The sequence below is a fragment of the Psychroserpens ponticola genome (assembly GCF_023556315.2).
GTDB classification, from domain to species: Bacteria; Bacteroidota; Bacteroidia; order Flavobacteriales; family Flavobacteriaceae; genus Psychroserpens; species Psychroserpens ponticola.
Genome location: NZ_CP116221.1, coordinates 3,278,357 through 3,509,042, shown reverse-complemented (window position 1 = coordinate 3,509,042; position 230,686 = coordinate 3,278,357). Strand labels below are relative to the sequence as shown.

General features: G+C 32.6%; 210 protein-coding genes, 2 tRNA genes and 3 pseudogenes (2 of these 215 cut by a window edge). 116 read left to right on the top strand and 99 right to left on the bottom strand.

All coding sequences use genetic code 11. The features are described 5' to 3' along the window. The 3 genes in view from MUN68_RS15515 to MUN68_RS15505 are tightly spaced (each overlapping or abutting the next) and all read right to left on the bottom strand, a layout consistent with a single transcriptional unit that may run on beyond the window. Nucleotides 1–721, bottom strand: partial view of a succinylglutamate desuccinylase/aspartoacylase family protein gene (locus tag MUN68_RS15515; protein WP_249993232.1) — the 5' portion only. It extends 251 nt beyond the left edge of the window; the window shows 721 of its 972 coding nt (coding positions 1–721); it begins with the start codon at nt 719–721; its stop codon lies beyond the left edge, outside the window. Then, nucleotides 722–1,597, bottom strand: coding sequence for a 30S ribosomal protein S6--L-glutamate ligase (gene rimK / locus MUN68_RS15510; RefSeq protein ID WP_249993234.1), 876 nt, complete (start codon nt 1,595–1,597; stop codon nt 722–724). Continuing rightward, complete coding sequence (locus tag MUN68_RS15505) at nt 1,594–2,019, bottom strand: ATP-dependent zinc protease family protein (protein WP_249993237.1); 426 nt, start codon at nt 2,017–2,019, stop codon at nt 1,594–1,596. The genes rimK and MUN68_RS15505 overlap by 4 nt, the downstream gene beginning before the upstream one ends. 119 nt (nt 2,020–2,138) lie before the next feature. On the opposite strand from MUN68_RS15505, the gene uvrC reads away from it, so the two are divergent. The 8 genes from uvrC (at nt 2,139) to pgi (ending at nt 13,692) form a co-directional block, all read left to right on the top strand. After that, complete coding sequence (uvrC, locus tag MUN68_RS15500) at nt 2,139–3,932, top strand: excinuclease ABC subunit UvrC (protein ID WP_249993239.1); 1,794 nt, start codon at nt 2,139–2,141, stop codon at nt 3,930–3,932. Then, on the top strand, nt 3,929–6,169 hold the full coding sequence (locus MUN68_RS15495; protein WP_249993241.1) for a patatin-like phospholipase family protein: 2,241 nt from the start codon (nt 3,929–3,931) through the stop codon (nt 6,167–6,169). The genes uvrC and MUN68_RS15495 overlap by 4 nt, the downstream gene beginning before the upstream one ends. A 178-nt stretch (nt 6,170–6,347) precedes the next feature. Beyond that, on the top strand, nt 6,348–7,505 hold the full coding sequence (locus MUN68_RS15490; protein WP_249993243.1) for a homogentisate 1,2-dioxygenase: 1,158 nt from the start codon (nt 6,348–6,350) through the stop codon (nt 7,503–7,505). Nucleotides 7,506–7,701: 196 nt separating this feature from the next. Next, nucleotides 7,702–8,862 (top strand): 4-hydroxyphenylpyruvate dioxygenase, encoded by a 1,161-nt coding sequence (hppD, locus tag MUN68_RS15485; RefSeq protein ID WP_249993245.1) that lies wholly within the window; start codon nt 7,702–7,704, stop codon nt 8,860–8,862. A gap of 146 nt (nt 8,863–9,008) precedes the next feature. Then, entirely contained in the window at nt 9,009–9,788 is a 780-nt protein-coding gene (locus MUN68_RS15480) for a DUF3108 domain-containing protein (RefSeq protein WP_249993247.1), read from the top strand. Nucleotides 9,789–9,793: 5 nt separating this feature from the next. Continuing rightward, entirely contained in the window at nt 9,794–10,726 is a 933-nt protein-coding gene (locus MUN68_RS15475) for a tryptophan 2,3-dioxygenase family protein (protein ID WP_249993249.1), read from the top strand. 9 nt (nt 10,727–10,735) lie between these two features. Next, nucleotides 10,736–12,037 carry a peptidoglycan DD-metalloendopeptidase family protein gene (locus MUN68_RS15470; protein WP_249993251.1) on the top strand — a complete coding sequence of 434 codons (1,302 nt, stop codon included), beginning with the start codon at nt 10,736–10,738 and terminating at the stop codon, nt 12,035–12,037. Continuing rightward, nucleotides 12,037–13,692: a glucose-6-phosphate isomerase gene (gene pgi / locus MUN68_RS15465; RefSeq protein ID WP_249993253.1), complete on the top strand. Its 1,656-nt coding sequence runs from the start codon at nt 12,037–12,039 to the stop codon at nt 13,690–13,692. Before MUN68_RS15470 ends, pgi begins: the two co-directional genes overlap by 1 nt. On the opposite strand, the gene gldD is transcribed toward pgi, so the two are convergent. From gldD to mutY, 4 genes are all read right to left on the bottom strand, one after another. Further along, a complete protein-coding gene (gldD, locus tag MUN68_RS15460) occupies nt 13,689–14,264 on the bottom strand; it encodes a gliding motility lipoprotein GldD (RefSeq protein ID WP_249993255.1) in 576 nt (191 codons plus the stop codon). The genes pgi and gldD overlap by 4 nt on opposite strands. 91 nt (nt 14,265–14,355) lie before the next feature. Further along, nucleotides 14,356–15,666: a gliding motility-associated protein GldE gene (gldE, locus tag MUN68_RS15455; RefSeq protein WP_249993256.1), complete on the bottom strand. Its 1,311-nt coding sequence runs from the start codon at nt 15,664–15,666 to the stop codon at nt 14,356–14,358. Nucleotides 15,667–15,681: 15 nt separating this feature from the next. Beyond that, nucleotides 15,682–16,125: a single-stranded DNA-binding protein gene (locus tag MUN68_RS15450; protein ID WP_249993258.1), complete on the bottom strand. Its 444-nt coding sequence runs from the start codon at nt 16,123–16,125 to the stop codon at nt 15,682–15,684. Between the two features lie 78 nt (nt 16,126–16,203). Continuing rightward, the gene (gene mutY, locus MUN68_RS15445; RefSeq protein WP_249993260.1) at nt 16,204–17,250 is read right to left on the bottom strand and encodes an A/G-specific adenine glycosylase; all 1,047 of its coding nucleotides are present in this window, start codon (nt 17,248–17,250) and stop codon (nt 16,204–16,206) included. 134 nt (nt 17,251–17,384) lie between these two features. On the opposite strand from mutY, the gene MUN68_RS15440 reads away from it, so the two are divergent. Together MUN68_RS15440 and MUN68_RS15435 are read left to right on the top strand one after the other, a co-directional pair. After that, nucleotides 17,385–17,675, top strand: a complete 291-nt coding sequence (locus MUN68_RS15440; RefSeq protein ID WP_028870804.1) for an HU family DNA-binding protein — start codon at nt 17,385–17,387, stop codon at nt 17,673–17,675. Nucleotides 17,676–17,985: 310 nt separating this feature from the next. Next, nucleotides 17,986–19,530 (top strand): Rne/Rng family ribonuclease, encoded by a 1,545-nt coding sequence (locus MUN68_RS15435; RefSeq protein ID WP_249993262.1) that lies wholly within the window; start codon nt 17,986–17,988, stop codon nt 19,528–19,530. Between the two features lie 61 nt (nt 19,531–19,591). On the opposite strand, the gene MUN68_RS15430 is transcribed toward MUN68_RS15435, so the two are convergent. The 3 genes from MUN68_RS15430 to MUN68_RS15420 form a co-directional block, all read right to left on the bottom strand. Then, on the bottom strand, nt 19,592–20,629 hold the full coding sequence (locus MUN68_RS15430; RefSeq protein WP_249993264.1) for an aldo/keto reductase: 1,038 nt from the start codon (nt 20,627–20,629) through the stop codon (nt 19,592–19,594). A gap of 98 nt (nt 20,630–20,727) precedes the next feature. Further along, on the bottom strand, nt 20,728–21,687 hold the full coding sequence (locus MUN68_RS15425; protein ID WP_249993266.1) for an OmpA family protein: 960 nt from the start codon (nt 21,685–21,687) through the stop codon (nt 20,728–20,730). Nucleotides 21,688–21,722: 35 nt separating this feature from the next. Beyond that, nucleotides 21,723–22,484 (bottom strand): exodeoxyribonuclease III, encoded by a 762-nt coding sequence (locus MUN68_RS15420; RefSeq protein WP_249993268.1) that lies wholly within the window; start codon nt 22,482–22,484, stop codon nt 21,723–21,725. A 111-nt stretch (nt 22,485–22,595) separates the two neighbouring features. On the opposite strand from MUN68_RS15420, the gene MUN68_RS15415 reads away from it, so the two are divergent. Next, nucleotides 22,596–26,006: a hypothetical protein gene (locus MUN68_RS15415; RefSeq protein ID WP_249993270.1), complete on the top strand. Its 3,411-nt coding sequence runs from the start codon at nt 22,596–22,598 to the stop codon at nt 26,004–26,006. A 64-nt stretch (nt 26,007–26,070) separates the two neighbouring features. After that, a complete protein-coding gene (locus tag MUN68_RS15410; RefSeq protein ID WP_249993272.1) occupies nt 26,071–27,264 on the top strand; it encodes a T9SS type A sorting domain-containing protein in 1,194 nt (397 codons plus the stop codon). A gap of 119 nt (nt 27,265–27,383) precedes the next feature. Here the strand turns inward: MUN68_RS15410 and MUN68_RS15405 are convergent, their stop codons facing one another. Further along, on the bottom strand, nt 27,384–28,925 hold the full coding sequence (locus MUN68_RS15405; RefSeq protein ID WP_249993274.1) for a glycine--tRNA ligase: 1,542 nt from the start codon (nt 28,923–28,925) through the stop codon (nt 27,384–27,386). Nucleotides 28,926–28,988: 63 nt separating this feature from the next. Further along, a complete protein-coding gene (locus MUN68_RS15400) occupies nt 28,989–29,873 on the bottom strand; it encodes a hypothetical protein (protein ID WP_249993276.1) in 885 nt (294 codons plus the stop codon). 129 nt (nt 29,874–30,002) lie between these two features. On the opposite strand from MUN68_RS15400, the gene MUN68_RS15395 reads away from it, so the two are divergent. Next, nucleotides 30,003–30,623: a ComF family protein gene (locus MUN68_RS15395; protein WP_317134780.1), complete on the top strand. Its 621-nt coding sequence runs from the start codon at nt 30,003–30,005 to the stop codon at nt 30,621–30,623. A gap of 90 nt (nt 30,624–30,713) precedes the next feature. Beyond that, nucleotides 30,714–32,321, top strand: coding sequence for an Ig-like domain-containing protein (locus tag MUN68_RS15390; protein WP_249993280.1), 1,608 nt, complete (start codon nt 30,714–30,716; stop codon nt 32,319–32,321). Here MUN68_RS15390 and MUN68_RS15385 read toward each other — a convergent pair. The 3 genes from MUN68_RS15385 to MUN68_RS15375 all read right to left on the bottom strand — a co-directional run bounded on the left by MUN68_RS15385 (nt 32,308) and on the right by MUN68_RS15375 (nt 34,976). Beyond that, the gene (locus MUN68_RS15385) at nt 32,308–33,087 is read right to left on the bottom strand and encodes an amidohydrolase (RefSeq protein ID WP_249993281.1); all 780 of its coding nucleotides are present in this window, start codon (nt 33,085–33,087) and stop codon (nt 32,308–32,310) included. The genes MUN68_RS15390 and MUN68_RS15385 overlap by 14 nt on opposite strands. A 309-nt stretch (nt 33,088–33,396) precedes the next feature. Then, on the bottom strand, nt 33,397–33,768 hold the full coding sequence (locus tag MUN68_RS15380; RefSeq protein ID WP_249993283.1) for a hypothetical protein: 372 nt from the start codon (nt 33,766–33,768) through the stop codon (nt 33,397–33,399). Between the two features lie 65 nt (nt 33,769–33,833). Continuing rightward, nucleotides 33,834–34,976: a methionine aminotransferase gene (locus tag MUN68_RS15375; protein WP_249993285.1), complete on the bottom strand. Its 1,143-nt coding sequence runs from the start codon at nt 34,974–34,976 to the stop codon at nt 33,834–33,836. 129 nt (nt 34,977–35,105) lie between these two features. Between MUN68_RS15375 and MUN68_RS15370 the strand changes: the two genes are divergently transcribed. Next, entirely contained in the window at nt 35,106–35,846 is a 741-nt protein-coding gene (locus tag MUN68_RS15370; protein ID WP_249993287.1) for a hypothetical protein, read from the top strand. Nucleotides 35,847–35,903: 57 nt separating this feature from the next. On the opposite strand, the gene MUN68_RS15365 is transcribed toward MUN68_RS15370, so the two are convergent. The 3 genes from MUN68_RS15365 to ahcY all read right to left on the bottom strand — a co-directional run bounded on the left by MUN68_RS15365 (nt 35,904) and on the right by ahcY (nt 39,304). Further along, complete coding sequence (locus tag MUN68_RS15365; RefSeq protein WP_249993289.1) at nt 35,904–37,211, bottom strand: fibronectin type III domain-containing protein; 1,308 nt, start codon at nt 37,209–37,211, stop codon at nt 35,904–35,906. A 116-nt stretch (nt 37,212–37,327) separates the two neighbouring features. Continuing rightward, the gene (locus MUN68_RS15360; protein ID WP_249993291.1) at nt 37,328–37,792 is read right to left on the bottom strand and encodes a DUF1569 domain-containing protein; all 465 of its coding nucleotides are present in this window, start codon (nt 37,790–37,792) and stop codon (nt 37,328–37,330) included. A 195-nt stretch (nt 37,793–37,987) separates the two neighbouring features. After that, nucleotides 37,988–39,304, bottom strand: coding sequence for an adenosylhomocysteinase (gene ahcY / locus MUN68_RS15355; RefSeq protein ID WP_249993293.1), 1,317 nt, complete (start codon nt 39,302–39,304; stop codon nt 37,988–37,990). 131 nt (nt 39,305–39,435) lie between these two features. On the opposite strand from ahcY, the gene MUN68_RS15350 reads away from it, so the two are divergent. The 8 genes from MUN68_RS15350 (at nt 39,436) to MUN68_RS15315 (ending at nt 46,718) form a co-directional block, all read left to right on the top strand. Continuing rightward, nucleotides 39,436–40,062 carry a 4'-phosphopantetheinyl transferase family protein gene (locus MUN68_RS15350; RefSeq protein WP_249993295.1) on the top strand — a complete coding sequence of 209 codons (627 nt, stop codon included), beginning with the start codon at nt 39,436–39,438 and terminating at the stop codon, nt 40,060–40,062. Further along, nucleotides 40,063–40,788, top strand: coding sequence for a geranylgeranylglyceryl/heptaprenylglyceryl phosphate synthase (locus MUN68_RS15345; protein WP_249993297.1), 726 nt, complete (start codon nt 40,063–40,065; stop codon nt 40,786–40,788). It begins immediately after the preceding gene. Nucleotides 40,789–40,790: 2 nt separating this feature from the next. Further along, nucleotides 40,791–41,051: a thiamine-binding protein gene (locus tag MUN68_RS15340; RefSeq protein ID WP_249993299.1), complete on the top strand. Its 261-nt coding sequence runs from the start codon at nt 40,791–40,793 to the stop codon at nt 41,049–41,051. Beyond that, complete coding sequence (gene pnuC / locus MUN68_RS15335; protein ID WP_249993301.1) at nt 41,035–41,676, top strand: nicotinamide riboside transporter PnuC; 642 nt, start codon at nt 41,035–41,037, stop codon at nt 41,674–41,676. The genes MUN68_RS15340 and pnuC overlap by 17 nt, the downstream gene beginning before the upstream one ends. Continuing rightward, nucleotides 41,628–42,203, top strand: coding sequence for an AAA family ATPase (locus tag MUN68_RS15330; protein ID WP_249993303.1), 576 nt, complete (start codon nt 41,628–41,630; stop codon nt 42,201–42,203). Before pnuC ends, MUN68_RS15330 begins: the two co-directional genes overlap by 49 nt. Further along, the gene (locus tag MUN68_RS15325) at nt 42,200–43,759 is read left to right on the top strand and encodes a DUF4301 family protein (protein ID WP_249993305.1); all 1,560 of its coding nucleotides are present in this window, start codon (nt 42,200–42,202) and stop codon (nt 43,757–43,759) included. Before MUN68_RS15330 ends, MUN68_RS15325 begins: the two co-directional genes overlap by 4 nt. Nucleotide 43,760: 1 nt before the next feature. Continuing rightward, a complete protein-coding gene (gene arfB, locus MUN68_RS15320; RefSeq protein ID WP_249993307.1) occupies nt 43,761–44,168 on the top strand; it encodes an alternative ribosome rescue aminoacyl-tRNA hydrolase ArfB in 408 nt (135 codons plus the stop codon). 312 nt (nt 44,169–44,480) lie between these two features. Continuing rightward, nucleotides 44,481–46,718: a TonB-dependent receptor gene (locus MUN68_RS15315; protein ID WP_249993309.1), complete on the top strand. Its 2,238-nt coding sequence runs from the start codon at nt 44,481–44,483 to the stop codon at nt 46,716–46,718. A 148-nt stretch (nt 46,719–46,866) separates the two neighbouring features. Here MUN68_RS15315 and MUN68_RS15310 read toward each other — a convergent pair whose 3' ends face one another. Continuing rightward, a complete protein-coding gene (locus MUN68_RS15310) occupies nt 46,867–47,292 on the bottom strand; it encodes a Rieske (2Fe-2S) protein (protein WP_249993311.1) in 426 nt (141 codons plus the stop codon). Between the two features lie 146 nt (nt 47,293–47,438). Here MUN68_RS15310 and greA point away from each other — a divergent pair, with 146 nt between their 5' ends. Both greA and MUN68_RS15300 read left to right on the top strand, forming a co-directional pair. Beyond that, nucleotides 47,439–47,912 (top strand): transcription elongation factor GreA, encoded by a 474-nt coding sequence (gene greA / locus MUN68_RS15305; protein WP_249993313.1) that lies wholly within the window; start codon nt 47,439–47,441, stop codon nt 47,910–47,912. A 113-nt stretch (nt 47,913–48,025) separates the two neighbouring features. Next, entirely contained in the window at nt 48,026–48,415 is a 390-nt protein-coding gene (locus MUN68_RS15300; RefSeq protein WP_249993951.1) for an HIT family protein, read from the top strand. Here the strand turns inward: MUN68_RS15300 and MUN68_RS15295 are convergent, their stop codons facing one another. The 3 genes from MUN68_RS15295 to MUN68_RS15285 all read right to left on the bottom strand — a co-directional run bounded on the left by MUN68_RS15295 (nt 48,416) and on the right by MUN68_RS15285 (nt 50,475). Then, nucleotides 48,416–48,772, bottom strand: a complete 357-nt coding sequence (locus MUN68_RS15295) for a hypothetical protein (RefSeq protein WP_249993315.1) — start codon at nt 48,770–48,772, stop codon at nt 48,416–48,418. A 33-nt stretch (nt 48,773–48,805) separates the two neighbouring features. Continuing rightward, nucleotides 48,806–49,192: a hypothetical protein gene (locus MUN68_RS15290; protein ID WP_249993318.1), complete on the bottom strand. Its 387-nt coding sequence runs from the start codon at nt 49,190–49,192 to the stop codon at nt 48,806–48,808. Between the two features lie 128 nt (nt 49,193–49,320). Further along, on the bottom strand, nt 49,321–50,475 hold the full coding sequence (locus tag MUN68_RS15285; RefSeq protein WP_249993320.1) for a sensor histidine kinase: 1,155 nt from the start codon (nt 50,473–50,475) through the stop codon (nt 49,321–49,323). 133 nt (nt 50,476–50,608) lie between these two features. Between MUN68_RS15285 and MUN68_RS15280 the strand changes: the two genes are divergently transcribed. The 3 genes from MUN68_RS15280 (at nt 50,609) to aat (ending at nt 52,646) form a co-directional block, all read left to right on the top strand. After that, nucleotides 50,609–51,478 (top strand): flavin reductase family protein, encoded by an 870-nt coding sequence (locus MUN68_RS15280; RefSeq protein WP_249993322.1) that lies wholly within the window; start codon nt 50,609–50,611, stop codon nt 51,476–51,478. Between the two features lie 66 nt (nt 51,479–51,544). Then, nucleotides 51,545–51,916, top strand: coding sequence for a DUF3127 domain-containing protein (locus MUN68_RS15275; protein ID WP_249993324.1), 372 nt, complete (start codon nt 51,545–51,547; stop codon nt 51,914–51,916). 103 nt (nt 51,917–52,019) lie between these two features. After that, complete coding sequence (aat, locus tag MUN68_RS15270; RefSeq protein WP_249993327.1) at nt 52,020–52,646, top strand: leucyl/phenylalanyl-tRNA--protein transferase; 627 nt, start codon at nt 52,020–52,022, stop codon at nt 52,644–52,646. Here aat and MUN68_RS15265 read toward each other — a convergent pair. Beyond that, nucleotides 52,643–53,206, bottom strand: coding sequence for a DNA-3-methyladenine glycosylase I (locus tag MUN68_RS15265; protein WP_249993329.1), 564 nt, complete (start codon nt 53,204–53,206; stop codon nt 52,643–52,645). The genes aat and MUN68_RS15265 overlap by 4 nt on opposite strands. A 143-nt stretch (nt 53,207–53,349) precedes the next feature. Here MUN68_RS15265 and MUN68_RS15260 point away from each other — a divergent pair, with 143 nt between their 5' ends. Beyond that, nucleotides 53,350–53,970: a thioredoxin family protein gene (locus MUN68_RS15260; protein WP_249993331.1), complete on the top strand. Its 621-nt coding sequence runs from the start codon at nt 53,350–53,352 to the stop codon at nt 53,968–53,970. Here the strand turns inward: MUN68_RS15260 and MUN68_RS15255 are convergent. From MUN68_RS15255 to MUN68_RS15235, 5 genes are all read right to left on the bottom strand, one after another. Continuing rightward, a complete protein-coding gene (locus MUN68_RS15255) occupies nt 53,967–54,722 on the bottom strand; it encodes a hypothetical protein (RefSeq protein ID WP_249993332.1) in 756 nt (251 codons plus the stop codon). The genes MUN68_RS15260 and MUN68_RS15255 overlap by 4 nt on opposite strands. Before the next feature lie 98 nt (nt 54,723–54,820). Further along, the gene (gene truB / locus MUN68_RS15250) at nt 54,821–55,510 is read right to left on the bottom strand and encodes a tRNA pseudouridine(55) synthase TruB (protein ID WP_249993333.1); all 690 of its coding nucleotides are present in this window, start codon (nt 55,508–55,510) and stop codon (nt 54,821–54,823) included. Between the two features lie 4 nt (nt 55,511–55,514). After that, a complete protein-coding gene (locus tag MUN68_RS15245; protein ID WP_249993334.1) occupies nt 55,515–56,306 on the bottom strand; it encodes an undecaprenyl-diphosphate phosphatase in 792 nt (263 codons plus the stop codon). 56 nt (nt 56,307–56,362) lie between these two features. Continuing rightward, a complete protein-coding gene (locus MUN68_RS15240) occupies nt 56,363–56,626 on the bottom strand; it encodes a DUF3098 domain-containing protein (RefSeq protein ID WP_249993335.1) in 264 nt (87 codons plus the stop codon). 56 nt (nt 56,627–56,682) lie between these two features. Beyond that, on the bottom strand, nt 56,683–57,561 hold the full coding sequence (locus MUN68_RS15235; RefSeq protein WP_249993336.1) for a cell division protein FtsX: 879 nt from the start codon (nt 57,559–57,561) through the stop codon (nt 56,683–56,685). A gap of 123 nt (nt 57,562–57,684) precedes the next feature. Between MUN68_RS15235 and MUN68_RS15230 the strand changes: the two genes are divergently transcribed. The 9 genes from MUN68_RS15230 (at nt 57,685) to MUN68_RS15190 (ending at nt 72,199) form a co-directional block, all read left to right on the top strand. Beyond that, on the top strand, nt 57,685–60,816 hold the full coding sequence (locus MUN68_RS15230) for a leucine--tRNA ligase (protein WP_249993337.1): 3,132 nt from the start codon (nt 57,685–57,687) through the stop codon (nt 60,814–60,816). Further along, nucleotides 60,816–61,181 (top strand): hypothetical protein, encoded by a 366-nt coding sequence (locus tag MUN68_RS15225; protein WP_249993339.1) that lies wholly within the window; start codon nt 60,816–60,818, stop codon nt 61,179–61,181. The genes MUN68_RS15230 and MUN68_RS15225 overlap by 1 nt, the downstream gene beginning before the upstream one ends. 271 nt (nt 61,182–61,452) lie before the next feature. Further along, nucleotides 61,453–62,553 carry an alanine dehydrogenase gene (gene ald / locus MUN68_RS15220; RefSeq protein WP_249993341.1) on the top strand — a complete coding sequence of 367 codons (1,101 nt, stop codon included), beginning with the start codon at nt 61,453–61,455 and terminating at the stop codon, nt 62,551–62,553. A gap of 107 nt (nt 62,554–62,660) precedes the next feature. Next, entirely contained in the window at nt 62,661–63,356 is a 696-nt protein-coding gene (locus MUN68_RS15215) for a zinc metallopeptidase (protein WP_249993953.1), read from the top strand. A 209-nt stretch (nt 63,357–63,565) separates the two neighbouring features. Further along, nucleotides 63,566–64,270: a Bax inhibitor-1/YccA family protein gene (locus MUN68_RS15210; RefSeq protein WP_249993343.1), complete on the top strand. Its 705-nt coding sequence runs from the start codon at nt 63,566–63,568 to the stop codon at nt 64,268–64,270. Between the two features lie 203 nt (nt 64,271–64,473). Continuing rightward, nucleotides 64,474–66,435 carry a tetratricopeptide repeat-containing sensor histidine kinase gene (locus MUN68_RS15205; RefSeq protein ID WP_249993345.1) on the top strand — a complete coding sequence of 654 codons (1,962 nt, stop codon included), beginning with the start codon at nt 64,474–64,476 and terminating at the stop codon, nt 66,433–66,435. Between the two features lies 1 nt (nt 66,436). Beyond that, nucleotides 66,437–67,150, top strand: coding sequence for a LytR/AlgR family response regulator transcription factor (locus tag MUN68_RS15200; RefSeq protein ID WP_249993346.1), 714 nt, complete (start codon nt 66,437–66,439; stop codon nt 67,148–67,150). 144 nt (nt 67,151–67,294) lie between these two features. After that, on the top strand, nt 67,295–70,201 hold the full coding sequence (locus MUN68_RS15195; protein ID WP_249993348.1) for a T9SS type A sorting domain-containing protein: 2,907 nt from the start codon (nt 67,295–67,297) through the stop codon (nt 70,199–70,201). A 219-nt stretch (nt 70,202–70,420) separates the two neighbouring features. After that, nucleotides 70,421–72,199, top strand: a complete 1,779-nt coding sequence (locus MUN68_RS15190) for a T9SS type A sorting domain-containing protein (RefSeq protein ID WP_249993350.1) — start codon at nt 70,421–70,423, stop codon at nt 72,197–72,199. A gap of 2 nt (nt 72,200–72,201) precedes the next feature. Here MUN68_RS15190 and MUN68_RS15185 read toward each other — a convergent pair whose 3' ends face one another. Together MUN68_RS15185 and MUN68_RS15180 are read right to left on the bottom strand one after the other, a co-directional pair. Beyond that, the gene (locus MUN68_RS15185) at nt 72,202–72,672 is read right to left on the bottom strand and encodes an Lrp/AsnC ligand binding domain-containing protein (protein WP_249993352.1); all 471 of its coding nucleotides are present in this window, start codon (nt 72,670–72,672) and stop codon (nt 72,202–72,204) included. A 29-nt stretch (nt 72,673–72,701) separates the two neighbouring features. Continuing rightward, nucleotides 72,702–74,066 carry a saccharopine dehydrogenase family protein gene (locus MUN68_RS15180; protein ID WP_249993354.1) on the bottom strand — a complete coding sequence of 455 codons (1,365 nt, stop codon included), beginning with the start codon at nt 74,064–74,066 and terminating at the stop codon, nt 72,702–72,704. 77 nt (nt 74,067–74,143) lie between these two features. On the opposite strand from MUN68_RS15180, the gene MUN68_RS15175 reads away from it, so the two are divergent. Further along, nucleotides 74,144–74,539, top strand: a complete 396-nt coding sequence (locus tag MUN68_RS15175; RefSeq protein WP_249993356.1) for a DUF423 domain-containing protein — start codon at nt 74,144–74,146, stop codon at nt 74,537–74,539. Nucleotides 74,540–74,599: 60 nt separating this feature from the next. Continuing rightward, nucleotides 74,600–76,216: a phosphoenolpyruvate carboxykinase (ATP) gene (gene pckA, locus MUN68_RS15170; protein ID WP_249993358.1), complete on the top strand. Its 1,617-nt coding sequence runs from the start codon at nt 74,600–74,602 to the stop codon at nt 76,214–76,216. Nucleotides 76,217–76,289: 73 nt separating this feature from the next. On the opposite strand, the gene MUN68_RS15165 is transcribed toward pckA, so the two are convergent. Together MUN68_RS15165 and MUN68_RS15160 are read right to left on the bottom strand one after the other, a co-directional pair. Beyond that, a complete protein-coding gene (locus MUN68_RS15165; protein WP_249993360.1) occupies nt 76,290–77,042 on the bottom strand; it encodes a uroporphyrinogen-III synthase in 753 nt (250 codons plus the stop codon). 15 nt (nt 77,043–77,057) lie between these two features. Continuing rightward, nucleotides 77,058–77,711, bottom strand: coding sequence for a DUF4271 domain-containing protein (locus MUN68_RS15160; protein ID WP_249993362.1), 654 nt, complete (start codon nt 77,709–77,711; stop codon nt 77,058–77,060). A gap of 164 nt (nt 77,712–77,875) precedes the next feature. Here MUN68_RS15160 and MUN68_RS15155 point away from each other — a divergent pair, with 164 nt between their 5' ends. From MUN68_RS15155 to MUN68_RS15145, 3 genes are read left to right on the top strand one after another with little or no spacing between them, the layout of a single operon-like run. After that, nucleotides 77,876–78,601 (top strand): polyprenol monophosphomannose synthase, encoded by a 726-nt coding sequence (locus tag MUN68_RS15155; RefSeq protein WP_249993364.1) that lies wholly within the window; start codon nt 77,876–77,878, stop codon nt 78,599–78,601. Nucleotides 78,602–78,635: 34 nt separating this feature from the next. Continuing rightward, a complete protein-coding gene (locus tag MUN68_RS15150) occupies nt 78,636–79,982 on the top strand; it encodes a dihydroorotase (protein WP_249993366.1) in 1,347 nt (448 codons plus the stop codon). Next, the gene (locus MUN68_RS15145) at nt 79,979–80,428 is read left to right on the top strand and encodes a DUF4296 domain-containing protein (protein WP_249993368.1); all 450 of its coding nucleotides are present in this window, start codon (nt 79,979–79,981) and stop codon (nt 80,426–80,428) included. Before MUN68_RS15150 ends, MUN68_RS15145 begins: the two co-directional genes overlap by 4 nt. Here the strand turns inward: MUN68_RS15145 and MUN68_RS15140 are convergent. Further along, complete coding sequence (locus tag MUN68_RS15140; RefSeq protein ID WP_317134779.1) at nt 80,425–81,459, bottom strand: NAD-dependent epimerase/dehydratase family protein; 1,035 nt, start codon at nt 81,457–81,459, stop codon at nt 80,425–80,427. The genes MUN68_RS15145 and MUN68_RS15140 overlap by 4 nt on opposite strands. 214 nt (nt 81,460–81,673) lie before the next feature. Here MUN68_RS15140 and tyrS point away from each other — a divergent pair, with 214 nt between their 5' ends. Further along, nucleotides 81,674–82,969 (top strand): tyrosine--tRNA ligase, encoded by a 1,296-nt coding sequence (tyrS, locus tag MUN68_RS15135; protein ID WP_249993370.1) that lies wholly within the window; start codon nt 81,674–81,676, stop codon nt 82,967–82,969. Beyond that, a complete protein-coding gene (locus MUN68_RS15130) occupies nt 82,970–83,131 on the top strand; it encodes a hypothetical protein (RefSeq protein ID WP_249993372.1) in 162 nt (53 codons plus the stop codon). Nucleotides 83,132–83,204: 73 nt separating this feature from the next. Here MUN68_RS15130 and MUN68_RS15125 read toward each other — a convergent pair whose 3' ends face one another. The 3 genes from MUN68_RS15125 to MUN68_RS15115 form a co-directional block, all read right to left on the bottom strand. Continuing rightward, entirely contained in the window at nt 83,205–84,185 is a 981-nt protein-coding gene (locus MUN68_RS15125; RefSeq protein ID WP_249993373.1) for a LuxE/PaaK family acyltransferase, read from the bottom strand. Between the two features lie 75 nt (nt 84,186–84,260). Beyond that, a complete protein-coding gene (locus MUN68_RS15120; RefSeq protein ID WP_249993374.1) occupies nt 84,261–86,363 on the bottom strand; it encodes a T9SS type A sorting domain-containing protein in 2,103 nt (700 codons plus the stop codon). A 123-nt stretch (nt 86,364–86,486) separates the two neighbouring features. Beyond that, nucleotides 86,487–86,819: a T9SS type A sorting domain-containing protein gene (locus MUN68_RS15115; protein WP_249993375.1), complete on the bottom strand. Its 333-nt coding sequence runs from the start codon at nt 86,817–86,819 to the stop codon at nt 86,487–86,489. A gap of 215 nt (nt 86,820–87,034) precedes the next feature. Between MUN68_RS15115 and MUN68_RS15110 the strand changes: the two genes are divergently transcribed. Both MUN68_RS15110 and MUN68_RS15105 read left to right on the top strand, forming a co-directional pair. Then, nucleotides 87,035–87,718, top strand: a complete 684-nt coding sequence (locus MUN68_RS15110) for a response regulator transcription factor (protein ID WP_249993376.1) — start codon at nt 87,035–87,037, stop codon at nt 87,716–87,718. Then, nucleotides 87,718–88,761, top strand: coding sequence for a sensor histidine kinase (locus MUN68_RS15105; RefSeq protein ID WP_249993377.1), 1,044 nt, complete (start codon nt 87,718–87,720; stop codon nt 88,759–88,761). Before MUN68_RS15110 ends, MUN68_RS15105 begins: the two co-directional genes overlap by 1 nt. Here the strand turns inward: MUN68_RS15105 and MUN68_RS15100 are convergent. After that, the gene (locus MUN68_RS15100) at nt 88,735–89,802 is read right to left on the bottom strand and encodes a glycosyltransferase (protein WP_249993378.1); all 1,068 of its coding nucleotides are present in this window, start codon (nt 89,800–89,802) and stop codon (nt 88,735–88,737) included. The genes MUN68_RS15105 and MUN68_RS15100 overlap by 27 nt on opposite strands. A gap of 109 nt (nt 89,803–89,911) precedes the next feature. On the opposite strand from MUN68_RS15100, the gene trmB reads away from it, so the two are divergent. The 3 genes from trmB to MUN68_RS15085 are packed head-to-tail and all read left to right on the top strand — an operon-like array spanning nt 89,912 to nt 91,550. Beyond that, a complete protein-coding gene (trmB, locus tag MUN68_RS15095; protein WP_249993379.1) occupies nt 89,912–90,586 on the top strand; it encodes a tRNA (guanosine(46)-N7)-methyltransferase TrmB in 675 nt (224 codons plus the stop codon). A 3-nt stretch (nt 90,587–90,589) separates the two neighbouring features. Further along, nucleotides 90,590–91,219: a LysE family transporter gene (locus MUN68_RS15090; protein ID WP_249993380.1), complete on the top strand. Its 630-nt coding sequence runs from the start codon at nt 90,590–90,592 to the stop codon at nt 91,217–91,219. 1 nt (nt 91,220) lies between these two features. Further along, nucleotides 91,221–91,550 (top strand): MGMT family protein, encoded by a 330-nt coding sequence (locus MUN68_RS15085; protein ID WP_249993382.1) that lies wholly within the window; start codon nt 91,221–91,223, stop codon nt 91,548–91,550. Here the strand turns inward: MUN68_RS15085 and MUN68_RS15080 are convergent, their stop codons facing one another. Continuing rightward, nucleotides 91,551–93,959 (bottom strand): T9SS type A sorting domain-containing protein, encoded by a 2,409-nt coding sequence (locus MUN68_RS15080; protein WP_249993384.1) that lies wholly within the window; start codon nt 93,957–93,959, stop codon nt 91,551–91,553. It lies immediately after the preceding gene. Between the two features lie 3 nt (nt 93,960–93,962). Further along, nucleotides 93,963–96,818 carry a T9SS type A sorting domain-containing protein gene (locus MUN68_RS15075; RefSeq protein WP_249993387.1) on the bottom strand — a complete coding sequence of 952 codons (2,856 nt, stop codon included), beginning with the start codon at nt 96,816–96,818 and terminating at the stop codon, nt 93,963–93,965. Nucleotides 96,819–96,988: 170 nt separating this feature from the next. On the opposite strand from MUN68_RS15075, the gene MUN68_RS15070 reads away from it, so the two are divergent. The 7 genes from MUN68_RS15070 (at nt 96,989) to MUN68_RS15040 (ending at nt 103,842) form a co-directional block, all read left to right on the top strand. Beyond that, the gene (locus tag MUN68_RS15070; protein WP_249993389.1) at nt 96,989–98,125 is read left to right on the top strand and encodes an Mrp/NBP35 family ATP-binding protein; all 1,137 of its coding nucleotides are present in this window, start codon (nt 96,989–96,991) and stop codon (nt 98,123–98,125) included. 3 nt (nt 98,126–98,128) lie between these two features. Then, nucleotides 98,129–98,371, top strand: a complete 243-nt coding sequence (locus tag MUN68_RS15065) for a NifU family protein (RefSeq protein ID WP_249993391.1) — start codon at nt 98,129–98,131, stop codon at nt 98,369–98,371. Nucleotides 98,372–98,436: 65 nt separating this feature from the next. Beyond that, complete coding sequence (locus MUN68_RS15060) at nt 98,437–99,492, top strand: NAD(P)/FAD-dependent oxidoreductase (protein ID WP_249993393.1); 1,056 nt, start codon at nt 98,437–98,439, stop codon at nt 99,490–99,492. Further along, nucleotides 99,492–99,824, top strand: coding sequence for a 2Fe-2S iron-sulfur cluster-binding family protein (locus tag MUN68_RS15055; RefSeq protein ID WP_249993395.1), 333 nt, complete (start codon nt 99,492–99,494; stop codon nt 99,822–99,824). Before MUN68_RS15060 ends, MUN68_RS15055 begins: the two co-directional genes overlap by 1 nt. A 107-nt stretch (nt 99,825–99,931) precedes the next feature. Further along, complete coding sequence (locus MUN68_RS15050) at nt 99,932–101,275, top strand: autotransporter outer membrane beta-barrel domain-containing protein (RefSeq protein WP_249993397.1); 1,344 nt, start codon at nt 99,932–99,934, stop codon at nt 101,273–101,275. A gap of 24 nt (nt 101,276–101,299) precedes the next feature. Further along, the gene (locus MUN68_RS15045; RefSeq protein ID WP_249993399.1) at nt 101,300–102,373 is read left to right on the top strand and encodes an imelysin family protein; all 1,074 of its coding nucleotides are present in this window, start codon (nt 101,300–101,302) and stop codon (nt 102,371–102,373) included. Between the two features lie 77 nt (nt 102,374–102,450). Next, on the top strand, nt 102,451–103,842 hold the full coding sequence (locus MUN68_RS15040) for a di-heme oxidoreductase family protein (protein ID WP_249993400.1): 1,392 nt from the start codon (nt 102,451–102,453) through the stop codon (nt 103,840–103,842). Between the two features lie 5 nt (nt 103,843–103,847). Here the strand turns inward: MUN68_RS15040 and MUN68_RS15035 are convergent, their stop codons facing one another. From MUN68_RS15035 to MUN68_RS15015, 5 genes are all read right to left on the bottom strand, one after another. Then, nucleotides 103,848–104,741 (bottom strand): metallophosphoesterase family protein, encoded by an 894-nt coding sequence (locus MUN68_RS15035; RefSeq protein WP_249993956.1) that lies wholly within the window; start codon nt 104,739–104,741, stop codon nt 103,848–103,850. Nucleotides 104,742–104,853: 112 nt separating this feature from the next. Next, the gene (locus tag MUN68_RS15030; RefSeq protein ID WP_249993402.1) at nt 104,854–106,032 is read right to left on the bottom strand and encodes an acyl-CoA dehydrogenase family protein; all 1,179 of its coding nucleotides are present in this window, start codon (nt 106,030–106,032) and stop codon (nt 104,854–104,856) included. A gap of 156 nt (nt 106,033–106,188) precedes the next feature. Further along, nucleotides 106,189–106,902, bottom strand: coding sequence for a tRNA1(Val) (adenine(37)-N6)-methyltransferase (locus MUN68_RS15025; protein ID WP_249993404.1), 714 nt, complete (start codon nt 106,900–106,902; stop codon nt 106,189–106,191). An 80-nt stretch (nt 106,903–106,982) separates the two neighbouring features. After that, nucleotides 106,983–107,516 (bottom strand): ribosome maturation factor RimM, encoded by a 534-nt coding sequence (rimM, locus tag MUN68_RS15020; RefSeq protein ID WP_249993406.1) that lies wholly within the window; start codon nt 107,514–107,516, stop codon nt 106,983–106,985. A gap of 73 nt (nt 107,517–107,589) precedes the next feature. Further along, nucleotides 107,590–108,111 (bottom strand): 30S ribosomal protein S16, encoded by a 522-nt coding sequence (locus MUN68_RS15015; protein WP_249993409.1) that lies wholly within the window; start codon nt 108,109–108,111, stop codon nt 107,590–107,592. A gap of 194 nt (nt 108,112–108,305) precedes the next feature. Here MUN68_RS15015 and MUN68_RS15010 point away from each other — a divergent pair, with 194 nt between their 5' ends. Both MUN68_RS15010 and dnaE read left to right on the top strand, forming a co-directional pair. Then, entirely contained in the window at nt 108,306–109,724 is a 1,419-nt protein-coding gene (locus MUN68_RS15010) for a DUF6252 family protein (RefSeq protein ID WP_249993411.1), read from the top strand. A gap of 167 nt (nt 109,725–109,891) precedes the next feature. After that, complete coding sequence (gene dnaE, locus MUN68_RS15005) at nt 109,892–114,280, top strand: DNA polymerase III subunit alpha (RefSeq protein WP_249993413.1); 4,389 nt, start codon at nt 109,892–109,894, stop codon at nt 114,278–114,280. A gap of 100 nt (nt 114,281–114,380) precedes the next feature. Here dnaE and MUN68_RS15000 read toward each other — a convergent pair whose 3' ends face one another. Together MUN68_RS15000 and MUN68_RS14995 are read right to left on the bottom strand one after the other, a co-directional pair. Continuing rightward, nucleotides 114,381–114,707: an ArsR/SmtB family transcription factor gene (locus MUN68_RS15000; protein WP_249993415.1), complete on the bottom strand. Its 327-nt coding sequence runs from the start codon at nt 114,705–114,707 to the stop codon at nt 114,381–114,383. A 7-nt stretch (nt 114,708–114,714) separates the two neighbouring features. Then, the gene (locus MUN68_RS14995; protein ID WP_249993416.1) at nt 114,715–115,128 is read right to left on the bottom strand and encodes an SRPBCC family protein; all 414 of its coding nucleotides are present in this window, start codon (nt 115,126–115,128) and stop codon (nt 114,715–114,717) included. A gap of 358 nt (nt 115,129–115,486) precedes the next feature. Between MUN68_RS14995 and trxA the strand changes: the two genes are divergently transcribed. The 8 genes from trxA to MUN68_RS14955 all read left to right on the top strand — a co-directional run bounded on the left by trxA (nt 115,487) and on the right by MUN68_RS14955 (nt 121,721). Then, complete coding sequence (gene trxA, locus MUN68_RS14990) at nt 115,487–115,804, top strand: thioredoxin (protein ID WP_249993418.1); 318 nt, start codon at nt 115,487–115,489, stop codon at nt 115,802–115,804. Between the two features lie 90 nt (nt 115,805–115,894). Then, nucleotides 115,895–116,440, top strand: coding sequence for a ClpP family protease (locus MUN68_RS14985; RefSeq protein WP_249993420.1), 546 nt, complete (start codon nt 115,895–115,897; stop codon nt 116,438–116,440). 4 nt (nt 116,441–116,444) lie between these two features. Next, nucleotides 116,445–117,374 (top strand): DUF58 domain-containing protein, encoded by a 930-nt coding sequence (locus MUN68_RS14980; RefSeq protein WP_249993422.1) that lies wholly within the window; start codon nt 116,445–116,447, stop codon nt 117,372–117,374. A gap of 77 nt (nt 117,375–117,451) precedes the next feature. Beyond that, nucleotides 117,452–117,525: transfer RNA gene (locus MUN68_RS14975), tRNA-Asp, on the top strand. A gap of 316 nt (nt 117,526–117,841) precedes the next feature. Next, nucleotides 117,842–118,354, top strand: a complete 513-nt coding sequence (locus tag MUN68_RS14970) for a hypothetical protein (protein WP_249993424.1) — start codon at nt 117,842–117,844, stop codon at nt 118,352–118,354. A 337-nt stretch (nt 118,355–118,691) separates the two neighbouring features. Next, nucleotides 118,692–118,865 carry a hypothetical protein gene (locus MUN68_RS14965; RefSeq protein ID WP_249993426.1) on the top strand — a complete coding sequence of 58 codons (174 nt, stop codon included), beginning with the start codon at nt 118,692–118,694 and terminating at the stop codon, nt 118,863–118,865. 124 nt (nt 118,866–118,989) lie between these two features. Beyond that, nucleotides 118,990–121,053, top strand: a complete 2,064-nt coding sequence (locus MUN68_RS14960; RefSeq protein ID WP_249993428.1) for an ATP-binding protein — start codon at nt 118,990–118,992, stop codon at nt 121,051–121,053. Continuing rightward, entirely contained in the window at nt 121,053–121,721 is a 669-nt protein-coding gene (locus tag MUN68_RS14955) for a response regulator (RefSeq protein WP_249993429.1), read from the top strand. Before MUN68_RS14960 ends, MUN68_RS14955 begins: the two co-directional genes overlap by 1 nt. A 250-nt stretch (nt 121,722–121,971) precedes the next feature. On the opposite strand, the gene MUN68_RS14950 is transcribed toward MUN68_RS14955, so the two are convergent. Then, nucleotides 121,972–122,469, bottom strand: coding sequence for a DUF456 domain-containing protein (locus MUN68_RS14950; RefSeq protein ID WP_249993432.1), 498 nt, complete (start codon nt 122,467–122,469; stop codon nt 121,972–121,974). A gap of 118 nt (nt 122,470–122,587) precedes the next feature. Here MUN68_RS14950 and MUN68_RS14945 point away from each other — a divergent pair, with 118 nt between their 5' ends. The 4 genes from MUN68_RS14945 to MUN68_RS14930 are packed head-to-tail and all read left to right on the top strand — an operon-like array spanning nt 122,588 to nt 126,895. Continuing rightward, complete coding sequence (locus tag MUN68_RS14945) at nt 122,588–122,950, top strand: BlaI/MecI/CopY family transcriptional regulator (protein ID WP_249993434.1); 363 nt, start codon at nt 122,588–122,590, stop codon at nt 122,948–122,950. A 1-nt stretch (nt 122,951) separates the two neighbouring features. Continuing rightward, on the top strand, nt 122,952–125,219 hold the full coding sequence (locus tag MUN68_RS14940; RefSeq protein WP_249993436.1) for a M56 family metallopeptidase: 2,268 nt from the start codon (nt 122,952–122,954) through the stop codon (nt 125,217–125,219). A gap of 11 nt (nt 125,220–125,230) precedes the next feature. Beyond that, on the top strand, nt 125,231–126,367 hold the full coding sequence (locus MUN68_RS14935; RefSeq protein WP_249993438.1) for a tetratricopeptide repeat protein: 1,137 nt from the start codon (nt 125,231–125,233) through the stop codon (nt 126,365–126,367). A gap of 51 nt (nt 126,368–126,418) precedes the next feature. Beyond that, nucleotides 126,419–126,895: a hypothetical protein gene (locus MUN68_RS14930; protein WP_249993440.1), complete on the top strand. Its 477-nt coding sequence runs from the start codon at nt 126,419–126,421 to the stop codon at nt 126,893–126,895. Here the strand turns inward: MUN68_RS14930 and MUN68_RS14925 are convergent. The 4 genes from MUN68_RS14925 to MUN68_RS14910 are packed head-to-tail and all read right to left on the bottom strand — an operon-like array spanning nt 126,882 to nt 130,643. Next, nucleotides 126,882–127,619 carry a Bax inhibitor-1/YccA family protein gene (locus tag MUN68_RS14925; protein ID WP_249993442.1) on the bottom strand — a complete coding sequence of 246 codons (738 nt, stop codon included), beginning with the start codon at nt 127,617–127,619 and terminating at the stop codon, nt 126,882–126,884. The two genes, MUN68_RS14930 and MUN68_RS14925, sit on opposite strands and share 14 nt — an antisense overlap. Further along, entirely contained in the window at nt 127,619–128,491 is an 873-nt protein-coding gene (locus MUN68_RS14920) for a hypothetical protein (protein ID WP_249993444.1), read from the bottom strand. Before MUN68_RS14920 ends, MUN68_RS14925 begins: the two co-directional genes overlap by 1 nt. Before the next feature lie 53 nt (nt 128,492–128,544). Further along, nucleotides 128,545–129,669 carry a glycosyltransferase gene (locus MUN68_RS14915; protein WP_249993446.1) on the bottom strand — a complete coding sequence of 375 codons (1,125 nt, stop codon included), beginning with the start codon at nt 129,667–129,669 and terminating at the stop codon, nt 128,545–128,547. Continuing rightward, entirely contained in the window at nt 129,669–130,643 is a 975-nt protein-coding gene (locus MUN68_RS14910; RefSeq protein WP_249993448.1) for a lysylphosphatidylglycerol synthase domain-containing protein, read from the bottom strand. Before MUN68_RS14910 ends, MUN68_RS14915 begins: the two co-directional genes overlap by 1 nt. Before the next feature lie 47 nt (nt 130,644–130,690). Between MUN68_RS14910 and MUN68_RS14905 the strand changes: the two genes are divergently transcribed. The 11 genes from MUN68_RS14905 (at nt 130,691) to MUN68_RS14855 (ending at nt 138,498) form a co-directional block, all read left to right on the top strand. Next, nucleotides 130,691–131,317, top strand: a complete 627-nt coding sequence (locus MUN68_RS14905; protein WP_249993450.1) for an outer membrane beta-barrel protein — start codon at nt 130,691–130,693, stop codon at nt 131,315–131,317. 3 nt (nt 131,318–131,320) lie between these two features. Next, entirely contained in the window at nt 131,321–131,875 is a 555-nt protein-coding gene (ruvC, locus tag MUN68_RS14900) for a crossover junction endodeoxyribonuclease RuvC (RefSeq protein ID WP_249993452.1), read from the top strand. Between the two features lie 112 nt (nt 131,876–131,987). Beyond that, nucleotides 131,988–133,163 (top strand): radical SAM family heme chaperone HemW, encoded by a 1,176-nt coding sequence (hemW, locus tag MUN68_RS14895; protein WP_249993454.1) that lies wholly within the window; start codon nt 131,988–131,990, stop codon nt 133,161–133,163. Further along, nucleotides 133,160–133,909, top strand: a complete 750-nt coding sequence (locus MUN68_RS14890) for a cyclase family protein (protein ID WP_249993456.1) — start codon at nt 133,160–133,162, stop codon at nt 133,907–133,909. The genes hemW and MUN68_RS14890 overlap by 4 nt, the downstream gene beginning before the upstream one ends. A 61-nt stretch (nt 133,910–133,970) precedes the next feature. Then, complete coding sequence (locus MUN68_RS14885) at nt 133,971–134,582, top strand: DUF4230 domain-containing protein (RefSeq protein WP_249993457.1); 612 nt, start codon at nt 133,971–133,973, stop codon at nt 134,580–134,582. Further along, a complete protein-coding gene (locus tag MUN68_RS14880) occupies nt 134,579–134,980 on the top strand; it encodes a GNAT family N-acetyltransferase (RefSeq protein WP_249993459.1) in 402 nt (133 codons plus the stop codon). The genes MUN68_RS14885 and MUN68_RS14880 overlap by 4 nt, the downstream gene beginning before the upstream one ends. Nucleotides 134,981–135,027: 47 nt before the next feature. After that, entirely contained in the window at nt 135,028–135,390 is a 363-nt protein-coding gene (locus tag MUN68_RS14875) for an MmcQ/YjbR family DNA-binding protein (protein ID WP_249993958.1), read from the top strand. A 31-nt stretch (nt 135,391–135,421) separates the two neighbouring features. Then, a complete protein-coding gene (locus MUN68_RS14870; protein ID WP_249993461.1) occupies nt 135,422–136,000 on the top strand; it encodes a PhnA domain-containing protein in 579 nt (192 codons plus the stop codon). A 4-nt stretch (nt 136,001–136,004) separates the two neighbouring features. Beyond that, nucleotides 136,005–136,271, top strand: a complete 267-nt coding sequence (locus tag MUN68_RS14865) for a DUF1272 domain-containing protein (protein ID WP_249993463.1) — start codon at nt 136,005–136,007, stop codon at nt 136,269–136,271. Nucleotides 136,272–136,275: 4 nt separating this feature from the next. After that, nucleotides 136,276–138,009, top strand: coding sequence for a DUF885 domain-containing protein (locus tag MUN68_RS14860; RefSeq protein ID WP_249993464.1), 1,734 nt, complete (start codon nt 136,276–136,278; stop codon nt 138,007–138,009). A gap of 186 nt (nt 138,010–138,195) precedes the next feature. Then, on the top strand, nt 138,196–138,498 hold the full coding sequence (locus MUN68_RS14855) for an STAS domain-containing protein (protein ID WP_249993466.1): 303 nt from the start codon (nt 138,196–138,198) through the stop codon (nt 138,496–138,498). Nucleotides 138,499–138,501: 3 nt separating this feature from the next. On the opposite strand, the gene MUN68_RS14850 is transcribed toward MUN68_RS14855, so the two are convergent. The 4 genes from MUN68_RS14850 to MUN68_RS14835 all read right to left on the bottom strand — a co-directional run bounded on the left by MUN68_RS14850 (nt 138,502) and on the right by MUN68_RS14835 (nt 142,486). Then, nucleotides 138,502–139,602 carry a DUF4407 domain-containing protein gene (locus MUN68_RS14850; protein ID WP_249993468.1) on the bottom strand — a complete coding sequence of 367 codons (1,101 nt, stop codon included), beginning with the start codon at nt 139,600–139,602 and terminating at the stop codon, nt 138,502–138,504. Nucleotides 139,603–139,698: 96 nt separating this feature from the next. Then, entirely contained in the window at nt 139,699–139,959 is a 261-nt protein-coding gene (locus MUN68_RS14845) for a hypothetical protein (RefSeq protein WP_249993469.1), read from the bottom strand. A 110-nt stretch (nt 139,960–140,069) separates the two neighbouring features. Continuing rightward, on the bottom strand, nt 140,070–141,998 hold the full coding sequence (locus MUN68_RS14840) for a M56 family metallopeptidase (protein WP_272792383.1): 1,929 nt from the start codon (nt 141,996–141,998) through the stop codon (nt 140,070–140,072). A 122-nt stretch (nt 141,999–142,120) separates the two neighbouring features. Next, on the bottom strand, nt 142,121–142,486 hold the full coding sequence (locus MUN68_RS14835; protein ID WP_249993473.1) for a BlaI/MecI/CopY family transcriptional regulator: 366 nt from the start codon (nt 142,484–142,486) through the stop codon (nt 142,121–142,123). Nucleotides 142,487–142,611: 125 nt separating this feature from the next. Between MUN68_RS14835 and MUN68_RS14830 the strand changes: the two genes are divergently transcribed. Next, a complete protein-coding gene (locus MUN68_RS14830; RefSeq protein WP_249993475.1) occupies nt 142,612–143,988 on the top strand; it encodes a M28 family peptidase in 1,377 nt (458 codons plus the stop codon). Nucleotides 143,989–143,991: 3 nt separating this feature from the next. Here the strand turns inward: MUN68_RS14830 and MUN68_RS14825 are convergent, their stop codons facing one another. Then, complete coding sequence (locus MUN68_RS14825) at nt 143,992–145,380, bottom strand: dipeptidase (RefSeq protein WP_249993477.1); 1,389 nt, start codon at nt 145,378–145,380, stop codon at nt 143,992–143,994. Nucleotides 145,381–145,500: 120 nt separating this feature from the next. On the opposite strand from MUN68_RS14825, the gene MUN68_RS14820 reads away from it, so the two are divergent. Beyond that, a tRNA-Leu gene (locus tag MUN68_RS14820) sits at nt 145,501–145,582 on the top strand. 778 nt (nt 145,583–146,360) lie between these two features. On the opposite strand, the pseudogene MUN68_RS17770 reads toward MUN68_RS14820, so the two are convergent. Together MUN68_RS17770 and MUN68_RS14815 are read right to left on the bottom strand one after the other, a co-directional pair. Then, nucleotides 146,361–147,089, bottom strand: a pseudogene (locus MUN68_RS17770) (recombinase family protein); the annotation flags it as partial. A 243-nt stretch (nt 147,090–147,332) separates the two neighbouring features. Continuing rightward, a complete protein-coding gene (locus MUN68_RS14815; RefSeq protein WP_249993479.1) occupies nt 147,333–148,268 on the bottom strand; it encodes a hypothetical protein in 936 nt (311 codons plus the stop codon). Nucleotides 148,269–148,491: 223 nt separating this feature from the next. Here MUN68_RS14815 and MUN68_RS14810 point away from each other — a divergent pair, with 223 nt between their 5' ends. Beyond that, nucleotides 148,492–149,004, top strand: a complete 513-nt coding sequence (locus tag MUN68_RS14810) for a hypothetical protein (RefSeq protein ID WP_249993481.1) — start codon at nt 148,492–148,494, stop codon at nt 149,002–149,004. Nucleotides 149,005–149,057: 53 nt separating this feature from the next. Here MUN68_RS14810 and MUN68_RS14805 read toward each other — a convergent pair whose 3' ends face one another. The 4 genes from MUN68_RS14805 to MUN68_RS14790 form a co-directional block, all read right to left on the bottom strand. Continuing rightward, entirely contained in the window at nt 149,058–149,657 is a 600-nt protein-coding gene (locus MUN68_RS14805; RefSeq protein ID WP_249993484.1) for a calcium-binding EGF-like domain-containing protein, read from the bottom strand. Nucleotides 149,658–150,332: 675 nt separating this feature from the next. After that, entirely contained in the window at nt 150,333–151,562 is a 1,230-nt protein-coding gene (locus MUN68_RS14800; RefSeq protein ID WP_249993486.1) for a reverse transcriptase domain-containing protein, read from the bottom strand. A gap of 2 nt (nt 151,563–151,564) precedes the next feature. Beyond that, nucleotides 151,565–152,152 (bottom strand): ImmA/IrrE family metallo-endopeptidase, encoded by a 588-nt coding sequence (locus MUN68_RS14795; RefSeq protein WP_249993488.1) that lies wholly within the window; start codon nt 152,150–152,152, stop codon nt 151,565–151,567. Continuing rightward, nucleotides 152,153–152,488, bottom strand: a complete 336-nt coding sequence (locus MUN68_RS14790; protein WP_249993490.1) for a helix-turn-helix domain-containing protein — start codon at nt 152,486–152,488, stop codon at nt 152,153–152,155. Between the two features lie 132 nt (nt 152,489–152,620). On the opposite strand from MUN68_RS14790, the gene MUN68_RS14785 reads away from it, so the two are divergent. From MUN68_RS14785 to MUN68_RS14775, 3 genes are read left to right on the top strand one after another with little or no spacing between them, the layout of a single operon-like run. Beyond that, complete coding sequence (locus MUN68_RS14785; protein WP_249993492.1) at nt 152,621–153,280, top strand: multiubiquitin domain-containing protein; 660 nt, start codon at nt 152,621–152,623, stop codon at nt 153,278–153,280. A gap of 3 nt (nt 153,281–153,283) precedes the next feature. Beyond that, nucleotides 153,284–154,456: a ThiF family adenylyltransferase gene (locus tag MUN68_RS14780; RefSeq protein ID WP_249993495.1), complete on the top strand. Its 1,173-nt coding sequence runs from the start codon at nt 153,284–153,286 to the stop codon at nt 154,454–154,456. Continuing rightward, the gene (locus MUN68_RS14775) at nt 154,443–154,844 is read left to right on the top strand and encodes a DUF6527 family protein (protein ID WP_249993497.1); all 402 of its coding nucleotides are present in this window, start codon (nt 154,443–154,445) and stop codon (nt 154,842–154,844) included. Before MUN68_RS14780 ends, MUN68_RS14775 begins: the two co-directional genes overlap by 14 nt. Before the next feature lie 467 nt (nt 154,845–155,311). Here MUN68_RS14775 and MUN68_RS14770 read toward each other — a convergent pair whose 3' ends face one another. The 32 genes and pseudogenes from MUN68_RS14770 to MUN68_RS17775 all read right to left on the bottom strand — a co-directional run bounded on the left by MUN68_RS14770 (nt 155,312) and on the right by MUN68_RS17775 (nt 183,462). Further along, nucleotides 155,312–156,505, bottom strand: a complete 1,194-nt coding sequence (locus tag MUN68_RS14770) for a phospholipase D-like domain-containing protein (protein ID WP_249993498.1) — start codon at nt 156,503–156,505, stop codon at nt 155,312–155,314. Nucleotides 156,506–156,567: 62 nt separating this feature from the next. Beyond that, the gene (locus tag MUN68_RS14765; RefSeq protein ID WP_249993501.1) at nt 156,568–157,791 is read right to left on the bottom strand and encodes an MFS transporter; all 1,224 of its coding nucleotides are present in this window, start codon (nt 157,789–157,791) and stop codon (nt 156,568–156,570) included. Next, nucleotides 157,791–159,935: a copper-translocating P-type ATPase gene (locus MUN68_RS14760; RefSeq protein ID WP_249993502.1), complete on the bottom strand. Its 2,145-nt coding sequence runs from the start codon at nt 159,933–159,935 to the stop codon at nt 157,791–157,793. Before MUN68_RS14760 ends, MUN68_RS14765 begins: the two co-directional genes overlap by 1 nt. A 20-nt stretch (nt 159,936–159,955) precedes the next feature. Next, entirely contained in the window at nt 159,956–160,249 is a 294-nt protein-coding gene (locus MUN68_RS14755) for a phosphoribosylpyrophosphate synthetase (protein WP_249993504.1), read from the bottom strand. 6 nt (nt 160,250–160,255) lie between these two features. Then, the gene (locus tag MUN68_RS14750; protein ID WP_249993506.1) at nt 160,256–160,897 is read right to left on the bottom strand and encodes a hypothetical protein; all 642 of its coding nucleotides are present in this window, start codon (nt 160,895–160,897) and stop codon (nt 160,256–160,258) included. A 123-nt stretch (nt 160,898–161,020) separates the two neighbouring features. Beyond that, nucleotides 161,021–161,470: pseudogene (locus tag MUN68_RS14745) on the bottom strand (AAA family ATPase); the annotation flags it as partial. A 111-nt stretch (nt 161,471–161,581) separates the two neighbouring features. Then, nucleotides 161,582–162,952 (bottom strand): annotated as a pseudogene (locus MUN68_RS14740) (MBL fold metallo-hydrolase RNA specificity domain-containing protein); the annotation flags it as partial. A 14-nt stretch (nt 162,953–162,966) separates the two neighbouring features. Beyond that, complete coding sequence (locus tag MUN68_RS14735) at nt 162,967–163,221, bottom strand: hypothetical protein (RefSeq protein ID WP_249993508.1); 255 nt, start codon at nt 163,219–163,221, stop codon at nt 162,967–162,969. 42 nt (nt 163,222–163,263) lie between these two features. After that, entirely contained in the window at nt 163,264–164,103 is an 840-nt protein-coding gene (locus tag MUN68_RS14730; protein ID WP_249993509.1) for an ATP cone domain-containing protein, read from the bottom strand. After that, nucleotides 164,096–164,650 carry an ion channel gene (locus MUN68_RS14725; protein WP_249993512.1) on the bottom strand — a complete coding sequence of 185 codons (555 nt, stop codon included), beginning with the start codon at nt 164,648–164,650 and terminating at the stop codon, nt 164,096–164,098. Before MUN68_RS14725 ends, MUN68_RS14730 begins: the two co-directional genes overlap by 8 nt. Nucleotides 164,651–164,665: 15 nt before the next feature. Beyond that, entirely contained in the window at nt 164,666–165,496 is an 831-nt protein-coding gene (locus MUN68_RS14720; protein WP_249993514.1) for a universal stress protein, read from the bottom strand. Between the two features lie 27 nt (nt 165,497–165,523). Beyond that, complete coding sequence (locus tag MUN68_RS14715) at nt 165,524–166,519, bottom strand: 2-hydroxyacid dehydrogenase (RefSeq protein ID WP_249993516.1); 996 nt, start codon at nt 166,517–166,519, stop codon at nt 165,524–165,526. A 12-nt stretch (nt 166,520–166,531) separates the two neighbouring features. Then, nucleotides 166,532–167,800 carry an MgtC/SapB family protein gene (locus MUN68_RS14710; protein ID WP_249993518.1) on the bottom strand — a complete coding sequence of 423 codons (1,269 nt, stop codon included), beginning with the start codon at nt 167,798–167,800 and terminating at the stop codon, nt 166,532–166,534. Between the two features lie 3 nt (nt 167,801–167,803). Then, nucleotides 167,804–168,778 carry an ATP-dependent 6-phosphofructokinase gene (locus MUN68_RS14705; RefSeq protein WP_249993520.1) on the bottom strand — a complete coding sequence of 325 codons (975 nt, stop codon included), beginning with the start codon at nt 168,776–168,778 and terminating at the stop codon, nt 167,804–167,806. Next, the gene (locus MUN68_RS14700; protein ID WP_249993522.1) at nt 168,765–169,685 is read right to left on the bottom strand and encodes an alpha/beta fold hydrolase; all 921 of its coding nucleotides are present in this window, start codon (nt 169,683–169,685) and stop codon (nt 168,765–168,767) included. Before MUN68_RS14700 ends, MUN68_RS14705 begins: the two co-directional genes overlap by 14 nt. After that, nucleotides 169,682–171,040 (bottom strand): dicarboxylate/amino acid:cation symporter, encoded by a 1,359-nt coding sequence (locus tag MUN68_RS14695; protein WP_249993524.1) that lies wholly within the window; start codon nt 171,038–171,040, stop codon nt 169,682–169,684. Before MUN68_RS14695 ends, MUN68_RS14700 begins: the two co-directional genes overlap by 4 nt. A gap of 11 nt (nt 171,041–171,051) precedes the next feature. Continuing rightward, the gene (locus MUN68_RS14690; protein ID WP_249993526.1) at nt 171,052–172,113 is read right to left on the bottom strand and encodes a class I fructose-bisphosphate aldolase; all 1,062 of its coding nucleotides are present in this window, start codon (nt 172,111–172,113) and stop codon (nt 171,052–171,054) included. 22 nt (nt 172,114–172,135) lie between these two features. Next, nucleotides 172,136–172,759, bottom strand: a complete 624-nt coding sequence (locus MUN68_RS14685; protein ID WP_249993528.1) for a class I SAM-dependent methyltransferase — start codon at nt 172,757–172,759, stop codon at nt 172,136–172,138. A 1-nt stretch (nt 172,760) separates the two neighbouring features. Beyond that, on the bottom strand, nt 172,761–173,774 hold the full coding sequence (locus MUN68_RS14680; protein ID WP_249993530.1) for a type II glyceraldehyde-3-phosphate dehydrogenase: 1,014 nt from the start codon (nt 173,772–173,774) through the stop codon (nt 172,761–172,763). Between the two features lie 21 nt (nt 173,775–173,795). Beyond that, entirely contained in the window at nt 173,796–175,151 is a 1,356-nt protein-coding gene (locus tag MUN68_RS14675) for an APC family permease (RefSeq protein WP_249993532.1), read from the bottom strand. Nucleotides 175,152–175,153: 2 nt separating this feature from the next. Beyond that, nucleotides 175,154–176,479, bottom strand: coding sequence for a Na+/H+ antiporter NhaA (gene nhaA, locus MUN68_RS14670; protein ID WP_249993543.1), 1,326 nt, complete (start codon nt 176,477–176,479; stop codon nt 175,154–175,156). Beyond that, a complete protein-coding gene (locus MUN68_RS14665; protein ID WP_249993545.1) occupies nt 176,479–177,873 on the bottom strand; it encodes an NAD(P)/FAD-dependent oxidoreductase in 1,395 nt (464 codons plus the stop codon). Before MUN68_RS14665 ends, nhaA begins: the two co-directional genes overlap by 1 nt. After that, a complete protein-coding gene (locus MUN68_RS14660; protein WP_249993547.1) occupies nt 177,870–178,574 on the bottom strand; it encodes a lycopene cyclase domain-containing protein in 705 nt (234 codons plus the stop codon). The genes MUN68_RS14665 and MUN68_RS14660 overlap by 4 nt, the downstream gene beginning before the upstream one ends. A gap of 15 nt (nt 178,575–178,589) precedes the next feature. Beyond that, nucleotides 178,590–178,868, bottom strand: a complete 279-nt coding sequence (locus tag MUN68_RS14655; RefSeq protein WP_249993549.1) for a DUF5676 family membrane protein — start codon at nt 178,866–178,868, stop codon at nt 178,590–178,592. Nucleotides 178,869–178,884: 16 nt separating this feature from the next. Further along, a complete protein-coding gene (locus tag MUN68_RS14650) occupies nt 178,885–179,103 on the bottom strand; it encodes an SHOCT domain-containing protein (protein ID WP_249993559.1) in 219 nt (72 codons plus the stop codon). A gap of 19 nt (nt 179,104–179,122) precedes the next feature. Beyond that, complete coding sequence (locus tag MUN68_RS14645) at nt 179,123–179,341, bottom strand: heavy-metal-associated domain-containing protein (RefSeq protein WP_249993560.1); 219 nt, start codon at nt 179,339–179,341, stop codon at nt 179,123–179,125. 306 nt (nt 179,342–179,647) lie between these two features. Next, on the bottom strand, nt 179,648–180,157 hold the full coding sequence (locus MUN68_RS14640; RefSeq protein ID WP_249993562.1) for a hypothetical protein: 510 nt from the start codon (nt 180,155–180,157) through the stop codon (nt 179,648–179,650). Between the two features lie 95 nt (nt 180,158–180,252). Then, nucleotides 180,253–180,519, bottom strand: coding sequence for a hypothetical protein (locus MUN68_RS14635; protein ID WP_249993564.1), 267 nt, complete (start codon nt 180,517–180,519; stop codon nt 180,253–180,255). Between the two features lie 58 nt (nt 180,520–180,577). Further along, nucleotides 180,578–181,765 (bottom strand): porin, encoded by a 1,188-nt coding sequence (locus MUN68_RS14630; RefSeq protein WP_249993566.1) that lies wholly within the window; start codon nt 181,763–181,765, stop codon nt 180,578–180,580. Next, nucleotides 181,765–182,154, bottom strand: a complete 390-nt coding sequence (locus MUN68_RS14625) for a c-type cytochrome (RefSeq protein WP_249993568.1) — start codon at nt 182,152–182,154, stop codon at nt 181,765–181,767. Before MUN68_RS14625 ends, MUN68_RS14630 begins: the two co-directional genes overlap by 1 nt. A 125-nt stretch (nt 182,155–182,279) precedes the next feature. Beyond that, on the bottom strand, nt 182,280–182,861 hold the full coding sequence (locus tag MUN68_RS14620; RefSeq protein ID WP_249993570.1) for a helix-turn-helix domain-containing protein: 582 nt from the start codon (nt 182,859–182,861) through the stop codon (nt 182,280–182,282). 178 nt (nt 182,862–183,039) lie between these two features. Beyond that, nucleotides 183,040–183,462 carry an HYC_CC_PP family protein gene (locus MUN68_RS17775; RefSeq protein WP_449421297.1) on the bottom strand — a complete coding sequence of 141 codons (423 nt, stop codon included), beginning with the start codon at nt 183,460–183,462 and terminating at the stop codon, nt 183,040–183,042. Nucleotides 183,463–183,963: 501 nt separating this feature from the next. Here MUN68_RS17775 and MUN68_RS14615 point away from each other — a divergent pair. From MUN68_RS14615 to MUN68_RS14515, 21 genes are all read left to right on the top strand, one after another. Next, nucleotides 183,964–184,380: an HYC_CC_PP family protein gene (locus tag MUN68_RS14615; RefSeq protein WP_249993572.1), complete on the top strand. Its 417-nt coding sequence runs from the start codon at nt 183,964–183,966 to the stop codon at nt 184,378–184,380. A 103-nt stretch (nt 184,381–184,483) separates the two neighbouring features. Further along, nucleotides 184,484–188,221 carry an efflux RND transporter permease subunit gene (locus MUN68_RS14610; protein ID WP_249993573.1) on the top strand — a complete coding sequence of 1,246 codons (3,738 nt, stop codon included), beginning with the start codon at nt 184,484–184,486 and terminating at the stop codon, nt 188,219–188,221. Beyond that, nucleotides 188,218–189,438 carry a TolC family protein gene (locus tag MUN68_RS14605; RefSeq protein WP_249993575.1) on the top strand — a complete coding sequence of 407 codons (1,221 nt, stop codon included), beginning with the start codon at nt 188,218–188,220 and terminating at the stop codon, nt 189,436–189,438. The genes MUN68_RS14610 and MUN68_RS14605 overlap by 4 nt, the downstream gene beginning before the upstream one ends. Nucleotide 189,439: 1 nt before the next feature. Further along, the gene (locus MUN68_RS14600) at nt 189,440–191,812 is read left to right on the top strand and encodes a multicopper oxidase domain-containing protein (protein WP_249993577.1); all 2,373 of its coding nucleotides are present in this window, start codon (nt 189,440–189,442) and stop codon (nt 191,810–191,812) included. A gap of 19 nt (nt 191,813–191,831) precedes the next feature. Next, on the top strand, nt 191,832–192,218 hold the full coding sequence (locus tag MUN68_RS14595) for a DUF302 domain-containing protein (protein ID WP_249993579.1): 387 nt from the start codon (nt 191,832–191,834) through the stop codon (nt 192,216–192,218). Between the two features lie 58 nt (nt 192,219–192,276). Next, the gene (locus tag MUN68_RS14590) at nt 192,277–192,882 is read left to right on the top strand and encodes a DUF3347 domain-containing protein (RefSeq protein ID WP_249993581.1); all 606 of its coding nucleotides are present in this window, start codon (nt 192,277–192,279) and stop codon (nt 192,880–192,882) included. Next, complete coding sequence (locus tag MUN68_RS14585) at nt 192,883–193,335, top strand: heme-binding domain-containing protein (protein ID WP_249993583.1); 453 nt, start codon at nt 192,883–192,885, stop codon at nt 193,333–193,335. Between the two features lie 21 nt (nt 193,336–193,356). Continuing rightward, nucleotides 193,357–193,905 (top strand): DUF3347 domain-containing protein, encoded by a 549-nt coding sequence (locus tag MUN68_RS14580; RefSeq protein WP_249993585.1) that lies wholly within the window; start codon nt 193,357–193,359, stop codon nt 193,903–193,905. A gap of 615 nt (nt 193,906–194,520) precedes the next feature. Beyond that, nucleotides 194,521–195,000 (top strand): YybH family protein, encoded by a 480-nt coding sequence (locus tag MUN68_RS14575; RefSeq protein WP_249993587.1) that lies wholly within the window; start codon nt 194,521–194,523, stop codon nt 194,998–195,000. Between the two features lie 95 nt (nt 195,001–195,095). Further along, nucleotides 195,096–195,680 (top strand): DUF2911 domain-containing protein, encoded by a 585-nt coding sequence (locus MUN68_RS14570; RefSeq protein ID WP_249993589.1) that lies wholly within the window; start codon nt 195,096–195,098, stop codon nt 195,678–195,680. Nucleotide 195,681: 1 nt separating this feature from the next. After that, complete coding sequence (locus tag MUN68_RS14565; RefSeq protein WP_249993591.1) at nt 195,682–196,398, top strand: PepSY domain-containing protein; 717 nt, start codon at nt 195,682–195,684, stop codon at nt 196,396–196,398. A gap of 5 nt (nt 196,399–196,403) precedes the next feature. Beyond that, a complete protein-coding gene (locus tag MUN68_RS14560) occupies nt 196,404–198,206 on the top strand; it encodes an efflux RND transporter periplasmic adaptor subunit (protein ID WP_249993593.1) in 1,803 nt (600 codons plus the stop codon). 53 nt (nt 198,207–198,259) lie between these two features. Beyond that, nucleotides 198,260–198,955: a GNAT family N-acetyltransferase gene (locus MUN68_RS14555; protein ID WP_249993595.1), complete on the top strand. Its 696-nt coding sequence runs from the start codon at nt 198,260–198,262 to the stop codon at nt 198,953–198,955. Between the two features lie 204 nt (nt 198,956–199,159). Continuing rightward, on the top strand, nt 199,160–199,726 hold the full coding sequence (locus MUN68_RS14550; protein WP_249993597.1) for a helix-turn-helix domain-containing protein: 567 nt from the start codon (nt 199,160–199,162) through the stop codon (nt 199,724–199,726). 118 nt (nt 199,727–199,844) lie between these two features. Then, a complete protein-coding gene (locus tag MUN68_RS14545; RefSeq protein ID WP_249993600.1) occupies nt 199,845–200,255 on the top strand; it encodes a Fur family transcriptional regulator in 411 nt (136 codons plus the stop codon). A gap of 66 nt (nt 200,256–200,321) precedes the next feature. Beyond that, nucleotides 200,322–202,505 carry a TonB-dependent receptor gene (locus tag MUN68_RS14540; RefSeq protein WP_249993602.1) on the top strand — a complete coding sequence of 728 codons (2,184 nt, stop codon included), beginning with the start codon at nt 200,322–200,324 and terminating at the stop codon, nt 202,503–202,505. Nucleotides 202,506–202,507: 2 nt separating this feature from the next. Next, nucleotides 202,508–203,302: a cation transporter gene (locus tag MUN68_RS14535; RefSeq protein ID WP_249993603.1), complete on the top strand. Its 795-nt coding sequence runs from the start codon at nt 202,508–202,510 to the stop codon at nt 203,300–203,302. Nucleotides 203,303–203,505: 203 nt separating this feature from the next. Next, nucleotides 203,506–204,357 (top strand): hypothetical protein, encoded by an 852-nt coding sequence (locus MUN68_RS14530; RefSeq protein ID WP_249993604.1) that lies wholly within the window; start codon nt 203,506–203,508, stop codon nt 204,355–204,357. Between the two features lie 175 nt (nt 204,358–204,532). Further along, a complete protein-coding gene (locus MUN68_RS14525; protein WP_249993605.1) occupies nt 204,533–206,791 on the top strand; it encodes a heavy metal translocating P-type ATPase in 2,259 nt (752 codons plus the stop codon). 23 nt (nt 206,792–206,814) lie between these two features. Then, nucleotides 206,815–207,027 (top strand): heavy-metal-associated domain-containing protein, encoded by a 213-nt coding sequence (locus MUN68_RS14520; RefSeq protein WP_249993606.1) that lies wholly within the window; start codon nt 206,815–206,817, stop codon nt 207,025–207,027. Nucleotides 207,028–207,042: 15 nt separating this feature from the next. Next, a complete protein-coding gene (locus tag MUN68_RS14515; RefSeq protein WP_249993607.1) occupies nt 207,043–207,816 on the top strand; it encodes a M90 family metallopeptidase in 774 nt (257 codons plus the stop codon). A gap of 694 nt (nt 207,817–208,510) precedes the next feature. On the opposite strand, the gene MUN68_RS14510 is transcribed toward MUN68_RS14515, so the two are convergent. The 5 genes from MUN68_RS14510 to MUN68_RS14490 are packed head-to-tail and all read right to left on the bottom strand — an operon-like array spanning nt 208,511 to nt 219,005. Further along, the gene (locus MUN68_RS14510; RefSeq protein WP_249993608.1) at nt 208,511–211,384 is read right to left on the bottom strand and encodes an alpha-amylase family glycosyl hydrolase; all 2,874 of its coding nucleotides are present in this window, start codon (nt 211,382–211,384) and stop codon (nt 208,511–208,513) included. A gap of 59 nt (nt 211,385–211,443) precedes the next feature. After that, nucleotides 211,444–213,267 carry a SusE domain-containing protein gene (locus MUN68_RS14505; RefSeq protein ID WP_249993609.1) on the bottom strand — a complete coding sequence of 608 codons (1,824 nt, stop codon included), beginning with the start codon at nt 213,265–213,267 and terminating at the stop codon, nt 211,444–211,446. A 6-nt stretch (nt 213,268–213,273) separates the two neighbouring features. Then, on the bottom strand, nt 213,274–214,338 hold the full coding sequence (locus MUN68_RS14500; protein ID WP_249993611.1) for a SusE domain-containing protein: 1,065 nt from the start codon (nt 214,336–214,338) through the stop codon (nt 213,274–213,276). Nucleotides 214,339–214,348: 10 nt separating this feature from the next. Further along, entirely contained in the window at nt 214,349–215,911 is a 1,563-nt protein-coding gene (locus tag MUN68_RS14495; RefSeq protein WP_249993613.1) for a RagB/SusD family nutrient uptake outer membrane protein, read from the bottom strand. Nucleotides 215,912–215,921: 10 nt separating this feature from the next. Beyond that, nucleotides 215,922–219,005 carry a SusC/RagA family TonB-linked outer membrane protein gene (locus MUN68_RS14490; RefSeq protein ID WP_249993615.1) on the bottom strand — a complete coding sequence of 1,028 codons (3,084 nt, stop codon included), beginning with the start codon at nt 219,003–219,005 and terminating at the stop codon, nt 215,922–215,924. A gap of 272 nt (nt 219,006–219,277) precedes the next feature. Here MUN68_RS14490 and MUN68_RS14485 point away from each other — a divergent pair, with 272 nt between their 5' ends. From MUN68_RS14485 to MUN68_RS14455, 7 genes are all read left to right on the top strand, one after another. Continuing rightward, on the top strand, nt 219,278–220,342 hold the full coding sequence (locus MUN68_RS14485) for a LacI family DNA-binding transcriptional regulator (protein ID WP_249993617.1): 1,065 nt from the start codon (nt 219,278–219,280) through the stop codon (nt 220,340–220,342). 127 nt (nt 220,343–220,469) lie between these two features. Then, complete coding sequence (locus tag MUN68_RS14480) at nt 220,470–221,837, top strand: MFS transporter (RefSeq protein ID WP_249993619.1); 1,368 nt, start codon at nt 220,470–220,472, stop codon at nt 221,835–221,837. 9 nt (nt 221,838–221,846) lie between these two features. Continuing rightward, entirely contained in the window at nt 221,847–222,515 is a 669-nt protein-coding gene (gene pgmB, locus MUN68_RS14475) for a beta-phosphoglucomutase (RefSeq protein WP_249993621.1), read from the top strand. Between the two features lie 42 nt (nt 222,516–222,557). Then, nucleotides 222,558–224,864 (top strand): glycoside hydrolase family 65 protein, encoded by a 2,307-nt coding sequence (locus MUN68_RS14470; RefSeq protein WP_249993623.1) that lies wholly within the window; start codon nt 222,558–222,560, stop codon nt 224,862–224,864. A gap of 80 nt (nt 224,865–224,944) precedes the next feature. Continuing rightward, nucleotides 224,945–226,915 (top strand): glycoside hydrolase family 13 protein, encoded by a 1,971-nt coding sequence (locus MUN68_RS14465; RefSeq protein ID WP_249993625.1) that lies wholly within the window; start codon nt 224,945–224,947, stop codon nt 226,913–226,915. 36 nt (nt 226,916–226,951) lie between these two features. Next, on the top strand, nt 226,952–230,428 hold the full coding sequence (locus MUN68_RS14460) for a TIM-barrel domain-containing protein (protein ID WP_249993627.1): 3,477 nt from the start codon (nt 226,952–226,954) through the stop codon (nt 230,426–230,428). 5 nt (nt 230,429–230,433) lie between these two features. After that, a protein-coding gene (locus MUN68_RS14455) for an alpha-amylase family glycosyl hydrolase (RefSeq protein ID WP_249993629.1) crosses the window boundary here: on the top strand, nt 230,434–230,686 show its 5' end (the start). Its footprint extends 1,628 nt past the window's final position; the window shows 253 of its 1,881 coding nt (coding positions 1–253); the start codon lies at nt 230,434–230,436; its stop codon lies beyond the right edge, outside the window.

Here is a 230,686-nt window from a genome sequence, read left to right as displayed (position 1 = left end):
TTTTTGGTTGTGAGACTTTAAATTTACTACTCAACATACCTAAGTGATGCAAAACTCGTTTAGCGCCATTTACAGCGGTATTTGTTATTGTATCGTGAATATTAAAAGATTTACCGCCTTCAAACAAAAGCATTGGTACTCCAAGTTTACTACAAGCATTTCTAAATGATTTATTTAAGTTTTGTGAATAATAGATAAAAGGCGCTCCAAAAATATGCGCTAATTCTGCAAGTCTTGGGTTGCCTTTTGTGATTCGTATTTGGGCTGCATTAAATCGATCTGCTCCACCAGTGTGAAAGTCCATCACAAAATCTACATGAGGTATGATTTCTTTCATTACAAAATGAGCAACTCTACTCGCTAACGAACCATTTGAGCTTCCAGGAAAAACACGATTAAGATCACGACCATCTGGAAATAAGCGATCCATGTTCAAGAATCCAAAAACATTAATTACTGGCACGCAAATAATGGTGCCCTTTTTGGGTTTATTAATTCCTTTGGCAATAATCTGCCTAACGATTTCTACACCATTAATTTCATCGCCATGTATGCCAGCAGTAATTAAAACTGTTGGCCCAGGTTTTTTTGAACGCTCAATAATAATTGGTACATCTAGTGTATTACGCGTATGCAGTTTCGCGACTTCAAAAGTAACAGTTGCGCTTTGACCTAAAGCAACTTTTTCTCCTAATATTTCTAAAATATCTTTATCACTCATTTATTTCCTGTTACTTTCTATAAAGGTGATGATAGCTCTGGCTATATTTCTACCAGTTGCTGTTTCAATACCTTCTAAACCTGGCGTTGAGTTTACTTCTAAAAGTAAAGGACCTCGAGCAGATTGTAGCATATCAACACCACAAACAGGCAGTTTTAATGCTCTAGAAGCATTCATAGCTAATTTTAATTCATCGGTATCAAGTTTGATAATATTTGCACTTCCACCACGATGTAAGTTAGATCTAAATTCACCTTCCTTGCCTTGTCGTTTCATAGCTCCAACCACCTGACCATTAACAACTAATGCTCTAATATCTGCGCCTTTTGCTTCTTTAATAAATTCTTGAACAATTACTCTAGCTTGGAGTCCGTTGAAGGCCTCCAACACAGATTCTGCTGCATTTTTAGATTCAGCTAAAACAACACCTAAACCTTGTGTGCCTTCTAAGAGTTTGATAATAACAGGAGTTCCTCCAACATGCTCAATAACTTCTTCTACATCTCGTGAATAATTTGTGAACACCGTTTTTGGCATCCCAATTCCAGCTTTACTTAGGCGTTGTAAACTTCTTAATTTGTCTCTTGAACGTTGAATAGCATCTGAAGTCACGATTGTAAACACACCCATTTCTTCAAACTGACGTACAACAGCGCATCCATAAAAGGTTACAGAAGCTCCAATTCTTGGTATAATCGCATCTACATAATCTAAATAGCGATCTTTATAATAAATGGTAGGTTTCTCCTTTTCTATGATAATATCACATTTTAAAGGATCAATAACTTCAATGTCGTGACCTCTAGCTTCACCTTCTTTGATGAGGCGTTGTGTTGAATATAAATGCGGATTTCTTGATAAAATGACTATGTTCATTTGTTTGGGTTGTTAAAAGAAACGTTTTCTAGATTGACATCTACTAAGAATTTTTTACTTAGAAATTGTCTCCCAATCAATACAGGGAATTTCATATCGTCTCTAGTGCTTAAAGTTAAGTTAATCTTGTATGTTTTACCAAAGAATATCACTTCAGATTTGATTTTATAGCGGTTTTCTTTAAATCCATTGCTGCTTTTTACATCAGTAAATGTGTAATTATCAAAGATAATATGTTCACTTTTAAAGTTAGGATGTCCTTTGCTTTCAAAAGTGCAAATCAATGTGTTGTCTTGCTCAATAATTTTTGAACAGTGAATGGCTGAGGTATAAGCTCCTGTGTCGATTTTAACATCTACTTGTTGCAAATTTAATTTTGGAAAATCAACTTTATCAACACGACCTATGGTTTTTTTTGTCATTTGGTTTTCTAGAAAAGTGGCGCAATGTAATCAAATTGATACATAGAAGATTCTTTTTTTCAATAATTTTTTCGATGAAAAAAAGAAGGGATTAAATAGTAAATGCTAACTTTGAAATAATGGAAAATCTTACACTAGATTTACAATTAAAAACCTTGCCTCAAGAACCTGGTGTGTATCAATATTACGATGTTGATGGTCAACTTATTTATATTGGTAAAGCCAAAAACATAAAGAAAAGAGTCAGCTCCTATTTTACTAAAACCCATGAGAATGGCAAAACTCGAGTTTTAGTTAAAAAGATTGTAACCATAAAACACATTGTTGTAGAAACCGAAAAGGATGCACTTTTATTAGAGAATAATCTTATAAAAAAATATCAGCCTAGATACAATGTGTTGTTAAAAGATGATAAATCATATCCATGGATTTGTATTAAAAAAGAACGTTTTCCTAGAGTGTTTTCAACACGAAGAGTTTTTAAAGATGGTTCCGAATATTTTGGTCCTTATACAAGTATGAAAACGGTTCATACATTGCTAGATCTAATCAAAGGGTTATACCAACTCAGAACGTGCAACTATAACCTTTCCGAAGAAAAAATCGAATCAGGTAAATATAAAGTTTGTTTAGAATATCATTTAGGAAATTGTAAAGGCCCTTGTGAAAGTTTGCAAAAGGAAGAAGCATACAATCAATATATTTCAGCCATTCGAGAAATTTTAAAAGGGAATTTTAAAGATTCGTTGTCCCAATTTAAAACGCAAATGAAGCTTTTGGCTGAAGACATGCATTTTGAAGATGCACAACGCATTAAAGAAAAAATTGAAGTTCTTGAGAATTATCAAGCAAAATCTACAATTGTCAACCCTAAGATAAGTAATGTTGATGTGTTTTCAATTATGAGTGATGAAGGCTATGCTTACGTTAATTTTTTACAATTATCTTACGGAAGTATTATTAGATCACACACATTAGAAATTAAAAAGAAACTCGACGAAACCGATAAACAGTTATTAGAATTGGCTATTACTGAAATTAGACAACGATTCAATTCAAATTCAACTGAAATTTATGTGCCATTTAAAGTAGAATTAGGTAAAGATTTAAAAGTGTCAATTCCAAAACTTGGTGACAAAAAACGAATTTTAGACCTATCGCTTCGCAACGCCAAGTATTATAGAATTGAGCGCTTTAAGCAAGCAAAAATTGTAGATCCAGATCGTCATGCAAATCGAATTATGGCGCAAATGAAATTAGATTTAAGACTTTCTGAAGAGCCTCGTCAAATAGAATGTTTTGATAACTCGAATATTCAAGGAACACATCCTGTAGCAGCTTGTGTTGTTTTTAAAAACGGAAAGCCTAGTAAAAGAGATTACAGGCATTTTAATATTAAAACAGTTGTAGGTCCAGATGATTTTGCTTCAATGGAAGAGGTTGTGTATCGCAGATATAAAAGGTTATTAGATGAAGAACAATCATTGCCTCAATTAATTATTATTGATGGAGGAAAAGGTCAGTTGTCTTCAGCTTTAAAAAGCTTAGATGCCTTAAATCTTAGGCATAAAATTGCAATCATCGGAATTGCGAAGCGTTTGGAAGAATTATTTTATCCAGATGACCCAATTCCATTATATTTAGACAAGAAAAGTGAAACGCTTAAAATAATTCAACAATTGCGAAATGAAGCACATCGTTTCGGAATTGAACACCATAGAAATAGAAGAAGTAAAAGCGCTTTAACTACAGAATTAGAAACCATACCAGGAATTGGAGAACAAACCGTAGTGGCCTTAATGAAACAATTTAAATCTGTAAAACGAATTGCCGAAGCTGATCAAAAAGATTTAGAACGTGTGGTTGGCAATTCTAGAGCAAAAAAAATAAAAGCCTATTATAAAACAAAATGAAAAAGCTCCTTATCGCTATATTGATTATGTGTTTGCCTTTTTCTTTAAAAGCTCAAGATGCAACAACGACTTCTACTCCAAAAGTAGGTTTGGTGTTAAGTGGTGGTGGTGCAAAAGGGTTTGCTCATATAGGAACCTTAAAGGTCATTGATAGTCTTGGTATTAAAATAGATTATATCGCTGGAACAAGTATGGGAGCTATTGTTGGCTCTTTATATGCTTCTGGGTATTCGGGAAAACAATTAGATTCTATTTTTAAAAGCTTAGATTATGATAAGGTGATTAGTGATAATTTACCAAGGTCTGCAAGAACATTTTACGAACGTGATAATTCTGAAAAATATGCTGCCAATCTTCCTTTTGATAAGTTTAAAATAAAGTTGCCTTCTGCGCTTTCGAGAGGTCAAAACGTATTTAATTTATTATCTAAACTCACTTTGCATGTTAGTGAAATAAATAATTTTAATCAATTGCCTATTCCATTTTTTTGTGTTGCAACCAATGTTGAAAACGGAGAAGCTGTAATGTTAGAATCTGGGAACTTAGCACAAGCAGTTACAGCAAGTGGAGCATTCCCTTCTTTGTTTCAGCCAGTAATGATTGATGATCAGATGTTAATCGATGGAGGTGTAGTTAATAATTATCCAATAAATGAGCTCAAAGCAAAAGGTATGGATATTATTATAGGTGTCGATGTTCAAGATGAGTTAAAGGATAGAAATGAATTAAAATCAGCACCAGATGTCTTACTTCAAATAAATAATTTTAGGACAGTCAACGATATGAAGTTGAAATCTAAATTAACAGACATTTATATCCATCCTGATATTAAAGATTTTTCTGTTGTATCTTTTAGTGAAAGCCAAAAAATCATTGATAATGGTAAGCAGGCTACATTGGTAGAAATTGAAAAGTTAAAAACGTTGCCTAAATACGTATCGACTAATTCAATACGACCAAGTGTAAATATGGTTTTAAAAGATAGTATTAAAATAAATTTGTTGACTTTAAAAGGAAATAAAAGATATACAAGGTCTTATATTGTTGGTAAACTAAAATTTAAAGGCGATACAAAAGTTAGTTATGAGGATTTTGATAGTGGAGTCAACAATCTTATAGCCACCAATAACTTTGATACATTTAAATATCAATTCAAAAAATCAAAAGACAAAGAAGGTTATGATCTCCATGCAACAATCATGGAGAATGAAATCACTACATTTTTAAAGTTGGGTCTTCATTATGATGATCTTTATAAAAGTGCAGCTTTAGTTAATTTTACGAAGAAAAGACTGTTATTTGATAATGATGTAGCATCCTTAGATGTGATTTTAGGTGATAATGTAAGGTATAATTTTGAGTATTTTATTGATAAAGGATTTTATTGGAGCATTGGTATTACGTCTAGATATAATCAATTTCATAAGAGTGTTAATCCCGAATTATTAATTACAAATTTTGGTAACATTGGTTCAGGTTTAAATAAAATTGACGTTGAGATTCAAGACCAAACCAATCGGTTTTATTTGCAAACAGCATTTAGAAAAGATTTTGCATTAAGCATTGGTGTTGAACATAAAAGATTAAAAATTAAATCAGAAACAATTACCTTAAATTCTCAAACCGATGAGTTTCTATTTGAAAACACAGATTATGGAAGTGTTTTTGCTACACTAAAGTTAGATACATATGATAATAAATACTTTCCTAAACGTGGCGTTTATTTTAATGGAGATTTGCATTCTTATCTAGTGGCTTCTGGTTTTAATTCTGGTTTTGAACCCTTTTCTATAGTTAAAGGAGATTTAGGTTATGCATTTTGCATGACAGATAAGTTTTCATTTAATTTAAAAACTGAAGGCGGCTTTAAAATAGGTGAGAACGCTACAAATACACTAGATTTTGCACTAGGAGGTTACGGAAATAATTTTATCAATAACTTTATTCCTTTTTATGGATATGATTTCATTTCTTTAACTGGTAACAGTTATGTAAAAGCATCTGCTTCCGCAGATTATGAAATATTTAAAAAGCATCATATTACTGTAGAAGGCAATTGGGCAAATGTTGATAATAATATTTTTGAAACAGGAGAATGGTTTTCACTTCCTGATTATAGAGGCTATGCACTAGGATATGGTATTGATACTTTTTTAGGACCTGTACAAGCAAAATTCTCTTACTCACCAGAACAACGTAAAAGCATCTGGTTTTTTAATATCGGTTTTTGGTTTTAAAATATATAGAAATTCACGATATTTGAAACATGTCAAATCTCATCTTCAAAGATTTATTAAGTCATCTTCACTTTCTTATAAAAAGAAACCCAGAATAAACTAGCATTTTTTGTATCTTTAAAACACTTTAATTTATACAAAGCAACGTATAAACAAATCAACTTTTAAACTAAAAAAAATGCCTTTTTATCATAAGCTTGGAAATATTCCACATAAGCGACACATTCAATTTAGAAAAGCAGATGGTAGCTTATATTACGAACAATTGTTTGGTACTATTGGATTTGACGGAATGTCTACAAATTCCTATCACGAACAACGTCCAACACAAGTAAAAGAAATCAAAAAGCAATATAGTGTAGCTCCTAAAATTGCTAAAAAAAATAGCATTCAATCTTACAGATTAAGAGGGTTTCAAGTTAAACCAGAACATGATTATCTCGATAGTAGAAAAGCTGTGCTCACCAATAATGATTGTACCATTATTTTAGCCGCTCCTAAAAAATCAACAACAGAGTATTTCTATAAAAACACAGATGCTGATGAAGTGATTTTTATTCATAAAGGAACAGGTAAATTAAGAACACATCTTGGTAATCTCGATTTTAAATATGGAGATTATTTAGTGATTCCAAGAGGAATTATCTATAAAATTGATTTTGATACTGAAGATAATAGATTGTTTATTGTCGAATCAAGACGACCAATTTACACACCTAAACGCTATAGAAATTGGTTCGGACAATTATTAGAACACTCACCATTTTGTGAACGTGATATACGTCAACCTCAAGAAATAGAAACGCATAATGAGTCTGGAGATTTTTTAATGAAAGTAAAAAAGCAAGACGATATTTTTGAAATGGTTTACGCTTCACACCCTTTTGATGTTGTAGGTTATGATGGATATAATTACCCTTATGCGCTTTCAATTCATGATTTTGAACCAATAACTGGACGTATTCATCAGCCACCTCCTGTGCATCAGACTTTTGAAACAGACGCATTTGTAATTTGTAGTTTTGTACCACGTTTGTACGATTATCATCCAGAAAGTATTCCTGCACCTTATAACCACAGCAATATAGATAGTGATGAGGTGTTGTATTATGTCGATGGCGATTTTATGAGTCGTAACGATATTGAAGCTGGACATATTTCATTGCATCCAGCAGGTATTCCTCATGGTCCACATCCTGGAGCTACAGAACGTAGTATTGGTAAAGTGAAAACCGAAGAATTAGCAGTTATGGTCGATACATTTAAGCCTTTGATGGTTACTGAAGAAGCTATGAAAATTGCCGACGAAACGTATTATAAATCATGGTTAGAATAATTTTTTTTAATTCTAATTAGGAGCAATTTCCTGCTTTCCGCAGTCGCTTTTTTTGAGCTGTTATTCCTGCGAAAGCAGGAATCCACAAAAAAGAGCTTCAACAAATGCTACAATCAGGGCTAAAAATAAGAACAAAGTATAATGAGTTCGTTTTCAAATAAACAGATAAACGAATCAACAAATAAACAATAATATCATGGCAAAAGAAGTAAAAAGTGTTAATTACGGATTGGAGAAAATCTTTAAAGATGCTCAAGATTTTTTACCACTTTTAGGAACAGATTATGTAGAATTCTATGTAGGAAACGCAAAACAATCTGCTCATTTTTATAAAACAGCATTCGGATTTCAATCGTATGCTTATAGAGGTTTGGAAACGGGATCTAAAGACTCTGTGAGTTATGTTTTAAAACAAGATAAAATTAAATTGGTGCTAACAACACCTTTAAATAGTAAGTCGCCAATCAATGATCATATTGTAAAACATGGTGATGGCGTTAAAGTGGTTGCGCTTTGGGTTGATGATGCTAGAAAATCTTACGAAGAAACTACTAAAAGAGGAGCAAAATCTTACATGGAACCAACGGTTGAAAAAGATGAATTTGGTGAAGTTGTTCGTGCAGGAATTTATACCTATGGTGAAACGGTTCACATGTTTGTAGAGCGTAAAAACTATACAGGAACGTTTATGCCTGGTTTTACAAAATGGGAATCAGACTATAATCCTGAACCCGTTGGTCTAAAATATATCGATCACATGGTTGGTAATGTTGGTTGGGGACAAATGAATACTTGGGTGAAATGGTACGAAGACGTCATGGGATTTGTAAATTTTCTATCCTTTGATGATAAACAAATTCATACTGAATATTCAGCGCTTATGAGTAAAGTGATGAGTAATGGAAATGGCCGAATCAAATTCCCAATAAACGAACCTGCTAAAGCAGCAAAGAAATCTCAAATTGAAGAATACTTAGATTTTTATGAAGATTCTGGAGTGCAACATATTGCAGTTGCTACAGATGATATTATCAAAACAGTTGCTCAATTAAAAGCAAGAGGTATCGAGTTCTTACCACCACCACCTCAAGCGTATTATGATGATATTCCTAAGCGTTTAGGAGAACATATGGACATGATGAAAGAAGATATTGGTGAACTTCAAAGATTATCTATAATGATAGATGCAGATGAAGAAGGTTACTTGCTACAAATTTTCACAAAGCCTGTTGAAGATAGACCAACGCTGTTTTTTGAAATTATTCAGAGAATGGGAGCTCAAGGTTTTGGTGCTGGAAACTTTAAAGCACTATTTGAGTCAATTGAACGTGAACAGGCTAAAAGAGGTACGTTATAAATTTGTTTTTATCAATCTCTTACAGAACTATAACACCTTTATTTATCATGGTTTCAATAAAATTTATATTTTTGGAATAGTAATTGTAATTCTCCCTAATAAATAATAACCTGTAACTTAAATGTTACTCTACAATTATGACTAAAATGAAAAATATACTACTTATAATAGGCTTTCTGTTTGGGATGCAATTATCTTTTGCTCAAGAGCAATCTGCATTTCAAGAAGGAGAATGGTTCAAATTTGAAATGAGCTATAGTAATTTCTTGAAAGCTGGTAACGCGACTCTTGAGGTTAAAGAATCAAATATTAATGGTAAACCTGTATATCATGTTGTTGGTAAAGGTTGGACTACTGGTGCAATCAAATGGTTTTTTAAGGTAAAAGATAAATACGAAAGTTATATTGATAAAGAAACAGGAATACCTTATAAATTCATTAGAAAAATAGATGAAGGTGGACATACAAAAGACATTGAAATTGCTTTTGATCATGAAAAACAAGAAGCCTTAATTAATAATAAAAAGTATAAGACAAAAAAAACAGTCGCAACTGAAAAAGATGTTCAAGACATGGTTTCGGCTTTTTATTACTTGCGTAATAATTACGATACTGAAAGTATTAGGGAAGGTGAAATTGTGACCCTCAATATGTTTTTTGATGAAGAAAACTACAATTTTAAACTAAAGTTTTTAGGAAGAGAAACCATAAAAACTGAATTCGGTAAAGTGAAAACTTTGAAATTTAGACCTTACGTAATGGCTGGTCGTGTTTTTAAAGAGCAAGAAAGCTTAACCCTTTGGGTAAGTGCTGACGATAATAAAATTCCTTTAAAAATTAAAGCAGATTTAGCAGTGGGATCGCTTCAAGCTAATCTAGAAGCTTTTAAAGGATTAAAACATTCTTTTCAAATTCAATTTGACTAACTAAGATGGAAGATTTACACAAGTTTGATAAGATTATCAAGCAAATACAAGAGAAATACACAAAAATAGATCAAGATACAGAAGATCATTTATATGGCTTGCTTTACAGTAAACCTATTACGTATTGGGACTATATTCAAACCGATGCTTTATTGAATCTCCAAACACAGCGAACAACGCTTCCTGATGAGATGGTATTTATTGCTTATCATCAAATTAATGAGTTGATTTTTAAAATGATTCTTTGGGAAATTCAGCAAGTCGCAGAAAAAGAAGATTTAAATGCGAAGTATTTTGAAGATAAATTGATGCGTATTAGTCGTTATTTTGACATGCTTACAACCTCTTTTAATATCATGCAGCATGGAATGGAAATTGAACAATACATGAAATTTCGCTATACCTTAACGCCTGCAAGTGGATTTCAAAGTGCGCAGTATAGAATGATTGAGTTTGCTTCAACAGAACTTATTAATCTTATTGATTTTAGATTCAGAAAAACCATAGATAGAGACACGCCATTTGAACATGCTTTTGAGCATCTCTATTGGCAAGCCGCAGGAAAAGACTATAAAACTGGAAAAAAATCAACGCTCTTAGTAAATTTTGAAAAACGCTATAAAGGCGATTTTATACGTTTTATGCAAACCTACAATACCAAGAATTTATGGTCTCGCTTTAAAGAATTACCAGAAGCAGATCAAAAAGATGCCGATTTGATTAAAGCCATGCGACACTATGATTACACTGTAAATATCACTTGGGTAATCGCACATTACAACGCTGCAAAACACTATATAGAAAGTGGTACTGGAGATGGTGAAGCAACAGGAGGTAGCGATTGGAAAAAATACATGCATCCTAAATATCAAAAACGAATATTTTTTCCAGAACTTTGGAGCGAAGACGAACTAAAAAATTGGGGAGAAAACATATAGAACTAATTAATGCAACCAAAACAATTATTAATAGCACTTTTCATCTGTATTGGTTTGTGGTCTTGTAAAGACGACGATAAAAAAGTACAGATAGAAGAAATACAAACTCCAATAGTACTAGAACCAAAAAAAGAATTTGGTTTTGTGCTTGAAGACTACATTGTTAAGAGAGATACCATAAGAAAAGGGGATAGCTTTGGTGAAATTTTAGAACGGAATCATATAGGATATCCTAGAATTTTCAATATTGCTGAAAAAGCTAAAGATAGTTTCGATATAAGAAAATTACATGTTGGTAAACCTTATACGCTATTTTGCGCTAATGATTCTTTGCAAACACCACAATGTTTTGTTTATCAGCCTAATAGTGTTGATTATGTGGTGATTAATTTTGCGGATTCAATTCATGCTTATACTAATAAAAAGCCCATTAAATATATTGAGAAAACTGCTACAGGAATTATTCCTGAAGGTATGGGGATTTCACAGTTAATGATAGAACAAGGATTAAGTCCAAGATTAGCCTATAAAATGGCTGACGAAATTTATGCTTGGACCATCGATTTTAGAAGACTTCAAAAAGGGGATCAGTTTAAAGTAATTTACACAGATAAATATATTGACGATTCAATTTATGTTGGTGTACACGATATTAAAGCTGTGTATTTTGAACATAAAAAACAACCTTTTTATGCATTTCAGTTTGAAACAGATTCTATAAAAGGAATTATAGATTATTTTAATGAAGATGCTAAAAACTTAAGAAGAGCATTTTTAAAAGCACCAGTTCAGTTTAGTAGAATTTCTTCACGCTATAATTTGAATCGTCGTATTGCTTATTATGGTTATAAATTAAGACCACATAAAGGAACCGATTTTGCTGCACCAATTGGAACACCAATATTAGCAACCGCAAGCGGAACAGTAAGTGAATCAACAAGAAGAGGTGGTAACGGAAAATATGTTAAGATTAGACATAATGCAACGTATAGTACACAGTACTTGCACATGAAAGCGCAAAATGTTAAAAAAGGAGATTTTGTTAAGCAAGGTGATGTGATTGGTTGGATTGGTATGACAGGAAATTCTGGTGGACCGCATGTGTGTTATCGCTTCTGGAAAAACGGAAGACAAGTCGATCCTTTAAGAGAAAAACTACCTGAGGCTAAACCTATTTCAGATAGTTTAAAAGTGAGGTATTTAGATTTCGTAGCGCCTGTAAAAATAAGATTAGATGCTATACAATTTCAAGATGGTTCTAATGAACCTCAAATTAATATAGAAAAAGATTCAATTTCACAAATTCAATAATGGCATTAAAAACAATCAACCCAACTACAACAAAAGCTTGGTCTAAATTACAAGCACATTTTAAAACCATTGAAGATTCACACCTAGTAGATTTATTTGCTAAGCATAACAGTAGAGCAAATGAAATGACGATACAATGGGAAGATTTTTATGTAGATTATTCTAAACATCGCGTGTCTAAAGAGACCTTAGATTTACTCATTGAATTAGCAAATGAAGTGGATTTAAAAGATGCCATGAATAAATACTTTGGTGGTGATGTGATTAACGAAACCGAAGGTCGCGAAGTATTACACACGGCTTTACGTAATCCTAAAACTACTGAAGTTAATGTCAATGGAGAAAATGTAATGTCTGAAATTTATGATGTTAAAACTAAAATTAAAGACTTCTCTACAAAGGTGATTAATGGTGAACTAAAAAGTCATACAGGTAAGGCGTTTACTGATGTTGTAAACATCGGAATCGGAGGTTCAGATTTAGGACCAGCAATGGTTGTTGATGCTTTAACGTATTATAAAAATCAATTAACGACACATTTTGTTAGTAATGTCGATGGAGATCATGTTAATGAAGTGATTAAAAATTTACATCCTGAAACAACACTTTTCGTAATCGTTTCTAAAACATTTACGACTCAAGAGACCTTGTCAAATGCCAATACATTAAGAGAATGGTTTTTGAAAAATGCTCCGAAAGAAGCGGTTTCAAAACATTTTGTTGCGGTATCAACTAATATTGAAAAAGTAAAAGAGTTTGGTATTGATGAAGCTAATGTTTTTCCAATGTGGAATTGGGTTGGAGGACGATTCTCTCTTTGGAGTGCCGTTGGTTTGTCTATCAGTTTAGCTGTTGGTTTTGAGAACTTTGACAACTTACTTTTAGGTGCTCATAAAATGGATGAGCATTTCAAAACTGAAGATTTTGATAAAAACATCCCTGTTATTACTGGGCTTTTAAGTGTCTGGTATAATAACTTTTTTAATGCTGAAAGTGAAGCGGTTATTCCGTATTCTCAATACTTAAACCAATTTGCAACATACCTTCAGCAAGGTATAATGGAAAGTAATGGTAAGAGTGTTGATCGAAATGGAGATAAAATAAATTATCAAACAGGAACTATAATTTGGGGAGAACCTGGAACCAATTCTCAACATGCTTTTTTTCAGTTAATTCATCAAGGAACTAAATTGATTCCTGCAGAATTCATCGGATTTGCAAAATCGTTACACGGAAACCAAGATCATCAAGATAAACTAATGTCTAACTTTTTTGCTCAGACAGAAGCCTTAATGAATGGTAAATCTGAAGCAGTAGTCGTTCAAGAATTAAAAGCGCAAGGACTTTCAGAAGAAAAAATAAAAGAACTAACACCTTTTAAAATATTTGAAGGCAACAAGCCTACAACTACTTTTTTGATTGATCAATTAACGCCTGAAAGTTTAGGAAAATTAATTGCTATGTATGAGCATAAGATTTTTGTACAAGGAATTATTTGGAATATCTTTAGTTACGACCAATTTGGTGTTGAACTTGGTAAACAATTAGCGAATACAATTTTAAAAGAATTAGTGGATACTAATGTGTCCAATTCGCATGATAATTCGACTCAGAATCTGATTGAGTATTATCAAAATAAAAAACAGTCAATTTAGTTCTTCCACTCAATAGTTTCCATAATATGCTTGATGTCATTTTTTAAATATACAGCAGCTGGATAAATAGAGTCATAATTTGGTTTGGCGTAAAAGTAAAGAGAACCAACCAAGAAATGATTGATGCTATCAGTTACATAAAATTGAGATTGCGAAGCTGCATTACCACCAACTTCATAAAACATTCCAAAAACATTATTTTTAGGGTTTTCATATGTGTCACCTTCAATTTCATCAGCTTTCATAGTGTGCTTTTGAGTTAGGTTTTGAGCATCTCTTAATAAATCGATAAGGTTGTTGTCCTTAACTTTTTTATAGGTGAGGTAAACAGTTCCTTTCAGTTTTGGGTAGTTGATATCTACACCATAAATATTATTAACACCATCTAGTTTGATTTTTGAAATTGGATCTGCTAATTCGTTTTTTTCAAAAGTAAAAGGCAATGGAAGCCCTACTTTTTTATAGGTTGGCTGAGGATATTCCAAGCGTAACATCGCTTTTGGTTTTGGAATTGGATCGCTTCCACAAGCAATACACGATATTGCAATACATAATAAAAGTAACTTTCTCATAATGTAATTCGATTAAAGAGATGTCTGGTTGAGCGCAGTCGAAACCTATTGTTTTTAAGAACCTCTCGACTGCACTCAAGGTTGACGTTCCTTATTTATTCAAAATGGTAAATTTAATGTCTTTGATGCGTTTCTTTTCAATTGCTTCGATAGTGAAAACGTAATCTTTAAAATTTATTTTACTTTTTAGTCTTGGGAATATTCCCGAAATTTCTAAAACAAAACCAGCAATAGTCTCAGCTTCACCTTTGTAGTCTTCAAATACAGATTCGTCTTCTATATTAATAATCTTATAAAAGTCTTTTAATGTTGTTTTGCCTTCAAACGTAAAATTATTATTATCTATTTTGGTATAAATGACATCATCGTCATCAAATTCATCGCTAATATCTCCAACAATTTCTTCAATAACATCTTCGAGAGATACCAATCCTGAGGTTCCACCATATTCATCAACCACAAGAGCTAAATGAACTTTCTTCTCTTGAAACTCAACCATTAAATCATCTAACTTTTTATTTTCAGGAACAAAGAACGGTTCCCGAAGTAAACCAGTCCAGTCAAATTCTTTTCGTTCTATATGTGGTAATAAATCTTTCACATACAAAATACCTGTAACGGTATCGATACTGTCTTTATAGACAGGTATTCTTGAATACCCATTTTTTGTTATTTCATGGATAACCTCACTGAATTTTTGATCTTCATTTAGTGCAAAAATATCCATTCTTGGTCGCATCACTTGTTTAGTATCTGTATTGCCAAAAGATACAATACCTTGTAAGATTTTATGTTCTTCAATAGTTGTGTCACTGTTTGTTGTAAGCTCTAATGCTTGAGATAATTGATCGACGCTAATATTAGATTTTTGTTTGCCTAAACGATTATGAATGGCTAAGGTTACAAATCGCATAGGTAAACTTACAGGAGAGAAAATAAAATCTAATCCCTTTAACGGTATAGCCATAAACGTTGAAAATTTAACGCGATTTCTACTTGCATAAATTTTTGGGATAATCTCGCCAAATAATAAAATTAAAAAGGTGATGACTACAACTTCTAAAAGAAATCGCATCCAAGTAACTTCAATATTATAAAATAAAGATTCACCTAAATAGGCAAACAGAATTACAATACCAATATTGATGAAATTATTTGCCACCAATATCGTTGCTAGTAATTTCTTAGGCCGTTCTAAAAGCCTTGAAATAATTGAAAATGCTTTAGGTTGTTCAACTAAGCCAGTATCAATATCCGATTTTGTTAACGAAAATAAAGCAACTTCAACACCAGATACTAATGCAGATGAAAATAGTAAAATTATAAGCAGTAATAGACCGGAAATTAATGCTGAATTTCCAGAAACTAGTAACAATATTAAACACGAGGGTTCAGGATCCAAAATAAAAATATTTAATTAAAATGGTAAGTCATCATTAGCGTTAGTAATTGGTTGCGACGTGGTGTTTGCTGTTGTCTGATTAGATTCAGGTTGTTGTCCAACATGACCAGTTTGAGCTTCATTTTTGTTAGTTAAAAACGTGAAATCTGTACATTGAATTTCTGTTGAATACCGATCATTCCCTTTGTCGTCCTGCCATTTTCTAGTTTTTAAACGGCCTTCGATATATACTTTATCACCTTTAGAAAGATACTTTTCACAAATTTCAGCTGCTTTATTTCTCACAACAACATTATGCCACTCTGTATTTGTAACACGTTCGTTTGTCTGTTTGTTAGTGTAGGTTTCATTTGTCGCTAACGGAAAGCGTCCAACACAATTTCCGCCATCAAAATAATGCATTTTCACTTCATCACCTAAATGCCCAATAAGCATCACTTTATTTAATGTTCCTGACATAATTATTTGTAGTTTAAGATTACAAAATTAAACAATTTGTAATGGTAGTTTTAAAAGTATGAAAAAATTGTGAGTTCTTTATATAGGGAAACTAAATTCCTCAATGAAATTACCAATTACAATAGGAGTTGGGTAGGTTTTTAATTTTGAAATGAGAATGCTATTCTTTGGGAGTTTATCAACTTCAATAATCCAGAATTTAGTATATAAATGTTGATGTGATAGTTTGTGTATAAGTTCTTTTGTATTGTATAAGCTATATTCGTATTCAATATCATTAAAATAGGATGTGATTTTTGGATGTGTTTTAAAGCCATCTGAAGGAAGTGCGTCTTCAGTTTCAATTAATGGAAACTGATACAGCTTTTGCCAAATTCCTTTTGTTGTTCTTTGTTCAAATAGTGTTCTTTTATCTGAAGACATAAAGACTAAAAAATTAATGTGTTTTTTTGTGACTTTGGTTTTCTTTAGTTTTATAGGAAGGCTGTCAACGTTTCCTTTTTGAAGCGCGACACAACTATTCATTAATGGACAAACATTACAATTAGGATTTTTAGGCTTACATTGTATGGCTCCAAACTCCATTAACGCTTGATTGTAATCACCAGGATTTGAAGCGTCAATAAGTGTCGTTGCTAGATGTTTAAATTCTTTAATACCTTTTGAAGAATTGATAGGAGTGTCTATTCCAAAATAACGAGATAATACACGATATACATTCCCATCAACAACAGCAGTAGGCTCATCAAAACAGATAGAGGCAATTGCACTTGCAGTATAGTCTCCAATACCTTTAAGTTTTAAAATATCTGAATAGGCATTTGGAAACACACCTTTTAAATCTTTTGCAACGTATTTTGCCGAAGTGTGTAAATTTCTTGCTCTAGAGTAATAACCTAGACCTTGCCAAAGTTTTAAAACATCCTGCTCTTCGGCATTTGCAAGGTCGAAAACAGTTGGGTAATTGGTAATAAAAGCTTCATAATAAGGTAATCCTTGTTTAATTTGTGTTTGTTGCATGATTATTTCTGACAACCATATAAAATAAGGATTTTTGGTGTTTCTCCAAGGGAGGTCTCGCTTATTTACTGAATACCAATTAGTTAAAACTTTCTTAAAATCCATATTTTTTTTACAATTAAAGCAAAAATAAATCTTTATAAGGTTAAATTTTAATTAATTACGCTTGAAATATTGAAATTAAATTACCTATATTTGCATCCCTTATAATTAATAGATAACCCTAAAAATTAATAACAATGACAAAGGCTGATATAGTAGCTAAAATTTCTGATAAATTAGGAATTGAGAAAGGAGATGTTCAAGCAACAGTTGAAACATTCATGGAAGAAGTTAAATCTTCATTAGAAGGAGGAGATAACGTATACCTAAGAGGTTTTGGAAGTTTTATCGTAAAGACAAGAGCTGAAAAAACTGGACGTAACATTTCAAAAAATACAACAATAAAAATACCTGCTCATAATATTCCTGCATTTAAACCTGCAAAAGTATTTGTTGAAGGTGTTAAGACCAATGTTGAGGTCAACTAAGACATTAAAAAGAAATATTAATTTAAAAAGACTTATTTATGCCAAGTGGTAAAAAAAGAAAAAGACACAAGGTAGCGACGCACAAGCGTAAGAAACGTAGACGTGCTAATCGTCACAAGAAGAAATAAATTAAGAAAAGTAGTTTTTTAACTACTTTTCTTAATTTTAAAAACAACGTTCTTTGATATAAAATTCATGAGTTTTCATTACGTATACCTTCGTAGTGCATGAGTTTACTGGATTTAACATCCTGTGTCAAAATAAAATCCATCTGTTTTGAAATGAATCAAAATAGATTAAAATTAACAACATGGAAAAAGAATTGATTATACGATCGAGTTCTGATATTGTTGATTTTGCCTTATTAAAAGATGGAAAACTTATCGAGTTACACAAAGATGAAGATGATAACAACTTTGCCGTTGGTGATATATTTATTGCCAAAATACGTAAAGCTGTTCCTGGTCTAAATGCTGCATTTGTAAATGTAGGTTATGAAAAAGATGCCTTTTTGCATTATCATGATTTAGGACCAAAATTACCTTCTCTTTTAAAATTCGTTAAACGTGTAAGCGCAGGTAGACATACCGATTTTTTACTGAAAAATTTTCAGTTTGAGAAAGATATTGATAAAAACGGAAGCATTGCTAACGCTTTAAAATCAAATCAATCTCTATTAGTACAAATTGTAAAAGAACCAATTTCAACCAAAGGTCCTCGTATTAGTAGCGAGTTATCTATTGCTGGTCGTTATATTGTTTTAGTGCCATTTTCTGATCGAATTTCAATCTCTCAAAAGATTGAGTCTAAAGAAGAAAAAGAACGTTTAAAACGTTTGGTAAGAAGCATAACACCTAAAGGTTTTGGAGTTATAATTCGTACTGTCGCAGAAGGCAAAAAAGTGGCCGAACTCGACAAAGATTTACAGAATTTGCTGAATAGATGGACAGCAATGTGTAGAAAATTAAATAAAGCACATCATCCTAGTAAGGTGTTGAGTGAAATGAACAAAGCCTCTTCAATTTTGAGAGACATCTTTGACGATTCATTCTCAAGCATTACAGTAGATGACGAAGTGCTTTATGGACAGATTAAAGATTACGTGCAAGAGATTGCACCTGCTAAAGAATCAATTGTAAAGCTGTATAAAAATGGCGTGCCACTCTATGAAAAGTATGGCATTGAACGTCAAATAAAAACATCTTTCGGTCGCACAGTCTCTATGGCAAAAGGAGCCTATTTGGTTATTGAACATACCGAAGCGATGCATGTAGTTGATGTCAATAGTGGTAATCGATCTAACAAAGAGAAAAACCAAGAAGACACTGCTTTAGAAGTCAATTTAATTTCTGCTTCAGAAATTGCTCGTCAATTACGTTTACGTGATATGGGAGGAATTATAGTTGTAGATTTTATAGACATGGGAAGAGCAGAGAATCGAAAAAAATTGTACAATCATCTTCGTGACGAAATGAATGATGATAAGGCAAAACATAAGATTTTGCCACCTAGTAAGTTTGGTTTGATACAAATTACCAGACAACGTGTTCGCCCAGAACGCAACATTAAAACTAAAGAAGAAAATCCTAATGGTATTGCAGGTAGTGAAATTGAAGCGCCAATTAAAGTGATTCAAAACATTACGCAAGACTTAGAAAGGCTTTTCAAAAAAGACTATAAAAAGATGACCTTAAATGCGCATCCATTTATAGCAGCCTTTTTAACCAAAGGGTTTCCATCAGTACGTTCTAAATGGTTTTTAGAACACAAAAAATGGGTAAAAGTTTTACCTAGAGATGCTTACACATATCTTGAATACCACTTTTTTGATAAAGATGGTAAGGAAATCAAATAATATCTAAAACCCCTTTTCGTTTAAACGGAAAGGGGTTTTTGTTTTTAAGCCTCTTGAGTTATTAAGGCGCAGGATTAGGAATCTCTGCATGAACTTCATTAATCGCTTTTAGAATATTGTCACTTAGTTTAATGTCAATACTATCAATATTTTCTTCTAGCTGCTCAAGTGAAGTTGCTCCAATTATATTACTCGTCATAAAAGGTTTGTCAGTTACAAAGGCTAACGACATTTGGGCTAAGGTCATATTGTTGTCTTCCGCAATTTTTAAATAACGTTTTGTAGCTTCAGTAGATTTATCACTACTATATCTCGCAAACCTTGGGAAAAGGTTTAATCTTGCATTATCACCTTCAGTTCCTTTAATATATTTACCAGATAAGACACCAAATGCCATTGGTGAATAGGCTAATAAGCCAATCTCTTCACGAATAGCAACTTCTGCCATATCACCTTCAAAAACGCGATTTAATAAATTATATGCGTTTTGTATGGTTGTCATTCTTGGCAATTCATTTTTGTTAGATTCTTCTAAATAACGCATCGTTCCCCAAGCTTTTTCATTTGAAATGCCAACCTGACGTACTTTTCCAGATTTCACAATCTCATCTAGGTTGTGAAGAATTTCATTAAAATTATCGGTCCACTGATCGCTAGGATTATGGACGTAATCTCTAACACCAAAAGTGTTAGTTTCACGTTCTGGCCAATGTAATTGGTACAAATCAATATAATCTGTTTTTAATCGCTTTAAGCTATTTTCAACAGCTTCGTTTAGTGCGTCTTTACTAAATCCTGAAGTTCTTATGTGAGCAGTGTAATCACCAGTTCCAGCAATTTTTGTTCCCAAAACTACTTTGTCTCTATTGCCTGTTTTTTCAAACCAACGACCAATTATGCGTTCTGTTTCGGCATAGGTTTCTGCAGTTGCTGGAACAGGATATAATTCGGCAACATCAAAAAAATTAACACCTTTATTTAATGCAAAATCCATTTGATCAAAACCTTCTTCTTGAGTATTTTGATTGCCAAAAGTCATTGTGCCAAGGCATATTTTACTAACTTTTATATCTGTTTTTGGAAGTGTTGTATATCTCATGTCAAATTCTTGAATTTGTCATCCTGAACTTGATTCAGGATCTCATTATTTATTTGTGTTATTTTATTGAGATTCCGCATCAAGTGCGGAATGATAAACTAAATTTCATTTAAAAGCTTAGAAATCTCATCGAGTTTAGGCGTTAATACAACTTCTATACGTCGATTTTGAGCTTTGCCTTCAGCTGTATCATTACTAGCAATTGGTGCGAATTCACCTCGTCCAGCTGCTGTTAGATTCTCTGGGTTGATGCTGTCATTTTCTCGTAAGATATTTACAATTGCCGTTGCACGTTTTGCTGATAAATCCCAATTACCACTCAGTTGAGTATTTCCTTTATAAGGTACATTATCTGTATGTCCTTCAATTAAAATAGCGATTTCAGGATTTTCGGCAAGGACTTCACCTAATTTCTTCACAGCTTGTTTTCCCTTTGATCCAACTGCCCAACTTCCAGATTCGAATAATAATTTATTCTCCATCGATACATAAACCTTTCCGTTACGCTGTTCAACAGTTAAGCCATTGCCTTCAAAATTAGTTAAGGCTTTTGAAATGGCATTTTTTAAGTTGGTCATTGCGGCATCTTTTGATGCGATTACATTTTCTAATTCGGCAACACGTTGTGAACGAGCTTCTAATTCTTGCTTAATTTTTTCAAGTCTAACATTTTCAGCAGCTAAGGCTTGTTCTTTAGCTTCCAATTGTGCTAATAATTCACGATTTTTCTTTGAATTTGCTGCAATTGAAGCTGAACTATTTTTTTCTAAAGCATCATATGACGCATTTAAATTATCAAGATTTGTTTTAGTAGCATCGTAATCGGCTTGTAATTTGTTGCGTTGTGCTAAAGTGTCTTCATAATCTTTCTGAAGGTTAGCAATATCGTTTTTAGCTTGATTTAATGCGGTTTCTAAATCCTGATTACTATCTGATAACTTTCGATTTTCTTTTTTTAATTCAGCATATTTATCTTCTAAGTCTGTATAGATTTTTTTAGATACACATGAGGTTGTTAGAATTAAAGTCAGTGCTATTAATGACAATTTTTTAAACATAGGTTGTAATATTAAGTTGTTGATTTGTTTGTTCTTTAGTTTTGAATTTCAATTAAAATTGGACAATGGTCGCTATGTACTGCTTCCGAAAGGATAACGCTTCGTTTGATGTTTTCTTGTAAGGGTTTACTAACCATCGCATAATCTAAACGCCAACCTTTATTATTTGCTCTAGAATTAGCTCTATAACTCCACCAAGAGTATTCTTGTTTTTCAGGATGTAAAAATCGAAAGGAATCTATAAATCCACTATCAATAAAGTTTCCAAGCCATTCACGTTCTTCAGGTAAAAAGCCAGAAACACCTTTCATTTTAGGATTGTGAATGTCAATAGCTTCATGACAAATATTATAATCACCAAGAACAACTAGATTTGGATGTTCTGTACGTAAATCATTCAAATATTGGTGAATCATATCCATATATTCAAACTTATGTTCTAATCGTGCACTATTAGTTCCAGAGGGCAAATACATACTCATTACAGAGAGATCATCAAAATCTGCTCTAATATTTCGGCCTTCAAAATCCATAGATTCAATGCCAGTTCCATATTCTACATGTTTTGGTTCCGTTTTACTTAAAATAGCAACACCACTGTAACCCTTTTTTTGAGCGCTAAACCAATAGTTGTATTTATAACCAGCATTTTCAATGGCTTCGATATCAACTTGCTCTTTCATGGCTTTGATTTCTTGTAAGCAAATCACATCTGGATTTGCACTTGTAAGCCAACCGATAAAGTCTTTTTTCATAGCTGCACGAATACCGTTGACATTGTATGAGATGATTTTCATATGGAATAGTTTAGATTTCAGCTAAATTAAATAATACTGTACTTTTACACTATTATTTTAACCCGATTTTAAGGATAAAATAATTTCTGTCTTTAGAAGTTTATATACTGAATGAAAATTGCTATTTCACTTATCTGTTTTATTATGGGTTGCTCTGCATTTGCGCAAGAGCCAACTTCAAATTATAGAACAAAAAAAGTAGCCGTTAGAGATTCAGTAAAAGTAGATACAGTTAGTATTAATACCAGTAGTTTTATTTTAAGACGAAAGAATAATACCATAATCGATTCGTCATATTATCGAGTTGATTTTTCAAATGCGCTATTGACGTTTAAAAAACCTGTAGATACAGATTCAATTATTATTGATTATTTAAGGTATCCAGATTTTATTACAAAAAAATATTTTCAGTTAGATGAACGGATTATTGTTGAAAACACAGACAATCTTCAGCGTTTGTACAAATTAAATCAATCTAATGTGGAACGTTCGTTTTTGCCTTTTGATGGTTTAAATACTTCTGGAAGTATATCTCGAGGTGTCACCATTGGGAACAATCAAAATTCAGTATTGAATAGTGAATTGGATTTACAAATTTCCGGAAAATTAAGTGATAAAGTATCGTTGAGAGCCTCAATTCAAGATGCGAATATTCCGTTACAAGAAAGTGGCTATTCTCAGAGATTAGATGAATTTGATCAGGTGTTTATTGAACTTTTTAGCGATTCTTGGAATATTAGAGCAGGAGATATCGATTTAATAAATGATACCAGTTATTTTGCATCATTTACAAAGCGTGTACAAGGTTTATTAGTTAATGTAGATTTTGATAAAGAGGAATCTGAAACCAACATATTTGCTGCAGGAGCTTTGGTGAGAGGTCAGTTTACAAGTAGTCAGTTTGCAGCTCAAGAAGGGAATCAAGGCCCTTATAAGTTGCGTGGTCCAAATAGTGAATTATTTGTGCTAATTGTCTCTGGAAGTGAAACCGTTTACGTAAATGGAATTGCAATTGAGCGTGGTGAAAATAAAGACTATATCATCGATTATAATGCTGGTGAGATTATTTTCAATTCCACATTTCCTATCACTTCCGAAATGCGTATTACTGTCGATTATCAATTTAGTGAACGCAATTTTTCCCGATTTACTGTTTTTGGAGGTGGAAATTATGAAACTGAAAAATTAAAATTAGGTGTATCTGTATATTCTGAAGTAGATTCAAAAAATCAACCCTTACAACAAAATTTGTCTTCTGAGCAAGTTGGTATTTTAGCTCAAGCAGGTGACGACCAAACGTTGATGGTTGCACCTTCTGATGTGTCTGAGTCCTTTGATGAGAACCGTATTTTATATCGAAAAGACCTCGTTGGAGGAGAAGAAATCTTTGTGTTTTCTAACAACCCAGAAGATGAATTGTTTAGCGTTCGATTTACTCAAGTAGGAATTAATCAGGGAAACTACATCATCGTGAATAGCAATGCCATTAGCAATATTTTTGAATATGTACCACCAATAGGAGGTATGCCTCAAGGAAGTTATGAGCCAATAGTACAATTGATTGCTCCAGTGAAATTGCAAGTTGCTGTGGTTAACGGAACCTATAAACCAACTGAAAAAACAGATGTTTTATTTGAAATAGCAGGAAGTAGAAATGATTTGAACTTATTTTCAGATGTTGATGATGGTAATAATGATGGATTTGCCGGAAAGTTAACTGTAAGACAACAAGTTATAAAAACAGATAGCTTGTGGAATTTGAGTGCTTATGCTGACGTAGATATCATTCAGAAAGATTTTAGAACCATTGAACGTTTGTACAGACCTGAATTTAATCGGGATTGGAATTTGAAAGACCCTCTAGGGAATCAGAGTTTATTGTCTTCAGGTTTAGAGCTTATTCATCCAGAAAAAGGAATTGCTAATTACAAATTTGAGCATTTGAATTTCTCTAAAAACTTTAATGGTAATCGTCATAATCTTTTGGCAAATCTTAGATTAAAACAATTTAATATTTATACAACATCTAGTTTTTTAAAAAATAGTAGTACTGCGTCTCAATCTACATTTTTACGCTCTTTTAACCGCGTCGTTTATAATTTTAACAAACAATGGGTTGGTGTAAAGTTGGCAATGGAAGATAATGAACAACGTCTAAAATCTAACGATTCACTAACAAATTTAAGTCAGCGTTTTACATCTTATGAAGTCTTTACAGGAATTGGAGATAGCACAAAAGTGTTTGTTGAAGTGGGTTATAAAAGGAGAATTAATGATAGTTTGCGATTGAATCGTATTGAAAAAGTCAACAGTTCTAATACTTACTATTTAAAATCTCGAATTATAAAAAATAAAAATACCGATTTAGCTGTTTTCGCAAATTACAGACGATTGAAACAAGAAGATCCTGATTTAGAAGATGACCAATCATTAAATTCAAGATTAAATTTTAATCAGAAGTTGTTCAATAATTTAATGATCTGGAATACTGTTTTTGAAACCAATTCTGGAACACTACCACGACAAGACTTTACATATGTGGAAGTTGAACCAGGTCAAGGTGCTTATACTTGGATCGATTATAACGAAAATGGCATACAAGAACTTGATGAATTTGAATTGGCTCAGTTCGCGGATGAAGGCAGTTTTATTCGTGTATTACTTCCAAATCAAGTCTTTGTGAGAACACATCAAAACAGATTAAGCCAGACCTTAATTTTTAATCCACAACAATGGTCAATGTCAGAACATAAAACTAAAAAATTCTGGTCTCATTTTTATAATCAAACCTCGTATTTAATAGACAGAAAAGACGAAAGACAAGAAAACACATTCGATTTAAATCCGTTTTCTTCAGACGATGAGAATCAATTGGCACTTAATAAAAGTGTTAGAAATGTGCTATTTTTTAATCGAGGCAAACAGAGATATACAACATCATATACGTTTTTAAATAACACCAGTCGTTCCGTATTATCAACCGGATTTCAGGAAAATAAATTACAGAGTCATCAACTTCAGTTTAATCATAAATTTGCAACAAGTTGGCTGATTAATTTTGAATCTAGTCTTGAATTTAATGAAAGTACGAATGAGAATTTTGTATCTCGTAATTACGAGTTAAACCAAAAACGTTTTGAACCAAAATTGTCGTATATTTTTAATGAAAATGCTAGTTTCGATGTGTTCTATCAATATACAACTAAAGACAATATTATTGGTGACAAAGAAGGTTTGTTGCAGAATAATTTCGGACTATCATTTACATATAATAATGCTGAAAAAATAGCCTTAACAGGAGAAGTCAATTATTTCAAGAATGCATATAATGGCAATCCAAATACACCAGTTGCTTATCAAATTTTAGAAGGTTTACAACCAGGAAATAACTTTACATGGAGTTTATTAGCTCAAAAAAAACTGACTAAGTTTTTGGATTTGAACTTGAATTATTTCGGAAGAAAAACTGAGACTAGTAAAACGATTCATACTGGAACGGTTCAGCTGAAGGCCTATTTTTAATTCGTTTATTTAAAGAATTTAATAATTTTAATAGAAGTATATTTGAAAATATAATTATTCTAATATGTCTAGAGCTTCTATTTTATTTTTCTTCTTGATTCTTCTTAATATTCAAATTTCAATTGGTCAAATTGTGAGCATTCCAGATCCAAATTTTAAAACAGCATTATTAAACCATAATCCAGTAATAGATTCCAATAGCGATGGTGAAATTCAGGTTTCTGAAGCATTAACGACTACAGCTATAAGCGCTTTTAATCAAAACATTAGTAGTATAGTTGGAATTGAAGCATTTATTAATTTGGAACGATTAGTTTGTTTTAATAATCCAATTGCAAGCGTAGATTTATCCAGTAATACACAATTGGAGCAAATTAATCTTCAATTTACTGATTTGAGCGAAATTGATATTTCTGCTAATTTAGAATTGAGTTTTATTAGCTTAGGTTATACTTCTATTAGTGATATTGATGTTACGCAGCATAGTAATTTAGAGTTTCTGGATATTAGCGGTACAAATATTAACACAATCGATGTTACTAATAATCTAAATTTATTGGCTTTATCAATAATAAACCTTACTAGTATTAATAATAATTTGGACCTTTCTAATAATATCTTGTTAGAATCAATAGAAATGAGAAATATAGGGATAGATAACTTTGATTTTTCATTATTCCTAAATTTAAAAATAGTTGATATTGGCTTTAATAATTTTTCAGATGTAGATTTTTCTAACAATAATCAATTATGTTCCTTAAAATCGAGAAATTGTCCTGTATTAAATACTATTAATATTCAAAATGGAAACAATCAGGCTTTAGCACCAAACCAAAACTGTTCAGTAGATTTTACAATTGGAGGTTTGTCTAGTGTCTCAGGTATCGATGCATTTTTTGGTAGCCTAAATTTAGATTTAATTTGTGTTGATGATATCGAGTTTGCAAACGATAATTTTACTTTGATTCCTGCTCAAACTCAGTTTGTAGAAGATTGTTCAGTATTATCTATCGACTCATTTTTAATCGAAAACATTGTCTTGAAATTTAATCCAGTTAAAGAGAATTTAATCTTAGAAAGTAAGCACAATATTAAAAACATTGATGTTTTTGCGGTTACAGGTGAAAAAGTGATACAAAAAGAAATCAATAATAGAGAAGTGAATGTCAATGTCGAAAATTTGACACCAGGAGTTTATTTCATTTCATTAACGACTGTTGATTCGAGAACTAAAACTTTGAAGTTTCTTAAATTATAGACACAGGAATAGTTCAGCTGAAGGCCTATTTTTAATAAAAAACTCCTAAGGTTTGAAGCTTAAGAGTTTTTGTTTTAATAAGACCTTTCGACTGCGCTCAAGGTGACATTCTCTATTTGTTAGACCATTTTCTGAAGCCAATGCTTTACATCTACCTCTTTTTTTATGATGTCTCTTAAATCTTCAATCTTAACACGTTGTTGTTCCATCGTATCTCTATGACGAATGGTAACTGTGTTGTCTTCTAAAGTATCGTGATCTACAGTAATGCAAAATGGAGTTCCGTTAGCATCTTGACGTCTGTAACGTTTTCCAACAGCATCTTTTTCGTCGTAAAACACATTAAAATCCCATTTTAAATCTTCTACAATTTGTTTCGCAACTTCAGGTAAACCATCTTTTTTTACTAATGGAAAAATAGCAGCTTTAGTTGGAGCTAAAACAGCAGGTAGCTTTAAAACAGTTCTTACACTTCCATCTTCTAGAGTTTCATCTTCTAAAGAATTTGAGAATACAGCTAAAAACATGCGATCAAGTCCAATTGATGTTTCTAAAACATAAGGTGTGTAACTCGCATTATCTTCATGGTCGAAATATTGTAATTTTTTACCTGAGAATTCTTCATGCTGTTTTAAATCGAAGTCAGTACGTGAGTGAATCCCTTCTAATTCTTTAAAACCAAATGGAAATTTGAATTCAATATCTGTGGCAGCATCAGCATAATGAGCTAGTTTTTCGTGGTCATGAAAACGATAGTTGTCGCTTCCCATTCCTAGAGATAAGTGCCATTTCATTCTGTATGCTTTCCAATGATCAAACCATTCTTTTTGAGTACCAGGTTTGATAAAGAATTGCATTTCCATTTGTTCAAACTCACGCATTCTAAAAATAAATTGCCTTGCAACGATTTCATTTCTGAAGGCTTTACCAGTTTGGGCAATTCCAAACGGAATTTTCATGCGTCCAGTTTTTTGAACATTCAAAAAGTTAACAAAAATACCTTGAGCAGTTTCAGGACGTAGGTATAAGTCCATCGCAGTTTCAGCACTGGCACCTAATTTTGTGCCAAACATTAAATTAAACTGCTTTACATCTGTCCAGTTTCTAGAACCAGATAAAGGATCTGCAATTTCTAATTCTTCAATTAAAGCTTTTACATCTGCTAAATCTTCTTTTTCAAGCGATTGCCCAAGTCGTTTAAGGATGGTATCTATTTTTTCTTGATAACCGAGAACTCTTCCGTTCGTGCTTACAAATTCTTCTTTATTAAAAGAGTCTCCAAAACGTTTTTCAGCTTTTTTAACTTCTTTTTCAATTTTGGTTTCAATCTTAGCACAATAGTCTTCTACTAAAACATCTGCACGATATCGTTTTTTAGAATCCTTATTATCAATAAGTGGATCACTAAACGCATCTACGTGTCCTGAAGCTTTCCAGGTTGTTGGATGCATAAAAATTGCAGCATCAATACCTACAATATTATCATTCATTTGAACCATGGCTTTCCACCAGTAATCACGAATGTTTTTTTTGAGTTCTGCTCCATTTTGAGCATAATCATAAACTGCACTTAATCCATCGTAGATTTCACTACTTTGAAATACGTAACCATACTCTTTTGCATGAGAGATTACTTTTTTAAATTGATCGTCGTTTGCCATGATGCAAAAATAAAAAACCGCTCCAATTTACAGAGCGGTTTTTAATAAATTATGTTATGATGTTTAATTTAATTTTACTTGCGTATTTCCTAATTTACGATCTTTATTAAAAATAGTAATAAAATACGTGCCAGCAGTGAGTGGTTTTTCATCTACATCTGCTTCAATGTCTAAACAAATATCTAGAACTTCATTATTGTAATCTATAGTTGTTTTTGAACTGTAAATTAATGATGTGTTACCAAAATTTATGGCACCTTTATCTGCTACAACATTATTTTGCGGATTGACAATTTGAATGTATATATCTTTTTCTCCTTGTTTGGTTAAAGAATTTTCGGCAAGCGTGAAACATACTTCAATATTATCTACTTTTTTTGCTTTATTAGATGCTTGTTTTTTGCCAAGGATTTTCGTGTAAGATTTAGCTTTAAATGAATTTGCTGTTAGTAATGCGCCTTTTTCTAAACTTCTATTTAGGTGGTTATTAGCTTCTAATAAGGAATTGTTAGCTCTACGCTGTTTTACCAATTCATTATGTGCAACAATATTTTCTTCTTTAAGGTTTTGGTTAGCCAAATCTAGAGAATCGATAGCACTGAATAACGTTTTATTCTTTAGCTTTATACCATGAAGTTGTTGTTTAAATCGTGAAATAACAGAAAGATCACTTCGTAGCATGCTAAGAGAATCTAAAACGAGTTCAGTATCCTTTTTAGCAACTTCAAGTTGTGAAGCGATTAAATCATTTGAAATTGAAACGTCATCGTATCTTGTTATCATTTGTGATAACTCATTTTCAACGAGTTTCTTTTCTTGTTCTAAAAATTGTTGATGCGCACTAATGGATTGATAATTAGTATAACTAAAAACGCCTAAAATTGTAACTGCAACTATTAATGAACCAATAATTAATCTATAGTTAAATAATTGAGGGTTAACTATCATTATTAATTTTGTTATTTTACTTTGCGAAACTAGAGAATATGATCGCGATAATTTATTTTAATCGATGAAATGGTAATAAATTTGTTAAACTTGTTTTTTCCGAAGGTTTGTTTGGCTTGTCAAAATCATTTGACAGACAATGAACTTCATATTTGTACAGCTTGTAGACACCAATTGCCTTTAACAAATTTTCATGTTGATATGTCTAATGCTGTTCACAAAATGATGTATGGTCGCATTAAACTTGAACAAGCAACAGCACTTTTACATTTTTCCAAAAAAGGAATTGTACAACAACTCATGCACAATTTAAAATATCGTGGTCATGAAGTTATAGGTGAGTTTTTAGGCGAATGGTTAGGGGAAGTGCTTAAAAATCATGAGGCTTATAAAGCTATAGATGCTGTTGTACCTGTTCCGTTGCACAAAACAAAACAAAAGCAAAGAGGATATAATCAGGTTGATAAATTTGGTAGAGCTTTGGCTAAAGCTTTAGAGGCAGATTATAATTCTGAGACATTAATAAAAGCATCAGCAACAAAAACACAGGTATTTAAAGATCGACTCAAACGGAGTTCTAATATTGATGAAAATTTCACTATTTCTGATTACGAGACTTTGAAACACAAGCACATATTATTAGTTGATGATATAATCACAACTGGAGCAACAATAGAAGCGTGTGCTAATGCACTTTTTGAAATTGAAGGGTTAAAACTAAGTATAGCTACAATGGCGATAACCGATTAGCTATTAACTTTAGTTGAGTGTCAAAAGCACGTTAATTGTTTTGACTATGGTTGAAATAGTTGTTAATTTGTTCAAAATTTAGAATTTACAATGCGAATAAAATGGTTTAAGATTTTAGTTTTAGTGTTAAGCATAAATTTGCTTTACACGTGTGCTAATAGAGGTAGACCTTCTGGTGGTGAAAAAGATATTGATGCACCATTAATTACTAAAGAGGTTCCAGAAAATTTCTCTACTAATTTTAAAGGAAATGAAATACGCATTTATTTTAATGAGTACATAAAGGTGAAAAATTTGCAAAAGCAACTTATAATTTCTCCTCCAATGGATACCGAACCAACAGTAACACCTCTAGGTAGTGCAAGTAAGTATATTAAGATTATTATTAATGATACTCTTGAAGATAATACGACTTACGCTTTCAATTTTGGACAGAGTATCGTTGATAATAATGAAGAAAATCCTTATGAATATTATAGGTATGTGTTTTCTACTGGAGATGTGATTGATTCATTATCTGTAAAAGGGACTATTATGGATGCCGAAAAATTAAAACCTGACACCTTTGTTTCAGTTATGTTATACGAATTAGATTCAACTTATACAGATTCTACTGTGTATAAACAGAAACCAAAATACATTACAAATACACTTGATAGTTTAACGTCTTTTAGTATTGATAATATTAAAGAAGGACAATATAAACTCATCGCGATTAAAGATGAAAATGGAAACTTTACGTTTCAGCAAAAAAGTGATAAAATAGGGTTTTATGAAGATGTAATTTCTGTGCCAACAGATTCGACTTATACTATAAAATTATTTAAAGAAGTTCTTGAGTTTGATGCTAAGCGACCAAAACAAATAGCTGGTCAGAAAATAGGTTTTGGGTATGATGGCGACAACCAAGATATGACAATTGAATTGTTAGGTGATGTTCCTGAAGGTTTTGAAAAACGAATCACAAAAGATAAAACTAAAGACACTTTATATTATTGGTATAAACCAAAGATTGAAATAGATTCTGCTCAATTCGTTATTAGAAATAATACGTTTGTTGATACATTAACACATAAATTTAGAGACATAGAAAGAGATTCTTTAATTATTAGAGCTGTTCAATCTGGAATTATAAATTTTACAGATGATTTTATCCTTGAAGGAACTGTGCCTTTTGTGAATATTGATGAAAAGCAAGTGACTATTTTAGATAAAGATTCTATTAATGTTCCTTTTACGACAAGTTTTGATGAACTTATGAATAGATGTCATTTTAAGTTTGAAAAGAAAGAGTCTGACAATTACAATATTCAAATATTACCCAACACTTTTGAAGATTTTTTTGGTCATGTAAATGACACGTTAAACTATGCCTTGCGAACAAAAACCTTAGCTGATTATACCAATATAAGAGTTCGATTAGAAAATGCAGAGTATCCAGTTATTGTTCAGCTTACTACTGAAAAAGGAGAGGTGAAATACGAGCAATTTGGAACAGAACCTCGTTTGTTCGATTTTAAAAATTTGGATCCAAATGATTATTATATTCGTGTTATTTATGATACTAATGGTAATCAAAAATGGGATTCCGGAAATTTCTTATTGCAACAACAGCCTGAACGTGTGAGTTATGCTTCTGGAATTGTAGAAGGCAGAGCAGGTTGGGATTATCCTGAAGAAATTTTCAAACTAGATTAAAATCATCTTTATCATTTAAAAACCCAAGTTTGTTTCTGTAGGTTTCGATATGTTTTTTATCTAAAGTTACTATTTCAATAGTTTCTTTATCAGATGGTATAGTATCCAATCGTTTGCCAAGCACATCAAAAGCTGCTGAATGTCCAGAATATTCATAATTATTTGCATCTAAACCAACACGATTTACACCAATGCAATAACTCATGTTTTCAATGGCACGAGCTTGCAATAAAGTATCCCAAGCATTAATTCTTACTTTAGGCCAATTTGCAACATAAAATATAAGGTCATAATTTTCAACATTTCTAGACCAAACAGGGAAACGTAAATCATAACAAACAAGCGGTTTAATTTTCCAGCCTTTATAATCAATGAGACTATTATGCTGTCCAGCTTTATAAACTTTATCTTCACCAGCTAAAGTAAATGTATGTCGCTTGTTATACGTGTCTATTTCACCATTAGGACACACAAACACTAAACGATTATAATAAGAGCCCTCTTCTTTTATTATAAGGCTTCCAGTAATTGCAGCATTTTTTTCTTTGGAAAGGTTTTTCATCCACGAGATGGTTTTTCCATTCATGGTTTCTGCGACAGAATCTGCATTCATTGTAAAACCTGAAGTAAACATTTCTGGTAAAATGATAATATCTACTGGGTGTGTAATAGATGCTATTTTTGCACTAAAATTATGCCGATTCTGTTCTGGGTTTTCCCAAACTAAATTAGATTGTATTAAGGCAATTTTTAATTCATTTTGCATGTACTAAAATTACAAATTTTAGGCATTATAATTACTTTTTATTAATTGAACCCCTTGTTTATTTTGATGAAATTCGTCAATTCGAGTGAATTTTACGATTGAAAATGAGTAAAATTTGTATCGAGAATATGAATTTCTATTTTAAATTAGTTCTCGATACAATTTTTCGGATCTCAAAATCACTCGAACTGACGTTTCATGATATTTTTAAATCAAAAGACAAAACAGACTAATTGAGATTCTTCGTTTTGCTCTAAATGACAAAGTCATAATTTTAGATAATCTTTAAACGATACTAATAGACGTTACTTATATTTTCTTTTTTGCTTTTTCGATATCCTCTCTATAACCTTCAATTCTTTTTAACCATTTAACTTCGTCTTGAGGTGATAATTTTCCTTTACGTTTCAACTTGTCATATTTTTTCTGAGCGCTTTCTAATTTTTTTGAGGCTTTATCAAGTCGTTTTTGTGCTTTTAATTGATTTTTTAGAGCTTTTTCTGCCTTTTTTTGCTTCTTTTCTGCCTTTTTTTGTGCTTTTTCAGCTTTTTTCTTCTCTTTTTCTAATTTTTCAGTAGTAATTTCTTTTTTAACCTGATTTAGATTGTCATTCTTTTTAATGTCTTGTGCGTTTAAAGACAAACTAAATATAGTGATGAAGATTAGGATAATATATTTCATTGAATTAAATTTTATTGTTTGCTAAATTAGACACGAAGGTAGCGTGGAAGTCACTTAAGTTTTTGTTAAATTTTATTCAAAATTTCGGCGGCTTGTTTTAACGTGTCATTCGTTTTAGCGAAACAAAAACGCAACACTTTATGATCTAATTTATTATCATAAAAAACAGATAGAGGAATAGAAGCAATGCCATTTTCAATGGTTAATTGTTTGGCGAATTCTACATCGTTTTTAGATGTGATTTCAGAATAGTCTAATACCTGAAAATACGTGCCTTTTGAAGGTGAAAATTTAAACTTAGAATCCGTAATGAGATTTAAGAATGTATCGCGTTTTTCTTGGAAGAAGTTTGGTAATTCTGTATAGTGATTTGAATTTTTAAGATAATCTGCTAACGCTTTTTGAGTAGGATGGTGTACAGAAAACACATTAAATTGATGGATATTTCTAAACGCTTCCATCAATAGTTTTGGAGCACAGCAATAACCTATTTTCCAACCTGTATTATGAAACGTTTTTCCGAAGGACGCTGTGATAAAACTGCGTTGTTTTAAGTCTTTAAATCTGCAAACACTTTGGTGTTGTTCGCCATCAAAAATAATGTGTTCGTAAACTTCATCACTAAGGACAATAATATCTGTTCCTTTAGTTACTTCTTGAAGCTTCAGCATGTCGTTTTTACTCATTACAGTTCCAGTAGGATTGTGAGGCGTATTAACGAGTATCATTTTTGTTTTAGTATTGATTGCTTCCTTAACTATATTCCAATTAATCTTATAATCTGGAGCTTCTAATGCTATAGAAATGGCTTTTCCTCCATTGAGTTCAATAGCTGGTTGATAACAATCATAAGCTGGCTTGAAAATGATGACTTCATCATTAGGTTTTATAAACGCAGAAATAATCGTGAAAATCGCTTGAGTTGCACCAGCAGTAACAGTGATTTCAGTTTCTGGATGGTAGCTGGAATTGTATAAGATGTTGAATTTTTTGGAAATTGCTTGACGTAATTCTAAATTTCCAGCCATTGGTGCATATTGATTATAACCAGAATTCATGGCTTTTGTAACACCATCAATTAATTTTTGATCGCTCTTAAAATTAGGAAACCCTTGTGATAAATTAATGGCATTGTGCTCGTTTGCTAAAGCACTCATTACTGAAAAAATAGAGGTTTCTACGTTTGTTAATTTTGGTGTGAGTTGCATAAAGTAAATATACAAATACCATTAATGTGATAATAATTAAAAGAAAAAAGAGTTTTATTAACGTAATTAATAATACTTGTCATCAAAAATTTCATAATTATATTCTTTGTTTTATTATGTGCTTGCAATTTGAGTACTGAAAAGAAAACAATTGTAAGACAAACTAGAATTGATATTGACGAAATCTCAGACACTATAATTGAAACTATTGAACCAACTTTTGATTCTTTAAAACTCAATATTAATTTCAAACCAAAAGGGAATTATTCGTCTATCACAAATAAAATTCTAACAGATAGAGTTTATTTCAAAGACTTGTATGATAGCAATCCAACGAAAGCTATTGATAGCGCAGCTCAATATTTATACTCAAAATTACTGAATGATATTGTTCCGCATTGGTATGGAACCGATTGGGATTTTAATGGACATACAGATATTCCTAATGAAGGTGAAATTGCTTGTGGTTATTTTGTGTCGACCACTTTAAAGCATTTCGGATTTAATTTAAATCGCTATAAAATGGCACAGCAAGCTGGACTTATTGAAGCTCGAATGTTGCAAACTAATTCTGAACTTAAGATTTACAGAAACCTAACTTTTGAATCTTTAAAAGAGAAAGTCAACTCGGTTTATCATGATGGGATTTATTTTGTTGGACTCGATAATCATGTTGGATATGTGCTAGTTAAAAATAAAGAATTATATTTTTTACATTCGAGCTATTGCGATGATAAAGTGGTTGTAGAATTAGCGAAAAAAGCATATTGTTTTTCTTCAAATATTTATGTGTTCGCCGAAATTTCAACTAATAAAAACCTAATAAAACGTTGGATTTTAAATGAACGTTTGAATGTGCCAGCTAATTGATTTTAAAATAAAAAACCCTCACATTTCTGTAAGGGTTTCATACTTAAATAAATATTTTTATTGTTTAGTAAAACGATATGAAAATTGTTCTGGAGGTCCACAACTATTATTAAGGTCTGCAGTAAAGGTTAGTTCAAAAGTGGTGTCATTAGAAGCTGTAAAAAAGCCACTATTTGATCCAGGTCCAATTTCATATGTTCCTCCACATGTACACAGAGAGTCGAAGTTATTAACTGAAGTTGTTTCATTACAATTCAAGTTGAATGTAATGGAAGAAAGGGCGTCTGGGCATAACAGTGGAAATATTTGACTGAAAAATGATCTTTCGTTTTCTGAAGGAGCTGTAATTGTAAGCGAGGCTCCATTAGATAAATATGGACCATTAGCTCCTATAGGAGTAAGTTGTTCCAGTAAATAACTTCCTGTAAAACCTAAAGTGTTAGTAGTTATAACCAATGCATCAGAATAATCACTAAATCCTTCAGAACCACAATTAGCTCTTACGTAAAACTCATAAGTAGTAGCAGGATTCAAATCTGTAATGGTATTAATATTTGATGATGTACCCATTGTCATACCTGTACCTAAAGCAAATCCAGATTCTCCATATTCAATTTCATAAGCAGTCTCTCCATTAGGATTAAAATCGAAAGCAACACTACAATGCGTTACTTGATTTAAAAATAAATTCGTTGGAATTGCACAATTAGCTAATGTTGTGAAAGGAATAGGGCCAAGGTATTGACTTTCATTTGTTGAACTACAAATTGATTTTACATAAAATTCATATTGAGTTTGAGGTGTTAAGCTATTTAAAGTATAAAATGGAATGGTTGATGTAATAGTCGTTCCTGTTCCAAGTGAGAAACCAGCTAACCCGTATTCAACTTCCCATAAATTGATGTCATTTCCAATAATTGACCAAGAAAGTTCGGCAGAAGCTTCAGTGACTTGAATCTCTATAATAGGAGGTCCAGGCATTTGACAATCAGTCACAACTACACCTTCTGTAGTTGAAAAATTGGCGGCATTGGACCAATTACTTAAATTATTAGAGCTACAAATTACTCTAACATAAAATTGATAATTAGTTGCTTCTGTTAAATTACTCAATGTAAGTGAAGTCGTATTTGATGTAGCGATTTGACCATTGCCTAAATTAAATCCTGAAATACCATATTGAATTTCGAAACTAGCATTAGATTCGTTTGATGTCCAGTTTAATTCAGCTGAAGTATTGCCTATATTAGAAGTTGACAATGCAGTTGCTATATTACAGTTTTCTGGATCTGGAGAGTTATCTGAACTATCGCTAGAACATGTGAGCAATAAAACTGAAAATAAAAGGGTGAAAATTTTTCTCATTATACAGGAATTAATTAGATACAAAAATATAAATATTAACTTAATCTCTACAAGTATAATTTATACAATCTATAAAGTTATGAAGAAATCCATGCATTTCGAAAAAGATTCTATTTTTATTTCGCCATAATATCATTTATAATTTTTAAATGGTGATTGGTATGAAGTAGTAAAAACCGATAAACTCTTGTGGTATTAACATTGCCAAATATTGGATGCTTGAAATATGCATTTTTATCTAAACTAGCAATTGTTTTCACATTGGCTTTAGCTAATTCGGTTTGCGATATAAGGTCTTTTTTTAAAACAACTTCAGGAGGTTTGACATATTTTGGAGCTTTTGCTTTTCCTCTAGGAAAGAAACCAAGTGTAAAGAACAGCTTTCCTAAAAAGCTGAAATTATTTTTATAGGTATTTGGTAGTGATGCTTGTAAAGATGCAGTTACCTTATTAATAACCTTAAGACTATGATCTATATGCCAAGCAACATCACTATTAGATACTTTTGGATTAGCAACCGTGTGATGTTCTATATGTGTTTCTAAGGTTTCAAGAGCAAGGTTTAACTTTTTTGAACTCATAACATTTGTGTTTGTGTGAAGTTAAGTACTTTTTAATTAGATTTTATGACTCTCCAATCTTAATATTTTGTTTCTAAGTTAATGCTCAATTCTTAAAATTTCAAAATAAAAAATCCCAAACATAAATGTTCAGGATTTAATCTTATATCTAAAAAGCGAAGCGATCAAAAATCTATGAGCGCAAGCTGCTTTTTTTTAGTATCTGTAATGTTCAGGCTTATAAGGGCCTTCAACCGTTACACCAATATAACTCGCTTGGTCTTCACGAAGTTCAGTAAGCTCAACACCAATTTTTGCTAAGTGTAACTTTGCGACTTTTTCATCTAAAGCTTTTGGTAACATATACACATCGTTTCCGTAAGCTTCTTTGTTATTCCAAAGTTCAATTTGCGCTAAAGTTTGGTTGGTGAATGAATTACTCATTACAAAACTTGGATGACCTGTTGCACAGCCTAAATTTACTAAACGACCTTCAGCTAAAATGATAACATCGTTTCCGTTTACATTATATTTATCAACCTGTGGCTTAATTGTGTTTTTAGTATGACCATGATTTTTGTTTAACCAAGCCATATCAATTTCATTATCAAAGTGTCCAATATTACACACAATCGCTTTGTCTTTTAATGCTTCAAAATGACGTGCTTGTACAATATCTTTATTTCCAGTCGTTGTAATAACAATATCTGTGTTACCAATAACTGTTTCTAATTTCTTTACTTCAAAACCATCCATTGCTGCTTGTAATGCACAAATCGGATCAATTTCAGTTACAGTTACAATACTTCCAGCACCTTTAAAAGATGCAGCAGTACCTTTACCAACATCGCCATAACCACAAACAGTTACACGTTTTCCAGCTAACATAATATCTGTGGCTCTACGAATTGCATCTACCGCAGATTCTTTACAACCATATTTATTGTCAAACTTAGATTTTGTTACAGAATCATTGACATTGATAGCTGGCATTGGTAAAGTTCCGTTTTTTACACGTTCGTAAAGTCTGTGAACTCCAGTTGTAGTTTCTTCAGATAAACCATTAATTCCAGAAGCTAATTCTGGATATTTATCTAAAACCATATTTGTTAAATCTCCACCATCATCTAAAATCATGTTTAATGGTTTGCGATCTTCACCAAAGAATAAAGTTTGCTCAATACACCAATCAAATTCTTCTTCAGTCATGTCTTTCCATGCGTAAACAGCAGTTCCAGCATCAGCAATTGCTGCAGCAGCTTGATCTTGTGTAGAGAAAATATTACAAGAACTCCAAGTCACTTCTGCACCAAGAGCTTGTAATGTTTCAATTAAAACAGCAGTTTGAATTGTCATATGCAAACACCCAGCAATACGAGCGTCTTTAAGTGGTTGTGAGTTTTTATATTCTTCACGTAAACTCATTAATCCTGGCATTTCTGCTTCTGCTAATTCAATTTCTTTTCTTCCCCAAGCCGCAAGCGACATATCTTTTACCTTATTTGGTACGTAAGCAACAGTTTTTGTACTCATATCTTTTTATCTTGTTTTAAAATTGTACTAGCCTTTGGGTTTATGGCTTAAATAACTAAATTCGCTATATTAAATATTGCCAAATTCGCCTTAGGCGATGCAAAGATAATCAATAACTTTCAGAAAATTAAATGCCGCTTTATAAAACACTCACTTCCAACTCACAAACTACTGTTAAAATATGGAAGATTACTGAATCTTATGAAGATTTATTAGAACCCTTAGATTTAAAACCGAATAGTTTAGAGCGTGTTTTAGGAATGAAAAGCGAAATGCATCAACGTGGTTTTTTAAGTGTACGTCATTTGCTGAGAGAATTTGGATATACAGATCAAGATTTGTTTTATGACGATAACGGGAAGCCGCATTTAAAAGATGGTAAGCATATTTCTATTACACATTCCTTTATATTTTCTGGTGTTATAATAAGCGATGTAGAAGTTGGGATAGATATTGAAAAACAACGTGATAAGATCGCTATCATAGCTAAGAAATTTGTAGATTATGAATTCAACTATATATCTAAAAATGATGAAGATTATATTAAAAAACTGACCGTTATTTGGGGAATTAAAGAATCGTTATACAAATTATTTGCAACACCTGGAATGTTATTTAAAGCCCATTTTATTGTCATTCCGTTTATGTTGAATGATGGAAAAACTGTTGCATGGATTGATTACGAAAACAAAAAATACAGATACAATACACATTTTTTAGAATTTGAAGGATTCACTTGTGCGTTTGCAACCCCTTAAATGAAAATAATTTATAACAACATATTAAGTTCGATTTCTAATGGAGAAAAACTGTTAGCAGTTTTAATAGATCCTGATAAAACGAAACCTGAAGGCTTATCTGGGTTTATGCAAAAACTAAATCAATCTATTGCTACTCATATCTTTGTAGGAGGCAGTGCTGTTGATGATGAGTCTACTGAGATTTTAGTCGTCGAAATTAAAAAGCACACGACTTTACCTGTTGTTTTATTTCCTGGTGACATTACACAAATTACAAACAAAGCTGATGCTTTATTATTCTTATCCTTGATCTCTGGAACTAATCCAAGCTATTTAATTAGCAAGCATATTAAAGCTGTGTCTAAGTTGAGATATTCAAAATTAGAAGTCATTCCAACGGGTTATATTTTGATAGAAAATGGTAGACAAACTTCTGTAGAAAAGGTGACTAACACCAAGCCTTTACCTATAGAAAATGTCCAACAAATTATCGATACTGCAAAGGCTGGAGAACTTTTAGGAAAACAACTCATATATCTTGAAGCAGGAAGTGGAGCTTTACATTATGTGCCTTTAGAAATCATTAGTCTTGTAAAGCAAGAGTTAAATATTCCGTTAATTGTTGGAGGAGGAATTAGAACTAAAAAGCAATTGGAAGACGTTTATAATTCTGGAGCAGATTTAATAGTAATTGGAACAGCTTTTGAGGAAGATGATTCGTTTTTTGATGAAATAAAAAAATAAATATGAACATATCAGTAGAACTAACATTAACACCTTTGCATGACAATTATGAACCTGCAATTATTCATTTTATAAAACAACTTCGTGCTTCAAAATTAAAAGTGTTAGAAAACCCTTTGAGTACTCAGATTTATGGTGATTATGATGAAGTAATGAAGGTTTTAACTGTTGAAATTAAAGACGCATTTCAGTTAATTGATAGAGGTTTGCTTCACATGAAAATCGTAAAATCTGATCGCTACGACTATGAACCACATTTTTGAGTTTTTTTTTGGTCAGTATGAAACATATTCTACAATAGACATTGTATTAGAAATCATCGCTGTTCTTTTTGGTTTTTTATCGGTATGGTTTTCAAAACAGAACAAGATTTGGGTATTTCCAACGGGAATAGTAAATACAGTCATATTTGTGTATTTATTAATAAAATGGGGATTATTAGGAGATATGATGATTAATGCTTATTATTTTATAATGAGTATATATGGTTGGTATATTTGGACTAGAAAAGTTGACGAAATACACGTAACACCAATTTCAAAAACCACAGTTAAAGAGAAAAAAACAAGTGTTTATATTTTTATAGCAACATTGTTATTTGTGTTTGTAGTTTATAAAAGTTTTGATAAATGGACGGGTTGGGTAGCTTACATTGATACTATTACAACAGCTCTCTTTTTTGTAGGTATGTGGTTAATGGCAAGACGTAAATTAGAAAACTGGATATTTTTGATTATTGGTGATGTTATTTCTATACCGCTTTATTTCTATAAAGGGTTTACTTTTACAAGTCTACAGTTTTTAGGATTTACAATTATTGCCATTTTTGGCTATTTAGCATGGAAGAAAAGTTTAAACAAATCACAGCTACAAACCCAAACTGTATAAAAGTTGTTTTATATGGTCCAGAATCTACAGGAAAGTCCTCTTTAGCTAAAGAATTGGCTTCATATTATAATGCTGTTTTTACAAAAGAGTTTTCTCGTGATTATGCGAAAATGAAGGCTATAAATAATTTAATGTTGACCAAAAATGATGTTTTGCCAATTGCTATCGGACAAATGCTTTCAGAAAATGAACAACTCAAAAAGGCAAATAAACTTTTAATTTGTGATACAGATTTATTGGAAACTAAAGTTTATTCTGAGTTTTATTACAACGGATTTTGCCCAGATCTAGTAAAAAAATATGCTATTGAAAACACGTATGATTTATATTTTTTGACTTATATTGACACGCCTTGGGAGGCTGATGGAATTCGAGATCAGCCCAATACAAGATTGCAAATGTTTAAAGCCTTCGAACAAGCTCTAATAGATTCAGAAAAAAAATACATTATTGTTAGAGGAAGTTTTGAGGAACGATTAAATATTTGCAAAACCCAAATTAATGAACTTTTAAAACTTGCAAATTGATTTTTTCAGAAAAAGACATACAACAAATTGAACTTAAAGGATTAGATGTTACAAAAGTAAAACGGCAAATTGAGCTTTTTGAAAACGGAATTCCTTTTGCTAATCTAGTTGCTGAAGCGACAATAAATGAAGGTATATTAAGATTAACAGATATTGATATTGAACAATTAGTGTCTTATTTTGAATCTAAAAAAGACCTGGTTTCCATTTTGAAATTCGTGCCTGCTTCTGGTGCAGCTACTAGAATGTTTAAATTCTTATATAGTTTTTTAGAAGAATATGATTTAGAAAAAGGAAGCATAAATTCTTATATTAATAAAAGTAAAAACAATGACTTATCTCTTTTCTTTATTGGGTTAGATAAGTTTCCATTTTACCATATTGTTCAAAATAAACTTCAAGAAACCGATCCGAACTATGACTCTCTATCAATAAATGAACAGCGATTAAAGTTTGTTAAAATGATGCTTGATAATGAAATGCTTGATTATGGCAATTCGCCAAAAGGCTTAATGCCATTTCATAAGTATAAAAATGAAGTTGTTTCTACTGCTTTTGAAGAACATTTGTATGAATCAGCATTGTATTCGTCAAGTAATGAATCAACAAAACTTCACTTTACCATTTCCGAAAAACACAATCATAAGTTTGATGTAGAGTTTTCAAGAATTGAGAAATATGTTGAAGAAAAAACAGGTTCCAAGTTTGATATTTCATTTTCATATCAAAAAGAATCAACAGATACAATAGCTGTAACTCCAAAAAACAAACCTTTTAGAGATGATGATGGATCTTTACTTTTTAGACCTTCAGGTCATGGAGCACTTATTGAAAATTTAAATGATCTAAATGCCGACATTATTTTTATTAAAAATATAGATAATGTGGTTACCTATAAGTATAAAGATGAGGTTGCTAAGTACAAGAAAGTGTTAGCTGGTATTTTATTAAGAATACAAGAACAAGTCTATAAGTATCTTCAATTGTTAGATGATGACACTATCGCTTCGGAAGAGCGACTCATTGAAATTGGTGAGTTTCTTGTCAATAAAATGAATGTTAATATTAGCCCCGAATTTGAAAAATATTCACTTAAATATCAAATTGAATATTTAGCCGAAAAACTAAATCGTCCTATTCGGGTTTGTGGTATGGTTAAAAATGAAGGTGAACCAGGTGGTGGACCATTTTGGGTTAAAGATGAAAGTGGAAACATATCGCTTCAAATCGTAGAATCAGCTCAAATTAACAAGAAAAGTAAACAACAAAAACAAATTTTAAAAAATGCAACTCACTTTAACCCTGTCGATTTAGTTTGTGGTACTAAAAACTATAAAGGAGAAAAATTTGACCTAAAAAAGTTTGTCGATACTAAAGCTGCTTTTATTAGTATGAAAACAAAAACAGGTAAGGACTTAAAAGCACTTGAGCTTCCTGGTCTTTGGAATGGTAGTATGGCCAATTGGAATACTATTTTTGTTGAGGTTCCTTTAATTACTTTCAATCCAGTGAAAACTGTAAACGATTTATTGAAAGCTCCACATCAGATTAAATAAAATGTTTGATGAACAAGCCATATTAAATGAATTAACTTTTAAAGCCATTCGCAGTTCTGGTGCAGGTGGTCAGCATGTTAATAAAACAGCATCCAAAGTAGAACTCACTTTTGATTTAGAAGCTTCTGTAATCTTAACAGAAGAACAAAAAGCATTACTCAAAATCAATTTGGAACCAAGATTAACCAAAGCTTTTGTTTTGATTATGCAATGTGGGGAAAGTAGAAGTCAACATAAAAATAAATCGATTATTATTAGTAGGTTTCTAGAGTTAATTAGAACAAATTTAATTCCAGACAAAGAACGAATTCCTACAAAAACACCCAAAGCAGTGATAAGAAAGCGTTTAACCAATAAACGAAAAAACGCTGAGAAGAAAACAAACCGTAAACCACCACAAATTGATTAATTAAATTTTTACAGATTTTTGATGCGCAATCAATAAATCTATTTTACCTTTGCTGCGTTCTCAAAAAAGGGGTGCCTATTATCGGCTGAGATCATACCCATTGAACCTAGAACAGGTAATGCTGTTTAGGAAGTGAACGTTAAGAAAATATCTAGTAGATGTTTTTAGCGAGTGCGATAAAGTCATTAATGTTTGTTTTTACTTTTGAATCTAAATTTGTTTTCAACTAAACACCTAATGGTTCTGAATGAAGAATAACGTTTCAATATCGTATTAGTTTAACGTTCTAAAACTAATTATTAACAAAGAATAATGACCTCTTTTTATTCGATTATAAACTATAATCGCTTGAAAAATTTATTCGTATTTTTAAGTCTTTTCGCACTTACATATTGTGCGTTTTCACAAGAAAAAGTACAAGATTCAACTAAAGTTGAGAAACTTGATGAAGTGTTAGTAAAAGCTGTTCGTGTTGATGCCAACGCTCCAATTACACATTCTAATGTGACAAAAAAACAGTTAGCAAAACGTAATTTGGGACAAGACATTCCGATGTTATTAAACTATTTGCCTTCTGTGGTCACTACGTCTGATGCTGGAGCAGGAATTGGCTATACAGGAATTCGTGTTCGTGGTGTTAGTTCACAATCAACTAACGTTACTATTAACGGTATTCCTTATAATGATGCTGAATCTTTAGGTACATTTTGGGTGAATTTGGGTGATTTTGCATCTTCAGTGGAAAGCTTGCAATTACAAAGAGGAGTTGGTACGTCGACCAATGGTTCTGGTGCTTTTGGTGCTAGTATTAATGTACTTACAGATGCTGTTTCAACAGAGTCAAATGGAGAAATTTCTAATGCTTTCGGAAGTTATAATACAAGAAAGCATACCTTGAAATTTAGTACAGGATTACTTAATGAACACTTCGAAATTGCAGGTCGTTTGTCTAATGTTTCTTCAGATGGTTATATTGATAGAGCTGCAACAGATTTAAAATCATTTTTTTTACAAGGCTCCTATGTAGATGATAATACATTAATAAAAGCCATTACATTTAGTGGAAAAGAAATTACTTACCAATCTTGGAATGGTTTAGAAGATGTTGATAAATTAGAAAATGACAGAACTTATAATAGCGCAGGAGAGTATAAAGATGATGCTGGAAACAAACGGTTTTATGATAATGAAGTTGATAACTATAGCCAAGATCATTACCAATTACACTGGAATCAGCGTTACAACAATCAATGGTCTACTACTTTAGGTTTAAATTACACATATGGTCGCGGCTATTTTGAACAGTATAAAGAAGATCAGAAATTTAACGACTATGGTTTTGAAACTTTAGATTTCAATGGAGAAGTTATTGATCAAACAGATCTTATTAGAAGACGTTGGCTAGATAACGATTTTTATGTGTTTAATGCTAATGTAAACTATAAAGACAATCAATTAGATTTAATCTTTGGTGGTTCGTTTAGTCATTATGATGGAGACCATTTTGGCGAAGTGATTTGGGCAGAATTTGCAAGCCAATCTGAAATTAGAGATCGTTATTACGATGGAAATAGCTTAAAAAATGATTTATCTGTTTTTTCAAAAGCGTATTATAAATTGAATGACAAATTAAATTTGTTTGGAGATCTACAGGTTAGAACGGTAAACTATAAAACTTATGGAACAACTTCAGATTTAATCACTTTTGAAATTGATAAAAATTTCACATTTTTTAATCCAAAAGTTGGTGTGAGTTTTAAATTAAATACTCAAAATAATTTATACGCTTCTTATGCTAGAGCAAACAGAGAGCCAAATAGAACCGATTTTGAAAGCAACGAGCATATAGAGCCTGAACAATTAAATGACTTTGAATTGGGTTGGAGACATAAAAATGGAAACTTTACATTTAATGCCAATATTTACTATATGTCATATAATGAACAATTGGTGCTTTCGGGAACGTTAGATGATGTAGGAAACCCAATTAGAACTAATAGTGGTAAAAGTTACCGTTTAGGTTTAGAGTTGGAAGCTGTAATACCAGTTACATCTAAATTAACGTTGCAGCCTAATATGACGATAAGTACAAATAAAAATAAAGAAACAATAATTCTATTTGATGACAAATTACAGAATTTAGGCAAAACAGATATTTCGTTTTCACCTGAAGTAGTTGCCGCAAATGCTATTGTTTTTCAACCTATTGAAAATTTACAAATAGCATTGTTAAGTAAATTTGTTAGCGAGCAGTATATGAGTAATACTGAAGCTAATGTATCTAAATTAGATGGTTATTTTACAAACGATTTTAATGTTAATTATGAATTGTTTTTCAGTGGTGATGAAGCTTCATCACCTGTTTTTGAGTCGGTTGTTTTTACAGGATTAGTTAATAACATTTTTAATGTAGAATATGAGTCTAATGGGTACTATTATACATATGATGACGATTGGTCTAATCCAGGAACGATAGATACGATTGAAGGAGCTGGATTTTATCCACAAGCTACAACTAACTTTTTACTAGGAGCCACACTAAAATTTTAATAATAAAAAAGAGACGTTCAATATAATGTCATTCAGAGTAAAGTGAAGAATCTTACATAACATCAAAGATTATTCAATCGAGATTCTTCGCTTCGCACTGAATAATAGATGCCGAAATATTTTTATTTCCGGTTTGTAGATTACTAAATTAATTAGTAATAGTTAATTCAGAACCATTAACTGTTACACGATACTCTTGTAAAGCACATTGTAATTGTGCACCAACAGCAGTTCCAGTTAATAAATTATATTGATTTTCATCTTGACAGCCACAAGTCACTATAGTGCCATTAATATTTAAAAAAGAACAAGTATTAGGAGCATGATTAGGATCTGCTGCATCGTAAGCTCTATAGTTTCCACCAACATTTGTAACATAAATACCAGCATTTCCTTCATTAGCTATATAAACTGAATTTGTTGAAAACTGAAGTTGACTATATTGAGGTAAATTGAGACTAATGGTTCTATTAACACCAAAATCGGTTAAGAAATTGCAATTATTTATTGAATCATCACTTTTTTTGCAATTAGTTAAAAGTAAGAGTGATAATGCGAATATGAGTTTCTTCATTAACGTGTTAATTTTTTTGGCAATTTACAATAATTTAAATGTTGAAATAAATATTTTGTATCTTTGTATGACTAATCTCGTGTGAGCGAGATTTTTTTTATTCCGAACTTTTTTCGGAATCTTTTTTATTAATAAACGAATGAATTATGAGTAAAGTATCTTATTATACTCCTGAAGGATTAAAAAAGTTAAGAGAAGAACTGAAACACTTAAAAGATATTGAGAGACCAAGAGCATCTCAAGCTATTGGAGAAGCAAGAGATAAAGGTGATTTAAGTGAAAATGCTGAGTACGATGCTGCTAAAGAAGCACAAGGTATGTTAGAAATGAAAATTTCTAAATTAGAGGATACTTTAGCTGGTGCACGCGTTATTGATGAATCTCAAATGGATGTGTCAAAGGCTTTGGTATTATCAAAAGTGAGAATAAAAAATCAAACTAATGGCATGGAATTAATCTATACTTTAGTTGCTGATGGTGAAGCTGATTTGGCTTCAGGAAAAATTTCAGTAAATTCTCCTATCGGAAAAGGGTTATTAGGAAAATCTGTTGGTGAAGTTGCAGAAGTTCAAGTGCCAAATGGAGTGATGAAATTTGATATATTAGAGATTACAAGATAAATTGATTGTCGCTATATTTTTTTAGTGCCCAAAATACAGATGAAAATATTAGAAAAGATTCCTATTCACTAGGAATCTTTTTATATTTACATACACTCATAACAAATCAATTCATGGCATCTGTTTTCTCAAAAATCATTACTGGCGAAATTCCATGTTATAAAGTTGCAGAAACTGAAGATTATTTAGCGTTTTTAGACATCAATCCAAATGCTAAAGGTCATACGCTTTGCATTCCCAAAAAAGAAGTAGATAAACTATTTGATTTAGATGAATCGTCATTTCATGGGCTATTAGAGTTTTCAAGAAAAGTAGCTATTGCTCTTGAAAAAGCTGTGCCTTGCAAACGTGTTGGATTGACTGTGATTGGTTTGGAAGTTCCGCATGCTCATGTGCATTTAATTCCATTAAATACAATGGAAGACGCTCGTTTTGTTAATAAATCAAAATTGGAAAAAGGCGAGTTTCAAACGATAGCAAATGCAATTGCTTCACATTTATAATTAAAAGGATATAACTCCAGTTGCAAAAAGTAGTATTGCTACAAGTATTAGGATATCAACACTTATAAAAACCCAACCTGCTTTTTTAAGTTTTAGAGATTTAGGCTTTGGAGTAACAGCTCGTTTTTGATATTCAACAACTTGTTCAATGCCATTTGTCCATCGCACAGGAAAAATATCAGTATTACACGTATTACATCTCATCTCATATTTAGTCTCCTGAGATATGGCTTTGTAAAACAGGTTTTCAATGAGTTTTTGTTTAAAAGTTAGTACTAAGCCATCATTTGAATAGCATTCAGGACAATTATTATTGAGTTGTACTTCTTTTAAAGTGAAAAATTGTTGCGCTTTCATATCATGTTATTGTATGATGTGGTAATCCGTTTTTTATGGAGCGTAAAGTAAACTTACAAAAAAGAACACGATCACAAAAAGGATAAATCCAATACTTAGTAAAACGTTTTTTCTTTTTTCAAATGTTGTCCAATTTTCAAACTCATTAAAATAAATGAGATAGATGTTGTTTTTAGAAACGGAGTAATGGCATATTACCATAGAAATTATTAAGAAACCCAAACAAAACCAGATGTAATTATTAAAAATAAACTTTAGCTTAAATAATTTACCCAAGAATATTGCAGCACTTATAAATAATAAAAAAATGATGCCTCCTAACCATCCTGATATATCTATAAAAGAGTCTCCATCCTTTTTATTCAACCAAAAGTTATCTAACCATTTTATTGAATTATCAGTACCATGATTTTTTTTCATTAACCTTTTAATGTATGGAATTTTATATAACAGTAAAAATGGATTAATTTTATTGAAGAGAAAATGCATCTTAGTTTCAATTAAATAAAGACAATAGTGCAAGATATTAAGACTTCTTTTCATTAAAATCAGGACACTATTTTTAATGAGATTTGCATGGTTGTTCCTTTATCAATTTCTGAGTTTAATACTTTTATTTTCCCATCATGGTAATCTTCAATAATGCGTTTTGCTAATGATAGTCCTAAACCCCATCCACGTTTTTTACTCGTGTATCCTGGTTGAAAAATGGTATTAAATTTTTGTTTAGAAAGCCCTTTTCCAGTGTCAGATACTTTTATTTTTACAAATTTACCATCTTTAGTTATGGCTAGTTTTAATTGCCCTTTTCCTTTCATAGCATCAATGGCATTCTTAACTAAGTTTTCAATCGTCCAACTGTATAATTGTTGATTAAGGTCGACCATCATAACTTCATTAGGTGTAGAGATTTCAAAATCAATCAATTTTGATGAACGCGCTTTTAAATACTCATAAGAGTCTATGGTTTCTTTAACGATATCTGATTTTTCAAGTTTTGGCACTGAACCAATTTTACTAAAACGATCTGTAATGATTTGTAACCGTGTGATGTCTTTTTCTATTTCTACTAAATAATCAGGATTCACATTTTCAGAACGTAAAATCTCAGTCCACCCAACAAGTGAAGATAAAGGAGTTCCAATTTGATGAGCTGTTTCCTTAGCCATTCCTGTCCATAATTTGTTTTGATCGGCAGTTCTTGTGCTTTTATAAAAGAAATAAGCAACAGCAGCAAACAGAAAAATTATCAACAATAAAGCTAATGGATAGTACTTAAGTTTATTGAGTAAGGGTGAATTTCCGTAATAAATTGTATTATAAAGTTGATTGTTAGCTATTACTGGAATTGGAGTGTTTTCGTTTTCAAAAGTGATTATTAGTTTTTCTAAGTATTGTTTTGTAGAGGAAATATTAAGCGTATCAATATTCCTCATACTATCAATATTATTGTTAGGACCAAGTAAAATCATTGGAGTCGTAGTGTTACTTTCAATAATTTTAGAAGTTACTTCAATTTCTGCATCATCACCAGATTCCATTAAAGTCTTGAGTGCAAACGACCAGTTTTCCATCTTCATACGTTCTTCAGCTTTAAAATGCTGAAAAAACACATACGTATTCCAAAGAATTAGCGAAATAATAATAAAGGAAGCTACAATGACAATCCATCGAGTTATGTTGCGGTTTATGGTTTTAGCCATCAAGTATATTTTTGAATTTTAAATATAATGGATTTATGTTAATAATATTGTGCTAAGGGTAAGCAAATCACTTTCATAACTTTGACTTTATAGTTACATTTGCGTTCGTAATAAACAAAACTAAAAATATTAGATGATATCTTTTGATCCTAAAAGTATTTCAACAGCAAAATTACATGGTTATTTGTTAAGTGCAGTAGCGCCTAGACCAATAGCTTTTGCGAGTACTGTTGATTCTGATGGGAATCCAAATTTGTCACCTTTTAGTTTTTTTAATGTGTTTAGCGCTAATCCACCAATTTTAATATTTTCTCCTGCACGACGTGTAAGAAATAATACAACTAAGCACACTTTAGAAAATGCTAAAGACACAAAAGAAGTAGTGATCAATGTTGTTAATTATGACATTGTTCAGCAAATGTCTTTGAGTAGCACTGAGTACGCCAAAGGAGTTAATGAGTTTGATAAATCAGGACTAACAATGTTAGAATCAGATGTCGTTAAACCATTTAGAGTAGCTGAATCACCTGTGCAATTTGAGTGCAAAGTGAATGAAATTATTGAATTAGGAACCGAAGGAGGAGCTGGTAATTTGATAATTTGTGAAGTAGTGAAATTTCATATTGACGATTCAGTAATGGATGATAATCAAATGATCGTTCAAGAAAAATTAGATTTAGTTGCAAGAGCTGGAGGAAGTTATTACAACCGAGCAAAAAAAGGCTTTTTTGAAATTCCAAAACCATTATCAACTCTAGGTATTGGAGTAGATTCTATGCCAAATGAGGTTAAAAATAGTATGATTTTAACTGGAAATGATTTAGGAATGTTAGGCAATATTGAGGAGTTACCACACAAAGAAGACGTAGAAGAGTTTTTAAATAACGTTAGTGAACGTTATCCAAATATTAGAGAAATGTCTCACAGACAAAAACATAAAATAGCAAGAAATTATTTGAGCTATGGTGATGTTAATAGCGCATGGAAACTGTTGTTATCATAAAAATTGAACTGTCACTTCGAGCGCAGTCGAGAAGTAAGTATATATAAAATAAAAATTTAGTAAAAAATGGAAGTACAAGGAAAAGTCAAAATGATTAGCGAAACACAAACCTTTGGTAGCAATGGGTTTAGAAAAAGAGAATTAGTAGTAACTACAGAGGAACAGTATCCACAACATATCTTAATTGAATTTGTTCAAGACAAAACAGATTTATTAAATAACTATCAAGTAGGTCAAGGCGTAAAAGTAAATATCAACCTAAGAGGTAGAGAGTGGGTTAATCCACAAGGAGAAACTAAATATTTTAACTCTGTTCAAGGTTGGAGAATTGAAAACCTTCAAGCAAATGCAGAAAATATGCCACCTGTAGCTCCTGCTGAAGCATTTGAACCTGCAACAAACATAAACGAAGAAGATCACGACGATCTTCCTTTTTAATTACATTGTCATTCCTGAAAATTTAGGAATCTTATAAAAACAACCTCAATGTTTAAGATCACATTGAGGTTGTTTATTTTTATACTTTAATCTACAAATTTTCATGTATTATCTTAATAAAGATATATGGTTTCCAGAAGTGTCTTTAGCTTCTAAAGAAGGGATTTTAGCAATTGGAGGTGATCTAACTCCAGAACGTTTAATCTTAGCCTACAAGAGTGGTATCTTTCCTTGGTTTGAAGATGAAGAGCCCATTTTATGGTGGTCTCCAAATCCTCGATTTGTGTTATTTCCTGAGCAATTAAAAGTATCTAAGAGTATGACGCAAGTCTTAAGGAATACTGATTTTAAAATTACTGTAAACAAAGATTTTGAAGCAGTCATCAATAATTGTTCAAAAATAAAACGCGATGGACAAAAAGGGACTTGGATAACAAATGATTTGAAAGACGCTTACATAAAATTACACGAACTTGGAATAGCAAAATCTGTTGAAGTATGGCTAAATGAAAACCTCGTTGGAGGTTTGTATGGTGTAGACTTAGATAATGGTGTGTTTTGTGGTGAAAGCATGTTTAGTAAAGTCAGTAATGCTAGCAAAGTTGGATTTATTTCGTTTATACAAAACACAAACTATAAGCTAATCGATTGCCAAGTTTATACAAATCATCTTGCAAGTTTAGGAGCTGAAGACATCTCAAGAGATGAGTTTCTGAAATATTTAAGCTAAACTTCATCATATCTAAAACAATTAACTTCATGATCATTGACCATTCCTGTAGCTTGCATATGCGCATAGATTACTGTTGAACCTACAAATTTAAAGCCTCGCTTTTTTAAATCTTTACTAATCGTGTCGCTTAAAGGTGTGTTCGCTGGCGCTTTTTTATAATCTTTAAACCTGTTTTTTATTGGTTTACCATCAACAAACTCCCAAATGTATTTTGAAAACGAACCATAATTTTCTTGAATTTTTATAAACGCTTGAGCGTTGGTAATCGTTGCATTTACTTTTAGTTTATTTCTAATGATGCCTTCATTTTCTAGTAAACTATCAATCTTTTTCTGATTGTAGCTTGCAATTTTTTTATAGTCGAATTGATCAAAAGCGGTTCTGAAATTTTCACGTTTTTTTAAAACAGTAATCCAACTTAATCCTGCTTGAAATGTTTCTAGAATTAAAAATTCAAATAAGGTATCATCATCATATACAGGAACTCCCCATTCTTCATCATGATAGGCTTCATATAAATCGTTTCCGAGGCACCAACCGCATTTGTGTTTTTTCATAAAATTGTTTTGAACTTTAAAAATAGTAAGTTTTTGCTTAATAATTCGTCTTAAGCTATGACTCTGCAATGAATGATTTTATTTTTATGATTTAAGTCATTTTTCATTGTTTGAGTTTAAACTAAATTGCAAAATAAAACATCATGAAAACTTTGGAACATATATCAGTAAAAGACATCATAAACGAAAGCTTACAAAAAGGAATTTCATATCAAGACTATCGTGCATTGGTGCATGATTTAGTTGAGAAAGAATCAAATTCTGGTGATGAAAAAACGGAAGCGCTAGCAAATTATACGATGCTTAATGATCGTCGAATGAAACGTTGGGACAAGACAATTAAAGTATCCGAAGAGATTAAAAACAAAGTTTTAAATTTTAAAGGCCATGTCACTTGGCTTGTGATTACCGAAAGTTGGTGTGGTGACGCAGCTCATGTAATTCCAATATTGAATAAAATGGCTGAGTTATCAGATAATATCGATTTAAAATTAGTTTTTAGAGATGAAAATGAAGGGTTGATGGATCAGTTTTTAACCAATGGTGGACGAGCAATCGCGAAGTTAATTATGATTGATAATACATCAAATGCCGTTGTAAATACTTATGGGCCAAGACCAACAGAGGCAACAAATATGGTTAATGCTTACAAAGCAGAACATGGATCATTAACGCCTGAGTTTAAAGAAGATTTACAAGGTTGGTACAATAAAAATAAAGGGCAAAGCATTATTGAAGATGTTATGGCATTATTAAACCTTTAACCTTTCCCTTTAAAATAATAGGTAATTGAACCAATCTGACTTTTGGTAGTTGCATCAGATGAAAAAATTGCATTTTCAGCGTATTCAATGGCGTGATCAATCAAACATTGATTGTCAGAAGATGATGATGAATTAATATAAGTATCTGTCACAAGTCCGTTGCTATCAACAGTTATATTGACAACTATTTTTCCAGTCACCTCGCACAAATAAACAGGAGGAGGTAATTTTACTTTGCTTCTATTTCTTAGTGAGAATGACACACTACTACTTCTATTAGCTTTTGTGTCGTCATCACTTTTTTTGTTTGAATGCATAGCTAAAATATCGTTAGCTTTATTAAACGACTGACGTTCTTTTTCTTGTACAGCAAAGGCTTTTGAGCTATTATAATCAGAATTAGAAGTTATCACATCATCTGTAGTTTTCGAGGTTTCATCAAAAGATTTCTCATCTATTTCAGTAGTTTTTTCAAAGTCGTTAGAAGATACCGATTTGAAATTTTGCATCATTTCTTTGAACTCTTGGTCTTCATTAAAAGCTTCATTTGTATTCGTTTTTGAAGCTTCTTTAGCAAGAAGTTTGTCTTCAAGAGCTTTTAACTCTTCTATTGTTTGAGGTTCTATTTCATAATAACTTTCCGTGATAAACTCTCCTGCTTTTTTTATCTGGAGACTAAACATAGCAAGTACAACAGTCCCAGAAATTAAGAGTGTAATAAGCAATGCTTTATGTTTATCTAAGAGATTCAAATAGATTAATGTTTAGTTTTGGTTTGTATATGATATACGTTAAGATAACTAATTTAGATTAAAAGCGATTGAAATGGTGTTCTATTGAACTTTGAAAGTTAAGCTAGTTTAGCAATAAAATCTTCTGGAGACATGGCATTATCAACATGAAAATCACCAATTTTAGTCCGTCTTAATACTGAAAGGTGACCTCCAGACTGTAGTGATTTACCAAAATCGTGAGCCAATGATCTAATGTAAGTACCTTTGCTACAAACGACTCTAAAGTTTATGTTATTACCTTCAATCTTAGTGATTTCAAATACTGAAATACTAACGGTTCTTGATTTGATGTCTACTTTTTCTCCAGCTCTTGCAAATTCATATAACCGCTTTCCATCTTTTTTTATAGCCGAAAAGATTGGAGGAAACTGTTCAATGCTTCCAATGAATTGTTTGGTAGTGTCGTGAATTAATGCTTCTGTGATGTGTTCTGTTGGAAAAGTATGATCTATTTCTGTTTCTAAATCATAAGAAGGTGTTGTGCTTCCAATGACAAAAGTACCAGTATATTCTTTATCCTGACCTTGAAACGTATTGATTTGCTTAGTCATTTTCCCTGTGCAAATAATCAATAATCCAGTAGCTAAAGGGTCTAGAGTTCCTGCATGACCAACCTTAATTTTTTTAATATTGAAGGCTTGTCTAATTTCCCATCGTAATTTGTTTACGGCTTGAAAGGACGTCCATGTTAATGGTTTATCGATAAGTAAAACTTGTCCAGCTTGGTAGTCTTCTTTAGTAAACATAGATTTAAGTTGAAGCAATATAAATTGCGATTAAACCAACGACTACACAGTACATAGAGAAGTAGATAAGTTTACTTTTCTTTACTAAGCTTATCATCCATGTGCAAGCAAACAATCCTGAAATAAATGCAGCAATAAACCCAACGCTTAATGAGGTAAAATTTCCACTATCATAAGTGAGTTCACCACCAATAATGTCTTTAGCTATTTTTCCAAAGATTAAGGGAACAACCATTAAAAATGAAAATCGAGCAGCTTTAGTTTTATCATTTCCAAGTAGAACAGACGTAGAAATCGTGGCTCCAGATCGCGAAATACCTGGAAGCATTGCAATGGCTTGAGCAAAACCAATGACTATGGCATTCCTAAAGGATATGTTTTTAGTCGTGTTTTTGGCTTTATCTGCTAGATATAAGAGTAGTGCAGTTAGAATAAGCATAAAACCTACTAGCTTAATATTACCACCAAATAATTCAGATAATTCACTTTCATAGGTATACCCAACTATTGCAGCAGGTAGCATAGATACTGCTATTTTGGATGCAAATTGAACATCGTCATTCCATTGAAATTTTAAAACTCCTTTTAAAATAGACCAAATATCTTTTCTAAAGACTACGATAGTACTTAAAGCTGTTGCAAAATGTAAAACAACTGTAAATAATAAGCTTTCTTTTGGGATGGATTCATCACCAAGAATAGCTTTGCCTAATTCTAAGTGACCACTAGATGATACAGGTAAAAACTCAGTAAGGCCTTGAATAATTCCTAATACAATTGAATCAATAATATCCATGTGGCAAAAGTATCAAAATAGATGTATGAAAAGCGAAAAAGAAAAGAAATTTATGGTTAAGATTTTGAATCCTTATTTGGATTTAATAAAATGGCATACACCTGAATTCCGAAGCCAATTAATACTAAAGCTGGTGCCAATCGAATACGTCTCCAACTAAATATAGAAGGATCAAATACATTGGGATCATCGCTTCCGCCTCCAGACATTAAAATAAAACCAAGCGCAATAAAGCCTAAACCAATAAGCATAAACTTGTAGTTTTTCTTTCCGAATATAAATTCGTTGTTACTTGATTCTTTGCGTTTTTGTTCTCCCATGATTAAAATATGCTGTAAATATATAAGAAATTTTAGTGCAAATTCTTAATTAAATATTAATAGTACAATTGATCTGTTTTCAAATTCAAGAAACGTTGTGTCGCAATAAACGTGCTTATCCAAGTAATTAATACACCCAATAAAAAGATACCAACAAATAAACTTCCGACTAATATAGGATTCTGTATGAGTTCCAATTCAGGAAACATAAGATCTAAATAATACAAAACAATTCCCATTCCTATTAAAGCAACAATGGCTCCAATCACACCCAATTGTACACTTTTAAAAACAAATGGTCGTCTAATAAAGGTTTTAGTAGCACCAACCATTTGCATGGTTTTAATAATAAATCGTTTAGAATACACTGCTAATCGAATCGAACTATTAATCAATAAAACCGCAATTAAGGTAAATATAGCACTTAGTAATAACACCCAAAACGTAATTTTCTTAACGTTGTTATTCATGAGTTCTACAAGGTCATTATCGTAAGTGATGTCTTCAATAAACTTTTTATTCGCTAATTCTTCAGTAATGCCATCAAGTGTTTCATTGGTAACATAATCTGCTTTCAGATACACATCAATTGAGTTTTGCAACGGATTATAACCTACAAAGTCCATAAAGTCTTCGCCAGTTTCTGCCTTCATAAGTTCGGCAGCTTGCTCTTTTGAGACATATTCTGTCGATTTTGAATATTCAGCCATTGCTAAAGTATTCTCTAATTGGTCAACTTCAACTTGCTTAGCAGAATCATTCAAATAAATTGTTACCACAACTTGTTCTCTAAAATGATCAGCTACTTTTTTTGCATTCAATACCAATAAGCCTAAACATCCTAATAAAAATAGGACAAGTGCTATACTAACGACTACTGAAAAGTAAGACGTAATTAATTTTCGTTTTTGATATCTGTCAAAAGATGAACTCATATAATTATGGCATTGATGATGTAAAAATATAAAAGAAATCGCTTTGTATAATGTTTACAACGCTTAAACTTTCAATTGTGTTGTAATACCTTTAAATTTGCGGTCTAAATTTGAGGAAAAATAATGAGTTATCATTTTAACGAGATAGAAGCCAAATGGCAAAAGTATTGGGAAGATAATCAAACGTTTAAAGCTGAAAATAAAAGCGATAAACCTAAATATTATGTGTTAGATATGTTTCCTTATCCGAGTGGAGCAGGTTTACATGTTGGTCATCCATTAGGTTATATAGCAAGTGATATTTATTCGAGATACAAACGTCATAAAGGTTTTAACGTCTTGCATCCTCAAGGTTATGATAGTTTTGGTTTGCCTGCTGAACAATATGCAATTCAAACGGGTCAGCATCCTGCAGATACTACAAGAGTTAATATAGAAGGCGGCGTTGATAAAGCTGGAAATGTGATCGAAGGCTATAGAAAACAGTTAGATCGTATCGGATTTTCATTCGATTGGTCTCGTGAGGTTAGGACTTCTAATCCTGAATACTACAAATGGACGCAATGGATTTTCATTCAATTATTTGAATCTTGGTATAACAACGATCGTAATCATGCTGAACACATTGATACGTTAATTTCAAAGTTTTCTGCGGAAGGAAATACAACGGTTAATGTCGTTTGCGATGATGATATAAATGAATTTACTGCGGAAGAATGGAATGCTTTTTCTTCTGAAGAACAACAAGAGATTTTATTAAAATATAGATTAACGTATTTAGCTGAAACTGAAGTGAACTGGTGTCCAGCTTTAGGAACGGTTTTAGCAAATGACGAAATTGTTAATGGTGTGTCAGAACGTGGAGGACATCCAGTAATGCGAAAGAAAATGACCCAATGGAGTATGCGGATTTCAGCATATGCTGAACGTTTGCTTCAAGGTTTAGATACGATTGATTGGACAGACTCATTGAAGGAAAGTCAGCGTAACTGGATTGGTAAATCGGTTGGAGCTAGTGTAACATTCAATGTTATTCCATCTGTCACGTCGAGCGCAGACGAGACGTCTCATCAAATCGAAGTCTTTACCACAAGACCAGATACCATTTACGGAGTCTCATTCATGACCTTAGCTCCAGAACACGAACTCGTGTCACAAATTGTGACAGATGAACAAAAATCTGAGGTTGAAGCCTATATTGAAGCCACTGCAAAACGTAGTGAACGCGATCGTATGGCTGATGTAAAAACTATTTCAGGTGCTTTTACTGGAGCTTATGCTGAGCATCCTTTTACAAAAGAACCCATTCCAATTTGGATTGGTGATTACGTGTTAGCTGGCTACGGAACAGGAGCAGTCATGTCTGTGCCTTGTGGTGATCAACGCGATTACGATTTTGCGAAACATTTTAATATTGATATTCCTAATATTTTTGAAGGTGTAGATATTTCTGAAGAAGCCTTTGCTGCGAAAGACAATGTGAAAATTGCGAATAGTGATTTCTTAAACGGAATGAACTACAAAAAAGCGACCAAACGTGCCATTTACGAATTAGAACAATTGGGTCAAGGCGAAGGTAAAACCAACTACAGATTGCGTGATGCAGTATTTTCTAGACAACGGTATTGGGGCGAACCGTTTCCAGTGTATTATGTCAATGGAAAACCACAAATGATTGATAAACAGCATTTGCCTATCGTCTTACCAGAAGTTGAAAAATACTTACCAACCGAAACAGGCGAACCACCTTTAGGTCGTGCAGATGTTTGGGCTTGGGATACGAATACAAATACAATAGTCAGTAATGATCTTTGTCACACTGTCTCGTCGAGCGCAGTCGAGACGTCTCAAGACAACGGAATTTACCCACTAGAACTCAACACCATGCCAGGTTGGGCAGGAAGTTCTTGGTATTTCTTCAGATATATGGAAGACGCAGCCAATAGAGGCGAAGCTTTTGCAAGTGAAGAGGCTCTTAACTATTGGGAAAATGTTGATTTATACATTGGTGGAAGCGAACATGCCACAGGTCATTTATTATACTCACGTTTTTGGGTGAAGTTTATGAAAGACAGAGGGTTTGTGAATGTTGAAGAACCTTTTAAAAAGTTGATTAACCAAGGGATGATTTTGGGGACTAGTGCTTTTGTTTATAGAGTAAAGTATAACGTAAGTGCTTTAGGACATTATGAAAAGGGAGAAAACGAAAAACAAGAAAATTATATTGATGAAATTAAGAGTATTTTACCATCAATATATGTTTCGGATAATATTTTTAAAGGAAAATCACTTATTGAGTTAGATGAATTTTTTAAAGAAAACTATTCTAATAAGTATATAACTAAAGAGGTTTTAGATAAAATTGAATTATTTAAAAAAAATGATAGTTCACTTTCAAGCATTAGTATTCATGTTTCTAATATAGATAAATTACACGTAAAGGTTCAATACGTTAATGCTTCAGATGAGTTAGATATTGAAGGATTAAAAAATGATGGAGAATTTGGAGAAGATTTTAAAGATGCCGAATTCATTTTAGAAGATGGCGTTTACAAAGTAGGTCGTGAAGTCGAAAAAATGTCCAAGTCCAAATACAACGTTGTCAATCCAGATAACATTTGCAAACAATATGGAGCCGACAGCTTACGTCTTTACGAAATGTTTTTGGGTCCATTAGAGCAAGCAAAACCTTGGAATACTGCTGGTATTACAGGAGTGCATGGCTTCCTTAAAAAACTTTGGAAACTCTATGTTGGTGACAACGGTTTAAATGTCAACGATACAGAACCTACAAAAGACAACTTAAAGACACTTCATAAAACCATTAAAAAAGTAGAAGACGATATTGAGAATTTTTCATTCAATACTTCTGTGTCAACATTTATGATTGCAGTCAATGAGTTAACTGCTCAAAAGTGTAACAGTAAAGAAGTTTTAGAACCTTTATTAGTAGTATTATCTCCTTACGCGCCACATATAGCAGAAGAGTTATGGAGTAAACTTGGTAACAACGAATCGATTTCAACAGCAGCTTTTCCAGTATTTGATGCAAGTCATTTGGTAGAGAGTAGCAAAAATTACCCAATATCATTTAATGGCAAAATGCGTTTCACATTAGAATTACCATTAGACATGAGTAAAGACGATATTGAAAAAACGGTTATGGCTCACGAAAAAACCATAGCACAATTAGATGGTCGTACTCCTAAAAAAGTAATTGTTGTTCCAGGTAAAATTGTCAATATTGTAGGATAATGGTACAACTAAAAAAGCTAAAGAGAAATGATAAGATAGGCTTGTTCTTCTTTGTAGCTTTTGTATTAAGCACGTCCTTAATCTATTTATTTGAAGAACGTTTTGATAAAAATGTTTGGAGTACTCAGCCTTCAAAACGTCATCAAATGGTAGATCATATAATTGAATCACAGATGTTACTAGATAAAACTAAAGATGAGGTCCTTTTTCTTTTAGGAGAACCAAATTCAAGCTTTTCAGAAGAGAAATATATTTTCCTTTATAGACTAGGACAAGCACCAAGTTTTTTTGAGTCAAATCGAGAGCAACTGCTTGTCGCATTTAAAAACAATAGGGTGTATAAGGTTTCTTTGGCAACAGAATGATAATTTAAATTATAGTAGCTTCTCGATACAAATTGTTCATGCTTCACAATTCACTCGAATAGACGTGAGTTGATTATTAGATTAACGTCAGTTCGAGTGATTCGACGCAGGAGAATCGTATCGAGAACAGTTCTTCAAAAATTAAAAACTTCGCATTTTAAAGTCCTTAATTTGAGGATTTCATAAAAATTATCAAGAACTGAAAATTCAACAAGTTCACTTTAAATTTTCATCGTATTTTTCTTTCGGTAACCATTAAACAAATCAACCTATGATCATCGGAGTTCCTAAAGAAATTAAAAATAATGAAAACAGAGTTGGAATGACTCCTGCTGGAGTTTTCGAATTAACTAAAAATAATCACAAAGTATTTGTGCAAAAAAATGCAGGCTTTGGAAGTGGTTTTTTAGATCAAGATTATAAAGATGTTGGTGCAATAATTCTAGAGACCATTCAGGAGGTATATGCATCTAGCGACATGATCGTCAAAGTAAAAGAACCTATTGAAGAAGAATATCCTTTAATTACTTCAAAACATGTCGTTTTCACCTACTTTCATTTTGCATCAAGTGAAATTTTGACAAAGGAAATGCTTAAAAACAAATCGGTTTGTATTGCTTATGAAACTGTAGAAGATAAAGATGGTTCATTACCTTTATTAACACCAATGTCTGAAGTTGCTGGACGTATGGCAATTCAACAAGGTGCTAAATATTTAGAAAAACCAATCAAAGGACGAGGCGTTTTGCTTGGAGGTGTTCCTGGTGTTCCGCCTGGAAGAGTTTTGGTTTTAGGTGCTGGAATTGTTGGAATTCAAGCCGCTAAAATGGCAGCAGGTTTAGGAGCACATGTGACCATAATGGATATCAATATGAAACAATTGAGATATGTCAATGATGTGATGCCAAACCACGTTGTTACTGAGTTTTCTAGTGAGTATAATATTAGAAAACGTATTAAAGATCATGATTTAATTATTGGAGGTGTATTGATAAAAGGAGCAAAAGCGCCAAAGCTTATTACACGTGATATGTTAAAAGAGATGCGACCTGGAACTGTGGTTGTTGATGTTGCTGTAGATCAAGGTGGTTGTATAGAAACGACCAAGGCGACGACTCACGAAGATCCAACTTATATTATTGATGATGTCGTTCATTATTGTGTGGCGAATATGCCTGGAGCAGTTCCATATACTTCAACTTTAGCGCTTACAAATGTAACTTTGCCTTATGTATTGCGACTTGCAAACTTGGGATGGCAAAAAGCATGTGAACAAGATGAAACTCTAGCAAAAGGCTTAAATATTGTTAAAGGTAAAATTGTATATGAAGAAATTGCAGAAGCATTCAATTGGAATATTGATGCGATGTAATCAAAAAAGCATGTCATAAAATGTACTGACATAATTTCCTACACTAAAATTGGCTCACTTTTTGTTATCTTTAAATTATAAATTTTAATACTAATATTATGAGTGGAATGATGGGATACTATATACTAATTGGAGCTATAGCTTTAGTTAGTTGGTTAGTGAGCAATCAATTAAAACGAAAGTTTACCAAATATTCTAAAGTGCAATTAAGAAATGGCATGAGTGGAAGAGAAATTGCTGAAAAAATGCTGGCAGATAATGGTATAGGTGATGTTGAAGTGATTTCAGTGTCAGGTCAATTAACAGATCATTACAATCCGAAAAACAAAACAGTAAACTTAAGTGAAGCTGTATATAATCAAAAAAATGCAGCTGCAGCAGCTGTAGCAGCTCACGAGGTTGGTCATGCCGTTCAACATGCAACTGCTTACAGTGCATTAGGAATGCGTTCAGCTTTAGTACCAATTGTTAGTGTCACTTCTGGAATGTCTCAATGGTTAGTTATTGGTGGTTTAGTTCTTGGAGCTGCTGCTGGTGTTGGAATGGGTTATTGGGTCGCTGTTGCTGGTTTAGTATTTATGGGATTTGCAACCTTATTCAGTTTTATAACCTTGCCAGTCGAATATGATGCAAGCAATAGAGCACTTGCTTGGTTGAAAGCAAAAAACATGGTTACACCAGAAGAATATAAAGGTTCTGAAGATGCCTTGAAATGGGCAGCAAGAACCTATTTAGTTGCCGCAATTGGAGCACTTGCTTCATTATTGTATTGGGCACTTCAAGTGTTTGGAGGTCGAGATTAATATTATATAAAAACCAAATAATGTAAAAAACATTATTTGGTTTTTTGTTTTTCAATGTCATCGTAATATTGCAATATTACGATGACATTTTTTTAAAATGAGTATTTCCGAAAGTAACTCACACAGTATATTTAACCAATTATTAAGGTCGAATACATTAATTCTCCGACTTTTTTCTTACATTCATTTTCTAATGAAACAATATAGTTATGGAACATCAAATTCAAGAACGTGTCTTACTCAATGAACTATCTGAAGTAGATCGTGTCGCATTTTATAAAAAAACGTATAGCCATGTCGCTGGAGGTGTACTCGTTTTTATCCTCTTTGAATATTTGTTATTGCAAAGTGAAACCATAGTTGATTTTGCATTATCAATGACTGAAGGGTATCGTTGGTTAATCATGCTTGGTGGATTTATGTTTGCTACCAATTACGCTGAACGAATGGCATTAAATTCACCAAATAAAGGCACTCAGTATTTAGCTTACGGACTTTACATTTTAGCCGAAGCTTTTATTTTTGTACCACTTATTTATATTGCTGCATTCTATATGGAATCTGGTCCTGAGATTTTAAATCAGGCTGCTATTGTGACTTTAGCGTTATTTACAGGATTGTCGGCAGTTGTGTTTCTAACGAAGAAAGATTTTTCGTTTTTGAAAACAGGATTAACAATAGGTTTTTTTATTGCTATAGGTTTAATTATTGCAGGAACGCTTTTCGGATTTAATCTCGGCTTATGGTTTTCTGTTGCCATGTGTTTATTAGCTGGTGGATCTATCTTATATCAAACCTCTAATTTGATAAATAAATATACTACCGAAGATTATATACCTGCTGCCTTAGGCTTATTTGCATCATTAATGTTGCTATTTTGGTACATACTAAGTATTTTTATGTCTAGAGATTAAACAGAATCAATTATATATGAAAGCATCCAATTTGGGTGCTTTTTTATTTATATATAACTCCACTTTAAAAAACCATTACTTTACTTAGAAATAAGAGGTGCTTCCTTTTTTTGATAATGTCCATCGTTGTTATTTGTGTAATTTTATATGACGCAGTAATTTAAAATCATTAATTTTAATAACCACTAACCATTTAAGTCATTTTGAAGTATAAGATATCGCTAATTTTTACGCTTAGTTTTTCTTTGTTTTTGTTTTCACAACAAGAAACAAATAAACTAAATAAAGCGGCAGATTCCATAATTCAGAATTTAGATAAACTACAAACGAATCAAGAACGAATTAGTAATTTAACTGGATTTGCTGGAAAATATAGATATGTTACTGACACCAAAAAGTTACTTGATAAAGCTTTAGAAATTTCAACCGATTTAAATCAAAAAGAATTTTTAGCGCAATCGTATTATTCACTTGGAAACTATTATTACTTCAATTCTGAATTAGATTCCGCATTAATATATAATGAAAAGGCTAATGATTATTTAAAAGATGGAGATTTCCATTTTTTGCAAGCCAAAATTCTAAATTCAAAAGGCACTATTTATCGAAAAAAAGGAAATGTTGTTTTAGCAATTTCTACAATGCTAGAATCAAAAAACTTAATGGATAAGATAGATACTTTGACTTTTACTGAAGCTGAAAAATATCAATTTAAAGGTCAGAATTTAGTGTTAAATAATTCTTTAGCAAATTTTTATAATCAAATGGAAGATTATGAAAAGGCTTTCATTTATTACGATAATGCCTATGAAGCTGCTTTAAAGCTTAACGCTATTGTAAATGCTGGTGTAATTATTTCTAATAAAGGCGAGTCATTTTTAAATTCAGGACATATTAATGAAGCTATAAGTGCATCAGAGCGAGGAAAAGAATTAAAAATTGAAGGAAAAGCACATCCCAGATTAATTGCTAATTCCGATTTAAAAATTGGTCTTGCTTATTCAAAAAATGGTGAATATGTTAAAGCATTACAGTTTCTAAATAATGCTCATGATTATTATGTCGATAATCAACTTGATGGTAAACTTGCCTTAGCATTAAATTATAGAGGAGAATTGTTTTTAGAACAAAAAGACTATCTCAACGCAAAAAGTGATTGTGAATCTTCAAAAAAATTAGCAAAAGAACAAAGCGATTTAGAAGCGTATATGAATGCTTGTAACTGTTTATATAAAACCAATAAACAACTAAATTTGATTGAAGCCTCACTCATTAATCATGAAGATTACCTCAAAGCCAAGGACTCACTTTTCAATGAGAAAAATATAAAAAAGCAAACCCAACTCGAAATGGAATATGCATTTAAAGTTGAACAAGATTTACAAAAACTTGAAGCAGAAAAAAATGAGAAACAGCGTAAATTGTACTTGTCTTTTGCAATAATAGGTTTGATTATCGCATCGTTACTAACATTTTTATATTCAAAAAACCGGTCTAAAAGTAAATTGTTGGCAACTCAAAAAAACTTGTTAGAAAAAACTGTTGGCGAAAAAAACATGCTGCTTAAAGAAACGCACCATCGTGTTAAAAATAGTTTTCAGATTGTGTCTGGATTACTGTTCTTACAATCATCCACTATAAAAGATAAAGCCGCTTCAAAAGCATTGCAAGAAACACAAAACAGAATTAATTCTATGGCTGTTTTGCATCAAAAATTATATAAGCAAGATCACACGTCTGGAATAGATTGTAAAGATTATATCACAGCTTTAATGACTGATATTTTGTCATCTTATAGTCTTCCGAATATCGAAAAAAAGCTAATGGTCGAACCTATAATTATGGATATTGAAGTAGTGACATCATTAGGTTTAATTATTAATGAACTGGTTACTAATAGTTTGAAGTATGCCTTTTCAGATGAACAAACCAATAGCTATATCGAAATTTCATTGAAAAAAAACAATGACGATGTTGTTTTAGAAGTTATTGATAATGGCAATGGTATTTCAGAAGGTAGCGATAAAAAAGATACACTTGGCTTATCCTTAGTCAGAGATTTGTCAGAAAAAATAAACGGAAAAATTAGTTTCGAGTCGTTACAAAATACAGATCCAAAAGGTACAAAAGTGAGTATAGTTTTAAACGAAAGTGATATATTATAATATGAAATCTATATATATAGTTGAAGACGAACCTATTATTGCTAGAACAATAAAAACAGCTCTAGAGCAAGAAGGGTATACCATTTGCGGCATGGCTAATAACGGAAAGGAGGCTTTGTATGATATTGATGAACTACAACCTGATTTAGTATTGCTTGATATCACTTTGAAAGGAACCGTTGATGGCATTACTGTAGCTGAAAAACTTCAGAAAACGTCTAATATTCCGTATGTGTTTTTAACATCACTTACAGATTCTGAAACTACAGAACGTGTAAAATTAACCAAACCTGCAGGTTTTATAAGTAAACCATTCACTATCGCAAGTTTGCGTAACAATATTGAAATTGCATTGTTTAAATTAAATGAAGATGCAACAATTGAAACTGAAACTACAGTTGATGATGAGGCTCTATTCATAAAAAACAAAAGTGAATTCATCAAACTAAGTAAAGCTGATATTCTTTTTTTTGAAGCTTCAGATTTTTACTGTTATGCGCATACATTAGATCGAAAAATTTTAATCAGTAGAACATTAAAATATGTTGAAACTAATATTAACGATTCAACATTTATAAGAGTTCATCGATCCTACATCATCAACATCAAAAAAATTGATGCCTTATATGATGGTTATTTGACCATTAATAAAAAAACCATTCCTGTGAGTAAATCTAATAAGGATAAATTGCTCAATTCGTTGTCATTGTTGTAACCTTTCACTTACTGACAATATCATTCGTTTCACTTAAAGAAATCACGCTTCCACTTTTTTATTGTTTAATAACCTTCTCATTCGTAGTAATTTAGATTATAAGTTCCATGAGAACTTTTGCTATTAATTATAAATTTTATAACCATGAGACAGTTTTACTTTTTTCTTTTGTTGGCTTTTTTAAGCTTAAATGCCAATGCGCAACTCACCTATGTTCCAGATGATAACTTTGAACAAGCTTTAATAAATTTAGGCTACGATTCTGGTCCTTTAGATGATTTTGTTCCAACTATTAATATAAGTGGAGTTAGTATTTTAAATGTTGATGATAAAGGAATTTCTGATCTAACAGGAATTGAAGATTTTGCAGCATTAACCGAATTGAGGTGTTATACCAACAGCATTGCAAATCTAGATGTCTCAGCCAATACACAACTTATATATTTAGATTGCAGTGCCAACAGTTTAACGTCTTTAGATGTATCAAGTAATACGCAGTTACAATTTTTGAACTGTGGCATAAATGCTATTATGATTTTAAATCTGAACCAAAATTCGTTGCTATCAAATTTTTATGCTACTAATAATCAACTTACTGCATTAAGTATCAGAAATGGAGCTGGTAATATCATTACAAATTTTAATACCATAAACAACCCAAACTTAACGTGTATTCAAGTTGATAACGCAACTTACAGTACTAATAATTGGACAGATATTGATATGCAATCAAGTTTTAGTGAAGACTGTCATTATGGAGAAACCTATGTGCCAGATGATAATTTTGAACAGGCTTTAATAGATTTAGGATATGATGCTGGTGCTTTAGATGATTATGTTCCAACGGCTAATATAAACACCGTTGGTACTTTAAGTGTTAGTAATAAAGGTATATCTGATCTTACAGGTATTGAAGATTTTGAAGATCTAACGACTTTGTTTTGTGGTATTAACCTTTTGACAAGTCTAGATGTAAGTAATAATGCTCAACTCTCGTATTTAAATTGTAGTTTTAATAGCAATTTAACAAATTTAGATGTTAGCGCTAATCAAGCATTAACAACTTTATCTTGCGATCTTACTGGATTAAATAGTTTAGATGTTAGTACCAATATTGCCCTAACAGTTTTACGTTGTGACTCTAATAATCTAACAAGTATAGATATTAGTACAAATACAGCATTAGCAACTTTATCATGCCAATCTAATAATTTAAGCAGTTTAAATTTAGTAAATAACCCTTTCTTAGAAATTTTAAATTGTAATAATAACGACTTAATTGGTTTAAATCTTAAAAACGGAAACAATACAATTATTACAGATTTTGATGCAATAGGAAACCCAAACTTAACGTGTATTCAAGTTGAAGATGCAGCTTACAGTACTACAAATTGGACAAACATTGATGCACAAACCAGTTTTAGTGAAGATTGCTATTACAATGACACCTATGTTCCAGATGATAATTTTGAACAAGCCTTAATTGATTTAGGGTATGATTCTGGTCCTTTAGACAACTATGTGCTAACTGCTAATATTAATACATTGACTTCCTTAGATGTTAGCAATAAGAGTATTTCTGACTTAACAGGAATTGAAGATTTTGTGGCACTAATAGTTTTACAATGTAATGGTAATAATTTAGCAAGTATGGATTTTTCTAACAACACTTTATTAGAAACTTTATACTGTTATGGTAATAATTCAACGAGTTTAGAAATCTCTAATAATATATCATTAAAACTTTTATCCTGCCATTCTAACAATTTCACAGATTTAGATACATCTAATAACGTGGCATTAGAGTCTTTATCTACATTCACAGGTAATTTAATAAGCTTAGATCTCTCAAATAATACATCATTAAATTATTTAAAATGTAGCAATAATAATTTAACAAGTATAAATGTCCAAAATGGAAATAATGCAATCATTACCACTTTTGATACTATCGGAAACCCAAACTTAACATGTATTGAGGTAAACGATGCAACCTACAGCACTACCAACTGGACAGATATTGATGCGCAAACTAGCTTTAGTGAAGATTGCCATTATGGAGAAACTTACGTTCCAGATGATAATTTTGAACAAGCCTTAATCGATTTAGGGTATGATACAGGTGTTTTAGATGATTATGTCCCAACCGCAAATATTAATACAGTTACAAACTTAAATGTTGATAGTAATAGCATTTCAGATCTAACAGGAATTGAAGGCTTTGTTGCGTTAACAGATTTGTCTTGTTATAATAATAGTTTAAGCAGTTTAGATGTTAGCTCCAATACAGCATTAACGTTTTTAGTCTGTAGTTTTAATAGTTTAAGTAGTTTAGATATCAGCTCTAATACAGCATTAACGTTTTTGGCTTGTCATAGCAATAGTTTAACAAGCATAGATGTTAGTAACAATACAGCATTAGAGTCTTTATCTTGTACTAATAATAGCATAAGCAGTTTGGATGTTAGTACCAATACAGCCTTAAGATTTTTATTTTGTCATGATAATAGTATAAATAGCCTAGATATTAGTAACAATATAGCATTAGTGAGTTTGTTTTGTTATGATAATAATTTAACAGGTTTAGATCTCATAAATAATACATTGTTAGAATACCTTGATTGTAATAATAATAATTTAATAAGTCTAAATATCAAAAATGGAAATAACACAATTATTACAACTTTTAATGCTACAGGAAACCCAAATTTATCCTGTATCGAAGTAGACGATGCAGCATATAGTACTACTAATTGGACAAATGTAGACATGGCATCCATTTTTAGTGAAGATTGTGCAACCTTATCATTAGAATCTATAAATGAGCACACGTTTTCAGTCTATCCAAATCCAGTAAACAATGAATTAAATATTTCATCTACAACGAATGGACACTACAATATTTTAAATGTTAACGGACAAACATTAAAACAAGGTGTCTTAGTGAATGGGAATAATAATATTAATCTATCTCAATTAAAATCTGGATTGTATTTTCTAAATATAAAAAACGATACAGGTTCAATACTTAAAAAAGTAATTAAAAAGTAAAATTTTATATATAGAAGTTTTAAATGAAAGAAACGTTTTAGTTATATTTAAACTGAAACGTTTCTTTCATTAAGTAATTTTGTTTACTGACTATTACAACCGCCTTACTTGCAAATAGTTATCATCCACTTTTTTATCAATAAAACAACAGCTCTTCCGTAGTAATTTAGAGACTAAGTTCCATGAGAACTATAGCTATTAACCATAAATTATTTAAAAATGAGACCATTTTATTTTATTCTTTTGTTCGCTTTTTTAAGCTTAAATGCCAATGCTCAAAACACCTACGTTCCTGATGATAACTTCGAACAAGCCTTAATAGATTTAGGTTATGATTCGGGTGCTTTAGATAATTATGTTCTCACAGCCAATATAAATAGCATTAGTTATTTAGCTGTTCAGAATAAAGGAATCTCAGATCTTACTGGAATTGAGGATTTCACGGCATTAATAGGATTGTATGTTTCTAATAACAACTTAACTAGTTTAGATGTAAGCACCAATATTGAATTAGAATATTTAACATGCGCCAATAATAGTTTAACTAGTTTAGACCTAAGTAATAATATAGCATTAATAGTTTTGAATGTTTCTAATAACAATTTAAGTAGTTTAGATGTAAGCGTTAATATTGAATTAGAACAATTAGAATGCTATAGTAATAACTTAACAAATTTAGACTTAAGCAATAATATAGCATTAACGTATTTATCATGCCATTTCAATAGTTTAACTACTTTAGATGTAACTAATAATACTGCATTAGAGACTGTAGTATGTTTATCTAATAACCTAATTGCTTTAGATTTAAGTAACAATACATCATTAAAGGTTTTATTGGCTAATAGTAATAGTTTAACTCGTTTAAAATTAACTAATAATGGGTTATTAGAAACATTAAACTGTAGTGATAATTTTTTAACAGGTATAAATTTGAAGAATGGAAACAATACTATTATTACAAGTTTTAATGCACTTAATAACTCAGATTTAGAATGTATTCAAGTTGAAGACCAAGCATACAGTACAGCAAATTGGACCAATATTGATGCGCAAACCAGTTTTAGTGAAGACTGTCTGTATCCAACAAACTTTACTTACGTTCCAGACGATAATTTTGAACAAGCCTTAATAGATTTAGGTTATGATTCTGGTGCTTTAGATGATTATGTCCTAACCACTAACATTAATGGCATTAATTTTTTAGATGTTAAAAATAAAGCAATTTCAGATCTTACAGGAATTGAAGATTTTACAGCATTAACCATTTTGAATGTTTCTTCAAATAATATAACTAGTTTAGATGTAAGTAACAGTGCTTCGTTATTTTATTTATTATGTCACTCTAATAGTTTAACCAATTTAGATATAAGTAATAATATAGCATTAAAGAATTTATCATGTGGTATTAATAATTTAACCAGTTTAGACGTCAATAATAATACAGCATTAAAGTATCTATCTTGTCTTTCTAATAATTTAACACATTTAAACTTGGCTAATAATCCAGTATTAAAAATCTTAAATTGTGATGATAATGAATTGATAGGCTTGAATTTGAAAAATGGGAATAACACCAAAATCACATATTTTAATGCACTCAATAATTCAGATTTAGAATGTATTCAAGTTGATGATGCTGTTTATAGCGCTGCTAACTGGATCAATGTTGACCCATCAAGTATGTTTAGTGAAGATTGCCAATATAAACGTACCTCTAGGAATAGAAATCAGCAAGCATTAATGGATTCCAAAAATGATTCTTTTTCTAATAATGAAGTAATGCTATATCCAAATCCCGTAAATGATGTGATTACGGTTTCAATTCAAGCAGACGCTTATTATACAATACATAATATTAATGGACAACAATTGTTAGATGGTAAATTAAAAGGTGGAGAGAACCGTTTAAATCTATCACAATTAAAAACAGGTTTATATATTCTAAATATTGTAAAGGATGGAATCTCTGTTAGTAAAAAACTAATTAAAAACTAAACTTAAATCTTTATCTGTCGATCGATTTGTTGGTCTAAAGAAATAAAGGTTTCTGTTCTAGAAACTCCTGTTATAGATTGAATATCTTTATTAAGCACTTGCATTAAATGTTCATTGTCTTTGCATAATACTTTAATGAAAACACTCCAATTCCCAGTAGTATAATGACATTCTAATACTTCTGGGATTTTTTGTAATTGCCTTACAGCTTCTGGATTACTAACAGCTTTATCTAAAAAAACACCAATGAAAGCCATTGTGGTATAGCCTAATACTTTTGGGTTGATGACAAACTTAGATCCTGAAATCAACTTTGATTTTTCTAGTTTTCTTAACCGTTGATGAATAGCAGCTCCCGAAATACCAACTTGACGTGCAATTTCTAAAATAGGTGTTCTAGCATCACTCATTAAAGCTCTTAGTATCTTTTTATCAATACCATCAATTTGTATGCTTTGGTTAACTGTTTTCATCTTGTGTATTGTTTATCAAGAATTAATCATTACACATTCAAAGGATTGTAGCCTAAATATGGCACTTCCTTTTCAGAAAATTTAATTCCGAAGTCTTCTAATTCATTTAATATAGGTTCGTAGACCTCTTTGTGAATAGGAATTTGTACTCCAGGCGTTGTAATTTTTTCATTTAAAATAGCAAGTGTTGCAATAGCAACTGGTAAGCCTACTGTTTTGGACATGGCTGTATATGTTCTGTCATCACCTTTAGCAACCATTGTCGAGTCTATTTGATGCATTTCACCATTAAGTTGGTATCCGAATTTATGATACATCACAATCATATCTTTGTCATCGTCTTCTAGTGTCCAGCTATCCATTAAAATCTTTTGAAGTATTTGTGCAGGTGTTGCTTCTTTAAGTTCTACCATCTTAGTTTTACTAAAAAGATCTAACTCTTCAAGCTTATCCCAAACAATATCATCTTGATCAATTTTTAGAGCATGTCTAAATTTTAATTCAACCGAATCTGTATGACTATAAGGTAAAAATGCATTTATAAAATCTCGATAACTCATGTTTTCACTGTCCTCAATGGTATAATCATCTGCAGTCATTCCTAAAAGCACAAAAATATTCCATGCACGACCATATCCAACGCGACGTATTGTACCTCGATATAAGGTTTTAATGTCATCCATGCCATATGCGCTTTGGTATTTTAATGAATCTCTATTAGCATACGCTTCAAAACGACCATAGCCTTCAATTTCTAAAAATTCTGTACGTCTGAATAACCGGTTATAAGGAATGTATTTATAAGTGCCTTCTTGTAAAAATTTGGCAGCTCCTCCTTGACCAGCTAGAACAACATTTCTTGGATTCCAAGTAAATTTATAATTCCAAAGATTGTTATCACTTTCTGGAGCTACTAGTCCACCTGTAAACGATTCAAAAAGAATCATTTTTCCACCTTTAGATCTAATGTCGTCAATAACTTTCATTGCGCTCATATGATCAATTCCAGGATCTACTCCTATTTCATTCATAAAAACGAGTCCTTTGTTTTTAGCAGCTTTATCTAGTTCTTCCATGTCTTTACTTACATAAGATGCAGTTACCATATGTTTTCCATAGGTAATACAGTCTCTTGCTACTTCAATATGATAACGTGCTGGAAGCATTGAGACGACAATGTCTGCATTTTCAATTGCATCATGTCTTGAATGACTACTAAAAACATCAAGCGTAATTGCTTGTCCATTCTCATGGTCGTTTATAAGTTTTCTGGCATTCTGTATATTAATATCGCCTACAATAATGTGTAAGTTTTCTTCAGTAGATTTGTTTAATAAGTATTTTATAAGGAAAGATGCAGATTTTCCTGCACCAATAACTAAAATCTTTCGCATAATGGCTTTTGTTGAGTAGTTTTGTATTGACGAATTTACTAAATACTAAGGGTTATTAAAACCAAAATTTCAATTATATGAATAGGACTATTTTTATTACAGCGACTATTTTGGGTATGCTAGCAATTGTTTTAGGAGCTTTCGCAGCTCATGGCTTGAAAATTTTAATACCATTAGAGGCGCAACAAACATTTGAAACAGGTGTGAGATATCAAATGTATCATGCTTTTTATTTATTTATTATTGGAATATTAAACACTTTAAATGATAAAACGAAACGCAGGATTTTTTATCTGGTTATTATTGGTCTTATTTTCTTTTCTGGCTCAATTTATGGCCTTGCAACAAACACTTTAACGTCATTTGATTTTAAAAGTATTGGATTTATTACTCCTATTGGAGGATTGTTATTAATAATTTCATGGTTGATATTGTTGATAAACTTTTTAAAAATCAGTACTGATAAATCATAAATTTAAGGCGCTACTTTAAAATATTGTTTAATTTTGCAGTCTAAACAACATAAACAAATTATGGTAAACCATACACAAATTACGAAAACGATTGCGTTAGAAGGTTACGGTATTAAAAATGCTAAAATTAGATATCAATTATCTTCTGATGAACTTCATGACATTACAATAGAAAAAGGCCAAGGTGTTGAAGTCTCTTCGGGAACTCTTGCTGTTAATACAGGAGAATTTACTGGAAGATCTCCACAAGATCGATTTATTGTAAAAGACGATATTACCAAAGATAAAGTTTGGTGGGGAAATATTAATATTCCATTTGAACCCAATGCTTTTGATAAACTCTATGATAAGGTAGTCGATTACCTTTCAGAAAAAGAAGTTTTTGTGAGAGATTGTTATGCATGTGCAGATCCTAATTATAAATTGAATATTCGTGTAATTAATGAATATCCTTGGAGTAATATGTTTGCATATAACATGTTTTTACGCCCAAATGAAGATGAATTAAAAGATTTTTCACCTGAGTGGACAGTAATTAATGCACCAGGATTTATGGCTGATGCAGAAATTGATGAAACTAGACAGCATAATTTTGCTATTTTAAATTTCACAAAGAAGATTGCATTGATAGGAGGTACAGGTTATACAGGAGAAATTAAGAAAGGAATTTTTTCTGCTTTAAACTTTATTCTTCCAGTATATAAAAACACATTGCCTATGCATTGTAGTGCTAATGTTGGAAAAGATGGAGATACTGCCATCTTTTTTGGTTTATCAGGCACAGGTAAAACAACTTTGTCTACAGATCCTGATAGAAGTTTAATTGGTGATGACGAACATGGTTGGACAAATGAAAATACAGTGTTTAATTTTGAAGGTGGTTGCTACGCTAAAGTTATTAATTTATCACAGGAGCAAGAACCAGAGATTTTTTCTGCAATAAAAAGAGGTGCAATTCTTGAAAATGTAATCGCTGATGATAAAGGAGATGTGGATTTTTCAGACACAACAATAACACAAAATACACGTGTAAGTTATCCAATATATCATATTGAAAATATTAAAGTGCCTTCAATAGGGAAAAATCCAAAGAACATATTCTTTTTAACAGCTGATGCGTTTGGAGTATTGCCTCCAATATCAAAACTTACGCCTAATCAAGCTGCTTACCATTTTATTTCTGGTTATACAGCAAAAGTGGCAGGTACAGAAGCTGGTGTTGTTGAACCAGTACCAAGTTTTTCTGCTTGTTTTGGAGCACCATTTATGCCATTACATCCAACAGAGTATGCGGATATGCTTAGTACAAAAATGAAAGAAGCTGGAGTAAATGTTTGGCTGGTTAATACTGGTTGGACAGGTGGTCCTTACGGAGTTGGTACTCGTATGAAATTGAAATATACAAGAGCTATGATTACTGCAGTACTTAATGGCGATTTAGGAGTTTATAATTATGATGATTACCATTTACATTCTGTATTTGGTGTAGCACAACCAAGATCATGTCCTGGAGTTCCTAAAGAAGTTTTGAGTCCAAGAACAACATGGAATGATGATGAAGCGTATTATAAAACAGCTTTTAAATTATCAAATGCATTTCGTGAAAACTTTAAAAAGTTTGAAGATAATGCTAGTGAAGAAATAAGACGTGGTGGTCCTCAACGCTATGCGTTTTAATTAGTTATAAGTGTTAAACAAAAAAAGCGATTTCTAATTGAAATCGCTTTTTTTAATATGTATAAAGAATATATTATTTTCCTTTATTCGTCTTTTCTATATATTTTTCCAATGCCATTGTCATAGATGGTGTTTCAGGAGTAGGTGCTGCAATATCAACTCTTAATCCATGAGATTCTACAGCTTTTATGGTTGTATTTCCAAAAACAGCGATACGCGTATCATTTTGTTTAAATTCTGGAAAATTATGAAATAATGATTCAATTCCTGAAGGGCTAAAAAATACTAAAATATCATAATAAACATTTGCTAAATCTGAAAGGTCACTAATTACAGTTTTATAAAAAGTAGCTTGTTTCCACTTAACACTTAAACCGTCTAAAATTTCTGGAACTTCTGGTTTCAGTTTATCTGTAGTTGGTAATAAGAAACTTTCGTCTTTATATTTTTTAATTAAAGGTGTTAAATCTGCGAAAGTACGTTTACCAACATAAATTTTTCGTTTTCTATAAACAACATACTTTTGTAAATAATAAGCGACAGCCTCAGATTGGCAAAAATATTTCATTGAATCTGGAACTTTAAATCGCATTTCTTCAGCGACTCTAAAGAAATGATCTACAGAATTTCTACTGGTTAGTATGATGGCTGTATAGTTAGAAAGATCAACTTTTTGTTGCCTTACGTCTTTAGCTTCTACTCCTTCAACATGAATAAATGGTCGGAAATCTATTTTTACTTTTTGCTTTTCTTGAAGGTCAAAGTAAGGCGAGTTCTCTATTTTAGGCTCAGGTTGTGATACTAAAATCGTTTTCACTTTCGTCATATTCATTAAAGTGTTTTAAGCGTTAAAATCTTTAATTAACTTATATAAAATCAGATAGGGTCCAATTTCAAGAGCGCAAAGATACAAAATAAAATAGAATAAATTACGTATTAATAATTTTTGATTGTTTTTAAATGTACTAATAAATCCGATCAGATTTATTAAAATAATCAAACCTATACATGAGTAAATTATAGGTTTTGTTGGAGTTATTGTATAAATCAATATGCAATTGATTGGGAGTAAAATAAACCCAATATAATTTTTAAATGTTGTTTTTTGAAATAAATAGGAATCCATTATCGAATCAATTTCAAAAACACTTCCTAATAAACGTTCCAAAAGCACTTTAATTAAAAATAGCACACCAATACCGAAAATAAGTTTGAAAAAGTGTGTGAGATTAAATTCCGAAGGACTCACTAATGAGGCATAAACAATATATGAAAATATAGATACTGAAATGATTAGGTTAAGAAATAAAAGCGCATCAAAACCATCAATAAATTTTTGATCTCTAGTATATATTTTTAAGTATTTAGAATTGCCTATTACTGCTATAAAATCTTTAAATCTTACTGCAAATAAATATTTACATAAGGTGATAAAGGTTAATCCTAATATTAAAAAAATGGTAAACCAATCGTTAGATATGACTTCTCTAAGCATAGCGTAAAATTATAAAGAAAATTTGATGTTCTAATACTTTACATTTCATTACTTTTCAGAGATTTATTAAGATTAACATTGTTTATGATTTTTACTGTTTAATTATTCGTTTAAAAACTTACTTTTGTCATAGGTATTAAAAAAAATACGATTAGATAATAGTAATGAGAGATGCAATAGTCATTATACCAACTTATAATGAAATAGAAAATATAGAAGCTATAATTAGAGCTGTATTTTCTAAAGAAAAAGCATTTGATATCTTGGTTGTTGATGATAACTCACCAGATTTAACTGGTCTAAAAGTTAAAGAGTTACAACTAGAATTTAATGGCCAACTTTTTTTATTATCACGACAAGAAAAAACAGGTTTAGGTTCTGCATATATTGCTGGTTTTAAATGGTGCTTGGAAAAACATTATGATTTCATTTTTGAAATGGATGCCGATTTTTCTCATGATCCAAAAGACCTTATTAAACTGTATAATTCATGTGCTTTAAATAAGGCAGACATGTCTATAGGTTCTCGATATATAAACAATAATATAAATGTTGTGAATTGGGATATGAAGCGTTTATTGTTGTCTTATTTTGCTTCTAAATATGTGAGATTTATTACCAGAATGAAAATTCATGACACCACAGCTGGTTTTGTTTGTTATAAGAGAAACGTGTTGGAAGCAATTGATTTAAATAACATTAAGTTTGTTGGTTATGCCTTTCAGATTGAAATGAAGTTTAAAGCCTATTTAAAAGAATTTAAAATTATTGAAGTTCCAGTTATTTTTACAGATAGAACTAAAGGGAAATCAAAAATGAGTGGAAGTATTATTTCTGAAGCTATTTTTGGTGTTATTAATATGAAGTTAAAAAGTGTTTTTAACAAATAAGAAGCGTATCTTATAGATTGAGAAATTAATATAAATGATAAAAAAGACGACACTTATTAAAAATGCCAGAATTGTTAATGAAGGCAAAATTACTGAAGGTGATATTTTAATTGAAGACGATATTATTAAAGAGGTTTCAGATTCTATAAGTGCAAAATCTGCTGATGTAATTATTATTGATGTTGAAGGCAATTATGTGTTTCCCGGAGCTATTGATGATCAAGTTCATTTTAGAGAGCCAGGTCTTACACATAAAGCTAATATTGAAACGGAATCTAAAGCTGCAATTGCTGGTGGAATTACCTCTTTTATAGAAATGCCTAATACTAATCCGCAAACAACTACAGTTGAAGCCTTAGAGCATAAATTTAATATAGCTTCTAAAACGTCTTCTGCGAATTATTCATTTATGTTTGGTGGCACTAACGACAATCTAGACGAAATTTTAAAGGTCGATCCAAAATCGGTTGCAGGATTAAAATTATTTTTAGGATCCTCAACTGGAAATATGCTAGTTGATAATCCTAAAGTATTAGAAAAAATATTCAGTAGTACCAATATGGTTATTTCTGTGCATTGTGAAGATGAAGCGACCATAAAAAAGAATCTTCAAGAACATATCGATCAATATGGTGAAGATATTCCTATAAGTAAACATCCTATTATTAGAAGTGAAGACGCTTGTTATATTTCGTCATCAAAAGCGATTGAGCTAGCCAAAAAAACTGGCGCACGATTACATGTATTTCATCTATCTACTGGAAAGGAGACAAGTTTGTTTTCCAATAAAATTCCGTTAAAAGATAAAAAGATTACTGCTGAAGTTTGTATTCATCATTTATGGTTTAGTGATGAAGATTATGAAAAAAAAGGCACCTTTATTAAATGGAATCCAGCGGTTAAAACGGCTAAAGATAGAGATCAACTTTGGAAAGCTTTATTAGATGATAGAATTGACGTTATCGCAACAGATCATGCACCTCATACATTAGAAGAAAAAAGAGGGATTTATACAAAAGCTCCTTCAGGTGGACCCTTAGTTCAGCACGCTTTTGTTGCCATGATAGAAATGTTTCATAGAGGGAAAATATCATTAGAGAAAATAGCTGAAAAAATGTGTCATAACCCTTCAATTTTATTTGAAGTAGAGAAGCGTGGCTATATAAAACCTGGTTACTTTGCAGATTTAGTAGTCATTGACATCAATAACCCTTGGTCTGTTAACAAAGAAAATATTTTATATAAATGTGGTTGGTCTCCTTTTGAAGGCACAACATTTAAATCTAGAATTACGCACACATTTGTAAATGGAGCTTTAGCTTACAATAATTTTAAGATCATTGATGTTAAAGCTGGTAAACGATTAACTTTTAACAGATGATAAAACGTATAAGCCTTTTAGTGTTCATTTTTGGGATTTGCTTTGCTTGTAATAAGATCGAGAAGCCTAAAAAACCTGATAATTTGATTGCTAAAAATGATATGGTCAACATACTTTTTGATGTATTTGTATTTAATGCAGCCAAAGGAACTGACAAAAGAATTCTAGAACAAAATAATGTTACACCTGATGCATATATCTTCGAAAAATATCAAATAGACAGTCTTCAATTTGTTAAAAGTAATGCGTATTACGCATATGATATTAAGGCGTACGATGAAATGATTAATAAAGTTGCTAAAAGAATTAAAGTCAAAAAAGATAAATTTCAAAAAGAGATTGACCTCATAGAAAAACAAAAAAAGAGAAGACTTGATTCTATAAAAAAACTTGGAGATTCCTTGCCAAAATTAAAGTCTAAGAAATTAAAAAAAGCCAAAACTTAATTCGTGTCTTTTAAATAATATTCAGAGACCTTTTCTATAGAATTATTAATACTATTAAACTCTGTTTGTATAGCGTTTTTAATTTTAGAATTGTCATAAACCGTTTTAGTTCTAATAGATTTAGCCAGTTGTTTTGAGAGTTTTCTTCGTCTTCCAAGCAGTTTACTGGAAAGCCAATCTAAACGCCAACCAATTTCTAAAATCATAAGGCTAATTTCCTTTTTTGCAGGTTTTACATTTAGGGTTTGAGCTACTTTTTCCTGAAATGCTTTAAATGATAGATTTTCAGATACTAAAATATAACGTTCGTTAATAATATCAGACTTCATTAATTTATACATGATGTCGCTTACATCCCAAACATTAACATATCCAGATGAGCCTGAAGAAAAATATGTCATCCCTTTATGTATCAGTCTAAACAAATTTCCGCTACTACCACCTTTCCAATATCCAGGACCTAAAATAATTCCTGGATTTACTATAACAGCTGGCACACCTTCTTGAGTGCCTCTCCAGACTTCCATTTCAGCTCCATATTTAGTAATTGCATAAACACTATTATCTTCTTCTGGATTCCATTCGGTTTTCTCTGTTATTAATTGCTCAGGATTAGGTTCATGTCCAATAGCTGCAATTGAACTCACATAGCAAAGTTTTTTGATACGGTTTGAAACACAAAGGTTAACAATATTAGCAGTTCCTTCAATGTTAATATTTCTAAGTTGATAGTATTTGTTGGGTTCAAAACTTACAAAAGCAGCGCAGTGATAAACATAGTCTATATCTTTAAAAGCGAATTCTAGTGCAGGAACATCATTTAAATCGGCTTCAACCCATTCAATTTTATTGTAAAGTTCGTTATGATTTTCGCAGTAATAAGAGAATACATGTTTTACACGTTTTAGGGTATGTGATCTTCTATAAATTGCTCTTACATGTTCGTTTTCACGAACAAGTTTGTACAATAAATGTGATCCAACTAATCCTGTTCCTCCAGTTACTAAAATCATATGAACTCCTTTAATCATTTTGATTGAAGCGAAAAATAGGTATTTTATTTCAATATGAATTGTTATTTGCGCTTCATAGCAAAGTTACGAAGTAAAAAGAATAAGAATATTGGAATATAAGAACATTTTGCAGCCAATTGAAAACGTTTAATAGAGTTTATTGTAAAATTAGTCTTTTTTCTTTTGTGCTATAAATCTATATTTGCCAAAGATTACTAATTTATTATAGGTTATGATTAAAAATTTTGTTGAAGAGTTACAGTGGAGAGGAATGGTACATGATACAATGCCTGGAGCAGAAGATCATTTAATGGAAGAGATGCGTTCTGCATATGTTGGTTTTGATCCAACTGCAGATTCTTTGCATATAGGAAATCTCGTTCCAATCATGTTATTGGCACATTATCAGCGTTGTGGACATAAGCCGTTTGCTTTGGTTGGTGGAGCAACAGGAATGATTGGTGATCCTTCAGGGAAATCTAGCGAGCGTAACTTGTTAGATGAAAAAACATTGCGTCATAACCAAAATGCTATAAAAAAACAATTAGCTCATTTTTTAGATTTTGAAAGTGATGTTCCTAATTCAGCGGAATTGGTTAATAACTATGATTGGATGAAAGAATTCTCGTTTCTGGAGTTTATTCGTGATGTGGGAAAACATATAACGGTCAATTATATGATGGCTAAAGATTCTGTAAAGAATAGAATTTCTTCTGAATCTAGTGACGGAATGTCATTTACAGAATTCACATATCAACTCGTTCAAGGTTATGATTTCTTACATTTATACAGAGAGAATAATTGTAGTATTCAAATGGGAGGAAGTGATCAATGGGGAAATATTACAACAGGTACCGAATTAATTAGACGTGTAGGAAAAGGAAAAGGTTTTGCAATTACTTGTCCGTTAATTACTAAAAGTGATGGTTCTAAATTTGGTAAGTCTGAAGGTGGAAACGTTTGGTTGGATGCTAACAGAACGTCGCCATATAAATTTTATCAATATTGGTTAAATTCTAGTGATGAAGATGCAGAAAAGTATATCAAAATTTTCACATTCCTCACCGAAGAAGATATTAAAAGTATTGTTGTAGCACATCAAGAAGCACCTCACCAAAGAGGTTTGCAAAAACGTTTAGCTGAAGAGATTACAACAATGGTACATTCAAAAACTGATTTCGAAAATGCAGAGAAAGCGTCTAATATCTTGTTCAGTAAAACCTTCAAAGCAGATATAAAAACCTTAGATGAACACACTTTTTTAGATGTGTTTGAAGGTGTGCCTCAAGCTGAACTGCCTAAGGCAGACTTGACATCTGGTTTAGATATGATTGGAGCTTTAGCAGCTAAAACAAATTTCTTAGCGTCTAATAGTGAAGCTCGACGTGCCTTAAAAGAAAATGCAGTTGCAGTGAATAAAGAAAAGGTGAAAGAAGACTATCAATTATCTGATGATGATTTAATCAATGATAAGTACATCATTTTAAATAAAGGAAAGAAAAATACTTATATTATAAAAGTTGTTTAAATGAGGTTGATTATCCTGCAAGGTCTTTGGGACCTTGTTGGTATTCGCTCTTCAAACCTACAAGGTCCCAAAGACCTTGCAGGAAAGAAAAACGCCTCATCATTTGATGAGGCGTTTAACATTAACCAACCAACGGTTGAAGCTAATTTTTCTTTTTCATAGAACTCTAAACTATTCTTGAATTATAGCTTCATTATCATTTGTCTCACTTTATTTTGAAACCTTACAAAGTATTTTACAACACCATTAAATTACAGCCTCTAATATCACTAGAATCAAATCGACCAATAATTTCAAATGAACCATCTTTTTCAACTCTGCCTAAATCTTGAGTTGCGATAAATGAACAAGAATTGATGTTTGCTAAGTCAATGACATTAATTCCACCAGTTTTTTGATGTTGTTGAAGTGTAAGTGCATCTTCTGGATCTCGTGTTAGTATTCGCATCCAATTTGGACATTCGAAAACGCCGTTTCCTTTAGAATATCCTTGACTTAATAATTCGGTCATGCCATATTCACTATGAATATTTGAAACACCAAAGCCTTCTTTTAAGATAGAATGTAATTCAGCACGAACCAATTCTTTTCTGCGACCTTTCATGCCACCAGTTTCCATGACAATCGTATTTTTAAGCTGAAATTGATAGGTTTCAACCACATCTAACAAAGCAAATGAAACACCTATCAGAAGTACTTTTTGTCCTTTTGAATCTAAAGTGATAAGCTGTTCTTTTAATTCTGAAATACTATCTAAATAAAACCCACTTTCAGGATGTTTAGAGTGTTCTATCATATCATTCACCATATAAATCAAAGACGAGCCTTGTCGTTCTAAATAACTAGGCAATAAAGCTAAGATGACATAGTCTTCAATGTTTCCATAAAACTCTTGAAACCCTTTTCTGAAGCTTTTTTCGTAAATGTTTAAATCGGTTACATGATGCTTGCTTGTTAAACTTCCAGTAGTACCACTACTTGAAAATGTAGTTTCAATTGAATTTTTAGAACTTAAAACCTCATGGCTTTTGAAAAACTGAATGGGTAAAAATGGAATGTCTTCAATACGTTTGATATCGCTTGGGTGCTTGTATAACAAATCACAAAAAGAACGATACACAGGATTGTTATCAAACTGAAATTTAAAAACATCCAATGCCATAGCATTGAATCTGTCTTCCGAAGACATTGAAAAGATATCCTGAATGTTTATCATTATAGCAAAAGTAGACAAAAAGAAAAAGCGTTGCCAATAGACAACGCTTTTAAATGTGTTTTAAAAATTAAGTAATTACTTAATGATTAATTTTTTAGTAACTGAAGCATTATTTTGCGTTACCTTCATAATGTAAACTCCAGTATTAAGAGCAGATACATTTAAACGGTTATTGCTTAATGTTTCATTAATGACTTGTTTTCCTAAAATGTCAAAAACAGTAACAGAAATAGCTTCGCTATTAGCACTTGCAATATTTACATATCCTAAAGATGTTGGGTTTGGATATACTTTAAATCTATTTGAGCTAAAATCATCAATTGAAAGTGTAGTTGGAGTAACATCAGCCCAAGATGTTCCTATACGTAACTCATCAAAAAGTGTAAATGCTGTTTCATTAGTTGAATCTTGTCTAATTGCAAATTGGTTAAAACTTGTTACAACATCACCACTCTCAGTAGATGAAGCACTAGCTGTGGGAGCAGAACCTCCAAAAGTTGCATCACTAGGATTAACCCAAGCACTAATTGTACCTGTAGTTAAATCATAACTCATAACTATAAATGCTGTAGTTCCAGTAGTAAGAACAGTTGAGTCAAGTTCACCAGCAGTTGGAGCTGTGTTTACATTAGAAATACCTATTTGATATTCACCAGGATTTGTTCCAGGAACAGTCCATAATCTAGCATCAAAACCACCTAATACGGCAAAGTAACCAGGTGTGTCAACAGATGCATTGTCAGTAATATTTATTAGAAAAGACGCATATATTGCTCCAGAAGTTACTGGAGTAAACTGTATTTCAGGATCACTACCTCCTCCATCAAAAGTTACATGATTTCCTAATTGGTTAGAATCAGCTAAATTAGGATAAGTAAGTCCTCCAGGTCCAGCAACTAATACTTCATCAGAACTATCAGAGATATTTGCCCAATTTGCAGCATCAATTAATTGAGAACCTTCTGTGTAATCAAATCCTTCATAAAGAGGTAATGGTAAAGTAGGATCACAATCAGGACTATTTATGTTTCTTGAAAAAGAACAGCTACTGTCTGCAGGATTACCATTGAAAGACACAGAAAAATCTGTTCCTTCAGGAATATCTGATATTGTTATTGTGCCATCGGTAACACTTGAAGGATCGTCACCACCAACTGTTCCAATTCCGCTAGTGTCAATTGTATAAGTTGTAGTTCCTCCACCAGTATATTCTATTGTTGCAGTATAAGTGTCATCAGTTGCAGGTGTAATAGCATCGCATGTTTCAGTAATAGTTCCAACTTGTAAGTCACAAGGGTAAGCTATTGAGAAAGTGATCATATCAGAATCTAAATTACCTCCATCAACCAAATCAGCAGTAACAGTTACAGAATCACCATCAACTAATGAGCTAATTGTAAAAGGACTAGTTGCACCATTGTTTACATCTGGAGTTCCTCCGTTAACAATTACAATAATGTTAACTGTTGCTCCTGGAGCATTTGCAACTGTAAATTCTACATCAACATCAGTTGTTCCAGAATCAAGTGCTTGTCCATCGTTAGGAGATGTAATAGAAATAGTTGGGTTTGTGTTAACTGTTGGAGAATATGTTCCTATTGGAAACACAGAGGCACAACCTGCATTTGTTCCAGTATCATCTCCTAGGTCACAACCATCTAATGCATTAATTCCACTATAAGTCCACTCTGTATCAGTAAAAGTAGCATTTGGTCCTTGTCCATCAATTCGGTAAGCCCAACCATCTAGGTATTCCCATGTTGTTCCTGTACCATCACCAAAACCAATAGCATCAGAAAGAGAGCCATTAGAATAAAGCATAACGACATCATCACCATTATTGTTTAATTCTCCATTTGCCGTATCAGCGTAAGTAGGTGCTATACCTAAGTATTGAGTAAAATAAGGTATTTCAGCTGAAATATAAATGAAATCACCAGCAGTATATGAATCTGCAGGAAAAGTATAAGTTTGCGTACCTGTTGGTGCATCTCCATTTCCAGCTCTTTCAATTCCATAAACACTTAAATCAGCTATGTCATTTACTACATATAATTCAAGCCCTTTTGGGTAACCTCCTGGAAGAGGCCCATCAATAATTCCAGTAATAACTAAATCTTGTCCAAAGGTTAGACTAGTAACTAAAAGAGTTACCATTAAAAAGTAAAGTTTTTTCATAATTTATATAATATTTAGATTGATAATAAAATTGCAATAACAAATATAGCAAGATTTAGGCATTTTCACTAATTAATTGCGTTATAAACCGCTATTTTACAATATGATAATATTAAGACCTAATCACTTTACAACCAGTTTTCTAGTCGCAGATATTGCGTTCTCTTTTATTTTGAGAATGTAAACTCCTGGAGACAATCTTGAAATGTTAAATGTCTTTCCTAAGATTGAAGCTGCCATTATTCTCTTGCCCAAAACATCGTAAATTTCTATAGTTTTGGGTAAATTGTGTTTTGAAGAAATATTAAGGATACCATCAATTACTGGATTTGGAAAAATCATTAATTCTTCAATAGTAGTTGATGAGGTTTTGGTAGTATCTATAAATTGAGCATGACCTATATGTGGCATGCTCATGATACTGAAAACTAAAAAAATAAACAGGTAATTTTTCATCACAGCTATAATTTAGTAATAAATCACCAATTTTTATACCAAAAACATGTTAAACTAAATATTTTCTTCTAAATGTTTCTAGAGCGTCATAAGAAGGTTAACTTAATGTTATTAATGGAATGAGGTTTGTAAATTTTTTGATATATATCATATCTTTACATAGGATTTTTAAAACCTAAAATTTAAGTCAATCGACTTTTAATACTAAGTTAAATATGAAAAAAAAAGATATTAAAATTTTATTAGTTGATGACGAACCAGATATTTTAGAGATTGTTGGTTACAATTTATCTACAGAAGGCTATCAGATAATTACTGCTGAAAACGGTTTCAAAGCGGTTAAAATGGCAAAAAAAGAAAAGCCTCAGTTAATTATTTTGGATGTGATGATGCCAGAAATGGATGGCATTGAAGCATGTGAACAAATTAGAAAAGTTCCAGATTTGAGCAATACGATCATTACATTTCTAACGGCTAGAGGTGAAGACTATTCTCAAATGGCAGGATTTGACGCAGGAGCTGATGATTACATTACAAAACCAATTAAGCCTAAAGTTTTGGTTAGTAAAGTTAAAGCGTTATTAAGACGACTTAAAGAAGAAGAAGCTTCAGAAGACATTATTAAAATTGGTAATTTAATTATTAATAGAGAAGAATATAAAATATCTCTTAAAGGCAAAGAAATCATTTTACCTCGAAAAGAATTCGAATTGTTATCTTTGTTAGCAACAAAACCAGGTAAGGTCTTTAAACGTGAAGAAATCTTAGATAAAGTTTGGGGTAATGAAGTTATTGTTGGTGGAAGAACTATTGATGTTCATATTAGAAAACTTCGTGAAAAAATTGGAGACAAAAGCTTTAAAACTGTTAAAGGTGTTGGTTATAAGTTTGTAGATTGATGCAAAATAAAATAAAAAAAACGTACAAGTTTGCTTTTAAAACGTCATTGTATATCACAATTTTTTTAACGCTCTTATCGAGTGTTTTTTTGTATGTATTACATTCAATTGATGTACTGTATTTACTTTCTTTTGCAGTGTTCACATTCCTTATTTCTTTTATTGTTATTCAATATAGAGTAGAACGTTTTATTTATAGACGCGTTAAAAAAATCTACGACGATTTGACGCTTTTAGAATCTTCAACCTTACGAAAACAGCCTATCACGACAGACATGGCAACGCTTACTCAAGAAATTGATAAGTATGCTCGTAATAAAAAGGTTGAAATTGAAACGTTAAAAGTTAGAGAAGAATATCGTAAAGAGTTTTTGGGTAATGTATCTCACGAACTTAAAACACCTTTGTTTACTGTTCAAGGCTATTTATTAACCTTGCTTGATGGAGCAATCAACGATAAAAATGTTAGCGAAAAATATTTGAATAGAGCTAGTAAAGGTCTAGAACGTCTTATTTATATCGTTAGAGATTTGGACATGATTACTAAGCTAGAAGTAGGCGATTTGAGGTTAAATGTTGAAACTTTTGATATTGTTGAGTTGGTTGAAAGTGTTTTTGATTTATTAGAAATGAAAGCTTCTAAAAAGAAAATCACTTTGACTTTTGATATGGATTATAATAGTCCAATTATGGTTTCTGCCGATAAAGAACGAATTCAACAAGTACTCACAAATCTCGTTGTTAATTCTATCAAATACGGAAGAGAAAAAGGTACTACAGAAATTAGCGTGGAAAATTTAATCAAAAACAAAGTGATTGTTCGAGTCACAGATAATGGTGAAGGAATCTCTAAAGAAAACCTGACACGACTTTTTGAGCGATTTTTTAGAGTTGATAAAAGTGGTTCTCGTAAAGAAGGAGGTTCTGGTCTCGGACTTTCAATCGTTAAACACATTATTGAAGCTCATGATGAGAAAATCTATGTCGAAAGTGATTTAGGTGTTGGAAGTGAGTTTTCATTTACCCTTGAAAAGTCGGAATAATTTTTTGTAATTCGTATTGTAATTTGTGGTTTTTATACCACTAAAACCTTCAATAGAATTAAGCATTTCAATTTTAAATTCCTTTTGTTTGCAACTTGGTACATATCCAAGTTTTGTTAATCGTTCTGCAAGGTATTCCTGTTCAAATTGACCAGGAGTAGGAATAAAAAATGCTTTTTTTTCAAGTTTGGCTAAATCCATAACTGTTGTATAGCCAGATCTAGATAACACAATGTCACTTTCATTTATTGCGTGTTCTAAAGCTTCGCTAGTCATAAAATTATAACTTGTTATGTGATCTTTAATAGATGGTTTTTGTTCACCATCAACAATGCCTTTTACAAATAAAACTTTCCTTTTATAAGTATTTAGTTCTTTTAATAGTAAATCTTGTAGAAGTGTGCGTTGCGGTTCTGGTCCAGAAAGTAAAACCATAAGGTCATATTTTATTTTACAATCTGTTTTTTTGAAGCGACTAAGTGGTCCAATATATTTTATAGGAATATCAAATACGTCTGTATGACCAAGTTTTCCACTTAAATTATCTAGACCAATAGTGTCAGGTACCCAACATTCATCAAAACGTTTAATTATTTTTTGATGCATTTTTGTGCTTAACCACGTTGTATTTCCGCTTAACACTTTTAGTTGATGTGTCATAAAAACACAAGGAATAAGTTTACTATGAACACCTAATCTGTTATCTGAAAGTATACCATCTATGCGATAATCTTTAATAATAGTTTTAGTTGCCTTCTTTTCGGCTTTAATGGCTTGGATTAGTTTTGGAGAATTCTGAAGCATCTTTAATTTGAAGAACTGTCCATTTTTTGCATACGATATATTGTATGAAGGCAATTCAATAGATTCTAGTTTCGGGAATTCTTTTTGTAATAATTTTAAGGCAATTCCGTCACTTGCAATGACAACTTCAAAATTATTTGTTAGCAAAGCACGTATTAACGGAATGCATCTGGTAGCATGTCCTAAACCCCAATTTAATGGCGCTACTAATATTCGCTTTTTTGGTTGATATTGCATGTGCAGAATTTGTTTTGGTAAATCAATGCTATTCTATTTTAAACATGACAGATAAAAACAAAGATAAACTAATATGTTTCCTTAATTTTGTCTAAATATTAAATTAATTGTGGGAAGTAAAAATAAATTAAAGCGTTTTAATGAAAACGCAACGTTTGCTAATGTGATTCAGCCATCGCGAGATGAATTGGTAACCAATAATTTTGAATATAAAGGACACTGGACATCTAAATTTTTCAAGAATTCAAATCCGTTGGTATTAGAATTAGGATGTGGTAAAGGAGAGTATTCTGTTGCTTTAGCTAAAAAATATCCAGAAAAGAATTTTATTGGTATCGATATTAAAGGCGCACGATTTTGGAGAGGCGCAAAAACAGCTATTGAAGAAGAAATTCCAAACGTTGGATTTATAAGAACTCAAATTGAACTTGTAGATTTTGCCTTTGGTGAAAATGAAGTAGATGAAATTTGGATTACATTTCCAGATCCACAAATAAAATATAAACGTACCAAACATAGAATGACAAACGCTCAGTTTTTAAAACGATACAAAACCATCTTAAAATCTGATGGAATTGTGAACTTAAAAACTGATAGTGAGTTTATGCATGGTTACACGCTTGGACTCTTACATGGCGAAGGTCATGAAGTGCTTTATGCTAATCATGATGTGTATAAACAAGAAGGTAGTCCTGAAGATGTTACAAGCATTCAAACCTTTTATGAATCGCAATATTTAGAGCATAACAAACCAATTACGTATATTAGGTTTAAAATTAATTAGATTTTGAATATTACTGTCATTTTTTTTCTTGGATTAGTTATCGCATTAATGGGTGTTATTCCTCCAGGATTATTAAATATGACTGCTGCAAAAATCAGTTTGAAAGAAGGCTATAATAGAGGAATAGTGTTTTCAATTGGAGTATGTTTAGTCGTTTTTTTACAAACCTATATTGCTGCCATGTTTGCTCGTTATTTAAGTAATCATCCACACACAGTCGAAATCTTAAGGCAAGTCGCTCTAGTCATTTTTGTATTAATTACAATTTATTTTTTGTTCATAGCAAAAACATCTCCAAAACCAGATATTGAACCAGATAGTAAAAGTAAAGAAAGCCGATTTTTTCAAGGTGTCTTTTTATCTGCTATTAATGTGTTTCCAATACCATATCAAGCTTACATGACTATTTCTATTGCAGGATTTGGTTGGTTTGCATTTGATCCTATGAGTATTTTAACCTATTGCTCAGGAGCTGCAATGGGAACCTTTGTAATGCTCTATGTTTATATTTTCTTTTTTGATAAAATAAATAATAAAAAGTTCACATCTCAAAAAAACATGAATAAAAGTATTGGGATCATTACAGCAATAGTAGCAGCAGCAACATTGATTAATATTTTATTAGATCTTTAATATGAAACCTGAGACTTTAAACTTCTTCGATAAAGTTTATGAGGTTGCAAAACTAATTCCCTTTGGAAGAGTAACAAGTTATGGAGCGATTGCTAATTATTTAGGTGCAAAACGAAGCGCCAGAATGGTAGGTTATGCGATGAATGGTTCTCATGGAAAAGATGTACCTGCACATCGTGTTGTAAATAGAAAAGGATTATTAACAGGAAAGCATCATTTTGATGGCACTAACCTTATGCAACAATTGCTAGAAAGCGAAGGTATTGTTGTTATTGAAAATCAAATTCAAGATTTAGACAAGGTGTATTGGGACCCTTCTAAAGAGTTGTAATTATTCTTTAATAATTTTCTTCACAACTTCACTCGTTTCCGTTTTAATGTTTACAAAATAAGTCCCAGTTGAAAGCATTTCAGTAGATATGGTTAACTCTGTTTTTGTACCAATAACAGCAACCTCATTTATCAATCTGCCAGAAATATCATAAATCGTGATTTGCTTTATAGCTTGCTTTGACTCTAAAGTAAGATGATTGGTCGTCGGATTAGGATATAGTGAAATTGAATTATTTGCCAACTCAAAGTCTTCAGTACTTAAAGTGGCAATTGTCGTTTGTTCGTTATTAGTAATGATTGGAAAATTAAAATCGAAATAAATTTCAGCATCATTTTCAAAAGTGTCATTTAACACTAAAGTATCCAATGTTCTAATTTTAAAAACGATATAACCATCATTATTGGCATCATCAAAAGGTAAGTTGATATTTTCAAAAATGAACTCTACATAATGGAATACAGCATTATCTTTAATTCTAGCAACATAGTCATGACTAGCAGTAATTGGAACAAGTGACGATAAGTCATACTTGGTTCTATCAATATCATCTTTTACCACTATGTTTACAGCTTCAGCAGATCCTGTATTTTCAAAACGAATCATATAGTGTACATAATCACCAACCATTTCAGGTGTAATAAAAGCACCTTCTAAACAGGTTTTATCATTTGGGTCATAAGAATTGACTACAGTTTGTTGAAGTTCAAAGGTATTATCATCTGGTGTTTCATCAGTTTCCGAAAAATTGATAGAACAAATAAATGACAACACATCTCCATCGTTTAAAGGAACTGGATCCATTGGTGTATTTAAATTCAAGGTCAATTCAATCTCACGAATTTCAAATGGTGTTAAGTCATTGAATGTCCAAGTTAAGGTATTTGGAGATTGAGAATTTTCAGTAGGAGTAGCCAAAATAAAATTCATAAGGTCATCTTGAAAATTAAAATTGATATCTCCTGAAAGCGAAGTATTCCCTTTGTTTTTATAGATGATTTTATAATTGGCATCAAAACCAGAACGAGCAACACCTAAGGGAATGATAGTGATTTCTAAATCGTTAAATGTACCATTTGGCGTGATGCAAAAATCTTGCATAAACGGACTTGCATCTGTTGGAAAATCAACTGTAAGACTTGAAGGAGTTACTGTAAAATAACTCGGATTTTCAAGGATAGGAGTTATGGTATGAGAACCATTTCCCAAAGGAATAGAATAATCTCCAGAAGTGTTAGAAATGAAATTCCCAGTTTCAGATCCATTTGTAATTTCAAAATTTACATGTGGTAAAACAGTATCGTTTATATCACAGCCATTGTAATCTAAATCAATTTTTGTATTACCATTTATGGTATAGAATTCTCCACCTAGTTCAAAAGAGCAATACGAATTAACTACACAATTATAACCAAAATAATCAATATAACTTAGAACTTGTTCAAACTCACTATTACCATTGAAAAGTTCATCATCTACACAAATATATGCCAAGTTCGGATTATAATTAATCCATCCATAGCAATCAGAACTAAAACAATATTCCTTATTATATACATCGTTTTTCAAATTTAAAGTTTCAAGCTGATTAAAAGAACATTGAAGTTCTTTAATTAGTGTGTTGCTAATATCTAATGATGTTAACATATTAAAATTGCAATAAAGTGTTTCAAGTAATGGATTTGAACTTAAATCTAGATTAGAAATCATATTATTACTACAATTTACTACTTGTAATAATGGATTTGAACTAATATCTAATTCGGTAAATTGATTGTATCTGCAATCTAAAGTTTGTAATTCAGGCATAATACTAAAATCAAAATCTGAAATTAAAGAATTGTATAGTACAAATGTCTCAATCACATTCGAAGGATTGATAATTATATTAGTTAAAGTTGAAATCGAATCAGGATTAACCCAAGTGTCTGTAATATATACTTCAGTCAAATTAATATTAGTGCTCAAGTCTATTTCTGTAAGGTTGTTTATTGTACAGGAGAGGAAGTCTAGATTAACTAAGCCATTAATATTAAAAGAAGTTAAAGCTGGACAATTTTCAATTTTTATGGTTTCAAGGCTAGTATTATTTGTTAAATCAATTGAAGTTAAATTAGTCGTATCAATAAAAATTAACTCCTCAAGGTTTGTGAAATATTCTATTCCTTCGACTGAAGAAAAACCTTGTTGCCAAGATAGTCTTAACTTTGTTACGGCTAGTGCTTCATTAATTTGAATTTCATTATCATTATTAGTATCAACATCCTCATAAGTACCTGAATTATTTAAAATTGCACAATTGCCATTTACCAATAAATTTTTAAATAATGGGTCAGGAATATCAATAATCTGTGCATTTAAAGTAAAAGAGATAAAAAGGGCAACGAGAGATATGTAGTAATTTTTCATAGTTTAATCTTTTATTAATTGTTTCACAATGTCACCAGTTTCCGTTTTAATTTTTAAGAAATAAGTGCCTGCTGAAAGCGCTTCAGTAGAAATTGTCAATTCTGTTTTTGTGCCAATAAAAGCAACCTCATTTATGAGTCTACCAGAAATATCGTAAATAGATATATGTTTAATAGCTTGCTTCGATTCTAAAGTTAGATGATTGGTCGCCGGATTAGGATACAGCGAAATCGAGTTATTTGCCAACTCAAAGTCTTCAGTACTTAAAGTCGCAATTGTAGTTTGTTCATTATTAGTAATGATTGGGAAATTAAAATCGAAATAAATTTCGGCATCATTTTCAAAAGTGTCATTTAATTCTAAAGTGTTAAGTGTTCTAATTTTAAAAACGATATAACCATCATTATTGGCATCATCAAAAGGTAAGTTGATGTTTTCAAAAATGAATTCTACATAATGGTCTGATGCATTGTCTTTAATTCTTGCAACATAATCATGACTTGCATGTAAAGGAATGAGTGACGACAAATCATAGGTAAGTCTATCAATATCATCTTTAACTACAATATTTATAGCATTAGCAGATCCAGTATTTTCAAAACGAATCATATAGTGTACATAATCGCCAACCATTTCAGGTGTGATAAAAGCACCTTCTAAACACGTTTTATCATTTGGGTCATAAGAATTGACTACAGTTTGTTGAAGTTCAAAGGTATTATCATCTGGTGTTTCATCAGTTTCCGAAGAATTTACAGAAGCATCAAAAACCAAAACGTCATCACCATTTACAGGAGGTGTTTCCATTGGTGAATTGATATTCATTGTTAATAGAATCTCACGACTTTCAAATGGCTCTAAATCATTAAAATTCCAAGTTAATAGGTTTAGAGATTGCGTGTCTTCAGTAGGAGAAGCAGAAACAAAATCCATAAGGTTATCTGCAAAATCAAAATCGATATCACCAGTCAAACTAGTAGTTCCTTTATTTTTATAAATCACTTTATAATTAGCATCAAAACCAGGACGAGCAACTCCTAAAGGAATGATGGTAATTTCTAAATCATTAAACTCACCATTTGGTGTGATACAGAAATCCTGCATATACGGACTTGCATCTGTGGGAAACGATATACTAACATTAGATGGTGAAATAGTAAAGTAACTTGTGGTTTCAAAAGTTGGAGTTATGGTGTGAGACCCTTCTTGAACAGGAATCATATAGGCTCCAGAACTATTTGCAATAAAATTACCAGTTTCTGTTCCATCAGTAATACCAAAATTTAAATTAGGAAAACCAGAATCATTATTATCACAACCATTATCGTCACTATCAAGAATTACAGTTCCTTCTATAGTATAAAATTCACCACCTGGTGTAAAGGAACAATATCCATTAACAGCACAAGTCGTGTATCCATATTGATTAATTAAATTCTGAACAATATTCAATTCATAATAGGGCCAATTTCCTGCATAGATGGGTTCATCATCAGCACAAACATTTATTAAATCAGGATTATTACTGAAGTCAAGAAGGCGTAAGTCATATGGACTAAGTATTTCGCCATTTTTATTAATATAACCGTTTTTAATGTTTAAAGTTATTAGTTGATTGTTTGCGCAATTCAAAAATTGCGCAGTCATATTGCTAGCATCTATAGAGGTTAATAAATTATTTTGGCAATAGAGATTGCTTAAAGACACATTAGTAAAATCTAATTCGCTTATTTGATTAGAACTACAATCCAAGGTATTGAGATTTACTAAAGGGCTTATGTCTAATTCTGTTAATTGATTTGAACCGCAGGATAAAGAATTAAGATTAGTTTGTAAACTGAGATCTAAAGTTGCGATTTGATTAAAACCACAATTAAGAGATACTAAATATGGTGCAGAATCTAAATTTAAAGAGGTTAATTGATTATTTGAACATGCTAATCCTTCAAGATTCACAAGAGAACTTAGCTCTAATGTACTTAATTGATTATTATTACATGACAGAGATGTTAAACTTGTTAAGCCACTAATCTTTAAATTGGTTAATTCATTATCATTGCAAGCCAAAACATCCAAGTTTAACAAATTACTTGCGTCTAAATTGGTTATTTGATTATTATTACAATACAATCGCTCCAAAATTGTTAACCCACTTATATTTAGTGAGTTTAGTTGATTATTAACACAGTTTAATGTTGTTGTAATTGTCAAGCCACTTAGGTCTATTGTGCTTAATAGATTATCACTACAATCCAAATAATTGAGATTTGATAGTGTGCCAAGAGTTAACGTGTTTATTTGATTATATCGACATTCTAACGTTGAGAGATTAGATAATCCGCTTACATCTAACGTGCTTAATTGAGTACCAGTACACTTTAAAGAAGTAAGGTTTGTAAGTAAACTTACATCTAGTGAGGTCAATTGACTACCACCACATTCTAGAGAGCTTAGGTTAGGTAAAGATCCTAACTCTATTGTAGTTAATGAATTATTGGATCTACAAATAAATGTATTAAGATTGGTTAGCGTAGTTACGTTTAATGAAGTAATGTTATGGTTAGAAAGTTCTAAGTATTCAAGGTTTGTAAAAGCTTCTAATCCTTCCACTGAAGAAAATTGGCAAGATGAGTTAAAACAGTAAAGATAAAGATTAGTAACAGCTAATGCTTCTGTGACTTGAATTTCACCATCATTATTTGTGTCTGCATTTGTGTCTGCACTACCATTACCATCTGAATCAACACAATAACCGTTAACTAATCTGTCTTTAAAAACAGGGTCAGGTATGTCAACAATCTGAGCATTAATCGTAAATGAAATTAAAAGGGTAATGAGTAATATGTAGTAATTTTTCATAAAGTTGGTATTCAGTACCTTAAAGATACATTTTTTTGTTAAAGTGCAAGTATAATCGTACTCACTTCTGTTATAACTCATTTCAATAAAAAGGGTTTCAAATTCTAAACAATTCACTGTATCTTTGCATTTAGAATGATTCTACATAGAATCTCGATTTGAAAACAACTATGAAACTAAACAAACAAGACATACTTAAAGCACTCGAAACTATTTCTGCACCTGGAGAAGGGCGAAACATGGTCGAGAGTGGAGCCGTAAAAAATGTGGTCACTTTTGCTGATGAGGTTATTGTGGATATCACAATTACGAATCCGAGTTTACAAGCCAAAAAGAAAACTGAGGTAGAAATCATGAAAACCATTCATGACATCGTGTATGAAAAGGCTAAAATAACAGTCAATGTAAAAGTTGATGCACCTGCTAAATCTGCTCCTAATGTGATTAAAGGGAAAAAGATTCCAGGCATTCAAAATATTGTAGCTGTAGCTTCAGGAAAAGGTGGTGTTGGTAAATCTACTGTAACGGCAAATATGGCTGTGACTTTAGCAAAAATGGGATTTAAAGTTGGTGTTTTAGATGCCGATATTTATGGACCTTCAATGCCAATTATGTTTGATGTAGAATTAGAAAGACCTTTGGCTGCTAATGTTGATGGAAAATCTAAAATGAGACCTGTAGAAAACTATGGTGTTAAAATGTTATCGATAGGCTTTTTTACAAAACCAGATCAAGCAGTCGTTTGGAGAGGGCCAATGGCAGCAAAAGCATTAAATCAAATGATTTTTGATGCGGCTTGGGGAGAACTCGATTTTTTATTAATCGATTTACCACCAGGAACAGGAGATATTCACTTAAGCATTATGCAATCGCTTCCAATTACAGGAGCAGTTGTGGTAAGTACGCCTCAAAATGTAGCCTTGGCAGATGCTAAAAAAGGTGTTGCAATGTTTCAACAAGAAAGTATCAACGTGCCTGTGTTAGGTATTATCGAAAATATGGCTTACTTTACACCTGATGAGCTTCCAGATAATAAATATTATATCTTCGGAAAGCAAGGCGCTCAAAATCTTGCAGAAGATTTAGGAGTTCCATTTTTGGGTGAATTACCATTAGTTCAAAGCATAAGAGAAGCAGGAGATATTGGCCGTCCAGCTGCCTTGCAAACAGCAACAGCTTTAGAGAAATCTTTCGAGGAGTTAACGCAAAATGTTGTTGAAGAAGTGGTTAAGCGAAATGATGATTTACCTCCAACTGAAGCTATTAAAATAACGACTATGGCTGGATGTTCAGCAGTAAAGAAATAATATATGAGTACAGAAGAACTTAGACTGAATGTCGAAAAAGCATTAGACGAAATTCGCCCGTTTTTACAAAGTGATGGTGGTGATATTTCATTATTATCTATCGAAAACGATACCTTAGTTAAGGTGCAATTACAAGGCGCTTGCGTTGGCTGTAGCGTAAATCAAATGACGCTAAAGTCTGGTGTTGAAATGACCATTAAAAAATATGCTCCGCAAATAGAACAAGTTATTAATATTGAAGTCTAAAGGTGACTTTTGTCACATAATTTGTCTTGTTTTTCAATTAATTTTACGTTTCGAAATTTAGATTCATGATTAAAACAGATATACTCATTATTGGAGCAGGTCCAACAGGTTTGTTTACCGTTTTTGAAGCAGGTTTGCTGAAATTAAAATGCCATTTAATTGATGCACTGCCACAAGCAGGTGGACAATGTTCTGAACTTTATCCTAAAAAACCTATATACGATATTCCTGCATATCCTGAGATTTTAGCAGGAGATTTAACCCAGAAATTAATAGAGCAATGTAAGCAGTTCGAACCAGGATTTACACTTGGAGAACGTGCTGAAACAATTGATAAGCAAGAAGATGGTTCATTCATTGTCACTACCAATAAAGGTACACAGCATCAAGCTCCAATAATTGCTATTGCTGGCGGTTTAGGAAGTTTTGAACCTCGTAAACCACTTTTAGATAATATTACAGATTTCGAGGATTGTGGTGTTGAGTATATGATTAAAGAGCCTGAGTTATATCGCGATAAAAAAGTAGTGATTGCAGGAGGAGGAGATTCGGCTCTAGATTGGAGTATCTTTTTAAGTGATATCGCTTCTAGTGTAACTTTAATTCATAGACGAAATGAATTTCGTGGACATTTAGATTCTGTTGAAAAAGTTCAGGAATTAAAAAACTTAGGAAAAATAAATCTCATTACTCCAGCCGAAATCACTGCAATTAATGGAAACGGTAAAGTTGAAAGTGTTGAGGTAACTAAAAAAGATGAAACGCCTATTATTGTAGAAACTGATCATTTTATTCCTCTTTTTGGTTTATCACCAAAGTTGGGACCAATTGCAAATTGGGGACTTGAAATTGAAAAAAATGCTATTAAGGTTAACAATGCTTTAGATTATCAGACCAACATACCTGGTATATATGCTATTGGTGATGTTAACACTTATCCAGGAAAATTAAAACTAATTCTATGTGGTTTTCATGAAGCGACATTAATGTGTCAATCTGCTTATCAAATTATAAATCCTGGTAAACGGTATGTATTAAAATATACGACAGTAGCTGGTGTTAATGGTTTTGATGGTACACGTAAGGAAGCACCAAAAGCAGTAGTAAAAGCAATAGAGTAGTGGAACAAGATATAACTATAAAAATAACCGATAGAGATGGTGTAACACATGAAGTTTTAGCACCAACAGATATGGCAATGAACCTTATGGAAGTTGTACGTTCTTATGAACTAGCTCCAGAAGGTACTATCGGAATTTGTGGTGGAATGGCCATGTGTGCATCATGTCAATGCTATGTGTTAAGTAAAACCGAATTGCCAGAAATGCAAGATGATGAAGAAGCCATGTTAAGTGAAGCGTTTAATGTTAAAGACAACTCTCGTTTAGGTTGTCAAATTCAAATCACACCTGAAATGGAAGGTTTGGAGGTAGAGTTAGCACCCGAAAGTTAATGCTTATGTGTTGTAATTCAGTAGATTAAAAAAAGTCTAAATTTTATTTACTTTTTATTTGTATTTAGTCTAAATAAGGATAAATTTGCACTCTTATTTAGATTAAAATGAAAAGAGTTATAGTTATTCTTCTAGTATTTGTTTCTGTAAAAATGAATTCACAAGTTCAAAACGATTCAATTACTTTAAGCCTACTTAAAGAAGAAATTAAGGAAGAACTTCGAGAAGAGTTTAGAGCTGAACAAGCTTCTAAAAATGAACCATTATTAAAATGGAATAACTTCAGTTTAAGAGGTTACGGCGTTATAAATTACTACAATAACGATTACGATACAGATCCTACTTTAAAAGACAAGTTTGATGCTGAGCGTTTAAACTTATACCTAGAATACTTTTTTACAGATAAAATAAGTTTAAAAACCGAAATTGAATACGAACATGGTGGAACTGCTTCTGCGATCGATTTAGATACTCAAGAAGAATTTGGTGAATTTGAAGATGAGATTGAAACTGGTGGAGGTGTAAAGTTAGAACAAGTTCATATCAACTTTAAAATCAAACCTTATTTTAATATTCGTGCAGGTAAAATGAAAATGTATTTTGGACTGCATCAAAGTTTAGATACTCCTGTTCAGTATTTTACAACAACACGTCAAGAGATGGAAAATGCCATTCTGCCTTTAGGATGGTACGAAACAGGTATTGAATTCTACGGAACTTTCGCAAAAAAATTCAACTATAGAGCTTATGTTGTGAGTGGTTTAGATGCTTCGGGATTTTCGTCAAGAGGTTGGATAAAAGATGGTTACCAACAACGTTTTGAAATGGCTAATGCACAATCTTTCGCATTTTCTGCACGATTAGATTATAAGTTTGGTACGCATAAAGATACTTATTTTGGTGTTGCGGCTTATATAAATGATTCCGCAGCAAACAGACCAAAAGAGGATATGGAGGAGAGCGCATATGTAACTATCGTAGAGGGTCATGTTACTTATAACGAAAATAACTTGAGATTTAATGCTATCGGACTTTTTGGAAACTTAGAAAACTCAAATATCGTCTCTCTTCGAAACGCAAATCTATCGAATAATTTAGGTGTAAAAAGAACACCTGTTGGTAAAAATGCATTAGGCATATCAGCAGAAATTGGATACAATATTTTACACCTAATTAATGCAGAAAGCAAACAGCAGTTATATCCTTTTGTTCGTTACGATTATTATGATACAATGCAAGATGTTGAAGGAAGTATTGTCGATAATCCACGTTGGGAGCGCACGACAATCACAGGTGGTGTCAACTGGTTTGTACATCCTCAAATTGTTGTGAAAGCACAATATTCTGATCGTCGTTTAGGTTCAGAAAATTATAACCTATCGACTTTAGAATTTACTGGAGAAAAACAACATGATAAAACATTTTCAGCAGGAATCGGATTCAAATTTTAATAAACCACATATAAAACAATACCCATGAAAACACGTACATTTTTTTTAAGCATATTTACAGTATTTACACTGGCAAGCTGTAGTAATAATGATGATAGTTCTGAAACTGTTGATCCAAATGCAAGTTTATACACGCAAGTATTAACAAATTTATCAGTTGATGTTATTACAGAAACCTATAACAGTTTATATACAAATGCAGGTACATTAGAAACAGCAGTTAGTAACTTAACAATTGGAGATGAAACTGCATTACAAACAGTAAAAACGGCATGGCAAAATACAAGAGCGCCTTGGGAGAAATCTGAAGGGTTTTTATATGGACCTGTTGATACAGAAGGAATTGATCCAGCTATCGATTCTTGGCCTGTAGATGTCAATGCGATTAATAATGTTTTAAACAGTGGAAATAATATTACCTCAACACTACTTGAAAGTAATAACGAAGCTAGAGGATTTCATACCATAGAATATTTTGTTTGGGGTTTAAACGGAAATAAATCTGCTTCAGATTTAACTTCGAGAGAACTTGAATATTTAGTTGCTGCAACTCAAAATTTGAAATCTCAAACTCAAGAGTTGTATTATGGTTGGTTAGCTTCGGAAGGCGATTTTGTGTCAAACTTTATTAATGCAGGACAATCTGGATCAATTTATACATCTCAAAAAGGTGCTTTACAAGAAATCGTTGAAGGGCTTGTAATTATTGCTGATGAGGTTGCAAATGGTAAAATTGAAGAGCCATTAAATGGGAATAATGGAGGCGCTAAACCTGAAGCTGAAGAGTCTCGTTTTAGTAATAATTCTAAATTAGATTTTGCTAATAATATTAGAAGTATTCAAAATATTTATTTAGGAGAATATAATGGAAATAGTGGAAACGGAATTGCAAACGTTGTTGCCTTGTCAAATACAACTTTAGATGCTCAAATTAAATTAGCCATTTCTGATGCAATTTTTGCAATAGAAGCCATACCAGGAACGTTTACTGAAGCTATCGAAGATAATAGAAATGCAGTTCAAAATGCACAAACGAAAGTTGCTGATTTATTAACGGTTTTAGAAACGAGTTTAATGCCATTTATATCTAATTTATAATACTTTCACACACTTAAAATCATGAAAAAGAATACCAACTTGTTTGGTGTTCTTTTTCTCATATAAAATAAGGTCTAATGAAATTTAAATTTTCTTCTTACTTTTTTTTCTTATTGGTAATTACAACGTTAACCTCTTGTCAGTCTGATGAAAATAGTGATTATGTTGAATTGCCAAGTCTTCAAGAACGGTTGTTAGCAGGTGGAGATACTACTGTGTTTTTAACGTCTAGTAATTCATTTAGTACACCTGCAGCAAATCTTAATGGAAATGATTTAGACATGCATCTAGATGGTGATTTTCAATTTGAAGCTGCTTTTGTTACTGCGCCAGCAAATGTCAATGGAGGCATTGGGCCAATTTTTAATAATAGTTCTTGTATCTCTTGTCATCCAAAAGACGGAAGAGCTCCTTTTCCTGATAATATTAATGGATTAAGTGGATTCTTTCTAAGATCTAGTATTTCTGGAATTACTGAAAATGGAGGGCCAGTTCCTGTACCAAATTACGGATTACAAATTCAGAATCAAGCAATTTTTGGCTATGAGCCAGAAGCTAAATTTCAAGTTAATTATACTACTATTGTTGAAACTTTAGCAGATGGAACCCAAGTAACCTTACAAAAGCCAAATTACGATTTGATAGATACTTATGTTGCAGTTCCGAGTTCTATATTATTATCACCAAGATTAGCACCTCCAGTTTTTGGGTTAGGGTTGTTAGAAGCCATTTCTGAATCTGAAATTTTAATGCATCAAGATATTAATGATATAGATGATGATGGAATTTCTGGTAAAGCGAACTATGTTCATGACATCATTTCTGGGACAACTCAGTTAGGGCGTTTTGGTTGGAAAGCTAATACAGCAACAATATTAGAGCAATGTGCTGGAGCTTACCTCGGAGATATGGGAATTACAAGTTATATATTTCCACAAGAAACTGGTTTTGGACAGACGAATGGAAGTGATGGTTTTGAAGACGATCCAGAAATCACAGAAGAGATTTTAAATCAAGTTGCTTTTTATTGCCAAACTCTTGCTGTGCCAGCGCCTAGAGATATAGAAAAAGAGTCTGTTAGACGAGGTGCTCAAATTTTTGAAGACATACAATGTGCTTCTTGCCATGTGCCAAGTATGACAACAAGTAGTAATTCGATTTCAGCAATTTCTAATCAAACGATTTACGCCTATACTGATATGTTATTGCATGATATGGGAGATGATTTAGCAGATAATAGACCTGACTTTTTAGCGAATGGAAACGAATGGAAAACAAGACCACTTTGGGGAATTGGATTAACTCAAGTCGTTAATGGTCATACCGATTTTTTACATGACGGAAGAGCAAAAAATATTACTGAAGCTATTTTGTGGCATGGAGGAGAAGCCTTAACTTCTAAAGATAGTTTTAAAGAATTATCTACACGTGATAGAAGAGATTTATTAGATTTTATAAACTCTTTATAAGGTAGTTAGGTTTTATAATCGGCTAATTTTCGAGGACCTTCGAGTAATACTCTAACAATTTTTAATGTACCATCATCAGTTGTAGCAATTTGCCATTTAATGAGTGATATTTCATTATTTTCAATTTCAATGCCTGTTATACTTCGTGGATGTACACAACTTCCATCGTTAAAAAAAGCAATGTCACCAGGTTCAGGAAAACGAGGCCTATGTGTATGGCCAACAACTGTAATTAGGTTGTTGTTTTCAGTAATCCATTTTTTGGTCCTACGTTCTATTTTTATCAATTCTTTGTAATTTTTTGCAGGACTTGTAGGATCAGCAATTCCCATAACATTGAGAGGTTTCCAAAGTGCTCTAACTAAAAATCGACTCCATTTCCAAAAGGTATAATTCCACCAATCAGCTTGATGACCATGAGTTAAAAATAATTCTTGTTTAGTTTCTGAATGTTTTAAAATAATGCCTTCGTGATATTTTATGTCACAAAATAGCTCGACATCTTCACCTATTTTTGCGTCAAAATAGTATGATAAATTCTTTTCTACTTGTTTAGGGTCACGATACACCATATCGTGGTTTCCCCATATCATATGCAATCGTTCCTGTTCATGAAATAACTTCATTAACATATACACATTTTTATGTGCATTCAAAATAGAATCAAACGATAGATTTTCCCATAATTCATCACCATCACCAAGTTCACAATAGTTGAAACCTTCAGCGTAATAATGCTTTAAGGCATGAAAATAAATATTTCGATTATTTGCAAAGTCATCAGCAAAACTATTATCACCTCTATGACAATCACTAAATAGAACAATCTTACTAGAATTATCAAAAGGAACAACTTTTGCATTATTGTAAGCACGATCTAATCTAGATTTTGAAGACATGAAGTAAATGTAAACAAAAAATGCCTCTCTATAGAAAGGCATTTCTTGATTTTTGTTTAAATAACTCTTGTAACGATTTCGTTTGAGTGAGATACCAAAAAGAGCCTTAGGCTCATTTGAAGGCGTTTAGGCCAGTAACATCTAAACCAGTAATCAATAAATGAATATCGTGAGTACCTTCGTAAGTGACTACACTTTCAAGGTTCATCATATGTCTCATGATTGAATATTCACCAGAAATTCCCATACCACCTAGCATTTGTCTTGAGTCACGAGCAATTTTTAAAGCCATATCGACATTGTTTCGTTTCGCCATTGAAATTTGAGCAGAGGTTGCTGTTCCATTTTCACGCATTACACCAAGTCTCCACGCTAATAATTGAGCTTTGGTAATTTCGGTAATCATCTCAGCTAATTTCTTTTGTTGCAATTGAAATTGTCCAATAGGTTTTCCAAATTGCATACGTTCTTTACTATATCTAAGAGCAGTATCGTAGCAATCCATTGCAGCTCCAATCGCTCCCCAAGCAATACCAAAACGTGCAGAATCTAAACAACCTAAAGGAGCTCCAAGACCTGATTTGTTTGGTAATAAGTTTTCTTTAGGTACTTTGACATTATCAAAGATAAGCTCACCTGTAGCAGAAGCTCTAAGCGACCATTTATTATGTGTTTCTGGTGTAGAGAAGCCTTCCATACCACGTTCAACAATTAGTCCGTGAATACGTCCTTCTTCATTTTTTGCCCAAACCACTGCGACTTGACAAAAAGGTGAATTTGAAATCCACATTTTAGCACCATTTAAAAGATAATGATCTCCCATATCTTTAAAGTTGGTTACCATGCCTCCTGGATTAGAACCATGATCAGGTTCCGTTAATCCAAAAGAACCAATCCATTCTCCAGAAGCTAGTTTTGGTAAGTATTTTTGACGTTGTTCTTCGCTACCATATTTCCAAATAGGATACATGACTAAAGACGATTGTACTGAAGCTGTACTTCTAACACCTGAGTCGCCACGTTCAATTTCTTGCATGATTAATCCGTAAGAAATTTGGTCCAATCCAGCACCTCCATATTCAACAGGAATATAAGGTCCGAAAGCTCCTATTTCAGCTAAACCACTAACAATCTGTGTTGGGAATTCTGCTTTTTGAGCATACTCTTCAATAATTGGAGAAACATCACGTTTTACCCAATCTCTGGCTGCATCACGCACTAATTTATGTTCTTCGGAAAGTAATTCGTCAAGATTGTAATAATCTGGTGCTTCGAATAAATCTGGTTTCATCTGTTATGTTTTATTATTTTTTAACTATCAAATGCTGTCGCTTACGCTCAAGTCATTATGAAATGTTTTTAGATGTGTTACAATAACACTAAAATTGTCAATTAGTTTTTTAAAATACCATTATGTGTCAAAAATAACGAAAACGTTTTCTTAAAACTACATTTTCAAATAAAAATCCTTCGTCAAATTGATGTAATCTTCTGTGTAGTTGTGACGTGAGGTTTCAATAATCAATTCTGAAATTTCAGTGTTAGTTTGTAAAAATGAAAACTCTAAAAGGCTGCGTTTAGTTTCTGAAGAAGGCGAACCTTTTACCTGTGTAATTCGCTTTGGGAAAAGTGATATTTTTGAAGCTAATGCAATGAATTTTGTTTCTTCTGAATAAGGAATAACTACAGAAAATATACCATCTTGATCAAGTAACGTTAATACACTTTCTAGTATATGCTCAAAAGGCATTGCATCTTGAAATCGAGCCAAATCACGTTGTGAGTTTTCGGTTCTATAATCTTCAGCATAAAAAGGCGGATTGCAAATAATCAAGTCGTATTTATCTTCGATTTCTTCCGCAAATTCTTCAAGTGAAGCATGATAACAAAACAGTCGATCATTCCAAGGGGATTGTTCAAAGTTGTCTACGCATTGCTCATAAGCTGAATCATCAATTTCTATGGCTTCTATAACTTGAGCATGACTTCGTTGTGCTAGCATTAATGATAAAATTCCAGTTCCAGCTCCAATATCTAATACTGAAAATGGATTGGTTTCAATTGAAGTCCAAGAACCCAATAATACACCATCAGTACCAATTTTCATGGCACATTGATTTTGGTTGACTGAGAACTGTTTGAATTGGAAAGGTTTGTTCATCTGTTTGGTCATCCTGAATTTGTTTTAAGGATCTCATTATTTTATGTGTGATGCTGAAATGAATTTAGCATGAAGAATAACTAGTCTTCTTCTAAATACAAATCTATCAAACCTTCAGGAGTATCCACAAAAATGGTTTTATTGATCTTATCAACTTTAGAAATAAATTCATCATTCATTGGAATTAATATTTCTGTACCTTCTCTATCTATTTCGAATAAGGATTGCGCAGTAGAGTCATTCACCGAAGTAATGATGCCTACATAACCAAAATTTTTATCTTCAACTTTAAAACCGATGATTTCATGAAAGTAGAATTTATCATCCTCTAATTTTGGTAAAAATTCAAGAGGTAAATACAATCCACTTTTCATAAGAGCGTCTGCATCTTCTTCAGTATCTACATCTTCAAATTTAATTCGTAATAATTCAGATTTGTGAAGTTGGGATGATTCAATAAAAAACGGTACAAGGTTATTCCGCACTTCTATAAAAACAGATTCCATGTTTTCATATAACTGAGGGTCGTCAGTGTCTAATTTGACCAATAATTCACCTTTAAAGCTGTATTTTTTGACAATTTTACCAAGAAAGAAGCAATCTTTTTTATTCATACTATAATTGATTTATTTCATAAAAAAACTCCGACACATAGTATCGGAGTTTAAAAGTATAAAAAATAAATTTCTATTCTTCTTCGTTTGAAGCTGTTACTTCTTCACCTTCAGCTTTTGCTTCTTCAGCTACTTCTTCTTCAACAATAGGAGTTGCAGCTGCTATTCTTGCTTCATTAACTGCTTTTTCAGCTGCTAATGCATCCGCTTTTGCTTTCGCTTGAGCTTCAGATAAACCAGCTTCTTTAGCCATTACTTTAGTTGCTTTTTCATCTAACCAAGCGTTGAATTTAGCTTCAGCTTGCTCTTCAGTTAAAGCACCTTTTGCAACACCACCAGCTAGGTGATTTTTAAGCATCGCACCTTTGTAAGATAAAATTGCTCTGGCTGTATCAGTTGGTTGTGCACCATTCTGTAACCATTGTACTGCACCATCAACGTTTAATTCAACAGTTGCTGGATTCGTGTTTGGATTGTAAGCACCTAATTTTTCTAAGTATTTACCATCTCTTTTTGATCTTGCATCTGCTGCTACGATCCAGTAGTAAGGTTTTCCTTTTTTACCGTGTCTTTGTAATCTAATTTTAACTGACATATTTAATTAATTAGTGAGGTTCGCGACCTCTATTATTAATGAGAGCGCAAAGATAATACAATTATTTTATTTAGAACATTTTATTTGAAATTAAGTAATATTGAAATTTTATTATACTTTTGGAAGTTCTAAAACGTTATATTTACCCAAAAATGTGCCTCATTTTTATTTTAGAGGAAGAAAAATTAAAATCGATGAAAAGACTATCTATACTTCTCATAACAATATTAACCTTTGCAAGTTGTGGAGATGAGGTTGAATTTAATTCACCATCAATACAGGGAAATAAAGATTATGTGCTCTGGAGAGCTGAATATTTTAATGCTTCAATAGATATCAATGGATATTTAACGATCACTGGAGGAAATAATGTTGAGACTTTAGAACTTAGAATTCCTTCGGTTGCAGTAGGAACTTATACTTTAGGAGATGTGGATTCAATGGAAGCGCGATTTACAGCTGGAGATGGAACCGTGTATTCAACAAATAATAGACCAGATCCAAGTGTAACATTATATCCTGAATATGGTGAAATTAATTTGGATAAGATTGCAAATAGGACATTTACAGGTACGTTTAGATTTAATGCTTTTGATCCTACTGGTTTGAAAGTGGTGAATTTTGGAGGTGTTACAAATCAAAATCCCGATACACCTACTGATGATCCTGTTAATGGTGGTATATTTTATAGAGTGCCTTTAACTTCTGGAAATATTCCTTCTGTAGTTTTTACATGTATTGATGCAGAAGAACAAACGGATTTAGCTCAAGCTGCTTTTAATAGCACTACTGCTTCAGAATTAATGTATATAAATAGCACTGATTATATTAATGCTTGTAATATTCTAGCTTTAGCATTAGAAACACAAAGGTCATATTGTGGAGATATCGATGGAGCTTTACAAAGTAGAATAGATGCTTTGAATGGTTGTGTTTTTCCATGTGAAATTGCAGAAGATAATAGAAATACTGCAGAAGCCGAAGAAGAAAATGCTACTATTGGAAATTACATATTAGCATGCATAAATTACCAATTGTATTTGCAAGAACAGATTGATTTTTGTGGAGATCCAGACGGAAGTATACAATTAGAATTGGATGAATTAAATTGTGGAGATGATGATGGAGATGGTGTGCCAAATATTTTTGAAGATTTTAATGGAGATGGTGTATTTGACGATGATACAGATGGCGACGGTATTTTTAATTATTTAGACGAAGATGACGATGGTGATGGTATTTTAACTATCGACGAAGCTAAAGATGTAGATGGAAACCCATTAGATACAGATGGTGATATGGATGTTGATTATTTAGACAATGATGATGATGGTGATGGCATATTAACACAAAATGAAGTTGGTGATACAGATGGCGATGGCATATCTAATTACTTAGATAACGACGATGATGGCGATGGCATATTTACGCTGTATGAAACTGGATTTGGAGATACAGATGCAAATGGTCAGGATGATTATTTAGATGATGATGATGATGGTGACGGACTATTAACTGCAAATGAAAATGCAGATCCTAATATGGATGGCGATCCTAATGATGCTGTTGATACTGATATGGATGGTGTTCCAGATTATTTAGATAACATATAGATTTTCTTATAGAATAATATAAAAGGTCAGCTTTCTTAAGCTGACCTTTTTTGTTTAAAACTGTTCATAACTTTCCCTTTATCCAAGTGGAGTTTCTTTGTATTTTTATGGACTAACTTTTCAAGTTTTTCTTCGGAAAGTTTAGATCTAAATTGAAATAAAAATACATGTATTTAATCTTCGATACCGAAACTACAGGATTACCAAAGCGTTGGGATGCACCAATTACAGATGTTGATAATTGGCCTAGATGTATTCAAATTGCTTGGCAACTCCATGACGAAATGGGCAACTGTATTGATCATCAAGATTATTTAGTGCAACCAGATGGATTTAATATTCCTTATGACGCTGAAAAGATTCACGGAATTTCGACTGAGCTAGCTCAAGAGCAAGGTGTTTCTCTTCAGGACGTTCTTGAGAAATTCAACAGTGCATTGTCTAAAACAAAATTTGTTGTTGGTCAGAATGTGAAATTCGACCTTAATATAATGGGAGCTGAATTTGTACGTTCAGCGACTGCAAATCAACTTCAAGAGCTTCCTGTTTTAGATACGTGTACAGAACACACAGCATCACTTTGTCAAATTCCTGGAGGTCGTTACGGAAAGTTTAAATTACCGACTTTAACTGAGTTGCATCAGTTTTTATTCAACAAGCCTTTTGCTGAAGCTCACAATGCAACTGCAGATGTAGAGGCAACAACGCGTTGCTTTTTTGAATTACTTCGTCTAGGAGAATATACAAAGGAACAGTTAGATGTTCAGCCTGATTATTTTCAGAATTTTAATGAGAATAATCCACAAGCCATTCAACTCATTGGATTAAAGCACATCAACCTCAAAAAGGAAAGTGCTAAAATTAATGACAGACTACAAAAGTCACAAACTTCAGATATTTCCGAAGCAGAAATAAGCCAGAATATTTCAGGTCTAGCAGATGTCGATTTTGTACACCTTCATAACCATTCTCAGTTTTCAGTATTACAATCGACTATTAGTGTTTCAGATTTAGTCGCTGTAGCTGCCGAACAAAATATGCCTGCAGTTGCGTTGACAGATCATGCTAATATGATGGGAGCTTTCCATTTTGTAAAAGCGGTCAATAATTATAATAAATCTGTAAAAACTAAAGTAGCTGAAGCTGAAGAGAAAGGTGAAGTTTCAGATTTAAAAGAAATGAAACCTATTATTGGTTGTGAGTTTTTTGTGTGTGAAGATCATTCAGATAAAACTCGAAAAGATAACGGTTATCAAATTGTATTAATTGCTAAAAATAAAAAGGGCTACCATAACTTGGCAAAGTTATCTTCTCATGCCTTTGTTGACGGATTTTACTACTTGCCACGAATTGATAAAAAACTCATTCAACAATACAAAGAAGATCTTATTTGCTTAACAGGAAACTTGTATGGAGAAGTGCCAAGTAAAGTATTAAATGTTGGAGAAAATCAAGCTGAAGAAGCCTTAATTTGGTGGAAACAAGAATTTGGAGATGATTTGTATGTGGAGCTTATGCGACATACTCAAGAAGATGAAAATAGAGTTAACCCAGTTTTAATAAAACTGGCCAAAAAACATGATGTAAAGTTAGTTGCGACTAATAATACATATTACTGTAAACAAGAAGATGCAAATGCACATGATATTTTATTGTGTGTAAAAGAAGGGGAAAAACAAGCCACTCCAATTGGTCGAGGAAGAGGTTATCGTTTTGGTTTGCCCAATCAAGAATATTACTTCAAATCTTCGGAAGAGATGAAAGCTCTGTTTCGAGATATTCCAGAGGCAATAAAAAATATTCAAGAGGTTGTAGATAAGGTTGAAGCTTTCCAATTGGCTCGTGATGTATTATTGCCTGCGTTTGATATTCCAGAGGAGTTTAAAGATGATGCCGATATAGCAGATGGAGGAAAGCGAGGTGAAAATAAATTCCTTAAACACTTAACGTTTCAAGGGGCAAAAAAGCGTTATGGTGAAGACCTTTCTGAAGAGGTTGTAGAACGTCTCGATTTTGAGTTGAGCGTTATTGAAAATACAGGGTATCCTGGTTACTTTTTAATTGTTGAAGATTTTATTCGCGAAGCTAGAAAGATGGATGTTTCGGTTGGTCCAGGTCGTGGTTCGGCTGCAGGATCTGTCGTCGCGTATTGTCTTTGGATTACAAATATTGATCCTTTAAAGTATGATTTGCTTTTTGAGCGCTTCTTAAATCCTGATCGTGTAAGTATGCCTGATATTGATATTGATTTTGATGATGAAGGTCGAAGTCGCGTCATGGATTATGTGATTGAAAAATATGGAAGCAGTCAAGTAGCACAAATTATTACTTACGGAACGATGGCCGCAAAGTCATCTATTCGAGATACTGCTAGAGTTTTAGATTTGCCATTATTTGAAGCTGATCGTATTGCGAAGTTGATTCCAACGATGTCCAAACTGAATAAGATTTTTGGACTTGATGAAAAAGAATTAGGTAAGAAGTTTAGAGCTGAAGATTTAGAAAAAGTCAATGAGTTACTCAATATTGCAGATGGAGAAGGTCTAGATGCTGAAACAGTAAACCTTGCAAGATCGCTTGAAGGTTCAGTCAGAAATACTGGTATTCATGCTTGTGGTGTGATTATTACTCCAGATGATATTACTAAATTTGTTCCTGTTGCATTGGCAAAAGATTCCGATTTATACGTCACTCAGTTTGATAACTCTGTGGTTGAAGATGCTGGTTTACTGAAAATGGATTTCTTAGGACTGAAAACCTTGACATTAATCAAGGATACGGTTAAAATTGTAAAAGCAAAACACGATATTTTATTAGATCCTGATAGTTTTCCGTTAGATGATGAGAAAACCTATGAGTTATTCCAAAAAGGTGAAACGGTTGGTGTGTTCCAATATGAATCTCCTGGAATGCAAAAGCATTTAAAAGAATTAAAACCTACAGTGTTTGAAGATTTAATTGCTATGAACGCTTTGTATCGTCCTGGTCCTATGGAGTATATTCCAAGTTTTACAAGACGTAAACATGGTGATGAAGACATTGAGTATGACTTGCCAGCAATGGAAGAATACCTCAAAGAAACTTACGGAATTACAGTCTACCAAGAGCAAGTAATGCTCTTGTCGCAAAAGTTGGCTGATTTTACCAAAGGTGAAGCCGATGTACTTCGTAAAGCGATGGGTAAAAAGCAAATTGCGGTTCTGGATAAAATGAAGCCAAAATTTATTGAGCAAGCAAGTGCAAAAGGTCATGATGCTAAGGTTCTTGAAAAAGTTTGGAAAGATTGGGAAGCCTTTGCGAGTTATGCTTTTAATAAATCGCACTCTACATGTTATGCATGGATTGCTTATCAAACAGCCTATTTAAAAGCACATTATCCTGCAGAATATATGGCAGCTGTATTGTCTAATAATATGAATGATATCAAGCAAGTCACCTTCTTTATGGAAGAATGCAAACGTATGCGATTGGATGTTTTAGGTCCAGATGTTAATGAATCGTATTATAAGTTTTCGGTAAATCAAGATTATGCTGTTCGCTTCGGAATGGGAGCCATCAAAGGTGTTGGTCATGGTGCAGTAATGACCATTGTTGAAAACAGGAAAAAAGATGGTCATTTTAAATCCATTTTTGACTTATCAAAACGTATTGATCTTCGTGCTGCAAATAAAAAAGCCTTTGAAAATTTAGCCTTAGCTGGTGGTTTTGATGGATTTGGAGAAGCGCATCGTGCACAATATTTTCATGATGATGGTGACGGAATTACCTTCTTAGAAAAGGCGATTAAGTATGGAGCAAAACATCAAGAGAATGAAAATTCAGCACAAGTCAGTTTGTTTGGAGCAACTAGCGAAGTTCAAATTGATGAGCCTATAGTTCCACCTTGTGAAGAATGGGGAACTATGGAAAAATTGGCTCAGGAAAAGGAAGTTGTAGGTGTTTATATTTCTGGACATCCATTAGATGATTTTAAAGTGGAGATGAAAACATTTTGTAATGGTAGTTTGGCACTTTTTAATGAAATGGAAAATTATGTGAATCGTGAAATAACCTTTGGAGGTGTCGTTACAGATGTGCAACATCGTGTGAGCAAGCAAGGTAAAGGTTGGGCACTATTTATGGTTGAAGATTATACAGATAATTACGAGTTTAGAATTTTTGGAGAAGACTATCTAAAGTATCGTCATTTCTTGGTAAAGAATAGTTTTGTTTATGTGAAGTCTTATGTTAGAGAAGGTTGGGTAAATCGTGATACAGGTAAAAAGAGTGATCCAAGATTGCAATTTAATAGTTTTCAATTACTACATGATGTCATGGATACTTATGCTAAGAAGTTGTCAATTCAGCTTAATATTAATGACTTAAAAGAACAACGAATTACAAAACTTCAAGAGTTGTTTAGAATTCATGAAGGCAATCATGCACTTAATTTTGTAATCTACGATAATGAAGAGGAAATAAAATTGAACTTACCAAGTAGAAAACAAAAAGTCAAGATTTCTCAAGAACTTTTACAAGAACTAGAGAATGATGATGTTTACTATAAGTTGAATTAATGTAACATTTATCTAGTTGTTAAACACATTCAAATACATAACAATGTCACCTTGAGCGCAGTCGAAAGGTTTTTTTTAGTTAAATTTCTACAATTAGTATCTAAACTGTTTTATTATCTAGATAACTGTCTAAATTATCAAGTGAATCATCCCAGAATTGCTCGTAGAATTTCATCCATTTGTTGAGTTCTTTAAGCGGTTTTGCATTCGCATAACAAAAGCGTTCTCGACCTTGATTGTCTAAATGAATTAAGCCAGCGTCTTCTAAAGTCTTGATGTGTTTGGTGACACCTTGTCGGCTAATTTCAAACTGATTTGAAATTTGAGTAATAGATAATGCCGAACTCGCAATCACTAAGGCGTGAAAAATGTCACGCCTTGTTGGATCTGCAATAGCTTTAAATAATTGTGTGATTCTATCTTGCATCAAGCTTTTATTTTAAATAGTCTGTTAGTTGATTGATACAACCATTCCATCCACCATTAAAACTTTCAAACATTGCAATGGCTGTATCTCCAGCATAGTTTGAAATCCCTGAATGTTCTAAATGTAATTTTGTGCCTTCTGCAACAGTTTCTAAAGTCCAAGTGACTGTTGTTTCTACGTTAGTATCTGCAACAATCCAAGTGTATACTAAAACATAAGGAGTTGCTTCTTTAATGGTTCCGCTAATCGTTGTGCAACCTTTTTCATTCACTTCTGAAGTAAAAGTATATTGATAGCCTTTTTCGGCTTTGAAATCGGCTTGAATAAACCATGTTGAGATTTCTTCCGCTTTTGAAATGGCATCCCAAACTTTCTCTATTGGATGATTAAAGATTTTTTCTTTTGTGATTGTGTCCCTCATAATTGTTCGATTTTTGATTAATACTTAGTTTTGTGAGTGCTAAAGTAAAGTAAATTATTTTAACACGCAACTTTTTGGTTGCATATTGAATTTGCACAAAGGATTGAACGCTTCGACTGCGCTCAGCGCAGGCTATATGTTTGAGCTCCTCGAAGAGAGCGAGTAGTGAAAGCCTGGTCTCGTTTCCTGCAAGGTTTTGAAAACCTTGTAGGTATTAAGAGATGTGCCCAAGTCCTTAACTATACAAGCATTCAATAACTTCATAATAAAAACGAATACTGTGATTGTAAGGTTTAGTAAAAAAAATGACTAATTTTGTGTATTAAAACGAAGTTAAACACATTTAGAACATATAATTATGGCATTAGAAATAACAGATGCAACGTTTGAAGAAACAGTATTAAAGAGTGATAAACCAGTAGTGGTTGATTTTTGGGCTGCTTGGTGTGGACCATGTAGAATGGTTGGACCAATCATTGACGAAATAAGTACAGAATACGATGGTAAAGCTGTTGTAGGTAAAGTAGATGTTGATGCAAATCAAGAGTTTGCTGCTAAGTATGGTGTACGTAATATCCCAACAGTTTTGGTATTTCAAAACGGAGAGGTTGTAGGACGTCAAGTAGGCGTAGCACCTAAAAATGCTTATACTGAAGCTATCGATGCTTTATTGTAAGATATAATCTAAAAGAAATGATAAAAGGTTTGCCATTGTGGTAAACCTTTTTTTATTTTTAGCTAATATTAAGTCTAAGAAAAAATAGATATGAGCAAGCAAGCAAAAGCACAAGATAAAATAGATAGTAAGTTATTAGAAGACCGAAAAGTATTTCTTTGGGGAATGGTAGATGATAAATCTGCAAAGCACGTCATTGATAGATTGATGTATTTAGATGCATTAGAAACAAAAGATATTCAGTTATATATTAACAGTCCAGGAGGTTATGTAACATCTGGATTTGCGATGTACGATTGTATACAATCTTTAAATAGTGATGTTTCAACAATCTGTACAGGATTGGCAGCATCAATGGGATCGATATTATTATCCGTTGGAACAAAAGGAAAGCGTTTTATACAGCCTCATGCTCGTGTGATGATTCATCAGCCAAGTGGAGGCGCTCGTGGTCAAGCAAGTGATATTGAAATTACAGCTCAAGAAATTTTAAAAACAAAAGAATTAAGTGCAAAGATTTTGGCTGATAATTGCGGACAAGATTTTGATAAGGTGATCAAAGATTTTAATCGTGACCATTGGATGGGAGCTGAGGAATCTAAAGCTTATGGAATTGTTGATGGTATTTTAGAATAAACCAATGAATTTACAAGCAGAACTCAATAAGGCTGGAGGTTTTAAAAATTTGGAGCTTCTTGCAAAACAAGTTGTTGAAGGGTTTATTGCTGGAATGCATAAGAGTCCGTTTCATGGATTTTCTGCAGAGTTTGCTGAACATAAAATATACAACCAAGGCGAAAGTACGCGTCATATTGATTGGAAACTATATGCCAAAACCGATAAGCTTTATACCAAACGTTATGATGATGAAACCAATTTACGTTGTCATCTTATTATAGATAATAGTAGCTCGATGCATTATCCTGAAATGAGCAATTTCAGTATTTCAAGTTTGAATAAGATTGCTTTTTCTGCTTTAGCATCAGCATCGCTAATGCATATCTTAAAAAAGCAACGTGATGCAGTAGGATTGAGTATTTATAGTGATGCTTATGATTATTATGCGCCTGAAAAAGGAAGCGAGCGTCATCACCAAATGTTATTAAGTCAATTAAGTAATACAGTAGTTTCTAAACCAATTAATAAACAAACAGAAACATACACCTATTTACATCAGATAGCAGAAAACATACATAGACGTTCTTTAATCTTCTTTTTTACAGATATGTTTCAAACGTCTACAGATGATGTAAAAATATTTGAAGCTTTGAGACATTTAAAGCATAATAAGCATGAAGTTGTCTTATTTCATGTGATTGATAAGGAGAAAGAATTAAAGTTTGATTTTGATAATGCACCTAAACGCTTTATTGATGTTGAAACTAATGAGTACATCAATTTATATCCAGATACTGTTAAGGATGGTTATGAAACCGCTGTGAATGATTATTTTAAATCCATTAGGCTAAAGTGTTTACAGTATCAAATTAAATATGTAGAGGCAGACATCAATCAACCATTTGATAAGATCCTAACGACTTACATGGTAGAGCGTCAAAAATTTATTTAAAAATTTTATCAAAAATCTTAAAAAAAGGTTTGTGATATTAAAAATGCAATGTATATTTGCCCTCGCAATAAAGCAACGGTCTGGTAGTTCAGTTGGTTAGAATGTCGCCCTGTCACGGCGAAGGTCGCGGGTTCGAGTCCCGTCCAGACCGCTAAAAATTGCAAAACTAAAGCTTCAAGAAATTGAAGCTTTTTTTAAGCAATAAAAAGAAGTTGTGTTGTTCTCAGAGAAATCTGAGACGTTGTGAGAAACTCAATGTTGTTGAGTTCTTACCGATGAGAAGCTTTCCTTTTTTCTTAATTGAAAATTGGGATGCTTTTTTGTTTTATGGCAATTTTGAGATGACATTTCTAGATCATTCCGATGTAATTTAAAACAATTCATCAACACCTTTAACTGAAATTCCAACTATAGCAAATCCAGGACTTCAGTTTATTCATCCACAATATCCTGCTTTAGGGTTTACGATGCCAGAAGGTTATACTGCCCTAGAAATTACTGATCCACAAACTACTGCAATAGGAGTAGATGTTACTCGAATGGATGGAAATGCTACATGGAGATATATACCTTCAGCTTCTTTTCAAGGATTAGTTCCTATTGGTAATATTATTGATTTTGAGGTCACTCGCATAAAGTCAGCTCATGGTTTTAATGCTCCTGGACAAATTATTTGTGGAGAAGATTTTGTTTCAAATGAGTTTGGGTTTCAAACTACTTTTAGCTCAAGACTCATTGAATTTGGTGATTTCACAGCAGTTGTTATCATACAAACTCATTTTATGTCAGGTTTGGGAAATACATTTGTGTCTGTTAGTTCAGCTTCTGGGCTTACTGCTGAATACAATAAATTAGTTATGAATACTTTTTTGCCTATCCATTGGCAACTTATGGTTATTTCTGATGATGTTAGGGATTCAGATTTAGATGGTACTCCAGATAATCAAGACGCAGCTCCTTTTAATTCAAATATCCAATAATCGGACTTATTAACACTTAATCAGCAATTTTTATGTCAAAAAATGCATTTAATCGGTAAAATGATACATTTAAACTGATTTATTTTTGTTGATAGATAAAATTGCAGTATGTTTACAGTCCTTCTTAAGCCCCTAAATCACTTATCAAGGTAATTTTAATAATCCATTTTATTTTTAAATGCATTTGTGCGTTTAAATTCCCTCAGAAGTTTTAAATTTTTTGACAGGTACTCCTGTGTTTAAGTTAATAATCCATTCTTCCCTCGACTGGCATTTTTTGATGCTGTTTAATTATTAACAACTAAGAATTTTTATATAACCCTAAATATTAAAACCAATGAAAACCCTAAAAATCGCATTTTTATTATTAGCCGTAGTATTGTTAACTGTTTCAGGACAGAGTAGTGATACTGTTATTGCAGATAATGATCAACCTACTTACAAGACACAAAGTCAATATGATTTGTTAGCTCATGTAAAAACAAAAAAACTAAAGCCTTCAGGTAACTAGGCTCTTTTTATAGAATTTACAAAAAGCTCTTATGTATAATAAGGGCTTTTTGTTTTTAGCCTATTTGCTAGATGTATTTCTCTTTTAATCTTTTTTTAAATGTATTGAATAAAATATCATAAATTTGAGTCTAATATCAATTTTTGATTTTGTGGTTCGAATAATATTTTGTTCAATAATTTTCTTTTTTTCTGTTACTTCATTGAGGGCTCAAAATAAAAATGAAGCACTATTAGATAGTATATTTATTTATAGAGAATATGCTAGAAATAATAAAATAGAATATTTAGATCAATTAAAATTTGCTAAACGTGCTCGAGTATTATCACAACAATTAGACATAGACTCTACTTTACTTATGAGCAATCGCGTTCTGTCATTTGTTTATCTTAATAATGACCAATTAGAACCGTTTAAACAAATAAATTTTGAAAACTTAGGACTAGCTAAAAAAAATCATGATTCTGTTGCATTGGCTGTTGCATATAATAACTTAGGATTTTATTATGACTATAATTTTAAAAATGATAGCGCTTATGGTTATTATTTGGACGCCGTTAAAATTTATGATAAACTTAAAGAAAAAAGCAATCAAGTAAATGCTCTTTTGAATATGGCAAATATTCAAAAGAATGAAAAGGATTATATAGGTAGTGAAAAAAATGCTATTAGAGCTACCAAAATTTTAATTAATCTACCGCAAAACGATGAAAACTTAGATAAACTTTGGGTGCTAAATACTCTGCTTGGAGAAATATCTCTTAAGTTAGGGCAATTAGAACAATCTTTAGAATATCATGAAAAAGCTAAAATCAATAGTAAAAAAATGAGTAATGGCTTTTACAATGAAGTTTTTACATTGAATAATAAAGCATTTGTTTTACATAAACAAAAAAAGTATGATGAAGCTTTAGAATTATATTATGGCCTTGTAGAGATTAAAGATAGATATGATGAATATGATCCTACATTCTATCCTTTAGTCATTGACAATATTGCTTATACAAAATTTGTTGCTGAGCATTCAGATTATAATACGATAGCAAACCTTTTTCAAGAAGCTTACCGAATTAGCGACAGTTTACAAGATGACGTAACCAAATTGGCTGTAAGTATTGATTTTTCTAAATTTTACTTGCATCAAAAAGAATATGATTCGTCATTAAAATACGCTACTACTGCCTATAAAATTTCTAAAGATATATCATCAAATGAAATTTTGTTAGAAGTATTGAAAGTCCTTTCTAAATTAAAGGAAGGTGAAAACGGTAAAGCTTATCTAAACGAACATATAAAATTAAGCGATAGTTTACTAAACATTGAACGTAACGTGCGCAACAAATTTGCGCGAATAGAATTTGAAACCGACAAGATAGAAGAGGAAAATGCACGTATTTCAATTCAGAGAATGTGGTTAATTATTGTCTCAACTGTATTGTTAATCACCTTGTTTTTATTATATATTATCATTTCACAACGTACAAAAAACAAGGAGCTTCAGTTTGAAAAAGATCAGCAAAAAGCCAATGAGGAAATTTATAATCTCATGTTGTCTCAACAAGACAAAGTTGATGAAGCAAGAGCTAATGAGAAAAAACGAATCTCACAAGAAATGCACGATGGTATTTTAGGACGCTTATTTGGAACCCGATTGAGCTTAGATAGTTTGAATTTTTCCGAAGGTAAAGAAGCCATTCAAAATAGAGCAACCTATATTAAAGAACTCATGACTATAGAGAATGATATTCGTAAAATTTCTCATGATCTTAATACCGATTTTGTTTCTGGATCTGGATTTATGGATATTGTTTCTGAGATGATAGAAAAGCAAACCAATGCATATCAACTCAAACATCAATTTGATTTTACTGATGATGTGAGTTGGGAGATCGTTTCAAATAAAAATAAAATTAATATTTATAGAATTATTCAGGAATCACTTCAAAACATCTATAAACATGCAAAAGCTGACGCTGTAAAAATTAGCTTTCAATTAAAAAATAATGTAATTTTATTATCAATTTCTGATGATGGTCAAGGATTTGATGTCAATAAAAGTAAAAAAGGAATTGGTATCAAAAACATAAACGCTAGAGTCATTGAATTAGAAGGCACAGTAGATTTTATTTCTGAAATAAATAAAGGCACAACCATAACTATAGAAATTCCATATAAAACCAACTCATAATGCAGCACATTCATATTTTAATGGTTGACGATCATCCTATCATTATCGAAGGATACCAAAACACTTTAATGGCTACAAAAAGAGATGATCAAACATTAGTTATCGATACGGCTAATACTTGTGATGCTGCAAATTTGCTAATGGAAAGAGCAGCCGATGAACGACCATATGATGTTTGTTTTTTTGACATAAGTTTACCGCCTTCTTCCGATGGAAAAATTACTTCTGGTGAAGACTTGGCTAAAATTGCTAAGAATATTTTGCCTAATGCTAAAATTATAATCCTAACCATGTTTAATGAATCCTATCGTATTCATAGTATTGTTAAAGAAATTAATCCAGATGGATTTTTAATTAAAAGCGATCTAACTTCTAGTGAACTGGCTGAGGCATTTCATCACATACTAGTTGATCCACCTTATTATAGTAGTACAGTATCCAACTTTTTAAACAAATCGATAATTAATGAAATATATGTAGATGAAGTTAATAGAAAAATTCTACATCTGTTGGCACAAGGCATGAAAACTAGAAGTCTTCCAGAGCATATTAATCTATCAATGAGTGCGATTGAAAAACGAAAAAAACAGCTCAAATTGTTGTTTTCTATTTCAGATGGAAAAGACGAATCCTTAATTATGGAAGCAAGAAAAAAAGGGTTTTTGTAGTAAAACAATTTTATTTGCGGTTTTTTGTCTTAAAAAAACACCTTCAATACCCTATAAATACTGAAAACTACGGTTTTTCCACATCAAGTTTACGGTTTTTCCGTAACAAAAAGTTATTAGCTAAAGTTATATTTGTAATGTCAACAGAATTAATTAATCCCTCTAAGTAATTTGTTGAATTAATAGCAATAACAAAAAAAGCCTAACAATTCTCATTAGTTGTTAGGTTTTCTTTTTTTTAAATTTTTGATTAAAAGAGTACATCTTGGTATTCAGCAATCTTCACAATAAAGAGTCCTAAAAAAACTAGAGCGACAATAAATTTAATAAAGGTTGATGCTAAAAAGCCCAAGAAAGAACCAAATGCAGCTTTAAGTGCTTTATCAAAATCACTTTTATTAAGTAGTTCACCTACTAAAGCACCAACAAAAGGACCAATGATTATACCACCAGGAATAGGTGATAATAATCCAACAATTAATCCCAAAGATGTTCCTATCATACCAGCTCGACTACCACCAAAACGTTTAGTTCCCATAGCGGGAATAATATAATCTAGTACCCATATGGTAATGGCTATCAAAAGTGTGATCATTAAAAATGTCCAATTCATTGGAACAACATCAGTAAGATGAAAAATAAGCAATCCAATCCAACCAGTTAAAGGGCCAGGTAAGACTGGTAAAAAACTGCCAATAATTCCTAAAACAACAAATATGGCAGCAAGTATGGTTAAAAATATATCCATTTAATAGTATTAAAATTCAATTAATTAGACGCAATACTAACTAATTTGTTACATTTCAAACTAAAAAGTTAGTTTAAACTAACTTTTTAGTTATATTTGTGTATTCAATCTTTTAAATATGAAGCAACTAACAAAAGCAGAAGAGGAAATTATGCACATCCTTTGGCAACTCCAAAAAACTAATGTGAAAGATATAATTGCAGAACTTCCTGAACCAAAACCAGCATATAATACGGTTTCAACGATAGTTAGAATTCTTGAAACCAAAGGATTTGTTGATTACGAAAAGCAAGGAAAAGGCCATTTGTATTTTCCAATTGTTCAAAAACACGAGTATAGCAATCAGTCAATAAACACATTGGTTGATAATTATTTTCAAGGCTCTTTCAAAAGTATGGTGTCTTTTTTTGTAAAGAAAAACGATGTTGATCTTAAAGATATGGAGTCTATTTTAAAAGAAATTAATAAAAACAACTCATAATATGCTACACTATATATTACAAGTCGCTGCATTTCAACTTGGGTTTTTAATTATTTACGATGTGTTTCTTCGGAAGGAAACCTTCTTCAATTGGAATCGAGTTTACCTTTTAGCAACAGCGATATTATCGATTATAATTCCATTTATTAAAATAGAAAGCATAAAAACAATCATACCTGAAAAATTTGTAATTCGGTTGCCAGAAGTTATTATTGGAAAGATAACTGAAACGAATGCTATTCCTCCAGATGTTGCTAACCTTGCAGGAATTACAGTTCAGTCAGAACCAGTTTCTTTTTGGTATATCCTACTTTTTAGCGGAATGTCTATAGCTTTACTAATACTAGCTTTCAAAATTATTAAGTTGGTAATATTAGTTTCAAAGCATCCTAAACGTTGGAGTAATAATCTGTTAATCATTAAATTGATTAACAGCACTGCTGCATTTTCATTTTTTCATTATGTGTTTTTGGGTGAACATATAAATCCAAAAGATCGATCTTCGATTCTAGAACACGAAATAGTTCATGTCAAGCAAAAACACACTTTAGACTTACTATTTTTCGAAGTATTGAGAGTTGTATTTTGGTTCAATCCGTTGGTATATATGTATCAAAATCGAATTGCAACCTTACATGAATATATAGCAGATGCAAAAGCTGTGAAGCATCAAAGTAAATCTGAATACTATAACAATTTGTTAGCTCAAGTTTTTGAAACACAACAGTTTTCATTTGTAAATCCATTTTTCAAACACTCATTAATCAAAAAACGAATCCTTATGTTAAGTAAAACAAAATCAAAACAGATTCATATTTTAAAATATGCTTTGCTACTTCCATTAGTATGTACAATGCTTATATACACATCTTCTTATGCTCAAGAAAAGTTAGAAGTTATTGATGAAACTATGCAAATTGAAGATTCTGAATTAAGCGATAAGGAGCTTAGACAGAAATATTATAACCAAATTGTTGAGATGAAAAAGAATGGTAAGTCATTTATGGAGATAAACGATTTTTTCATGAAGGATCTTGGTAATTATATTGAGACTAAAACAAATTATTATAAAAAGGTTACTTATTTTCAATATATCTATAATACCTCAAAGGAAAGCAAGGTTGAGAATAATAACCTTACTCAAGAAGATATTGAGTCCTATGAATCATTAAATTCTAAATTTAATCGAACCTATGATAAATATGTAGCCTGGAAACAAACAGATGAAGCAAAGGATATCTGGGAAAATAATAGTAGAAATGGTGTATTACGATTGCTAGTGAATGATTTAGGAAACATGACAGAGGATGAAAAGCAGAAAATGAAACATAAATTAGACATGATGGAAAGAGATGTATATTTCAATAAGTTAGTTGTGTCTTCGATTGTTGGAGGTTCTAAATTAGTTATTGATGATTATAAAAGTAATTCTAACATTACTGAAGAAATTAAAGTTGAAGAAATTGAAGAATCTATTGAAGTGCCTTTTGCTGTTGTAGATCAAGTGCCAATAATGGTGACATGTCAAGATCTTACCACTAATGAAGAGCGTAAAGCTTGTATGAGTAAAAACATTGCGATTCATGTTAGTGAAAATTTCAATGTTGATTTAGCTAAGGAGTTAGGTTTAATTGGAAAACAACGCATTTCAGTGATTTTTAAAATTGATACTCAAGGAGAAGTTATTGATGTAAAAGCTAGAGCACCTCATCCAAAATTAGAAGTTGAGGCCAGACGTGTTATAAATTTATTACCTCAGTTTAAACCTGGAAAACAAAAAGGGATAGACGTTACTGTACCTTATAGTTTGCCAATTTTATTTCAAGTTAATGGAGATTCTAACTTATCTGATGAAGAAGTGGTTGAAGAAATTATAGAACAAGAAACAAAAGGTGAAGATTTAGTACTAACCGAAATTCCTTATGCTATTGTCGATCAAACGCCTGTTTTTTCTTCATGTCAAGACTTAAGTTCAGAAAAGGAACGCAAATCGTGTACAAGTGATAAAGTATCCTCTTTTGTTAATAAAAATTTTAATACAGACTTAGCGAAACAATTAAATATAAAAGGCTTACAACGTGTTTCTGTTGTTTTTAAAATTGACAAAGAAGGTAATGTAACTGATGTTAGAGCGAGAGCACCACACCCAAAATTAGAAGAAGAAGCTAAACGCGTAATGAAACGATTACCACAGTTTATTCCTGGAAGGCATGATGGTAAATTGATTATTGTTCCTTATAGCTTACCTATAGTTTTTCAAGTACATTAAAAAACACATTAATGAGAATAGTACTAACTCTATTACTTGTAATTATCATGTTTAAAACCGAAGCGCAATCTTCGGTTTTAACTGTTGCAGATAGTTTATATCTTAATGGAAATTATAGCAAGGCCATATCAGCATATCAATCGTATACTAATCAAGATGAGGTTTATGATAAAATAGCAAAATCGTATGTAGCTTTAGGTAATTACGACCAAGCGCTTCATTTTTATAAACTAAATATTGAATCTTATCCTGATGATGCTTTAACCAAATATGAATATGCAAAACTCTTATCAAAAACAAAACAATTCGAAGCGTCTATTGAAGTCTTTAATGAATTGATGAATATTGATTATCGCAACCCAAATTACCATTACGAAATGGGTTTGGCTTTAGAAAAAATAAATGATTCTACAGCTATAAATCGATTTAGAACTGCTTATGATTTAAATGACACTCACCAAAAAGCCATCTTCAAAATAGCGAAGTATTTTTTAATAAAGCGCAAGCATGAAATTTCACATCGTTATATAGATAAAGGCTTAGAGACTTATGAAAACAATGTTGAATTGATCAGTTTAAAAGCACAGAACTATTATTATCAAGATTATTATAAGGATGCTAAAGTTTGGTTTCAAAAACTGATTGACTTAGGTGAGTCTTCAGAATTTATACATGAAAAATTAAGCATCCTTTATGCTGAGTTTTCAGAATATGAACAAGCGATTGCACAGCGTAAATTAGTATTAAATTATAATCCATATGATTCTAATTCCCTTTTTGTTATAGGCACTTATTATGAGCGACTTAATGATTTTGATAATGCAGAAAAGTACATGTTAAGAGCTATAAAACTTAAGGATGTTCCTTTGGATCATGAATACCAAAAACTTGGAATTGTACTCAACAGACAACAACGTTATAAAGAAGCCATCGAAGCCTTCAAAGTGTCTTTAAAAGAAAATCCAGAAAACATCTCTTCTGCATTTTTTATTGTGACGACTAAAGATCATTACTATGCTGATATTGATTCAAAAATTAAAGCCTATCAAGATTTTATTGATAGTTACCCTAAAGCAACATTTTTGAGCTTTGTTAAGCTTCGTTTAGCAGAATTAGAACAAGAAAAATTTCTTAAGGTAAAGGAGTAAATACATATAATATCTAAAAAAATTGTACTTTTCGCGTTCAGTTATACACACATGAAACGCATATTCATTTTCTTATTACTTATCAATGTAATGTCTTGTGAATTTTTCGAGAAGAAAAAAGTGTATTCTGAAGAATTATTAGAAAATGAAATGGAACTATTTACATGGAATGATGTCGATGAATATCCAACGTTTTCGTCTTGTGATTCGACCATAGGAAAGGCTAATAAAAAACAGTGTTTTGAAAATACGCTAAGAGATATTTTAAATACCAATTTGTCGCAATATCACATTGTTGTTTTAGAATCTATTGAAGATACGGTTCAACTAAAAATTACAATTGATAATAAAGGTGAGTTTTCAATTAATTCTATTGAGAGTAGTACATTGACAAAGCAGCAAATTCCACAATTAGATAGTTTATTACGTCAAAGTTTAGATTCATTACCTAAAATATTTCCTGCAATAAAGCGTAGCCAACAAGTGACTACTCAATTTAGTTTGCCTGTTATTATTAAAATCGAATAGCTAATTTTTGCATTAATCTTAAGATCTCTACATAGAGCCAAATGAGTGTTGCTAAAAGTCCCCAAGTTGCAAACCATTCTTTATACTTAGGCGCCTTGTTTTTATAACGCTCAATGTAATCAAAGTCTAAAAGAAGCGCAAAAGAAGCAACCATTGCAGCAATACAATTAAAGACAATAGCAAACCAAGAAGTTCCCCAAATGTAAGACTTGATACCAAAAAAACTTAGTATCAATGAGATTATATATACAACCATTATACTTACAGCAGATGTAATAATGACACTTCTTAGTTTTTTTGTAACTACAATAATTCTTGTTTGATATAATAGGAGCATCACAAATAATGTCACAATAGTAACACCAATTGCTTGGTATGGTAATTCAGGAAAGTTTTTATGAGCAAAAGCTGAAAATCCACCAAGAAAAACACCTTTAGCAATAGTATAAAGAGGTACTAAAAAAGGAGCCCAATGATGTCTAACTGAAATGATTACACTTATAATTACTGAAGCCAACATGCCACCAATGGTAAGCCATTTTACAGACATACCTTCTTCATTAAGTTTCCAGATATAAGAGGTGATAGCAGCTATAACGATAATACATACTATTGATTTAATCAAAATACCAGATACAGTCATTTTCTTATTTGAATCATTCTGGTCTTCCCAAAAGTATTCTGAAAATACTGGATTGTTGGTTTTGTAATTAGATAAGCGCATTATAATTTAAACTTGTATCCTATAGAAAAGTCTGTTGAAAAATTACCTTGATTATCTAAAAGCAATGCAAAGAGTTCATTATAAGCTAAGGTGATGAAACTATTTTTACTAACATTAATATCTGCTCCAACTCCAAAAATAAAAGGCACATCAAAAGCTGTTTCGTTTGATTTTTCAGTAGTAATGGTACCACCTTTATCTGTTACAATTGTGGCATTTGAAAAATTAAGTGTTGCAAATTTCATATTTCCATATAAACTAAACGCTTCTTTATTAATAACTCTAAAACGATAGCCTAATGATAATTCTGTAGTTGAATATTTAATGTCATCTTGTTCAGTCACATGTTTTAGTTGCATAAAAATAGCATGTCTAGAAATACGTTCCGTCTCTAAAATTTCAAGCTCTGCACCAAATAAGGGCGTTTTTTCATTATTCGGATTGGTCACAAACGGACTATTAGTCATACCTCCAAAAACACCAAGTCTAAATTGAAATTTACTTCTACTCACATTAGATTCATAGTTGCTATCTACAGAAATATTATAGTTGTCTATAAATTCTTTTAAACTAAACAATGTGAGATTAAGACGTTTTGTAGACATGGAGTTTCCTGTCAAGTCATTAAGTAAGGTCTTATATTCTTCTTGGAATTTACGGTCTGTTTTAGTGTTAGTGAGCTCAGTTATGGTATTGTCTTCTGTTCTTACGAAATAGCGATATTTACTATCTATGATATTCCAAAGTAAATCTAATTTACCATCAACTTCAGTTTTTAATTCTAAAGTTTCACCATTTATTGTATAACTCTCTTGTGCTTGAAGAAATGAGACACTAAGAATAAAGCTTAAAATACAGATTATTTTTTTCATCAGGACATGGTATTGTTATTCCTGTAAAACTAACAAAAATAAATGACAAAGCACTATTTGGAATATGCTCGATCTTTCCATTTATAACCTTTAAAAACCGATAGGAAAACGATGTAAACTGAAAAGAATGGGTATATGAAACTAGAGAAAAAGAAAGAGGTCAAGTGCGATTCCTGATTAAAAAACCGACTTGTTTTGAATAGCAATAGAAAATCAATACTAAACTTAATTATAAATGTATATAGCAGAGTTTTTAATGATATGAAATTGGCAAGAACTAATAGTGGAGAACACACCAAAAAGCCATTCATTAAAAAAGCAATCAGTCCTGTAAGTTTTCCAAAAAGACTATTATAACTTGACGTTTTTGCAGCCCATCTTACGCGTTGTGAAACTAAACTTTTAAAGTTGGGTTGAGGTGCAGTTTGCACTATAGCACTTTCACTTTTTAAATAATGAATTTGCTTTGAATTTTTTCCTATTATTTTCTGCAATAAGAAGATGTCATCACCACTCGAAATGTGAGAATTGCCATTAAAACCATCCAATTCTAAAAAAAGTGTTTTTGTATATGCTAGGTTTGCTCCATTACATAAAATGGGTTTATGTATTCCAAAACCACCAATACCAATGCCTTGAAGGCTTAAAAAATCAAGCAACTGAAAACGTTTTAAGAATGAAGTCACTTGATCATAAGTGACTGGAGCGATAATAAATTTTGTGTCATTTTTTTGAATACAACAATCAAAAGCATCTAACCAATATTTGGGTAATTTACAATCGGCATCTGTAGTAATAATCCATTCAAATTTAGATTTAGAAATGGCTTTTGTAATGGCATCCTTTTTTGGAGAATTTGATTTACCATCATTTGTAAGTATCGTGAAATCGATCTTAGTGTTGCTAAGTTTGCTTCTGATGAGTTTTACCGATTCATCTTCAGAATCGTCATCAATAAATAAAATTTCAAATTTGTGTTTTACGTATTTCAATTCTAAAATAGAATTTAATAAATCTGGTAAATTTTCAGCTTCATTCCTAAACGGAATAACAATACTAAAGTCAATTTTAGGTTTTATATCCTCTAGAGGCATTGATTTTACTTTATCAAATCCAATAGTAAAGCAGCCAATTAGAAGCAGATATAAAATGATGATAACGATAGTGATGATTAACATTACAGGTTAGTGTCTTTTGATAAATTAAAATTTAGTACGTAGTAACTTCCAAACAAACTAGGCAAAACAAAATTAAGTAGCCACATTAAAGTTATTATACAAAGTGTCGTAAAATCGTTTACGCCAACAATAGTAAATAAATATACTGCGACGCTACTTTTTATAACCACATCAAAAATAAAAACGGAAGGAATTACCGAAGCTAAAACATACATTGAAGTAATCACAATCATAGCATTATAATAACTCACATTCACTCCAAAAATAGTTAGTAAATAATAAAATTGAAAGGAAAATACAAGATACCTAACAATAGATAAAACGAGACCTAAGATTTTTGTTTTAGCAGAAATGCTTTTAAAAAACGCTATCAAACGTTCTATAGAAACTCCTTTAATTTTAAAGTTATTTTGTTTAAGTCCAAAAGCAGTAAAGAGTGCAATAACAATTATTACGACTAAAAACCGAGAGACTTTTAAATAATTAATATCTAGTTCATATTTAGAATTTAAAAGATATAAACCAATACTGCCAAATATAATAGTAGTACTCATTTGCATCATATTGCCTAAAAAGTTAAGTAACACAATTTTTTTTCTTTTTCCTGACGGATAGTAAATAGCTTTGGCACCATATTCACCGATTCGATTTGGTGTAAATAATGAAGCTGTTAAGGATCCTAAACTTTGTTCAAGTGCATTTTTAAAACTTATTTTTTCTATTGTTGTAACTAGGATTTTCCATTTTAAGATTTCTAAAAACCAATTAAAAAGGGTTAGAAATAGTAAGAAAAGTGTGGTTTTGGTTGAAAAAATGTTGTTTTCTTTCAAAAATTGAAGAAAAACATGAAAATCTAGTTCTTCGTGTTCAATGAGTTTTTTGTAAATAAAATAAAATGCACCAACAACAATACTTAATTTAATAAGTAAAAGAAAGAATTGTTTAGTTTTGTAAGGAAGGCTTCCTAAATGCATAGCACTTAATGTAAGTTTCTCAAGTAAAAATAAACCATTATAATAACATGACTTCGATTTTTAAAATTCAAAAGCATAAAATAGTAGCTGTAACCTTATTGATTACAATGTTTTCATATGCTCAAAGAGATTCCAACAAATGGAAAGCTCAAATTGCTTTAGGTTTAAATAGTCCATCTCAATCAGGTTTTGTTGAAGGATTTGAATCAAAGGCAATGAATTTTCCGACAATTAATGCAGGATTCCAACGCATGTTTAAACCACAATTTGGAGCAAAACTCGATTTTGGGTTTAATAGATTTTCAAGTGATGGCGAATCACCAGAATTTAAAATAAATTACACTAGAATAAATGTGCAGTTTGTCTATGATCCTACAATTACGTTTTTGCCAGAACGAATTGGTTTAGTAACTCATGCAGGACCAGGTTATAGTATTGTAAAGCCTTTAGGTGATTTTGCAAATAATAAGACGTCATTTTTAAATGTAATGGCTGGTCTTGAAATTCATTACGCCATGAGTAAACGCATGTCTTTATATACTGATGTGTCGTATATTCTTGGATTAGGAAGTGATTTTGATCCAATAACAGAAGGCTTTGGTTCATTTAATGGCAATTTGATGACCATTACCTTCGGAATCACATTCTCATTAAGTGGATGTCAATATTGCTAATTAATGGCTAAAGAAAAAATCATATTAGGTATTGATCCAGGTACAACAATTATGGGTTTCGGACTCATAAAAGTGGAAGGAAAGAAAATGACATTCCTGCAACTTAATGAACTAGATTTGAAAAAATATAGTGATCATTACCTCAAGCTAAAACTCATTTTTGAACGCACTATTGAATTGATTGACACACATCATCCTGATGAAATTGCAATTGAAGCACCTTTCTTTGGTAAGAACGTTCAAAGTATGTTAAAATTAGGAAGAGCACAAGGTGTTGCAATGGCAGCTGGTTTATCTCGCGAAGTTCCAATTACAGAGTATGCGCCTAAAAAAATTAAAATGGCAATTACAGGAAACGGAAATGCCAGCAAAGAGCAAGTGGCCAAAATGCTTCAAAGTATGTTAGGTTTAAAAACCTTGCCTAAAAATTTAGATTCTATGGATGGTTTGGCTGCAGCAGTTTGTCATTTTTATAATGAAGGTCGTATTGAAGTTGGTAAAAGTTATTCTGGTTGGGCAAGTTTTGTAAAGCAGAATGAAGATCGTGTGAAAAAGTAGAAAAATTGTTTAACTGTTTATTCGTTTAACCGTTGGTTTGTTATTCCGCACTTGATGCGGAATTTATTTTTATGAATTTGAAAGATTTATTTTTTAGCAAATATTAAAATTAATGTCAGGCATTTACATTCACATACCATTTTGCAAACAAGCGTGTCACTATTGTGATTTTCATTTTTCAACAAGTTTGAAGAAACGAGATGAAATGGTTGTTGCTTTGGCTAATGAAATTCAATTTAGAAAAGAAGAATTTAAAAACACGACAGTTCAAACTATTTATTTTGGTGGTGGAACACCAAGTGTATTAACAATTAAAGAGCTTCAGTTCTTAATCGATGCGGTATATAGTGCTTATGACGTGGTTTCAAATCCTGAAATTACACTCGAAGCCAATCCTGATGATTTAATAAAAGCGCAATCAAATCAGAATTTGTCTGTTCGAGCGCAGTCGAGAACTGTTTTTGAAGACTATAGAAGCATTGGAATCAACCGCTTATCAATAGGAATCCAATCTTTTTTCGAGTCGGATTTAAAGCTCATGAATCGTGCTCATAATGCTGAAGAAGCAAAAAGTTGTTTAGAAGAAGCGACACAATACTTCGATAATATTTCAGTTGATTTAATTTATGGAATTCCAGGTTTGAGTAATGACCATTGGAAACAAAATATAGAAACGGCATTGTCCTATAACATTCCGCATATTTCAAGTTATGCACTTACTGTTGAGCCAAAAACGGCATTGGCTAGTTTTATAAAAAAAGGACTCATTGAGAATGTAGATGATAATCAAGCACATGAGCAATTTCATATGTTAAAAGATATTTTGGAAGCTTCAGGTTTTGTGCATTATGAATTGTCTAACTTCGGAAAAGACGGTTACTTCAGTAAAAATAATTCAGCCTATTGGCAAGGGAAATCTTATATAGGCATTGGGCCTTCAGCGCATTCGTTTAACGGAAAAGAACGTGGTTGGAATGTGCGTAATAATTCAAAATACATTAAGGCTATTCAAAGTAAAATACTTCCAATAGAAACAGAGACTTTAACCATTATAGATCAATACAACGAATATGTAATGACAGGTTTGCGTACGATTTGGGGAATTTCATTTCATAAAGTAGAAAATGACTTTGGCATAGTTTTTAAGGATTACTTAATTGAACAATCCAAAATTTTTATACACCAACATTTATTGTATATTGATGATGGACATTTGAAAGTTACGAAAAAGGGACAATTTCTCTGTGATGGAATTGCTTCAGAACTGTTTAAACTTAATGAATCTTGATTACAACAATACAATACAATTCTAGAAAATTACAAATAGATTTATCAAAACCGTTGGATATTTCAATTCCAATGAGAGCTTCAAAATCTAATGTGAACGCATGGTATATTGATGAGCCAAAAATAGAACCCGTTGAATTAGATGGTTGGATAGGGAAAGTTTCTGAAGGTGCATTTGTCAATTTTAATAACATTCAGTTTAATCCGCATGCACATGGTACACATACCGAATGTGTAGGTCATATTACAAAAGAATTTCATTCGGTAAACAAAAACTTAAAACAGTTTTTCTTTTTAGCAGAAGTTGTTACTGTTGCTCCTGAACAAGAAGGTGAAGACACAGTAATTTCTAAAACACAATTGCAGTTTGCTTTAGGTAATAAAAAACGTGATGCGATTGTAATAAGAACAATGCCAAACATGAAAGATAAATTGTCTAAGCAATATTCTAAAACCAATTGGACATATTTACATGAAGATGCCGTTCAGTATTTGGTGAGTAAAGGCATCAAACATTTGTTAATTGATTTGCCAAGTGTTGATAAAGAAGAAGATGAAGGCGAACTCAAAGCACATAAAGCCTTTTGGAATTATAATGGAAAGCTTCGGAAGGATTGTACGATAACCGAGTTTATATACGTTCCAAATAATGTAGATGATGGTGAGTATCTATTGAATTTGCAAATCGCTCCATTTGAAAATGATGCCACACCAAGTAAGCCTATTTTATTTAAAGTATTAGAATAAATCAAATAACTCTGTCACTTCGAGCGCAGTCGAGAAGTCTATTATGACAGAAAAATTACATATGGAAACATTTTTTATAATTATAATAAGCATCTTAGTAACCTTAGGTATTGTTACTTTGATTAAACAATTCAGTTTAAAAAAACGAACCAATTCCCAATCTGTGATCTTGCTAGATAAGATTAAGAAAGTTTGTAAATTTATTACTGTTGAAGGCGATTTTGCTGAGATTTATCATTACGAAGACGTAAAAGAACGTTTTTTGAAACTAGTAACTAGTCGTAAAAAAGCATTAGTAGTCATCAATGCAAAAGCACATGTAGGTTTTGATTTGTCTAAGATTCAGTTAGAGTCTGATATAAAAACTAAAACAGTTAAGCTTTTTCATTTTCCACAGCCTGAAGTATTATCTATTGAAACCGATTTAAATTATTACGATAAGTCTGATGGCATGTTTAATAAATTTGAAGCTTCAGATTTAACCGAATTACACAATGAGGCTAAGCTTCATATCATGAATAAAGTTCCAGAAAGTGGTTTGTACGAAATTGCTAAAAAAGAAGCGTTAGATTCGGTGTTACTTATTGAAACCATTGTTGAGACCATTGGTTGGAAACTGGATTATTCAGCTTTAAAGATAGAAGATAAAACACCTAAAAACCTTCAAGAGTGATTGAAATCTCAAAAGATAAATCGCGTTTAGATGTTAATTTAATTCATGAGTTTTTGACTGAAACCTATTGGGCAAAAGGTCGAACAATAGATGAAGTTAAAACATCAATTGACCATTGTTTATGTTTTGGAGTCTTTTTAGAAAATATGCAAATTGGATTTGCACGTATTGCCACAGATTATGTGGTTTTTGCCTACTTAATGGATGTGTTTATTCTTCCAGAGCATAGAGGAAAAGGATATTCCAAACAGTTAATGAAAGCGGTAAATGAAGAACCATTGTTGCAATCGTGTAAAGTTTGGATGTTAAAAACATCAGATGCACATAAACTATATAGCCAATTTGGATATAGTGAATTGCGACATCCAGAAAAAGTAATGGAACGCATTTTGAAATGAATTTTTATCATTCCACATTTGATGCAGAATCCATAATAATAAGAAGAATGAATATTGAAGACTACAGAAACTACTGCATGAAAAAAAAAGCAGTAACAGAACATTTTCCTTTTGACCAAGATACGTTGGTATTTAAAGTCTTAGGAAAAATGTTTGCATTAGCCTCATTAAAACGTTGGGAAAATGGTAAAGGATTTATCAACTTAAAATGTGACCCAGAATATGCTCAAGAACTAAGAGCAGAATATGAAAGTGTAAAACCAGGCTATCACATGCATAAACTACAATGGAATAGTGTGTACATTCATACTAGCGAATTACAACCGAAATTTATTTGTGAACTAATTGATCATTCCTACGATATGGTTGTTAAAGGCATGACTAAAAAAATGAGAGAAACCTTAAAATAATAACTGTACTTTTGAATTATAAAATATAACAATGAGTTTAGAAAGAGAATTAAATAAGAGAGCAGAAAGTAAATGTGAATTATGTGGTAATAATGAGCATTTAGCAGTTTATACACTTGCACCTGTAAAAGAAGTGAGTTTGAATAGGTCAATATTAGCATGTAAAACCTGTACGAGTCAGATTGAAGATCCAGAAACAACAGATGCAAACCATTGGAGATGCTTAAATGATAGTATGTGGAGCGAACATCAAGCTGTTCAAGTTACTGCTTGGAGGATGTTATCTAGATTGAGAAGTGAAGGTTGGCCTCAAGATTTGTTAGATATGATGTATATGGAAGACGAGGTTTTAGAGTTTGCTAAAGCGACAGGAGAAGGTGAAGCAGATCCAGAGCAACTAATTCATAGAGATGTAAATGGTGTTGTGCTACAAGTAGGAGATTCGGTAGTGCTTATTAAAGATTTAAAAGTGAAAGGATCTAGTTTGGTTGCAAAGCAAGGAACTGCAGTTAGAAACATTAGATTAGACCACGAAAACGAAAAGTATATTGAAGGTAAAGTTGGTCCTACACTAACCGTTATTATAACCGATTTCGTGAAGAAAATATAATGCCATGCTTGAGGTAAGACCAACCTGTGAAAACTGTAACAAAGCATTGTCTTTCGATTCTAAGGAGGCTATGATTTGTACATTTGAATGTACATTTTGTAAGGATTGTGTAGATTCGGTTTTAGAGCAAGTCTGTCCAAATTGTGGAGGAGATTTTGAAAAACGTCCTGTTCGTCCTGAACATTTGTTGGAAAAATATCCGGTTTCGACAACTATTGTCTACAAACCTGTTGACCTTAAAAAGCATCAAGAACGTTTAAATAAAAACTAAACTTATGTCGAATTTTAAACCTTTAATAATTATTGCTTTTTTTAGTTTGTTTTCATTTCAAGAAGCCTCAGAAAAAGAGTCGTCTTCGGAAGCATTACAAGCTATAATTGACAATTATCAAGATCACAAAGGGTATGACAGAAATGAATATCCTTTAGGTGATTATTCGAAAGCTTATTACAAATCTGAAGCTGAATTTGCCCAAACAACGTTGGATGAACTTTCTAAAATTGAATCTAAAACGTTAACTGAAACGGAACAAATTTCGTTAACACTTTTAAATTTTGTGTTACAGGATCAAATTGATTATTATGAGTTTGAAGGGTATTTGAATCCGTTATTGTCTGATTCAGGATTTCATACGAATTTAACGTATGAAGTTAGACCATTAACCAATTATTGGCAAGTTCGAGAATACCTAAAAAAACTAAATGCAATTCCTGAGTTTGTGAATCAAAACTTAGTGCATTTACGTGAAGGTTTAAAAAAAGGTGTGTCTCAGCCAAGAGTTATTTTTGAAGGTTATGAATCGACTTATGATACACATATCGTCGCTAATTTTAAAGATAGTTTTTACTATTCGCCATTTAAAAACCTTCCTAATGAACTGACTGAAATTCAGAAAGATTCTGTTTTAACTGCTGCAAAAAAAGCTATTGAAACTAGTGTTACACCTCAATTTAGTCGCATTAAAACATTCTTTGAAACAGAATATTTTCCGAAGACAAGAACAACTCTAGGAGTTTCAGAAACACCAAATGGAAACGCTTATTATCAAAATAGAATTAATTATTATACCACAAGCACACAATATTCTGCGGATGATATTCATCACATTGGACTTAAAGAAGTCGCTCGTATAAAAGCTGAAATGGAAACGATTATTAGTGATTTAGATTTTAAAGGTAGCTTTGAAGATTTTTTCCATTTTCTAAGAACAGATAAACAATTTTATGCTGAAACGCCTGAACAATTATTAATGATTGCTCGTGATATGGCAAAACGTGCAGATGCACAATTACCTCGTTTTTTTAAAACATTACCTCGTAAACCTTATGGAGTTGCTCCTGTTCCTGATGCTATTGCGCCAAAATATACAACAGGTCGCTATATTGGCACATCTAAAGAAAGTACAGATCCTGGCTACTATTGGGTAAATACTTATAATTTACCAAGTAGAACCTTATATACAATGCCTTCTTTAACAGTTCATGAAGCTGTTCCTGGACATCATTTACAAGGGAGTTTAAATAATGAGTTAGGTGATAGTATTCCTAGATTTAGAAAAAACATGTATCTGTCTGCTTATGGTGAAGGTTGGGGTTTATATTGTGAGTTTTTAGCAGAAGAAATGGGAATGTACACGACACCTTATGAACAGTTTGGTAAGCTTACGTATGAAATGTGGAGAGCTTGCAGATTAGTGGTTGATACAGGCATTCATGCTAAAGGATGGACACGTAAACAGGTTGTAGATTATATGGCTTCAAACACAGCATTATCAATTCATGAAATTAATACTGAAACTGATCGTTATATTTCATGGCCAGGACAAGCATTATCTTATAAAATTGGTGAACTTAAAATTAGAGAGCTTCGAAAAAAGGCAGAAATGACATTAGGTCCTAAGTTTGATATTAGAGAGTTTCACGATGTGGTTTTAAATCAAGGAACAGTTACTCTTTCAATTTTAGAGGATAGAATTAACAATTATATCAAAAAAACGACTACAGATTAAATCTTTTTAAGAACTGTATTCGTGTGTTTTATCGGATAAAAAATCCCATTCATAAATCTAATCTTACCAATTATACATTTAGTCGAAAATATAGCATAAGTTGTTTGTAATTTTGGATATTGATGTTAGAAATCATTGATTTAGCGCCAAAATTTACAATGAAATTAACCTCAAAATACTATTATTATGGACTTAGAAATTACAAACTTAAATAACTTTTTTACAGTAAAAGGAGCTTTAGATAGACACAACATTTATTTGTTTAAAAGTAAATTCAGAAACGTTTTTGAAAAAGCAGATGCAATCACGATTAGTATCGAAAATTTAAAAAGTATCGATAGATATGGTGTAAATGCAATTGCTCAATTACATAATGAATCAATCGTAAAACAAAAACGTTTGTCAATTATTGGTTTAGGATGCAAGGAGGTATTTAATCATTTCAAAACTAAAGAAAAGCAAACAACAACAACAACAACAGCTGCTTAAATATTATAATGCGTTTTTTTGATGATTAAAAAATGCATCAGCTTGAAGTTGCATTAATTCTCTTGCTTTTTTGCGCTTGTACGTATAAAGTTCATCTTCTTCTGCAATATCGTTATAGATTTTATTATTCAGTATTTGATCGGTTTTCAGAAGAACCTTGCGTTCGTTTACTTTTTGTTCTACCCACGTTTTAACTGCAGTTTCTGCATCTTCTAACTTATAATCATATTCTCCTTTTGGAGATAATAATTTTGCAAAAATTGGAGACGTTTCGATGGCCAAAAACAACAATAAAATAAATAAAGATGGTAGCCAAGATAATTCCCCTAAAGCATTCACGCGAGCCATTAATCCATCAAAACCATCAATGACTGGTTGTGATGTTAGTACTTGAGTGTCGTAGTCTGTTTTTAATTGTTCTATTTGGTTTTCAGCAACTAAAATTTTTGCTTTATTATCTGATTTGAGTTGTTGCAATTCGGCTAAAGCAGCATCGTGTTTTTCTCTTTTTTCTTTATAAACTGGACCTTTTCCTAAAAGGTTTGTTCCTGCTGTGCCTTCAGCTTCTGAAATATAAGTGCCATAAAGCGCATTAACTTCAGTTTCTTTAGTTTGAATTTGAGATTGTAATGCTTTTATATGACCTTCAAGCGCTTCAACATTAGGTGTGAATTGTTGCGCAATTTGAGTTTTGTTAGCTAAGGTTAAATCGTTTTTTTGTTCTAAAAGCACTTGATTGATTTCCTTTTCAAATATTTTTAATTCTAAAGGCTTCGAAATCACAACAGCAATAATCACTGCTAAAATTAAGCGAGGTGAGGCTTGTAAGATTTCGTCCATGATATTATCACGTTTTTTAATTGTAGACACAATAAAACGATCTAAATTAAAGATGAGTAATGCCCAAACAAAGCCAAAGCCAATTGCTGCATAAAGATTATCAAAGACTGTAAATAACGCATAACTACAAGCAATAAATGCCATTACAGCAGTGAAAAATACTGTGGCACCTATGCCAGCAAATTTGTTTTGTTCGCCAATAGAACATTGGTCTAGAATGTCTGTGTCTGAGCCAGAACAAATGATGAAGAATTTTTTTAACATGATGATTTGATTTTGATTGATTGTCTATTAGAACGCAAAAAGCAATAATTTGTTACATTATTTAACAGAAAAAGCCTCAGTATTGAGGCCTTTGTGTCATCGTAATAATTCTTTTTTGTAAAGTTCTTGTCCTTTTACGCCAACAAGTTTGTCAGAGATTTTAATTGCTATTGTAGGATGAACATTACCTTTAGAATCTTTAATATCAAAAAACTGTACAATACTACCTGCAGAAATTTCTTTTATATATGCCTTTGAAATATCATTTAATGTGTTTCCGGAGATGCTTTGCGTTGGCTTACCTAGAACCTTGAATTTAAAACTCTTTACATCAGTGTCTTTTAAAGTTAGTTTCAATTTTTTGAAATCATATTTCCTTAACGTCAATTGATCTCCAACAGGTGTTTTCCGTTAACTTTAACAAGCTCTTTGCTTTTTTTCTGTTTTAAAACCTTTTTTGCTTTATCCTAATTATCATTTGGAGCTTTTGTGTTTGTAGTCAAAAACACTCTAGGGTTGTTTGTTGTAATATCTTTGGTGAATATGTTTAGGTCATCATTATTTTTAATGAGTTCAATGGCTTTATCAGAAGATATATTTTTACCTTCATAGAAAAAGGTTGCATCTTTTTTTGCCATATTTATAATATGATCTAAACGCGATATAGGTTTAGGAGGAGAAGGGATGTCAACTACACTTTGCTGATTATTAGGTTTATTGTCTTTAAATTCTGCAACAAGTTTATGATCGCTATACACTTTAGTAATATATTGACCAGGAATAATGTCTGATGCATTGACCTGATTTTCGCTAATTAAACGCCCTTTTATAGAGACTTCGTATCCTTTTCGGTTATAGTATTTTGTAACGTTATTAATTGTTATATAATAATTTGGCAGACCATTAATGTTAATGAATCCAGTCTTGACTTGATTTTCTTCTAAAAGTGAAACTGTAGACTTTTGGGTTTGAGTATTGAGATATTCTTTTACTTTTTGCCATTCTTTTTCATTTAGAGAATCTTCAAGTTGCTTTAATACATCTTTAGGAGACTTTACTTTGTTCTTTTGATTTGGACTCATCTTAGTATAAATATCATTTAGATATATAAGATTAGCTTTTCTGTTTTCTGAAACTGTTTGAATACGTTTAGAAAGTCTTTTGTATGTGTAAATGGTATCCATTGTTGGAGGAGGAGGAGGAGGAGGACATTCAGGGAAGGATAGTGCGTTACTCTTTTGTTCATCGCTCATTAAGCCATAAAGGGTTTCAAGACGCTCTAGGTCTTTTCTTTTTATAATACGTTTGTTTTTTGGTTGACTGTTGTAGTGTTTTGCGAGTCTATTATACTCATCAATTTGTTCTTGAGTTGCTTTTTGATTGTTTTTTTTGGCACTGTTAGGAACTATTTCTTTACTAGAACAAACCGTTATTTTTTTTACGCCAATCTCTCTAAGTTTTAATATCAAAGTTTGTGAGCTAATCGATTTATTATTTAAATTATATTTTATGGCTATTTCAAGGTTATTGTTTTCATTAAAATAGTTTTCAATCATTTCAAATGTAATGACTTCATTGTCTTTTAGAAGTTCATTGTCATCGTTTAAATATAAATCTAAGCTTTCAACATGAGGTTCTTGTAAAGGTGCTTCTTTTTCAACTTCTACTTTTTCACTAAAACCATAAAGTGTTAATGCAATTAGAGGTAGAATTAATAAAGTTCTAAGCCATACAGATGTTCTTGATGTTTTTGTTTTCATAACTGTAAATCGTTTTTTGATGGATGAATAATTGATGGCATTTGCCAATTGAGGTTCATTAGCACTTGATGAGAATGCCAATAATAATTGTTGATAGGTTGATGGTTGAATTCCGTTATGCAGCACAGCTTGATCTGCTAGAAATTCATGATTAAGTTTGACGTCTTGTTTTAGAAAATAGATTAGTGGATTAAACCAAAATATAATTTGAGAAATTTCTAAAATAAGGACATCAATACTATGTTTTTGTTTGGCATGTGTTTGTTCATGAAGGATGACTTCTTTGGGAATTTCGCAATTTTCAAATTTGTCTTTATTAAAAAAAATATAATTAAAAAATGTATGTGGTATGTTCAAATTTTTAACAAGCACATTGATGAAATTTGCTGATTTATATCTGGGATTATTCCTTATTCTTGAGATTATTCTGTACAAGTTAATACAGAATTTTAGAAGAAAAATAAATACACCTAAGCCGTAAATACTCCATAAGATGAAAGGTATATAATCTGTTGGTGTTTCTTCGGGAAGAGTTTCAATAATCTCAAAAGCTGGTGTTACAAATACTTTAGTGTTTAAAATTATAGGCTCAATATATTCTATAAATGTTACTGAAGGTATTATGAATGCAAGCATCAATGTACTCAAAAGATAAAAACGTTTAAAGATGTGCGCGCTTGTTTTTTCTAAGATCAATTTATAGAAGATCATGAAAATAGCAAGACAAGCACTAAATTTTAAAAGGTAAATCAACATGATTACTTGTTTTTAATTTCGTTATCAATTAAGGCTTTTAAATCTTCTAATTCTTCTTTTGTTAAATTGGTTTCTTTGGTAAAGAACGATGCAAATTGACTTGCACTATCATCAAAAAAAGTCTTGATTAATGTATTAACATGTTTCGAGAAGTAATCTTTTTTCTTAACCAATGGAGAGTATTCTCTAGATTTTCCATAGAGTTTGTATGTAACAAAACCTTTGTCAATCATGCGTTTTAATAAAGTTGCAACTGTAGTTGTTGCTGGTTTTGGTTCTGGATAAGCCTCAAGTAAATCTTTCATGAATGCTTTATCTAGTTTCCATAAATGTTGCATGAGTTGTTCTTCCGTTTTTGATAATTGCATACTTCTACATGTTTAGAGTTTGTTCTACAAATGTAGAGTAAAAAAATGAAATTCCAAATTTCTACGACATATATTTTGCTAAAATCAACTATATTTGATGAAATTTAAAAGAAAAATTGCCCACAATGAAGACTTTTAACGCTACTATTTTATGCCTTTTTTTATGTGTGTTTAATTCTTATTCGCAATCTGTACAAGATATTATTAATCAAGTTGATATTGATGTATTATCATTAATACTTCAAGAATATAGTGGAGAAGTTAGTACCATTGTTGATGGCAATACCGTGACCATTACAAATAGACAACAAGCTAATAATGATTTGGCTGCAGATTATTTAGTTGAAAAACTTGAACAATTAAATAATATCACTATTACAGATCAATCCTTTAATACTAATGGAAGGAATATTATAGCAACACAAATTGGGAAGACTAATCCGAATGATATTTATATCATTTGTGCACATTATGATACTGTAGCAGATTATTGTGCAGATGATAATGCAACAGGTACTGCAGCAGTTTTGGAAGCTGCCAGAATTCTATCTACTCAATGTCTAGATAATACGATTGTTTATGCCCTTTGGGATGAAGAAGAAATTGGTTTAAATGGATCTGCTTTTTATGCAACTCAAGCAGCTGCTAATGGCGATAATATTTTGGGAGTTTTAAATTTAGACATGATAGGTTATGATAGTGATGCTCCAGGTACTGCAGGTGATAACGAATTTGATATTGATGTTAATAATTTTGCAAATTCTATAGATGTGAAGGACGATATTGTTTCGGTGTTAAATAGCTACACTTTTGATTTGAGCGTTATAGTGGTCAATCCTGGAACTTTTTCAAGTGATCATTCTAGCTTCTGGATGAATGGATATTCTGCCGTATTGTTAGGTGAGTCTTGGGAAACCAATGATGAAACACCATTTTATCATTCATCTGGAGATCGTTTTAATACTATAGATTTACCTTATTTTCTTGAATTAACTAAATTAACTACTGCTTATATGGCAACTGTTGGTGGTTTAGTTGATGTTGACAATAGTATTACAAATGCTGGTTCGACACTAACATCAGATCAATCCTCGGCAACATACCAATGGATTAATTGTGATACAAATTCTCCGATTTCTGGAGCGACATCACAATCTTATACACCTACAGTTGATGGAATATATGCTGTTGAAATTACGTCTGGTACATGCACAGAAGTCAGTGATTGTATCGTATTTGATACTTTAGGTCTAGATGATTTTTTAACTTCTGAAGTTAAAATATTCCCTAATCCTGTAAAGACAACCCTAAATGTTGAAATTGTAGATAACAACGCAACGATTGCACTTGATTTATTTGATGTGTCCGGAAAATTAGTTTTACAAAAGACCCATACAAACGATGCCATTTCATTACATATGAAGAACTTACCTCAAGGTGTTTATTTCTTAAAGGTATCATCTTCTGAAAAAACAGGAACTTATAAAATTGTAAAAGAGTAATAGTTATTTACTCAATTCCGTAAAGTACTTATAAAATAAAGGAATGGTTTCAATACCTTTAAAATAGTTCCATACACCAAAATGTTCGTTAGGAGAGTGAATTGCATCACTGTTTAACCCAAAGCCCATTAAAATAGTTTTACTCTTTAATTCTTGTTCAAACAGCGATACAATAGGAATACTTCCTCCACTGCGTTGCGGAATAGGTGTTTTACCAAATGTGTCATTATATGCTTTTGAAGCCGCTTTATAGCCTAAACTATCAATAGGAGTGACGTAGCCTTGTCCACCATGATGTGGTTTAACTTTAACTCTAACACCAGCTGGAGCTATTTTTTCAAAATGAGATTTAAAAAGTTCCGTAACCTCTTCCCATTCTTGATGAGGCACTAATCGCATCGATATTTTTGCATAAGCCTTACTAGCGATAACAGTTTTGGCTCCTTCGCCTATATATCCTCCCCAAATTCCATTGACATCTAATGTTGGTCTTATTGAGTTACGTTCGTTAGTTGAATACCCTTTCTCACCATAAACAGCATCAATATCAATTGAATTTTTATAACCTTCTAAAGAAAAAGGTGCTTTAGCCATTTCTGCTCTTTCTTCATCGGAAAGATCTTCTACCTTATCATAAAAACCTGGAATAGTAATGTGATTATTTTCATCATGAAGTGATGCAATCATTTTTGTTAAAATATTGATTGGGTTAGCAACAGCTCCACCATATAATCCAGAATGTAAATCTCTATTTGGTCCTGTGACTTCAACTTCAACATAACTTAAACCACGTAAACCTGTCGTTATTGAAGGTACATCTTGAGCAATCATTCCAGTATCTGAAATTAGAATGACATCATTTTTTAGTTTTTCTTGGTTGTTTTTTACAAATTTTGAAAGGTTAACACTACCAACTTCTTCTTCACCTTCAATCATAAATTTGACATTACAAGGCAATTGATCCGTTCTAGTCATGAACTCCATAGCCTTAACATGCATGTACATTTGTCCTTTGTCATCACAAGCACCACGAGCAAATATTGCACCTTCAGGATGTATGTCTGTTTTCTTAATGATAGGTTCATAAGGTGGAGAATCCCATAGTTCTAATGGATCTGCAGGCTGAACATCATAATGTCCATAAACCAGAACTGTTGGAAGATTTTCATCAAATATTTTTTCACCATATACAATAGGAAAACCATCAGTTTCACAAATTTCAGCATGGTCACAACCAGCTTTTAATAAGCTATCTTTAATGACATCTGCTGTTTTAATAACATGGTCTTTAAACGCTGGATCTGCACTAACAGAAGGGATTTTAAGCAGTTCTATTAATTCATTTAGAAATCTGTCTTTATGGTCATTTATATACGATTGAATGTTTTGCATGTGTATCTATTTTTAGATTCATTCAAAAATACAAAAATGAAGATGATTTTTTAGTAATTAAAGTTATTTGAATATTGAAAGTATTGTTTATATTTGCATCCCAATATTTATTGGAAAGTTGCAGGCGTGGTGGAATTGGTAGACACGCTAGACTTAGGATCTAGTGCCGCGAGGTGTGAGAGTTCGAGTCTCTCCGCCTGTACATCCTGGGACAAATCATCTTTTTTTGATTTGTCCCTTTTTTTATTCCCTTTCAATACCTTATTAACATTGGCAATCTTTAAGAGTATTGGATTGATATCTGCGGTTCGAACTTCATTATTTTCAAATTGGAACTTTTCAGGAAAAATCGAACCCAACAGCTGTCTTTTTCGGTCTATATCGCTATGAGTAAACTGTTTATCAAAAGATTCAAGTTTTTCAATCCCTTTTTTGTAAATACCCAGAATTTCTTTAGATTTTTTAAAAGTCCCTTCAATTTCTTTAAGCTCATTTAATCTTTTCTGAAGACGTTTTTTTGCACTTTTATATTCATCAGAATTGAACTCACCATCCAAATAAAGATCTTGTAACTTAATAAGTTTTAGTTCAAGGGATTCAATTTCTTGATAATGCTTTGGGCTGAGTTTTTTAGATTTGGTTTGCTGCATAAAACGATTTTCAATCATTTTGACTAATAATTTTTGAGCGTTTTTATTTAAGGAAATTCCGCTTAAAAAAGAATACATCCAAAGTTCAACATCTTCAGCTTTGTACCTTGTATTACAGGGTTTGTAACAGTGATAATAAGAATAGTATTGAGTTCTACCTTTAGAAGTACTTGCTTTAAGTGGTTTAAGACAACTGGGACATAGTACAAACCCTTTTAAAGGAAACTTCATATTTACTTTTTTGTGAGTAACTCTGTACTGTTTTGAGTTGTTATTTATAAGATCTTGTACCTTATCAAATATGGCTTCAGAAATCAAGGGCTCATGTATACCCTTTATAATTTGCTTAGGTTCATCTTGAAAGGCTTTAATTCGGATTGCTCCTTTATATAAAGGATTTCTTATGATGCGCCCAAATGCAGGCTTACTGGTTTTAAGCCCTTTCACTTGCAATTTGGTTAAGACATCTTTTTGACTATATAATCCCTTACTTAATAATTTAAATCCTTCTGTAATGAATTTAGCATCCTCATTTGGAATGAGTATTGGTTTATTTTGCTCATCACGTCCCATGCTATAACCTTTGGGTGGAGAAACACAGTAACGCCCTTCCTTCAGAGAACGTCTCATGCCAGCAGTAATATTTAAGGAACGTCTGTGGTTCTCAACTTCAGGCATGGAAAGATAAACTGCTAGCATCAGACCTTGTTCAGGAATAGATAGATCTAGAGGCTGTTCAATAGCATTCACAATTACTCCAAGTTCATTAAAGTCTTTTATTTTATTATAAGACTCGGAAGTATTCCTAGAAAACCGATCCCACTTAGTAAATAATAGTCCATCAACTTTGGATTTATTCTTTTTTATAAAATTAATCAGTTTTTTGAATTCAGGACGATTGAAAGTTTTAGCTGAATGATCATCACGGAAAATAAAGACTACGTTCAAATTATTGACTGAACAATAGTTTAATAATTTCTGTTCTTGATCTCTTAGCGAAAACCCTTTATCGGCTTGCTCATCAGTAGAAACCCTTCCATATAGTATAACGTTTTTCATAGTCTTTTAAGAATTTTGTGTTAGGTTAAGGTATATGATATTTGAGAATATGTTTAAAAGGGATATGATTTCCCTTATTTCTGAATCTGTATAAGAATCAGTTCCGTTATCGTTTAATAGTTGTTTTGCCTCTTCGAATAAGCATAATTTCTGGTCCATCTCTGTTAGGATTGAAACCAGGCTGTGTTTTCAGGGACTGATTGAGTTCTACGATGTGCTTCATTTTATATTAAAGTTTCATAATTATTTTTTGATAAGTGTAATCTTATAATGGTCATTGGATCTAATATCTATGAGCAGCTTCGAGCCTTTCTTGATTTTATTCTTAAGAATATATTCAGCAAGTTGTATTCTGCTTTTGTGCTCTTCGGTCACGACGATTGTCTTGATATTTCCCTCCTGTAAAGCAATCTCAACAACCTTAGGTCTTTTAAAAACGACAATATCTCTAATCTGCTTTTCGATACTAGAAAGGTAATTTAGATCCTTAATCTTTTTATTGTCATATTCCTGTAAAAGTATTTTTGAGAGTATTGGTACAATAGGAATACTAATCATCGGTTTTTGTAGATAGATACTAGTTAAATCTAAAGTTAGATTCAGAGGCTGGTAATGAAACATGAACTCATTTGTCTCAGGAACATATAGGAAGTTATGAGGCAGCTCATTTCTATAGAAAGCCGATTTGACAATTTCAGTAAATGGGTTGATAATAGTTCTAAAATAGTGCTCCATGAGTATCTCGCTTCTTAAATGACTTTTAAGTTTATCAATTTCGTGCTTAGGTAGATTGTTTGGATTGTCTTTAATATGATGCTCAAAGACCTTGTCGGCAAACTTTTGTTCTCTAGGCTTTTGCCATACGTTATAAGCCAGTTCCTCTAATTTATCTAGTGGGACTTTGAAGTTGTATAACTCATTAACGATTGATACCCAAACGGCCTGTGCAAGATTGAGTCTTATCCATTTGGGCATGGATGTGTTTTTCTTATTTGCATTGGAAGCAGCAGGCATTTCTTGGTCGCTTGAATCTTCAGCTTGTTGTACTGGGACAAATGGCACCAATTTCCCTCGTATCCAACTGTTAATGTTTTTAGAACTGACACTTAAATGGGTTGGACTAATATTTCTTTGTTCGAATACAGCGTTTCCAATTTCTTCTATAGTTTCTTTAGTCATTTTATTAATGGAATTAAAAACAATTATTCCAAAAATAAGAAAAAACAAGTTATTAGGCATATTTTATCTATAAAAATATTATATTTGAAATATTAAGGAATTAATCAATTAAACAACAATGTATTAAAATGAGTAGACTTATACTAACTATCTACCATGTGTATACCTAGGTTACACCTAGAGTAGAGAGCTGGTATACCTAACTAATAAAATCAAGTAAACTATGGAAAACACTACGGATACAAAGAAAAACGTCACGATGAGTTTTAAAACTACTACAGATGAAAAAACGGCATTGCAACAAATCGCAAACGAAAAACAAATCTCGAGATCTGAATTATTAGCCAGTATTGTTCATGCTTATAAGCACAGTTACGATTACATTGGAAAAACTTCTCCAAAAGAAGAAGAGCTGAAGTCACAACTAAAAACTGTCGAGAAACAAAATAGGAAGTTGAATTTGTCACTTGAAAATGCAGAGCATCGTATTGAGATGGAACAAAAGACAAACAGGAATTATGTCAAAGAACAGCTTGAGATGAACAAGACTATATTTGATTTACATGAAGAATTGAAAACTGCTAACATGGAGATTAGCAGATTAATGATAACTTTAAATGCAAATGAGTCTATAGAGCAAGGTAATTATGATTCTCGATTGCTATATGGATCTTTAGGATCTTTAGTTTTATCAGGTCTGACACTATTATTTATGCCTAAATTATTCAATAACTAAATTAATAAAGTCAATAAAGGAAAGCTGAGTTTAACTCAGCTTTCCTAATCTTGTTACCACTCGTACGTTACCTCCAAGTCAACCAATATCTCATCTGATTGACTGACCACAGTAATTATATCAGGAAAATTGTTATTTGATGTATAAGCAAAAAATCCAAAGCTTGTCATAAAATCATCTTCACCAGTAGTGTCATAATCCCAAATATTTACTAGAAAAGGATTGTCATAAACAGTAAGTTCAACTGGAGGTGTCAACGTAAACTCAAAAAAAGTGCCTTCACCAGAAATCACATTCTCATAAAATGTAGGACTATCATAGATTGTAATCAAATTAGAGTCTTGAAGAGTGATGTAAATATCAGGTAAAGCATCTTCAGCATCTGGAATTGATAGATCCCAAAATTCTCCATTGTCGGTATTTGGAAATACCTTAACTATGGCTTTAGTAATGATTACTTTACTTGGTCTTACTTGGGTAGAACAATTGTTTCCTGTGTAACCCAGTGGACATTCACATTCACAATCCACAAATGTACCTCCATTTAGACAGGTAATAGTTTCACAATCATCTGAGTTTGAATCAGAAGAACAACCAAAGTAGGTTGTAGTTAAAATTGATAAGAATATCAATTTGATAATTTGGTTTCTCATAATATTTAATATTATAATCACCCAGTTCCAAAATGAAGTTTGTTAAAACAATAAGCGTGGAACTGTAGCCTATCGTATCTGAGGTACCGCCAAGCACCCATTCCACAAATAGACTAAGCCCACGCCATAACGTGAGCATTAGTACTACTAAACTTGTGGAATATCTTTTGAGAAAATTGGCGGTTTTCAGATACAAGTTAACTAGCTAACGCTATACTTTATATGTAAAGCAAATATATAACTTTAGTATTTAGTTTTAGATAAATTAGGATAGATAGATATTAAAATTATTTAAGTTAAAGCAAAGAAATTTGAAGAATTCAAATAGGTGTTTTGAAATCATATTACTAAATATTAGTCTTAGTATTCTGTTTTTTGCTGTTTATCACAGTTCAAAAATAGGGTAGGAAGGGAAGGTTAGATATTGATATTTTGCATAATATAATTATAGCTATCAAATTAACCATTGATGCAAACAGCTATACAAATAACTTTGTACTATAATGTCATTGCGTTATGTAGCTTGAGCTTTGGGTAAAAGCGAAAGTTGTAACTCCAGTTTCTTGAAAAAATTTATTCCCAAAAGGTTCTTTTACTAAAGCCAATGGAACACTTTTTATGCGACGACGCAAGGAGGGAAGCGTAATGTGTGTGGAATGATAATTCTATATAAAATTATATACTTTTTGATTTTGAGAAAGAAGGCAATATTTTTTTCCAAAATGGTGCTTTGTTTTTTTTATTTCGTTCCTTAAAATATCTAGCTTTTAATTTTTCACAAGTAGTGATTTTAATATTTTCGTGACCAAATTTTTTCTTCAATGTTGTTATAAAATAATTATCAATCGCATCAAAATAGATATCTATTTCCAAATACGAGTATAAAGCAATCCAATTTGTAATAATTGTATAAACTGAATTAAAAGTATCTTCATTAAGTTCTCCTTGCTTAACTTCTTTCGCGATTTTGCTTTTTAGATATGGAATAGAATTTCGTGGAGGTAATAATTTTTTGCCATCAAAACGAATTGAGAGAAAAGATAGAGTTTGATTAAATGGATTTACAATTGTAGTTTTCCCCATATCTTTCTCGTCTAACACATGAATTTTTAATCCAAGTTCATTAGTTAAGTATTCTGAAATAAGATTATATCCATCTTTAGCATTTTCGACATCATCAAATAAAACAATAAAATCATCTGCATATCGTACCATTGGATGGTTTTCATTTTTCATATGACGATCAAACTCTGCCAAATAAACATTTGAGAGCAATGGAGAAAGTGGATTACCTTGAGGAATACCTTTTCCAGCATTTTTAAACAATTCTTTATGTTTCTTACCCAAGCGCTTTAATCCTCCAAGTTTTTGATTAAGAGCATTTACTATTAAAAAATTTATTGTTTTATCTTTAAGGTTTGGAAATATTTTACTCTTTAAAAGTGAATCTTTATCAACTTCTTCAAAAAAATTAACAATATCAGCTTTAAGTACTATTTGTTTTCCTTGATCAAAAATGCTTTTCATTTGAAGCACAGCTTGTTTTACACCTTTGCCTTTTTGATAAGCATAACTTATGCCTTCACTGTCTTTAAGTAATTCTTTGAGGTTTTCTTCAAGAAGAATAGCAAGTGCTTTAAGAACAACTCTATCTCGAATTTCTGGTATTTGTAATGGTCTATACTTTCCGTTTTCTTTTTTTATAACAGCAGCTCTATTTTGGGAAAATCTATAATTTCCTTTTTTTAGAAAGTGTCTAATGTTAAAAATATTAGTAGTAAGGTTTTCTTGAAACTCTTTTATAGTAGGTCCTGACAACCCATGAGATTCTTCATTTTCTTTTTTTAATTGGTTCCATGCCTCAAATAAGAAATCTTTATTTGATAATTCCTCTAGTAGTGTCAATCTTAAGTCCTAATATATTTTACTTGTTTACTAATCCCAGTTGCATTAATTCTAAAATTAACCATTTGCAAACTAGCAGAGTAATTTGTGGATATTTCTCTTTTAGACATATTACCAGTAGTTAAAGCCCAAACCAAACATTCTCTAGGTAATTGTAAAGCAGCTCCAAGGTATTCAGCTTGAGCTTCTTGTGATTTATCATAATACCTCATATAACTAGGTAAGACTATCCCATCAGGAACAATAATTTCATGCTTACATATTATATGTGCTAACTCATGCATTAAATCACTTTGTTGTCTTGCATCACTTGCTCTTGTATTATGTATGATGATCTTTTTATCACTAGAATTTGTCATTGTTAAGGCTGACCATCCAGAACTTTTCTTTGTATTACCCATTAATACATCTAATCCTTTATCATCAATACCAAGAATTTCAGGAGAAATTACTTCAATGTTTAAAAAATTAGCCAACTTAAAAGCACACAAATGATCATGTATATCTAATCCAATGTCTTTTCTAAAATTATTGGAAATTCTTTCTGCCTCGGCTTTGAAGCCCCTTTTTAAGTAGCTTTTTTTACTCAATTATATTCTATTATAAGCCAAGTCTATTACTTGCGTTAGCATTTTCATTGTTTCAGGGTCAAGTTCCCTATCTGCTCGTAGATGTGCAAGAATTTTATCTTTTGAAGAAACATTTTTAGTTTTTGTATTTGAAATAATAAATGTTTCTGTAGTTACTTCTAACCACTTACAAATTTTAATAAATGTTTCTACGTCTGGAAGTTTACCTTGTTCTATTCTTGAAAGTGTAGCGGAGCTAATATCTCCAATTTGGGCAGCTGTATTTCTTAATCCAGTACTACCTCTTTTTGCTTTAAGCATGCCAGCTAAAAGACTTGTATTAAGTTCAGAATTCATCTAAATGTTAATAAAGTTTAAAAGTTGTTAATAAGTAAGACAGTGTATCACTTGTGAGACATTGCCAATTAGCGTATCTTTGATGCAACAATATTTCATTAATGTAACAAATATAATAAAAAAAACCTATTTATGGAAAAGTACAAATTAAATGGTAAAAAATACCAAAGTGAAAACTCTAAAATTAACGGTATAAAAATTTTAGAAAATGCAGGTTTAATTCCTGTTGAAGAATACGAGTTACTCTTAAAAATTAATCAAAAAGGTTTCGAACCTGTTCAACTTGATGAAGTTATAGACTTAAAGAGTCCTGGTATTGAAGGATTCGTAGCTAAACCTTATAAAGTATTAGATATTTATGTTGACGATATTAAAATAGAAGTTGATGAATGTTTTAAGACACCTGATGAAATTCTAACTATGGCAGGTAAAAATCCTGAAAAGTATTTTCTTAAACAACTTAAAGGGGAAATTGAAATAGGATATAAGAATGATAGAGATCATAAAGTTGCTATTAAGAATGAAGCAAAATTTATAAGTTGTGAATTAGACGACAAAAATATTACCATTATAGTTAATGGAACACCACATGAAGTTCAAAAAGGTAATATTTCATACACAGCGGTAGTAACATTAGCATTCCCAGATTTCCCACAACATCCCGAAAGAACTTATTCAGTAACTTATAAAAGAGGACATGGAAATAAACCAGAAGGTATTTTATCACCTGGAGGAGTTGTTAAAGTAAAAGATGGAATGAGTTTTAAAGTAAAACATACTGGACAATCATAAAATATGTTAAGTACTTTACTAGATTATAATAAAGACCTCGAGCTACTAATTAAAAAAGGATATGCATTATCAATTGATAGTAATTATTTAGTGGTTCGAGATATCCCATATATTGATGATAAAGGACAGTTACAAATAGGAGCAATCGTTTCTGTTTTAGTTTTTGTTAATCAACGTCAGATTAAAATGCAAGATCATCAAATATTTTTTTGTGGAAGTCATCCACACGAACTTGGTGGGACACCAATAAGAAACCTGGGTGGAGGTGGAACCAAATTAAACTTAATTTCTGATGATTTAGTTGTACAACGTTCATTTTCAAATAAACCTAGAGGAGGATTTAAAAATTGGTTTGATAAAATTGAAAGTTACGTTGAAATAATTTCTGGCCCTGCAATCGCAAAATTTGAAGCTAATCCTTTTACATTTAGAGTTGTAGATGAATCTAGTAATTCTGTATTTAAATATAGAGATACTCTAACTAGTAGAGCTGAAATAGGCGATTTAAATAATAAATTCGAATTAGATACTATTGCAGTTATTGGGTTAGGTGGTACAGGTTCATACTTGCTAGATTTTCTTGTTAAAACTCCTGTAAAAGAAATTAAAGGTTTTGATTTAAAGCGTTTTCATGTTCATAATGCTTTTCGTTCTCCAGGGAAATTAGAAGAAGAGGAGCTTGGAAAACTAAAATCAGAAGTTTATAAAAAACGTTATGAAAATTTTCGTTCAGAAGTAAATATTTATTCAAAATATATAGATAGTGATTCAATAAAAGATTTGGAAGGTGTAACGTTTGCTTTTGTTTGTGTAGATAAAGGAGATTCAAGGTCTGAAATTTTTGAGTTATTAATTAAAATGGAAATTCCATTTATAGATGTAGGAATGGGACTTGATAGAGAAATGGGTTCAATTAGTGGTACATTAAGAGTAAGTAGTTTTTCCAAAGAATCTGCTCGAAGCTTAATGCAAAAAAAATTGGCTCCGTTGACAGATATACCTGATGACGTATATAAAAATAATATTCAAATATCAGAACTTAATGCTTTAAACGCATGTTTAGCAATTATAAAATATAAACAATTAAGAGGGTTTTATGCCGACGATAATTCTTATTATCACATGCTATTCAATATAGATGAACTAAACTGTTTAGGAGAAAATGGAAAAAATTAAGTTATTAAAAGTACATTTTTTACCCAAAGAGCTAAAAGATGGTTTTTTATATGTTTCGGAAGAATTTGGTATTGCTGGTCATTTATGCCCATGTGGATGCAAAAATAAAATAATTACACCATTAGATCCTTCTGAATGGTCATTTGAAGAAACAAATAACAAACCAACTTTATATCCATCAATAGGTAATTGGCAACTTCCTTGTAGGTCACATTACTGGATAACAGATGGTATTATTGAATGGTCATATGATTGGAGTGAAGAGGAAATCATAGCTGGTCGAGAAGCTGAAGAACGAAAAAGAACTGAATACTTTAAAGGTTTTGAATCCAAACAGACTAAAAAATCAATTTTTAGAAGAATTTTAGATTGGTTTTCAAACTTGTAATACAATAAGATAAATTCAACATTATGATAATCATTGAAGCAATTAAACCAGGCCCAAAACCAAATAAGATTACAAGCTAATATGTTGGAGTGGTTGGGGAAAATGTAAAGTGTTTTATTGACTTTTCGCTTTATTCTTATTTTCAAAAATAATTGTTCCGTATTTGTATCATTTCTCTTGAAACACCTATAAATAGGAGAGGAGAACTTTATGTATCCGAATCCATTTATCTATAGTCACAGATTCTATTAAAATATTCAATTCTATAATCTAAATTAATCAATAACTAATCGTAATTTTATTTAACTAGTTATTTGATTTCTTTATAATGGAACACAATTATTGTGATTTGAGTAATAATTAAATTATAAGTTAAAAGATAATGAACTAACATTAGAAAATTGATTAATCTTTGTTGTGCCGTTTCAATAAATAATATTTACTGATATAAAATTTTGGTGAATATTTTAAAATCTGTAGTTTTTTAAAAATCTTAAATGTGGAAGAAAGGTGAGAAAAAGCATAGATGTACGTACTATTTGATAAGAAACCCAATTGGCCAAATTTTTAAACATCCCTGATCTTTCTCTAAGAGTCTCCAATGTAATTTGACTACACTCGCTTATAACCTTTTCAAAGTCTAAGTTAAGGTTTTTAGCAAATTCGACGGATTCAATTTCTACATTCATCTCAATGCTTCCATAACAGCTAAGACTGTTCAGATTAAACGAGCCTACAATAGACCATTTGTTATCTACCATAGCTGCTTTGCCATGTACTACAGATTTGTTCCACTCATATATCTTTATATTGTGACTAAGTAAAGATGTATACAAATGTTCTGTAGCTCTGCGCACTAATGGTACGTCGCTGATACCTGCTAAGATTACTTTTGTTTTTATTCCTTTGGTGCAAGCTTTTTTCAATGCCTTTGTCAATTTACTTCCTGGTAAGAAATATGAGGCTACAATTACTATTTCCTTTTCGGCATTACTAATAGCTCTTGTGTAGGCATCACAAACTTCTGTTTTTCCTTGCAGCCAATCATTTTGTAAAACTCCAATACGAGCATCACCAGCAGAATGTAAAACGGGTAGTATTTTCTTAGAACTTCCTTTTTTGAAGAAATAATCGTGACATAGTTTTTGTAAATCTTCTGCAGCAGGACAATATAATTGTACCGCGTAATCAAGCCAGGGTTCGGTATTCGCGTTTCCATGATATTTATTACCAATATTAATACCACCAATCAATGCCATACTTCCATCAGCTACAACAACTTTATGATGCATACGTCGACCTATATAAAAATTATTTAGGGAAAATAAAGGGGAAAAGAAACGAATCAAAATACCGTGTTGCTGTAAATCCTGAACAAAACTATCGGAAAGTGAGGCGCTGCCATAGGCATCCAATAAAACATACACTTTTACATTTCGTTGGGCAGCTTCTTTCAGGCAATCTGCTATATCGTTTCCTGTTTCGTCGTCCTCAAAAATATAGGTTTGTAGATGTATTTCTTTTTGTGCATTCTGAATTATTTTTTTTAGTCGAAGAAAATACTCTTCGCCAGAATGCAGCAATTGGATATATCCATTATCATCAGTGCTATCGTGAAATTGCTTTTTTTCTTTTCTGTCAATTGTTGATTTATGAATCATCACAATGCTTATTATTATATTGGTTATTTTAAAAAATTATACATTTCACTCTAAGATATTCGCTACGTTTTATTATTCAATTTCATTGAAGGTAAAACAAATCCTACAGTAACTAAAACAACCGACCCAGCGATAATAAAAGGGTAATAAAAACCACCAGCAACTAACCACGTTCCTAAAACGGGACCTAAAATCTGACCGATACTATTGGTCGAACTTTGTATGGAAATATTTCTGCCAGTATTCTCCTGTGATATTAATGAGACTGCAGAGAGCAAGTTTGGTGTTACCATAGCACCACCCGCGGCAAAGACAATAATTAGCCCGTATATGAAGAATTCATTTTTAAAAAAAGGAAAAGCGATTAGTGAAATTCCTGAAATGAATAATCCCAAAGCAATTTGTTTTTTAGCCGATAAAATCTTTTCACCATAACTGGCAAATACAGGTTGTAAAATTGCCATTACTGAACCACAAAGCATAAAGCCGATACCTACTTGGTTACTATTAAATGCCAATTCGTCTTTTCCATAAATAGAAAACACAGTTTCAAATAATGTGACGACGAATTGCATCACAAAAGATATTATTAAAATAACGATGAAGTACTTACTGAATGAAAATCGAATGCTCATTTTTCCCCTAGTAAACTTATTTACTCGTGCTGTATTTTTTAACCATTTTGATATAATAAGTAAGACTATTAACCCAATTAGTGCGGCAAAAAGAAATGGTACTGAAAATCGATTTAAGTGCAGTGTTCCAATAGAATATTCTAAATGCAAAGGTACTTGAGATAGGAATCCTCCTATAACAGGACCAAATATAACGCCCGAACTAATCGCAACTCCAGACCAAGACATTATTTTTGTTCTCCGTTTCGCGGACGTAATATCACTTAAATATGCATTACTAACAGGAATAACTGAAGAAGTGAATATACCTCCAAAAATGCGTGCTACATAAAGCATTGTTAATGATGTGGCAAGACCTGTAAGTAATTGCATTATTACAAAACCAATCAAACCAATAATAATGATGGGTTTACGTCCATATCTGTCTGAAAGTTTGCCCCAAATCACAACGAAAAGTAGTTGAAATAGAGGATAAATACTGGTGAGTAATCCTATGTGAAAATTGACTAAATCAGCATCTAAATTATCTTTTAGCGCTAGTCTCTCTGTATAGTAGGGAAGCGTTGGTAATAAAATACCATACCCTAACATTACTACAAATAAACTCAACAAGATTAAAAATATCCTGTTGAGCTTTTCATTTCTATTCATTATTTTTTACCGATTTTTCTTTTTAATAGTTGCGCATTAATTGCTACAATAATGGTACTTAAACTCATAAATACTGCTCCCAATGCAGGTCCTAAAACAAAGCCTGAAGAATATAAAACCCCAGCGGCTAATGGAATAGCCACGACGTTATAACCTGTAGCCCAAATTAGATTTTGAATCATCTTGTTATAGGTAGCCTTACCAAATAAAATTAAGTTGGCTATATCCTGTGGGTTGCTGTTTACTAAAATAATATCTGCAGTTTCGGCTGCAATATCGGAACCTGAACCTACAGCAACTCCAACATTGGCTTGTGCTAATGCAGGAGCATCATTTACACCATCACCAGTCATCGCAACAAATTCTCCTTTATCCTGTAATTCTTTTACAATTTCTACTTTTTGGTGTGGTAGCACTTCGGCATAATAGCCATCCAATCCAAGTTTGTCACTAACAGCTTTGGCCGTTTTTTCATTATCACCAGTTGCCATAAAAACTTTAATATTATTCTTTTTAAATACTTTTATAGCATCTTCGGATTCTGGTCTAATTTCATCTGCAAGCGCAATATATCCTGCTAATTCTCCTTCAATCAAAACAAATACAACAGTTTCTGCAGCATCACTGTAGGCATCTTCAGGAATAGTTATTTTCTCATCTCTTAAATAACCTGGGCTTACTACTTTTACTTGTTTGCCTTCCACTTTTGCTTCTACACCTTTACCAGTAATAGCATTAAAATTTTCTGGACTAGGAATTGTGATTTTATCTTCCTTAACTTTTTTAATGATTCCTACAGCAATAGGATGTTCTGAGCTCTGCTCTAATGCACTTGAAAATCGTAAAATTTCTTCAGATGAATAAGCAGCATTTACAGATTCAATTCGGGTTACACCAAAATCTCCTTTGGTTAATGTTCCTGTTTTGTCAAATAACAGAGTCGATATTTTACGTGATTCTTCAAAGGCCGTTCTATTTCGGATTAATAATCCATTTTGCGCAGACACTGCGGTAGAAATTGCAACGACCAATGGAATGGCAAGACCAAGTGCATGCGGACAAGCAATGACCATAACCGTTACCATTCTTTCTAAGGCATAAACAAATGGAAAGCCCAAAAGCAACCAAACTGCAAGTGTCCCAAAACCGATGGCTAAAGCTATATAAGTCAACCATTTTGCTGCCCTATCTGAAAGATTTTGCATTTTAGATTTGGTTTTTTGAGCTTCTTCAACCATTGTGATTACCTTATTGAGATAGCTATCTTTGCCTGTATGTTCTACCTTAACTTTTATAGTGCTATTACCATTCACAGAACCACCAATCACTTTGTCTTTTGTTTCTTTTTTTACTGGTTTTGACTCTCCTGTAAGCATAGATTCGTTCAAATAGCTAGAGCCTTCAGTAATAATTCCATCAGCTGGAACTTTTTCCCCTGGTTTTACTAGTATTACATCATCTTTTAATAAATCTTCAAGCGCAATATCTTCAATAGTATCTCCGATAACACGATGAGCTTCCGCAGGCATCATACTTACCAATAGTTGTAGTGCCTTTGAAGCACCCAAAACACTTTTCATTTCTATCCAATGCCCAATGAGCATAATTGCAATTAGTGTAGCCAATTCCCAGAAGAAATCAACGCCTTGCAAACCAAAAACAGTTGCTGAACTATAAAAGTAAGCGACACTTATTGCCATTGAAATTAAAGTCATCATTCCAGGTGCGCCTTTTTTTATTTCGGAAACAAAACCTTTAAGAAAAGGCCAACCACCATAGAAGTACACAATGGTAGAAAGCGCAAAAAGGACATAAGGATTTCCTGGAAGTAAAAACTCATACCCGAAGAATTCCTGAATCATTGGCGAGAAGAACAGTATGGGTATAGTAAGGACTAACGTTACCCAAAATCGTTTTTTAAAGTCAGCAATCATCATTTTATGATGATCATGTCCTGCCATTCCCATAGGAATGGCTCCATCACTATGATCCATTTTACTGTGGTCCATTTTGCTATGGTCGTCCGATTTAGAATCTTCCATTTTCGAGTGGTCCATCTCGGAATGGTCTTCTTTACCGTGGTTCATTTTAGAGTGATCCATTTCTTTTTTCTCGTGATTTTTGTGATCTTCGTGATTTTCCATTATAAGTTTGTTTATTAGTGTTATCGTAATTTTTTTCTCATTTCTTCCGAAATATTTTCAGCATATACGCCATAGGCATCTACCAGAAGTCCTTTAACCCCATTTTTTGATGAAATGGCATAAAGGACACTGTTGTCATCGGTACTGCTCATACCTTCAAAACGATGCGTTTCATCAACATCAAAAGCTTCTGGTCTTATTTCAATTTTTAGCGAGGCACACTCCAAACATTCAGGTTTTAAGTTGAAATCATAGGTATAACCATTTGCCTGTAAATTATTTATGGCTTCTGAAAGTGTATCGTAATTATTCATTTTCTTTTATTTATATATCATTGTAAAATAACTATTGTCTTCTTCTGTGAATTTTTGAAAGGTCAATAAATCATCATTATTAAGTTTTTCATTCAAGGTATAGTTGAGTTGCTTGATGCGAATTCCCCACGCATAGGCCTTAATATTGATTTTTGAATTAATATTGCTTTTGTTGCTCTCTAATTTTCGGTCATAAATCTTTATACTACTTTTTGAACCAAAAAAATTCAATAAGCCTGAATCAAAACTCATTTCAAGTTCTATATTTTCCAAGTTTTCCAAATCGTAGAGCTCTTTAAAATTTTTAGAAATTGTATTGATTTCGGTTTCCTTTGATTTTGGATCTGAAAAAGGAAATGCCATTACCATTATACTCGCGTCATTAGGTTTACAGCGATATGTGGTCTTGTATTTATCGATTGATTTTTTGTTCTTGTCAAACAGTTCCGTAACAACCTTAATTTCGTAATATTCATCTTTCTTTATTGCTTCTCCAGCTTCAAAAGTTTGTTTGTTAAGAAAATCACCTTCTTTATCAAAATTTTCCCGAACAACAACTCTGCCTGAAATCTGCTTAATGAACATTTCGTTTTGTGCTTTTATACTTGTGCACCCTAAAATAAAATAGAACAATAGTAGCTTTAACATGATATCTTTAATTTATGCTTTATAATTTTGTTTATTAATTATACTAAATGTTTTCTTCATTATTTATACGATTATCTGTATAAATTAAATTCAAGAACATAGTCATTATTATAGTCATTGTTATTATATGTTATTTATAATAAATTCTACACGTTCTGTTGGTGGCAAAACTGGAACTGTAACAATTGGAAAACCTAAAGAAGTATAAACATCTATTATTAATTGGTGTATTTTTTTTTGATCGTCTTCATCTTCGGTTCTTGCATAGTCTTTTGTAAAAGGCAATCGGTCTAATATGAAAATTTTTTTATATGAAGTGTTTTTAACTGCGTTGAGTAATTTTTCATCATAATCGAGCATTAGAAATTGATAGTATGCCATTGCATCTGGAATCGCTCTATCTAAAAAAATCAAATCTTTGGGTTGGATGGCGGATTCTTGTTCTATTTGCATATCTAATACACCTAACTGAAATTTTCTTTTATTGTTTCTCAAGTCTTCAACTGTTTGGCCTTCTACACGCATTGTGTCTATATAGTGTCTTGCATGCTCAATGGTCGTTTTGTAACCTCTTTTTTCTAGCATATTTATTACAGTAGTTTTTCCGGTGCTTGGACCACCAGTTATCACATGCCAGTTGGTGTTTGCTTTTTTAGTGTGCATTTTTATATGATTTAGAAGGTATACATTTTCGATATTATAAAGCTGTGGGATTTCAGAATCCCAATCGTAAGTTTCCATTATGTCTTTCTGAAGTGCTTCTGCACCTTCTTTTTCACCGTGCACAATAAAAATTCGCGCTGGCTTATTTTTTATCTTGCTCATCCAATCTATGAGTTCTTTGTGGTCTGCGTGTGCCGAGAGGCCTTGAATTTCGGCTACTTCCATTTGAAAGGATACCGTTTTTCCGTACACTTTCAATTCCTTATCGCCTTCTAATAATTTTCTACCTCGAGTTCCTTCAGCTTGATAGCCTACAAAAAGCAAAGTGTTATTTGGGTTTTGCGCTTGAGTTTCAAGATAGTTTAGCATACGTCCTCCTGTAAGCATTCCACTTCCAGCAATTACGATTTTAGGTTTCTCATCGGTTCGTAATTCCATTGTTTCCCGATAACTGCTTACGACCGTGAAGTGTGAACACATTTCATCACATTCATTGTCCTCCAATCTGTGCCAATCCCTTGTTCGATGAAACAATTCCAATACACTAGCTCCCATTGGACTATCCATTATCATTTGTACTTTTGGAATTTTCTTTTCCTTAAGTAATTTCCAAAAAATCAGCATCATCAGTTGGGCACGTTCTACTGAAAAGCTTGGAACGAATAAGCTTCCTCCTTTATTGATGGTGTCGTTGACTAATTTTTCAATCTGCGGAAGTGCTTCCGCTTCATCTGGATGAAACCTTCCTCCATAAGTAGATTCAATGAAAAGCACATCAGCTTTTTTAGGTTTTAGAGGTGGGTAAAGCAATAAATCATTGGTTCTGCCAATATCTCCCGAAAAAACAAAATGTTTTCCATTTACATCCAATTCGATGTAGGTAGCACCTAAAATATGTCCGTTGTATTGGAAACGAGCTCTGATACCGTCAAATAACGGAATCCATTGTGCTTGTGGAATGCCCTTAAAATGTGGGATGGTTTTTTCTACATCCTTTAAATCGTACAGTGGTTCTGCCGGACTGTGTTTGGAATAGCCTTCCTTATTGGCACGTTCAGCTTCTTGCTCCTGTATTTTTGCACTATCATTCAAAATGATTTTAGCGATGTCCAAGGTGTGATTGGTGCCATAGATAGGTCCATTAAATCCTTGTTTTACCAATCGAGGTAGATAACCAGTATGGTCTAAATGGCCGTGGGTAAGTAGTACCATATCAATTTCTGAAACCTTTACAGGTGGATATTCCCAGTTTTTAAGGCGCAATTCCTTCAATCCTTGAAAAAGTCCACAGTCTATCAGTATTTTTCTATCTCCTGTATCCACCAGATATTTTGAGCCAGTTACTGTACCTGCTGCTCCCAAAAAATGGACGTTTATTTTATTGTTTTTCATTTATATGTTATTTACTAATTTCCGCCACAACAGGAAGGCGTATTTCCTTTTTCTTGGTTCGATTTGCTCAATTCCGCTATTTCATTATATAGGTTGCGGGAGTCCTCTTTGATAAGAAGCGCTAACTTCTTTATGGATTTAGGTTCAAAGTTTACCATCCCCAATAATATTTCAATGGCTTCTTCAAGTAGTTTTGAGTCATCTTCCAATGCTTGGTAAAATGGTTCTAAATCTATACTGTTCTGTTTTTGTAATTCTTCTGTTTTCATCTGTATTATTTTAAGATTATTGAACTTTTATATCATTAATTCTTAAGTGCTTTTACATAGCGCTTCTGAATCTTCTAAAATCTTTTTGAATCTTGTTTTGTCAATTCCTATCTTTTTTAATAAAGCGGGACTTTCGTGAAGCTCTTTACAGAGGACAATGCCTTTATCTAATAATTTTGTTTTTTCAGCTTTTGTAAGTGTTGTTAAAGCCGTTAATGGATGCAGACCAGATTGGTCTATTCTATCTTTAAGACCATTTCCCCTTGGATAATCCCAACTTACCAGACCTAATCCCATACACGTGCCATATTGAATAGCATCGGTTGTGAGTCTCGTATTTGTATATACCCACCCTTGATGAAACTTCGTTTGGTGACCAGGTTGCTTTTCCCATTGTTTCTCTACGTCCAGAAATCTGGATTGTATATAAAGTGGAATTTTCACGTTACAAGTTCTACCTTGGTCACTATGATATTTACATTCTATCATGTAGTGTTTGTTGTCCTTTAAAGCCGCTACATCTACTTCATGTTGTACACAATGTCCTTGCACAATGACACCAACTTCTGCTTGAAAGCCTTCCTGTTCAAGAATTTTGCCGACAAATTTTTCAAATGGAAAGCCGGTGGGTCCGAGTTCCATAATTGCTTTCTTTAGCTTGTATCTCGAAGCACTCACTCTTGATTTACCCTTTAACATTTTGAAAGCCATTTGATAGATTTTTTTGGTAGTAATTCCATTATAAAGTGCGCCTTCAATATTTTCCACTATTTGATCAATTATAACTCTTTCAGCGCCTGCTCTTTGCAATGAACTTATCAATTTTTCAATTTGAAAAGGGACTTCCTCTCCACTTGCTTTTATAATATTTATATTATTCATTAAGGTGTATTTTTTTGATATTTGCCAAGGCAAAAACGATTAGTAAAAAGCTTAAAAATATTTCGAGCATAACAACAAATCTAGCTACTTCGGAAACTGGGGTAATATCGCCATATCCAACTGTTGAAAACGTAATTACACTAAAGTAAAAAAAGTGGTACAGATTAAATATGTATGAATTTGAATGAACAACAATACCTTCAAATGCCGTATGATCGAATTGGTAAAGACAGGTGAAATCAGTTGCAAATGAAAAAATACTAATAAATAATATCAACCCGAAAACCCATAGTAACTGCTTTACTGAATGGCAAATATCTATCAGTTTTGAAAGTTGTTTTAGGGTAGTGGCTGTAATTAATATAGTCTTTATTAATGCTGCCGTTGCAATAATTATATGAAATGGAAAAGAACTATGATCAATTAATGACATTAATAGAACATAAACAAGAGCTATCCCTAAGATTGTAAACGCAGGTAAAGCGGTTCTTCCAAAGAGTAATTTGAAGAATGACTTTTCTCGAATTTTATTTAATCTATCAGACATATTAATACGTTTTTTTTAAAGATGTATAGTCATTACAGGTAATGTTGAATGATTGGTGACACCTTCAGCAATACTCTTGGAAAACAAGCTTAAAAAATCAGACTTGCCATGAGTAACCATTGCTATTAAGTCTATTGGATTTTGCTTTATAAAAGTATTGATGCCAGTTTCTACAGAGGGTTCATTATAAACTGCCATTGAGTAGTTTTTTAATTCTGGGTACTTGCTCAATAGCTGTTCTATTGGATTTAAACCAAGTTTTATGCTGTTAAAATCTGTCTTAGTATTTATTCGTAATAAATGAGTGCGAGCATCACATTTTTTGGCAATAGATATTACTTGACTAAAAGCCTCGCTTATATCTTCCTCGAAATCTGAAACAAATACAATGTTTTTGAACGGGAATGTTACATCTTCATCTTTTACCACAATTACTGGGGCATTTGCCTTTCGGACAATTTCTTCTACGTTACTACCTGTTATTTCCCTGATAACGCCTTTGGTTCCGCTACTCCCAGTAATAATGAAATCGTGGTGAAAATGACCAGAATGTTCTAAAATATCAGTATGACCAGCATCATATTGAAGAAACGTTCGGCACTTAAGCCCTTCGTGTTCTGCCGTTCTTTCTAGTTCGCGCAATTTGGCTTTAGCAATACCTATTTGCTTTACAGTTTCGGGATATCTTTTTTCCTTTAGTTTATCTAACTTGACCCAATCGACAGGTGTTTTCATTAAATGAAGAAAGTGGATTTCAGAATTATAAAGCTTGGCCATTTCTATCCCTAACTGTGCAGCTTTGTCACAGTTTTCGGAAAAATTGGTGGGTACGAGTATATTTTTCATTTTATATAGTTTTATAAGTTGATTTAATTATTCAATCATAACTTCATTTCCAGAGACTATTTGCCTTTCAAAACAATCCATATTATAGATGGTGGTTTCAGCAATGTTTGTCAATGCTGTTTCGGTTAAAAAGGCCTGATGACTGGTTATCAATACATTGTTGAAAGTCATTAAGCGTGCAATTACATCGTCTTGCAAAATGTCATCAGAATGGTCTTCAAAGAACAATCCTTCTTCCTCCTCATACACATCTATTCCGAAATAGCCAATTTTCTTGGTCTTTAGTCCTTCAATAACAGCTTTGGTATCGACCAATGCTCCGCGACTTGTATTGATTAGCATTACGCCAGTTTTCATTAATGAAATATGCTTTGCATCAATCAAATGTTTTGTTGAATTCGTTAATGGTACGTGCAAGCTTATAATGTCAGACTGCTTGCAGATGGTTTCACAGTCGGTATAGCTTACGTTATAAGAATTGATTAGATTTTCATTTTCAATGACATCTTGAACAAGTAGTTTACAACCAAAACCGTGTAGTATTTTCACCAATACAGAACCTATTTTCCCAGTACCTATTATGCCCACAGTTTTTCCATTAATGTCGAAGCCGGTAAGACCGTTCAATGAAAAATTCTGATCACGCACCCTGTTGTGGGCTTTAATCAATTTTCGGTTTAGTGCGAGTATCAATGCCATTGTATGTTCTGCAATAGCGTAAGGGGAATAAGCAGGAACACGAGCTACCTTCATATCTAATTCAGCTGCTTTTACTAAATCAACGTGATTGAAACCAGCGGATCTTAAGGCTATGTATTTGACACCAAAAGCACTTAGTTTTTCGAGAACCGGTGCCGATGCATCATCGCCTGTAAATAGACTTACTACTTTAGAACCCGTAGCGAGAATTGCAGTTTCTTCGGTCAAACGAGTTTCTAACAGTTTTAATTGGTGCTTGTCGTTATTTGCTTTTAGCAGATAGGATTCTTCAAACTTATGTGTACTGAATATGGTTGTTTTCATTTTACTTTTTTTTTAATTTCCTAATTGTATTAATATATAGGTTATACCAACGACAACGACACTTCCAAAAATTAACATTACCAGTTTTCCTGTTTTTTTGGAACCTTTGAAATAGGTAATACCCAGTTTCACAATCATATTACTTATGGTTGCTGTAATAATGACATTGGTTGCTAGGGTGAGTTTTTCTTCTAGGGAAGCAAATTTTGTCATACTTATAGTTATCGCATCTGTATCTGCTAATCCTGCAATTAGGGCTGAATAGTACAAACCGCTTTCTCCAAAAAATTGATTTCCATAAAAAACGGCAAATAGGATAACCACATAAATACCACCAAACCCTAGGGCGTTCCAGATAATGAGCGGATTACCCAGATTGATATCTGTCTTTGGAACATCTGTATTCTTTTTAATGAATACCAGTGCACTTATCAAACAGATAAGGGTAAGAAGAGTAAATGGAACGACTAAATAAGAAAGTATGTCACTATTGAAAATATAGGCCAGAATCGCAAGTCTGGGAAACATTATGGCAGAAGCTATAATGATACCCGCAGCATATTCTTTTGAAAGTTCTGGCGATTCCTTACTTCGGGAAGCATAAATCCAAGCTACTGCGGTACTTGAAATCAATCCGCCTAAAATTGCAGTGAGTAGAATACCACGTTTAGAACCTACATATTTCACAAGAAAGTAGCCGATGAAGTTAAGAAAAGAGACAATCACTATAATTGCTCCAATCTCAAAAGGGTTAAGTAATCCTTCTGAACCATAGTCTTGATTTGGTAAGAAAGGCAAAATAAGAAGCGCAATAATTGAAAACTTAATAAAAGCAAAAAGCTCTTCAGAAGTAATATTCTTAATGAATGTATTGAAGGTCGTTTTCAATGATAACAGCGTAACCACAACTACAGCGGTCGCAACTGCTTCCTTGTGCAAATGGTTAGCAACCATAACACCCAAAATCAACGTAGCGAATAATGCCATATTAGTGGTTATCCCTGTCATTACGTGTTTTTGAACGATTGAAAGATGACTCAAGGACAAAAACAGTAGAAATGCTGCCGAAATAATAATGACCAACCAAGGCGTATATATTATGGAAAGGTTCCCTAAAATAAAACCAATAATAGCTACAATAGGGAAGGTTCTTATACCTGCAAAACCTCGTTCTTCCTTCAATTTATCATATTCACGTTCCAGCCCTAGAATAAGGCCAATCCCAAGACTTATGAGCAGTCCGAGGATAAATGGGTTGATATTTTTAAAGGCTTCTATCATTTCTTACTTTCCAAATAATTCTAAAAGTTCATACAATTCATTATCTACTTGATGTTGCTTGACCACCTCTTCAAAAGGGGTTAGATGCAATTGATTATTTAAGATTCCTACCATTACATTTTTTTTGCCTTGTAAAAGTGTTTTTACAGCTGCCACTCCAAGTCTAATGCCCAACATTCTATCTAAAGCAGACGGGTTTCCACCTCGCTGTACGTGCCCAAGCTTCGTAATCCGTAAATCGACATCGGGATTGACTTCCTTTATTTTTGATGAAACAAGCTCGGCACCTAATTCATCGCCTTCTGAAACCACGACAAGGAAAGCATCTTCGCTATCGTAATTCTTAACCTTGTCCAATAGATAAATAAAGTCCTTTCCACTCTCGGGAATAAGGATGGAATCGGCACCTACCATTAACCCGGAATGAATAGCAATGTAGCCTGAATCCCTTCCCATTACTTCAACAATAAATACACGGTTGTGAGATTCGGCAGTATCTTTTATTTTATCAATATTTTCAATAGCAGTGTTTACAGCCGAATCAAAACCAAGGGTGTAATCAGTACCAAAAATATCGTTGTCTATAGTGCCAGGAATGCCTATAAACGGAATGTCGCATATTTCTGAAAAAGCTAATAGACCTTTAAAAGTACCATCACCACCAATGGCAATTAAAGCATCTATGTTATTTGCTTTTAAAGTTTGCAATGCTTTTTTACGACCCTCCAATTCTAGAAAACGTTTGCTCCGTGCTGTTTTTAGGATGGTACCGCCTTTTTGGGTTATTTTCTTTAGTTCGTGAGATTTTAATGATATCAAATCATCATCTATCAACCCTTCGTACCCTTTTTGAAACCCACTTATTTTTATGCCTTTTGCTTCAGCGGATTTGGCAATGGCATATAGTGCAGCATTCATCCCAGGGCTATCGCCTCCAGATGTGAATACGCCTATATGTTTAATTTTATTCGTGCTCATTGGATATGGTTTTTTGTAACTTTTTTTCAGAAATAGTAAAATCTTGAATTGTGTTCCAAACAAATTTTGCTTCTTTCAGAAAGAACTGATGGTCTCCTTCAGATGAAGTAATTATTTGTGGGTTTTTAAATTCCTTTGATAATTTCAAGGTATTCTCTATAGGTGCAGTGTCATCTTTTTCTCCGTGAATAAAAAGCACGTCTTTATCCTTAATTTTCTTTGCAATCGCATATAAATCTGTTTTCAAGATGACCTTTGTAAGTGAATAATAATAACTCTGCCAATGATGCTTTTTTGCATCTTCATAAACATCATCTGTGAGGTTGTTAGGTTTGAATGCACTCGACATAAAAATGGGATGAATCATACAAATGTATTTCGAGAATTTGCTTGTTGAAATCCTATCTACAAATGAATGGGATGACATAATTTCCTTAAATTCATTTGCATCTTTATAAACGGGTGTGCTTATAAAAATTCCTGCTTTGAACCAAGTTGGTTGCTTTTCCAATAGTGCCAATGAAATCATAGCTCCCATAGAATGTCCCGCAATAATTATTTTGCCATCATTGAATTCTTCTTTGTTTAGAATCAATTCAAGAGCTTGCAATTGTATTGAAAGGGAATAATCACTTTGTGGTTTTGGCGAATCACCAAAACCTAGCAGGTCAACTAAAAGTAGCTTATGGGTAGTTGTAATACTTTCTAAATTGCGTTTCCAATAATGCAATGAGCCTGTTAAACCGTGTAACAAAATAAGTTTGTTTTCTCCAGAGCCTATTATTTCATAATTCAACAGTGTTTCTTTGGCATTATAAGCTGGTTGCTTACTAATCTTGTAATGCTGATAGCTGGCTATAGCTACAATGGGAAGAATGAACAATATGAATATGAGTAGAAGTGTCATTGTTTTGAACTTGATTTATCATTTGTTTTTTCACTTTCCAAGACTGGGGTTTTACCATAGAATCTATTGAAAACCATACAGGCAGTCAAATCACCAGTTACATTAACAGCAGTCCTAAACATTCCAAGCAATCTTTCTACACCAATGATGATTATGATGCCTTCCGCTGGAATACCAACACTTCCTAAAACAGAAGCGAGTATAACCACACCTCCTCCAGGAATAGCTGGGGTGCCAATGGAAGCAGCTACTATGGTTACGATGACCACAATAATATTTAGTAAACTCATTTCCAGTCCATAGGCTTGAGCTATAAAAAGAGTCGTTATAGTTTGATAGAGCGCAGTGCCATCCATATTGACGGTTGCACCAATGGGAATGATAAAATTGCTAATGGCTTTATCTACTTTTAGTTCTTCTTCTGCTGTTTGTAGTGATAAGGGCATCACAGCGGCAGAACTTGTAGTTGAAAAAGCCAATAGTTGAACATCTCTTATTTTTTTTAGGAAAAGCATTGGTTTTGTTTTTCCAAGAAGAACAACTAACCCTAAATAGAAAAACACCAGTAACAATAGACCGAGCAACACCACCCCAACATAGTAGGCTAGTCCTGAAAGAGAACTCAAACCAACACTAGAGGTAACCTGTGCCATAAGTCCAAAAACAGCAACAGGAACTAACAACATAGACCATTTCACCACCGTCATACAGACTTCTTGAATGGCACTTAAAAGTATCTTTACTGGGCGCAGTAAAGCTGCATCAAGTGACAACACAGCCACACCAATAATAATTGTGAAAATCACAATACTTAACATATCGGCATTTACCATAGAAGCCAAGGGGTTTTCGGGAAGCAGATTTGAAATGGCATCTGGAATATTTTCTAGCCCAAATGAAAGTTCGGCATCTTTCGTAGAGGTGGTCATTATTTCGTTGTGTTCCGATAGCGATTGTTGATGCAAAAAACGACCAGGTCTAAAAAGTTGTGATAGTATAACACCGAGACTTACCGAAACTATGGTAGTGCCCAGAAAATATAATAATACGCCACCACCTAATTTTTTCAAACTATCCTTGTCATTACTGGCGATTCCTGTGATGATGGAAGCCACGATCAATGGAATCATAATCATTTGAACAAGTTTTAGAAAGAGTACACCAGGCAATGCTAGCCAATTACCTAAACCATCAGCGGTTTCTTTGGTAATCCAACCATTTTGAGGACTTAATAGCAATCCAAATCCAACACCTAAAAACAAGGCAATAATAACCTTAAGCCATAAGCGGCTTTCTACCAGTTTTACCAGATAATGATTTAGTGACTTAAGTGATTTTACTTCTGTTTCGAACATTCTTTATTTTGTTATGCAATACTAATTTTATCATCCAGATAAACTTCCTGAACAGATTGTAATACTTTTACGCCTTCGCTAAAGGGTTTTTGAAATGCTTTTCTTCCCATTATCAATCCAGAACCTCCAGCTCTTTTATTGATTACAGCTGTTGTTATCGCTTCCGTCAAATCAGATTTACCCTTGGAACCTCCTCCTGAATTAATCAATCCGATTTTCCCCATATAGCAATTAGCTACTTGCAACCTGCAAAGGTCAATAGGATGGATTGTTGTCAACGTTCCATACATTTCATCATCATATTTTCCAAAACCTATTTCTTTGAAACCAAAGTTGTTTGTAGATAATTTTTGCTTAATGATATCTGCTTGAATAGTAACACCCAAGTGATTGGCCTGTCCAGTTACATCGGCAGCGGCGTGATAATCTTCTTTTTCGGTTTTAAAAGCTTCGTTTCGGGTATAGCACCATAAAATGGTAGCCATACCTAAATTGTGAGCCTCTTCAAAAGCCTCGGAAATTTCTTTAAGTTGCCTGTTGCTTTCTTCCGAACCAAAATAAATGGTAGCACCCACGGCAACGGCTCCCATATTCCAAGCAGATTTTACTTTTCCAAATAATGTTTGGTCATACTTATTGGGATAGGTAAGTAGTTCATTGTGGTTAATCTTTACGATGAACGGAATTTTATGGGCATATTTTCGGGCGTTGAGCCCAAGAACACCAAAGGTGGAAGCCACTCCATTACAACCGGCTTCTATCGCCAATTTTATAATATTTTCTGGATCAAAATAATCTGGGTTTTTATAGAATGAAAAAGCTGCGCTATGCTCAATACCTTGGTCGACAGGAAGGATACTCAAGTAGCCTGTGTTTGCTAGGTTGCCGTGATTGTACAATTGGGCAAGGCTTCTTAGTACCTGTGGATTCCGGTTGCTATTAGCAAATACATTGTCAAGGCTATTTTTGCTAGGCGTTTGCAACTCATCTTTTGTGATTTTTTCGCAAATGTGATCTAAGTAAAAATCAGCTTTGTCTCCAAGGTTTTGTATTATGTTTTCGTATGTACTCATAATTCTATTTTTTATAGCTTCCTTATATTAATTTTTCATTTTTTACATAGAAGTATTTTACAATATCCTTCCATAGTTCAGTCACATTAACATCGTTGAACCCAGCTTTTGTTAAATTTTGTTTGGTTCTACGATTAATGTTAGCACCCATAATATTTAGTGGTATAAAATTGAACCAATCCATTAGTTTACCTAACACTTTACCATTACTTCTAACGTGTTCTAACATGATGAGCTTGCCATCTGGTTTTAGAACTCTTTTAATTTCTTTTAGACCTTTTACAGGATTTGGAACAGAACAGAATACACAACTTGTAATCACAGTATCAAAGGTGTTATCCTCAAAGGCCATATTTTGCACATCCATTTCAAGGAAGGTGATATTATGTGAAGTATTCGTGTTCTTTAGTTTGGCTTTTTCTAGCATGTTTTTACTAAAATCAATAACTGTTAGGTTTACATTATCGGGGTAATGAGGGATATTTTTACCAGTACCGACCCCAACTTCTAGCGTTTTACCAGTTGCTTGCTGAACAAGTTCTTTTCGCCATTTAGCAAAGCCTCTTGTTCCCATTGGTCTTTCCAATGAGTCAAAGTATTTGGCTATGCGATCGTAGCGCTTTTTTATTTGTTTGGTATTTGCCATTTTATGTAATTGAAAGGCTTTTATTCGTTTTCAAAATAGACTTTGATGCGTCTTTTTCAATTCCTGTAAGTGCTCTAATAGCATCAATAGTTTCAGGGATTACAATAGCTTGGTTATCTACTACGTAAGCGTAAAAAAGTTCGTCACCAACAACTTTCAGCATATCTTCCCATAGCGCCACTTCGTACATATCGCCCCAAGGTCTTCCCATATCCAAGAACATTTCCTTAATGGTATTGTTTGAAACTAAGCCTTGATCATATTGAATTAGCTTTATACGACTAGATGTTTTAAAGGCATCAAGCACTTCTTCTTTGCTAGCTTTTTTCTTTAATTTTACATTCCAGTAATGCATATGACTTAAGGTTTCTGGCACTTTTACAGCGGCAGTGATGACATCCAAATCAGGATCGACACTTTTAGCGTCAGGACCTTGATGGCTCGGAATATCTCTTTCGGGAACCATTGTATTCATAATACCGCCTAGATGGCTTTCCCAAGGATCTGTAGCTCTTCTTAAAAGTGTTCCTCTGGCATAATCCAATAAACCAGCTCTTTTTAGAGCGGTCAATGTTCTTAAGATAGAAGTGGTATTACAGGAAACTACCCGTGTAGCATCTAAATTTAAAGCTGATTTATAATTGTTTTCTGCACTAAAGGAATGTCCTGTAGTTTCGTGTTTTTCGCCACCCTGAACTATAAATTTGATGCCTTTTTCCTTATAAATTGTCACGTTTTGTGCTGCAATCTTTTTGGGCGTACAGTCCACAACCAGGTCAACTTTTTCCAAAAGGTCTTGCATACTTCCTTTTACGGGAATGCCAGCATTTTTCATTTCTTTACTAGCTTCCGAAGTGGCAGCATAAATATCATATTCCTTTCTTACGGCATTTTGAATGCGCCAATCGCTAATGATATCACACACACCCGTAAGCCTCATATCATCTTGTAAATTAATGGCATCAGCAACTCTTTTGCCAATGACTCCGTATCCTATAACTGCTATATTTTTCATATAAATTGTTTTTTTTATTAATTATTTTTTATTGTTTTTGTTACTTGTAGTTTCCATTCCCATCGGCATATTGCCGTCATCGTCTGTATGCGAAATCATAAAAACACGTTCCGCAACAATAATTAGAATAATCCCTATTGCCGCTACGATAAGCACCAGTGGGTCGTTCAGATATTTTATATAAAGAAATGCTGTAAGCACTGCAATATCCATTACAATAGCTATTAATGGAATGATTGGTAGAAAGTCCACTTCTTTTCTCAAGTGACGAAATAGTCCCCAATGAATTGCAATATCCATAATGAGGTAAAAGATGGCTCCTATAGAAGCAATCCTTGTTAAATCAAATAAAACAGTAAGTAAAATTGCCAGTGAAACCGTGAATATGAGAGCGGGATTTTTAAAATCCCCCATCCTTTTTAAGGACGGTACTTGTTTCATATTACTTAACATAGCCAACAAGCGTGATGCCGAAAACACACTTGCGATAACACCTGAAAAGGTTGCGATAATAGCTATTGCTATGGTAATCCAAGAACCCCATTCCCCAAAAACGGGTTTTGCAGCAGCAGCCAAGGCATAGTCTTTTGCTTCAATTATTTCAGGGATACTCAAGCCTCCTGCAACAGCCAGTGCTAATGCAACATATATAAGCGTGCAAATAAGAATGGAAAACACAATAGACCGCCCAAGGTTCTTGTGAGGGTTTTTAATATCCCCACCCTGATTTGTAATTGTAGTGAACCCTTTATAGGCAAGGATTGCCAATGCCAATGCAGCTACAAAGGCAAATCCCTGTGGTAACGCTTCGGTATTTTGTGGGATATAGTTTCCTGTAATATCTGCAAATCCGGAAACTATTAGACCTGCTATGGCCAGTAATGCAATACCAACAACCTTGATGATTGCCGTAAAGGTTGCTGTAGCACCAATGACTTTATTCCCTAGAATATTCACGATATAGGCCGTAACCAACAGCAGAATGCCAAGAATGGATGCGTAGCCAGCAAAGCTCTCAGGGAATAGCCGAAGCGTATAAGCTCCAAAAGTACCCGCTACCAAACTTTCAGAAACTACCATTGAGACATACATCAACAAAGAAAAGACACCAGTTGTCGTTCCCGGTCCGTATGATTTGCTCAAAAATTTGACAACACCTCCAGACGATGGAAAAGCGTTTGAGAACTTTACGTAGGAATATGAACTAAAACCTACTACGATTGCTCCCGCAATAAATGCAATTGGGAATAAATCGCCCACCAATTCGGCGATTTGCCCCATAAGAACAAATATGCCAGCACCAATCATTACACCCGTGCCAAGAGATATGGAACCTATTAGGGAAAGCTTATTATTTTTTGTTGTGATGCTCTTCATTATTATGCGATTTTTATTTTTCTTGAACTTTTAATTAAAATGATTGAACCTATTATTCCTGCGATAAGTGAAGAAAACAGAATGCCGACTTTTGCTGTATAGATGAATTCTTCATTTGCGAAAGCCAATTCATTGATAAAAAGAGACATTGTAAAGCCTATTCCTCCTAGAAATGCGACACCGTAAAGTTGATTCCAATTTACAGCATCGGGTAATTTGGCTAGTTTTAAAGCCACAAGTAGTCTTGAAATAGAGATGATTCCAATGGACTTTCCTAAAATCAATCCAGCACCTATCCCTAAACTAATGGGATTGAGCAATACCTGACCAACTTCACCGTGCAGATGAATCCCTGCGTTTGCTAGTGCAAAAAGGGGCAACACTAAAAAGCCGACAATAGGATTTAATGCTTTTTCTAACTTTTGAAGCGGTGTTTCAGCTTCTGAACTTGTTGACTTAATTTCTTCCAGTATTTCGAGCTGCTCGCTAGAAATGAGTGCTCCCTTTACAGGTTTTATTTTCAGAAATCGAGAATGAAGTGTACTTAAACGTTTTAGAAAAGTATCTTCCTTAATTTTTACACGTCCTGGAATTGCAATAGCTGTCAGTATCCCAGCAATAGTAGGATGAACCCCAGAGAAAAAGAAAGCTAGCCAAACGCCTCCTATCCCTATAATTGCGTAAAACCATGTTTTTCGTATTCCGGCATAATTGCCAATAATCAATACGCCGAAGAAAAGCAATGCGTGTAACAAATTCATTGTAGAAATGCCCGATGTATAAAAAAGCGCTATTACTAAAACACCGCCCAAGTCATCAACGATTGCAAGCGTTACTAGAAAAATTCGCAATGCTGCAGGTAAACGCTTTCCGAAAAGAGCCAATATTCCTATTGAAAATGCAATATCGGTCGCCATAGGAATACCCCAACCTTGTGAGGCTTCTCCCGTAGTATTGAAGAGGAAGTAAATAAGGGCAGGAAAAACCATCCCACCTATGGCAGCACCAATTGGAAGTACAGTATCTTGAAGAGTTGATAGTTTTCCACCCAATATTTCTCTTTTTAGTTCTAGTCCTACTTGAAGGAAGAATAATGCCATCAATCCATCGTTAATCCAGAGCAATAAGGGTTCAGTAATTTCAAAACTGCCTACAGCAAATGAAATTTCTGTTTTCATTAAACCACGGTACATTTCTTGCCAAGGGGAATTGGCCCAAGCCATTGCAATAATGACAGTAATGAGAAGCAAAATACCCGTATTGTTTAGGCCTTTAGATGTGGCGCTAAACAAAGTATGAATGGGACTATATGTTTTTATCTTTTGCATTATTGAACAGTATTCTTTTCTAATGTTTTGATATTTGACTTTTTGCTTTCTTCAGAAGTTGTTGCAGGTTTTTTGAAATTCCTAATAATTAGGCGGTTGCTCTTTTCATAGGTGAAATAGCTAACCGCCCAATTAAAACCAACCATCAATCTATTTCTGAAGCCACTTATTGACATTAAATGCACAATAGACCATAATAGCCAAGCAAAGTATCCACCAAATTTGAACGTACCTATATCTGCTACGGCTTTGCGTTTACCTACAGTTGCCAATGAACCTTTGTCTTTATATTTGAAATATTTTATGGGTTTGTTATTTATGATATTCAGTATTGAATTGCCCAAATATTTTCCTTGTTGAATTGCTGTTTGGGCCACTTGTGGATGACCTTTTGGTGTCTCTTCTGTAATTATAGCTGCTATATCACCTATTGCAAAAATGTTTTCATATCCTTCTACTTTTAGATAGGAATCGGTTTTTAAACGGTTGCCACGTACCAGATACTTTTCATCAATTCCTTTAGGAAATTGCCCTTTTACGCCAGCTGTCCAGATAAGATTTCTGGCTAGTATTAATTTATCGCTTTTTGTTCTGACTTCCCTTCCGTCATAATCAGTTACAGACTCATTTAACAAGACTTCAACTCCTAGATTTCCTAGATATTTAAGTGTTTTGACTGAAGCTTTATCAGACATTGCACCTAATAACTCGCCTGATGCTTCTACTAAATAAATGTTCATTATTGAAGCAGGATATTCTGGATAATCTTTTGGAAGGATGTATTTACAGAATTCAGCCAAAGCTCCTGCCATTTCTACACCAGCAGGACCACCACCTACAATTACAAAATTTGTGAGAGCATCGCGTTCGTCATCATCACAGGTGATGGCAGCCTGTTCCAGATTTTGCAGCATCATATGACGGATGTTCAGGGAATCTCGAATATCTTTCATACCCAAGCTGTTTTGTTCAACAGCATCCATACCAAAAAAATTAGTAGTGGTACCTGTTGCCAATACGAGGTAGTCATAATGAACTTTTCCTTTATTAGTCACAACTGTATTTGATGAAGCTTGAATTTCTTCGACTTCGGCTAAACGGAACACTATATTTTTATATCCATTAATTTGTTTTCTGAAAGGAAAAACAATGCTATCAGGTTCTAAAGCACTTGTTGCTACTTGATATAGTAAGGGTTGAAATTGATGGAAGTTATTTTTATCGAAGAGTATCACCTGTACCTCTTTGTGTTTCAGTTTTTCTACCAACGTTAAACCTGCAAATCCTCCTCCGATGATAACCACACGAGGCAATTTTGAATCTGGCAAACAGATAGTGTCTGAAATTTTACAAGCTAGATCGCCCGTCTTTAGTCCTGATTTGGTGTCTTTCATATTTCAACGGATTTAATTAGTTTTCTCCAATACAAATGTTCGTACAATCCTGACCAGTACATTCCAAAGGTGAATGCGAAGAGCAATTCTTCTATTGGAACACCTAGTATTAGAATTTTGGTCAGGTTGTCCAGGTTCCAGTATAACTCCACATATTGAGGATAGAATGGAAGGATACTTCCGAAATAAATGAAGTACAATACAGTGAACAATATTCCTCCAACCCAAATCTTTCCTTTCAAATCTGGACGACAATAAAGTGTCACTAACCCACCTATGAACAAAGCTATAATGCTGCAATAAATGTGGTTAAGTGACGTAAATAGCGACAGAAGAATGAATAGGATAACTGGTGTAAAAAGAATATAAATATGCAGGCGATGTTTGTTATGACTTCGTTCGCTATGTGGTATGTTGACAAGGCCTCTTTTAAAAATAATATTGTAAAGTACTATGCCAATGCCACCAATGGCAAATGAAAAAATAAGGCTTTCAATATCAAAGCTTGTTTTTGCGGCCAAATTGAAAAGTGATGGCGGGAACCAATATTCTGGGACAAACAAGGGTTCTGTAAAACCAAAAGGCATAGTAATCAAGCTCATTTTGAGCATTTCTTTTCTAACTCCTTTTTTTGACACATAAATAACTGCCCAAAGAGCAATAATGATAAGTGACCATATAAACCAGACATATTCCATCATATTTATAAGGTTTCTCTATTTGTTAACTTTTAGTTGAGCATTATAAAATGCGCCAATGCAAGCACCAATTAGCCACCACAGTATAAATGTTTGAATAATACCAAAGATTGCCTCCAATAAGGAAACGTCCATTCTAATTATATTGGTAGTGTCTAAACCATGTAGGAGGCTATTAAAAAAGGTAATACTGCCTTCTTGACCTGCTGTAATCATTACGATCATACAGCCTAGATAAATCAAGGCTCCTGTGAGACCGAATGCAAAACCAAATTTTTTTACGTTTAATCGATACATAATTTTATGTTTTAAATTAGTTGTCTGATTTTAAAATCTTTTTTGACTCTTCAAATTCTTCTTTGGATATTTCACCTTTTGCAAAGCGATTTTTTAGTAAATCCAATGGGTTTTGTTTTTTTGTTTTTTGATATGGTATATCTGCTGGGATGAAGAAAATCCAAGCAAGAAGGATGATCCATATAATCCACCAGATAAGGTGCATACCTCCAAAATGTCCGTCGTATAAATGCATATTTTTTGGGTTTTAATTGTTATTGTTTTAGTTCTGTTATAGTAAACCCGTTAAGTTTATCGAGTTGTTTTTGTAATTCATCGACTGTCAGGTTTTCTGTCATTGTTATGATTGTAGCACCTTTTGGCGCTAAAAAAATTTGTGCTTTTTCAATATTTGGATGTTCTTCAAGGGTCTTTTTGACTCTTGCGACACATCCACCACAACTGATTCCGTCTATTTGAAATTTTTGTTTCATTGTGTTTAGCTTTTAATGATGTTGATGTCCTTTGTGTTTTACAATAGGCTTCTCTGTTGATTCTATTTGGTTTTGGTCGTGACTCTTATGATTTTGACTTTCGTGTTTATGTCCGCCATGCCCATGTGAACCATGAGGCATAAATAAGTGAATACCAAACATTATTATTATAAAAGTAAAGAGGGAAGAGCCGCTTCCTATCCCAAATGAGGGGGCAAAAAAGATGAATAGAAGTGGAATCCCACAACCGATAACCATCCATATCCAGTGATTTTTCATTGTTTATATTATTTAATTATTAAAAAATTAGTGATGCTCAGTAGGGTCTTCTTCGGTCGTTCCATCTGTTTTATTCATCATATCCATTTTATTCATATTCATGCCTTTTTCGTTCATCATCTTGGAACAGGATTCCATACAGTCCTCGCTCATCATTCCTTTTTTGTGCATCATCTTCATCATGTTACCCATCATATTGCCGTCCTTCATTATTCCTTGCATTATTGAGTGCATCATTGGTTTGTTGCCCATCATTTGTTTCATCATGATGCTATCTTTCATCATCATTTGCATGCCTTCGCCTTTCATCATATTACCCATCATTTTTTTATTGCCCTGCATCATTTGCATTGCGTGATTGTTTCCTTGCATATTCTCCATAAATTCTGTCAAGAAATCGTGGTTTTCTGCAATGTTTTTAATGATTTCACTCCTTGTTTCAGAATTTTGAAGCATTGCTTTTACGTCTGTTTCTTGATTGCAACTGTTTAAGCTTAAAAGCCCAATTGCAGATAGAATAATTACTAGTTTTCTCATAATATTTGTTTTTAGTTAAACATTCATTTGTAATTAATAATCACATTCCCAAAAACCCATTTTAAACTATCGGTAAGGGAATGCGTAATCAGCTATTAATTGGCAGATTTTAAGAAAGTTTCAATTTTAGTAATTTCCTTTTCTGTTAAATTAGCTCGAACTCTCATATGTAAGCTAATAGTATTCCAATCTGTATCATTATAATCTGCTGGAGATGGTGCTAAATGACACCTGTTACAAGCTTCTCCCCACAATTGTGCGCCAGATTTTTCAATTTTAAATTCATCTTCAATATCCGTAACATCTGTATATTTATCCTTTGTAGAAGAACAGCTAATTATTCCCCCTGTTATAAGTAGCATTATGCAGGTTATAACTATTTTATTTATTGTTTTCATAATTTGTGTGTTTATATATTTATTAGAATCCAATAGCCCAGTGTACAAAGAAGCCATTAGTTGTGCCACCTCCATCATGTCCGCCAACGCTGTCTGTTGTCTCGTATGCAACTTTTATCACGGATCTCCAAGTTAGCCAATAGTTTAAGCCAAAGGTATATTGGTCAGATTGTTCTTCCCATTCAGCACCTTCAGGTGTATTGAGATTTGAATACCTACCAACTAGTTCTAACTTTTTCAAAAAATCACTACTTGCCATTGTTGGCCGATAGCTTAATTGAGTATAAAAAGAATTACTTTTATTGTCGAAGGTATATTCCTCTTCATCTCCATCTTCATGAGTTTCTGTAAAAGTAGCATCATCAATATCAGAATTATTGTATTGTCCTTTTATATCAATAAATCCTTTAATGGCAGGTATTTGTTTTACGAAAGCAAAATCAATTGCATATAAAAACGCTCCAACATTTTCATATGTCGTGTCTGTTGCTCCAGCTCCATTAGTAGAATATGCAGAAAATCCTATTTCAGTTGAGGAATCTGCAAAAGGTAATAACCCAATACGTCCACCAAATGCTTTACTGTTATTGTTGTCTTCAAAATTTTGAAACATAAGCATACCTGCTTCTTCGGGTTCTTCACTACCATCCTTTAGTCTTGGACCATTAGTTGAATAAACCGAATAGTTTAAAGAAGGTCCTCCAAGATCAAAAGCACCTCGAAGTTCTACACCAATACCTGATGAAGGCGCAATACCATCATGACCAAAACCTAAAGGTCTGGTTGGTAATCTGTTAATCCAAGCTGGATGTAGTCGTTCCATAAAGGTTCCAAAAGGAAGGAGAAATTTTCCAGCGCGAACCGTCATGTTCTTATTTAGAATATACATAACATCTGCATATTCCAAACCTACTTCTAATTCGTTACCTCCAAGCACAAACTCAAGTTCTGCTTCAAACATAAGTTTGTCAGAATGTTTGAATAAGAAAATAGGAGCAAATGCAGAACCTACATAAGATGATTCCGTTTTGTCTTCACTGCTGAGAGTGTTTAATCCAGTATGACCATAACCTCTAATCATAAACTGTGTTTTACTTGGTTTGAAAGGTTTAGATGCTTCAATGCTATCAGTCTTAAAGTCATTGTACGTTTGCCCATATGATGTATGACCAAATCCAACAATTAGTAATAAAATAATTAGCTTTTTCATTATTTAAGTGTTCTTATATAGTTAATAATTTCCCAGCGTTTTTTTTCTGGGATTGATGATTTGTAAGAAGCCATAGGTGATCTTCCTTCTGCAATTTTCCAGAAAATAGCTCCATCAGTTTGCGATTGAAATTCTTCACTAGTCAGGTCTGATGGTTTTGGCGTTAATCCAGCACCAGCCATACCATCACCTTTTCCTTTTGGACCATGACATACAAAGCACATTGCCTTGTAAAGTCTTTTGCCAGAAGCTGCTGCTTTTGCATCTCCTTTTAGAGGGTTGACAATCTTATCTGCACTTGAAGGAGCCACCCATTTTTTTTGTTGAATAGCTTCGTAATTACTGCTCTTGGTAGTAGAAATAAAGCCCACTAATAAAATGTACAGCACGCCTGTGAGTGTTAAGCTGATTATGATTTTTTTTGTTTTCATTTTCTTTTAATTTTATTTGGTTTAAAGGGTTTTTAAATTTAATTAGCATAGAGATCTTTTATCTGCATAACTTTCTTTTTTATCTATATAATTTCATCATAGAAATTCCGCTCCCAGCCTTCAGTATTTTTATAGTCTGTCATGCTCATTCCTGTTTCTGCTTTGAATTGTCTTGACAAGTGGTTTACACTGCTATAGTCTAACAAGTATCCTATATCAGAAAAAGAGTGTTGTTTCAGTTGAATGAGTTCTTTCACTTTCTCTATTTTGAGTTTGATAAAGTATTTTTCGATGGTTGTCTTTTCACTGGTAGAGAATAATTTGCTCAAAGTCTTGTAGTCTCGATGAAGTGCTGAAGCTAAGAGTTCAGAAGTCTTTATCTTTATATGTAAGGGCAATTCAACAAGTTGCTCAATTAAAATAATTTTTATTCGCTCTACAAGCATTTCAGATTCACTTTGTACAATTTCGAAACCATTTGAATTAAGAGTATCGGTTACATTATCTATAATATCATCAACAGTTTCACTCGTTGCTTCTACCAAAAGTCTTCCTAACTCTAATGAAAGAACCGTCACACCCAACTCTTGTAATTCTTGCTTGATTACTTTCAAGCATCGATTACAGACCATATTTTTGATCCAAAATTCTTTTGGTACACTCATAATATATTATGTATTACTATTTCGCGTTACGCTCAATAGATTAGAATGTTTAGTTTTTACTGGTTTAATGGTGTGAACAACTGTTGTTCAGAATTGGGTATAACAATTTTTATCCAGAAGTTATACTTTGAATATATAGTGCGTGCAAATTGATGTGTTCAATCCGCTGTGTAGAAAATCAAATTAAAAAAGTCTCGTTGAGAATCAGTATATCTTTAGCCAATAAGGGTGGCCTGTACTGTTTAAATGGAACAACATTTTTATCTAGTCCCTCAAACAGATTGATGTAAGTGTAAATAAACGTGTTTAAGAAAACTAACGTGTCAACTTCTAAAATGGTATTTGACTTTTTGAAGGTATCATTTCCTTCTTTTACAAAAGTCTGAGTATCGCAACACTCTTTTTCTTGCATTGAAGTACATTGTTTGAATGGTGAATCTTTCTTTTGGACTATGTCTTTACAGAGCTCCGCTTTACTAAAAAAAGCCATATCCACTAATTGATTACAGCAAAAGTGCATATTCACCGAATATGAAGAGGTGGTAAACAGTATAGATACTGCTAAAAAGAAGGACAATATTTTAGTTAAAAAAGATTTCACATTTAAAGGTAAGCATTATTGTTTAACGTTTAGTTTTTTTCTGAATTAAATAAAATTCATTTAGGATTCTAAATATCAATATGTTATATATAAATAACAATAATCCAATTACGCAAATGTAATCTTAAAGGTTAAACAGAAAAATGATATATATCATATTTCAATAAAATATGGGTTAAGAAAGTTTATAAGATATAAATTCAATTCTTATGATGGTCTGGTTAAATATGATGGACATCCATAAATTTTATCTAGAAATAAGGGTGATTTATATTTAGAAAATGAAACAGTTTTTAAAGGGGTTTACTAAAACAAAAAATATCAACAAAATATTTGTTTTAATGAAGATGAAATAATTTGATTACTTTGTTTTGGCTGGGGTGAATATAAAAACAGTGTTATGAAATTTATAAAAACAAATAAAATATAAAATATTTAATCTATCTAAAATTATGTTAAACAAACTTGTAGTGTTAAAATTTTTGTAACTTTGTAATATTAATGAAAAAGATTTTTTATAAAATATCATCATTTTCGATGGCACTTTTGGTGCTATTATCGACGGTCTCTTTTACTATCGATAGTCATTATTGTGGTAATACCCTAGTGGATTCAACAATCTTTGGTTCGGCAGAAACTTGTGGTATGGAGGTTAAGGAAAAGCCTTCTACAAAAGAATGTGACATTACTAAGAAGGACTGCTGTAGTGATGAGCAATTCATTGTTGATGGTCAGGATAACTTAAAAACTTCTTTTGATAAATTAGAAAAAGAGCAGCAGTTATTTGTTGCAGCTTTCATTTATACTTATATCAACCTGTTTACTGAATCAGAAACAGAAAATGATACTTTTAGAGATTATTCTCCTCCTCCCTTGGTCAGGGATATTCAAGTTTTAGACCAAACCTTCCTTATTTGATTTTTAAGTAATTAGTACTGTAGTCCAACATTAATTTGTTTGGACTAAACTGCTTGTTAATTGTTTTTTCAACAAGAACTATAATTACTTAAAACTTATTTCCATGCTAAATAAAAGCATCAAATTTTTAATAGAAAATAAACTAGTAGCTGTTTTGTTACTAACGTTATTTGTGGCTTGGGGTGTTGTAAATGCGCCTTTTGAATGGAATACAGGCTCATTTCCGCGAAATCCTGTAGCAGTAGATGCTATACCAGATATTGGCGAAAATCAACAAATTGTATTCACTAAATGGGATGGTCGTTCACCACAAGATATTGAAGACCAAATTACTTATCCACTAACTACATCACTACTTGGTATACCAGGTGTAAAAACTATTCGTAGTTCTTCGATGTTTGGATTCTCTAGTATCTACATCATATTTGAAGAAGATATCGAATTCTACTGGAGCCGAAGCCGAATACTTGAGAAGTTAAATTCGCTACCAGCAGGACTTTTACCAGATGGTGTAAATCCGGCATTAGGACCAGACGCTACAGGATTGGGACAAATATATTGGTATACTCTAGAAGGTCGTGATGAAAACGGAAATGTAACTGGTGGTTGGGATTTGCAGGAACTGCGAAGTATTCAAGATTTCTATGTAAAATATGCACTGTCTTCAGCAAGTGGTGTTTCTGAAGTCGCCTCAATTGGTGGTTATGTTTTGGAATACCAAGTAGATGTCAACCCCGAGTTGATGAAGCAGTATAAAATCGGTTTAAATGAAGTTGTAAAAGCAGTTAAACAAAGTAATAAGGATGTTGGCGCACAGACTTTGGAAATCAATCAAGCGGAATATCTGATACGTGGTTTGGGATATGTCAAATCCATCGCTGATCTGGAAAACGCTGTAGTAACATCAGAAAATTTTACCTCAATACGCTTAAAGGATATTGCAAAAGTTTCCCACGGTCCAGCAACAAGAAGAGGCCTTTTAGATAAAGAAGGTGCCGAAGTTGTGGGAGGAGTTGTTGTGGCGCGATACGGCGCTAACCCAATGGAGGTCATCAATAACGTTAAAGAGAAAATAAGTGAATTAAGTTCAGGCTTGCCCTCTAAAACATTAAGTGACGGTAGAACATCACAACTTACCGTTGTTCCCTTTTATGACAGAACAGAACTTATACAAGAAACATTAGACACACTTGACGAAGCGCTGTCATTAGAGATTCTTATAACCATTTTTGTAATCATTATGATGGTGTTCAATTTAAGAGCTTCGTTATTGATTTCGGGATTATTACCTGTTGCGGTATTAATGGTTTTTATTTCAATGAAGCTGTTTAATGTAGACGCCAATATTGTGGCCTTGTCAGGTATCGCCATTGCTATCGGAACAATGGTCGATGTAGGTGTTATTCTTACAGAAAATGTGCTTCGGCATATTGATGAAAATGATGAAAACCTGCCAATGAACGCGGTAGTGTACAATGCAACTGCCGAAGTTTCTGGGGCAATATTGACAGCGGTACTAACCACAATTATAAGTTTTATTCCTGTATTCACGATGATAGGCGCTGAAGGGAAATTGTTTCGACCATTGGCTTTTACCAAAACGGCTGCTCTAACAGCATCCCTAATTGTGGCCTTATTTTTAATCCCACCGTTCGCAGCATATTTATTTAAAAAGCGTAACATAAAGACTTCTTTTAGTTATATGCTAAATGGAGCAATGATTATTTTAGGTATTGTATCCCTTATTTTTGGATATCCGCTAGGATTAATATTAGTAGCGTTTGGTGTAGTGGGTATCCTCTTGTTAAAGGAAATGATTACCTCAAAACGCGCCAATACTATCAACATATTTGTATCAGCTTTTGCCATTATATTCTTATTGGCAGAGTATTGGAGACCGCTTGGCGTAGACCGAAGTATTCTTATAAATTTGATTTTCGTAGGTCTTATCTGTTTTGGTCTTCTAGGTGTATTCACACTTTTCAGAAAGTATTATGTGCGTATTTTAAATTGGGCATTACGGAATAAGCTGTTGTTTCTTTCCCTGCCCACCGCCATTATAATTTTTGGGGTATTGATTATGAAAAATACAGGTAAGGAGTTTATGCCATCCCTTAATGAAGGTTCTTTCCTGCTGATGCCTACCTCGATGCCTCACGCGGGTGTTGAAGAGAACAAACGAGTACTACAACAATTGGATATGGCTGTGGCCAGTATTCCTGAAATCGAAACGGTAGTAGGTAAATCTGGTCGTACAGAATCTGCATTAGATCCAGCGCCATTATCAATGTATGAAAATGTCATTCAGTATAAATCTGAATACATTCTAAATGAGAATAGAAAAAGGCAACGTTTTAAAGTAGACGATGACGGACTTTTTATTCTGAAAGACGGAAGTTTAGTTGTTAACCCAAATAGTGAAATCAATGAAGGAGCAGATTATGATCTTTCCAAAATTAAAGATCCATTTTCAGTTCATCGTTCACAACTGATACCAGATGATGATGGCGAATACTTTAGAAACTGGCGACCTGAAATTGAGTCCCCGGATGATATTTGGAAGGAAATTGTTAGAGTTACAAAGCTACCGGGAGTTACTTCAGCACCTAAATTACAACCTATCGAAACACGTTTGGTAATGCTTCAAACGGGTATGCGAGCACCAATGGGTATTAAGGTTAAAGGACAAGATTTAAGAGAGATTGAAGCCTTTGGAGTAAAACTGGAAAACATCCTAAAAGAAGCAGATGGAGTAAAAGATGAAGCTGTTTTTGCTGACCGTATTGTAGGTAAACCATATCTATTATTGGATATTGACAGAGAGCGATTGGCGCGTTATGGTGTTACCATAGAAGAAGTTCAACAAATTATACAAATATCTGTGGGTGGAATGGTTCTTACGCAAACTGTTGAAGGCAGGGAACGTTACGGTATTCGAGTGCGCTACCCAAGGGAATTAAGGGCAAATCCTAATGATTTAAAAGACATCTATGTGCCTGTTGAAAAAGGAAGCCCAGTTCCATTAAGCGAGCTTGTTACTATTAGATATGAGCAAGGACCACAAGTGATAAAAAGTGAAGATACATTTTTAGTCGGCTACGTTCTATTTGATAAAATAGATGGTTTTGCCGAAGTAGATGTGGTGGAAAATGCACAAGCCCTTATCCAATCAAAAATCGATAGTGGAGAACTTATCGTTCCTAAAGGGATTAACTATCGCTTTACAGGTACTTATGAAAATCAATTACGGGCAGAAAAAACACTTGGTGTCGTTGTGCCTCTGGCTCTAGCAATAATTTTTCTTATTCTCTATTTCCAGTTCCGATCCGTTGGCACATCATTAATGGTATTCACGGGAATTGCTGTGGCTTTTGCTGGAGGGTTTTTAATGATTTGGTTTTATGGTCAAGATTGGTTCTTAAACTTCAACTTTTTTGGGGAGAATTTACGAGACCTATTTCAAATGCACACCATTAATTTAAGTGTCGCCGTTTGGGTTGGTTTTATCGCCCTTTTCGGTATTGCAACCGATGATGGTGTGGTTATGGCAACTTATCTGACCCAAACCTTCGATAGAAATACACCAGAAACAAAACAGGAAATAAGGGCATCTGTAGTGGAGGCAGGAGAAAAACGAATACGTCCATGTTTAATGACAACAGCAACTACCATTCTTGCACTGTTACCAGTATTAACGTCAACAGGCAGAGGTAGTGATATCATGATTCCAATGGCAATTCCATCATTTGGGGGGATGTTAATTGCACTTGTAACCCTGTTTGTTGTACCAGTCTTATTTAGCTGGAAACAAGAATTTCAATTAAAAAGAGCGACAAAATGAGATATATAATTTTAATAGGACTTGTTTTTTTCGCTTTCGCGGAAGTAAATGCACAAGATTTAGCATCCTATATTCAGGAAGCAGAAAAGAACAATCCTGAAATTCAAGCTTTTGAATTACGCTATAATATAGCTGAAGAAAAGGTAAACGAGGTAAACACATTCCCTAATACAGAAGTAAGCGCAGGTTATTTTGTAAGTGAACCCGAAACACGAACAGGAGCACAACGTGCACGGTTTTCTGTAAAACAAATGTTGCCTTGGTTTGGCACCATCACAGCTAGAGAGAACTATGCAAGTTCTGTTGCGGAAACTCAATATATGGACATAACAATTGCTAAAAGAAAACTGGCACTATCGGTATCACAGTCCTATTATAAACTGTATGCCATACGGGCGAAACAGCTTGTTCTAGATGAAAACATTGAGCTCTTGGAAACCTATGAACGCCTTGCATTAACCTCATTAGAGGTTGGCAAAGCATCTGCGGTTGATGTGCTTCGGCTTCAGATTAGACAGAACGAATTGGTTCAGCAAAAAGAAGTGTTAGAACAAGATTATTTGGCGGAGCAAGCGGTATTCAATAATCTCTTAAATCGTGATGAAAATATTGCTGTAGTGGTAGTAAATCAAATGATAGTTCCAGAAGAGGACGTGCTTGTTTTGACTGACAACCTTCAGCTTAATCCAGAACTTATTAAGTACGATAAATTATATGAATCTATTGAAGAAGCCGAATTATTGAACCAAAAAGAGAGTGCCCCCAATATTGGTTTTGGTTTGGATTATGTGCCTGTGTCAGAACGTCCAGATATGAGTTTCATTGATAATGGAAAAGACATTGTAATGCCTATGGTTTCAATTTCTATCCCAATTTTTAATAATAAATATAAGTCTATCACAAAACAAAATGAGCTAAAACAATTAGAAATAAATTCTCAAAAGGAAGATAGGTTAAACAAACTTGAAACACTCTTGGCACAAGCTCAATACAATCGAAATTCAACTAGGATTATGTTTAATGTTCAGACCGATAATTTAAAGCAGGCTAACGATGCAGAAGAGATTCTTATTAAGAATTATGAGACTGGTACTATTGATTTTAATGATGTGCTGGATGTGCAAGAGTTACAACTCAAATTTCAAATCAATTTAATAGAATCCACTAAAGGATACTATCTCGAGTCTGCTTTAATAAATTATTTAGTAAATAAATAAAATGAAAACAATTAATACAATTCTTCTATTATTATTGGCCCCATACACATTTGCCCAAGTAGGGACAAACGGTGAGGACAGAAACGAAGAAGGACGAATAATAAAGGAATACAACCTTACTATAGAGAAAAATGAAATGACACTTGGTGGTGTTACTGCCAATGCAATGACCATCAATGGTAGTATTCCTGGACCTGTTTTGGAATTTAATGAAGGAGACCTTGCCATAATAAATGTTACCAATAAAATGGATCAAGAAACTTCAGTGCATTGGCACGGATTGATACTTCCCAACTTTTACGATGGCGTTCCCTATTTAACCACACCACCAATAAAGCCTGGCACAACATTTCAGTACAGAATTCCAATCAATCAATCGGGAACATATTGGTACCATTCCCACACAATGCTACAAGAACAAAAAGGTGTTTATGGGTCTATTGTCATTCAACCAGAAGAAAAAACATTGGGATATGATAAAGATTTAGTCGTGGTATTGTCAGATTGGACCAATGAAAAACCAATGAATATATTACGAAACCTTAAAAGAGGTAACGAGTGGTATCAAGTTAAAAAAGGTACAGCAGTGCCATTAAGTAGAGTCATTTCAGAAGGTGCATTTGGTGCTCAACTTAAATTTTGGAGAGACCGTATGGAAGGAGCTGATATTGCTGACATTTATTACCCCGCATTTTTGTCCAACGGTAAAAAACTGGCAGAGTATCCAGAATTTACGGCTGGCGAAAAAGTAAGGCTTCGCTTTATCAACGCATCGGCTTCTACCTATTATTGGATGGACTTTGGCGGAGGTAACCCAATGTTGGTTTCCAGTGATGGTGTTGATGTGCAACCCGTTTCCAAAAGCAGATTTCTCTTTGGCATAGCCGAAACGTATGATGTAATTATCACTATTCCGGAAGGAACCATAGAAATTACCGCAACCGCTCAAGATGGTTCAGGTCATACCTCTATACAGTTAGGTAATGGCACTCTTTACCCAGCCAAAAGAATTGATAGACCTGATAAGGTAGCGATGATGAAGCAAATGGCAACAATGGATATGAAAATGGGAGCACCTGCAATGGTTGGAAACAAGAAGAAGAATACACCCGAAGTTTTAATGCAGAAGTATGGAATGAAGATGAATATGAAGGACGGCGAGATGAAAATGGGGATGAACGATAAGATGTCGATGAAAGATGGCAAAATGAATGACCAAATGGATATGAAGATGGATGATACAATGGGAATGAAAAAAGACTCGATGTCAATGAGCCATAATGGAGCATCAAATAAAATGGAAGGTCATATGCACAATATGCCAATGATGCAGAAGGATTCTACTTCTTTTGATTATGAAGAGCGAAAGACCTACTTCAACTATGATTTTTTAGAGGCAAAAGAAAAAACCGAATTTAGGGCAGATTTACCGGTAAATGAACTGCTACTTAACCTAACAGGCAATATGAATCGCTATGTGTGGAGTATGAATGGTGTGCCATTATCAGAAACCGATAAGATAAATATAAAAGGAGGCGAGGTAACCAGAATTACGTTGAATAACTTAACTATGATGCACCATCCAATGCACTTGCACGGTCATTACTTCAGGGTCATCAACGAAAATGGCGAACGCTCACCATTAAAGCATACAGTGAACGTACCACCAATGCAGAAAGTTATTATTGAATTTTATAACGAAGAGTATGGCGATTGGTTCTTTCATTGTCACGTATTGTACCATATGATGGGTGGTATGGCAAGAGTGTTTAGTTACGATACCCCAAGGGATGAAAGAATGGAAGATTACCCAGTTCAGAAACTTATCGATGAGACAGACCATTATTATTCGTGGGGATTGGCTCGTGCAGGTTCAAATTTTAATGAACTCTTTTTAACGTCGAGCAATATCCGAAATGAATTTGGTTTGAGAACAGAGTTCGATTACGACCAAAATCTTGAAGCCGAAATAAGTTATAATAGGTATCTGAACGATTGGGTACGTGTTTATGCAGGAGTAAATACCGAAACGTCAACACCAGATTCTTACGATACATTTAATACCGTAGGATTGGTTGGTGTAAAATATTTTACACCTTATAGATTTAATGTAGATGTGAGTATGGACCATCAGCTACGCCCAAGAATACGTTTGGACAGAGAATTATTGATTTTTCCAAGAATTTTTCTGGAAGGCGAATACGAATACAGAGCAGATTTTGGATGGGTCAATGATTTAGAGAATAACAAATCATTTGAAAGTGAAACACAATGGTTAGTAGGGGTTGCATACATTCTTTCGCGTAATTTTTCAATCCAAGCTAACTACAATAACCGATATGGATTGGGTGGTGGACTATTAGCAAGATTTTAAATAACTAAAAAATAAAAAGATGAACTATTATTTTAATAAGACAATCAATGGAACTTTTGAAGAGGTCATCGAGAAAGTGACACAAGGATTAAAGGAAGAAGGTTTTGGAATCCTTACAGAAATTGATGTAACAAAAACCCTAAAGAAAAAACTGGATATAGACTTTAAAAAGTATAGGATACTTGGGGCTTGCAATCCGCCTTATGCACATAAAGCTTTGCAAGCGGAAGATAAAATTGGAACGATGTTGCCCTGCAATGTCATAGTACAGGAAATTGAAGCTGGCGTCATCGAAGTTGCAGCTGTAAACCCAATGGCATCAATGCAGGCTGTGGAAAACGAAAAATTGAATGATGTTGCTAGTGAAATAACAGCAATGCTGAAAAACGTCATTGAAAAATTATAAGACACTTATCAAAAATCAGTAATAACAATTAATAAACACAAACTTAAATTATAACAAAATGAAAAAATCAAAATTATCAATAGGGATTATAGCAATAGCACTTGTAAGCTTTACAGTGACATCTTGCAAAGACAATAAACAAGATGAGAAAAGTGCAAAAGAAGACCATTCAGAAATGAACCACGATAATACCGATGGTCATCACGATGGCAATAAAAAAGAAATGGCGATGGGTGGAGAGGGTAATTCCCAAACCATTTTAAATGACTACTTCAATCTTAAAGATGCTCTAGTATCAGATGATAATGCTAAGGCCAAAGACCTTGGTGCAACTCTAGCAACGAGTTTAGAGAATCTTGATGTTTCATCAAATTTTTCAGATACACAAAAAGCCGATTTAAAGGATATTATTGAAGATGCAGTAGAGCACGCAGAGCATATTTCTGAAAGTGATATAGCCCACCAACGTGAGCATTTCAAAATATTGAGTAAAGATGTAACTGATATGGTTGCTATTACAGGAACAGAAGACACTTTATATGAACAGTTTTGCCCAATGTATGATGGCGGAAGCGCTTGGCTAAGTATGAGTAAAGATGTTAAAAACCCTTACTATGGAAGCAAAATGTTGAAATGTGGTAAGGTGCAAAAAGAGATTAACTAAATGAAGGTAGTAAAGATCATAGCATTGGTTTTATTGATAGCGTTAGTTGGAATTCAGTTTATTCCCACAACACGCAACCAAAGTGATACTGTTCCTTCTACCGATTTTATGCTGGTTAATAATGTTCCAGAAACTATTCAAAAAAAGATACAGGTATCCTGCTATGATTGCCACAGTAATAACACCCAATATCCTTGGTATAATAGGATTCAACCCGTTGCTTGGTTTTTAGAAGATCATATTAAAGAAGGAAAAACTGAACTCAACTTCAACGAATGGGATTCTTTATCCAGTCGAAGAAAGAAAAGCAAGTTACGGTCTATTATCAAACAGATTGAAAGTGATGAAATGCCTTTGGACTCTTACACCTTGATTCATAAAGATGCAAAGTTTTCAGAAGCAGAAACAAAAGAAATAATCAATTGGGTCACAAAATTAAAAGACAGTTTATAATTAATATTTAAAATCTAAAAAATGAAAAACTTAAAAATGAGTATAGCAGCAATGCTATTGTTAGCAGTATCTTTTACTTATGCACAAGATGGACATAATCATGATCATAGTAAAATGGAACATAGTAAAATGAAGAAAAATAATGATGCTAAAGCAGAAGTAATCCTTACCGATTACTTCAATTTAAAAGACGCATTAGTAGCAGATGATGCAAAAAAAGCAGCTGAAGCTGGTTCTAAATTAGTAAACTCTTTTAAAGCCTTTGATAAAACTGCCTATACAGGTGAAGAACAAATGGAGCTTGTCGAAATTATTGAAGATGCAATGGAACACGCAGAGCATATTGCAAAAAGTGAACTCGATCATCAAAGAGAGCATTTCAAAACATTAAGCAAAGACATAACTGACATGATTGCTATTACAGGAACTGAAAACACACTCTACCAACAGTTTTGTCCAATGTACGATAAAGGTAGTGCTTGGTTAAGTATAAGTGATGAAGTAAGAAATCCATACTATGGTAACAAAATGCTTAAATGTGGAAAAGTGCAAAAGGAGATTACCAATTAGAGTAAGCTCAAATGGGAAATCAATGAGATATCAATTTCATAAAGAAGAAATAGAACTTTTCATTGTTGAAAGTTTATAAGTTGAAAATTTACTTTTTATGGTTCTATAAAAGTCCTAGTTCGGGAAGGGTGTAATGTTATGGTATATGTAAATCCCTTCCCTTATTAGGCACAAGATAATTGAAAAAAAAGTTGATTTGGTTAATAGCAGCCTGAACATAGGAGAGAGAATAAATCCCTATAATTAAATCATCAGTATCCCTCTCTCTTCCTGTGTCAGGCAAATAAAAACTTTTGAAAAGGAGAAGTTTAGTGAAGAGTACTTGATTATGAGAAGTAAGCATTTTTGATGTAAAATAGTTTTAGTTGCAAGCTTCTCATTCTCAGGTATTATTTAATAAGTTGAATTGCTTTAATTAAATTATAGAAACTAACAAGATTAATGAAAGAATGTTGTAAAAGTGGATGTGGCAAAAAAACAAAACAGACTAACCTAAAAAAGTGGTTTAATTATATATTATATACAATCATTGCAGTAATTGTTATTGGAGCATTAATACTACAAATATTTAGTTAAGAAAATAGAAGACAATTATAATAACTTAAAATTGAATTTATGAATACCCTAAAAACAACAACACTAATAATGATTCTTTTTGTAACGGTCACAAATGGGCAAACTAAAAAAAACAGTACTAGCGATTATGAAGCAGTATTAACAGTAATGAAAGCCTACAAAGATGCATTACAAAACTTAACGATCGAGGGAACATTTGAATTGTTCACAGAAGATTCCAAGGTGTTTGAATCAGGAGGTGTAGAAGGCACCTATGCACATTACATAGAGCATCATTTAGGCCCAGAATTGGGACACTTTAAAAACTTTACATTTTCAGATTATGAAATCGATGTTCAGGTTGATGGCATTTATGCGTTTACAACAGAAACGTATGTTTATACCATTGTATTAAAACCCAATGAGGAAGGTGAAAGTAGAACTATAGCTAAGAAAGGAGTGGCAACTTCCATTCTAAAGAAAATAGATGAAAAATGGAAAATCATTAAAACACATTCTTCTTCAAGAAATAAAAAATAAAATCATATGAAACATCTATAACTAAACCCTGATACCCAAGGGAATAATTAAATGGATGTACCATGTAACCATTGAAAAACAATAAATATAAACACATGAAACTACGAATTCTTTTTACTCTATTGTTATGCGCTCTTCTTTTTACGTCTTGTAAGCAAGATAAAAAAGAAACCAAAATAATTCCAGAGCAATCACAAACTGAAACTACATCAAAGCCGTCAAAGAAAATATTAAGTCCACATACTTCAACTATGGCAATGATAGGTGATGCTCATATTCATATCGACTATTCATCACCTGGAGTTAGAGATAGAATAATATTTGGTGGATTGTTGGCTTACAATCAGGTGTGGCAAGCTGGCGCACATAATGCAACTTGGTTAGAAACCAATAAAGATTTAACCATTGAAGGAAAAGAGTTCAAAGCTGGCAAATACGGATTTTTTGTAATTCCTAATGAGGAAGAATGGACAATCATTTTCAATACCAATTGGGATCAACACGGGAAAGATGAATATGACGAGAAAGATGATGTATTGCAATTTAAAGTAACCCCTAAAATTTCCGAAGAAGTTCAGGAACATTTAGAATATAAGATAATAAAGACTTCCGATGTATCAGGTACAATGAGTTTGAGTTGGGAGAAGGTTGTTGTTGAATTTCCATTTGAAGTAAATTAAAATGGTAAAAAGAAAGACAGCAATAAAAATTAGAAAAGCACATCGTTATTTGGGCTTCTTTTTAGGTATTCAATTTTTGATGTGGACTATTAGTGGAATGTATTTCAGTTGGACGGATATTGATGAGATTCACGGTGACCAATTTAAAAAAGAAATTACAGAACAAACAGCATTTAATAACTTGATTGCTACATCTGAGTTAGAAAATGAGCAAAGCATTAAATCTTTAGAGCTATTAGAAATTGATAACAAACCTTATTATTGGATTAATGAAGCAACACTTTATAATGCACTTACAGGAGAAAAGAAAGGTGAACTTACAGAACAGGAAGCAATTAAAGTAGCAGAGCGCTATATGTTGGCTGATCTAGAATTTGATAAAATACAAAGGATTGAAACTGTAGGCGATCATCACGAGTATCGCGGAAGACCATTGCCAGCTTATGAGATTTCATATAAAACTGATGAAAATCTTAAGGCTTATGTGGCAATTGAAAATGGAGCTTTTCAAACAGTACGTCATCGAGATTGGCGCTGGTTTGACTTTCTCTGGATGACGCATACGATGGATTATCAAGGGCGAGACAATTTTAATACAATAGTTCTAAGAGCTTTTTCACTTTTAGGATTAATAACAGTACTCAGCGGGTTTTTACTTTGGTATACAAGTTCGCCTACTGTTAGAAAAATAAATAAAAAGACAAAAACTAAAAAATAAATATTATGAATAAAAACACCATTTATATAGGTGTTGCATTGATTGTTGGCCTGTTAGGCGGCTTTCTAATATTCGGTGGAAATTCTGCGGATAAGGCGACAAATAATCTTAAAGATAACCACGAGCATTCAGAAGAAATTGCTTCTGACCAAATGTGGACTTGTTCTATGCACCCTCAAATTATGAAAAATGAGCCAGGTGATTGTCCCATTTGTGGGATGGAATTAATCCCTGCTGATACTGGTGCTGATGGTCTTAATGCCAACGAAATTAAAATGACCGAAAATGCGATGGCTTTGGCTAATATCCAAACATCTGTTGTGGGACAAGGACAAATGGAAGATAATTCGTTAAAGTTGTCTGGTAAGATTATGACTAACGAAGAGTCTAATGCAGTACAAGTCACTTATTTTGGTGGAAGAATTGAAAAACTTTATGTTAATTCTACTGGAGAACGTGTTGGTGCAGGACAACGTTTAGCAACCATTTACTCACCAGAGTTAGTTGCCGCACAGCAAGAATTGCTTACAGCTTCATCTCTAAAAGAATCACAGCCGGAACTTTACAAAGCTGTGAGAAATAAACTTAAGCTATGGAAACTTTCAGAAAAGCAAATTAACGCTATTGAAAACGCTGGAAAGGTACAAGAGAACTTTCCGGTGTTTGCAACGGTTTCTGGGACTGTAATTCATAAAATGGTAGAAGAAGGTGACTATGTAAAACAGGGTCAACCATTATATAAAATCGCAAATTTTAATACCGTTTGGGCAGAATTCGATGCTTATGAAAATCAAATAGCTTTATTAAAAGAAGGACAATCTATTAAAGTCACTACAAATGCTTATCGAAATGAAGTCTTTGATGCAAAAATCTCATTTATAGATCCACTATTAAATTCTGCAACCAGAACAATAGTAGTGAGAGCTGTGTTAAATAATAAAAAAGACAAGTTTAAACCGGGAATGTTTGTTGAAGGCAAAGTTGAAGGAATTCAATCAAGTTCTAAAAGTACAGTTACTGTTCCAGCTACTGCTGTTATGTGGACAGGTGAACGCTCTGTTGTCTATATTAAAACAAAGCCAAATGAGTCTGTTTTTGAAATGAGAGAAGTTCTATTAGGCAATGCCAATGGTGATAGCTACACCATTCTTGAAGGTCTTGAAAATGGAGATGAAGTGGTAACTAACGGAACATTTACGGTAGATGCAGCAGCCCAATTACAGGGTAAAAAATCTATGATGAACGCCGAAGGAGGTAAAACGACAACTGGACACGAAGGACATTTAGGAATGCAAGGAGATAATGCTGAAGACAAAATGGATGAAACTAATCATTCACAAATGAACGAAAGGATTGAAGTTTCAAACAAATTTCAAAACCAGTTAAAGCAGGTTTTTGATGATTACATTCTTTTAAAAGATGCTTTGGTTAATGATAATAATAATGAGGCACAAATAGCTGCGAAAAACATAGGAAAGAATTTAGCAAAAGTAGACATGAAGCTGCTTAAGGACGAGAAAGCGCATAACCACTGGATGACTATTCAAAAAGAGTTGAGAACTTCTGCCAATGCTATTCAAAACAGTCCAGAAATAGCAACACAAAGAGGACATTTCAAGCACCTTTCAGCACATATGATAAGTAGCGTAAAGCTTTTTGGAATTAACCAAAAAGTATTCAGTGAGTTTTGTCCTATGGCAGATAATAACAAAGGTGCTTATTGGTTGAGTATAGAAAAAGAAATTCGCAACCCATATTATGGTGAAGCAATGTTAACCTGTGGTGAAGTAAAAGCCGAATTTAATTAGATATTAGTATGTATGCAGATTATTTATAAGTATAAGTTATAATTAAAAATATCATGACAAAAGTTAAAACTATTTTAGATCGTTCAATAATTGCCTTCAAATTATTATCGAAAGGTAATGCCATTATTGTTTTTGAAAACCTTTTAACGCGCTTTTATTCTGATAAAGTATCCATAGGTTTTCAAAGAATTAGCACTAAAGAATTCAATAGTCCAAAATCTAAGATTAAGGTATCAATTCGTTTATTTGAAAAATCAGATTTTGGTACACTAAATGAGTCTTATAGACATAAAAGGTTAATCAATGAAAATATAAAACATTGCTATTCAGCAATTGATAATGAAGATAATGTTTGTTATAGACAATGGTTAATAGGGTTTAAAGAGAATGATAAAATCAAGAACTATTTTGGTGAATTATTCCCTAGGTTGAATAATGGCGAGGCCTTAGTTGAAGGCGTCTTTACTAATCCAGATTACAGGGGATTTGGTATAATGCCATTTGCGATGTCTGAGATTGCAGAATTAGGGTTTAGGATAGGGTATAAAAAGATAATAGTATTTGTCGATAGAGAAAACATCCCATCATTGAAAGGGTGCATTCGTTCTGGTTTCGAACCTTATATCATTATGAGGAAAAAGTGGAGATTCGGTATAAGAAAAGTTGTATTTGAAGAACTTTCAAATGAAGTCAAGGAGTACATTAATACTTTTTCAAAAAATAATCTCATAGAAGATGAATCTTTCTAAAATAATAGTAAGATGATGAGCGATAGTAGAAGGAATCGAAGGAAGAATAAAAGAAATAAGCATCAATTGAAAAGTGATATATCAAGAAAAGATAAAATTATTGGCATACTAGCAATAATAATAATTGTCATATTAGCAGCCGCTATGGCCTATTATTATTCTCTTTCAAAAGCAGGCATGACATTGTTTTAAATCATATATAATATGAGCGAGATTATCTACATAAAAAATATGGTTTGTCCAAGATGTACCTCGGCAGTATCCAACATTTTACAAGAACTGGCTATTCCATATGGCTCAATTAAATTAGGAGAGGTTGAATTAACAACGCCTTTAAGTGAGGAAACTAAAAGCATTTTTTCTAAAGCACTTCAAGATTCTGGCTTCAGCTTAATTAATGATCGTAAAAGTCAACTTATTGAACAAATGAAAACTTTGGTTGTAGATAAAATCTATCACTCAACTGATGAGCTAAATATAAAGTGGGCAGACTATTTAAGTGAAAAATTACATCTTGATTATAAATATTTAAGTTCCCTATTCTCGTCGGTAGAAAGTATCACATTCGAGCAGTACATCATAAACCAGAAAATTGAACGCACTAAAGAACTCATAGTTTACGATGAGTTAACCTTAAGTGAAATAGCTCATATCTTGAACTATAGTAGTGTCGCCTATTTAAGCAATCAGTTTAAAAAGATAACAGGAATGACACCCACACAGTTTAAAAAATCTGTGAATAAAAACCGAAAATCTTTGGATGATATCTAATGAAAATCAGAAACACTTGTTCACCAATTCAAGAAAAGAAAGCTGTTTTTAAAAAGCCAACTCTTAAAAGTGAAGTAGTTGTTTTTCTATAACTCGCAAAAAAACAATACATTAGGAAATGCAAACTGAAGAAGAAATACTAGAAATAAAAAAGGTAAAAAATACCGCAGTCCGAACTGTGGTTTTACGCCATCTATTAAGCCAAGAAAAAGCCCAATCACTAAAAGATATTGAAAACGCATTAGCTTATACAGACAGGAGTTCTATTTTTAGAACATTAAAAACCTTTGAGGAAAACAAAGTCATCCATAGCATTGAAGATGGCTCTGGAATGACCAAATATGCTATTTGCGCCGAAGGCTGTAACTGTGACCCAAAGGATTTGCACTACCATTTTTATTGTACAAACTGCGATAAAACATTCTGCCTTTTTGATGTTCCAATTCCCAAAATTCAACTTCCTAAAAACTTCAAACTACAACAGGCAAATATGGTCGTAAAAGGTTTATGCGATAATTGCAACAAATAATCTTTGCAATCGAGTTGCACTAAAAGCAATTTACATTTGTACTATTCTTAAAAACAGAATTAGCAAATGGCAAAAGCATTTTTAACTTCATTATTTTTCGCTATATCATTTATTTCCTTCGCACAGAACAGCGATATTTCTATTTTCATTACTGATGCAGAAACCAACGAGCCATTACCTGGAGCAACCGTTTATTTCGAGGAATTTGAAAAAGGAGCGATTACTGATTTTAACGGTATTGCAAAGTTTACAGAAATTCCGAACGGAAACCATATCCTCAAAATTTCATACGTAGGTTTTAAAACCATAGAAACAACTATTGAAGTTGGCGCAAAAAAAACGTTCACTTTCAAACTTAAACCTGGCGGAAATGAACTGGACGAAGTAGTCATACAATCTTCACGAAGTACGAGGACCGTCAAGAAAATTCCAACGAGAATAGAATTTATTGGAGCAGAGGAATTAGGCGAAAAAGCGGTTATGAATCCTACAAATATTTCAATGGTGCTTCGTGAAAGTACAGGAATACAAATGCAACAAACCTCATTAAGTAGTGGAAATACAAATATTAGAATTCAGGGTTTGGATGGCCGATACACACAACTTTTAAGAGACGGATTTCCTTTATATAGTGGTTTTTCCAGCGGTTTAAGTATTTTACAAATTCCGCCATTAGACTTAAAGCAATTTGAAATCATTAAAGGAAGTTCTTCAACACTCTATGGTGGTGGAGCTATTGCTGGTTTGATAAATATGGTATCTAAAACACCTGACGAAGAACCTACTCTGAATATTATGTTGACCCAAACACAGGCATTGGGAAGTACAGCGAATGTATTTTACAGCAAACGGAATGAAAAGTTTGGAATTTCTCTATACGGTTCTGGTCATTACCAAAAAGCGTATGACCCAGAAGATGATGGTTTTAGCAATCTGCCAAAAACTACTTCGTTGTCTTTTAACCCCAAATTCTTTTATTATCCTTCAGAAAAAACAACTTTTTGGATAGGACTAAATGGTACTTATGATGACAGAATTGGTGGCGACATCACAAAAATTGAAAGTGGAGAAAATGGAATCCATCAATATACCGAAGAAAATATCTCAAAAAGATTGAGCGGTCAAGCAGTTTATCAAACTCAAATAGATTCGGTAAGCACTTTAAATATCAAAAATAGTATATCGTTTTTCGATAGAAAACTTACAATTCCAGATTTTAGTTTTGATGGTAAACAAACCAATACATTCACAGAAATTACATATCAAAGAGCATCTCAAAAAACAGACTGGATTTTTGGTGCAAATTTATACTCATCAAATTTTGATGAAAATAATAATGCAGCATTACAACGCGACCAAAAAGACCTTACCTATGGAATGTTTGTCAACAACATTTACGACATTTCAGATAATTGGATTTTAGAAACAGGATTAAGAGCAGACTACAATACGGATTTCGGTTTTTTTCCGCTACCAAGGATTTCCTTACTTTATAAGAATAATAGCGGATTTTCAAGCAGAATTGGTGGTGGTTTAGGCTATAAAATTCCTGATATTTTTACAGAAGAAGCTGAAAATATAAATTTTGAAAATGTTCTCGCCATAGATAAAGCTGTACTTAAAGCCGAACGTTCTAATGGTGTTAATTTTGATATGAACTACCAAACAAGGTTATTCGATGCGGTAGGTTTTAGCGTTAACCAACTCTTCTACGTTTCAGCTATTAACAAAGGACTATTATTAAATTCAACAAATGATGGGTTTTTTACGTTTGAAAATGCAACCGACAAAATAATAAGCAAAGGAGCGGAAACTAATATCAAGTTTACATACAAAGATTTTAGATGGTTTATAAACTACGCACTCATTGACACAAAACTGAACTATTTGGCAGGAAATCCGCAAAAACCACTCACAGCAAAATACAACGCAGGTAGCATTTTGATGTACGAATCTGATAAATGGCGAATAGGTTATGAAACTTTTTACACAGGAAAGCAGTTTTTGTCTAACGGCACAGAAACGACGGATTTTGTTACAATGGGTTTTGTGGCAATACGAAATTTCAAATGGGGAACAACCTTTGTAAATTTTGAAAACTTTACAGACAGAAGACAAAGTAGGTTTTCACCTTTGGTTTTACCACCACACGACAATCCCGTTTTTCCCGAAATATATGCACCAACGGATGGCTTTATTTTTAGTATAGGAGTAATTATCAAACCTTTTGGTAACGAAGACAATGATTAAATATGAAAAAAACAGTATTTGAAATATCTAAAATGGACTGTCCTTCAGAGGAAAATTTAATCCGAATGAAATTGGATGGGATTTCGAGTATAGCGAATCTCGATTTTGATATTACTAACCGAAAACTGACCGTTTTTCACCAAGGTCAAATTGAGGAAATAGAACAATCAATTTTACAACTTAATTTAGGCGCAAAATTATTGACAACAGAAGAAATAGACCAAATCGAATTCAAAGAAGAAACAAATCAAAAAAAATTACTTTGGACAGTTCTCGCAATCAACTTTGCTTTTTTTATTATTGAAATGACAACTGGCTTCATTTCAAAATCAATGGGACTTGTTGCGGACAGTTTGGATATGTTAGCAGACAGTTTCGTTTACGGAATTAGTTTGTTTGCTGTTGGTAGAACGTTGATTAAAAAAAAGCGGATTGCAAAACTTGCTGGATATTTCCAAATCACACTCGCGATTATCGGATTTTTAGAAGTTTTAAGGAGATTCTTTAATGAAGAAAAACTACCTAATTTTTCGACAATGATTATCGTTTCTATTTTTGCTCTTATCGCAAATGGAATTTGTTTGTACTTGCTTCAAAAATCGAAAAGTAAAGACGAAGCTCATATGAAAGCAAGTATGATTTTTACCTCAAATGATGTAATAATCAATACAGGTGTAATAATTGCTGGACTTTTAGTCTACTGGTTAAATTCCAATAAACCAGATTTGATTATAGGAACGATTGTCTTTGTTTTGGTAATTCAGGGTGCATTTAGGATACTTAAATTGAGTAAGTGAACTAAGACTAATTACAACAAAGACGTGTGTAAAACATAGTGCGAGTTGTTGAAAAAACTGATGGCTCGTGCATTTTGAGAATAAGAAAAATTTGGTTTGTATTTATCCGAAACGGAATTGCTTTTTAACAACACTACTTAACATATACAAGACAATTAAGCAAAGTAATCGCAACAACTTAATAATTAAGACGTTAATTTATTATGAAAAATTATAAAATATTGTTTTTTGTTATCAGTTCATCAATTTTTGTGGCTTGTGGTACAGATGATAACAACACTGAAGAACCTACGACTGAAAACTTCATTTTCGAAGACGGATTTGAAACCCAAAATGATTTGCTAGATGAATTGTTTCCTTCAAACGGTACAAGATGGTCCACAATACAACAAACCGACCCTTCAAATGCTATTAATGAAATTTCTATAACGAATGCAGAATTTACTGAGGGACAAAATGCACTTCGTTTTCTTGCATATCAATCGGATTCGCAATTATCAAAAATAGATATTGAGAAGAACGGATTAAATATAAAATCAGGAGATGAGGTAACAATAACAACTGATTTCTACATAACCGGAACTGAATCTTTGGAAAATTTATTGCTCATTGATTTAGAATGTTGTTCTTGTTGGGACCCTTCGGTTGGCGACAATTACGGTTCGGAAAATCAATGTCCTGGAGTTAGACTTATAATGTCTGGAGGTAATGATTATCTTTCCATAGAAAGAGGGAAAATATCAGGGACTACCTTACAACAAACTAATTTCGCGTTTCCAAGAAACCAATGGGTTTCGGTACAATGGGAAATGACTATGTCTGATACTGAAAACGGACTTAATAGATTACTTATTAACGGAACAGAAGTTATCAATGAAAGTGCTATGAATATGCCCAATGCACAGATTTTTAGTGATGTATTTACAAATCAAGGAATTGATTTCACTTTACAAGAACCTACCTTTTACGAACGTGTACAAATTGGTGCAACAGCTAATCCTACTGCGGGTAATATTGAATTATTTGTTGATAATTTTTCAATTAAAGTGGAGTAAAACTTTCTATTGCATAGAATTCATTGAACCCTATTTCCATAAAATCACTATTAACAAACCAAACTCTGTTAATAGTATGGGATATCAGCAAATTCTACAAATCATTCAGCATATTACGTAACACATTATAGTCTTTTAATCCTGAAATTTGTAGTGTACAAATAAGAATAGAATTATGGAGACAATTAACGTATTTGAAACCAAAGAAAAGAACCATAAACAGGGAATAAAAGAATCATTTCCCGTTACAGGAATGACCTGTGCATCTTGTGCAGCGAGCGTTGAATCTGTATTAAAACACACAGAAGGTGTATTTGATGCAAGCGTCAATTTCGCAAATAGTTCTGTTCTTGTGGAATACGATAAGGAGTTGAGTCCAAATCAAATTCAAAACGCGCTTCGTGAGGTAGGTTATGATATTATCATAGATGCAGAAAACCCTTCAGAAGTACAACAAGAACTTCAGCAGAAGCACTACCAAGATATAAAATACCGTACCATCTGGTCAGCTATTCTTACTCTTCCAATTTTTATTTTAGGAATGTTTTTTATGCAATGGGAACCTGGGAAATGGATATCCTTGGCATTAACTATTCCTATCTTATTTTGGTTTGGGCGCAGCTTTTTTATCAATGCTTATAAGCAAACCAAATACGGTAAAGCAAATATGGATTCCTTGGTAGCCCTGAGTACCGGAATCGCTTTTTTGTTTAGTATATTCAATACGTTTTTTCCTGAATTTTGGTTGAGTCGAGGTATAGAGCCTCATGTCTATTATGAAGCAGCAACGGTAATTATTACATTTATTTCGTTGGGAAAACTATTGGAAGAAAAGGCAAAGTCAAATACTTCTTCGGCTATTAAAAAGCTGATGGGGTTACAGCCTAAAACTTTAAAAATTATTGAGAATGGAGAAGAGAAGGAAATTCCCATTTCATCAGTACAAGTTGGTCAAACTATTTTGGTTCGTCCAGGAGAAAAGATTCCTGTAGATGGAAAAGTTTCCAAAGGAAGCTCGTATGTAGATGAAAGTATGATTACAGGAGAGCCTGTTCCAGTAGAAAAATCAAAGGGTGAAAAAGTTTTCGCAGGTACTGTAAACCAAAAAGGAAGTTTTCAATTTACTGCCGAAAAAGTAGGTGGAGAAACCTTGTTGTCCCAAATCATTAAAATGGTTCAGGAAGCGCAAGGTAGCAAAGCACCTGTACAAAAACTGGTCGACAAAATTGCAGGAATATTTGTTCCTGTTGTTCTAGGGATATCTATCATTACGTTCATCGTTTGGATGTCTGTAGGAGGCGATAATGGATTTTCACAAGCCTTATTAACTTCTGTAGCAGTATTGGTTATTGCTTGTCCTTGTGCATTAGGATTGGCAACACCAACCGCCATAATGGTGGGTATTGGCAAAGGAGCTGAAAATAATATTCTCATTAAAGATGCCGAAAGTTTAGAGCTCGGTCATAAAGTGAATGCTGTCATTCTTGATAAAACAGGCACAATTACAGAAGGAAAACCATTAGTAACTGATATCCTTTGGAGGGATAAACTTGAAAATGACAATGAATACAAGGAAATTCTTTTGGCTATCGAGTCACAATCAGAACATCCTTTGGCGGAAGCAGTGGTCAACCATTTAAAGGAACAAAATATTGAACAAGCTGAAATTGTTTCCTTCGAAAGTATTACAGGCAAAGGTGTTCAAGCTGAAAACAGAAACGGTTCAAAATATTATGTAGGTAACCATAAATTAATGCTTGAGAAAAATATTGAAATTGAATCTTCTTTAATGCAAACAGCAGAAAGTCTCGAAGAGCAGGCTAAAACGGTTATATTCTTTGGTAATGAAAAACAAGTGCTGGCGATACTCGCCATTGCAGACAAGATTAAGGAAACTTCAAAAAAGGCTATAGAAACTCTTCAAGAAAGAGGAATCGAAGTCTATATGCTTACAGGAGATAATAATAAAACCGCAGCTGCTGTAGCAAAACAGGTAGGAATATCAAATTACCAAGGAGAAGTAATGCCTTCGGACAAAGCTGCTTTTGTTGAAAAATTACAAGCAGAAGGGAAAATAGTGGCGATGGTTGGCGATGGCATCAACGATTCTCACGCTTTAGCCCAGGCTAATGTAAGTATTGCCATGGGTAAAGGTTCGGACATAGCAATGGATGTAGCAAAAATGACGTTGATAACGTCAGATTTGCAATCCATTCCAAAAGCATTGGAACTGTCAAAAAGAACCGTGTTGGGCATACGTCAGAATCTATTTTGGGCATTCATTTATAATATTATCGGTATTCCTATTGCAGCAGGAGTGTTGTATCCCATAAATGGGTTTTTATTAGACCCAATGATTGCTGGAATGGCAATGGCGTTCAGCAGCGTATCTGTAGTTGCAAATAGTTTAAGACTTAAACGAATAAAACTTTAACATTAATAATAAATTCAAATACAATGAAAACTTTAAAATTTAAAACAAATATCAATTGTGGTGGGTGTGTATCAAAAGTGACCCCCTTTTTAAACAAACAAGAGGGAGTAGAACGTTGGAAAGTGGATACCACTAATCCAGATAAAATTCTAACTATTGAAAGCGACGGTGCTACCGAAGAAGATGTAAAGGCTACATTGCAAAAAGTTGGGTTCAAGGCTGAATCTGTAGATTAATACTTTCGTTATAATATGGTCTATATTTTAATTTTTGTGGTGATTCTTCTGTTTACTATTCATTTTTATCGAAAAGCGAAACGGCATAGCGTAAAGTCATTTCCAGAGCATTGGAACAAATTATTAATGGAGAATGTTCTCTATTACCAGAATCTTTCAGAAGACAAGCAACTTGTTTTTCAGCAACGAATGATGCAATTTTTAAGTGAAGTTTATATAGATGGTGTGCAGTGTGAATTAGAAGAATTAGACAAAATTTTAATTGCAGCTAGTGCGGTAATTCCTGTTTTTGGCTTTAAAGAATGGCACTACACCAATTTAAGTGGCATCCTCTTATATCCAGATAATTTTAATGAGGATATGGGATTTAGCAGTAAAGATAACTCACGAAATATCGGCGGATTAGTCGGAAATGGACGTTTTGAGAAACAAATGATTTTATCAAAAAAAGCATTGTATCATGGTTTTAATAATACAAGTGATAAAAGCAATACAGGTATACACGAATTTGTACATCTTATAGATAAGTTAGATGATAGAACAGATGGTGTGCCAGAGCGACTATTAGAGCATCAATATGCAATACCTTGGTTAAATTTAATCCATAAAGAAATGGAAGCGATAAATGATAACCATTCTGATATCCGAAAATATGGAGGCACAAATCAGGCAGAATTCTTTGCAGTAGCCTCAGAATATTTCTTCGAGCGTCCAGATTTGTTTAAAAAGAAGCATCCTGAACTATATAAAATGTTAGGTGAGTGTTTTAAACAGAAGCCAAATCATTAAGTATAATAAGCTATATTATATATTCCGTAAGGATATACTAACTTAGCCTATTCTGCGCATTATCGATATATTTTTAATACTACTCTCCTCTTTAATATAAAACAAAGTATTCAATATGCATATATTGTGAAAATGAACTTGATATAAAAAAATTACCACTTACTTTGCAATGTTTAAATTAAATACTGCAAGAAGCTAATTTGTTTTAAAGATTTATAATAACAAATTTCTATAATTCTAGCATTAAATAGTTCGACATTTTCTCTGTAAGCTTTAAAAAATAAGAGTAGTTTTTTTAGTTATACACTAGTTTTTTATAAATTCACATTAGATGTAGTATTTTGATTTACTTTTAAATGTTTTGAAAATATTTGTTCCAAATTTGTACTGTTTACAAATGAGGGTTCATGAATACTAGTGAGTCACTTTCTGTATTGGAATATGATGATATGTTGGATTGAAAATCGAATGTTAGCGGTCTAATTTATTCTAAATATTACTGTTTAAAGTCTTAGGTTTTTAATAAGTTTTCAAATAGATTAACCGATTGGTTCGAGAATAGGTCAATGTAGTGTACAATATGAAAGCTAACTTTAACGAGTTGGCTTTTTTTTGTGGAGTATTTTAAATAAAAAAAGCTTCCCAAGTTAATGGAAAGCTTTTTCAGGCTAATTCAAATTGCTATAAAATCAATTTAAAGTTTTAATATTTTTGAAGTCAAAGTTTGACCATTTTTATTTTCAATCTTAACTAAATAAAGACTTGGTGATAAATCTGAAATATCATAAGCGTCATTTTTAGTGAATTCACCATTAAATGATTTTACTAATTTTCCAGTAATATCAAATATTTGTAAGTTTTCAAATGCTTTATTTGTTTTAAATGATGTGTTTACTGGATTAGGATAAATACTAAAAGATTCAGTAGCAGTAAATGTCTCATTACTTAAGGTTGAAGGTAAATTCCCAAATATTCGAAACTGACCAGCTGGAATCGTAATTGTTGCAGCACTGTATGTCGTATTACCAGTGTTATCCATTAAGTCATACCAATTTCCACCAGTAGGAAAGTTAGTATTCATAGTTTTAGAAACTACATCAAAATTGGCTAATATGACAACATTTTTAATTTCAGTACCTGGAAGACTAGTATCGAAAATATCAATTCGTGGAGTTAAATTTCCTGAAGTAATTGTGTAATCTCCTTCAAATACTGGCTCATTAATTTTTAAAGTAATTAATCTTGCCCAATCGTCATAGATTTGTCTTCTATTAGAATCACCTAACCAGTTTTCTGTCCATTGAGGTTGTGGTTTTGTGTCTAATTTACAACCATCGTCATCAACACTTCCATCTGGGCAAGTAAATATTGAATTATCCATTCCTAAAGGTGCAAAATGCCATAACATTTTTGGACCAGGAACCGTTATTGAAACAGCACCTAAAGCTGACATTCTTGAAAGCGCAGTGTTTAAATCTGTAACATTATGTGAACCATTAGATTGATTCCCAAAAGTTACATTTTTGTACATTAAACGTTCTTCATCATGACTTTCAGTATAACCCATAACTCTTGGGCCTTGAAATTGTGAACGCGATTTGTGACCAATACCGTTGATGTTATTGTTAGAGTTATAACCCATTGTAAGTTGACTATAAGGGTCTGTCATTTTAGCCCACATCATTACACCTTTACCTTCATTATAACGATGATTTGCCCATTCTTTCTCTTCATTCTCTGATCCTAAATGTTCAAAAATAACATAATGCGTATCATCTAATGACCAAGAATAATCTGCATAGGTTTTTAATATATCTACACGGTCTTGTTGGTAACTATTAGTACATCCTTCATTATTTTCGCACATTTGAGTAAACCCTTTTGTTAAATCCCAACGGAATCCATCTATCTTGAATTCTTCAATCCAATGTTTAACAACACGTCTTGTGTATTCTTGAGTTAAAGTACTTTGGTGATTAAAATCAGAACCAACATTATAACTGTGTTTTGGAACTTCATTAAAATAAGGGTTTTCACTATTTGGTTCACCCCAACCATCACCATCAGGATCATTCATCCACATTCTGTTCATTGGATTTCTTCCGAATGCATGATTTAATGCAACATCTAGAATAACTGCAATATCATTTTGGTGACATAGATCTACAAATTCTTTAAATTTATCTTCTGTACCATAATACTTATCTAAAGCCATATGAAAAGATGTGTTGTATCCCCAACTTTCATTCCCTTCATATTCCATAATTGGCATTAACTGAATAGCATTGACATTAAGATTTTTAAAGTAATCAATACGGTCAATTAAGTTTTGATAATTTCTATCAGCATCAAAATCTCTGATTAAGACTTCATAAACTACTAAGTCTTCTTTTTTTGGTTTATTGAAGTTTGCAACTTGCCAATTATATGGTGTTTGTCCTGTTTGTAAAACAGTAACCTCTCGTTCTTGTCCAGCTGGATACGTTGGTAAGTTTGGATAACTATTACTTGGAATGTACGGATCATCAAAAGGTGATAATACTAAAGTTGAAAATGGATCTGCAGTCTTAACAAGTCCTGGAGAATCAGCGATAGGATTAGTATCAAAAACCCAATATTGGTAAGTTTCAATTTGACCAGGTGTTAAACCAGTAAGTTCTAACCAATATTTTCCTGTACTAGGATCACGTTTCATTACGTCTGAATTTGTAGGTGTATAATTGTTGAAACTTCCAGCTATTTGAATGAATTCTTTTCCAGGTGCTGTTAATACTAAGGTTGCTTTTGTTTGATTAGAGCTGTAGTTAATTCCATCTTCAACACCAGTAGGAAGTACTTCTTCAGTTACAGCAGTTACGACAAAGACCTCAAAACTTGTTTCACCTGATTCACTTGAATTAGGAGCAGGAGGAGAACCAACAACACGAACAGTGCCACTTTCAGTTATATTTGGTATTGTATATGTGCAATTAGGAAACCCACAAGTTCCAGTTCCAACAGACACGTTATTGTAGAAAATTTCATAACTTCCTTGCACTGTTGATGATCCTTGAAAATATATTATAGATTTAACAGTTAAGTCGTCACCTGAATTTATTACAACTTCAGAAGCTGAAGGTTCTGTTATAACAATACTCACAGTACCAACTGAAAATATATAATCATTACAACCATCCTCTTTTAACTCTTGAGTTCCATCTTCATTTCTAAAGACCATTCCTATTTGAGTTGCTGCATCAGCTTGAGGTTGTGTTAATCCGTAATAAGTTTGTGGAGTTATCGTAATAGTATATATTCCGCCACCTTGATTTGTCATTTGCCCAACACCATCATCTAGTCCCCAATTACCAATAACATTAAATCCAAAAGCATCTGAATTATCACCAATTCCTGAGTGCATGTAAACACTAGTTGGATTAGTAATTCCATTACAGTCTGTATCAACAGTATTGTTTATGTCAAGGGTAATAGTAACAGGTTGATCTACTTCAATAGCTCCTACACTAAGAGAAACTTGAGCTTTAGAATAGAATGATATTAATAATAATAGGAGTAAAATTTTTTTCATAGCATGTATTTAAAAAAAAGGCTATGTTGTATTTACATCATAGCCTTTTAAGTTTATTATTAATTTAGTGTAATGCTCATGTTAACAGTATCCACAGTTAGGGTATATGTTCCAGGAGCACCTGTAAATGAGAAGTTATTATCACCATCCAATGCATCCTCAAAATTTGGATCGATAGTAAAACCTTCACTTACATAGTAAGGATAATTAAAACTTGGAGAATCCCATTCTAATGCGCTATCAGTAAAAAATCTAAAGGAGTCATTTGCAAAAGTAACAGAACCAGAATAGACACCGTCACCAGTACATGGTAATTGTACAGGAGTTGTCCATGCCCAACCTGCGTCAGGTACACCAGCTCCAACTAACCAAAGTTGATCATATTCACAATTTGTTTGAGGAGAGCCTAAAGTAATTGTTTGATTAATTGTATCAACTGTTAAGAAATATTCTCCTGGAGTTCCTGTAAATGAGAAGTTATTGTCACCATCCATTGCATCTGCGAAATTTGAATCTATAGTATACCCTTCATTTGTATAATAAGGATAATTGAAACTTGGAGAAGCCCATTCTAATGCACTATCAGTAAAGAATCTAAAAGAATCATTTGCTAGGTTTACGTTACCTGCATATACTCCAGATCCAGTACATGGTAATTGTACAGGAGATGCCCAACCCCAACCTGCGTCAGGTACACCAGCTCCAACTAGCCATAGTTGGTCGTATTCACAGTTTGAACCTACTGTAGGATTACCTAAAGTAAGGGTTTTATTTTCTGTATCAATTTCAAGAGAATATTCTCCAGCTGTGCCTATAAATTGGAAATTACTATCACCATCATTTGCATTTATTAAATCGGCATCAATAGTATAACCTCTAGCTTCAAACCAAGGGTAATTATAACCAATTGGTCCCCAATCTTGTTGAGCAAAAAACCTAAAATTACCACCATTATCTGGGCTTAAATTAACATTAGCTGAATAAATAGAGCCTTGTGATATAAATTCTTCTGGAGAACCCCAACCCCAACCAGCATCTGGAAGACCTGCTCCAACTGCGTAAAGTACTGAAGGGAAGCCTGCTTCATGCGGTGTTACTGTAATTGTAATAAGATCTGAATTTCTTTCAAGATCTCCAGATGTTGTTTCTAACACAGAACGAACTCTAAGGTCTAACATAGATACAGTTTCTGCTTGAAGTCCTAAATTAAGTGCAGCAGCATTCAATTCGCTATGAGTAAAAGATAAGGTTCTATCTTGTGTATCACCTAAAGATTCTACAGTTGCAAAATCTGTTCCTGCTACAGCTATTTCAATATTGTAATTTATAACTACTGGGCTGTCAGGAGAGAAGTTAGGATCTGTCCAATCAACAGTTAATGCAGTTTCATCTTCTGTAATGTCTGATAATACAATTTCAAATGTACTATCAGGACTAGTAATAATTGGATTTTCTTCAGGATAAGAACTTACAGTTAATCTAATCGCGCTAGTTTGTGAGTCATTACCTATAACTCTTAAATATATTGAAGTTTCTTCTAGAGCAGAAATATCATTATCTAATAATAATGAATTTAAGCCTTCAACAGACATTGTAAAAGTATTTGAATTTGAATTACCAATAGTCAAAGGATTTGTAAACTCTTCATCTATTGACATTTCAATAGCATAAGTTTCTGCTCCAGTAATATTGTCATTCCATACTATTGTAAGAGCTGGGTTTTGGTCGTTAGAACCATCTAATATTATGCTAACTCCATCACCTGGAGTAATAATGCTAAAGCTCTCTACAGGAGTAGTAAACTCAAAATCTTCAGTATCATCACAATTTACAGCAAATATTAGTATAGTAAATAAGGATACTAGTTTTAATATCTTTTTCATTGTTTTTTAGTTTAAAGTTAAAGAATAAGTATACTCTCTAGGATTGCTTAAGTCTAGTGTAATTGTATAGTTCCCAGATTCAGCTATTCCAATATTATCACCACCAAATTCCATAGTGCCATCTGCACCAGAATCTCCTAAGTTGATGTCCCAACCGTCATTAGCTCTAAATTTAATTCCATTATCTGGAGCTTCTTGAGCTGTTAAATCTAAAGTTAAGCTAAGCATGCGTGTTGCAGGATCGTAAATCATATCTGTATCACTATCCCAACCTGTTGGTGTTGCATTACCTATAATTCCCCAGCTTTGAGCTTCAGTAGAATATGTCAAATCAGAAGTATTTGCCTTTACTAAATAATATCCAGCAACTGTTGCATTACAATTAGCTTCACCATCCATGTCTACTAATACACCTGTGCTAGTACCATCATCTCCCCAATCTGTATTCCCCCAATCGAATGCTCCTGTTTGATCTGGTGCTAAAAATTTATACTCACCATCTAGCCATACATAACCTTCGTAGTCAGTTTCTCCAAATGCTGAAGCAGCTAAATTAGGTGCTGTTGGAGGATCCCAACCTTGATGATTTCCAGGAACAGCTAACCTTGGTAAGTCTGTAGTGAATGGTGTTACAGTAATTGTTACCATACTTGAGTATTGTGGCAATACATTTTCGTCACCTATATCAGATTTAATTCTAATATCTAAAGCGCCTTCAACAAATGGAAATAAACCAGCTTGGGTTACAAAACCATTAAAATTAGAAATGTTAGTTGATAACGAATTAGTGTTAGTATTTCCAATTGCAATTGGGTTTTCAAAATTTGTTCCAGATACAGCTATTTCAGCAGTATAATTGATACTAGTTGGAACATCGTAAGTAGCATCTTCCCAACTTACAGTAATTGCAATATTTGTTTGATCCTCAAAAGGATTAAGAATTATAACTTGTCCTTCATCTGGTGTTAGGATATTTCCGAAACTCCCTTCGGAAATTTGTAAATTGTCGTCATCACTACATGAAATGAATAATGTAAATGTTATGAGACAAAACTTAAATAAATATTTCATTTTCATAGTTTTAATATCCTGTGTTTTGTGTTAAATTAGGATTTGCTCCTCTAGCTTGTTCAGGAATAGGGAATAACTTGTAATGATCAGGAATAGATGTTCCTGCAGCTGTATTTCCTTTCCAAGGCCAAATATAGTTTCCTCCTGTGAACTTATTGAAACGTATTAAATCTGTACGTCTATGTCCTTCTAAGTTTAATTCTCTACCTCTTTCATCTAAAATAAAATCTTCAGTTAATTCAAATGAACTTATTGAGTTAGCATTAGAACGTGTTCTAACTTGATTTACTAAATCTAAAGCCGTATTGTTATCCGTTCCAATTGCATTATGTACTACCGCTAATTCAGCATACATTAAATATACATCAGCTAATCTATATAATGGGAAATCTGTACCAGAGAAACTTGTTGCAGAAGTTGCCACATCATAATCTGTATTTCTAAATTTAATTGATGGATAACCATCTGTCCATTCTCTATAATCTGTCATCTCATAATTATGACCATTTGTCCAAAATAAACTTGCTCTAACATCATTAGAAGCAGCTAATTCAGAAGCACTTGATCCAAATAATCCGTACCATGCTGATGAAGCACGATGTCCTTGCCAGCCTTCTAATGCGCCAAAATCTTCAATAGGCATAGTGTCAGAACTTAAACTACCATTTACGATATACGTTGTGTTACCAAAACTTTGACTACTTACAGCGTCAGCAATTAAAGGAAAAATAATTTCAGGAGAATTATCGTTGTCTCCTGAGAAATTTTGAACAAAATTCGTTGCTAATTGATATCCACCTTCGTTTATGATTTTATTAACATAAATTGATGCTTGATCATATTTTGGTTGTCCAATATAAACTTCAGCATTCATATATAGTTTGGCAAGTAACATATCTACTACAAAAGTATTTGCTCTACCATAACCATTTGATGGTGGCATTAATGGTTCAATCTCTAACAATTCAGTTTCTACATAAGTAAACAGTTCTAAACGAGTAGACTCTGGAAGTGGATCACTCGTTCCTAAATCATCTTCTGTAACGAGAACACCTTTACCAAAAGAATCAATTAGGTAAAAGTAAGCTAAAGATCGTAAAAAACGAGCTTCATTTTTTGCCAAGTCTGTTCCTTCTAATGAAACTGAGCTTAGTACATCAATAAGATTATTACATTGAGGTATGGTATAATAAATTCGATTGTATAAGTATCTGAAAAATTTATTATTTCCATCCCAGTTAGATGTTGTTGTTAATTGGTCTAATCCATCATCTCCCCAACGATTCTTCATGCCATCAGCAGTAAAATCTTGTAGGTTTACAATTCCTCTTAAAAAAGGAGATTCACCAGCATCATCATCGATATCTGAACTTCCTGAGCCATCTGGTCCTGAGAGTGCAAATGATGCATATAACCGAGATACAATACCTTCGATTGCGTTAGGATCTTGAGCCAATAACTCTTCTAATGTTAATTCAACTTTGGGTTCAACATTAAGATCGTCTGTACATGAATAAATTCCTAGAAAAGAGAAACTTAATAGTACAACTATTGTTTTTATAGCTTTTTTCATATTTTTTTGTTTAAAAGTCTAAATTAATTCCAACTGTATATACGGTAGGTCTAGGGTAGAAATTACCATCTATTCCTCCAAAATTTTCTGGATCTTGCCCAGAATAATCAGTAACAATGAAAGGATTAGTAACACTTCCATAAAAACGTACAGTAACATCCTTAATTATATTATCAAATCTATGACCTAATGCAATGTTATCACATCTAAGGAATGATGCATCTTCTAGGTAGTAATCAGAATAAATTGTATTTCCAATTGCTTCATAGAAAGCAGGATCAGCAGCTCCATCATAAAAGTTTAGTACATTTGATAAACTGGTATTGTTATCTGGTAATGCATTTTCTACGTTTCCGTAACTAAGTTTATTTAAGTTAAAAACGTTTCCACCAATTTGCCCTCTAAAACTAGAACTTAAATCCCAATTTTTATAAGCAAAGTTTAATCCAAATCCATACGTCCAGTTTGGCGCGATTGATTGATAATAACGGTCATCATCATTAATGACGTTATCTCCATTTGTATCTGCAAATGCACCTGGAATAGGCGTGCCATTAGCATCGTATAATTGTTTAAATACATATGCGCTTCCAGCCTGTTGTCCTACAGCATGACGTTGTAAGAATGTACCTGTACCTGTTACAGTACCACCAGTTGGAATACTTGCTAGTCCTTCTAAGTCTGTGATTTCTGTATTGTTGTAAGCAATATTTGAAACAATGCTAAATCTGAAATCCTCTGTTTGAATAGGGTTAATATTTAAATTTAATTCAAATCCTTTGCTTTCAGTTTCACCAACGTTATCAGCAAAACTACTAGAGAATGATTGCCCTGGAGGAAGTGGAACATCTGCTAGTAAGTCTGTGGTTTTTCTAAAATAAACATCAAAAGCACCTGTAATCAGATTATTGCTTAAAATATCAAAATCAAGACCAGCATTATAAGTGGTTGTTTTTTCCCATGTTAATTCAGAATTAAAAGGTATTGCAGAATATAATCCTGACGTCGGTAAATATTGACTATTATTACTACCAGGTTGGAATAATGCCCTTGATGGGTAATATCCTACAACATTTGTAATGTCTTGTTGTCCTGTTTGTCCCCAACCTAATCTTAATTTTAAATCATTAATAAAGTTGCTGTTTTGTAAGAAAGATTCCTTATTAATTTTCCAAGCGAATGCTGCTGATGGGAAAAATCCCCAACGGTTATCTTCTTGGAATAATGAAGACGCATCTGCTCTAAATGATAAAGTTAAAAGATATTTTCCTGCGAAATCTATATTTGAACGACCAAAGAATGATTGTAGATTTAAAAGGTTGTAATACCTGTTATTAGGATTGTTGGCATCAAAAGTTTCAAATCGGTCACCAATAGTAAGATTATAGTCTAACTCCTGTTGTTCAGTAGTTATATAATCATACTCGTCTTTGTTTCCGTCGTTTTTAAAATTTTGGTACGAATAACCTGCTTGTACATCAAACTTGTTAATAAAACTTCCTTCCAAATCTTTATTATATTGAACATAAGCATCTAATGTAGTATTAGTTATGTGTTGTCTTTCTGCAAAATTAACACCTGGATTAAACACATAAGGTGAAGTATCATTGCCAGTGACACGATATGTCGCTAAAGAGTTATCAGAAAAACGCTCTTCAATTTTTGCTCTAGATGCATCTAACCCTAAATTAACAACAGCTTTTAAACCTGGTACGAAAGGCAATTTGTAATCTAATTCTACGTTTCCTAAAAATCTAAATACACGTTCTGGGCGCTCACGTTGATTTAGTAATGCAACTGGATTCCATTGACCATCTATTAAGTTTCCATTCATGTTTACATAATAACCTCCGAAAATGCTATTGTTATCATATACAGGTTTTGTTGGATCGAAATTAATTGCGCCTCCAAGAGCTCCACCTGTGTCAATAGAATTTTTGTCTGCATACGTCGCTTTAGCATTAATATCTAATTTTAAATTATCATCCAATAATTTAGGAGTTAATTTAAAAGAAGCACTTACACGTTCATAATCATCCGACATTACAACACCTTTGGCATTGGTATATCCTACAGATGCTCTGAAAGGTATTTTTTTGAATAAATTTGCTCTAGCACTAAAATTTGTATTTGATGTTATTGCAGTTCTAAATACATTATCTCTCCAATCAGTGTCATATATAGCACGACCATCTATAATTTGAGATACAGATTCATTTGTACTTACCGAACCTACAGGTACTCCTAAAGAGCTTACGAAAGTTGGGTGGTATTCTTGAATGAACTTAACATATTCACTACTTGTCATCATATCTAAACCACTTCCAGCTTTACTAACAGAAATATCAGAAGAGAAGTTGTAAATTATTTCATCTCCAGAGGTTCCTTTTTTAGTTGTAATAATGATTACACCATTAGAAGCTCGAGAGCCATAAATTGCTGTTGCCGAAGCATCTTTTAATATAGAGAAGCTTTCGACATCATTTGGGTTGACTAATGACAAAGGATTGCTTACTCCAGCAGGACTGTCATTTCCAATTGGTACACCATCAATAACAATTAATGGACTACTATTTGCAGATAATGAAGCACCACCACGAATTCTAATGTTTGGTGCAGAATCTGGAGAACCTCCAGAGTTTGTAATACGAACACCTGCAGCTTTACCACTTAATAATTGATCGGTAGACACAATAGGGCCTTGATTAAAGTCTTTTGAAGAAATTACATCAACAGATCCAGTAAGATCTTCTTTTTTTACAGATCCATATCCAATAATGACAATTTCATCAAGTTGTGACGCGTCTTCAACCAATATAACGTCTAAAGGAGATTGGCCTGAGAAGGTAATTTCCTGAGTTATATATCCTAAATAAGAGAATACTAGAATATCGCCTTGATTAACTGTAATGCTATAATGACCATCAAAGTCAGTTGCAGCTCCAGTTGTAGTCCCTTTGACAAGGATATTGACACCTGGTAAGGGAGATGTATCAGCTTGGTCTGTTACGGTTCCAGTTACCAAAGTTTGTGCAAATAAAGTTGCAGGTAACAAAAAAACTAATAGCAGCAAGCTATTTAAAAATGTTTTCATACACTATTTTTAAGTTAATTTTAGTTAATTTATTGTTTATATTTTCACTTCTAGCGTTAAAACTATGTAAAATTTGGTCAAATTTTGAATTATCAGATTGTATTTACTTAGCGAAAACGTTTTCGTGTTAAGAACTTTTTTTAAATTAACAGAAATCAATAAATTATAGCTTATTATTATTGAATTTATAATTAAATAATATCTTTATTGCCATATTAAGAAAAGTACGCCGCAGCCTATTTTTTTAACATTCAAAATTATATTCCTCTTTCATGAAAAGAAAAGTAACACTAAAACAAATTGCTAAAGAATTAGATGTTTCCATATCTACAGTCTCTAAAGCGCTTAGAAATAGTATAGAAATAAGTGAAGATACAAGACAAAAAGTTCAAGCATTTGCAAAACTGTATAACTATAGACCTAATAACATTGCATTGAGTCTGAAAAATAGGAAAACAAAAACTATCGGAATTATAATACCTGAAATTGTTCATCACTTTTTTTCGAAAGTCATTACTGGTATTGAGTTGGTGGCAAACAAACGTGGTTATAATGTAATTGTTGGTCTTTCTAATGAGTCTTTTGATAAGGAAGTAATTAATATGCAAATGCTTGCAAATGGTAGTATAGATGGTTTTATACTTTCCATTGCTAAAGAGACATTGCAACATCAAGATTACCACCATTTTATAGAAACGATTAATCAAGGGATGCCTATCGTAATGTTTGATCGCGTAGTCAATGAAATTCCTTGTGATAAAGTCATTGTTGATGATGTTAAAGGCGCAAAACTGGCCATTGAAAAACTAATCTCATGTGGTTGTGAAAACATCGCTATTATTACAACTAAAGATTATGTAAGTGTAGGTAAATTAAGAACTCAAGGATATATTGAAGCTCTTGAAGATAATAAAATGCATCCCAAGTCTTCTTTGATTTTAAAAGTAGATGATAAGTTATTATCTGAAAATCAACTAGAGGCACTTGAAAAAGAAATTGAAGAACTTTTTAAATTGAATAAAAATATTGATGGAGTTTTTGCAGTAAATGAATTATATGCTGTTACTGCGATGAAAGTTGCAAGAAAACTTGGGTTAAAAATTCCAGAATCGCTACAAGTGGTTAGTTTTACTGATGGAGTGCTCTCAAAACACTCTACACCAAGTTTAACAACGGTGAGTCAACATGGACAAAGTATTGGTGAGAAAGCTGCCGATTTGTTAATCAATAGATTAGAAATGGATGAAGGTGAAGAGGGTGAAGAAGAGGAAGAAGAAATCTATGAAACTGTTATTATTGAGACTGAGTTGATTGAAAGAGAATCTACCAAAAAATAGATTTTAAATGAATTAAATAAAAACTTTACTATATTTACGCCATAATCAAAACTTATATTTTCACTTCTACATTTAAGTTTTGATAAGTTTTATCGCTTGTCAATAGTATTAATATAAACATACTATTATGAAAAAGCGCACCCTTAGTTTTTGGGAAATCTGGAACATGAGTTTCGGTTTCCTAGGAATACAATTCGGTTTTGCATTACAAGGAGGCTTTATGTCTCGAATATTTCAAACGCTAGGAGCTGATGAGCATTCTATTCCATTATTATGGATTGCTGCACCTTTAACGGGTTTACTTGTTCAGCCAATTATTGGTTATATGAGTGATCGAACTTGGCATTCTAGATTAGGACGTCGTCGGCCTTATTTTTTAATAGGAGCAATTTTGAGTTCACTAGCTCTGTTTTTTGTACCTTTTTCTTCTGCATTATGGATAGCAGCTGGATTTCTTTGGATTTTAGATGCATCAATTAATATCTCTATGGAACCGTTTAGAGCTTTAGTTGCTGATAAACTTACCGAATCTCAAAGAACGTATGGCTTTGTTGTTCAAACTTTAATTATAGGTATTGGTACATGGATTGCGAGTAATTTACCTTGGATGGTGTCTCAAATTGGTGTTAGTGATTCTGCAGCTTCTGGAATTATTCCAGATTCAGTAAAAGTAGCATTTGCTATAGGTGCATTCGTCTTTTTAATCAGTATTTTATATACCATTTTTACCACTACAGAATATCCTCCAGAAGATATGGAAGAGTTCAAACGTGAGAAAGCCAAGAAAAATCAATTCATTCCAGACATATTAAATAATATTGGTAATATGCCTTTAACGATGAAAAAATTAGGTGTCATTCAGTTTTTTTCATGGTTTGCATTTTTCACAATGTGGAGTTTAGCTAACCCAGCATTAACTGAGCATGTGTTTAATACTCCTGCTCCTGTTCAGTCAGCTTTTGATATGACGAATACTATTCAAGCTCAGGCATTTGATGTTGCAAATACAGCATTTCAAAAATCATCAAATTTAGTAGGATCTGCAATGGGAGTTTATGGCTTATCATCAATGGTTTTTGCTCTTTTGTTGGTGTTGTACACTTCAAAAAGAAACATTAATAGAAAGTATGTACATATGTTTTCATTAATGGTTGGTGGCCTTGGTTTTATTCTAATGTATTTTACGACACCAGAAAATCTTAAATGGTGCTTTGTTTTAATTGGCTTTGCTTGGGGAAGTATCTTATCAATGCCTTATGCAATGTTGTCCAGTTCAGTAGATCCTAACAAGATGGGAATGTTTATGGGAATCTTCAATATGTTTATTGTAATACCTCAAATTATTGCAGCACTTGGAGGTATTAATTTTGTGTCTGGCTTATTGGGCGAAGAATCCATTAATGCTATGACTGTTGCAGGAATTAGTTTAATAATTGCAGGACTTTGTAATTTACTGATTACAAATAAAAATGCAATTTCTTATCAATCAGAATAATAGAACTTAATGAATAAAAAAGGATTCATATTTGACCTCGATGGTGTTATCGTAGATACCGCAAAATATCACTTCTTAGCATGGAAAAAATTAGCGAGTAGTATAGGTGTAGATTTTTCCGAAGTACAAAATGAGCAACTTAAAGGCGTAAGCCGAGTTCGTTCTTTAGAAAAAATATTAGAATGGGGAAATAAAACCCTTTCAGATGAAGATTTTACTAACCTAATGGCTATTAAAAATGAAAATTATCTGAGTTATATTGATAACATGGATGATTCAGAAATACTTCCAGATGTATCTAAAGTATTAGATTTTCTTATTCAAAACAAACAAGCTATTGCTTTAGGGTCGGCAAGTAAAAATGCGACACCAATTTTAAAAAAGGTTCACCTTTTAGAAAAGTTTGAAGCCATTGTTGATGGTAATGATGTGTCTAAAGCAAAACCAGATCCTGAAGTGTTTTTAATTGGAGCAAAACTTTTAGGAATAAATCCAGAAGATTGTATCGTATTTGAAGATTCTGTTGCTGGAGTTCAAGCAGCAAATATGGCAAATATGATATCTATAGGTATTGGTGAAAAATCAGTGCTACACGAAGCTGATTATATTTTTAAAGATTTTACCGAAATGTCACAAGAATTTATCAAGCAAATTATTTCAGGAGAAATAAACAAATAATAAAAAACGATTTATCAATCAATAACTGATTTATAAAGTATAATGAATAACAATTATATACAACCAGATAACTGGTCAATTATAGAAGAAGGCTTTGATGCCAAGCAAGTTAAGTCTTCAGAAAGTTTAATGAGCCTAGGTAATGGAGCCATGGGACAACGTGCTAATTTTGAAGAACACTATTCAGGTGATACATTTCAAGGAAGCTATGTTGCTGGTGTTTACTATCCAGATAAAACCAGAGTTGGTTGGTGGAAAAATGGTTACCCAGAATATTTTGCTAAAGTTTTAAATGCTCCAAATTGGATTGGAATTAATGTTTCAATTAATGGCGAGCAATTAGACTTAGCCAAATGCAATAAAATTGAAAATTTTAGAAGAGAGCTCAACATGAAAGAAGGTTGGCTATCTAGAAGTTTTATTGCTACGCTTCAGAATTTTATTGAAGTTAAAGTAGAAACAAAACGATTCTTAAGTTTAAATATCGATGAAATTGGTGCAATAGAATATAACGTCACTCCTTTGAATAATGATACTCAAATTGATTTTTCTCCTTATTTAGATAATGGAATTACCAATGAAGATTCTAACTGGGATGATAAGTTTTGGGATGTGCTTAGTGTTAATCACGAAAATGAACAAGCCTTTATAGTTTCTAAAACTATGAAAACACACTTTTATGTCTGTACATCCATGCAAACTCAAGTGTCATTAAATGGACTTGTTTTAAGACAAGACAAAACAGTTAATGACGCTATCGATAAAATTGCATTCACCTATCAAAACCAAGTGTCAAAAGGTGAAACAATAACGCTTACAAAATTTGGAGGTTATATTTCTGATAGAAATCATGACAAAAATGAATTGGTTTCAGAAGCTAAAAAAACGTTAAATAAAGTGTCAGAATTAGGTTTCGATGCTCTATTAGAGAAACAGAAACAAGCTTGGGCAAAAATTTGGGATATGGCAGATATCACAATTGAAGGAGATGTTGCTGCTCAACAAGGGATTCGATTTAACATCTTTCACCTAAACCAAACGTATCTTGGTACTGATGCTAGATTAAATATTGGTCCAAAAGGATTTACAGGTGAGAAATATGGAGGTAGTACGTATTGGGATACAGAAGCTTATTGCATTCCGTTTTATATGGCTACCAAAGATCAAAGTGTTGCTAAAAGCCTTTTAGAATATCGGTATCATCATTTAGAAAAAGCAATTGAAAATGCTGAAAAATTAGGATTTTCAAATGGCGCAGCTTTATATCCAATGGTGACTATGAATGGTGAAGAGTGTCATAACGAATGGGAAATTACTTTTGAAGAAATTCATCGAAATGGTGCCATAGCATTTGCTATTTATAATTACCATCGTTATACAGGAGATTACAGTTATATACCAGAAAAAGGTTTAGAAGTTTTAATCGGAATTGCTAGATTTTGGCATCAACGTGCAAACTTTTCAGAAGCAAAAAAGAAATATGTTATTCTTGGAGTTACAGGTCCAAATGAATATGAAAATAATGTCAATAATAACTGGTATACAAATTATATCGCAAAATGGTGTATTGATTATGCTTTAAGTAATATTGAAAAAATTGAAAAGGAGTATAACTCTGATTATACACGAATTATGCATAAAGCAAAATTGTCTAAATCTGAATTGTCACAATGGAAAGACGTTGCAGATCAGATGTATTTCCCTTTTGATGATGAAAAAAATGTTTATTTACAACAAGATGGTTTCTTGGATAAAGAATTAATTACAGTTTCAGACCTTCCAAAGTCTCAACGACCAATCAATCAAAAATGGTCTTGGGATCGCATCTTACGTTCACCATATATAAAACAAGCTGACATCTTACAAGGATTCTACCTTTTTGAAGATCATTTTTCTTCTGAAGAATTAGAACGCCATTTTGATTTTTACGAGCCTTATACAGTACATGAAAGCTCTTTATCTCCTTGTGTGCATAGTATTCAAGCAGCAAAATTAGATCGTATGGAACAGGCATATGCCTTTTATTTACGAACGTCTCGTCTAGATTTGGATGATTATAATCATGAAGTAGAAGAAGGTTTACATATTACATCAATGGCAGGAACTTGGATGAGTATTGTTGAAGGTTTTGGAGGCATGCGAATCGTAAATGATAAACTGTCTTTTGAACCTAAAATCCCTGAACAATGGGAAGCATATTCATTTAAAGTCAACTTTAGAAACCAGATTTTAAAAGTCGATGTTGCTAAAAATGAAACAGCATTTGAACTCGAAGGAAACCAGGACATAGAAATTTTAGTTAAAGGAAAATCTATTTCTATAAGCCCTAATAATTTGGTTACAGTATAAATATCAATCTATTTAACCTGCAAGGTTTCAAAAATCTTGTAGGTTTTATAAAAAATTAAAAGTTTAAAACAGCAAAAATCATGAAACACATTTTTAGTTACCTTTCAGTTTTTGCAATTGTTTTAACGATGTCTTGTAAAGGCAATATATCAGAAGATGTTAATACTGAAAAATTAAAATCACAACTCATAAGTCAAAATGATATTGAGCGAATAGAGCCTCCAAATTGGTGGATTGGCTTTCAAAATGAGCAACTTCAGCTTTTAGTAAAGCATACTAATATTGGAGATTTTACACCAAGCATCTCTTACAAAGGTGTTTCAATTGAAAACGTTTCTAAAGGTGATAATAGTAACAATTACTTATTTATAGATTTAAAAATATCCGAAAGCACTTCAGCAGGTCAATTCAATATTACTTTTAAAAATGATAGTGAAGAACAACTCATTGCTATTTACGAATTGCAAAGACGTCAAAAATCAACTGAAGATTTTATAGGATTTGACAGTACAGATGCATTATATCTGATTACTCCTGATCGTTTTGTTAACGGAAATACTGGAAATGATTCTCCTTTAGCTATGGAAGGTCAACCAGAATTGCTTGATCGTACCATTGACAGAACAAATGATTATGCTAGACATGGAGGCGATATTCAAGGCATTACTCAGCATCTAGATTATATTCAAGATTTAGGGTTTACAGCTGTTTGGCCACAACCAATGCTAACTAACGATATGAAAAAAGGGTCGTATCATGGGTATGCTATTACAGATTTGTACCAAATTGATCCACGTTTTGGAACACTTAAAGAGTATCAAGACTTATCAGCTAACTTGAAGGAGAGAGGAATGAAATTAGTGATGGATCAAGTTGCTAATCACTGTGGACTTGAACATTGGTGGATGAAAGATTTGCCATTTAAAAACTGGGTAAACCTGCAAGATAATTATGAGAAAAATATTAAAAATTGGAATTGGGAAACAACCATAAATTCTAATCACAGACGAACAACGAATCAAGATGTCTATGCGTCAACATATGATAGCGACGGAAATTCGCAAGGTTGGTTTGTGGCTTCAATGCCAGATTTGAATCAACGCAATCCGTTTATGGCTAAGTATATTATTCAAAATAGTATTTGGTGGATTGAAACTGCTCAGCTAAATGGAATCCGTCAAGATACCTATCCTTATCCTGATAAAGCATTTATGAGCGATTGGGCTGGAGCAATTATGACTGAATATCCTAATTTTAGTATCGTTGGTGAAGAATGGAGTTATAATCCATTATTAATTGGCTATTGGCTTGATGGTGCAAAGAATAAAGATGGATACGATTCAAACTTAAGATCAACTATGGATTTTGCCATGCAAGTCAAAGTTGTTGAAGCCTTAAATGAAGCTGAATCTTGGGATAAAGGTCTTGTTAAAATCTATGAAGGCTTAGCAAACGATTTCCATTATGTGCGTCCGAAAGACATTATGGTGTTTCCAGATAATCATGATATGAGTCGAATTTTTACTCAGCTAAACGGAAACATTTCAAACACAAAAATGGCTTTAGCAACTTATGCGACTATGCCGCGAATTTTGCAAATGTATTATGGAACAGAAATCTTAATGAACGATTTTGAAAAGCCTGGTGATCATGGTTTAATTCGTACAGATTATCCAGGCGGTTGGGAAGGTGATTCGAAAAATGCATTTACAGGTGAAGGTTTGTCAGATGATGAAAAGGACATGCAGTCTTTCCTTAGAAAACTATTGAATTACAGAAAAGGAAGTAAGGCAATCCATGAAGGTAAAACAATTCATTTTGCACCTTTTGAAGGCACTTATATACTAACTAGAGCTTTAGACGAAGAAACTGTTGTTCTTATTTTAAATAAAAATGAAAAGCCAATCACACTTGATTTAGAGCGATATGCTGAAATTGGTTTGAATGGGAAAACATTAAAAAATATAATTACAGAAGACACATTAATTTGGAAAGATAGTATCACCTTGAATGAAAAAGGAAGTGTAATTCTAACTACAAAACACAAATAATTGTCAGTTCTGAACAGCCAGAAATTAAAAGTAAAAATGAAAAAACACCTATACATAATTATTGTTTTCCTGTTTCAAACAGCCTATTCGCAGGTGACTTTTGTTGTTGATGAATTTCCTGATAATACTAAAGAATCAATTTATATCTCAGGAGATTTTGAAAATTGGTCAGGAGGAAATGAGTCATATAAGTTAGAAAAAGAAGGGAAGGCTTTTTATATTACTTTTCCTAAACAAGACGATAATATCAATTTCAAGTTCACACAAGGATCTTGGGATTCCGTAGAACGAGATGCTAAAGGCAATCAAATTGAAAATCGAATTTATAATTTTGAAAAGGAAAATGATACCGTCCACATTAAAATTTTAAGTTGGGATAAAAGTGAAGCCGATCAATCTACAATGGCTGATAATGTCTTTATTTTATCTGAAGATTTCGAAATTCCTCAACTCAATCGAAAACGTAAAATTTGGATGTATTTGCCACCAAATTACAATTCAGCAAACCAATCCTTTCCTGTAATTTATATGCATGATGGTCAAAATCTGTTCGATAAAAGTACTTCAAGTTATGGCGAAGAATGGTCAGTGGATGAAACTTTAAACAAATTATATAAAGACAATAACATGAGTTTTATTGTTGTTGGTGTAGATAATGGTGAAGACAAACGACTTGACGAATATTCGCCTTGGACACACCCAGAATATGGAGGAGGCGAAGGTGAAGCGTATATGGAGTTTATTGTTCAGACTTTAAAACCTTATATAGATTCAAACTATAAAACATTAACAAATAAAGAAAATACAGGAATTATTGGTAGCTCCATGGGAGGATTAATTTCTCATTATGCTGCATTAAAATATCCAAATGTTTTTGGAAAAGTTGGTGTGTTTTCTTCAGCATTTTGGTTTGCTTCAGAAGATGTTAACGCATTTACAAAAGCCAACGGAAGTATTCAAGATACTAAAATGTATTTTTTAGCTGGCGGAAAAGAAGGAGGTAATGTGAAGTTTGAAGAAATCAGTCAGACCGTTACTGATATGAATGCGATGATATCGCTATTAAAAGATACAGGATTTTCATCTCAAAACATGCAATCTAAAATTGTTCCTGAAGGGAAACACAACGAAGAATTATGGCGAAATAATTTTGAAGAAGCCATGCTTTGGTTGTTTCCAGAGAAAATTAAGAAACGAGAATTTATTAGCGTAAATCGAAAAGAGAACACACTTGAAGTTCTTGTTTCTGACGGAACATATCTGCTTCAATTTTATAATACAGAAATTGTTGAAACCACTTTTATTCCGAAAGGCGAAACATTACAACCAGAATCTCATGCAGTTGTTTTAAAACCAATGTCTGTCTCACCTGAATTTATGGATACTGATGCGATGACACTATTTAAAACATCTGGTATAACTGTCAAAATTCAAAAAAAACCATTTCAAATTACCTATTGGTATAACGATAAAGAAATTATTTCAGAACGAAATGGATATCAAAAAAACGATAAGTTCGAAACCTTACAATTCAATCTTACCAAAGATGAAGTTTTATATGGAGGAGGTGCAAGAGCTCTAGGAATGAATCGTCGTGGACATCGTTTAGAACTCTATAATAAAGCACATTATGGTTATGAAACAGAATCTAAATTGATGAACTTTACCTTGCCAATTGTGATGTCTTCAAATAAATACATGGTTCATTTTGATAATGCTCCAATTGGCTTTTTAGATTTAGATAGTAAAGGCGATAACACTTTGACTTACGAAACCATTTCTGGACGAAAAACGTATCAGATTGTTGTTGGAGAATCTTGGTATGATATGATTGATAATTATACAGATTTAACAGGGAAACAACCAATGCTTCCTCGTTGGGCTTTAGGTAATTTTTCAAGTCGTTTTGGATACCATTCTCAAAAAGAAACGATTGAAACTATCGACAAATTTAGAGAAGAAGAAATTCCTGTCGATGCAATCATCCTAGATTTATATTGGTTTGGGAAAAAGTTAAAAGGTACGATGGGAAATCTAAGTTTCGATCGAGATTCGTTTCCAAATCCACAGCAAATGATTAAAGATTTGCATTCAAAAAACGTAGAGACTATTTTAATTACTGAACCTTTTATATTAACGACTTCTAGCCGTTGGCAAGAAGCTGTCGATGAAGATATTCTTGCTAAAGATTCACTTGGAAATCCGTTTAAATACGATTTCTATTTTGGAAATACAGGTTTGATAGACATTTATAATCCTAAAGGTGAACAATGGTTCAAGAACATTTATAAAGACTTATCTCAACTTGGAGTTAACGGGTTTTGGGGAGATTTAGGAGAGCCAGAAGTGCATCCTTCAGATCTAATTCATGCTACTGGAACTGCAGATGAAGTGCATAATATTTATGGTCATGATTGGGCAAGATTAGTGTATGAAGCAAGTTTAGAAGCTAATCCAAATAGGCGTCCGTTTATTTTAATGAGAGCTGGTTATTCAGGTTCTCAACGCTTTGGAATGGTGCCTTGGTCTGGTGATGTCAATAGAACTTGGGGAGGATTACAATCGCAACCCGAAATCGCACTTCAAATGGGAATGCAAGGTTTAGCATATATGCATAGTGATTTAGGTGGTTTTGCAGGTGCAAATCTTGATGATGAATTGTATGTAAGATGGTTACAGTATGGTGTTTTTCAACCCATTTTTAGACCTCACGCTCAAGAAGAAGTCGCTAGTGAGCCAGTTTTTAGAAGCGATAAAGCAAAAGCTTTAGCAAAGCAAGCTATTGAATTACGTTACAGTTTATTGCCTTACAATTATAATTTAATGGCTACAAATCATATTGAAGGAAAACCTTTGATGCGACCATTATTTTTTGAAGATAATTCAGAGATCCTTAAAGATGATGCCACAACTTATCTTTGGGGAAATGACTTTTTAGTCGCTCCAGTAACTATTTCTAAAGTAGAAAAGAAGACGGTTTATTTTCCTAAGACTTCAAATTGGTTTGATTTTTATTCGGATAAAAAGTATAAGGCTGGAAGTGTAACTATTTATGATTTAAAAGAAAATAGCATTCCAACATTTGTTCGTGGAGGTGCATTTATTCCAATGACTAAATCTATTCAATCAACTCGAGAATATGATGGAAACACTTTAGAATTACATTATTATTTTGATAAAAGTGTTACTGAAAGTAAACAAGAGTTTTATAATGATAACGGTAAAACTGTTGATGCGATTCAAAAAGATCAATATGAAATTCTTGAGTTTAAAGCAGCAATTGAAAAGGATTGGTTAAATATAAATTTTGAAGCTGAAACCGGTTCTAATTATTCAATATCTGACAAAGAAATAGAACTAGTGATTCATAATGTTTTAGAGAAGCCTAAACATATAAAAGTGAATAACATAAAAGTTAAAAGTATCTGGAAATCAGAAGCGAATACACTAACTATTCCTATAAAATGGAATACTTCCGAAGAAAAAGAAATAAAAATAAAACTAAAAAAATAATCCAAATGAATAGCATAAAATTAATCATATCATTATTTATTATCACTTGTTTTTTTGGATGCAAAAACGAAAAAAAAACAATTCCTGAACCTACAAAACCTAACGTTGAAATGAAGAAAAAAGAAGTGATTTATCAAGTCTTTACCAGATTATTTGGAAACACAAATACAACCAATAAACCTTGGGGAACTCTTGAAGAAAATGGTGTAGGGAAATTCAGCGACTTTACTGATACTGCACTAACTGAAATTAAAGATT

Coding starts and splice junctions, on each gene's coding strand:
- rimK (WP_249993234.1), bottom strand. CDS start 1,597: ATGAACATAGTCATTTTATCAAGAAATCCGCATTTATATTCAACACAA.
- MUN68_RS15505 (WP_249993237.1), bottom strand. CDS start 2,019: ATGACAAAAAAAACCATAGGTCGTGTTGATAAAGTTGATTTTCCAAAA.
- uvrC (WP_249993239.1), top strand. CDS start 2,139: ATGGAAAATCTTACACTAGATTTACAATTAAAAACCTTGCCTCAAGAA.
- MUN68_RS15495 (WP_249993241.1), top strand. CDS start 3,929: ATGAAAAAGCTCCTTATCGCTATATTGATTATGTGTTTGCCTTTTTCT.
- MUN68_RS15490 (WP_249993243.1), top strand. CDS start 6,348: ATGCCTTTTTATCATAAGCTTGGAAATATTCCACATAAGCGACACATT.
- hppD (WP_249993245.1), top strand. CDS start 7,702: ATGGCAAAAGAAGTAAAAAGTGTTAATTACGGATTGGAGAAAATCTTT.
- MUN68_RS15480 (WP_249993247.1), top strand. CDS start 9,009: ATGAAAAATATACTACTTATAATAGGCTTTCTGTTTGGGATGCAATTA.
- MUN68_RS15475 (WP_249993249.1), top strand. CDS start 9,794: ATGGAAGATTTACACAAGTTTGATAAGATTATCAAGCAAATACAAGAG.
- MUN68_RS15470 (WP_249993251.1), top strand. CDS start 10,736: ATGCAACCAAAACAATTATTAATAGCACTTTTCATCTGTATTGGTTTG.
- pgi (WP_249993253.1), top strand. CDS start 12,037: ATGGCATTAAAAACAATCAACCCAACTACAACAAAAGCTTGGTCTAAA.
- gldD (WP_249993255.1), bottom strand. CDS start 14,264: ATGAGAAAGTTACTTTTATTATGTATTGCAATATCGTGTATTGCTTGT.
- MUN68_RS15450 (WP_249993258.1), bottom strand. CDS start 16,125: ATGTCAGGAACATTAAATAAAGTGATGCTTATTGGGCATTTAGGTGAT.
- mutY (WP_249993260.1), bottom strand. CDS start 17,250: ATGGATTTTAAGAAAGTTTTAACTAATTGGTATTCAGTAAATAAGCGA.
- MUN68_RS15440 (WP_028870804.1), top strand. CDS start 17,385: ATGACAAAGGCTGATATAGTAGCTAAAATTTCTGATAAATTAGGAATT.
- MUN68_RS15435 (WP_249993262.1), top strand. CDS start 17,986: ATGGAAAAAGAATTGATTATACGATCGAGTTCTGATATTGTTGATTTT.
- MUN68_RS15430 (WP_249993264.1), bottom strand. CDS start 20,629: ATGAGATATACAACACTTCCAAAAACAGATATAAAAGTTAGTAAAATA.
- MUN68_RS15425 (WP_249993266.1), bottom strand. CDS start 21,687: ATGTTTAAAAAATTGTCATTAATAGCACTGACTTTAATTCTAACAACC.
- MUN68_RS15420 (WP_249993268.1), bottom strand. CDS start 22,484: ATGAAAATCATCTCATACAATGTCAACGGTATTCGTGCAGCTATGAAA.
- MUN68_RS15415 (WP_249993270.1), top strand. CDS start 22,596: ATGAAAATTGCTATTTCACTTATCTGTTTTATTATGGGTTGCTCTGCA.
- MUN68_RS15410 (WP_249993272.1), top strand. CDS start 26,071: ATGTCTAGAGCTTCTATTTTATTTTTCTTCTTGATTCTTCTTAATATT.
- MUN68_RS15405 (WP_249993274.1), bottom strand. CDS start 28,925: ATGGCAAACGACGATCAATTTAAAAAAGTAATCTCTCATGCAAAAGAG.
- MUN68_RS15400 (WP_249993276.1), bottom strand. CDS start 29,873: ATGATAGTTAACCCTCAATTATTTAACTATAGATTAATTATTGGTTCA.
- MUN68_RS15390 (WP_249993280.1), top strand. CDS start 30,714: ATGCGAATAAAATGGTTTAAGATTTTAGTTTTAGTGTTAAGCATAAAT.
- MUN68_RS15385 (WP_249993281.1), bottom strand. CDS start 33,087: ATGCAAAATGAATTAAAAATTGCCTTAATACAATCTAATTTAGTTTGG.
- MUN68_RS15380 (WP_249993283.1), bottom strand. CDS start 33,768: ATGAAATATATTATCCTAATCTTCATCACTATATTTAGTTTGTCTTTA.
- MUN68_RS15375 (WP_249993285.1), bottom strand. CDS start 34,976: ATGCAACTCACACCAAAATTAACAAACGTAGAAACCTCTATTTTTTCA.
- MUN68_RS15365 (WP_249993289.1), bottom strand. CDS start 37,211: ATGAGAAAAATTTTCACCCTTTTATTTTCAGTTTTATTGCTCACATGT.
- MUN68_RS15360 (WP_249993291.1), bottom strand. CDS start 37,792: ATGAGTTCAAAAAAGTTAAACCTTGCTCTTGAAACCTTAGAAACACAT.
- ahcY (WP_249993293.1), bottom strand. CDS start 39,304: ATGAGTACAAAAACTGTTGCTTACGTACCAAATAAGGTAAAAGATATG.
- MUN68_RS15350 (WP_249993295.1), top strand. CDS start 39,436: ATGCCGCTTTATAAAACACTCACTTCCAACTCACAAACTACTGTTAAA.
- MUN68_RS15345 (WP_249993297.1), top strand. CDS start 40,063: ATGAAAATAATTTATAACAACATATTAAGTTCGATTTCTAATGGAGAA.
- MUN68_RS15340 (WP_249993299.1), top strand. CDS start 40,791: ATGAACATATCAGTAGAACTAACATTAACACCTTTGCATGACAATTAT.
- pnuC (WP_249993301.1), top strand. CDS start 41,035: ATGAACCACATTTTTGAGTTTTTTTTTGGTCAGTATGAAACATATTCT.
- MUN68_RS15330 (WP_249993303.1), top strand. CDS start 41,628: ATGGAAGAAAAGTTTAAACAAATCACAGCTACAAACCCAAACTGTATA.
- arfB (WP_249993307.1), top strand. CDS start 43,761: ATGTTTGATGAACAAGCCATATTAAATGAATTAACTTTTAAAGCCATT.
- MUN68_RS15315 (WP_249993309.1), top strand. CDS start 44,481: ATGACCTCTTTTTATTCGATTATAAACTATAATCGCTTGAAAAATTTA.
- MUN68_RS15310 (WP_249993311.1), bottom strand. CDS start 47,292: ATGAAGAAACTCATATTCGCATTATCACTCTTACTTTTAACTAATTGC.
- greA (WP_249993313.1), top strand. CDS start 47,439: ATGAGTAAAGTATCTTATTATACTCCTGAAGGATTAAAAAAGTTAAGA.
- MUN68_RS15300 (WP_249993951.1), top strand. CDS start 48,026: ATGGCATCTGTTTTCTCAAAAATCATTACTGGCGAAATTCCATGTTAT.
- MUN68_RS15295 (WP_249993315.1), bottom strand. CDS start 48,772: ATGAAAGCGCAACAATTTTTCACTTTAAAAGAAGTACAACTCAATAAT.
- MUN68_RS15290 (WP_249993318.1), bottom strand. CDS start 49,192: ATGAAAAAAAATCATGGTACTGATAATTCAATAAAATGGTTAGATAAC.
- MUN68_RS15285 (WP_249993320.1), bottom strand. CDS start 50,475: ATGGCTAAAACCATAAACCGCAACATAACTCGATGGATTGTCATTGTA.
- MUN68_RS15280 (WP_249993322.1), top strand. CDS start 50,609: ATGATATCTTTTGATCCTAAAAGTATTTCAACAGCAAAATTACATGGT.
- MUN68_RS15275 (WP_249993324.1), top strand. CDS start 51,545: ATGGAAGTACAAGGAAAAGTCAAAATGATTAGCGAAACACAAACCTTT.
- aat (WP_249993327.1), top strand. CDS start 52,020: ATGTATTATCTTAATAAAGATATATGGTTTCCAGAAGTGTCTTTAGCT.
- MUN68_RS15265 (WP_249993329.1), bottom strand. CDS start 53,206: ATGAAAAAACACAAATGCGGTTGGTGCCTCGGAAACGATTTATATGAA.
- MUN68_RS15260 (WP_249993331.1), top strand. CDS start 53,350: ATGAAAACTTTGGAACATATATCAGTAAAAGACATCATAAACGAAAGC.
- truB (WP_249993333.1), bottom strand. CDS start 55,510: ATGTTTACTAAAGAAGACTACCAAGCTGGACAAGTTTTACTTATCGAT.
- MUN68_RS15245 (WP_249993334.1), bottom strand. CDS start 56,306: ATGGATATTATTGATTCAATTGTATTAGGAATTATTCAAGGCCTTACT.
- MUN68_RS15240 (WP_249993335.1), bottom strand. CDS start 56,626: ATGGGAGAACAAAAACGCAAAGAATCAAGTAACAACGAATTTATATTC.
- MUN68_RS15235 (WP_249993336.1), bottom strand. CDS start 57,561: ATGAGTTCATCTTTTGACAGATATCAAAAACGAAAATTAATTACGTCT.
- MUN68_RS15230 (WP_249993337.1), top strand. CDS start 57,685: ATGAGTTATCATTTTAACGAGATAGAAGCCAAATGGCAAAAGTATTGG.
- MUN68_RS15225 (WP_249993339.1), top strand. CDS start 60,816: ATGGTACAACTAAAAAAGCTAAAGAGAAATGATAAGATAGGCTTGTTC.
- ald (WP_249993341.1), top strand. CDS start 61,453: ATGATCATCGGAGTTCCTAAAGAAATTAAAAATAATGAAAACAGAGTT.
- MUN68_RS15215 (WP_249993953.1), top strand. CDS start 62,661: ATGATGGGATACTATATACTAATTGGAGCTATAGCTTTAGTTAGTTGG.
- MUN68_RS15210 (WP_249993343.1), top strand. CDS start 63,566: ATGGAACATCAAATTCAAGAACGTGTCTTACTCAATGAACTATCTGAA.
- MUN68_RS15200 (WP_249993346.1), top strand. CDS start 66,437: ATGAAATCTATATATATAGTTGAAGACGAACCTATTATTGCTAGAACA.
- MUN68_RS15195 (WP_249993348.1), top strand. CDS start 67,295: ATGAGACAGTTTTACTTTTTTCTTTTGTTGGCTTTTTTAAGCTTAAAT.
- MUN68_RS15190 (WP_249993350.1), top strand. CDS start 70,421: ATGAGACCATTTTATTTTATTCTTTTGTTCGCTTTTTTAAGCTTAAAT.
- MUN68_RS15185 (WP_249993352.1), bottom strand. CDS start 72,672: ATGAAAACAGTTAACCAAAGCATACAAATTGATGGTATTGATAAAAAG.
- MUN68_RS15180 (WP_249993354.1), bottom strand. CDS start 74,066: ATGCGAAAGATTTTAGTTATTGGTGCAGGAAAATCTGCATCTTTCCTT.
- MUN68_RS15175 (WP_249993356.1), top strand. CDS start 74,144: ATGAATAGGACTATTTTTATTACAGCGACTATTTTGGGTATGCTAGCA.
- pckA (WP_249993358.1), top strand. CDS start 74,600: ATGGTAAACCATACACAAATTACGAAAACGATTGCGTTAGAAGGTTAC.
- MUN68_RS15165 (WP_249993360.1), bottom strand. CDS start 77,042: ATGACGAAAGTGAAAACGATTTTAGTATCACAACCTGAGCCTAAAATA.
- MUN68_RS15160 (WP_249993362.1), bottom strand. CDS start 77,711: ATGCTTAGAGAAGTCATATCTAACGATTGGTTTACCATTTTTTTAATA.
- MUN68_RS15155 (WP_249993364.1), top strand. CDS start 77,876: ATGAGAGATGCAATAGTCATTATACCAACTTATAATGAAATAGAAAAT.
- MUN68_RS15150 (WP_249993366.1), top strand. CDS start 78,636: ATGATAAAAAAGACGACACTTATTAAAAATGCCAGAATTGTTAATGAA.
- MUN68_RS15145 (WP_249993368.1), top strand. CDS start 79,979: ATGATAAAACGTATAAGCCTTTTAGTGTTCATTTTTGGGATTTGCTTT.
- MUN68_RS15140 (WP_317134779.1), bottom strand. CDS start 81,459: ATGATTAAAGGAGTTCATATGATTTTAGTAACTGGAGGAACAGGATTA.
- tyrS (WP_249993370.1), top strand. CDS start 81,674: ATGATTAAAAATTTTGTTGAAGAGTTACAGTGGAGAGGAATGGTACAT.
- MUN68_RS15130 (WP_249993372.1), top strand. CDS start 82,970: ATGAGGTTGATTATCCTGCAAGGTCTTTGGGACCTTGTTGGTATTCGC.
- MUN68_RS15125 (WP_249993373.1), bottom strand. CDS start 84,185: ATGATAAACATTCAGGATATCTTTTCAATGTCTTCGGAAGACAGATTC.
- MUN68_RS15120 (WP_249993374.1), bottom strand. CDS start 86,363: ATGAAAAAACTTTACTTTTTAATGGTAACTCTTTTAGTTACTAGTCTA.
- MUN68_RS15115 (WP_249993375.1), bottom strand. CDS start 86,819: ATGAAAAATTACCTGTTTATTTTTTTAGTTTTCAGTATCATGAGCATG.
- MUN68_RS15110 (WP_249993376.1), top strand. CDS start 87,035: ATGAAAAAAAAAGATATTAAAATTTTATTAGTTGATGACGAACCAGAT.
- MUN68_RS15105 (WP_249993377.1), top strand. CDS start 87,718: ATGCAAAATAAAATAAAAAAAACGTACAAGTTTGCTTTTAAAACGTCA.
- MUN68_RS15100 (WP_249993378.1), bottom strand. CDS start 89,802: ATGCAATATCAACCAAAAAAGCGAATATTAGTAGCGCCATTAAATTGG.
- MUN68_RS15085 (WP_249993382.1), top strand. CDS start 91,221: ATGAAACCTGAGACTTTAAACTTCTTCGATAAAGTTTATGAGGTTGCA.
- MUN68_RS15080 (WP_249993384.1), bottom strand. CDS start 93,959: ATGAAAAATTACTACATATCTCTCGTTGCCCTTTTTATCTCTTTTACT.
- MUN68_RS15075 (WP_249993387.1), bottom strand. CDS start 96,818: ATGAAAAATTACTACATATTACTCATTACCCTTTTAATTTCATTTACG.
- MUN68_RS15070 (WP_249993389.1), top strand. CDS start 96,989: ATGAAACTAAACAAACAAGACATACTTAAAGCACTCGAAACTATTTCT.
- MUN68_RS15065 (WP_249993391.1), top strand. CDS start 98,129: ATGAGTACAGAAGAACTTAGACTGAATGTCGAAAAAGCATTAGACGAA.
- MUN68_RS15060 (WP_249993393.1), top strand. CDS start 98,437: ATGATTAAAACAGATATACTCATTATTGGAGCAGGTCCAACAGGTTTG.
- MUN68_RS15050 (WP_249993397.1), top strand. CDS start 99,932: ATGAAAAGAGTTATAGTTATTCTTCTAGTATTTGTTTCTGTAAAAATG.
- MUN68_RS15045 (WP_249993399.1), top strand. CDS start 101,300: ATGAAAACACGTACATTTTTTTTAAGCATATTTACAGTATTTACACTG.
- MUN68_RS15040 (WP_249993400.1), top strand. CDS start 102,451: ATGAAATTTAAATTTTCTTCTTACTTTTTTTTCTTATTGGTAATTACA.
- MUN68_RS15035 (WP_249993956.1), bottom strand. CDS start 104,741: ATGTCTTCAAAATCTAGATTAGATCGTGCTTACAATAATGCAAAAGTT.
- MUN68_RS15030 (WP_249993402.1), bottom strand. CDS start 106,032: ATGAAACCAGATTTATTCGAAGCACCAGATTATTACAATCTTGACGAA.
- MUN68_RS15025 (WP_249993404.1), bottom strand. CDS start 106,902: ATGAACAAACCTTTCCAATTCAAACAGTTCTCAGTCAACCAAAATCAA.
- rimM (WP_249993406.1), bottom strand. CDS start 107,516: ATGAATAAAAAAGATTGCTTCTTTCTTGGTAAAATTGTCAAAAAATAC.
- MUN68_RS15015 (WP_249993409.1), bottom strand. CDS start 108,111: ATGTCAGTTAAAATTAGATTACAAAGACACGGTAAAAAAGGAAAACCT.
- MUN68_RS15010 (WP_249993411.1), top strand. CDS start 108,306: ATGAAAAGACTATCTATACTTCTCATAACAATATTAACCTTTGCAAGT.
- dnaE (WP_249993413.1), top strand. CDS start 109,892: ATGTATTTAATCTTCGATACCGAAACTACAGGATTACCAAAGCGTTGG.
- MUN68_RS15000 (WP_249993415.1), bottom strand. CDS start 114,707: ATGCAAGATAGAATCACACAATTATTTAAAGCTATTGCAGATCCAACA.
- MUN68_RS14995 (WP_249993416.1), bottom strand. CDS start 115,128: ATGAGGGACACAATCACAAAAGAAAAAATCTTTAATCATCCAATAGAG.
- trxA (WP_249993418.1), top strand. CDS start 115,487: ATGGCATTAGAAATAACAGATGCAACGTTTGAAGAAACAGTATTAAAG.
- MUN68_RS14985 (WP_249993420.1), top strand. CDS start 115,895: ATGAGCAAGCAAGCAAAAGCACAAGATAAAATAGATAGTAAGTTATTA.
- MUN68_RS14980 (WP_249993422.1), top strand. CDS start 116,445: ATGAATTTACAAGCAGAACTCAATAAGGCTGGAGGTTTTAAAAATTTG.
- MUN68_RS14970 (WP_249993424.1), top strand. CDS start 117,842: ATGCCAGAAGGTTATACTGCCCTAGAAATTACTGATCCACAAACTACT.
- MUN68_RS14965 (WP_249993426.1), top strand. CDS start 118,692: ATGAAAACCCTAAAAATCGCATTTTTATTATTAGCCGTAGTATTGTTA.
- MUN68_RS14955 (WP_249993429.1), top strand. CDS start 121,053: ATGCAGCACATTCATATTTTAATGGTTGACGATCATCCTATCATTATC.
- MUN68_RS14950 (WP_249993432.1), bottom strand. CDS start 122,469: ATGGATATATTTTTAACCATACTTGCTGCCATATTTGTTGTTTTAGGA.
- MUN68_RS14945 (WP_249993434.1), top strand. CDS start 122,588: ATGAAGCAACTAACAAAAGCAGAAGAGGAAATTATGCACATCCTTTGG.
- MUN68_RS14940 (WP_249993436.1), top strand. CDS start 122,952: ATGCTACACTATATATTACAAGTCGCTGCATTTCAACTTGGGTTTTTA.
- MUN68_RS14935 (WP_249993438.1), top strand. CDS start 125,231: ATGAGAATAGTACTAACTCTATTACTTGTAATTATCATGTTTAAAACC.
- MUN68_RS14930 (WP_249993440.1), top strand. CDS start 126,419: ATGAAACGCATATTCATTTTCTTATTACTTATCAATGTAATGTCTTGT.
- MUN68_RS14925 (WP_249993442.1), bottom strand. CDS start 127,619: ATGCGCTTATCTAATTACAAAACCAACAATCCAGTATTTTCAGAATAC.
- MUN68_RS14920 (WP_249993444.1), bottom strand. CDS start 128,491: ATGAAAAAAATAATCTGTATTTTAAGCTTTATTCTTAGTGTCTCATTT.
- MUN68_RS14915 (WP_249993446.1), bottom strand. CDS start 129,669: ATGTTAATCATCACTATCGTTATCATCATTTTATATCTGCTTCTAATT.
- MUN68_RS14910 (WP_249993448.1), bottom strand. CDS start 130,643: ATGCATTTAGGAAGCCTTCCTTACAAAACTAAACAATTCTTTCTTTTA.
- MUN68_RS14905 (WP_249993450.1), top strand. CDS start 130,691: ATGACTTCGATTTTTAAAATTCAAAAGCATAAAATAGTAGCTGTAACC.
- ruvC (WP_249993452.1), top strand. CDS start 131,321: ATGGCTAAAGAAAAAATCATATTAGGTATTGATCCAGGTACAACAATT.
- hemW (WP_249993454.1), top strand. CDS start 131,988: ATGTCAGGCATTTACATTCACATACCATTTTGCAAACAAGCGTGTCAC.
- MUN68_RS14885 (WP_249993457.1), top strand. CDS start 133,971: ATGGAAACATTTTTTATAATTATAATAAGCATCTTAGTAACCTTAGGT.
- MUN68_RS14875 (WP_249993958.1), top strand. CDS start 135,028: ATGAATATTGAAGACTACAGAAACTACTGCATGAAAAAAAAAGCAGTA.
- MUN68_RS14870 (WP_249993461.1), top strand. CDS start 135,422: ATGAGTTTAGAAAGAGAATTAAATAAGAGAGCAGAAAGTAAATGTGAA.
- MUN68_RS14865 (WP_249993463.1), top strand. CDS start 136,005: ATGCTTGAGGTAAGACCAACCTGTGAAAACTGTAACAAAGCATTGTCT.
- MUN68_RS14860 (WP_249993464.1), top strand. CDS start 136,276: ATGTCGAATTTTAAACCTTTAATAATTATTGCTTTTTTTAGTTTGTTT.
- MUN68_RS14855 (WP_249993466.1), top strand. CDS start 138,196: ATGGACTTAGAAATTACAAACTTAAATAACTTTTTTACAGTAAAAGGA.
- MUN68_RS14850 (WP_249993468.1), bottom strand. CDS start 139,602: ATGTTAAAAAAATTCTTCATCATTTGTTCTGGCTCAGACACAGACATT.
- MUN68_RS14840 (WP_272792383.1), bottom strand. CDS start 141,998: ATGCTTGCATTCATAATACCTTCAGTAACATTTATAGAATATATTGAG.
- MUN68_RS14835 (WP_249993473.1), bottom strand. CDS start 142,486: ATGCAATTATCAAAAACGGAAGAACAACTCATGCAACATTTATGGAAA.
- MUN68_RS14830 (WP_249993475.1), top strand. CDS start 142,612: ATGAAGACTTTTAACGCTACTATTTTATGCCTTTTTTTATGTGTGTTT.
- MUN68_RS14825 (WP_249993477.1), bottom strand. CDS start 145,380: ATGCAAAACATTCAATCGTATATAAATGACCATAAAGACAGATTTCTA.
- MUN68_RS14815 (WP_249993479.1), bottom strand. CDS start 148,268: ATGACTAAAGAAACTATAGAAGAAATTGGAAACGCTGTATTCGAACAA.
- MUN68_RS14810 (WP_249993481.1), top strand. CDS start 148,492: ATGGAAAACACTACGGATACAAAGAAAAACGTCACGATGAGTTTTAAA.
- MUN68_RS14805 (WP_249993484.1), bottom strand. CDS start 149,657: ATGAGAAACCAAATTATCAAATTGATATTCTTATCAATTTTAACTACA.
- MUN68_RS14790 (WP_249993490.1), bottom strand. CDS start 152,488: ATGAATTCTGAACTTAATACAAGTCTTTTAGCTGGCATGCTTAAAGCA.
- MUN68_RS14785 (WP_249993492.1), top strand. CDS start 152,621: ATGGAAAAGTACAAATTAAATGGTAAAAAATACCAAAGTGAAAACTCT.
- MUN68_RS14780 (WP_249993495.1), top strand. CDS start 153,284: ATGTTAAGTACTTTACTAGATTATAATAAAGACCTCGAGCTACTAATT.
- MUN68_RS14775 (WP_249993497.1), top strand. CDS start 154,443: ATGGAAAAAATTAAGTTATTAAAAGTACATTTTTTACCCAAAGAGCTA.
- MUN68_RS14770 (WP_249993498.1), bottom strand. CDS start 156,505: ATGATTCATAAATCAACAATTGACAGAAAAGAAAAAAAGCAATTTCAC.
- MUN68_RS14765 (WP_249993501.1), bottom strand. CDS start 157,791: ATGAATAGAAATGAAAAGCTCAACAGGATATTTTTAATCTTGTTGAGT.
- MUN68_RS14760 (WP_249993502.1), bottom strand. CDS start 159,935: ATGGAAAATCACGAAGATCACAAAAATCACGAGAAAAAAGAAATGGAT.
- MUN68_RS14755 (WP_249993504.1), bottom strand. CDS start 160,249: ATGAATAATTACGATACACTTTCAGAAGCCATAAATAATTTACAGGCA.
- MUN68_RS14750 (WP_249993506.1), bottom strand. CDS start 160,897: ATGTTAAAGCTACTATTGTTCTATTTTATTTTAGGGTGCACAAGTATA.
- MUN68_RS14735 (WP_249993508.1), bottom strand. CDS start 163,221: ATGAAAACAGAAGAATTACAAAAACAGAACAGTATAGATTTAGAACCA.
- MUN68_RS14730 (WP_249993509.1), bottom strand. CDS start 164,103: ATGAATAATATAAATATTATAAAAGCAAGTGGAGAGGAAGTCCCTTTT.
- MUN68_RS14725 (WP_249993512.1), bottom strand. CDS start 164,650: ATGTCTGATAGATTAAATAAAATTCGAGAAAAGTCATTCTTCAAATTA.
- MUN68_RS14720 (WP_249993514.1), bottom strand. CDS start 165,496: ATGAAAAATATACTCGTACCCACCAATTTTTCCGAAAACTGTGACAAA.
- MUN68_RS14715 (WP_249993516.1), bottom strand. CDS start 166,519: ATGAAAACAACCATATTCAGTACACATAAGTTTGAAGAATCCTATCTG.
- MUN68_RS14710 (WP_249993518.1), bottom strand. CDS start 167,800: ATGATAGAAGCCTTTAAAAATATCAACCCATTTATCCTCGGACTGCTC.
- MUN68_RS14705 (WP_249993520.1), bottom strand. CDS start 168,778: ATGAGCACGAATAAAATTAAACATATAGGCGTATTCACATCTGGAGGC.
- MUN68_RS14700 (WP_249993522.1), bottom strand. CDS start 169,685: ATGACACTTCTACTCATATTCATATTGTTCATTCTTCCCATTGTAGCT.
- MUN68_RS14695 (WP_249993524.1), bottom strand. CDS start 171,040: ATGTTCGAAACAGAAGTAAAATCACTTAAGTCACTAAATCATTATCTG.
- MUN68_RS14690 (WP_249993526.1), bottom strand. CDS start 172,113: ATGAGTACATACGAAAACATAATACAAAACCTTGGAGACAAAGCTGAT.
- MUN68_RS14685 (WP_249993528.1), bottom strand. CDS start 172,759: ATGGCAAATACCAAACAAATAAAAAAGCGCTACGATCGCATAGCCAAA.
- MUN68_RS14680 (WP_249993530.1), bottom strand. CDS start 173,774: ATGAAAAATATAGCAGTTATAGGATACGGAGTCATTGGCAAAAGAGTT.
- MUN68_RS14675 (WP_249993532.1), bottom strand. CDS start 175,151: ATGAAGAGCATCACAACAAAAAATAATAAGCTTTCCCTAATAGGTTCC.
- nhaA (WP_249993543.1), bottom strand. CDS start 176,479: ATGCAAAAGATAAAAACATATAGTCCCATTCATACTTTGTTTAGCGCC.
- MUN68_RS14665 (WP_249993545.1), bottom strand. CDS start 177,873: ATGAAAGACACCAAATCAGGACTAAAGACGGGCGATCTAGCTTGTAAA.
- MUN68_RS14660 (WP_249993547.1), bottom strand. CDS start 178,574: ATGATGGAATATGTCTGGTTTATATGGTCACTTATCATTATTGCTCTT.
- MUN68_RS14655 (WP_249993549.1), bottom strand. CDS start 178,868: ATGTATCGATTAAACGTAAAAAAATTTGGTTTTGCATTCGGTCTCACA.
- MUN68_RS14650 (WP_249993559.1), bottom strand. CDS start 179,103: ATGCATTTATACGACGGACATTTTGGAGGTATGCACCTTATCTGGTGG.
- MUN68_RS14645 (WP_249993560.1), bottom strand. CDS start 179,341: ATGAAACAAAAATTTCAAATAGACGGAATCAGTTGTGGTGGATGTGTC.
- MUN68_RS14640 (WP_249993562.1), bottom strand. CDS start 180,157: ATGAGAAAACTAGTAATTATTCTATCTGCAATTGGGCTTTTAAGCTTA.
- MUN68_RS14635 (WP_249993564.1), bottom strand. CDS start 180,519: ATGCTACTTATAACAGGGGGAATAATTAGCTGTTCTTCTACAAAGGAT.
- MUN68_RS14630 (WP_249993566.1), bottom strand. CDS start 181,765: ATGAAAAAGCTAATTATTTTATTACTAATTGTTGGATTTGGTCATACA.
- MUN68_RS14620 (WP_249993570.1), bottom strand. CDS start 182,861: ATGAGTGTACCAAAAGAATTTTGGATCAAAAATATGGTCTGTAATCGA.
- MUN68_RS14615 (WP_249993572.1), top strand. CDS start 183,964: ATGAAAAAGATTTTTTATAAAATATCATCATTTTCGATGGCACTTTTG.
- MUN68_RS14610 (WP_249993573.1), top strand. CDS start 184,484: ATGCTAAATAAAAGCATCAAATTTTTAATAGAAAATAAACTAGTAGCT.
- MUN68_RS14605 (WP_249993575.1), top strand. CDS start 188,218: ATGAGATATATAATTTTAATAGGACTTGTTTTTTTCGCTTTCGCGGAA.
- MUN68_RS14600 (WP_249993577.1), top strand. CDS start 189,440: ATGAAAACAATTAATACAATTCTTCTATTATTATTGGCCCCATACACA.
- MUN68_RS14595 (WP_249993579.1), top strand. CDS start 191,832: ATGAACTATTATTTTAATAAGACAATCAATGGAACTTTTGAAGAGGTC.
- MUN68_RS14590 (WP_249993581.1), top strand. CDS start 192,277: ATGAAAAAATCAAAATTATCAATAGGGATTATAGCAATAGCACTTGTA.
- MUN68_RS14585 (WP_249993583.1), top strand. CDS start 192,883: ATGAAGGTAGTAAAGATCATAGCATTGGTTTTATTGATAGCGTTAGTT.
- MUN68_RS14580 (WP_249993585.1), top strand. CDS start 193,357: ATGAAAAACTTAAAAATGAGTATAGCAGCAATGCTATTGTTAGCAGTA.
- MUN68_RS14575 (WP_249993587.1), top strand. CDS start 194,521: ATGAATACCCTAAAAACAACAACACTAATAATGATTCTTTTTGTAACG.
- MUN68_RS14570 (WP_249993589.1), top strand. CDS start 195,096: ATGAAACTACGAATTCTTTTTACTCTATTGTTATGCGCTCTTCTTTTT.
- MUN68_RS14565 (WP_249993591.1), top strand. CDS start 195,682: ATGGTAAAAAGAAAGACAGCAATAAAAATTAGAAAAGCACATCGTTAT.
- MUN68_RS14560 (WP_249993593.1), top strand. CDS start 196,404: ATGAATAAAAACACCATTTATATAGGTGTTGCATTGATTGTTGGCCTG.
- MUN68_RS14555 (WP_249993595.1), top strand. CDS start 198,260: ATGACAAAAGTTAAAACTATTTTAGATCGTTCAATAATTGCCTTCAAA.
- MUN68_RS14550 (WP_249993597.1), top strand. CDS start 199,160: ATGAGCGAGATTATCTACATAAAAAATATGGTTTGTCCAAGATGTACC.
- MUN68_RS14545 (WP_249993600.1), top strand. CDS start 199,845: ATGCAAACTGAAGAAGAAATACTAGAAATAAAAAAGGTAAAAAATACC.
- MUN68_RS14540 (WP_249993602.1), top strand. CDS start 200,322: ATGGCAAAAGCATTTTTAACTTCATTATTTTTCGCTATATCATTTATT.
- MUN68_RS14535 (WP_249993603.1), top strand. CDS start 202,508: ATGAAAAAAACAGTATTTGAAATATCTAAAATGGACTGTCCTTCAGAG.
- MUN68_RS14530 (WP_249993604.1), top strand. CDS start 203,506: ATGAAAAATTATAAAATATTGTTTTTTGTTATCAGTTCATCAATTTTT.
- MUN68_RS14525 (WP_249993605.1), top strand. CDS start 204,533: ATGGAGACAATTAACGTATTTGAAACCAAAGAAAAGAACCATAAACAG.
- MUN68_RS14520 (WP_249993606.1), top strand. CDS start 206,815: ATGAAAACTTTAAAATTTAAAACAAATATCAATTGTGGTGGGTGTGTA.
- MUN68_RS14515 (WP_249993607.1), top strand. CDS start 207,043: ATGGTCTATATTTTAATTTTTGTGGTGATTCTTCTGTTTACTATTCAT.
- MUN68_RS14510 (WP_249993608.1), bottom strand. CDS start 211,384: ATGAAAAAAATTTTACTCCTATTATTATTAATATCATTCTATTCTAAA.
- MUN68_RS14505 (WP_249993609.1), bottom strand. CDS start 213,267: ATGAAAAAGATATTAAAACTAGTATCCTTATTTACTATACTAATATTT.
- MUN68_RS14500 (WP_249993611.1), bottom strand. CDS start 214,338: ATGAAATATTTATTTAAGTTTTGTCTCATAACATTTACATTATTCATT.
- MUN68_RS14495 (WP_249993613.1), bottom strand. CDS start 215,911: ATGAAAAAAGCTATAAAAACAATAGTTGTACTATTAAGTTTCTCTTTT.
- MUN68_RS14490 (WP_249993615.1), bottom strand. CDS start 219,005: ATGAAAACATTTTTAAATAGCTTGCTGCTATTAGTTTTTTTGTTACCT.
- MUN68_RS14485 (WP_249993617.1), top strand. CDS start 219,278: ATGAAAAGAAAAGTAACACTAAAACAAATTGCTAAAGAATTAGATGTT.
- MUN68_RS14480 (WP_249993619.1), top strand. CDS start 220,470: ATGAAAAAGCGCACCCTTAGTTTTTGGGAAATCTGGAACATGAGTTTC.
- pgmB (WP_249993621.1), top strand. CDS start 221,847: ATGAATAAAAAAGGATTCATATTTGACCTCGATGGTGTTATCGTAGAT.
- MUN68_RS14470 (WP_249993623.1), top strand. CDS start 222,558: ATGAATAACAATTATATACAACCAGATAACTGGTCAATTATAGAAGAA.
- MUN68_RS14465 (WP_249993625.1), top strand. CDS start 224,945: ATGAAACACATTTTTAGTTACCTTTCAGTTTTTGCAATTGTTTTAACG.
- MUN68_RS14460 (WP_249993627.1), top strand. CDS start 226,952: ATGAAAAAACACCTATACATAATTATTGTTTTCCTGTTTCAAACAGCC.